This is a genomic window from Mesorhizobium loti, assembly GCA_014189435.1.
GTDB classification, from domain to species: Bacteria; Pseudomonadota; Alphaproteobacteria; order Rhizobiales; family Rhizobiaceae; genus Mesorhizobium; species Mesorhizobium loti_G.
Genome location: CP050293.1, coordinates 1,209,530 through 1,440,215, shown reverse-complemented (window position 1 = coordinate 1,440,215; position 230,686 = coordinate 1,209,530). Strand labels below are relative to the sequence as shown.

Sequence of the window (230,686 nt, the reverse complement as noted above, 5' to 3'; positions counted from 1 at the left end):
ATTTGGTGAAGATGGGCTGTGAATCGGTGAGTTGCAAGGGCTATTTTTCGTAGTTGACGCTGCGCGACACCAGGCCGGTTTTTGGATTGTCGCGGAGCGCGTCAATCAGGATGACAGATGTTTGCCGCGGGCCGCTGTGAACGCACCAAAAAAGCCGGCCTCCGTTTGAAGCGGGAGGCCGGCCTTCATTTGCGCGACAATCTATCCTAACGTTTGTTTGTCGCGGCGCGTCAATCAGCGAGGGCCGAGGCCAGCGTTGCCGGCGTGCCATCGCTGTTTTCCGTCAAACGGGATATTGCGGTTTTGCGCCTGTAGCTCTCGACATTCATTTCGAAGATCGTCGCGTGATGAACCAGTCTGTCGATGGCGGCCAACGTCATGGCTTTGTCGGGAAAGACCTTGTCCCATTCACCGAAGGGCTGATTTGCGGTGATGAGAAGCGAGCGGCGCTCGTATCGCGCACTGATCAGCTCAAAGAGCACACTGGTTTCCGCCTGATCCTTGGTCACATACGCCATGTCGTCGAGCACCAGCAGATGGTACTTGTCGAGCTTTGCGATGGCCCCTTCGAGATCGAGATTGCGGCGGGCGGCTTGCAGTTTCTGAACAAGGTCGGTGGTACGCGTGAACAGAACACGCCACCCATTCTCGATCAGCCCGACGCCGATGGCGGCCGCCAGATGCGATTTTCCGCCGCCTGGCCCGCCAAACAGCATCAGATTGGCGCCGTTCTTCAACCAGACATCTCCCGCGACCAATGCCATGACCCGGGCCTTCGAGACCATGGGCACAGCCGTGAAGTCGAAGGCATCGAGGGTTTTCCCCGGAGGAAGACGCGCTTCAGTGAGGTGGCGCTGCATACGCCGCGTTTCGCGTTCGGCGACCTCGAACTCAGCAAGCGCCGCCAGCAGCCGGGAAGCCGGCCAGCCTTCGGTGTCAGCCCGCTCGGCGAAGGTGTGCCAGGCCCTGGAGATGCCCGGCAGCCGCAGATCGGTGAGCATCAGGGACAAGCGCGCGGTATCGACAGGATCGTTGGGTCTCATGCCGTGACCTCCACGCGGGTGCCGATAAGCCTGTCGTAATCGACCAGTTTACCCAGATTGACGCTGACCTGCGGGACACAGGCCGGGTTCGGCGCGAACCGGGCGCGCATGCCGTCAAGCGTCGGCAAGGTTCCCGCATCGAGCTCGCCCTGGATGGCGTGGGCGAGTGCGGCCTCGACATTGCGCTCATGGGCCAGGCTCAGCAGTTCCACCGTCAGGCGGCAGGCATCGCGTTCCGGCAGCCTCTCCATGGCGGCATTGTAGAGATTGCGATAGGCATCCCTGGGGAAGAGCTGATCGCGATAGCCGAGTCTGGGCAAAGCCCCCGGTTTCTGGCGCAGGGAATGAATGACGTGATGATAGTTCACGACATGCTGGGTGGGGCCGAGCTGGCCTCTGACGCGCGGCAGCTTCATCAGGGACGTGCCGCCGAGGAACAGTTCGATATGCTCCTTGAAGAGCCGTGCGCGCAGCCGATGTCCGATCAGCCGTGAAGGAACGGTGTAGAAGACCCGGCGAAGGGTAAACCCTCCACTGCTGGTGACGTAGACGATCTCGTCTTCGCCTTCGGGCTGGCGCTTGCGCGGCAGCGCCAGCAGGCTTTCGCGCTCAATGGCGATCTCCCTGGCCCGACGGGCATTGCGCTGGCCGACAACCTCGTCGATGAAGGCGGCAAAACTGGTGACGTCCGCAAAGTCACGCGTTCCGCGCAGGAGAAGAGCATCTTCCAGTTCCCGCTTCAGATCGCCATGGGATCCTTCGACCGCGCCGTTCTCGTGGGCGACGCCGCGATTGTTGCGGCTGGCCTTCATGCCGTAATGGGCGCAAAGCGCTTCATACCGATCTGTCATGTCCTGTGCGGTATCGGCATTGAGATTGCGGAATGCAGCCGAAAGACTGTCCGTGCGGTGATCGCGCGGCGCGCCGCCGAGAGACCAAAGGGCGTTCTGCAAACCACTTGTCAGCGCGGCAAAACTCTCGCCGCCTTCGACAATCTCGGCATGCTCGAATCCACTGTATGCAAGTCGGAAGTGATAGAGCAGGTAATCGAAGGTCACGCTGGCGATCGTGACCTTGAGGCCCGGTGCATGGGTAAAATCCGACAGCCCCATGCGTCCCGGCTCGTGAACCTGCCGGAATATGACATCCTGATCTCCTCCATGGATCGCGCGCCATGCGCGGATCCGGCGCTCAAGTGTGCGGCGAATACCAGAATCGAGCTCGGGATGACGCTTGCAAAGCTCACGAAGAATGCCGACAGGGCGCAAGCCGGGAGCGCTTTGCAGCATGGGAACCACCTCTTCGGTGAATATCCCTTCCAATGGATCAGGCCGACGTCGTTCGTGTTTGGACTTCTTCTCGCTTGGTGGACGGGGGTCTGATTCGATCCGATAACCAGTGGATGGGCTGAAACCTGATTTGGCGGCCGCGACAGGGACACTGTGCTTCTGGCGATTTTGCATATAGAGCCTCGATTGTTGATCCGTGATGTGACTGCCGGACATTCATTCTTCCTTTGAGCGGGAAGAAGAAATGCACCCGACACATCGCGATCACCAGACGGCGTGAACCCTATGTGGGTTCGCGCCGTCGCCAGGAACGTCCCTCCAGTCGGGCTACGCCCTCCCTCCGTGACGTCCCTGGCGACGCTCCCATCCTGATTGACGCTCCTTCCAGGTTGATTGCCGCGCCGTACAGAAATATTCCGAGGCAGGCTTGTTTTGCGGACGTTTGTACGAAAGGGCATAATGCGGCTCGATGTCCCGGCGGCGACCATCGTGCACTACGCCGCCTACCAGTTCGACGACTCTAGGTCGACTGAAACATTATCGCCTTCAGACGGATCAGCGCAGGTTCCAGTCGGGTCATGCTGCCTTCTGCACTTCCGCGATCTTCTGGAACTCCGCAAGAATGTCAGGATGACGGTGTGCCAGGTGCCGCACTACCTTCGCGTTTTCGAGTAGGCGGGTCACATAGCCGGTCGCGAGGATGACATCCAGGTGATCGCTTCCGTAGTCCTGCTCAATCGCTTTGAACTCACGGTCGAGCGTGGCCGATTCACCCTCCATCATGTCGATCTGCTGTTGGCTTAGGCCCTTTACCGTCTTGTTGCCCCGTACCAACTGGCTCACAGGAGTCGCTGCCACCAAGGACTTCGCATAGCTGATCGAGTACTTGTTCATCGCGATCATCAGCTCGGCCGCCTCGATTTGCCTGATTGATTTCAGTTTTTTCAACTCTCCGAACGTGTTGATCGGCACGTGTTTGTCCTTAAGCAAGTCCACGACTTCCGGACAGATGCCCTCCAGCAGACTGCGTTTGTGGCGGATGCTGGTTATGTTGACATTCAATGCCCGCGCGAGCCGCTCTTCCGACACGCCTTTCTCAATGGCCTTCAGGATCATTTTGTGTTCTTGGATGATGGCTATCCGGCTGATTCGCTTGTTGTATGTGAACGCCTCGTCTTCTGTGGCCACCAGGCACACAACTTCGGTCTCACCACGCGCTCGCAGGATGTCGACCCGGATATGGCCGTCAAGCAAGTGGAAGCGATTTCTGTCCGTGCTGTCCCTAACCACCACCGGGGGTTCGATGATGCCGACTTCGGCAATTGAAGCCGCGATCTGGGCATACTTCACTGACTTCAGTACCGATGGTGTGATTTGCCGAAGAGGCAGTATCTCATCGATCGAAATACGGAGACTGGCTGTTTCGAACGCGATTTTCACGAGAGCTATTTTTGCTGCTGCGCTCATGGGGTTGAGGCCTCCAAGCGATCTAGACGCTGCGCCAAATTCTTAGGCAAGGTCGTTAGTCCCTCCTTGGTGAGGAGGTCCCGGAAACCTTCATCGTTCAGCAGCCTTCGCAGAGCTTCAGCGATAAAAATGAGACGGTTGCTCGCCGCCTGCGCACGTCTGATCAGCAGACGTTTCCTGTCCGTGTCTTGTTGATAAGCACGGACGAGAGCCTCGGTCGACAACTTCCTTGGCTTCAAATGGGGATTGCTCTTCAGCCGCTTGCCCTGAACGCGCCGTTGCTCCACAAGCCGTTTCGCCGCAAGGAGTTTTCGGCCGCGAAGCAGGTTCTTCTCATAGGCGTTCTGGAGTGCGGCCTGGACATCCTGATCGTCTGCCTCCGCTATGTCGAGCGCGACGCTGAAGGGGATCTGACCAGACTCGACCGCACGTAGAAGGCGCTGCTCGCCATTCTCGAGAAGTCTGACCACTGCATGAACGTATTCCGCCGTAAGTCCTGTTTTCCTCGCGATGTCAGCGATCGGATGCCCTTGCTGCTTCATCCGGCCGATATCATTGAGAAGATCGATCGCCTGGTGTTTCCGACGAGCGCAATTCTCGACCAGGCTCGCTACCAGACAGTCTTCTGGATCGGCTGTGACTACAAGGGCGGGGACCTCCAATTGGCCAAGTGCCTTGTAAGCCTCCAGCCTACCCTGTCCGCAAACCAGATCGTAGTAAGGTCCCCCCGCCTCGGGCCGACGGGCAACTGTTATCGGCCGTTTCAGGCCGATCTCGGAGATGTTGTCGACGATATCCCTAAAGATTCGCTTGTTGCGTATTCTGGGATTGACGATCGCAATCCTGTCGATGGGGATCATCTCGACCCGCTGCGCTGGCATCGCCGCCATTAGGCCGCCTCCTCTATGGGGGTTCGTTGTGACATCGCATAAAAGGTTTCGAGCGTCTCGAAACGGTATGCATCGAGGGATAGCCCGTTGTGCTCGCAAAGACGCAAGACGGCCGTGTGCATGTCCAAACGGGGAAGCAGATAATAGTCTCGCGGCTGCGCATTATTTGAATCCATGCGTATTGCGACCGTCAAATCTGGGTTCAGCGCCGTATCCAACCGCAGCTTCCATCGAAGCGAACCCGCCCCAGTATGGAAGCATCTGACGATCACAATGCATGCATTGAACTCGTGGTTCACCGTCAGCATGTCCGTTGATGATTGCTGTTCCACAGTTCCCCCGGCCGCCCTGATTCCCTCGATCACTTCGGCCATCACATAAGGATGCATTCTTCGCAGGGCGCGGTTTATCTCCAGATATCGATAGTCGTGATCCGGAACGAATCCGATGAGAGCATAGGCGCGAAGCAGACTGCCGAAGCGCGATAGATACGAGCTGCTCGAGGGGCAGTCCTCTGCCTCGTCGATAATGATACCAGACAGGTAACCGTTCTTGGCCAGGATTGCGGCGAGGAGGTTCAGCATGGTCTCGTCCGACAGCCGCTCAGACCTTGCTCCGATGATGGCTTGCGCCTGGCTGAAGGACTCCTTGTCTACGATCGGTTCGAACACCTCGTCGGCTCGTATCCAAGCGTCCTCAGGATTTCGGACATGCGACTGCTTCAGCTTGAAGGACGTGCGGCCCCACACGTTGTTCCCGATGTATTTCTCATTGATCAGGAGCTGGTGCACCGTAAGCGGTCAGCCGATAACGTCAGGCCTAAAGTTCCAAGGCATGAGCATTTCGATTTCGGATGCCGGCCAGCCTTGAGCGATGCGGGTCAAGGTCTGCGAGAGCCAGTCGAGCGGATCGACGCTGTTCATTTTGCAGGTTTGCAGCAAGGTGGCTACCGTCGCCCAGGTTCGTCCACCGCCGTGGCTGCCGGCGAATAGACTATTCTTTCGCGTGATCGTCTGGGGCCTGATTGCACGCTCGACGATATTGGAGTCGATTTCGATGCGACCGTCCATCAGAAAGCGTTCCAGCGCCTCCCGCCGGGTGAGCGCGTAGCGGATCGCCTCGGCGGTCTTGGATTTTCCGGAGACCTTGCCCAGTTCCGCTTCCCATAGATCGAAGAGGCTCGCGACAATGGCCACGGACTTTTCCTGACGCAGCGCGGCGCGGCTTCCGGCATCCTTGCCGCGAACCTCGTCCTCGACCTTCCACAATTCGGTCATGGCGATGATCGAATCCGTCGCGGCCTGCGAGACCCCGCTGATGTGCAGGTCGTAGAATTTGCGCCGCAGGTGAGCCCAGCACCCGGCGAGCCGGATTGTTTCATTGCTGCCGGCTTTGGCCCGTGCCTTGACCAGGTTGGTATAGGCCGAGTAGCCATCCACTTGCAGGATACCGCTGAATCCGGCGAGGTGGCGCGCCACGCAATCCGCACCTCTGCTGTCTTCAAAACGATAGGCAACCATTGGCGGACTGGTTCCGCCATAGGGTCGGTCATCCCGTGCGTAGGCCCACAACCAGGCTTTCGTGGTTTTCCCGGAACCAGGGGCAAGGGTGGGCAAGGTCGTCTCGTCGGCGAAGACCCTTTCGCCCTCCTTGATGCGCTCCAGTATGTAATCAGCAAGCATCTGCAGCTCGAAGCCCAGATGCCCCATCCATTGCGCCATCAACGACCGGCTGATCTCGACGCCGTCGCGCAGATAGATCGCCTCCTGCCGATAAAGCGGGAGGCCGTCGGCGTATTTGGAGACGGCGATATAGGCGAGCAGCCGCTCCGTCGGCAGGCCGCTTTCGATGATGTGCGCCGGCGCCAGAGCCTGGACCACGCCGTCACGGCCCCGGAAGGCGTATTTGGGACGGCGCGTGACGATGACCTGGAACTTCGGCGGCACGACGTCCAGCCGCTCGGATCGATCCTCGCCGATCAGAACCTTTTCAAGCCCCTCGCAGTCGGCCGGGATTTCCGGCTCGACGACCTCCTCGATGCGTTCGAGGTGGGCAGCAAAGCCCTTGCGCGGACGCGGGGCGCGCTTCGGCTTGTTCCCGACCGCGCGGTCGAGTTCGCTCCGGATTTCCGAAAGGCCGGTCTCGACCTCTTCGAAGGCAAAGGAGGCCTGCTCGTCGTCGATGGCCAGGCGTAGCCGCTCGGAACGCGTGCCATGTTGCGTGCGCTGTAAAACTTTCAGGATTGACGTGAGATTGGCGATCCGCTCGCTGGCGCTTTTCTCGACAGCTTTCAGCCGGGCGACCTCCGCCTCAGATGCTGCGATCCGAGCGTCGGCGACTGCGATCCGGGCCTCGCTTGCAGCCTGCTCGCGAGCCATGGAAAGGATCATCGCCTTCAGCGCATCAACGTCGTCGGGAAGGGCAAGACCCGGTAGAACCATGGCAAGCAACAGAGCACAAAAACAGCCGCTTTCCCAACCGTTCCAGCCGCATGATTCATCTTGCCGCAGGCCGGTTTCAGCCCGTCGATAACGGCCGCCTGACCCTGGCCGGACGAATCTTTTTCCAGTCCAGTCCGGCCAGAAGCGCCATCAACTGGGCGTGGTCGAGACGCATGCGCGCGGCCGATATCCCCGGCCAGCAGAAGCTGTGATCTTCCAGAGTCTTCGAATAAAGACAAACCCCGCTGCCGTCCCACCACACGATGCGAACCCGGTCCGCACGCTTCGAACGGAATACGTGAAGTGCCCCCGAGAATGGGTCCAGGCCGCCATCCCTGACCAGCGCCATCAAAGATGCCGCGCCCTTGCGGAAGTCGACCGGCTGGCACGACACGTAAACCACCACACCGGAAGCGATCATGCCTTACGAACCGCGCGGATGATCCTCGCCAGGCGATCGGGATCGACATCGCCGCCGGCGCGCACCACTGCGTCGCCAATGACGATTTCCACCGTGTCGCTGCCCACCGCTTCAAAGCGCGTGAACTTCGCCGGCTTGCTCGCTCCCTCCGTCAGTGGCGCAACCATGCCCGACGAAAGCGCCTTGCGGCGCCACGCATAGAGCTGCGAGGGGTCCAGCCCCTCGGAACGCGCAACCGCCGAGACATTGCCCCCTGGCGAGAACGCTTCGGCGACAAGCCGTGCCTTCTCTTCGTCCGACCGATGGCGCGGCTTGCGTCGGGACGGCACAGGCTCCGCCGTCAAAATCTCGAATGTTCGATGATGGCTCATACTGTCGCTCATAGGATTCTCCGCATGATTCATGCTGAAAATGAGCGATCAACCGCCTGCACGCTACGTGGGGATGCCTACGCGCTTACGGTGCACCGTCCCCCTGGTCCAAGGTCGCCCAAGGTCTGACAAGACGCCGCGGGCGTTCAAAATGTCGGCAATTTCTCGCTCGGTGCGATCTTCGGTTACGAACTTGCGATAGACCTCTCGTACGGTATCGACCTCATGTTTCGGGCCAAGGACCAGGATGACCCGATCGGTCGCGATGCTTTTTTGTTCGCCTCGCACGAGCTCTGCTTTTCGATTTTGGTTCTGATCGACAAGAACCCGGCGTAACCCGTACCCGGCGGTGCCGCCTTGCCGAAATCCAAGCCGGATTAGATGAGCCTGGCCTGCGAAAACTTTCACGGAGAGCTCACGGCTGTATTCACCCGCCATCGCCCGCTTTACTGTCTTCACGATGGAAGAGCCGATGCTCCCGTCGTTTTCGAACTGCTCAGCGCAGTAGTGCACGCGAATCCCCGCGTGCTTGCATCTAAGCTCGATCGCGGCCGCTTCGTCGGGGTCCTGGAACCGACCCCATCGGCTCACGTCATAGACAAGGATTGCTGCATAGTCCGCGCGACCGCTTTCGATATCGCCCAAGAGAGACTGCAAGGCATCCCTTCCGACAAGACGTAGGCCGCTTTTGCCCTCGTCCGCGTAAGTCCGGACGATTTCAAAGCCGCGCGCGTCGGCGTAACGTTGTATTGCCGACGCCTGGTTGTCGGTCGAATACTTCTGGTGCTCGGTCGACATGCGAACGTACTGGGCAGCTCGTATCCTCGATCGCGGGTGCCCGGCTTCGTTCGCACCCGTCTGGTTCCAATTGATTACCATTTCGGGCCACGTGCGAAAGATGCAGGAAGCTGGGAGTAATTTAGAGCAAGGAGCCGGAAAGATGTTTCCGAAAAGCGGCAATAAATTTCCCGAAGGATCCGTTCCCGCAACCGAAACAGTCTATGCAGCAGCTATCGCCAAAGCATTGGCATCTGAGGTCGGCACCAGCCGGTTAGCGACGAAAACCGTGATGTTTTGGACGGGTGCCAGCGACCGTAGTGCGAGGCATTGGTTGAACGGAGACCATGGCCCTGGAGGTTTGCACTTGATTCTGCTGGCCAGGAACTCGACGGCGGTAATGAGGACAGTCATGCGGCTGGCCGATCGACACGGATTCGAATTGGCAATTGAACTCTCGGCCGCACGCACAGCCCTTATTCGAGCCACCGCAATCGTCGAAGCCCTGTCATCCAACGACAGTGAAGTCTGATGCGCCGTATGACGCTCCCCTGGACCGGTCTGCCTTTCTTCCGATTTCAATCTTAACCAAAGTTGTCGAACCCGCTTCGCTACCGGCTTCGCGCGTCCGCGCCGCCGGGCGGAATACCGAAACAACCAGGGGCTGCCGCAACCTTTCTGCGATGGCTCTAGCAATCTTCCGGAAGTCCAGCGTGGCGTGGCCGCGCGAACCATCTGGAAATCGCGACTGTGCCCGACCGGCGAGCTGAATGCACAGGCCATACTGAAGCAACGCAAATCGATACGGTTCGTGATCGAAAGACGCCGCGAACACATCTGCCGAAATGCCCATATGACGAGGTGCACGGACCAACTTCCCGCGCGCTCCTTGCCTCTTGGTCGCGATGGCCTTTGGGCAGATGTCGAACAGGTGGAACACAAGGTGCTCTGACACCAGTTTTGTGAAGCGCAAGAGGTATCTGTCGCGGACACCAACCTTGGCTAGTGCCGCCGCTGCCGCCGCGTCGATCAGCGCGTATACGTTCTTTTGCGCTACCACCACTTTCTGATCTACCCACTGCTCAAGTTGAGCCTCGTCTACCCCGGCCAGACGTGCGATCTCCACGCGGTCGAACTCTACAAACTCGTTTTCAATAACGCCTTCACACATGAGCGTACTCCTTATGTTGAAATTATTGCAGCGTCGGCAAGCCGATCATCGATGCCAAATCGTGTGACTCGGAGGCGCGTCGCATGGGCAAGCGGATCGCCATCTGTGCGAGGAAGCCGCCTGCCCGCTCGGCAAGCCGTTTCCCGGCGGAATCGAGATCCAGGACGGCGCCCCTCACATGCTCGTCATCCGAAATCCGCCTCTTGAGTTTAACCGCAAGGTTTGCCGGCTTGATAACCGCGAACTTGGCGGTCGATTCTACAAAGGTGCGTCGTAGAATGGTTTCGTCGGTTCCCAAGTTTGAAGTAACTGTTCGAAACCTTCCTGTTTCAGACTCTTTAATCACGCGAGTGAGCGACGCCGACCGCCGCAACGCATGATACAGGATGCAGTGGGAAACCTTCCCGGCGATGTTCGCTGCGTGAAGGAGCGGAATATCGAGCGCCAACATATCGCGGATGGCGCAGAGCCGCGCGACATCGGAGGAGCGAGGCAGCCTTTTGCCTTCCGGCATAAACCGGATGCCTGATTTAGCCCAGTCATCCAGGGTATTCGAGTCGATTTCGGTTATGTCAGAAAGACGATGCCGACCGAAAGTATTCTCGAAATGTTGGATAAACCTTCCATCCTCATAAGGAATCTCGTTGGAAGCCACAGAAGGCCCCAAGGATAGATAATACTGGAAGAACTCCTGGTTAGACTCGAAGGTCACCAGCTGCAGATTTGGCAAGATTGCGTATGCATTCATTAGTACGGCCTTTTCAATCGTGGTGGGTCAATTCTGGGTGTCAGTTTTTTCCGCGCAGTCTCGATCGGCATAAGTGTCCCCACAGCGCCCCGATGCTCACCCCAGTCAATTGCGGGCGCCAAGGCAGGCGGCCAACTGCTGACCCCCGCAAACGACATCCATGAAAGTGAGTTTCCATTCAATCAATCCATCTTGTCGGACGGACTCTTACCATATTTATGCGGTATCGCAAGTATAAATTTTCGTTAACGATAACGTTACTTGGTTAACGCAATGATATTTACAGACTACATCGCTTGTCCAGAATTACTTTACATCGATTTTTAAAAGGCAAACCTGCCAAAATGATTTGACAGCGCCCGGATAAGGATTTTAATCCGCGAAAAATCACCCGCCGCCAAGCAACAAGGTGCGGAGACGGCAAACCAATAGGAGGCTTGAATGCGGCCGCGATCATCGATCACGCCAGAATATTTCGGGCTTTGTGAGGCCCCATTCCGAATGCGCCAGCCTGTGAGGTTTAGTCGCCGCGGATTGATCGTTGGAATGTCTTGCGCATCAAAGCTGTTGGGTTCTCGTCAGCATGGATCGTTGCTGGAGCGAGATCTCCACACCCTGCTGGAAGCGGACCCCTCATTTGAGAGTTTCGTGCTTGAGGCGCACTCACTCATTTACTTCGCTCCTGCGGAGCATGGCCATTTCCAACGGCGCACTTACACTCCAGACATCGTCGCCCGAACGATTTCCGGCGAGATCGTGGTGATTGAGGGAAAGGCAGCGGCCCTCCGGGCAAAGGCGAACTGGGCTGAGAAGGAGCATCTGATCCGCGACGCATATTGGTATGATCACGGTGTCCGGTTCTGCGTGCTGACGGAGTTCGAGATCCGCAAGGAGCCGAGACTTTCGAACTGTAAAATCATCGTCAGCCGCGCACGCGGAGCCGACGACCCTGACCTGGCACTGCGCCTTGGCGATGCAATCCGACTTCGCCCACACACGCTCGGAGAATTTTATCGCGTCATGCCGGCGCCGAAAGCGTCGGTCTTCGCCACGATTATGGCGCTGGTTTACCGGGGCAAGGCTCAGTTCGATCTGGCGCAGCAAATGAGCGAAGGATCTCTCTTCTCTGAGGCGCTTGCTCGATGAGTGGGAGAACGGAGACCCGCAGAACGGAATCTGGGGTGCACGCACCGGATGGGGCGCGAGCTTTCGAAATCCCGCTCTTCTCCGAGATCAAGATCCATGACCGCCGATATTTCGTACAGCAGCGCCTAGGAGACCAGTGGGTTTTGATTGACCGGCAGAACGCCAGCCCGGCGCTGCTGACGGACGCTCAGATCGGCAACCTCATGTCGTCAGGGGACTTCGTGGTCGAGCGGATGGCTGCGGGTCTCAAGTCGGCTCCCATTCCCCCGTCGCCGTTGTTGACAAGTGAGACAAACCACCGACAGAACCTTCGAAAGCATGCCTACGTCGAGGAATGCCGCAGACTTGGCGACCATCTACGGCGGTCGAGATCGATACTTAAGCCTGTCATCGCGGAAGTAGCGTCGCGACGTAGCGAGAAAGCGCCCGGGTTCACGACAGTTCTCTCTTGGCTCGACGAAGCGGAGCAGTTTGGACAGCACTTTGGCACTGCTGCCTATTCTGACCGCCACTATCTCAAGGGCGGACGTGGAACACGCCTGCCGAGTTGGCAGGAGAACGCCGTCGACAGTGGGATAGAAGCCTGGCTCTCCGTCAGCCGCATGCCAAAATCTATGGCTTACGCGAAAGTCTGCGAAGCTGTCCGTGAGTTTGACGAGACATTCGGCGCGTCGTTGGACAAGAGCGCTTTGCCGTCGAATCTAGTCGCGTCGGATGGCGGACTTTTGCCTCCCTCCAAGAGGACCTTTGAGCGGCGGTGTGATGCCGTCGACCGGTATACACGCGACTACTACAAGCGCGGACCGCATTTCGCCGCCAACAACAACCGTACCTTTTCAACGCGTCCGCGGCCGGCAAGGCCCTACGAGGATGTCGAAGTCGATCACTGCACCCTTGACTTGATCATCGTCGATGAAGGTGGGTGTATCTTCGGCCGTCCAGACTTGGTCGTATTCCGCGACCGCGCGACTGCCATGATCGCCGGTTTCTCGATCGGCTTCGAATCGCCTAGTTACACTTCGTTCCTCGAAGGATTGCGGCACGCGACCTATCCAAAGTCACTGGACGGAGTTCCCGGAATAATCAACGCTTGGCCATGCTACGGGCGAATTGAGAACCTCTGGGTGGATAACGCCTTCCATCTAGTCGGCAACAACATAGCCGAAGCGGGTCGTGAACTCGGAATCAACATCGAGCGACTGCCTCCACGGTCCCCGTGGATGAAAGGAGCGTTGGAAAGGTTCTTCCGATCTATGGGAGTGGGCCTTGTACACCTATTGCCAGGGACGACGTTGGAACACGTTCTCGCTCGTCGGGACCATGAAAATCTCGGCGATGCGACATTGACGCTGCCTGAGCTTGAAGGGCTCGTCACAGCTTGGATCTGTGACGACTATCATCAACGCCCAACGAAAGGCCTGGGATTCATCCGCGGGCACGGCGACATTCCCTCAAGGGTGTGGACCGAGCTTGCTGCAAAAAGCCCGGCATCACTGCCACCCAACCGCGATTTGTTTACGTCGCTAGCAGGGGACACGGCCTACCGCACTATACAGCGAGATGGGATAGCGTGGGACTGCATCAAATACGAGGGGCCTCAACTGTCAGCGGCGTTGACAGACCCGAGGCATGGCCTAAGGCGAGAAGGAGGCTCCTCAACCAAATACAAGGTCGTGCGCGACCCTTATCGGTTGGCAGAGATCAGTCTGGTCAATCACCACGCTGGCGAGATCATCAACGTTCCGGCGACGGCTGCCCATCAGGAATACGCATCGAGCGTAACACTGCACCAGCATCGCGTCATTCTCGCTCGGGCGGGCGAGCAAGCGCGCGGAAACGTCGACATCAAGACTCTCATGCGCGTTCGCGCTGAATTGGCCGACTTGGTCACGCGCCTCCTCGGCAAACGTCCAAAGACAGTCCAGAAGAAGCTCGCGCGCTTTCTGCAGAAGGAGGCAGCGTACCGTTTGGCTAGCAAAATCGTCACCGTGCCGGACACTAGTGCGTCCGACTTCCTTGGGTCAGACCTGCCGTTCGGGGAGATTTCACGACCGCCTGCATCGTCACTCCCCGCTCAACATCCGGCCATGGACCCGCTGACGGCACAGCAAGACAGCGAAGCGACCGGCACCATTCCGACCTTCGGAAGTCTCCCTTCCGTCTCGAGCGGCAAGTCAGCCGACGACATCGACGATCTGGAAGAGTTCAAGAAGCGTAAAGCGTGGAGCGTATCGGATGGACGACACATCTGACCGGCTAAGAGCCGCACAACTGCCTGCTGCCGAGCGGCAGGCAATCCTCAAGAAGCTGATCATCAATCATGACCGTCTCGCCGAGGGGATGGACGCTCTATCTCGATTTCACATGCCGGTCAAAGGCGGCGTTCACGACACGGGGTGCGTGTCCGCGATAGTGGGAGATAGCAGGACTGGTAAATCCTTTGCGGCCTCGGCGTATGCGCGGCACTTCCCGCCTGTAACAGGCGAAAAGGGAATGATCTTACCAGTCCTTTTGGTTGAAACGGCACCGACTGGAGGCCTAAGGCCCGTGCTGGAGAACCTCGCCAACGCTTTGGGAATGCTACACTCCCCACGCATGAATAACGCCTTGCTGACGATTAACATCCTTGAGGGGCTAAAATATCATCAGGTCCAACTTTTGATCTTTGATGAGTTCCAAGACGTTTGCGACAGCAGGAATGTTCGGTTGGCGGTCGACGTGAAGCGTTTGCTTCGCAAGATTCTCAATCTCGATACTCTGAATATCGTCTGCATTGGCTTGCCAGAGACGTATGAGATTTTGGCAAACGACGAGCAACTCGTTGGACGCGGCGGACTGCAGCATGCCCACCTCCATCCCTACACATGGGACAGCCAGGAGGAACGGATGTCGTTTCGACTCCTGTGTGAAAAGTTCGACGAGGGCATGCCTTTCCAGGAGAAGTCAGGCCTGGGCGTAGCCTCGGTCGCACAGCGGCTTCATTGGGTTTCCGACGGAATTATCGGCAAGCTGAAGAACTTTTTGTTCCAAGCCGGATGTTTGGCGATCAACGACGGCTGCGAGCACGTGACGTTCGAACATCTTGCGATGGCTTACAGCGCGATCAAGCCACCGAAGACGATCTTCAATCCGTTCGTCGATGATTGGAGCCAGAGACCGACAGAGCAAAGTGAATTGCCTCTGTCATCTGCGCAGCACGCGCTTTCCAAGCGGAGCGTTGCCCATGCTTGACCGTGTCGGTTCAGGAATACGGGTGCCGGCTGTCAGCCGCTGGGGCATTGAGCCCCTCGTTGATGAACCGGCACACGGCTTCTTTTTGAGATTGGCAGCGCTCAACGGCCAGATATCAATCCGGCCCTTTGCTATGGCTCTAGGACTCAATGGGCGGAACATAAAACCTCAGGAAATGCTGAGCTTCTGTGAGGAGCTTCCCATCCTCGGGCTCGACATCCTCCGCAATTCAACCCCGCATTTGGCTGAAACAGTCGTCTTTGTTCGCGGCGAGCGGCTTAGATTTCGGCGCGATTGGTCGATCACACATCGCAGGTATTGTCCGCGGTGCATCAAGGAGTCTTCCCATCATCGATTTTGGTTCGACCTTGTGGTTTCACGTTACTGCCCTCTTCACGATCTTGAACTGCGCTCTGACAAGAACGGTATGATCTGGGCATGGGGACGTTATGAACCGTCCCCAGAGATCAATGAGAAGCCTATTGTAAGCTCGGCTGGAGCTTTCAGCCGCTATCTTGGTGGCCGGCTCGGCGTGGGTGAGCCCTTCCATGTTCTGCAACTTGATAGACTTGAACTCGATGATGCAATTTACCTCTGCATCGTAATCGGAAATGTTTTGCTGTACGGCTGGCGCAAGGCGCTACCGAAGCGCGGCTGGCTCGAAGCAAAGCAGACCGCAGTTGAACGCGGCTTTGAGTTCCTTGCCAACGGCCTATCGATCGAGGATCTCTGCGAACAGTACCTTTGTTCAACTCCCTACCTGGTTTCAGGCAAGCTCACTTGTACAGATACTCCGAAGGTTCTCGGTTGGCTGCATTCGGCAAAGACGAACAAAATTCACGAGCAAGGCATTGCACCGCTGCGAAACTGCATCGACCGCCTTGTCGTCGAGTACGGGGCGTGCAGGCGCTTGCGCCGCAAATTTCCTCCTTCTCAAGTTGAGCGCAACACCGCAGCGGCAGCGGCGCGGCTCGGTTTGTCCCGTGCGGAATTGCTTAAGATCGCCTCGTGGAATCCCGACAAGGAGCCTCGCTCGGGTGTCGCGCAATCGCATGATGTCTCGGTCGATGCCATTACTCGAAAGGCAAAACTTCTATGTTCGCCGAAGGAGGCGGCGAGCATTTTAGGAGTGACCCCGAAGCAACTCGCTCTTCTCTGCAAATCGGGCTTGGTCAACGCTGTGTTCGGCATGTCATCCAGATCAAGATCTTTGTACGAACGGAAGGTACTCGAACAGCTCGTATCACGCGCCCTTTCGAGGCACACAGGCATTCCAAATATTTGCGAAGGGCTCACCCTGGATCAGTTTCGGGCAAAGGCGCTTTGTTCGTACCCCAAGGCGGTGAAACTGGTGCTTGACGGCAAAGTCGGTGTGAGTGGGTTGTCGGAAGGAGGCTGCGGTCTCTCCAAGTTGCGCCTTGTGCCGCCACCGCCAGCGTGGAAGAGCGGCCGAACGGCTCGATTTATTGTCAGGCGCAAACTTGCACCGCCAGGATACCTTACTCTGGCAAAGGCTGCGTCTCTCATGTCGGTGCCGCCGCATGTGATAGCAAAGCTTGCCCGGATTGGCGCACTCGAACACATTGTGACCAACAAACGGATTTCATCTGTAGCCCAGGCTTCCGTCGAGGCGTTCGCAAGTCACCACGTCACCGCCAAAGCCGTCGCGGTCCAACTTGGCTGCGCCACGGCGAAAGCCGCCCGAAAATTGCGCGACATGGGAGTACCTATCCATTTTGACCGCAAACAAGCCGGGGCCTGCTTCCTCAAACGGCGCGATGTAGAAGCCGTTATTGGAGGGCCTCTCCAACAGGGCAATGCCGGCATATTCTTCGACGGCTTGCAGAGAGCCATACTCCGTTCGGAGTTCGCACATCACCTGGAATGGGTTCCGGGTTATTCCTACGCGTTCCTGACCGGGATGGGCGGCAAGGTTCGATTGTCCGTAGAACTTGGAGCCGACAACGACACAGTGAGATTGGTCCTTCCGTTCAAAGGTGTGCGCAGCCAGCGCGTTTTAAGGGGTAGTGTGGAGGAGCTTGTCGGGGTCTGGCCACAAGCTCACGTCACCACATTGCAAGACGGCAATGCTGCGCTTGCGGAGGAACATCGGTTGCCCCAGATGGCCGGTTTCGACCCGTCCGTCTTTAGTTGGATTGAGTCGCGTGTGTTATCAATCAGGGCGGTGTTAGGCCGCCGCTGAAGTGAGCCGTTACAGCGTTTTTCTTGACTTCCGACGCATAGAATGATAGGTGTAAATTCCTATTTGCAACAGATCGGAAGATAGAAGATGCACGAAACGGTAGCGATCGAGCGAAATCTCGATCATTTGAAATCTCGTCTGGTGTCGCTCGACCCGGCCCGACTTGTCGGGATTACCCGGCTCATGCGCAACAAAATCGTGTCCGCTCGGATTCGACATGCGGAATTGCTGGAGCAGCTTCACGCTCTCGAAAAACAACATGCTGAGGCGGACAATCCACATCTTCAGCACCACTTCATGCAGTATATTGAAGTTCTGCGACCGCAGATCAAACACGCCTTCGAGACGATCTCGCCCTACGCAGTTCGATAGGGGCTGCTGTTCAAACCGCGCTTCTCGAGTCCAGATTTCTGTGGCGGCAAACGGGCGGAGTCCAACCAAGTTTGTCGAAGACGGTCCAAGCAAGGTGACGCAAGTAGCTGTAAGGCCTTATTTTTTCAAGAGTTATGGTCCAGCCTTCTTCGTCGCCCGACAAGCAATCCAGGCGCTTGCGGCCTCGACCGCGGACCGGATGGATCATTTGCCGGGCGAAGACCCCCTGACGTCTCCAGGGAGACAGGTTCAATCGCGCCCATTAGCACATGCTTGTATCTCCGTTGCAGCAGTACCATCATCTGAGCTGTTGTCGGCTTGAAGGGGTGGAGCGGATATGGCCGCGAGACAGGTGATTGCGGTTAAGGACTGGTCTTGCGGCATGAGCGACGAGCTTGGACGTGTGGTCCTGACCATCAACCCGACCGAGGGTGAGCCAATCCTGGTTTTGATGACAATTTTCCAGGCTGCAAAAATGGCCGGCGAATTGCGGTCGCCAAAGCGCGTGCCCCTCCCACCTCAGTAAAATCCCGCCCGAAGCGCATGAACGGTGGTTTCGAGTCCATGAGCCTGCCACGCGAAGACAAATCCATATTTTAGCAACAGCGAAACCAAGGTCGCATTTCCACGTTGAGGCTCGTTCAACATGGGAGCTCAAAGAATGGATCCGGCAACCCAGGCAGTGATGCTTTTGCTTTCCTGCACCCCGGGAGAAGCGTCAATATGCAAGCCCGTCGATATGGCGCCGACACTCTATGCCTCGCTCGATCAATGCCGGGCATCTCTAGCTGACAGGCTGACAAGCTCGCCCAATGGGGAAATTGTCGGAAGGTGCCGGTCGCTCGATCCGACCGTCACTGCTTCATTGCCCGCAGACTACACCACGGTCGTGGTCACGCGAGGATTTGGGGAAGGCGTTACGACGAGCTATCTGGTGCCGCGAACGACGGAGTGAGCAGAGGCGCAACGCCGATGGCAACTAGGATCAAGCTCGCCGGGACAGCCCCAACGCCACCCCGGCGAGCCTTCTGCCCCGCTACGATGAACAATGGAGCAATTCCTGCTCTACGTATCCGGGCGCCATTAAGTTGCATCCGGCCTCCTGAAACCATTTCGCCGACCCTGCGTTGACGACCGGGGCCGACACAGGAGACATCTCATGACCGTCAACTGCCGCATATCGATCGACAACCGGCCGGAAGCCACAGATGCCGTTTTCCAGGCGGTTCCCCGGATCGGCGAAAGCGTTTCCCTGTCGATCAACGGAAATGCGCAGGATCTGCGGGTGTCGCGTGTCGTGCATGTGACCAACGGCAGCTTGGAAGGTGCCGCGATCGTCGTCGAGGTGACCACCAACATTCTATAGGGGCCAGAGCAGGTCCCGGCATGTCATTTGTCCCGCGCAAGGCAGGGCACCTCTTGAAGAGGTGCCCTGTTGCTTGTGTTTCTGGTGAGCTTTCCCTGTGCGAGCAGTTCGCGGGTCCGCTTCAGCGTCGACAGGCTTCCTCCACAACGTCGCAAGGAACGAGCGGGCGTCGCGGGCTTTGAGTTCGAGACCCCTACACCTGAGCGCGCAATCGGATGGCTGCTGCGCTTCCGTCAGGCGGAGGCAGAGATTTGCGAGGCGAAGTCGCGATATGGGCGCAATGGGCGGCCCAGAAGCGCAGTCAGGCGCTCGACGTCGCCAGCGTCAGGCAGCATCCCGTCGGTCAAGAACCGCTCGCCCATCAGGCGCATGTCGTACGCCATCCAGGCAGGCAAGAACTGCTTGAGATTTTGCTCGAAACCTTCGGTGTTGTCGCCGCCGTAGCTGATCGGGCGGGCGAGCACGTCTGACCAGATGGCGGCTATATCCGTCCCGGTCAGTGTCTGCGGACCGACGAGGTTGATCCGGTCGAGCGCAAGCGGCTCAGCGGACCGTTCGCGGCGCAACAGCTCAAGGGCGGCGATCTCGGCGATATCGCGCACGTCGATCATGGCGAGACCCTTGGCGCCGATCGGCATTGTGTAGGTGCCGTAGCCGGTGATGACGTCTTCGATCATCAGATCGTTCTGGATGAAGTAGGCGGGGCGCAAGATCGTAGCCTTGAAATCCATCTGCTCGATCATTCGCTCGACGCCGAACTTACCCGCGAAATGCGGCACGTTCACATAGACGTCGGCGTGGAGCACCGAAAGATAGACGATCCGTTCGATGCCGGCCGATCGGGCGACGTTCAGCGCGATCAAAGCCTGGGTGAATTCGTCCGGCACCACGGCGTTCAAGAGGAACAGGGTGGAGACGCCTGACATGGCCTTGCGCAGCGAATCGATGTTGAGAAAGTCGCCTTGCACGACGGTTACACCTGCCGGGAAGCTGGCTTTCGACGGATCGCGCACGAGAGCACGGACATCAGCGCCTCGCTTGACGAGGTGTTCGACGACTTGGCGGCCAACATTGCCTGTGGCGCCGGTAACGAGAATGGTCATGGTATTTCTCCTGTTGGGATGCTTGACAGGCCCAATATGAGTGGCTCACAAAGAGTCCAATAGACGGATATTTTGGACGCACCGTCCCACTGGTGGAACACTCATGGATCTTCTTGCGCTGGCCGATTTCAATCTCGTTGCCCGCCATGGTGGCTTCGGCAAAGCGGCAAGGGCCACCGGCCGGCCCAAGGCAACGCTGTCCCGGCGCGTTGGAGACTTGGAAAGCAGTCTTGATCTGCGCCTGTTTGAACGGGGTGCGCGTAACCTGAAGCTCACCGAAGAAGGACGGGCGCTCTTCGAGCGGACGGGGGCGTTGCTTGCCGAACTGGACGAGACGGCTGCGGCGATTGCCTCGGGCGGTCAGAGACCCAAGGGCAGATTGCGGATCAGCGCACCTTTGCATTTTTCGCAGACCGCAATGGGGAGGATCGCTGCCGGGTTTGCCCTCAGATATCCGGAGGTGAGGCTTGAGGTGACGACCGAGGACCGGCCTGTCGACATGATCGAGGAAGGCTACGACCTGGTAATCCGGGTCAATCCAGATCCCGACGAAAGCCTGGTCGGACGGGCGTTTCTCCGCGACCGTCTGATTGTCGTGGCGAGCCCCGACCTTCCTCGCACGACCGGTCAGCGCGCCGCCCCTGGCGTTGCGCGAGGGGCAGGCGAACCGCAAACATGGCACGTGAAGACACCGGGTGGCCGGTCAACAATTACAATCGAGCCCGTCCTCGTTTTGTCAACGCTCATCATGGTCCGGGATGCGGTGCGAGCCGGCGTTGGCGCAGGACGGCTTCCCATTTCGTTGGTGGCCCACGACCTGGCTGACGGTACACTGGTGAATTGGGGCGATATCGACGGCCCCGAGATTTCTCTATGGACGCTCTACCCATCTCGCCGGCTGCTCAGTGCGCGCGTGTCGGCGTTTTTGGACTTTCTGAAACAGGCCTTCCCAAATGGGACGCCGGATGAACTGGCCGCCTATATCGGCAGGTGATGCCCGACCGCTTTCGCCGGCAAGAAACCTTTTTCTGGTGGAACGGTTTCTCCGCCGGAACAAGTTGGGAAGACGGAAATTATCCTGTCGCCTTACAAGAGGAGGACGTCGTGAAAGACCTGCGCAGTCTCCTTGCCGACCTGTCGTCCAACTGGCTCAAGCGCCGCAAGGCGCAAGCGCCCGACACCGTGACCATGGTCAAGGCCGCGCCCCGCCCCGCCCCGCAAGCGACGAGGCAACCCGCGGCACACAAGCCCAAACCACCGTCCACCCGCGACGTCGCCTCACACATGTGAGTGATCGCATAAAGGCGGACAGCCCAGCGTCCCTCGATGCAATGGTTCGGAGGAGAACGCATGTGTGGGAACTCTCACGCCAGCGTGATTGGCGTTGATGAAACCTTGCGCGGCCAAAGGCGTTAATCGCTTCAGCCCAGTCGAGGTTCCGATGCAAACTGCATGGTTCTCCAAACCCGTGGCGGTGTCTGTCGGTATCACCGGTTCCATCCGCCATCTGTCCAATACACAGCAAGCCATTGAATTGCTCACCACACATTGGCGTGACGCCGGCAGTCCGAAACACCAATCGGCATTGCGCGCCTGCCACCGGGCGACGGGCGGCGAAGTTACCGCCGATATTGCCAGGTCGGCGCTTGTCGAAGCGGCGCGTGAAGCCCACATCCTTGTCGAGTAAGGCGTGTGGACAAAATCGGCCAATGCCATAGTTCCTGCACCCGCCGGAGAGCGCATCAATGACCCTGAAAACACACAAGCTCGGCAGTCAGGGGCTAAAAGTCTCGGCCATCGGCCTCGGCTGCATGGGCATGAGCCAGTCCTACGGCCCGGCCGACGAGGCCGAATCCATCGCCACGCTGCACCGCGCCATCGAGCTCGGCTGCACCTTCCTCGACACCGCCGAGGTCTATGGCCCGTATATGAACGAGGCCCTGCTCGGCCGGGCGCTGAAGGGCAAGCGCGACCAGGTGACCATCGCCACCAAATTCGGCTTCCGCATCGAAAACGGCAAGCAGGTCGGAACCGACAGCCGGCCTGAGCACATTCGCGAGGCCGTGGAAGCCTCGCTCGTCCGGCTCGCCACCGACCATATCGACCTTCTCTACCAGCACCGCGTCGACCCAGCGGTGCCGATGGAGGATGTCGCGGGCGCCGTCGGCAAGCTTGTCGCGCAAGGCAAGGTGCGCTTCTTCGGCCTGTCGGAGGCCGGTTCCGCCAACATCCGCCGGGCGCATGCCGTGTATCCGGTGTCGGCGGTGCAGAGCGAGTACTCACTGTGGGAGCGCAATCTGGAGCCGGAGATCATCCCGCTGCTCGGTGAACTCGGCATCGGCCTGGTGCCGTTCTCGCCGCTCGGCCGCGGTTTTCTCACCGGCGAGGTCAAGCGCGCGGAAGACTACCCCGAGGGCGATTACCGCCGCAACGACCCGCGCTACCAGGGCGAAAACTACGATGCCAATGTCGAGGCGGCGGCCAAGGTGCGCGACATCGCGACAGCCCTGGGTGTCAAGCCCGGACAGATCGCACTGGCCTGGCTGCTGGCGAAGGGCAACGGCTTCGGCGTCGACATCGTGCCGATCCCCGGCACCAAGCGGATCAGATATCTGGAGGAAAATGTCGCCGCCGCATCGCTGAAACTCGACGCCGCCGAGATGGCCGCGCTCGACGAGGCGCTGGCGCCGGGAAATATCTCCGGCCCGCGCTACACCGAGCGCGCCATGGCGATGGTCGACCGGTAGCAGCTCAAGGTCGTGTTGCCTTTCGTTTGCGCGCGCCGGAGCCCCACAGGGCGCGCCGGAGCAGGTTGCGCTTGCCCTTGCGCTGGGCGAGATCGACATCGCTGACGAGCTTTGCCCCGCCCTTGCGCCGCTCCAATGTGATCTTGCGGCTATGGAAGGCCTCCAGCTCGGCGCGATGCGCCACGCTGATGATGGTGACCTCAGGCAATTCGTGGATCACCGTCTCCATCATCTTGTCCTGGCTCTTCTCGTCGAGTGCCGAGGTCGCTTCATCCAGCACGACAATGTCGGGGCGATGCAGCAGCAGGCGTGCGAAGGCGAGGCGTTGCTTTTCGCCGCCCGACAGCGTCTGGTCCCATGGCGCTTCTTCCTTGATCCTGTCGGCAAGATAAGCAAGGCCCACCTTGTCGAGGACGGCCTTGATCTGTTTGATCGTCCACTTATCCGCCGCCGCGGGATATGCGACCGCGCGGCGAAGCGTGCCCGAGGGGATGTAGGGGCGTTGCGGCAGCATGAACAGATGCCTGCCGGCGTGGAAATTGACGCCGCCGCCGCCCCACGGCCACAGGCCCGCAATGGCCCGCACCAGCGTCGACTTGCCTGAGCCGGATTCGCCCGCCACCAGCACCCGCTCACCCGGCTTGATCGCAACCTCGGTCTCCTTGACCACGGCGGTGCCGTCATCCAGCGTCACGGAGAGATTGTCGAGGCTGAGCATCGCGCCGTCTTCGGTTTCGCCTCGGTTGATGCGTCCGAGCGCATCGCTCAGCTCGGCGCGCTCGAGCCCGTCGAGCGACATCATCAGCGAGGCGATGCGCCGCGCGGAGGCGTTCCAGTCGGCAAGGCGCGGGTAGTTGTCGACCAGCCATCCGAACGCGCCTTGCACGATGCCAAAGGCGGAGGCAGCCTGCATGACCTGTCCGAGCGACATCGAGCCTTCTAGAAATTTCGGCGCGCAAAGCAAAATCGGCACGACCGGTGCAAACAGGCTCGACCCCTGCGACACCAGCGCGGTGCGCATGTGCTGGCCGGTCAGCAGCGCCCATTGCCTCAGCACATGGCCGAAATTCCTGTCGATGCCGCTGCGCTCCTCCTCCTCGCCGCCCAGCAAGGCGATGCTCTCGCCGTTTTCGCGCACGCGCGTCAGCGTGTAGCGCAGTTCGGCCTCCGCCTGGTTCTTCCGCTCGGAAAGGCGGACGAAATTGCGGCCGACGACCACCATCGAGGTGGAGGTGATGGCGGCATAGATTACCGCCGTGATGACCAGGAAGCCGGGAACGGTGATGCTCGACCCTCCGATCGGCAGGGTGAGCGCGCCGCCGATCGTCCACAGCACCACGATGAAGGTCGAGGCCACCAGGAATGCGTTGAGGACACCGGCGATGAAATCGACGGGCGACTCGGTGGCGATGCGCAGATCCTCGGTCATGCGGGCCTCGGGGTTCTGGTGGTCGCCGCCGACGAGGTTCAGCTGGTAGTAGCGGCCGTTTGCCAGCCAGCGCGCGATAACCGCCGTAGTGAGCCAGGAACGCCAGCGGCGCTGGATCGTCATGCGCAGGTAGACTTGTGCAACGACAAGGCTGCCGCTGCCGAGCACGAGCGGCACGAATACGGCGCTGAGCAAATAGACTGTGCGGGCATTGCGCTGCTCAATGGCGTCGAAAATCGAGCGGTGCCAGACATTGATCCCATACTGGAAGCCGATGTTGATGCAGATCAGCAGCAGCACCCCGATTGTGAACGGCCAGGCGAGCCTGTCGGCGCCGCGGCCCCAATAACCGCGTGCACTGATCCAGAAACGCGTCAGCAGGTATTTCTTGCGCGCCTGCTCGGCCTCCTCGGGCGTCAGCTGCGGATCGGGATCGACGGCATCCGGCGGCGGCGCGGCTTGTCCGTCGACTTCGGGCGCGGCATGCCCTTCGGCCTCGAGCGCGGCTTCGACAGTCGATGCTTTTTTTGGCGCGATTTTCCAGCCCCGCGTGGTTTGGCGCCGTCGGCCCGTTTCGGCTTGGATTCAACCCCTGACATAAGGGCGGTAACGGCTTAAAAATCAAAAGGTTGCATGACGTCCGATCGAGATCCGGCAGCCACGGCTCTTCTGGCGTTGCGGTGCCGCGCAGTCTCGCCCAGGGGCGCCACGGCCTCTGGCCACGGCCCGCCCTCGCCCTCAGCCAAACTTACTCGATGCACGGTAAAATCGGTTGACCAAAGCTTATCTACCTTCTAGTAGGTAGATATCGTATCAATCAACATTGGAAAGCTGATATGCCTGTTCAAAACACCGCCACCCTCGCCCAAGCTTCCAACACATGGCTCAAAAGCTATTATTTTGTCCGGTTCGGCGTTTCCGCGGCATGGGTCGCACTGGCCTTTACCCTCGCCAGGACCATGCCGCCGTTGGCCGCGATCATGCTGGTGGCGTATCCTGCCTGGGATGCCCTTGCGAATATCGTCGATGCCCAGCGCACAGGCGGATTGAGCCGCAACAAGTCGCAGCTGCTGAATTTTGTCATCAGCGTGCTCGCCACCGTGGCGGTCGCTGTCGCGCTGACCAAAAGCATGAACGCAGTGCTCGCGGTCTACGGCGTCTGGGCTGCTCTGTCCGGCCTGTTTCAACTGATCACCGCGCTGCGGCGCTGGAAGACCAACGGCGCACAGTGGGCGATGATCTTGAGCGGCGCTCAATCGGCACTGGCCGGCATCTTTTTTGTGAAGATGGCCGGCGGCATTGAAGAGATCGGCATCACGAATGTCGCGCCCTACGCTGCGTTCGGCGCTTTCTATTTCCTGGTGTCGGCAGTGTGGCTGACGGTCAGCGATATGCTTCGCAAGTCACCGCGGATCGCCAGCTAGAGCAATTCCAGGAAAAGTGTGAAACGGTTTTCCGTCCGGAATTGCGTCAAAACAAAGAGATAGAGCGGTTCGCCGTTTCCGTGAAACGGTGAACCGCTCTAGATGCGCTCCTTGAAGATCTGTTCGATATCCTGACGTCGTTTTCTGCCGACGCCTGGTGCGCCGTCCTCCTGGAGGACGGCGCATCTCCTTTCAAAAGAGATTGGCGGTCACGCCGCGCTCCTGTTCCGCTGGCTCGGGCAAAACTTGCGAGGATCGGCAAAATTTCCTAACTGAGCCTACCAGAAGGGTGACGATGAACACTGCATTGAGTGACACTGCGGGCAAACTGGTTGGCGGAGCCGCCCAGCTGATCATGCGTGTTGGCTACAACGGCTTCAGCTATGCCGACCTGTCGGAGCGCTTTGGCATCCGCAAGGCCAGCATTCACCATCACTTCCCCTCCAAGGTCGATTTGGTCGTAGCGGTCGTCGAACAGGCGCGCGCTGGTATCCGAGCCCAGAGTGCGGTGCTGGAGGAAGGCTCGCCGGTCGCGCTGGATCAGTTGCGGTTTTATACGGGGTATTGGGAACGCTGTATCAAGGATCAGTCCGCTCCCTTCTGCCTGGCTGCCGTGCTGGCGGCCGAATTGCCCGGCCTGCCCGAAGAGGTGGCAGTTTCCGTCCGCGGTCATTTCACCGACCTCGGCAAATGGCTGGAACGGCTTTTGGAGCTCGGTGCAGCGCAAGGAACACTGCATCTCGAGGCGTCCCCGAAGGTCGAGGCGCAAGCTTTCATGGCGACCGTCTACGGAGCCATGCTTGCCGCCCGGGCGTTTGATGACCCGGAGCGGTTCAACGTGATCGTGGAAACCCTTTTTCGTCGCATCCGCAGCTGACGATGCCAAATGGCGGCGCCGGCCCTTCTCTCTTTTTGCGGAGTGGGCAATGCTGTCGCTCCTTGCGAGGCCGGCCGGCTCTCAACTCATCAGCCAACCGCCGGCTCGGTCGAGAAACGCGTCCCGCTGTTCCACCGCCGCTGGCGCGGCCAGCCCGAACGCCGCCGTCAGCGTGCCGATGTTCGACGCGATGAGATCGGCGAAGCGCTTCATGTTCCGCTTGTCGAGGCCGTTGAGCTGCCGTGCCAGGGATGCAGCAATGTCGGCCGTATGGCTGGCACGAATACGTTTGCGCGCGGCAGCGCTTTCGATCCCCAGCGCTTGTCCGCCGCGCCGATAGTCAGGCCGGTAGGCGTAAGCGACCCCGCCATTGTCGTCGCGCGCCAGGATGCCGACCGGCTCGCTGAATCCGTCGAGTGTCAGCGCATCCATCAGCGTTCCCGGGCGAAGAGCACAATGCCGGCGGTACTGGTGACCTTCAGCACCTTGCCCAGTTCCAACGTCGGCTTGCCGTTCTCCAGCTCCGACAGGAAGCGCCGGCCGACCCCGGCGAGATCGGCGAACGCCTGCTGCGAAAAATCCCGCCGCTCACGCACCGCACGCACCAGCCGGCCGAGGTCAGCCGGCGACGCGATGGTGATAGGTTCGGCCTCGGCCTGCCCCTGCGCATCGGAGCCGAGCATACGAGGCAGCGCGACCCGAACTTCGGGCGCAAGGGCTTTGATCTTCGTCACAGGAACGATGACGTTTCCCCCACCCGGTGCATTGCCCACATGTTCGGCGAACCCGGCTTGTATGCCGGCATCCGCGGGATCGGATCGCGCGGCGTGGCGCGCAATCTCGATGGCGTTTGGCGGTACGGTCGTCGGCATCTGTGTGGTTTTGGTCATGGTCCTGATCCCGAGCGGGAACATAATCTTCCCGGAGGCCAAATACAAGCCATTTGCTACCGATCGGGATCGCCATTTAGAAAGATTAGCTACCGTACGGGAACAGAAGCGCGCCCCGATGCTCACAACCGCAACATTGATCCCGAGCGGGAGCAAGGCACATATGCTTTGCTCTGTGGCCATCGGTCCCTCGCTTGCCCACCCCCCAGGCGAAGACCGGGCTCTAACTCGCCGCCGCTGCCGCAACCTTCTTGGGCGCCGCCCGCTGTCGCCGCATGCGGCGTTTGGCGATCAGCTGGAGGGCAACCGGCGGCTCGTGTGACAGCGCACCCACCACCGCGTCGACCATGCCATGCGCCACGAAATCGGCGTTCATGTCATGGGCCAGCTTGGCCGCCGTTTCCTTGTCCTCGGTGCCGGTCTCCGACCAGAACACGATTCCGACCCGCAGTGCAGCCTTGGCGCGTTTCAGCCGGCGGACCAGAAAGCGGGCGTGCTTGACGGAATCCCGGTTCAGGAAGCCAACCACGACGGTGTCGACGGTTTCGAGTTCGAGGCGGCGAATGCTGGCGGGTTCCATATCGGCAAAGCCGACCTTCGATACCGTTGCGCCCTGGACCTCCAGCACCTGCGCCAGCATCGCGGCAGTGGCATCGTCGAGCTCGCCGCGCCCGCCGGCGCAGAGCACGGACATATCGGTGCCATCGGGCAGCTCGGTCTCGTCCTCGCCGCTGGAATCGCCATTGTCGCTCGCTTCCGCGGCCACGTGCGGCTCCTCCTCCTCGCCCGCTTCCTCCTGCGCGCTGTCGTCGAGGTTGGCCACCAGCGTCAGGGCGCTGGCCGCCACCTGCCGCCGTTGCAGGTCGCCCATGACGCCGCGCACCCGGTCGCGCTCGCCCAGCAGCAGTGCCGGAATGGCGACCTTGTCGTAGAATTCGACCAGATATTTCTCCTCCAGCATCTCCTCGGCGTGGTCGGTGGCTTCTTCCGGATCGCCGGCCAGCAGCCGCTGGTAGAGGCGCGCATGGGGTTCCAGCACGGGCTCGTTGCCAAACAGCACGTCGAGGAATTCAAACTGCGGCACGTGCCTGCCCAGCACCACCAGGCAGACAGTGAGCGGCGTCGACAGGATCAACCCGAGCGGGCCCCAGAGCCATGTCCAGAAAATCGCCGCGACGATGATCGCCAGCGGCGACAGTCCCGTTCGCGAACCGTAGAGCCAGGGTTCGATGACGTTGCCGGTGATCAGCTCCATCACCACGAACAGGGCTGCCGTCCACGCGACGAGCTCCCAGCCCGGCGCCACGGCCAGCGCCAGGAACAGCGGCAAAAGCATGCCGATGATCGGGCCGATATAGGGGACGAAACGCAGCGCCAGCGCCAGCAAGCCCCACAGCAGCGCATTCGGAATGCCGAGGACCCACAGCCCGATCGCGATCGGCACGGCGTAGACGATGTTGACGACCAGTTGCATCAAGAGATAGCGACCCACCCGCTTGGCGGCATCCTGAAGCGCCTCGGTGGTGCGGTGGAGGTCGCCGTAACCGACAAGCCGGATGAAGCGGTCGCGCAAATCCTCCCGCTCGAGCAGCATGAAGATGACGACGACGATGATCAGCCCGGCCGACCCGAGCGGGCTGATCAGCGGCCCGATTATGTTCTGCAGGACCTGGAGCGGCCTTTCGCGCGAGACGATCTCGACGGGCACCGGCTCGCGCGGCGGCTTTTCCGGGGTGGCGGCCGGCAGCGACGCGTCCTGCCTGTCGATCTCCTGGCCGACACGTTCGACCACCTGGCTCAATCTGGCAATGATCCCTCCCCCGACCCCGGTTTCCTTGAGCGAACGGATCTTGGTCAGGATGTTGGTCTGGTAGACCGGAATGTTCTGCGCCAGTTCGCTGACCTGGGTGGCGACAATGAAGGAGAACAGGCCAAGCGCCGCGAAAGCGCCGAGCACGCTGGCGATGACGGCGGCAATCCGGGGTATGCCGACCTTTTTGAGCGCCGAGACCAGCGGCGCGAGCGCGAAGGTCAGCAGCAGCGCGATCGCGATCGGCAGGAAAACCTCTCGCCCGAAATACAGTGCCGCCACAGTGGTGACGATGGTCGCCACATTGGGCAATGCCGTTCGCGGGCGGGTCGCGGCGGCCAAAAGCATGTCCTCCGACCCATCAGCCGGAGACGCCATGTCGTTTCGACGATTGGCCACTCGATGTCTCCCCCTGCCACGTCGCCATGATCTGGCATATTGAGCCGGCGTGCAACTTTCTCAGCGCATCAGCTAATTTAGCCGCGCCGCTCATTCGAGGAACGCATCCCGTGCCTGCGCCGGGATGGCAAGATCGAATGCTGTTGTCAGCGTTCCCATGTTCGACGCGATGAGATCGGCTCGCTCGACATCGCGTTCGGCGAGATCGGCCGCTGGTAGAAGACAAGCGGCACAATCCGGAACGATCGATAGGAGGCGGAGAGACTCGCTGCCGCCTCATCGGTCTTCAAGCAGTCGTTCAGCCGACACCGTGCGCGATGTCTACCGGCCGGAGCATCGGCCCTCAGTGCAGAAACGTTCCTCGCAGCCACGCAAAGAAACCGGATCTTCCCGACATTGCCGCGCGGACACGGGATGCGGCCCATCGTGCCGGCATGGTAGCGCCGACATGGCAATGGCAGACGATTCCGTGGAGTTGCCAATCGGTCAGCTCGAAGAAGCGCTTGGCCTCGCCATAGGTATCCTCCTTCAAGCCCAGCGCGCGAAAGATCGGATCTTCGAAAGCAACTGTGATCGGTGATCCCGCGGAACGCATTGTTTCGCGCATCTCCACGGATTGGTACTCGGTCCCCGTCAGCGCCCCCAGGCACCTGTTGGGATTTTGCTCCAGAAGCTGCGCCCAGCGTTCGAGGCGTTCGCCTCGAGTCGCGACTAGATAGGTTGCCTCGGCGTGGACGTCGGCAACGGCATGCAGTTGGTCAACGGTTTGGTGCTTCACGGACGCCTCCTATTCAGCAGCTGAATTCGCTCAGCCTTGAATGGAATTATGGCGCTCCGTGAGGTCGGCAAGATACGGAAATGCTCGATATGACGATTCATTTTGGGCGGCGTGGCGCCATTCCGTAGCAAGCCGGCAACCCGGCTCCGCGCGGCCTGTTCGGCAAATGCATGTGGCGAGTATGTTCAAACCTGGAGGGGCCCGCCGCTCGCGCGCCGGACCCCCACCTTTACCGGTCACGCATGCGCGTGCGGATGACGGAAGTCCCAGACGGCCCAACCTGATGCGGCAACCACCAGCACGCCGAGAATGACGTGGGTGGCCATCGCGTTCGCCACGAAGCCGAGCAGCCAGGGCGAAACGATCAGCCAGAGCCCGAGAACGATACTAACCCATTCCTCCCACTCGGCGAATGCGGCAAGCGCCGCCAGAGCCATGACGCCCAGCACGGCGCCAACAATCCAGGCGTTCCATGCGGGGGTGGTTTCAGCAGCGAAGCCGATTATCCAAGGTGAGATGAACAGGCAGATGGCAAGGGCCAGATTAAGCCAGTCCTGGCCCTTCTTTCCTTCCATGAGTGTATTAGCCATGACAACCTCCACAGATGAAGCTTGACCAAAGCGTTAAGTACGCGTGCAACGCACGCTCAATCATTGATGTAACTACGCTTCATATGGCCTTCAAGACCCGGCTAATGATGAGCTCCGGCTTGGCGCAGGCCGCCACTCCGCTCCCGAACGGGATCAGCGCGCCGCATGCCTGGCCAGCGCGTGTTCGATCAGCACGTCGATGGTCTGGCTGTAGCCGATGCCTGACGCTGCCAGCGCCTTGGCGTACATCGAGATGTCGGTGAAGCCGGGGATGGTGTTGACCTCGTTGACCAGCAGGCTGCCGTCGGCGCGCAGGAAGAAATCGACGCGCGCCATGGCTTCGCAGCCGAGCGCCTGGAAAGCCTGCCGCGCCATCTCCCTGGCCTTGTCGGCAACCGCTTCCGGGACATCGGCGGGAACCTTGACCAGCGCGCCGTCGGCATCGAGATATTTCGCCTCATAGGTGTAGAAGCCATGCTTGCCGGCCGGAATGATCTCGCCGGGCAGCGAGACCGTCAGGGTGCCGTCGGCCCGCTCCAGCACCGAGAACTCGATCTCGCGGCCTTCGACGAATTCCTCCACCAGAACCTTGCTGTCATGCCGGAAAGCCGCCTCGATGGCCGCGGCGAAGCCGGCGCTGTCTGTCGCCTTGCTGACCCCGAAGGACGAGCCCTGGCGCGCCGGCTTGACGAACACCGGCAGGCCGAGCTTCGCCGCGACGTCCTCGAAGGACACGGGCTCCCCGCGCCGCAAGGTCAGCGAGCGGGCAACCGCAAGTCCCGCCTCGCGCATCAGCCGCTTGGCAATCTCCTTGTCCATGGCGGCTGCCGAAGCGAGGATGCCACAGCCGACATAGGCAACATCGGCGACCTCGGCATAGCCCTGCACCGACCCGTCCTCGCCGAACGGTCCGTGCAGCACGGGAAAGACGACATCGACCGGCGGCAGGTCAGGCTGGGTTCCATCCCTCGACACGGCGACCAGCCGGCCCTTGCCGCCGGGCAGCAGGGCGACCTCCATGCGGTCCTCGGATGCCGGCGCCCCTGCCCCATCGCCGGCCGCCGACTGTTGCAGCAGCCATCTGCCGCTTTTGGAAATGGCGATCGGCGCGATGTCGTAGCGCGTCCGGTCGATCGCCTTCAGCACATTGGCGGCCGAAAGGCGCGACACGTCATGTTCGGCCGAACGCCCGCCATAGAGGATGGCCACTCTTGTCTTCCCGGTCATCGAAATCCCTCAACTCTCAAAAAAATCAAATGGCGACGGCAATGCCGCGATTGGCAAAGAAGCGGTCGAAATCGGCTGGCGCCAACACTGCGTTTGCCTGTGTGGCGCTGGTGTGGCCGGAAGGATTGTGGAAGCGGAAACCCTTGTCCGACGCCGCTGTGACCAGCACCAGATGGCCGCCCTTCGACGGCGGCTCGCGCTCGGGCCAGCGGATCGAACTGCTGACCGAAGCGATGAAGAAGCGCTGCCGCTCCAGGATCGCCGGAATGTCCGCCGTCGCGACATTGGTCATCACCTCGGCCCGGAGCCCAAAAACCTCTTTCACGAAGCTGACGAAGGGCGCGTAGATCAGCCCCTTGATCGATCCCTCGTTGACGACATAGCCGCCATATCCAGTGCATCGCCTGGCCAGTTCGATCGTCGGCACGATCTCGCCGCGTGCCGCCAGGATCATCTTCAGGCAGGCCATGCCGCAAATGTTGGCGGCCCAGACCGCGTATTCGTCCAGAGTGGCCGCGCCCGACCCCCGCCACAGCGGATCGCGCCGCAGCGCCACCTCGGCGCCGTCGGCAAGCACGGCCATGGTCATATCAGGCGTTTCCCACTGGCTGAAAAACGGCACGGTTTCAGGCAGCGGGCTCATACGACTCCTCAGGCAGCGAACACCATCTCGTATACGGGGATACGAGATGGATGAAAAGCCGCGAAATCCAGTGGCGCGACGCAGAGGATGTCACCTTCCGTTTCGGTCGACCATTGCCGATATTCGGGATTGGCCGAAGCCTCCCCGACTTCGTCATCCACGGGCGGAGCAGGAGCGAAGCTCCGTCGCGGAGACCCGAGGATCCATGCCGGGACGTCAATCGAAGAGTGCAGCGGAGCAGAGTTCTGCACCGCAGCGGCGCTCATGTGTCGCGGCATGGATCCTCGGGTCTGCGCCGCGTCGCTACGCTCCTTGCTCCGCCCGTGGATGACGAAGCGAACGCAAGCGACCAGTCAAAACGTCTATGCAGAGGCAGTGAGCGGTGGCCCCCGCTTACTCGGCCTTCGTCCAGGCGAAAACCAGCCAGGCGTATTTCGATTTTTCGTCGGGTTCGGCAGTGTAGGTCATCTGCAAGTCGCCGTCCTTGGCGTAAATATCGAGCCTCGGCGCCGTATCCAGCTTGAGCCACGCCGAACTGTTGGCGAAGGACCAGGTTCCGCACCAGACGCAGGCTCCCGACATCGGATCACCAGGCTGATGAAAATTGTAGCGGCCGTCGGCCGTGATCTCCAGATAGTCGAACGCACCGTAAAATGCCGTCACCGTCTGCTGGAACTCATTGGCGGCCGCTTCCTGTTCCGGCGTGGGCGCATCCGTCATGTCGCGCGGCGGCCGGATGGCTCCACCGTTCAGTTTCCATTTGCCGACAAAATCCTTCTGGGTCGGAAGATACTCCTCCTGAGCCTGCGCTGATGAGACATAAGCAACGGATAATACACCGCTCAGGCCCACGGCCCCGGTCGCAAATAGAAGCGCGGCGGCACAGATCGCCCTTGTTGAGTTTTGCATAAAAAATAGTCTCCACGATGGGATAGTAGGCGTTTTATTGAGAAGATTGCGGCGCGCGTTGCTTCGATGCCGATTCCCGCCCGCCATTTGCACGGTTAGCATCGGGGCCACCAATCTGGCAACGCTGGAGCTCCATCTCGCCGGCATCCCAATGGCCACCCTTTGCGGGCCGGCTGACTGTCGGCACACTTTGGAGCGGTGAACCGCTCCAGCTTTCCTGGAATTGCTCTAGAGGGTGATCTTCACCGAAGCGGCGCTGCGCGTGTGCGGGCCGTGATGGACGGCCTCGATGTTGTTGCCGTCGGGATCAAGCAGGAAGGCAGCGTAGTAGCCGGGGTGATAGGGCCGCTCGCCCGGCGCGCCATTGTCCGTGCCGCCGCCGGCGAGCCCGGCCTTGTAGAAGGCCTCGACCATGGCATGGTCCTTTGCCTGGAAAGCAAGATGATGGCGGCCGGTGAGTTTTCCCAACGCCGCCCGGCTGTCGGCACTCGAGACGAACAGTTCGTCGGCCCAGAAATAACCCTCGCCGGTGCCGCCGATCGGAACGTCGAGCACCCGGAAGATCGCCTCGTAGAAACGCCGGCTGGCGGCAAGATCCCTGACCACCAGCTGGATGTGGTCGACGAGCCGGCCGCGATGCAGTTCCATAAAAATTCCTCCTCGCAAGGCTTTCGAATTTAGGCTTGGGCAAGGCGCCGTCAATGCGGATGCTAGCTGACCGCCAGACCCCGTCGCAACTCCTGTTCAGAGAGTCCTCCGACAATCCTTCAAACAAAAAGCCCGCCGGGAGGGGGACTCCAGCGGGCCTTTGGAAAGCGGATACTCAAGCTTTCAGATGTCTGACGGGGGATCAGACATGATGAGAACCTTTATTGGCCGCAGAGGTTCCACCCGAACAGAAATATAACCGGCGGGCTGTCGAATCCGCGAAATTCAAACGGTGGCGGCGATTTCTTTTCGCGGGACCTCTCCCGGCTGGAACCTTCCGCCTCCAACCGGGTTTTGTGGCGCGGCTGGGAGGAATTGCGATTGGACTGTTTTCAAAGGCTCGAAGCGCTGGTCGATAGCGCCGGCATCAACGGCATCGAAGAAGCGAACGCTCTGCTGCGTCGGTTCAAGGGCAGGTCGCAGGTGGTCACGGCAGCAATCGACGAGTTCATGCTCGACTTCAAGACATTGGTCTTCGTCGTCGAGAGCGGCGAGCAAGGGTTCCGGAAATCACTGGGCAAGCTGGCTCGCGCCAGGCTGTCGAAGCTCCGGCACCTGGTGAATGTAGCGGCGTAGGAAGCCGGCCTCCGGCGCCTGGCTTATCCCTTCAGGATGGCCGCCAGCCGCGGTATGCCTTCGGTCACCGCGCGGCGGTCGGCAAGGGTGAAGGACAGCCGCAGCGTGTTGCGCCCGGTGCCGTCGGCATAAAAGGCGCTGCCGGGCACGAAGGCGACCCGCGCTTCCTTCACCGACCGCGCCAGCAACGCGGTGGCATCTGACCCTTCCGGCAGCGTCACCCAGACGAACATGCCACCTTCCGGACGACTCCAGGTCACGCCTTCCGGCATGTTGGCTTCGAGAGCGCCGAGCAGGCCGTCGCGGCGCTCGCGATAGGCGCCGATCAGTTTCTCCACCTGGCCGTCGAACACAGCCTCGGCGACGCGATGCATCACCACCTGGTTGATCGACGGGCTGTGCAAATCGGAAGCCTGCTTCATCAGCACCAGCTTCTCGACGATGTGGCGCGGCGCGCACACCCAGCCGACGCGCATGCCCGGCGACAGGATCTTCGAGAACGAGCCGCAATAGAGCGTACGCGCCTTGTCGATTGAGCCGGAGCGCGCGCAGTCGAGCGCAAGGATCGGCGGCACACCTTCGCCGTCATAGCGCAGCGCGCGGTAGGCGGCATCTTCGATGACGGCGATGTCGAGTTCACTGGCAAGGTCGAGCACCGCTTCGCGCTGCTTTTGGTCCAGCGTGTTGCCGGTCGGGTTGGCGAAGTCCGGCACCAGATAGGCGAACTTGACCTTGCCACCGTTTCCGGCCGCCGCCGCGCGGTAGGCATCGGGCGTCATATTGCCGCCGGCCGGGGTCAGCCGGTCGTAGCGCGGTTCATAGGCGTTGAAAGCCTGCAGCGCTCCGAGATAGGTCGGCCATGTCACCAGCGCGGTATCGCCCGGCGACAGGAACAGCTTGCCGAGATAATCCAGCGCCTGCTGCGAGCCGGAGGTGATGAAGATGTTGGCCTCGTCGCAGGCAACGCCGAGCTTGCCCATCTGCCCGGCCAGCCAGCGCCGCAGCGGCAGATAGCCTTCCGAGACCTGGTACTGCAGCGCCGCTCCAGCCTCTGCGCCACCCAGCACATCGGCATAGGCGTCGCGGATCGCCTCGGCGGGAAACAGCGCCGGATCGGGAATGCCGCCGGCAAACGAGATGATGTCCGGCTGGTCGAGCAGCTTCAAGAGCTCGCGGATTTCGGACGCTTTCATGCGCGACGAGCGCGAAGCTAACAGATTCATAAGGGTCACGACACGCCTCCCGCGACAATTCTATTTAGGTCAACCTAGCTGACCTATATCTGCTTTATCGAACGATTTGAATAGAGCCTGAAAGCCTGCCAGTTTACGCCAGTCGCCGCCGGGGCGGAACGGACAACAGCGTGGGCTGCCACGGCACTCCGGGAAAAGCCCTGGAGATTGGCGGAAACATCAATCGCTTCGTCATCCTATGGCGGAGCAAGGAGCGAAGCGACGCGGCGCAGACCATAGGATCCATGCCGTGATTTTCGAGCGCTGCTGCGGTGCAGAATTCTGCTCCGTTGCGTCCTCTCGGCTAAGGTCGCGGCATGGATCCCAGGGTCTCAGCGACGGAGCTACGCTCCTGCTTCGCCCTAGGATGACGACGTTAGTGCAGCGGACAAACGCTGAATTGCGTCTAAAGGCTCTTCTTGTAGCCGAGATGGCTGCCGGTGAAGCCGAGGCTTTCATAGAAGCGGTGCGCGTCCGCGCGCGACCTGTCGGTGGTCAGTTGGACGAGGCCGCAGCCCCGCGCCCGGCATTGATCGGTCGCCCATTCGATCATCAGCCTGCCGATGCCGCCCGAGCGCCGATGGCCGGCAATGCGAACCGCCTCGATCTGCCCGCGCCAGGCGCCCTTGCGCGACAGCCCGGCGAGGAAGGTGATCTGCAAGGTGCCGACCACCTCGGCGCCCTCCACGGCCACCGCCAGCAGTTGATTGGGATCGGCATCGATGGCCTTGAAAGCATCGACATAGCCTTGCGCCAGCGGCAAGGAAGCGTCCTCGCGGCCCGCACCGAGCGGATCGTCGGCCAGCATCGCGACGATATCAGGCAGGTCGGAGGCAACAGCCTTGCGGAAGGTGATCATGGCGTCGAGATATCGCGAGGCGCTGGCAGCGGCAAGCCACTCCGATTGGCTGCGGCGGCGCTGCCCCTCATCTGCCTGCCGGCATCTTCTCCCCGTATAGTGACGGGGAGAAGGACCCCGTCATCGATGATTTCGCCAACTGCCAGCGTTGCAGAATATACGCCGGCATCGCAGCTGCCTCTTTCTCCCCGTCACTATACGGGGAGAAATGTCCGGCAGGACAATGAGGGGCAGCGCCAGCCTCGCAGACTAACGCCCACCCTCATAAACCAGCTGCGCCTGCGTCAGCGCCTCATCGAGCCGCTCACCCTCCGCATAGCCAGCCAGGTTCCGCGGCCGCTCCATACCAGGCAGCAGCCTCGGGCACGGCTCGGCGGCCCCGACCACCATCCGCACCGGGATGACGCCGGCCCACACCGGATGCCCGTAATCCTCCTCGTCGTCGGCGACGCCCTTGGCGCGCACTTTTGCCGATGCCTCTTCGATGCGCATGCCGATGACCGTCGTCGCCTTGGCTTCCTGCGCCGAAATCGGCCGCAAGGTCGCGGTCCGGCCGGGATAAAAGCGATCGACCACACCGGCCAGCGCCTTAAGCTTCTCCTGCGGCTCATCGATGATGTGCGCCGTGCCGAAACACATCGCCGAGCGGTAATTGGCCGAATGGTTGAAGCCCGAGCGCGCCAGCACCAGCCCGTCGAGATGCGACACCGTCAGACACGCCGGCGCGCCGCCGCGCAGTTGGCGCAGCATGCGGCTGGCCGACGAGCCGTGCCAGTACAGCATGTCATCCTCGCGCCAGTGAATGGTCGGCGTGCAATAGGGCTGACCGTCGAATGTGAAGGCGACGTGGCAGAGCAGCCCGGCATCCAGCACCGCGAACACCGAGGCGTGGTCGTAGCTGCCACGGTCATGACGGCGCTTTACCCGGTTGCGCTTGGTGGTCGGAAAACTGGCGACGCTATCGTTCACGGCTTGCATCCTTGTCTGGTGTCTGCCAACCATGCGCCATGACATTGGTCGACAAAAGAACCAATCGGGGCAACAAAATTCAGACCAATCTGCCGGATTGGTCGGCGCTGATCCCTGTCCTGCCGGGCGACGGGCCACGCAGCCGCGAACTTTATGCGGCGCTGCGGCGGCTGATCGAGACCGGCGCGCTCGCCGCCGGCGCCAAGCTGCCGACCACCCGCGATCTGGCACGGCGCTTCGGCCTGTCGCGCTCGGCCGCAGTCGCCTGTTTCGAAATGCTGATCTCGGAAGGCTTCGCCGTCGCCAAAGTGGGCGCGGGAACCTTCGTCGCGCCTGACGTGCCGCATCTGCCGGTGACGCTGACCAAGCCGCGTCCACCGGAGATCGACGCGGCGACCGCGCTGCCTTGCGGCCTTGGCGTGGCGGTGTCCGATCCGCGCACGCTCGATGTGTTCCGCATCCTTCTGTCGCGCCACCTCGCCCGCCCCGGGCCGGAGCATTTCCGCTATGGCGATCCGCGCGGCGGCCTGCCGCTGCGCAGCGCGATCGCAACCTATCTAAGGACCGCGCGCGGCGTGCGCTGCGATGCCGGCCAGATCGTGCTGACCTCGGGCACGCAGCAGGGGCTCGATCTCCTGGCGCGCGCCTCCCTTCGCCCCGGCGAAGCCGTCTGGATCGAAAACCCTTGTTATCCCATGGCGCATGCAGTACTCGCCGGCAGTGGCGCCAGGGTTTTTGGCGTGCCGGTCGACGCGGAAGGGCTCGATCCCGAGATCGGCGAAAGCCTGTGCCCGAAAGCGCGCGCTGCCTATGTCACGCCCTCGCATCAATATCCGCTCGGCGTGACGATGACGATGCGCCGCCGCCTAGCTTTGCTCGACTGGGCGCGGCGCAACGATGCCTGGATCTTCGAGGACGATTACGACAGCGAGTTCCGCTATGCCGGCCCGCCGCTGACCTCGCTGCAGGGCATGGACGGCTCGGGCCGCGTCGCCTATCTCGGCACCTTCTCCAAGGTGCTCTTCCCCGGCCTGCGCATCGGCTACGTCGTGGTTCCGGAGGCGTTGCTCGATGCCGTCATGGCGGTCAGGGCGCGCTCCGACCGCTTTCCCTCGACACTGGCCGAAGGTGCGCTGACCGACCTGTTGAACGAAGGCCATTTCGCCGCGCATCTCAGGCGCGTGCGCCGCCGCGTCCAGGCCGCCCGCGACGTGCTGGTCGCCGGCCTCGAGGCGCATTGCGGCAACGCCCTCGATGTGACAGTGCCCGAACAGGGGCTGCACCTGATGGCGACGCTGAAGGGCGCCGGCCCTGACACCGCGATCGTCGAGGCGGCGAAAGCGGCTGGTATCGGCGCCCGTGCCCTCTCCTCGATGTTCATCGACGGTCCGCCCCGGCAAGGCCTGGTGCTGGGCTTTTCCGGTTTTTCGGACGAGGAATTGATGGCTGCGACCGTCAGGCTGGGTGGGGTGTTGCGGTAGCGACGGATCGTTGGAGCTCTGCGCGCCAAGGCGACCGCGACGCAGGACCGGCTTGCGGCCGCATGAGAAAAACGGCCGCTCCCTTGCCGCTATCGGATCAAGAACCATTTGATTGGACTGATCTCGCCAAAATGTGCCTAGTGAGCCGAGATCGGGACAAGAAGGAGCGGCCGATGATTGCCCTGAATGTGAACGGTGAGGATCGCAGCGTCGACGTGCCCGAAGATATGCCGCTTCTATGGGTGCTGCGCGATGTCATTGGCCTGACCGGCACCAAGTTCGGATGCGGCATCGCCCAGTGCGGCGCCTGCACGGTGCAGCTCGATGGCCAGCCCGTCCGTTCCTGTGTCCTGCCCATCGCCTCTGTCGGCACGCGGCGTGTCACCACCATCGAGGCGATCGGTGCGACCGCTGGTGGAAAGAAAGTGCAGCAGGCATGGCTCGACCTCGAGGTCATCCAATGCGGCTATTGCCAGTCCGGGCAGATCATGTCGGCCTCGGCGCTGCTGGAACGCAATCCCGATCCGAGCGACAGCGACATCGATGCGGCCATGTCCGGCAATATCTGCCGGTGCGGCACCTACACGCGAATAAGAGCGGCCATAAAACAGGCCGCCAAGGCCTGAGGACGAGGAGACAGCCAGCATGAGCAAGCCATTCTCCTCCCCCCAAGACAGGCCCCTCCCCGCAAACCGGCGCCTCTCGTCGTGCCTTCCTGCAAGGCGGCGGTCTGCTGCTGGGGTTCGCTTTGCTTGGCGCCGGGGTGAAACCCACCCTTGCCGCCACGGAGCCCGTGGCGGGCGACGTCACCGCGGCCTTTTCACCCGATGCTTTCATCCGCATCGGCACCGACGGCAAGATCACGCTCATCCTTCCCAACATCGAGATGGGACAGGGCACCCACACCGGCGAAGCCACACTGATCGCCGAGGAACTGGAAGTCGGCCTTGACCAGGTGAGCGTCGTCGACGCGCCGCCCAACGACAAACTCTACGCCACCGCGGCCCTTGGCGGCCAGGCGACGGGCGGTTCCACCTCTATGCGCGCCACCTGGGAGTCGCTGCGCAAGGCGGGCGCCACGGCGCGCATGATGCTGGTTGCGGCGGCGGCGGCGCAATGGTCGGTTCCGGTGTCGGAATGCGTGGCCAAGCTTGGCGTGGTCACGCACCAGCCGACTGGCAGGCAGCTTGCCTATGGCGCGCTCGCCGATGCGGCGGGCAAGCAGGCCGTGCCGACCGACGTCAAGCTCAAGGATCCCAGCGATTTCGAACTGATCGGCAAATCGCTGCGCAGGGTCGACACGGCAGGCAAGGTCAATGGCGCGGTGGTCTACGGCATCGACGTGCGCGTGCCCGACATGAAGGTGGCGACCGTATCCGCTTGCCCGGTCCTCGGCGGCACGCTGCAGGATGTCGACGAGAAGGCCGCGCGCGCCATCCCCGGCGTGCGCGACATCGTGCGCCTGCCCAACGCGGTGGCCGTCATCGGCGATCACTTCTGGGCCGCCAAGAAGGGGCTCGAAGCGCTCGACATCACCTGGAACGATGGCGCCAACGCCAAGCTCGGCAGCGCCGATATCATGGCCGCCCTGAAGACAGCGTCCGAGCACAAGACACCGATCATGGCGCGCAAGGAAGGCGACGTCGAAGGCAAGCTGAAAGCCGCTTCCAAGACGGTCGAGGCGATCTACCAACTGCCGTTCCTCGCCCATGCGCCGATGGAGCCGATCAACTGCGTGGTGCATGTGCGCGCCGACGAATGCGAGATCTGGGTCGGCACGCAGGTACCGACGCAGGCGCAGGCCGGAGCCGCGCAGGTCACCGGGTTTCCGCTCGACAAGATCATCGTCCACAACCATCTGATCGGTGGCGGCTTCGGCCGCAGGCTGGTGGCTGAATCGGTCGCGCAGGCCGTGGCCATCGCCAAGCAGGTGAGCTATCCGGTCAAGGTGATCTGGACCCGCGAGGAGGACATTCAGCACGATCTCTACCGGCCCGCCTACTACGACCGCATCTCCGCCGGCCTCGGCCCGGATGGCCTGCCGACGGTCTGGATCGACCATGTCGCCGGCGGCTCGGTCCTGGGCAACTACATTCCCGGCGGCTGGCCGGACGACAAGCTCGATGACGACGCCGTCGAAGGCGCGGTCAAGCCGCCCTATGACCTGCCGGTCATCCAGGTCGACTGGGTGCGCCAGGATCCGCCGGTGCCGATCACCTGGTGGCGCGGCGTCGGTTCCACGCACAATGTCTTCGTGGTCGAAAGCTTCATGGACGAGCTCGCCCATGCGGCAGGCAAGGATCCTGTCGAGTATCGCCGGGCGCTGACGAAGAACCAGCCGCGCGCGGCGGGCGTGCTGGAACTGGTGGCCGAAAAATCCGGCTGGGGCACCCCGCTTCCGGCCGGCTCTGGACGCGGCATCGCGCTGCACGATGCCTTCGGCAGCTATATGGCCGCGGTGCTGGAAATCTCGGTTTCGTCAGCCGGCGAGATCACGCTGCATCGGGCCGTGGTGGCGGTGGATTGCGGCATTGCCATCAATCCCAACACCGTCGAGGCCCAGATCGAAGGCGGACTGATCTTCGGTCTCTCCGCCGCGCTCTACAGCGGCATAACGTTCACCAATGGCCGCGTCGACCAGAGCAATTTTCACGACTACCGGATCCTGCGCAACAACGAGGCGCCCAAGATCGAGGTCTATCACGTCAAGAGCCTGGAATCCCCCGGTGGCATCGGCGAGACGGCAACCGTCTCGGCCGCCCCCGTCCTTGCCAATGCGATCTTCGCCGCGACAGGCAAGCGCCTGCGCAGCCTGCCCTTCGACCGCAACCAGTTGAAGAGCGACGGCGCCGACAAGACCAGTGTCTCGATGATGCCGCCGCTCAGCGTGCCCGTACTGGCGGCGCTGGCGACATCAGGGGAAACCGGCGAATCCGAACCCGAGGCGGCGTAACGATGAAACGACTGGGCCTCATCATTCTCGCCGCAGCGGTGGTCATTGCTGCTGCCGTCGCGGTGTTCCTGTTCAAGCCGGCGTCACTGCCGGACGTGTCCGCGGCGCAGGCCGCACTGCCGACCGGGCAGGCGCTGATCGATCGCGGTGAGTATCTGGCGCGCGCGGCCGATTGCGTCGCCTGCCACACCACATCGGGCGGCAAGCCCTATGCTGGCGGCCTCGCCTTCAAGCTGCCATTCGGCACGCTCTACGCGCCCAATATCACTCCCGACAAGGAAACAGGCATCGGCGACTGGAGCGACGCCGAGTTCGTGCGCGCCTTGCATCAGGGCATCGACAGGCAAGGCCACAATCTCTATCCGGCCTTTCCCTATGCCGCCTATGCGCGGATGACGACGGAAGACGCGCTGGCCATCAAGGCCTATCTCTTCAGCCTGCCTGCGGTGCACGCGGATGCGCCTAGGAACGACCTCACCTTCCCGTTCAACCAGCGCTATGTCATGCGGTTCTGGAACCTGCTTTTTGTTCCCGGCGGTGCCTTGCAGCCGAACACGAGCGAGAGCGCGGAATGGAACCGTGGCGCCTATCTGGTCGAGGCGATGGCGCATTGCGGCGAATGCCACACGCCGCGCAATGTTTTCTATGCGCTCGACAGCGGCAAGACCTTCGCCGGCGCGGAACTGCAGGGCTGGAAGGCCTACAATGTCAGTTCTGACAAGCGCACGGGCATCGGCAACTGGACCGACGAACAGCTGTTTGACTACCTCTCCAAAGGCCATGCGGAAGGTCGCGGTTCGCCGACGGGCAGCATGGGTGAAGCGGTGGACTACAGCCTGCGCCACCTGACGCCCGAAGACATCAAGGCGATCGTCGCCTATGTGAAAACCGTGCCGCCGCAGGTCAGCAGCGACCAGGCGATCGTCGAGGCCGAACCGGCCACGCTCAAGGCGTCGACTGCCTATGCGCCGTCGGGCGACGCGGCCGCGCAAGGCGGGCTTGGCCTGAAGCTGTTCCAGGGCGCCTGCGCCAGTTGCCACGGCTGGAACGGCGAAGGGCTGCAGACGCCCTATGCCGCGCTGCGCGGCAGCCGCACGGTCAACGACCCCGACGGGACCAATCTTATCCAGGTCATTCTCAAGGGTGCGCATATGACGACGGCAACGGGCGCACAGGCGATGCCTGCCTTCGCCAACGCCTATTCGAACGTCGAGATCGCGGCGCTCGGCAACTATGTCCTGGCACATTTCGGCGGCAAGCAATCGGCGATCACGCCGGCCGATGTGGCCAAGGCGCGGATGCAATGAAGCCTTGAGCGCAGGCAGCGCGATGCGCTGCCTGAACAGGGTGTCGCGGTAGCGTCAGTTGCGTTGGGCGATAAACGCGGCGGCGCGCACGACATGCGCATCGCGATGCGTGCGCGCCGCCAGCGCCAGCCATTCGCGCGCGATGGCGTCGGCCGTCTCAGGCTGGTCCAGCTTCAGATTGACGTCCACCTGGCTCGCCAGGATCTCCACCTGCAGCCCGGCATAGCTGTCGGTGTCGCGCATGCAGCGCCGGCGCGCCTCGCCCAGCCACTCCATGGCCGGCACGAATGCGTCTTGCGCCGCATAGGTCAGCGCCAGCGCGCGTGCGACGGCCCCTTCCCAGCAGGGATCGTTCATCTGGCAGCTCAGCGCGAAGGCCTCCTCCAGCCGGGGACGCAAATCATCGGGGTGCACCTGCCGGCGGGTGCGGGATTCGCTCAGCACCGCCACCGGCCAGGGCCGAAATGATATCCAGCGCTGTTCCTCGACCAGCGCCAGGCAGTCTTCCAGCCAACGATCGGCCTCCTCCAGCCGGTCGGCGGCGAGCAGGCCCCAGCCGCCAAGCCCAAGCGACCAGATCTCGCGGCGGCGGTTGCCGGCCGAGCGCGCATGCTCCAGCGACAGCGCGTAGTGATCGAGCCCCTCGCCGACCCGGCCCCAGTCGACCAGGTTGAAACCGATGACGCCGTGAATACCGGCCAGGTTTTCGCCCCCGGCGGCCAATTCCAGCGCCTGCGACAGATAGGTGGCGGCCGAGGGCCGTCGCCCCGCCAGCGCCTCGACATAGCCGAGTTCGCGAAACCCCGCCGAGGCGATGGCCGCGCTGCCCGCCTGGCGCGCCAGTTCCGTGCTCTGGCGCAGCAGCACCGAGCCTTCGTCATCATAGCCTTTGACCGAATGCACGAGTGCCGTGCCAAGCTCGAACATGGCGCGCGCCGTCAGCTGCGCGTCCTTGTGTTTTTCCGCGTCGCGCACGGCGCGGCGCAGGCAATCGATGCCGGCATCCACGGCGCCCGCCGAAAGCGCGGCCAGGCCCGACTGCATCAGCGAGGTGACGAAGGCCTGGCGTGAGATCCCGCTGGGCGGCGAGGAGATGGTGCGGCGCGCGGCACTGCGCAAAGCGGCCGACGGCTTCTCGCCGAGCTCCGCCACGAACACCGCCTCGGTCGCTTCGACATGGTCGAGGGCCGCCTGGTAGCGTCCGGCCAATGCCAGGCTCTTCACCAGCAATATGTGCGCACCCTCGTCATAGGGGTTGCGCCGGACGCCAAGTTCGGCCAGCCGCGTCGCGCGGCCATGATCCTCGACCGACATGGCGCGGATCGTTTCCTGGCGGATGCGGGCTTCGACGATGCCGGCGATGCGTTCGCGCTCTACCAGCAGCCAGGTGGCGAATTCCGGGCTGCAACGAGGCTCCAGCGTGCCGAGCAGCGGCCCGGCGGCCTCGATGTCGAAATCGTCGCGGTCGAGCCGTAGCGCGTCGATGTCCAGATCGCCCGCAAAGCGCCCCTCGATCGGGTCACCATACAGACAGTCGCTGCTGTTGAGCGCCTTGCGCAGCGAGGCCAGGCACCAGCGCAGCGAACCCAGCGGATCGACGGTTTCGGGAAACAGCTCCACCGCCAGCGCGCGGCGGTCGAGCGGCGCACGCGCCAGAACCACACGCGCCAGCAGCGCCCAGGCCTGATGGCCGCGCACGGGCTGGCTCTGCCCCTTCGCATCGAGGATGGCGGGGTCGCCAAGAAGCCTGATCGTACCGCCCACTTTTTCCGCCGCCATGCTCGCCGCCCCATCCTCGCATGCGGCTTGCGCCACCGCCGTGGGACAAAGCGTGTGACCGCTCCCGCGTTGTTTCTTTCGCCGGCGGCACACCAGGTCCAACGTCGATCGGATTGATCGGGCCGTCAACCAACAACGGAGACCGACAATGCCGACATTCATCATCGAACGCGAAATCGTAGGCGCCGACCGGCTGAGCGCCAATGAGCTCAGGGAAATCTCGGTCAAGTCCAATGAGGTCGTTGCCGGGCTCGGCGTGCCCTACAAATGGCTCACCTCCTATGTCGCCGGCGACAAGATCTACTGTGTGCATGAGGCCGAAAGCGCCGAAATGGTCGAGCGACATGCCCGCGAGGGCGGCTTCCCCCGCCAACAAGGTGACGGAGATCGCCGCCTTCATCGGCCCGCAGACCGCCGGAGCCTGACACCGCGATCGGGACGCGCCTCCCCCCACAACCAACGCGTTCGGACCGGGATGGCCGGCGCGCGACAGCAAACCTATGGAGTCACCATGACATTCCTGCCCTGGACCCGGCGCCTTGCCGCCCCGTTCCTCCTGTCCGCTCTTGCCGTCGCGGCGACGGCGGTTCATGCCCATGACGCCGCGACCCATGGCGCCGGCGACACCAATATCCTGGCGCAAAAAGTGCGCGCGGCCGACGGCCGGTTCGAGACCGTGGCCACGGCCACCGCCGAGGGTTACGTGCCCATCCCCTGCGCCAGCGGCATCACCGGCGGCGCCATGGGCATCCACTATGTCAACGGGGCCTACCTGAAGGACGACGCCGTCGATCTCTCCAGGCCCGAGGCTGTGATGTACGAGCCGATGGCCGACGGAAAGCTGAAACTGGTGGCGGTCGAATACATCACCTCGAAAGGCCCGGCCTCACTCGAGGGGCAGCTGTTCAACTTCAACAGCGCGCCCAATCGTTATGGCCTGGGTCCCTTTTACGAACTGCACGTCTGGGCCTGGAAGAAGAACCCGACCGGCACCTTCGCCGACATGAACCCCGACGTGTCCTGCGACGCGATGAAGATGGCCGATTGAGGTCGCGTCGGCTCTTGCCGGCGCGGCGCCGGCAAGAGCTTCGCCCTGTTTTCCGAGGAAGCCATGACCGAAACCGAACGCATCCTGATCAGCGCCCGACAATGGCGTTTTGCCTCAACCCTGCTGGCACGCCTGCTGCGCCGCTGGCGTCACCGTCGCGACCGGCGCCATCTGGAAACGATGCCGGACTTCATGCTCAAGGACATCGGCATCAGCCGGTCCGAGATCGACTATGTCGCGGCACATGGCGAGACATAGGCCGCGTCATGCCAGGCGTTGGCGATGGCGAAGGATCCTCTATCAATCCCCATCGGCGGGTTTGGCCTTGCCGCACTGCGCCAGCACCTTGCCGATGGCAGCGCTCGAGCCCTTCAGCGGAAAACTGGCCTGGCCGTATTTGGCCGCGCTGACGCTGACCTCGCCTTTCCCGCGCAACAGGTCCAGCAGCGGATCGGCTTTCGCCAGATTGACCACGAAGTAATTGTACATGGCCTCTAACTGCAGCGTCTTGGTCACAGCCTTGCCGTCGGCCTTGAACGCGAACGAACCGCTGATGCCAGGCTCCAGCTGCTGGCCGGCAGCACCCAGATCGTAGCTCAGCACCGGCGTGTCGAAACAAATCAGCATCAGATGCGCGTCGCCTTTCGGCCCGCCGCAGACCGAGGCGGTCAGCACGCTGCCGCCTTCGTCTTCCTCCATCTTCGCACTCCAGCCGTTGCACGACGCGGCAAACGCCGGCTGTATGGCCTGCAGGACCGCTACCGTACCGGCGACGACGAGATATCCAGCTCTCATGACTTCCCCCAATTGACTCCCTCTAGGGCATTTGCAGCACCAGCAGGCATTCTATAGGAAAAGCTGTCCTGTGGCATTGCCCGTCGCGCAGATGTCGCCCGGTCCTGATTTTGCGGAGAGCGGTGTTGAGAGCCTGTGTTCGTCTGTGTCTTCTGTTGGCCGTCCCGCTGGCCTTTCCGCTGGCCGCCCATGCCGAGTGGAAGCCTGTCGAAAAGATCGAGCCCTACGCCATATCGGGCCAGTCCGGCGCCGAGCTCTACCGCTCGATCGGCGAGAAAGGGCCGCTGATCCGCGGCGCCAGGACGCGCACCATGGCCTACACCAATTTCAAGCTGACCTGGAGCGGCAGGGACTACAAGCCCAGGGGCAAGGACTGCGTGCTGACGGTGGGGCGGCCGAAGCTTATCATCACCTACGCCTTGCCAAAACCCTCCGGTTCCCTGCCGCCGGCCGTCCAGAGGAACTGGGACGTCTTCATCGCCGGCGTCACCGCCCATGAGAAGGTACATGGCGCCAGCATGATCCAGATGGTCCACGACATCGAAGCGGCGGCGGACGGCCTGACCATCGCCGATGATCCCAAATGCAGCAAGACCAGGGCCGAAGTGGTCAAGCGGCTCGACGCGATATCGAAGGCGCGGGTGCAGGCAAGCCGCGACTTCGACCGCGTCGAATTCGGCGATGGCGGCAATTTGCAGAAACTGGTTTTCGACCTGGTGACCGGCCCGTGAAACGGGCCGCCGCGCCTTTGCGACGCGGCGGTAAGATTTGAAGTCCACCTACCGGCTGAGATCGAGCGCCGCGGAGAGATCGCCCATCGGCGGCTGGTCGTTGTTGCGCAGCGCCTTGTCGCGGGCGACGATGCCGGTCAGCACCGGCAAATCGTAGCGCGCGGTGATGAAGCGCAGGATCGACGTCGTGTCGTATTGCGTGTGGTCGACGGTCCCCATCTTCGCATAGGGCGAGATGATGAACGCCGGGATGCGGTTGCCCGGCCCCCAGCGGTCGGCCTTGGGCGGCGCGACATGATCCCAGAAGCCGCGATTCTCGTCATAGGTGACGACCACCAGCATGTGGCTCCATTGCGGGCTTTTCTCGAGATGCGAAACGAGGTCGGCGAGATGCTGGTCGCCGCTCGCCACATCGGCATAGCCGCCATGCTCGTTGAGATTGCCTTGCGGCTTGTAGAAACTCACCGCCGGCAGCTTGCCGTCGTCGATCGCCTTGATGAATTCGGCACCATCCAGGCCGCCATCCCTGAGGTGCTCGGTACGTGCGGCCGTGCCGGGCGCGTAGGCGGCGAAATAGTTGAACGGCTGGTGGTGGAACTGGAAGTTCGGCACCGGCGTCGCGTTCTTGCCGTCGAGCGTTGCCTGCCAGGCGCCGGCATACCAGGCCCAGTCGACGCCCTTCAGCGACAGCAGGTCGCCGATGGTGATGTCGTGCTGCGGCGGCAGCGTCGTCGGCTGCGCCGGATCGGCCAGTGCCTTGTCGCCGCCCTCGACCGGCTTGTTGGCGCTCGGCTGATAGGGCGGCTGCATGGTGTTGACGGCATAGAAGTCGGGCGTGATGGCGCCGTCATTGACGAATTTGGGTGCGCCGCCAAGTGCCGAGGCCGGCGAATTGTCGGCCACTTTAAGCGTCTTGCCATCGGCTTCGACCACGGCGATCTGCCCCTTCACTGGGCTGGTGTCGGCGTGCGGATAGACCGGCGCGCAGGCGCAGGCGAGCTGGAAATGGTTGAGGAAGGAGCCGCCGAAGGCGCCCTGGAAGAAATTGTCGGCCAAAACGTATTTCTTCGCCACCGCCCACATCGGCAGCACCGATCCGTCATAATGGCCCATCACCAGGCCGCCGGAATCGGCCCAGGCGACGAACTTGTCGTTTCTGCCCGCGTCGATCTGCATCTGCTCCTGATAGAAGCGATGCCAGAGGTCGCGCGTGATGACCGAGGTTTTCTCGTTGAAGCCGCTGGCATCGTCGATGGCGAAGCTGGCATTGGTGAGATGCGCCGACTGCGCCTCGGTGACCGGCGGCGTCACTCCCTTGGCGGTCAGGCCGCCCCAGGCCGGCGGCAGTTCGGTGAGCGGCTTGCCGTCGCGGTCGAGCTGACGCGCCTGGTCGGCCGAGACATTTGCCAGGCCGTTGGCGCCGGGGAAGCCGCCATAGAGATTATCGAAGCTGCGGTTCTCGGCATAGATGACGACAACGGTGTCGATCTTGTCGTAACCGGGCGGTGCGGCCATGGCCGCGCTGGCGAAGGATGCCAGGGCCGTACTGGCGAGGCAAAGGGAGGTAAAAGGCCGCGTCATGGGAAGTCCTCATGGCTGGGGGGATGGCTAGAGGGGCAATGCATGGCTTGGGGCAACGGCCACGGCTGCAAAGGCTAAGTCGATGCCTTGTCACCTTTGTGACATTTGCGCTGCCGGCGAACACGGTTGCGTGAGCGGATGGACCAGTCATCAATCCGTTGCAGTGCGAACTTAATTCCGGAGCAAACCGGATTGAACCCATGCCGACAGGACGATGGAAAAGCCTGATGATCGCGGCCGCCGCGGCGTCGATCTTCGGCTTTGCCGCGACCCTGCCGGCAACCCTTGTTCGTGCCGGAACCGGCAGCGTCCACCCCGGCCCAATGTCGCGCGCCGACGCCTTCGCACGCGCCGCCGTCCTGACCGCGCTTGGTCGGAAAATGTTCTTAGACCCGTCGCTGTCTGCCTCCGGCAAGCAGGCCTGCTCGTCCTGCCATGATCCGCACCATGCCTTCGGTCCGGCCTCGGCCGCACCCGTCGAAATGGGCGGGCCGCATCTCGACCAGCCGGGACTGCGCGCCGTGCCCTCGCTTCGCTACCTCCAGGCGGTGCCGGCCTTCACCGAGCATTTCTACGATTCCGAGGATGAGGGCGACGAGAGCGTCGACAATGGCCCAACCGGCGGCCTGACCTGGGACGGCCGCGCCGACCGCGGCAGCAACCAGGCGAAGATCCCGCTGCTGTCGCCGTTCGAGATGGCCAACAAGGATGCCGCCGCCGTCACGTCCGCCTTGCGCAAGGCGGCCTATGCCGACGACTTCAAGGCCGCCTTCGGCGACCAGGTTTTCGACCACCCGGACGACGCCTTCGGCGCCGCCGCCGAGGCGCTCGGCACCTTCGAGCAGAGCGCGTCCGACTTCTATCCCTATTCCAGCCGCTACGATGCCTTTCTTGCTGGTAAGGCGCAGCTCACGGCGCAGGAATTGCACGGCCGCGCGCTGTTCGAGGACGAGACCAAGGGCAATTGCGCCAGCTGTCATCTGAGCGAACCGGCCAATGACGGCGAGCCGCCGCAATTCACCGATTTCGGCCTGATCGCCATTGCCGTGCCGCGCAATACGACGATCCCGGCCAATGCCGACCCCGCCTATGTCGACCTCGGCCTGTGCGGACCGCTGCGCAGCGACTTCAAAGGCCGAACCGACTATTGCGGCCTGTTTCGCACGCCGACGCTGCGCAACGTGGCGCTGCGCAAAAGCTTCTTCCACAATGGCACCTTCCACACGCTGCGCGACGCGGTCGCCTTCTACGCGACGCGCGATACCGACCCCGGCCGCTGGTATTCGAAAAACGCCGACGGCACGGTCAAGCAATATGAGGATCTGCCAAAGGCTTATTGGCCGAACCTCAACCAGGACCCACCCTTCAACGGCAAGAAACCCGGCGACAGACCGGCACTGACAGACCCCGAAATCGACGACATCGTCGCCTTCCTGCAAACGCTGACCGACGCGGACCAGCAGGGCGAGGCCGTGCCGGCGAATTGAATCCCTCGCAGAACTTGGGTTCCTCGCCCCCGCAAAGCGGGGAGAGGTGGCTCGGCGAAGCCGAGACGGAGAGGGGGACTGGCGCAGACCTAATCCGCAGTTGGCTTAGAGATGCTATCTTCGACCGCTGGCGCCGGCCCCCTCTCCGGCCGCTTCGCGGCCACCTCTCCCCCACTCCCGTGGGGGGCGAGGAACCCAAGCCTACTGCGTATCCGCGCTCGCCCGCAGCTCGGCGCGCTTCTCATCCGAGACGACGGCCAGATCCAGCACCTTCTGCAATTCGGCCGCATGGCGGAAAGACGGCTCGGCCTGCACACCGGTTCGCACCGCGTCAGTGAAACGCTGATAGTTGGTCGCCACCGTGCCGGCGTCGAGCTCTTCCCATTTGGCGTTCTCGACATTCTCGCCGATGCAGGCCTTGAGCGCCGAGCCGTCGAGATTGTGCACCACCTCGAGGCCGCCTCTGTCGCCATAGATGCGCAGACGCAGTTCGTTGAGATGGCCTGACGCCCAGCGACTGGCATGCACCACGCCGAAGGCACCGTTGGAAAAATCCAGCGTCATGGCGAAGCTGTCATTGGCGTCGAGCCCGTATTCACCGATGCGGTTGCCGGGCGCCTTGTCGAAAGCGCGCAGCCGGCAGAAGACATGGTCGATGTCGAGCGCAGCGCCATAGCTGGCGAAATCGAGGATGTGGATGCCGACATCGCCGAGCACGCCATTCGAGCCGTGGCTGCGCGACAGCCGCCAGAGCCATTTCGGATCGGTGCGCCAGTCGCCCCAGAATTTCGACACCAGCCAGCTTTGCAGATAGGACGCCTCGACATGCCTGACGGTGCCGATCTCGCCCGCCTGCACCATCTGGCGGGCCTTCTGCAGCCCGGCGACATTGCGATAGGTGAGGTTCACCATGTTGACGATGCCGGCGGCCTCGGCGGCGTCAGTCATCTCGGTGGCCTTGCCATAGTTTTCGGCCAGCGGCTTCTCGCACAGCACCGGCTTGCCGGCGGCGATAAGCGCCATGGTGGTCGGGTGATGGATACGGTCCGGCGTGACATTGGCCACCGCGTCGAACTCACCCCATGCCAGCGCTTCCTCCAAGGAGGTGAAGCGGTTGGGAATGTCAAAACTGTCGGCGAATTCGCCGACGCGCGCCGGATCGACATCGACGGCGCCGACAATGTCGACGCCCTCGATGGCGCTGAAGCGCCGCGCATGTTCCTGCGCCATCCAGCCGGTGCCGAGTATTAAAAGCCGCATTTTTTGCTCCTTGGGTGAGGTGCCGGAATCCCCCTCCCGGTCGGAGCCATCAAATAGCGCGGATAATGCCGCCGTCGACCCGAATGTTCTGGCCGGTGATGTAGCCGGCGCCTTCGGAGGCCAGGAAGGAGATGGTCGCGGCGATTTCTTCCGATGTGCCGTAGCGTTGCATCGGCACGCTGTCGCGGCGCTCCTCGGTGGCCGGCAGGCTGTCGATCCAGCCGGGCAGCACATTGTTCATGCGCACATTGTCGGCGGCGTACGTGTTGGCGAAGATCTTGGTGTAGGCGGCTAGGCCGGCGCGGAACACCGCCGAAGTCGGGAACATCGGGCTCGGCTCGACCACCCAGGCGGTCGAGATGTTGATGATGGCGCCGCCCTTCTGCTTGACCATCTGCGGCGCCACGATGCGAACCGGCCGGATGACGTTGAGCAAATACACGTCCATGCCGGTGTGCCACTGCTCGTCGGTGATTTCCAGGATCGGTGCGCGCGGCCCGTGGCCACCGCTGTTGACCAGCACGTCGATGCGGCCATAGCGCTCGAGCGTCAGGTCGACCAGGCGCTGCAGATCGTCGTTCGACTGGTTGGAGCCGGTGACGCCGAGGCCGCCCAATTCCCCAGCCAGCGCCTCGCCCTTGCCCGAGGAAGACAGGATGGCGACCTTGAAGCCGTCCGCCGCCAGACGCTTGGCCGCCGCAGCACCCATGCCGCTGCCGCCGGCCACGACCACAGCTACTTTTTCTACACTCATTGGATTTTCCTCTCAGGGTCGGCGGGCACCGCAAGCGGTGTTTTCGGGAGCTGAGCGTTGATATAGCTGGTTTTCCCCACCGGTTCGAACCAGAATGCCTGAAATCAACCTGTAGAAAAACTCCTGCATGCCCGAAGCCTTCCTCAGCCTGCCGCCGTTGAATGCGCTGCGCGCCTTCGAAGCCTCGGCGCGTCATCTCAACTTCCGCATCGCGGCCGAAGAGCTGAATGTCACGCAAGGGGCGGTGGCCCAGCACATTCGCGGGCTGGAGGCCGATCTCGGCACGAAGCTGTTCGAGCGGCTGCCGCGCGGCCTGGCGCTGACCGATGAGGGCCGCGCCTATGTCCCCAACATCCGCCGCGCCTTCGACCTGATCTCGGAGGCGACGCTGCTGCTTCGCCCTGAGCCGGCGCGGCTGACGATCAGCGTGACGCCGACCTTCGCCACCAAATGGCTGATCCCGAGACTGCACGACTTCGTCGCGCACAACCCGCTGGTCGACCTGCGCGTCCTGGCCAGCGAGAGCCTGTCGAGCTTTCAAGCCGATGGCGTCGACATCGCGGTGCGCCAGGGCCGCCCGCCCTTCGGCGCCGGCCTGATCGTCGACCTGTTGTTTCCCCAGCAGATCATCGCCGTCTGCAGCCCGGCCCTGCTGCCGAAAGGTGCTGCTGAAATCGCCGCAGCCGAGATCCAGCATCACGTCCTGCTGCATGATGCGCACAATCTGTGGCCGGAATTCATGGAAAAGGCAGTCGGCCTGAAGATGACGACGGAGTTGAAGCGCATGCGCTTCAACCAGACGGGCCTCGCCATCGACGCGGCCATCGCCGGCCAGGGCATTGCGCTGGCCAGCCGCTTTCTCGTCGCCGCCGATCTCGTCGCCGGCCGGCTGGTCCAGCCCGTCAGCGGCGAAATGCGCGGCACGCAGGATTTCTATGTCGTGATGCCGAGAAAACAGCGCCATCCCGAGCCGACGCAGGCCGTGCGGCAATGGCTGCTCGATGCCGGAGAAAGGCCGCCGGTCTAGAGCAATTTCAGGAAAGGTGTGAAACGGTTTTCCCGGGAAAAGCGCATAGCGCTTTCCCTTGGAAATTGCGTCAAAACAAAGGGTTAGAGGAGTTAACCGTTTCCGTGAAACGGTGAACTACTCTAGATCGGCAGCAAGGCGTCGGGCTTCACATTGGCGATGGAGGCGTAGGTGTGCGTTTCCCGCACCCCGGGCAGCGGCAGGATGACCCGCTGCAAGAAATCCTGGAACATCGCCATGTCGGCGATGCGCGCCTTGACCAGATAGTCGAAGCCGCCGACCACCATATGGCACTCGATGATCTCGGGCGCCCGCAGAACCGCCTCGGCGAAGCGGTCGAAGACGTGCGGCGCAGTATGGTCGAGCCGCACCTCGATGAAGACAAGTTGCGCCTGTCCGATCCTGGCCGGATCGAGCACGGCGCGCACCGCGCGGATGAACCCTTCGGCGAACAGCCGCTTGACGCGCTGCGCCGCCCCGGTCGGCGACAGGCCGACCCGCCGCGCCAGATCGAGCGTCGTGCGGCGGCCGTCCTCCTGCAACAAACGCAGCAGCGAGCGGTCGATACGGTCGAGATCGTCCATTTCAGAATTCACACTTTTTGTGTCGAACAAGCGTGATAGTCACGCCAAAATAGCAAAAACAGCGTATTTCATCACGCCGATGGATCGCAATACCGTTGCCGTGCAACCGACAACGAAAGCGTATCCCATGACATCAGTTCTATCGACCTCCCGCAGCGCCCAGGCCAAGGGCGACACGCCCGTACTCATCCTGAGCGAGGCCGAGGTGAAAACCTGCATCGACCTGCGCCAGCTTCTCGACGCGCTCGCCGGCGGCTTCAAGGCGCTGTCCGGCGGCAAGGTCGTCAGTCCGGCGCGGCCGCAGCTCGACATTCCGCAGGCCGGCTATTCGCTGGCGATGCCTGCCTGGATGGCGGGCATGCATCTGACGGTGAAGATCGTCAACGTCTTCGAGGGCAACATCGCCCTGGGCATCCCCAGCCACCTCGCCACCATCCATCTGTTCGACCCTGAGACGGGCATGCCGGTCTGCGTCATGGATGGCACCACCATCACCGCCCTGCGCACCTCCGGCTCGGCCGTGCTCTCGGTGCGTGAACTCGCCCGCCGCGACGCCAAGGTCGCGACAGTGGTCGGCGCCGGTGTGCAGGCCGGCCAGCATTTGCATCTTCTGCCGCTGGTGCGCGACTTCGCCGAGATCCGCGTCGTCTCGAAGGAGTTTGCCGATGCGCAAGCACTTGCCGCGCAACATCCCGGCGTCGTGGCCGTCGCCGATATCGAGGCCGCGGTGCGCTCGTCCGACGTCGTCTGCCTGGCAACGCATTCCTACCAGCCGGTGATCTCGGCCGACTGGGTGCGGCCCGGCACCCACGTCTCGTCGGTCGGCGTCGCCCCGCCCGGCGGGGAATTGCCGGTCGCGCTTGTCGGGCGGGCCAGCCTGTTCGTCGAGACCAGGGACGCCTTTGCCCCGACGCCGGTCGGTTCTTGCGAACTGGCGGGCATTGATCCGCAAACCGGAACCGAGCTCGGCGAGATGCTGCTTGGGCTGAGGCCGGGACGGGTCAGCGCCGATCAGGTCACCGTCTACAAGGCCATGGGTGTTGCGATGGAAGACATGGTGGCCGCCGACCTCGCCTATCGCGAGGCGGTACGGCGGGGATTGGGGCATGTGGTTGCGCTGTAGTGGAGCCGCTTGATTGTTGAAGCCAGCGCTGCCCCTCATTGCCCTGCCGGGCATTTCTCCCCGTAGAACGGGGAGAAAGAAGCTCTTTCTCCAACGCCGGCGATTGGCGAAACCGGCGATGACAACGTCCCTCGCCCCGTTTACGGGGAGAGGATGCCGGCAGGCAGGTGAGGGGCGGCGCCGACGCTGAGGAGAGCGGCAATCGGCACCGAGGTAGGGCCCGCCCTACCCCTCCACCGTCTCCAGCACACTCAGCAGCGTGCCTTCCATATCAGGCTCGTCGCCGGAGCAGACACACAGCATCTCGGCGTCGCCCTCACCCACCGACAGATAGGCATGGCCCATGGTGGAATCGATGTAGACGCTTTCGCCCTGTTTCAGACGCACCGGCGCGTACTGGTCGGTGTGCAACTCGATCTCGCCCTTGAGCACGATCAAAAATTCCTCGCCGGCATGCCTGGTCAGCGGGCCGAATTCCTGCGGCGTGCGGGCGCGCGCATAGGCGTGGATCGGCACCATGCGCTTGCGCACCAGATCGGTCGCCAGATAGCGGTAGTCATAGTTGCGGGTCAGCTGGCGCAGCGTGTTGGACTGTGAGGTCACCGAACGCCGGGTACGCGCAGACGGCTGCTTGCGGTCGCCGCTGAGCAGCTCGGTGACATGGATGCCCAGCCCCTCGCAGATCTGCAGCAGCTTGTCATAGCTCAACGACATCTGGTCGTTCTCGACCTTGGACAGCGTGGACACCGCGACGCCGGTCAGCGTGCTGACCTCCTGCAAGGTCCAGCCATGCGTCTTCCTCAAGCCGCGCAGGCAATCACCGAGGTTCGGTTGCTCCGACATCGTCAGCTCCTGACGCGGCTACCTGGCCGCTTCTTCACCCTAGGTAGTCCAACTCCTCGCCGCCATCAACAACACCAACAATTTTCTTATACGCTAAATATTGACTGGATACGAAATTATTTCTACCCCTAGCGGATGCAGTCGAAATCCCCTCAAAAAATCGTCGTCATCGGCGGCGGCATTGCCGGCCTCTCGCTGGCGGCGGCTGTGCAGCCCTGGGCCGAGGTCACCGTGCTCGAGCGCGAGCCGCATCTCGGCTATCACGCCAGCGGCCGCTCGGCGGCGCTGTTTTCCGAAACCTACGGCAATGCTTTGGTGCGGGCGCTGTCGCTGGCCAGCCGGCAGGCGATCATCGATGGCGGCTTCGCCGCTCACCGGCGCGGCGCGTTGCATGTCGGTGGCATCGAGGATGATGCAGCCGTCGACCGCATGGCTGCCGAGATGCGGGCGCTGGTGCCCAGCGTGCGGCGCCTGTCGACGGCGGAGGTCACCGCGCTGGTGCCGGTCATCGCCACGGCAACCACCTGCGGCGGCGTGCATGAACCCGGCGCGCTGGATGTCGACACGGCAAAAATGCTGGCGGCTTCAGCCTCGGCGCTGAAGGCCGGCGGCGGCGTCATCCGCACAGGCGAGGAAGTGCTGGAGATTTCCCGCGTCGCAAACGGCTTCAGCGTCACCACCAGTGCCGGCACCTACCAGGCCGATATCATCGTCAACGCCGCGGGCGCCTGGGTCGATGTCGTCGCCGGCCTGGCCGGTCTCTCCGGCCTCGGCTTCCGGCCTAAGCGCCGCACCGCCTTCCTTTTCGATCCGCCCGCCGGCACCGACATCAGCGCCTGGCCGCTTGTGGTCGATCTGCACGAACAATTCTACTTCAAGCCCGATGCCGGCAGGCTGATCGGCTCGCTCGCCGACGAAACCGATTCCGCGCCTTGCGACGCCTACCCCGAGGACATCGACGTCGCCATCGCCGTCGACCGCATCGAACAGGCAACATCGCTGCGCATCGGCCGTCCGTCGACGCCCTGGGCCGGTCTGCGCACCTTTGCGCCCGACCGCACGCCGGTCGTCGGCTTCGACCCGCGCCTGCCCGGCTTTTTCTGGCTCGGTGGCCAGGGCGGCTACGGTTTCCAGGTGTCGCTGACGCTGGCGCGGCTGGGCTCAGTGCTGCTGCGCGGCCAGCCCCTGCCCGACGATCTCGCGGCACGCGGCGTCACCTCTGCCGCGCTGGCGCCTGACCGTTTTCTCGCCCCCGCGGCGAAGCCATGAAGTTCACCGGCCTGCCCTTCCCTCAACCCGTAAAGTGTCATCAGGAGCGTTTGCGATGAAATCCACCGGTCTGCGCGCAGTGCTTACCTCGTCCCTGCTGGCCTCATCCGTCCTTCTCGGCGGGCAGGCCTACGCCAAAACCCTGGTCTATTGCTCGGAAGCCAATCCCGAGACCTTCAACCCGGCGATCGGCGTCGCCGATTCCACCATGGACGCCGCCGCCAAGACGATCTTCAACCGGCTGGTCGAGTTCAAGCCTGGCACGACCGAGGTCGGCCCGGCACTGGCCGAAAGCTGGGAGGTCTCAGCCGATGGCAAGACCTACACATTCCATCTCAGGCATGGCGTAAAATTCCAGTCGAACGACCATTTCACGCCCTCGCGCGATCTCAACGCCGATGACGTGCTCTACACCTTCAACCGCCAGCGCGACGCCAACAATCCCTACCACAAGCTCGGTGGCGGCGCTTACGAGTACTTCAATGCGCTGGGCATGGGCACGCTGATCGACAAGATAGATAAGGTCGACGACTACACCGTGCGCTTCACGCTGACGGCGGCCAACGTCACCTTCCTGCCCGGCATCGCGCTCGACTATCTCTCGATCCTGTCGCTGGAGCAGACCGAAAAGATGGTCGCCGCCGGCACGCCGGAGCTGATCGACTCGGAACCCGTCGGCACCGGCCCGTTCGTGCTGCAGGCCTATGTCCCCGACAGCCAGATCCGCTACGCCGCCAACAAGGACTACTGGCGCGGCGCGCCGAAGATCGACACGCTGGTGTTCGCCATCACGCCCGAACCGACCACCCGCGTCGAGCGCCTCAAGGCCAATGAGTGCCAGGTCGCCGCCCCGCCGCCGCCCAGCGCCGTCGCCGATTTGCGCACCGACCCCGATATCACCGTCCTCGACCTCAAGGGCCAGAACATCGGCATCCTGGGCTTCAATGTCGAACACCAGCCGCTCGGCGACGTGCGCGTGCGCATGGCGCTGGCCAAGGCCATCGACCGCAAGGCGATCGTCGACGCCGTCTATGCCGGCGCCGGCACGGTGGCCGGCAGTGTCGTACCGCCGGCGCAGATCGGCGCCGTCACCGACGCCGGCATCGACTATGATCCGGACGGCGCGAAGACGTTGCTGAAGGAAGCCGGCCACGAGAGCGACCTGAAAATCAGCCTGTGGGCGATGCCGGTGTCGCGGCCCTACAACCCCAACGCCAAGCGCATGGCCGAGATGATCCAGGCCGACTGGGCGAAAGTCGGCGTCAAGGCCGAGATCGTCAGCTTCGAATGGGGCGAATACCTCAAGCGCACCGCTGGGGGCGAACAGGACGCCTACCTGCTCGGCGGCAGCAGCGACAATGGCGACCCCGACAACATGCTGAGTTATTTGCTTTCCTGCGACGGCGTGAAGGGCGGCTCCAACCGCTCGCGCTGGTGTGATCCGGCCTTCGAGAAGCTGCTGCAGGACGGCCGCGTCGCCGCCGACCCCAAGCAGCGCGCCGGCATCTACGCCAGGGCGCAGGCGATCCTGAAGGTCGAGGTGCCGGTGGCGCCGATCGCTCATTCGGTGGTGGCGATCCCGATCCGAAAGAGCGTGCTCAACTACGTGCTCGATCCGTTTGGGAGGCAGAACTTTGCCGCGGTCGATATGGCGGAGTAGGACCTGGCGCGGCGCCCCCTCATCTGGCCGCTACGCGGCCACCTTCTCCCCGGTGGGGAGAAGAGGTCTTCGAGCGCCGGGCTCCTCTTTCAGCGGCAGACAGAAAGCGTCGATGGGCGGACGTGGCGCCCTCTTCTCCCCGCCGGGGAGAAGGTGGCCCGAAGGGCCGGATGAGGGGGCCTTCGGGCAAACGCACGACGGCACGATCCAGAATACCAACACAGCAAGTGAGACCACGGCGATGAAAGACCTCCCCTCCCTCCTCGACAGCTACCTCGCCGACGGTGCGGTTGGCGCCTCGCTCGCCTACTCGACAGGCGCAGCACCCGCCGCCCTCACCGCCGGCCTCGCCGACCGGGAGCATGGCGTTGCCGTCTCGCCCGACCAATTGTTCAAGATCGGCAGTTGCACCAAGACCTTCGTCGCCGCCGCACTGGTCAAGCTCGCCCAGGACGGCAAGCTCGACCTCGGCGCGCCGATCGCCTCCTGGTTTCCCGACCTGCCGGGAGCAAAAGACATTTCGGTGCGCCAGCTGATCAACCATCGCAGCGGCCTGCCGGAGTTCGAATATTACATTCCGATGGATCCGAGCCGGCAATGGATGCCGCGGCAGCTGGTCGACATCGCCTTCGCTTCCGACAAGCAGAAGGCGCCGGGTGGCCCTGCCGTGTACAACAACACCGGCTATGTGCTGGCCGGCATGGTGATCGAGGCCGTCTCCGGCCAGCCGCTGGGCGGCTACGTCAGAAGCGCGGTGCTACAGCCGCTCGGCCTGGAGAATACCTGGTCGCCGGCCACCGAAGCCTTTCCCGAAAAGTCGATGGTGCGCGGCTATTACCACCGGCCGCCGCCGCCAGCGAACGCGCCCACCGACATCGCCTCGGGCGGCGAGATGTGGCGCATGGACGGCGTGCTGCCCTACTCCGACGCATTGCAGGATTCTTCCGATTCCTTCCCGTTCGGCGCCGCCTATGGCTGCGGCGACATGGTGTCGACGCCGTCCGATATGGTGAGCTTCATGCGCGGCCTGTTTTCCGCAAAGTTGCTGTCGCCGCCCTTCTTCGCCGAGATGTTCGGGGGTCGCGTGCCGGCGAGTTTCCCCGGCACACGCATGCGCGAAACCGGTGCCGGCATGTTCCAGAGCGCCTACGCCGACCGCGCCTTCTACGGCCACCAGGGCAGCATTCCCGGCTACGTCGCCGTCATGTTGCACGACCCGATCTCGGGGCTGACCATTGCCATGACCAGCAATGTCGGTTCCGGCAACCGGCTGTCCTTCCAGGCCAGCGGCCTGCATCCGGTGGTGGACGAGGCGATCCAGATCATTCTGGGATCGTGACCTTCCAGCCGCTATTTCGTTTTCGGACTAGGTTTCTGAAATAGGAGGCGCTCCTATTTCAGAAACTTCCCACACTCCGGCTTGAGCGCCGGCGCCAACCAGGCAGCCCCTCAGTCCTCGTCAGTCCAGATCAGCCGCAGCAGGCGCAGCAGCGCCGCCCGCTCCTTCTTCGTCAGCCTGTGCAGAAACCGGTCTTCGTGCCGGCGAACCTGTTGCCGCCATCCCTGCATGGCCTCCCTGGCGGCCTGCGTCAGGGCGAGCATCTGCACGCGTTTGTCGCCGGCGTGATCGTCGCGCTCGACCAGTCCGCGCTCTTCCAGTTCGGCGAGCAGCGGCGCCATGTTGGCGCTTTTCATGCCGAGCAGGCGGCAGAGCTCGGCGGCGCGGATGCCGGGCTTCTCGTCGATCAGCGCCAGCATGCCGTAGGTGACCGGGCGCAGCGCCGCATCAGTCATCTCGACGGCGAAATCATTCAAGGCCAAGGCCGAGGCCCGCCTCAGATTGTAGCCGACCTGCGCGTCGAGCATGTCCTCGGGACTGATGCGGAGCCGTACCTTTTCCATGCTTCAACCGATCACCGCGAACATCCTCTCTTGTCAAGCAAAAAAGACTATGCGACATAGCAAATACGATAGCTATGCTACATAGCAATTCGCCAAGCGGAACGGGAGGACACCGACCATGACCGAAGAGACCGTTGCCTTCAACGTCGAGAACGGCATCGCCTGGGTGCGCTTCAACCGGCCGGACAAGCGCAATTGCATGAACCCGGCGCTCAACCGGCGCATGATGGAGGTTCTCGACGAGCTCGAATTCCGTAACGATGTCGGCGTGCTGGTGCTGTCCGGCGAAGGCAGCGCCTGGTCGGCGGGCATGGACCTCAAGGAGTACTTTCGCGAGACCGAGGCCAAGGGCCTGGGCGCCATCCGCAAGGCGCAGTCCGAAGCCTATGGCTGGTGGCGCCGCCTGCGCTGGTACGGCAAGCCGACCATCGCCATGGTCAATGGCTGGTGTTTCGGCGGCGGCTATGGCCCCCTCTTCGCCTGCGACCTCGCCTTCGCTGCCGACGAGGCGCAGTTCGCTTTGTCCGAGATCAATTGGGGCATCCTGCCCGGCGGCGGCGCCACCAAGGTTGTGGTCGACCTCCTGTCGATGCGCGACGCCATGTACCATGCGCTGACCGGCGAACTCATCGACGGCCGTAAGGCCGCGGCCTGGAAGCTGGTCAATGAAAGCCTGCCACTGGCGGACCTGAAGGCGCGCGTCACCGAGGTTGCAACCATCTTGCTGAAGAAGAACCCGATTGCGCTCAAGGCGACCAAGGACGCCATCCGCCGCGTCGCCGAAATGACCTATGACAATGCCGAGGATTATCTTGTGCGGGCACAGGAGGCGGCCAATTCCTACGACAATGACGGCCGCAAGGAAGGCATCCGCCAGTTCATCGACGAAAAGAGCTACAAGCCCGGCCTCGGCGCTTACGACAAGGCAAGGTGACGCGATAAATCGCTGACGCAATCTGGGAGGAGATGCGAATGCCGGCCTGGACGACATCGGATCCCGTGGCCCTGCACGCCAGGACGCAGCCCGATCGCGTCGCTTGTGTCGACCTGGCATCCGGCCGGCGCTGGACCTACGCGGCGCTCGACGCGGCTATCCAGCGTGCCGTCGGCGTGCTCGAAACCGGCCATGGCATCGAGCAGGGGCAGCGCATCGCCACGCTTGCCCGCAACAGCGCCGATCTTTTGATCCTGCAGCAGGCCGCGATGCGGCTCGGCGCCATCTTCGTACCGCTCAACTGGCGGCTCGCCAATGCCGAACAGCAGGCGATCCTTGCCGATTGCGATCCGGTGCTGCTGCTGCACGACGCCGCCCTTGAGATGACGCAGCCCAAGGGCTGCGTGCCGATCGAAGTCGCGGCCTTCGCGGCGGCAGTCGAGGAACAGGCGCCGGCGCCGCGCCATCCCTTGCCAGCCAGCGATGCCCCGTCGATCATCCTCTACACATCGGGCACATCAGGCCGGCCAAAAGGCGTCATTGTCACCGAGGCCAACGCCTTGGCCACCGCAGTCAATTTCGGCGTGCTGGGACGCGTCGGCAACGCCAGCGTCTTCCTCTGCGACGCACCGATGTTCCATGTCATCGGCCTCATGACCAGCCTGCGTCCACCGTTGTTGCAAGGCGGCACGGTGCTGATCTCGCCCGGCTTCGACGCCGGCGTCACCAACCGTCGCCTCGCCGATCCGACACTTGGCGTCACCCATTATTTCTGCGTGCCGCAGATGGCCAGGATGCTGCGCGACCATCCGGATTTCGCGCCGGAGAATTGGACCGCGCTGACCGCCATCTTCACCGGCGGCGCGCCCAATCCGGCGGCCGACATCCTGTGGTGGCTGGCGCAAGGCGTGCGCATGGTCGACGGCTTCGGTATGACCGAAGCCGGCACCGTGCTCGGCATCCCGGTCGAGGCCGATCGGATCGCCAGCAAAGCGGGCTCGGCGGGCCTTGCGGCGCCGACGATCGGCCTGCGCATCGTCGACGACCAAGGCCGCGATGTCGCTGCCGGGGAACCAGGCGAGATATGGCTGTCCGGCCCCTCCATCACATCAGGCTACTGGAACCGTCCGGAAGAGACCGCCCGTGCCTTCACTGCCGATGGCTGGTTCCGCACCGGCGACATCGCCAGGCAGGATGAGGAAGGCTTCGTCACCCTTGTCGACCGCCTCAAGGACATGTTCATCTCGGGCGGCGAGAACGTCTATCCCTCAGAAATCGAGATGGCGCTGCTCGACCATCCCGACATCGCCGAAGCAGCCGTGATCGGTGTCGCCGATGCGCGCTGGGGTGAAGTCGGGCGCGCCTTTGTCGTAGTCAGAACCGGCTGTGTTGTCGATCCGGCTGATCTGGCAAGCCACTGCGGCGCCCGCATCGCCCGCTACAAGGTGCCGAAGGAATTCCTGCTCACCGATGCGCTGCCGCGCACCGCATCCGGCAAGATCCAGAAACACATCTTGCGCAGCTGGACAGCACCGGCCGGCGGGCAGGAGTGAGGCGCGCCGTTCAGACCTCAGGCGCACCGCGAAAAATCGCCACGGCCGCAGCGACGATTTCCGCATTGTCTTTCGCTGTCCTGCCATCGGCGAGCGTCTTGCCGTCTTCCAGCCCAACCCTCGTCGACCACCGCTTTTGATGGGCAAGCGCGACGAATGGCCAGACGGTGGCGTCGACGCCATGCAGCAGGATCGGCCGCCGTACCCCGGCGCGTTCGAGCACGGCGGCGATGCCATGCGCCTCGTCAAGTGCTGCCGACAGGTCCTGGATGTCGATCTCGATCAGGATGCGCAGCACCCGGTTGTGCTCGGCAAGCGCCACGAAGCGCTCGGCATCGGCGATGGTGGCAAGCCCGGCCTCGATGCCGACACCACGCTGGCGCAACAGCACCATCACGGCGGGCGCATCCGCTTCCGACAGATTGACCGAGGCGTAGTCGGGCAGCTCCCGCCAGCCGGCGATCGCCGCGCGGGTCCGCTCGACATCGTTCTCGATCCAGGCGCCCGTCGACACGCCGACCAGCGTGCCCGGACAAGCACGGCGCACCGCCGGCACGGTAGCATTGACGGCCGCCAGGCTTTCGCGCCCATCCGCGCCGCGTGGGTGGATGTGCAATTCGGCGGCACCTGCGGCGACGCAGGCGGCGGCATCGCTGGCCATCGCCTCGGCAGTCAGCGGCAGCCTTGGGTGGAAATCGCGCGGACGCGCGCCATTGATGCAGGCCTGGACGATCATGGGGCGATCCTCGAACAAGGAAGGCGATAGTCTAACCGCGCGGCAGTGGAACTGCCAATCTCCCCCACAAGGGTTACGGGATGCACACATCTTCTGTGACTGGCATGACCGATCGGGCCGAGGCTTGATTGCCACGTGGTTCCCCCAATCCGTCGCTGCTTCGCAGCGCCACCTTCCCCTCCGGAGGGAAAGGAAGGGAGCGTTGCTGGACGAGCGTTGACGGCAAAAAGCTTGGCGCCTTTCCTCTACCCCGTCGATCGGGGGAGAGGTGGCTCGGCGAAGCCGAGACGGAGTGGGGGTCGACCAGCGCAGCATAAGACAATGCATGCGCCAAGCTGCCATGCACGCTATCGCCAAACACCAGCCGCTTGGAAATGTGTGCATCCCGTAGCCCACGAGGGGGAGATTGGCAGCGTCATCGGCCGCGCCCCCCTCCGCAACATTCCTCCGCATTTGAATAAAAGCCGACTGTGGATATTTACCCCGCGTTCCCTCGCCTCCGGCAAGGTATTTTAGGGTGGGATAATGGAGAGACCATTGACCAGCGATTTTTCAGCCGCCCGCATCCACCTCGAACGCGCCTATCACTATCTGCAAGGCAATGACGAGGCGAGCCGCACGGCCTGTGACGCGCTCGATCTGTTGATCGAAACAGTGGCGGAAGCGCAGCACAGGCCACCTGAGGCTGGAGTGCTGGAGTTTCCGCAATCGAAGGCGCGGCGAACCGGATAGCCGGACAGAATGTGTTGAGATTCAGGTCGGCAGGCCCGGCCTGAATCTCGATACATCCAGGATTACGATGCCTTGCGGGCCGTCTCTGTCCCTGCCGCGCGCGCGACAATCTGCTCCAGCGGCTCTGGCCGGTGCAGCAAGAATCCCTGGCCGAAGGCGACGCCCATGTCGCTCAGCATCGCCAATGTCTCCTGCCGTTCGATCTTCTCGCCAACGACGTCGCAGCCGAGGCTGCGGGCGATGCTGGTGATGGCCAGCACGATCTCGCGGTCGAAGCGGCTTTGCGTGATGTGCTCGATGAAGGAACCGTCGATCTTGATCGTGTCGACGGGGAAGCGCCTGAGATATTCGAACGAGCTCATGCCGGCGCCGAAATCGTCCAGGCTGACCCGGCAGTGCCGCTCGCGCGCCTTGCGCACGAATTGTTCGGCAGCGTCGAAATTGGTGACGGCGGCGGTTTCGGTGATCTCGAAGCCGATGCCCGAATGCGGCGCCCCGGTTTCTTCGATGACACTGTCGACGAAGTCCCACAGCTGCGGATCGCTGAGCGTCTGCGCCGACAGGTTGAAGCCGAGCGTCAACGCGCCCGAGCGCAGGGCGGCACCATGCCGCGACAGCGCGGTGCGGATGATCCAGCGGTCGAGCCGCGACGCGATACCGAAGCGCTCGGCCACCGGAATGAACTCGCCGGGCGGCACCAGGCGGCCGTTGCGTGCAACGAGCCTGGCCAGCACTTCGACATGGCGGCTTTCTTGCCACGGCTTGCCCAGCAGATGGATTTCCTGGCCGAACAATTTCAGCCGCCCGTCTTCCATGGCATCGACGGTGTCGGCGGCGACGCGCGCGGCATTCAGCCCACCCGATCCCGCTTCCGCCGCCGCGGAGAACACCGCGAAACGGTTGCGGCCGGCAGCCTTGGCCGCGTAGCAGGCGTCGTCGGCGCAGGCCAGCGCGTCGGCCACCGTGGTGTTGGCGTCGTCGATGAAGGCGATGCCGATCGAGGCCGCCAGCTTGCGCGTCGACGCGGCCAGCCCGAGATCGGCCTCGCGTACCGCGCCGAGCACCGCAGCGGCGATCCGCTCGGCCTGTGCGGCATCGCAATGCGGCACCAGCAGCGCGAATTCGTCGCCGCCCAGCCGCGCCGCGTGTGCTGCCGGCGGCAGGCAGGCGCGAATGCCGGCGGCAACGCTCTTCAGCGCCAGGTCGCCGGCGGCGTGGCCGGCAAAGTCGTTGAGTGCCTTGAAGTAGTCGAGATCGACATAGAACACCGCCAGCGGCGCACCCGCCGCGATATGGTCGGCGAGCAGCCGGTCGAAGGCGGAGCGATTCCACAGGCCGGTCAGCGCGTCGTGACGGGCGGCATAGGCGAGTTCCTGCTCGCGCAGTTTTTCCTCGGTGATGTCGCGAACCGTGCCGAGGATCTGGCCGGCAGCACCCGCACCGGCGATGAACCGCACCAGCGATTCAACATGCCGGACCTGGCCGTCCCGCCGGATGATACGGTATTGCGAGGCCGTGACACCGTCCGAGCCGGGCGGCGGCAGGTGAGCCTGCTCGGTGGCCACCTTGTCGTCGGGGTGCAGATAACTATGCCAGAGGTCGGCGGTCACCTCGTCGGTATTGGCGACGAGGCCGAATATGTCCCTGGTGCGGGAGTCCCAATAGCTCTTGTTGGTGGCGATGTCGTAGTGCCAGATGCCGGTGCCGCTGGCGGCGAGCGCTAGCCGGAAGCGCACATTGACCTGCTCGAGCTCGGCTTCGGCGGCCTTCTGCCTGGTGATGTCGGTCTGCACGCCCATCAGCCTGAGCGGTTTACCCGTCGCGTCGCGCTCGACGATGCCGCCGCGATCGAGCACCCACACCCAGTGGCCCTGCTTGTGCTTCAGCCTGAGCTCGGTCTCGATGGCGTCGGTCTGTCCGGCAATGTGGCGGTCGCCGCTGGCCAGCGCCCGCTCGCGATCGTCGGGATGTGTCAGTTGCAGCCACAGATCAGCCGTGTCGGCAAGCTCGCCCTCCTCATAGCCGAGCATGCGCCACCATGTCGGCGAATAGAAGCAGCTGCCGTCGGCAATGTCCCAATCCCAGACGCCGAGATGAGCGCGTTCGAGCGCCAGCGCCCAGAACGCTCCATTGCGACTTTTCTTGTCCTGACGCGCCATCGTCTGTTTCGCTCATCCCCGCAGCGCGGCAATCTGCAGCAAAACCAGAGAAGAAAGCGTTACCTGGCTGAGATGGATGCTTTCCTTGCCTCCTCACCTGCCACACCCCGCCATTGGATTGGCCGGCAAGAACCGGAGTTTTGCACCCGCCGGATCGTCCTAGTCATGGCTTCAGGTCATCGACCAATTCGATGATCGCGTTGCAGAGACAAAAGGACCTCCCAATGACCAAGCAAGAAGACAACAAGGCCGTCGTCGTCAGATGGTTCACCGACTTCTGGGGTGAAACCTGCGATCTGTCCGTCGTCGACGACATCGCGGCACCCGACATGCTGCTGAAATACTCGCTGCACGAGCCGCGCCGCGGCCGCGGCGACATCAAGGCCTTCATGACCGACTTCCGCGCCGCCTTCCCGGACCTCAACTTCTGGGCCACGGCCGACCTGATTGCCGAGGGCGACTATGTCGTCGGCCAGTGGGAGGGCGGCGGCACGCATACCGGCCCGGCCTTCAGCGATTTCCTCGTCGGCTCGCTGCCGGCCGCCACCGGCCGCACCATGCGCTTCACCGGCACCACCGTGCTAAAGGTGATCGACGGCAGGATCGTCGAGGAAATCGGCCTTGATGACGGCGTCGCCGCCCTCACCCAGCTCGGCCTGGTCAAGGCCGCCTGATCGAGCCGCATGATTGAAAGCGGGCCATCGCCACCCAGGCGATGGCCCTGTTTCAACCGTAGCCGAAGCCTGATGACAAGGCAGCCCGACATTGAAGCCGCGAAAGGCGACGAATGATGCCAGCGCGTTACCCCGTAGCATCTTCGTAAATAGATCATTGCCAACAAACAATGCATTATATCTATCCGATACTTAATATCATAAATTGAAATAAGTGTAACAGAGTGGTAATACTTCATACTCGAAATACCCATAACAATCTTCTGGGCAGCTGGCGGGATGTCCTTCCATGAGTGAGCACACCGGGCAGCTGGGCGACAATCGTCGCCCAACTGCAATCCTTGACCTGGACATCGCGACAACCAGGGGCGGCTGGCTGCTTGTTGCCTTGTGTCTGACCTATGCCGTGACAGCTCTTTGCCTGCAGCCGGCTCGCTACCTGCATTTGGCGGAATCCTACGCCGAGCCGTTCGCCTTCTTCCTGCCCGCGCTTCTGGCGGCTGGCCTTGGTGTGGCGGGGCTGGCATTTGCCCGACATACCCCGACAAGGTTCGTCCTCGACATACTCAGGCAGCGTTGGCTGACAGCCGCGCCCATTGTCCTTCTGTTCTTTCTCGGCATCACCGCCTTCACCACCTTGAAGGTCACCATCCCGGACACGGTGCCGTTCTATGCCGACCGTGTCCTGGCGGAGCTTGATCTTCGGTTGCATGGCGTCGATCCCTGGGCATGGGCGCACAGCGTCGTTCCCGAACCTGTCTCGGTCGTCATTTTCGTCGGCTATGGATTTGGCTGGCTCGTGCAATGGTTCGGCATGGTGCTCTTCGTCGCCTTCTGGAACAATCCGGCCAGCCGCTTGCGCTATCTGTGGGCGTTCGCGCTGACCACGATCCTGTGCGGCACCATTCTTGCGACCCTGCTGTCGTCCACCGGCCCAATGTTCCACGACCAGTTCTACGGCGGTGACCGGTTTGCCGCACTGCGAACCGCCCTGGCGCAGAATCGCTACGCCGCGCCGGTCCATGTCTATGCCGACTATCTGCTTGCAGCCTACCAGAGTGGCCGCCCGGAACTGGGCGGCGGCATCTCCGCCATGCCAAGCATGCATGTCGCCATCGCCACGCTCAACGCGTTCTTCCTGACCGGCTTCGGTCGTCGGTGGGCAATCGCCGGCTGGTCCTTCGCGGCCTTCATCCTGTTCGGCTCGGTTTACACCGGCTGGCACTATGCCGTGGATGGCTATCTCTCGATCCTTGTCGTGTCCCTGCTCTGGTACCTGACCGGGCGGTTCGTTCTGCCGCAAGCGAGCCGGGATGCCATCGAGGTGGGATTGGCGCAGCCGGCGCCACCATGACCTGATCTGGCTGGGGCCGGAGCAACCTCGCCCCGTCTGCCTTTCGGGAAAGTGCCAGGCGGCGCTGGCGCCGCCTGGCCTTGCCGATTACTGGCTCGGCGCCATCGTGTGTTCGCATGACACTTTCGGGTTCATGTCGGCGAAAGTGCCGGTCGGGTTGCCCTTCCAGGCCCAGACATGGAGTTCGTAGAATTCACCCAGGCCGTAGCGGTTGGGCGCGCTGTTGAAATTGAACAGCTGCCCGTCCAGCGACGCCGGCCCCTTCGAGGTGATGTATTCGACCGCCACCAGTTGCAGCGTGCCGTCAGCCATCGGCTCGTACATCACCGCTTCAGGCCGGGCGATATCGATCTTGTCATCCTTCAGATACCCGCCGTTGACATAGTGGATGCCCATGGCGCCGCCGGTGATGCCGCTGGCGCAGGGAATGGGCGCATAGCCCTCTGATACAGCGGCCTTGACGTCGAGAAACCGGCTGTTGGCGGTCCGCACCTTGTCGGCCAGCGGATTGGGGCCGGACGCCGGCGCGGCCGCTTCCTGATGCGCCTGTGCGAAGGTGGTGCAGACAGCCAGCATGGCCCCGGCCATCATAAGCCTGTTGCGAAAGTTCAATATCATCTTCATTCCATTCTTCTTGAAAAAGCACAGCTGGCCGGCCGCCGAAAATACGGAGGCCCGGCAGGCAAGCGCTGTGGCTGTTGTTGCTTGGAGATCCCGAAAACGATGCCAGGGATGCCGGTCATCCCTTCGGCAGATACGGGATCGTTCCGGCCAGATCGGTGTTGTCGATCATCTGGAAACGGCTGTCGCTGCCGCCCTGACGGGCCGAAACGAAGGGCGCATAGGCCGGATCGCTGGTGAAGGCACGGGCCGCCGCTTCCGACGGGAACGCCATCAGGGCAATCAGCGTGGTGTCGAGCGGCTTGCCTTCAAGCGTCTTCACATTGCCGCTGCGCGACAGATACCTGCCGCCATGCTTGTGGACGAGGTCATGCACCGATGCGGCGTAGGCCGGCACCCACTGTGGGTCGTTTATCTTGATGTCTGCGATAACGTAAGCGGTCATGGTAGTCTCCTGGTTGCGGCGCACAGGGATATCCCGTGCAACCGGCCAAAGGGCTCGCATGGCAAGGCGCTCGCCAACCAGTCCGCGATCTGTACTGGGGCAGTACAGTTTCCGTACTGGCTGCTTCATTCATGAAGGCCTAATGTTCGGCCCAGTTTCGAGGGAGGGACACAGATCATGACCCAGCACGGATACAAACAGTTCTGTCCGCTATCGATGGCCGCCGAGGTTCTGTGCACGCGCTGGACGATGGTGCTGATGCGCGAACTGGTGGCGGGTTCGACCCGCTTCAACGACCTGCGCCGCGGCGTCCCCAAAATGTCGCCGACCCTTCTGTCGCAACGGCTGAAGGAACTTGAACTGGCCGGCATCGTCGAGCGCAAGGAAGTGCCGGGCGAAAAAGGGATATTCGAGTATCGGCTGACGGAAGCCGGCCGAGACTTGCGCCCGGTCGTCGAGGCGATGGGCTTCTGGGGACAGAAATGGGTCGAGTCCCGGCTATCGCTCAAGAACCTCGATCCGTCGTTGCTGATGTGGGACATGCGGCGCAATTTGAACCCCTCGCCGCTGCCCGAGGGACGCACGGTGATACAATTCCTGTATCAGGACCTACCGGCGTCCAAACGGTCGTGGTGGCTGATCGTCGAGAAGCACGGCGAGGTCGATCTGTGCTGGTACGATCCGGGCTTCGATGTCGACCTTTACGTCTCGACCGACCTGCACACGATGACGGCGATCTGGATGGGATTGCTGACCGTCGAGAAGGCCGGCGCGAAGGTTGCCCTGACCGGCGACCAGGCCATCGGCAGGAAGATGCAGACCTGGCTTGGGCTCAGCCCGTTTGCGGTGGAGCCCAAGCGCGCGGCGTAGGAGAACCGGCGGGAGGTTGTCAGGAAACGGGTGGCGGGGCCTTCTTCCAGCGGCTTCAATGCCGGCCATGTTCATCACCCTGGCGAAAAATCTGAAATCCACGCCGCTGCAAGTCGCCGATGATCCGCGCTGGGGGCGCATTGTTGCGCGCGACAAATCGGCCGACGGCGAATTCTGGTATTCGGTGGCGACGACCGGTGTCTATTGCCGGCCCTCCTGCCCGTCGCGGCGCGCCAACCCGGGGAATGTGCAGTTGCACGGCACGCTGGATCAGGCCAGGGCGACCGGCTTTCGCCCGTGCCGGCGCTGCAATCCGGATGGTCCGTCGCTCGAGGCCGGCAATGCGGCGATGGTCGCCGATGCCTGCCGCAGGATCGAACAGAGCGAGGAAGAACCGTCGCTTGGAGAGTTGGCTGATGCCGCCGGCCGCAGCGCCGGTTATTTCCACCGCATCTTCAAGGCCGTCACCGGGCTGACGCCGAAGGACTATGCCGCAGCGCACCGCGCCGCCAGGGTCCGCCAGGGCCTGGAAGACGGCGCCAGCGTCACGACGGCGATCTACGACGCCGGCTTCAATTCGAGCGGGCGTTTCTACGAGAAATCGACCGGCATGCTCGGCATGACGCCGACACGCTATCGCGCCGGCGGCGCCCATGAAGAGATCCGCTTTGCCGTCGGCGAATCCTCGCTCGGCGCCATCCTGGTCGCGTCGAGCCAAAGGGCGTCGCCTCGATCCTGCTCGGCGACGATCCCGACGCGCTGGTGCGCGACCTCCAGGACCGTTTCCCCAAGGCACGGCTCATCGGCGGCGACCGCGACTATGAGGCGTTGGTCGCCCGCGTCGTCGGTTTCGTGGAAGTGCCGGCGCTCGGCCTCGACCTACCGCTCGACGTGCGCGGCACCGCCTTCCAGCAGCGCGTCTGGCAGGCCCTGCAGGACATTCCCGTCGGCCGCACGGTTTCCTATGCCGAGATCGCGCAACGCATCGGCGCGCCGAATGAGACCCGCGCCATCGCCGCCGCCTGCGCCGCCAACAGCCTTGCCGTCGCCATTCCCTGCCATCGCGTGATCCGCAAGGATGGCGCCCTGTCCGGCTACGCCTGGGGTGCGGAGCGCAAACGCGCGCTGCTCGACCGCGAGGCAGCGTCCGACCATGCCAACCGGTCGGTGCGGGCCTGACGAGGACCGGCAATGCGCGCGATGGCAAGGTCTCATGACAGCGTCACCGATGGGACAGCCCGCATCACCGCCGCCAGCAACCGCGCCCAAGAGGCGAAGTCCAAGGTCATGGCCGCCATAGGCGAACTTGTCGATGAGGGTAAAGCCGAGTGGAACCACACCGCCACCGGCGAGATCGAACTGCGGCTGCTGAATGGCGAGGTGTTTGTGCTTGGCGAGGTGTCGGTCACGCGTGTGGCATGAGTGTGCTTGACCGAAATGCGAATGATCCAAATCAGCGCTCTACGGCGCCCCCTCTGTCCTGCCGGACATCTCCCCCACGAGGGGGAGATTGGCAGTTCTGGCGCCGGCTCTCTTCTTGCAACGTTGAAGATTGGCGAAGGCCGTCGTGACGGCCGATCTCCCCACCCGTGGGGGAGATGTCCGGCAGGACAGAGGGGGGCGCCGTAGAGCACCTGCCTTGGAGATTCGAATTTGAAAGCAAGCACCGGAGTGAGACACGGCCGGCACGTGGCTAGGGTTCAGGCACAGACAAAGGAGTGAAGGCAATGAACCTTATACAGACTCAAATGGCGGCACCGGCGACCGTCCACAACGCCCTCGACACCGTAGCCTACGCCATCGGCGAATCTCCGCTCGGCAAGATCCTGGCGGCGCGCAGCCACATCGGCGTCTGCGCCATCCTGATCGGCTCGGACGCCGAGGCGCTGGAGCAGGACCTCGCCAACCGCTTCCCCGGCAAGATGCTGGTCGAGGACGAGGCCGCCCTGCGCGACGATCTCGCGGCTATCGCGCGCTTCATCGAGACGCCCGGCGCTGGCCTCGACCTGCCGCTCGACATGCGCCACGGCACGCCATTCCAGCAACAGGTTTGGGCCGTTCTGCGCGCCATCCCGTGTGGCGCCACCATCACCTACACCGCACTGGCCCGTCGTCTCGGTCAGCCGACCGGCGCCCGTGCCGTGGCTACCGCCTGTGCGGCCAATGCGATTGCGCTCGGCATTCCCTGCCACCGCGTTGTTCGCGCCGATGGCACGCTGGCCGGCTATCGCTGGGGCGTCGAACGCAAGCGCGCCCTGCTTAACAAGGAGGCTGCGATATGAATGCCCATGCCAAAATTGCCACATCGGTGGTCGAAGCCGCTCAGACACGCGTCGCCGCCTACGACTGGCCAACCCTTGCCACCGAACTCGACGGCTTCGGCTGCGCGGTGATCGAGAAGCTGCTCTCGCCCGAAGAGTGCCGGCGAATCGCCGGCCTCTATGCCAAGGAAGAGCATTTCCGCAGCCACATCCATATGGCCAGGCACGGCTTCGGCAAGGGCGAGTACCGCTACTTCCGCTATCCCTTGCCCGACCTTTTGGGCGGCCTGCGCAGCGCGCTCTATCCCAGGCTGGCCGAGGTCGCCAATCGGTGGAACGAGCGCATGGGGCAGGCCATGCGCTATCCCGCGACGCATGCGGCGTTTCTCGAGCAATGCCATGCCGCCGGCCAGACGCGGCCGACGCCGCTGCTGTTGCAATATGTGCCTGGCGACTTCAACTGCCTGCACCAGGACCTCTATGGCGACCTCGCCTTCCCGCTGCAGGTGGCGATCCTGCTCTCTGAACCCGGCCAGGATTTCACCGGCGGCGAGTTCGCCCTGACCGAACAGCGGCCGCGCATGCAGAGCCGGGTCGAGGTGGTGCCGCTGCGCCAGGGCGATGCTGTCGTCTTCGCCGTCCACAACAGGCCGGTGCAGGGAAGCAAAGGCAATTACCGCGTCAACCTGCGCCACGGCGTCAGCCGGTTGCGCTCAGGCATGCGCCACACCGTCGGCATCATTTTTCACGATGCGAAGTGAGCGTTTCTCCCTTCTCCCCTGTGGGAGAAGGGAAGGCCGCGCTTCATCCCGCGTCCTCGAAGACCATATCCAGTATCCAGGGGCAGGCATAATAGTCGGAAATGCGGACGATGACGCCGCCATCGGCATGGATCCGCACGAGATACGCCGGCCGCCATTCCTCGCCATGCAGCCTGTCGACGACCAGCACGATCTCCCCTTCGATCGTGTCTGGCCGCATACGCCAGGGCTCGCCGCGCTCATATTCGACGAAGTAGGGCGAGCCCGACAGCAGGCCGTTGTAGCAGTCCGAGACCCGCAGCCGCGCATCGGCGCTAGCCATTGCCCGCACCCCATCCCAGTCTCGCCTGTTGAACAATTCTACATAGCGATCGAGCAGCCGCGCCAGTTCGGGGTCGTATAGGGGTGCCGCGACCGGTTGCGCCGGCAAGGCGGCGAGCTTGGCGCGGCCGCGGTTGAGCGCCGACTTGACGCCACCTGATGTCGAGCCGACCAGCTCGGCGATTTCCTCAAGCGAATGGTCGAAGACATCCTTGAGCAGCACGCAGGCGCGCTCCTTCGGCGGCAGGTGCACGACCAGCCGCTCGATGGCACGGCCGGCGCCCAGCCCGGCGGGCTCGACAGGCGGCACGACGTCGTCGCCGGCATAGCCGGCCTCGGCTCGCTGTCGCGCCTGGCGGTTGCGGATAAAGTCGATGCAACGATTGTGGGCGATCCGGAACAGCCAGGGCCGCAGCGCCTGCGCATCGTCGAGCCGTTCGATCTTGCGATAGGCCTCGAACAGCGCCTCTTGCATGATGTCCTCGCCATCGAGGGCCGAACCGGTCATGCGGGCGCAGTACCGGTGCAGCTTGACGCGCAGATGCGACACTGTCTCCAGGAACGCTGCGTAGCGCAGGTCGAACAGGCCTTCGGGGACGAGGCGCGGCTGCATCCCCTTTTCCAGTGCAACGGATTTGCGGATCTGCTGGTTCATCGCGGCATAACGGTCAGCGTCACCACACCATTGCGCAAGTGCCGCACTTCCACAAGCACGAAGCCCGACACCAACCGGCGCATGCTCATGCCGCCCTGTCTGCGGCAGCTTTGTCACCGGTAGCTGACAGGCCCAGTCTCGGCCGTACCCAGGTGGCGAAGCGGCCGATCGCGTCGTCGGCCTCCGGCGCCCGGCCGGCCATCATCTGGAAGGAATGCAGCATGTCGTCAAAGACGTCGAGCCGCGTCTCGACGCCGGCCAGCCTGGCGCGCTCGGCGAACATGCGGCTTTCGTCGACCAGCGTCTCGTCGGCGCCGGCCTGCAGGAAGACGGGCGGAAAGCCGCTCAAATCGGCATAAAGCGGGCTGACCTCCGGATCGAGCCGGTCGTAGTCGCCGATGAAGTTGGTCACCAGCCAGTCGACGCCCCCCTTGGCGAAGAAGGGATCCTTTTCGCGGTTGGTTTCGTAGCTGGCAGCGGTCAGCGCCATGTCGAACCAGCCGGACATCATCAGCGTGGCGGCCGGCAGCGGCCGACCTTGCGCGCGCAGCCGTTGCAGGACGCCATAGGTCAGCACCGCGCCGCAGGAATCGCCCGCTAGCGCGATCGTCTTTGCGTCGAAGCCCTGGTCGATGAGCCAGTTCCAGGATGCCATCGCCGCCTCGAGCTGGGCCGGATACTTGCCCTGGTTCGCCAGGGGATAGCCATAGAGCAAGGCCCGGCAGCCGACGGCCTTGGCCAGATGGCCGACCAGCTTGCGGTGGGTGTAGATCGAGCCGCCGAGGAAGCCGCCGCCATGCGCATAAAACAGCGCCCGCTCCTCGCCGGCGCCCTTCGGCACGACCCATAGCGCCGGCACACCGCCAACATCCACCTCGATATAGTCGACGCCGCCTGGTTCGCCGGTCAGCGCTGTCCAGCTGGTATCGCTGAACTCGACGAACGCCTGCGGGCTCATTTTGCCGGCATTAGCGCCGATCGCCGCGTAGTGGTTCCTGTTTGCTTCGCTCTCGATGCTCGGCATGATGCTCTCCTGGGGTTGCGGATCGCGGATTGCGATCTTCCAAGCCAGAGACGGATGGGCTGATCAAAAGGATACGTCAGATCAGGATTTTCTCTTTCCTCACCGCGCCAGCGCGTAGCGGTTGACCACCATGCCGCAGGCATAGGCCTTCGAGCCGAGCAGCGCCAAGTTTTGGAAACCGCCCTGGTCGAAGATGCGGCGTCCCGCCCCCAGCACAGCCGGGTTGACGAACAGCTGGAATTCGTCGACCAGCCCGGCAGCGATCAGCGACGACGCGAAACCGGCGCCACCGAAGACGGCCATGTCGCCGCCCTCACCCGCCTTCAGCGCGTTGACTTCGCGCGGCAGGTCGCCGCTGGCCACCCTCGTGCGCTCCCAGACCGAAGCCTTGAGCTTGTCGCTCAGCACCACCTTCTGGGCGTCGACGACGCGTTGCGCAAAGGCATAGAACGGATCGCGCGGAAATTTCTTCGCCGCATTGCCCCAATGGGTGAGATAGCCCTCCTGCGCCATCTTGCGGCTGAGCAATATGGTGTCGATGCCGGCGAAGACGGTGTTGAAGTCCTGCTTCAGCGCGTCGTCCCAGGTGCTCTCGTCACCCCATTCCCAGAGCTGCCAGCGATGGTCGTCATTGGCGCCGACAAAACCGTCGACCGACATCTGCATCTGAAGGATCAGCTTTCTCATCATCGTTCTCCTCGGTTTGTCCTGCCTCAAAGCGTGCGTCCAGCGAGCCTCCGCAATCAACGTTATATGATTTACATTTGGAACCATTGACGCGAGGCAAAAATGATGTCAATAGTAAAGTGATTTAAAAATGGAACCATAACCATGTCGACGCGTGAACGATCCGGCTGCCCGATCAGCCTGTCGCTGGAACTGCTCGGCGACCGCTGGACGCTGCTCATCATCCGCGACCTGGTCTTCGCCGGGAAAAAGCATTTTCGCGAGTTCCTTCAATCCGATGAAGGCATCTCCTCGCGCACGCTGGCAGAGCGGCTGCAGACGCTGCAGGACGAAGGCATCCTCACCAGAAGCGACGATCCGACCCACGGGCTGAAGGCGATCTACCGGCTGACCGAGGCCGGCATCGACCTTCTGCCCGTGCTGGCCACGCTCGGCGCCTGGGGCAGCAAGCACCGCAAGGCGGACGACAAGCTGGCCCGCATCGCAGACGAGCTGGCGGCCGGCGGCGAACCGGCGCTGGAACGGATGAAGGCGGCGCTGCGGGCCGATCATATCGTCTAGGTGGCGGCGCTCAAGCCGAGCCGGCACTGCTCTTTGCTGCACAAATCGCTCGCCGCTTGACAATCACCCCCTTTTGTTCTCTATTTGTTCCTGTCTATCAGCAACTGCGGATGTGCGGTCGGATGGAGACGACAGCCACCATCCTGCATGCCGATCTCGACGCCTTCTATGCCTCGGTCGAGCAGCTGCTCGACCCGTCACTGCGCGGCAAGCCGATCGCGGTGGGCGGTGGCGTGGTGCTCGCCGCCTCCTACGAGGCCCGCGCCTTCGGCGTGCGTGGTGGCATGCCGGGACGCAAGGCGCGCGAGCTGTGCCCGCAGCTGATCTTTGTCGGCGGCAATTTCAGCCACTACCAGCGCCTGGGCGACGCGGCGATAAAAGTGCTCGACGATTTCACGCCGCTGGTCGAGCGCATTTCCATCGACGAGGCCTTTGCCGATGTCGCCGGCTGCACGCATCTGTTCGGCTCGCCGCAAGAGATCGCCACGACCATCCGCCGCCGCGTTCGGGCCGAACTCGGCCTGCCGATCTCGATCGGCGTGGCACGCACCAAGCATCTGGCCAAGATCGCCTCGCAGGTGGCCAAGCCCGACGGGCTGGTCGTCGTCGAGCCCGGCACCGAGATCGCCTTCCTGCACGATCTGCCTGTCGGACTGATGTGGGGCGTCGGCCCGGCGACCAGAGCGCGGCTGGCCGAAATCGGCGTCGAGACCATCGGCCAGCTGGCCAGGACCCACAGCGGCGCGCTGACGCGGCTGCTCGGTCCCGCCGCCGGCGAAAAGCTCGCCGCCCTGTCCTGGAACCGCGACCCGCGAAAGCTGGAGACGAAGCGCCGCGCGCATTCCGCCGGCGCACAATCGGCCCTTGGCCAGAAGCCGGCCGTCGCACGGGTCATCGTGCCCACTCTGCTGCATCTGGCCGACCGCGTCGCCAGCCGGCTGCGCGCCAAGGCGCGGCCCGGCCGCACGGTGACGGTGCGCGTGCGCTTTGCCGATCTCAGCACCGTTTCGCGCTCGATCACCCTTGACCAGCCGATCTCGGCGACAACGATGCTGGCCGAGATCGCCGGCGATCTGGTGCGCGGCGTGCTTGCCGACCACCGCCAGGAGAAGACGATCTCGCTGATGGCGGTCTCGGTGTCGCACCTGGAGGAAAGCATCGAGCTACAGCTCGAACTGCCGCTCGGCCTTGCCGACGAGAAACGCCGGCCCGGCACCAGGAAAGGCCTGGCACGCTTCGACGCCGACCGCGCCATCGACAAGATCCGCGAGCGCTTCGGCAAACAGGCGGTCGGCTACGGCACGGTGGCGCTGGAGGCGGCACGCTCGGTGCCCGACGAATTCAGGGAGTTGGCGGAGAAGGAGCTGTGAGCGCGGTTGACATTATCCTGAATGTGACCGCGCCGGCACGGTAACCAAGGGGCCGCAGGCAGTGAAAAATCTTGATCTCCGCACACTGGCTATTCGAGTAAGATGTAGCTGACACAAGCCATGGACTCTCATGTTCGCACCCTTCATCGTTTGCGCGTTGGTCACAGCTCTCAGCGCGGTTGTCAGTCTCGGTTTTTCCCTGGCCGCCGTCACGAACGAAACCGGCAGCGCCCGGACAGTGGCATTGTACGGCTGTGCACGCAGCTCAGCTTTGGTGATCGCAAGCGTCGTGCCATTTTTTACAGGTTCGACGGAGTGGCTTGAGGCCATCGCCTGGATAATGATCCTTGTGCAGGCTGGAGATGCCATCATAGGCGCCACGATCGACGATCGGATGAAAACCTTCGGCCCGGCCGGCACATCGCTCGCCAACCTTCTCGCTCTCCTATGGCTCATCCAGTCTGTTCAATGAGATCGCGACAAACAGCTTCAGCGCGCGATATCGGGGCGGCTGAAGCGTCTCATTCCGTCTGCTCGCCGTCCCAGTACCGCCTCACCGCAGCCATGTCGAAAATGCCGTCGCGCCGGCGCAAGGCGTCGACCGCCATCTTGTTGGAATCGGGATAGACGCAGACCTCGTTGGGGTTTTTTTCGCCGATCATCAGATAGCGGCACGGTCCCGTGCCGCTGTTGAGGAAGGAATGCCCGACCGCCAGGCCGGCTGGAAAGCAGACATAGTCGCCGGCCTTCATCTCGTGGCGCTCCTCGCCAAGCAGCAGCGTCACCTGCCCCTCCAGGATCAGCGCATGCTCCTCTTCCAGCATATGGTAGTGCCGGGGCGCCAGGCGCATGCCGGGGGCCGGCGCCTCGATCAGCACACCGACATGATAGTCGGGCCGCCCCAGAGCGGCATAGGTTAGGTGCTTGGACTGACCACCGAACCGCGCCCCCTCGCCTTCCTGTTTCCACTCAACGGCATCGCTGGCAACCGGCGGAATCGGAGTGGCTGCTGCCTTGGTGACACCGGCCATCACATCCGACGGCGGCGGGTCGCCCGCGGCAAGGCCGGTGTTCTCGCCGTCCCAGTAGCTTCGGGTTGCCGCGAGGTCGAAGATCGCACGGCTGCCCAGCGCGCGCACCAGAACCTTGTTGGAGGCGGTGTAGACGACAACGTCGTTTGGGTTGCGCTCGCCGACGATGACATAGCGGCACGGCGCGTCGCTGCTGTTGATCAGGCAATGCCCCGCCGCCGCACCGGCCGGAAAGCAGATGTAGTCGCCGGCTTTCATGGCATAGGAGGCGTCGCCGACCTGCACGGTGAGCGCCCCCTCGAGGATGAAGACATGCTCTTCCTCGAAAATATGGTAGTGCGCCGGCGAGGTCTGCTTGCCCGGCGGCAACTCCTCGATCGCCACGCCGACATGGTAATTCTCACCAAGCGCGGCCTGCGACAGATGCCGGTAGCGCACACCGAAGCGCGGCACATCGGACCATTCGGTCCACGGCACGCTGTCCGATGCGAATGGCACTGGCGATTTGTCGTCTGCCATCAGGCCTCCTGCTCCTGCCGCCTACCGTCGTCGCGACGGAACAAAGCTGCCAGCTTCCGGCCAAACCGCCAAGCGGTGCTCGCCACACTCCTGACAAAGCAGACAGGAGCCGCTTGTCTCAGCCTCGGATCGCCTTGCCGGTTTGCTGCAGCAGCTCGAACGCGGCGAACCGCTTGGCGTGCCAGTCCGCCAGCGCGGCATTGGGATGATAAACCTCGCCGAGTTCCGACATGCCGGCCATCGCCGTCACCAGATCCTTGTAGGTCGCGGCGGCGACCGCACCCAGCATCGCCGAGCCGAGCAGCACCGGCTCCGGCGAGGTCGACGCCACCACCACCATGCCTGTCGTGTCGGCAAGCAACTGGCGCACCAGCGGGCTTTGGCCGGCGCCGCCGCTGACGACGATGGTGTCGACCGGAATGCCCTTGTCATGCTCGGCCCGCACGATCTGGCGCGCGCCGTAGCCTAGCCCGCAAACCCCGGCGACATAGAGCCCGACCAGGCTGTCGAGGCTGGTGTCGAGATCGAGCCCGGCAATCAGCGCACGCGCGTCCGGATCGGCGAAAGGCGCGCGGTTGCCGAGAAACTCCGGCACGACATGCATGCCGCCGACCAGCGCCGGCGTCGACGCGGCCCCGTTGCGGCTTTGCGCCTGTAGCGACAGCCAGGCGCTGAGGCTGAGCCCCTCGGCTTGCGCCTTGGCCGCCGCTTCGCCGGCTGCAGGGTGCATACGCACCAGATGGTCGATGGCCGCGCCCGCCGCCGACTGGCCGCCCTCGTTCAACCACAGGCCCGGCACCATGGCCGAGAAATACGGACCCCAGACGCCGTCGACGAAGGCAGGCTCGGCGGTCGACGACATGGTGCAGGCCGAGGTGCCGAAGACATAGGCCATGCGCGACAAAACGCTGCCGAAATCGCCGCGCGCGCCGACCGTGCCGACACCGCCGGCATGCGCGTCGATCAGCCCGGCCGCCACCGCCGTGCCGGGGACAAGGCCGAGGTCCGACGCCGCCTGCGCGGTCAATCCGCTGCCGAGTGCGGCACCGGCCGGCACGATCTCGGTGCCGATGCGCGCGAACCCCTCGTCGGCCAGCGCGCTGAGGCCGATCTTGCGGAAATACGTCTCGTCCCAGCGGCTTTCATGCGCGAGATAGGTCCATTTGCAGGTCACCGTGCAGACCGAACGGGCAAGGCTGCCGGTCGCCCGCCAGGTGAGGAAGTCGGCAAGGTCCATGAACTGCCAGGCGGCATTGAAGGTGGCGGGCAGGTTTTCCGCCAGCCACAGGAGTTTCGGCGTTTCCATCTCTGGCGAGATGACGCCGCCGACATAATTCAGCACCGCCTCGCCGCTGCGGTTGATGCGGCGCGTCTGCTCGACTGCGCGATGATCCATCCAGACGATGATGTTGCGTTCGGGATTTCCCGATTTGCTGACCGGCAAAGGCACACCGCCCTCGCCCAGCACCACCAGCGAACAGGTGGCGTCGAAACCAATGCCGGCGATGGCCTCGGGTGCCACGCCCGATTGAGCGACCGCTTCACGCGTGGCCGTGCACACCGCCCGCCAGATGTCGTTGCTCGACTGCTCGACAATGTCGCCGGCCTCGCGCCAGACCTCGATGTCCTGCTTGGCGGAGGCAAGCAGGTTTCCCGTGTGGTCGAACACTCCGGCCCGCGCGCTGCCAGTGCCGACGTCGATGCCGAGATAGAAATGCGGCATAGTTTCATTCTCTCAAGCTGGGCGAATAGGCAGTAGGCAGTAGGCAGTAGGCAGTAGAGAAATACCGAATGGAGTCTGACCCGGCAATTGGACTGCGGGACGATGTCCACCTACTGCCCTACTGCCCTACTGCCCTACTGCCTATTCCCTACTGCCTCACAAATCATTGCTCTGCGGTAAAATCACCAGATCCCGTATCGTCACATTGCGCGGGCGGGTCAGCATGAACATGACAGCCTCGGCCACCTCGCGCGGCTGCATCAGGCCGCCGGCGGCGAGCTCTTCCTCGAGCTTCGCCTTCGGCCAGTCGCTGACCAGCGCCGTCACCACCGGGCCGGGCGCCACCGCGCCGACGCGCAGGCCGTGCTTGGCGACCTGCCGGCGCACCGTGTGGACGAAGGCCTGCACGGCGTGCTTGGAGGCCGTGTAGATCGGCTCCCAGACCACCGGAACCAGCCCGGCGATCGAACTGGTGACGATGATGTCGCCGGTCTTGCGTTCGATCATGTGCGGCAGCACCGCCTGTATCGAGCGGAAGCAGGCATTGATGTTGAGGTTGAGCATCCGGTCCCAGGCATCGGGATCGCCGGTCGCCACCTCGCCGCCGACATAGGCGCCGGCATTGGCATGGAAGATATCGAGCTGGCCGGTCTTCTCCAGAATTTGCGGCATCATGCTGGCGACGCTTGCCGGCTGCATCAGGTCGATCACCAGCGGGATCGCCTTGGGGCCGAGCTCGGCACACAGTGTATTCAGCGTCGCCTCGGCACGATCGACCAGCACCACGGTGGCGCCGGCCGCCAGCATGTATCTGGCGCATTCGAGACCGATGCCTGATGCCGCGCCGGTGACGGCGGCAACTTTTCCGGACAGTTCTTCGCTCATGTCTTGCTTCCTGTTGATGGGTTCAGGCCCGGCCATGCGAGACACGCGAGCGGCGTGCCAGCGAGTCGACGATGACTGCGATGGCAAGCACGGCGCCGGTGATCATGTACCGAAGCGACGAGGACAGATCGAGCAGCGTCAGGCCGCTGGCGATCGACTGGATGACGATGATGCCGAGCAGTGCCGAATAGGCGCTGCCGCGACCGCCGAACAGGCTGGTGCCGCCGATGACGGCCGCCGCGATGGCGTTGAGATTGACGTCGCCGGTGCCTGCCTGCTGGCTGGCCGAGGCAAGGCGGGCCGCCGACAGCACGCCGCCGAAAGCGGCCAGCATCGAGCACAGCACGAAGGCGCTGGAATAGATCAGCCGCACATTGATGCCGGCGCGCCGCGCCGCCTCGCGGTTGCCGCCGACGGCCGACATCGAGCGGCCCCATTTGGTCCGCGTCAGCGCGTAGTGCATGGATATGACCAGGCCGACGAACAGCCCGAACATCCACGGAATGCCCCGCGCCTGGTTGAGATAGAAGACGATGAGTTCGAGGATGGCCGTGATCACGATCGCCCGCGTGACGAGCCCCCCGGTCGACGGCGCCGACAGATTGGCGGCGCGGCGGCGCGCGACGGTGCGCAGGCCGGTGACCAGCATGACGATGCCGGGCACGGCCGCCAGTCCGAACGACACGAATTTCGGCATCATCAGCAGCTGGCCGAAATTCACCAGGTTCGAGCCGTAAGGCAGGTTGATCGAGCCGGTCGAGCCCAGGATGTAGAGCTGCAGGCCGAGCACCGCCAGCAGGCCGGCCAGCGTCGAGACGAAGCTCGGCATGCCGAGCCGGTTGAACAGCAGCGCATAGAGCGCGCCGATGAAGCCGCCGACGGCGACGGCGGCGAGGATGGCGAGCGCCACCGGCCAGCCCTGGTTGACCCACAGCGTGCCGACCATCGCCGAGGCAAAACCACTGATCGAGCCGACAGACAGGTCGATCTCGCCGACCATCAGGACGCAGACGATGCCGAGCGCGATGACGCCGACGGTGGAGCAATCGAAAAGCAAATTGACCAGATTGCTGCTCGACAGGAAGATCGGGTTGATGCTGGCGAACACCGTCCAGATGATGACCAGCCCGACGATGACCGGCAGCGAGCCGAGATCGCCCGAGCGGACCCGATCGAAGAACCTGCGGATGGCGCCGCCGATCCCCGCCTCGTGCTTGACGCGCACATCGGCGCGGTCGAGCTGCGGCGGCGCGGGGGCGGCCTGTTCGGCTTCGCGGCTCATGGGCGTGGCTCCTGGTTTTGGTCTTGCCTGGCCTGTCTGCGCTCGGCGCGCCGCGACACCGAATTGTTCGACGCGCCGGTGATGGCGCTGACCAGTTCCTGGTTCGAGGCGTCGGGCGAGAAGATGCCGTTGTTGCGGCCAAGCCGCAGCACGACGATGCGGTCAGCGACGGCGCGCACGTCTTCCATGTTGTGGCTGATGATGACGACGCCGAGGCCGCGGTCGCGCACGCGCTCGATCAGGTTGAGCACTTCCGCTGTCTGTGCCACGCCAAGGGCCGCCGTCGGCTCGTCGAGCAGGATGAGCTTGGGTTCGAGCAGCAGCGAGCGGGCGATCGCCACCGTCTGGCGCTGGCCGCCCGACAGCGACGCGACCACTTCGCGGACACTCGGGATGCGCGCCGACAGCTCGTTGAGCAGCGTCCAAGCGCGCACCTCCATCGCCACCTCGTCCAGCCGCAGCGGGTTGAGTTCGCGGCCGAGGAAGATGTTGGCGACGATGTCGAGGTTCTCGCACAGCGCCAGATCCTGGAACACGGTGGCGATGCCGAGCGTCAGCGCCGCACTCGGATCGGCAAGCGCGACCTGCTTGCCGCGAAAGCTGATGGTTCCCGAACTGGGCTGATGCACGCCGGCCAGGATCTTCACCAGCGTCGACTTGCCGGCGCCATTGTCGCCGACCAGCGCCACCACCTCACCGGCATGGACATCGAGATCGATGTCGGTGAGCGCCGAGACGGCGCCGAAATTCTTCGAAACGCCGCGCAGGCTGAGCACCAGCTCGCCTGTCGGAACCGGTCCGTCCGGGGTGTCGATCATGCCAGGAAGCCTTTCAAAACCGGTTCAAAAATATCGGATGAGCGCTGCCTGGCCACCACCAGAGCCACCCCGATGCATTCGGGGTGACTCTGGTTTGTTGTTGGACCATGATCTTACCCGAAAACCGGGTCCCACTTTTCGGGATCATGGTCTGGCGGCCAGACAGCGGAGCGGGCAAGGGTCGCGGTCAGTTCCCGATGCCCAGCTTCTTGCAGCCTTCCGCGTAACGATCGACGCACAGTTCAGCCGCGGTGTTGATCTTCTTGTCGATGATCTCGGCCTTCAGGTTTTCCTGCGTCACAACAGCTGGCGTGAACAGCTGCGAGGGCGTGTCGTACAGCGTCATCTCGGCCTTCGGCGTCTCGCCCGAAAGCAGCTTGACGGCGATGTTGGCGGCGGCCGCCGCCACGATCTCGCTCGGCTTGGAGATGGTGTTGTACTGGTCGCCGGCGATGATCAGCTGCAGAGCCGCGATCGTCGCGTCATTGCCGGTCACCGGCGGCACGGGATCGACGCCGGCCGCCTTGAAGGCGGCGATGGCGCCGCCACCGGTGCCGTCATTGGCGGCGACCACGCCGAGGATCTTCGGCCCGAAGCGGGTGATCTGGCCGCCGGCCCATTGCTGCGCCTTCGGCGGCGCCCATTCCGGCGTGTCGTATTCGGCCAGGATCTGGTAGCCGCTGTTGTCGAGGCCTGCATGGATGCCCTTCTTGATCAGGCCGGCCGCAGCGTCGGTCGGCGAGCCGTTGATCTGCAGCACGCCGCCGGTGGCGGGATCGACCTTCAGCGCCTTCAGGTGCTCGACCAGCGAGTCGGCGATGGCCTTGCCGATGCCTTCATTGTTGAACGAGACATAGAAGTCGGCAGGTGCGGTCGGGATCGGCCGGTCATAGGCGATGACCTTGATGCCCTGACTCTGCGCCAGCTTGACCAGCGAGGCGGCGGCGGTCGAGTCGACGGGGTCGAGCACGATCGCCTTGGCGCCCTGCGATATCACCGAGTTGAACTGCTGCTGCTGGCGCGAGGCGTCGGCATCGGCATTCTGGTAGAGCACCTTGCAGCCCGGGCACAGCTTCTTCATCTCGGCGGCAAAGCCGGGATAATCATGCTGTTCGTAGCGGGTCGAGGCCTGGTCGGGCATCAGGAAGGCGACGGTGGCGTCGGTGACCTCAGCGGCCCTGGCGATCGCGGCGGTGCCGGCCAGCAGCGACAGCGCAATTGCTGCCATGCCGGCGGATTTCCCAGCGGATTTCAATGAAAGTTTGGTCATTCGGTCTTCTCCGTTTCTGGATATGGTTGTAAGAAGGTCGTTGACTGCTTTGGTGTGAAGACACGCTTCCGCCCTCGCCCCAACTGCAATTGGGGACCAGGGCCCGGCGCCGGCCCTTCGAGCCGCGCCGGCATCCTCCGCTGACGGAGGATTTTCAAGACAAGCGCTCTCCATCGCGGACCGCGTCATGCGGGCCACGTCTTCAGGCGAAAAAGTGTTGTTCCTCCCTTGGTTCCTCCCTGGCTCCTCCGTTAAGCGGCTTTGCCCGCGTTGATGTTGTCGGCCAGCAGCCGCCTGAAGCGGGAGGGCGGCATGCCCTTCTCCGCCAGGAACTGCCGGTTGAAATTGGACAGGTTGTTGAAGCCGACCTCGTAGCAGATGTCGGTGATCGAGGCCTGCTCGTCGCTCATCAGGATCTGGCAGGCGAGGTTGATGCGCAGCCGCTTGACATATTGCACCAGCGACATGCCGGTATGACGGCGAAACGAGCGCGAGAAGGCGCCGGTCGACTGGCCGGCAATGGCAGCAAGATCCGCCTCGTCGAACAACTGCGTCAGGTTCTCCCTGATATAGGCGAGCGCCTTGTTCATGCCGGCGGTCATGTAGCCCGAGGGATCGGGCCGGTAGCTGGCGCTGGCCAAAAGCTGGAATTCCTGGGCGCGGCTGAGCAGGCCCGCGATCATCATGAACAGCTCGATGCGGCGCACGCCCTGCGCCTGCATCATCTCTTCCATCAGCGGCGCCAGCGCCTTGCTGGTGCGGCTGGAAAACAAGACGCCGCGCCGCGACGCTTCGAGCAGGTGCCCCAGCCCCGCCAGCTCCGGCAGCACATGCATGGCGTCGCCGATAAAACTTTCCGAAAACTGGATGATGCGGCCGCGCAGCGGAATCGAGCTGTCCCTGGGGATATCGCTGACCCAATTGTGCGGCAGGTTCGGCCCGGTCAGCACCAGATTGCCCGGCTCGAACTCGCCGATGAAGTCGCCGACGAAATAGCGGCCGTTGGTGAAGATCACCTGATGCAGTTCATATTCGGGATGGAAATGCCAGCGCACCGTGTGGAAGGGGTAGCCATGCGACCACGCCTTGAAGGACTCACCGCGTCGTATCTGGACAACTTCCAGGTCCGGTTCCATGTCCGTTTCCTCCCGGGCCGGCACGGATCGTTGCCGCATTCGGCCCACATTCCCTAAACCCGGCCGAATTGGTTTCGGCTCTGCATTTCAAGAGCCACGGTATCGGCTCATGACAACAGGCGCCACCACGATTCAGGGCAACGGATGATACTTTTTTAACCGGGAGAGGGACAAGGAGAGGCGATATTCGGGCAGAACCGCGCCAGCCTTGCTGGTTGTTCAGGCCAAGGCAAGCCCCCTGCCCGGCGGGAGCCCAAGCCTTCGGTCACATCAGCGTTCGCAGGATTTAACTCGACGCGCAAAAGCCCGCCGCCTCGCGGCAGCGGATGAATTCTGTCACGGCTTCAGTCAGTGGGCAGAACTGGGTGGGCTAGCGGTCACGGCGGACAGCACCTCGCGCTTGGCGAGCACCGGCTTCTCATATTTTTTCTTCACGGCAAGTCCCCACGCCCGAGCGGCAGACGGCAGACGGCAGACGGCAGACGGCAGTAGCGTCAGGAAAGGAGAGCTTGTCAAGCATTTGCCAAATCAAGGTCGGACTGAGGGCGCGCATGATCGCGCGGCCCAAAAGTCTCGGGGATCGACGGATCTTTCGGATAGGTTCGCGAGAGGTGATAAAGGTTCTGCTCATCGGTATATCCGAGAAGCTTGCCCTCCAGCCATTCCAGCTGAGGGCACCAGGCACCACGACCTAAGAGGTCGAGAAGCAGCGAATACGCTTCCACCCTCCATTCCTCACCAGCCAGCGCATAGAAGTAGCAATCGATGTTGAATGGGGTGCCATCCGGCCGGTGTCTCGCAACGGTCCGGACGTGTTCCGACAGCGTGCCATTTGCAACGTACCGTGCGAAATCCTGATTGGCCAACGCATCGGATTTTTCAAAACCGCCCACACGCTCATGGGCGAACATGGCAAAGGGCTTGGCTCCAGCGAGCATCATCTCGAGCTCGTGGTTTGTATGTACGGTGTAGGGATAAGGCTCTTTGCCGTTCATTTTTCGGAAGCCTCCTAAAGTCGTCAGGCACCCACCATGACATCGACAAAATCGTCAGACGCCCAATCTGCTTCCGCCGCAGATCAGATAGTAGCAATCCTCGTAGCGGTTGCGTTCAGGAGTGCCGTATTTCGGCATCGTCCTGTTGCCGTGGTGATAGCTTTGAAGAAGGCGTGAGCATTGTGCCACTTTGACCGCCTTGGCATTCGGAAACAGGGTGGCCTCTATGGCTTCGGGCGACGCCAGAGAAACGGCCGCGAGGAGGAGGCACCCGAGACTGGCGGCAAGGAAAAGATATACGTTGCGCATCGTTGTTACCGAATACGGTCGGGCGGGTTCCCTTTCAACGAAGAACCCGCATCATCCTTAACATTGTGGGTAGCGGCGCCCTCGTTTCATCGAACTATCCAGCACTGTCGTACGAGGCTGGAACGGCGCCGGCGACCTTACAGCTATCCCCCAAACCGCGCAGCTGTCCACGCGCCACCCGCCGCATTCGAATCCACCGCCGCGGCAACAAACTTCACGCCGCGCGCGCCGTCGACCACGTCAGGCACCTGCGCCGCGCGTGCCGGGTCCACCACACCACCCGAGCGGTGGGCGCGGATGATGTCGGCGGCGTCGCGGTAGAAATTGGCGAAGGCCTCGATATAGCCTTCCGGATGCGCCGCCGGCATGCGCGACACACGCCGGCTCTCTTCGGTCGAGCCGTGGCCGCCGCGCACCAGGGTGCGGGTTTCCTCGCCGTAGCGGGAGAAGCGCAGCTCCTCCGGCCGTGCGCCCGACCATTCGAGCCCGGCTTTGTCGCCATAGATGCGCACGGACAGATCATTGTAGTGGCCGGGCGAGGTCTGGCTGGCCAGGATCGTGCCGCGCGCCCCGCCGGTCCAGCGCATCAGCACATGCGCATTGTCGTCGAGCCGGCGTCCCGGCACGGCGGTGAACAGATCGGCCGACACCGCCTCGGCCTCGCAGCCCGAGATAAAACTCGCCAGGTTGAAGGCGTGCACGCCGATGTCGGCCAGCACCGCCGACTGCCCAGCGCGTGCCGGATCAGTGCGCCATTCCGCCTGCTTCTGGCCCTCGGCGTCGATCGGCTTGGTCAGCCAGTCCTGGATGTAGGCGCCATGCACGGACACGATGCGTCCGAGTTCGCCCGCCGCCACCATCTCGCGCGCCTGGCGGACCATGGCATAGCCGGTGTTGTTGAGGGTGACGACGAAGCGGCGTTTTTTCAATCGCGCCAGCGCCACCAGTGCTTCGGCGTCGGCCAGCGTCGTCGACAGCGGCTTGTCGCAGATCACGTCGATGCCGGCTTCGAGGAAGGCCGTGGCGATCGGGGCGTGCAGATGATTGGGCGTGACGATGACCACCGCCTCGATGCCATCCGGCCGCGCCGCTTCCGTGCGCGCCATGACGCGATAATCGGCATAGCTGCGCTCCGGCGCGATGCCGATCTCGGCGGCCGAGGCGGCAGCGTTTTCAGGATCGGACGACAGCGCGCCGGCTACCAGCGCGATCTGGTCGTCGAGCCGCATGGCGAGGCGATGCACGGCGCCGATGAAGGCATTGCGACCGCCGCCCACCATGCCGACCCGCAAACGCTGGCGCATCGATCCGTCCGATGTTGCATAGACCATGTTCAAACTCCTCTCGGCAGACTGTTTTAAGGGCTGAAACCCGATATCCTGCTAGTTCCTCGACATAGGTTTTGACCATTCGAGCCAGCACCCGCCGCCGAGTTCTGTGGCGCCCCCCTCTGTCCTGCCGGACATCTCCCCCACAAGTGGGGAGATCGGCTGCCACCAGGGCCTTCGCCAATCTCAGACGTGGCAAGAAGAGCGCCGCCGACCAAGCTGCCAATCTCCCTCCTTGTGGGGGAGATGTCCGGCAGGACAGAGGGGGGCGCCGTAGAGCGCTACTTTTGAACCGTACACGTCCTTTCTGTGAGGCCACATCCTCAATCGAACAAGATTTCCAATTTCCATATTGTAAAACGATCGTGCCGCGCTAGCCTGAAATCATGAGCGGGGCGGGCAAAACATCGGGGCGGTCGATTGCCGACGAGGCGGCGACACGCAAGCGCGGACGCTCGCTGGCGGCGTTGGGCTACATCCAGCCGCAGACCTATGAGGAGCTGCGTGCGGTGCTGTCGTCCGGCACGGTGCATTTCCCCAAGCGGCTTCGCCAGGTCGCCATCTTCCTGTGGCAGCATCCGAGCGACGTCGCGCTTGGCACCATCGCGCAGGTGGCGGCACAGGCCGGCGTGCAGCCCTCGACGCTGGTGCGCTTTGCCCAGATCTTCGGCTACTCCGGCTTTTCCGATTTCCAGGGTCTGTTCAAAGACCACGTCAAGGGGTCGTGGCCGGAAGGACGCGGCGAGCCGCGCACCGAGACCGAGCCCAATCTGCATTTCCTGCACGGCATGGTCGGCGCCTCGCAGGCTTCGCTTGGCCGCATCGAAAGCGGCTTCGACGTCGAGAATTTCGAGAAGATGGTGGCGCTGCTGGCGGCGGCCGACCTGATCTACGTCATCGGCTCCAAGCGCGCCTTTCCCGTCACCACCTATCTGTCGCTGACGCTCTCGCAGCAAGGCGTGCGCAACGTGCTGGTCGACAATGTCGGCTCCTCCGCGCTCGACCTGGTCGGCTGCATCGGCAGGCAGGATGCCGTGCTGGCGGTCTCCTTCAGCCCCTACAATTCGATCACGCCCGACCTCGTAGCGGTGGCGCATGAGCGCCAAGCCCGCATCGTCACCATCACCGACAGCACCTTCAGCCCGCTCATCCCTTTGTCGGACAGCTGGCTGGAAGTGGTGGAGTCGGACTTCGCCGGCTTCCGCTCGCTGGCCGCCTCGCTCGCCGTCGGCATGGCGCTGGTCCATGGTGTCGCCGCCCGCCGCAGCAAATGAGACGCCGCTGGCACAATTGACTATCGGGAATTACCGTTCCATATTTTGAAAAATAGAAACTTTGTTCCGGGAGGAGGAATGGAGCTTCAACTCAACGGCAAGGTGGCGCTGGTCACCGGCGCGACGCAAGGCATCGGCCGCGCCATCGCCGAGACGCTGGCGCGTTCCGGCGCTGGCGGCTTGCTGGTCACCGGACGCGAGCAGACGCGCGGCGATGCTGTGGCGGCGGAGCTTTCACAGCTCGGCACGCCGACAATCTTCGTCGCCGCGGACCTGTCCGACCCGGCAAGCCCCGCTTTGCTGGCGCAAGCCTGCATCGAGCGCTTCGGCCGCATCGACGCGCTGGTCAATGCCGCCGGCCTGACCGATCGCGCCTCCTTCCTCGATGCCGATCTCGACGACTGGGCGTCGCTGTTCGCGGTCAACGCGCGCGCCCCGTTCTTCCTGATGCAGGCAGCGATCGCCGACATGAAGAAGCGCGGCCAGGGCGGCGCCATCGTCAACATCCTGTCGATCAATGCCCATTGCGGCTCGCCGGAGCTGGCCGTCTACTCCGCCAGCAAGGGCGCGCTCGCCACGCTGACCAAGAACGCCGCCAACGCCCACCGTTTCGACCGCATCCGCGTCAACGGCATCAATGTCGGCTGGACCGACACGCCGGCCGAGCGCGCCATGCAGGCCGACACGCTGGGCAACGGCCCCGGCTGGCTCGACGCCGCCAACGCGTCGCAGCCTTTCGGCCGCCTGTTTTCGACGAACGATATCGCGAACCTCGCCGTCTTCCTGCTTTCCGATGCCGCCGGGCCGATGACCGGCACGCTGGTCGACCAGGAACAATGGGTGATCGGGGCGAACCGGTGAGCGCGATCGAAACGCTCGGTCCCGCCCTGCTGGAAAGGCTTCCCGCCGCGGTCCAAACGCCAGCCTACGACCGCGCGGCGCTCGCCGCGGGCATGGCGCATCTCGGCGTCGGCGCCTTCCATCGCTGCCACCAGGCCGAATACACCGACGATCTCTTGTCGCTCCGGTTCGACCGCTGGGGCGTGATCGGCATCAACATCCGCCCGCCCAGCCTCACTGAGACGCTCGGCCGGCAGAGCGGGCTCTACACAAGGCTGATCCGAGATAACAGCCATATCGAGGCACGCGTCATCGGCAGCATCCTGGAGGTGGTCGACAGCCAGGCCAGTGCCGCGCCGGCACTCGAAATTTTGTCGTCACCGGACATCGATCTGGTGACGATGACGGTGACCGAGAAGGGCTATTGCCATATCCCGTCGAGCGGGCAACTCGACCTTAGCCATCCCGACATCATCCATGACCTCGCCAACCCCGAGACACCACGCAGTGTGCCCGGCCTTTTGGCGCGGGCGCTGGAGCGGCGCCGGGCAACGCATGGCCAGCCGCTGACGCTGCTCTCCTGCGACAACATTCCGACCAATGGCGTGATCCTCGAGACCGTCGTGCGGACTTTTGCCGAATGGCACGGCAATGGTTTGGCCGACTGGATCGCGGGCAATGCCACCTTCCCCTCGGCCATGGTCGACCGCATCGCGCCGGCGGTGACGCAAGATGACCTCGACAGCGTCGAGCAGTGGTTCGGCTACCGCGATGCTGCCGTTGCCGTCGGCGAGCCGTTCCGGCAGTGGGTGATCGAACGGAAGTTCGCCGGCCGCGTGCCGCGCTGGGATCTTGTCGGGGCGAGTTTCGTCGACGATGTCACGCCGTTCGAGCATCTCAAGATGCGGGTGCTCAACGGCGCCCAGACGACGCTTGCAACGCTCGGCGTGCTGGCCGGCCTCGAACACACATCGGATGCCATTGCCGACCCGCTGTTGGCGGACTTCATCAGGCGCATGCTTGTCGAGGAAACGCTGCCGACATTGACACCGGTGCCAGGCATCGAGCCGCTGGCCTATGTCGAGCAGAGCCTCGGCCGCTTGCGCAACACAGCCATCCGCCACCGCAACCACCAGATCGCCACCGATGGCTCGCAGAAAATCGTCCAGCGCCTGCTCAACCCGATCCGCGACCGCTTGCGCCAGGGCGAAAGCATCGCACTTCTGTCGATCCCCGTCGCCGGCTGGATGGCCTATCTGATCCAGGCCTCGGAAAAATTCGGCAAACGCTGGCCGGTGTCCGACCCCTATGCCGGCAAGGTCGCCGCGATTGCCGACGCAACCGGCCGCGATGCGCAGGCGCTGGCCGCCGGCATCCTTGCCATCGATACGATTTTCGACCCCGGCCTTGCGGCGAACGAGACGTTCCGCAGGGCCGTCACATCGGCGCTCGACGGGCTGCTGTCGGACGATCCGATGGCAACCGTCAGGCGCAATCTGGAACAAGCCGACACCACACGGTTGAAGCGGTCGGCTCGATCTGCATAGTACAAATCGGTCGTGAATTCACGACCAGGGGAGGCAGTATGAAACTTGGAGTGCTCACCGCACCGTTCGCGGAGACGCCGCTTGGCGAGGTCGCCGGCTGGGCAAGTTCGGCCGGTTTCGAGGCGCTGGAAATCGCCTGCTGGCCGAAATCCTCCGGCGCCAGCCGCCGCTATGCCGGCACCAGCCACATCGACGCCGCCTCCACCTCGGCCACGCAGGCGAAGGAGATCGTCGCTTCGCTGGCGGAGAAGAACCTGTCGGTCTCCGGCCTCGGTTACTACCCCAACCTGCTGCATCCCGACGCCGCTCACCGCGACGAAGTGATCGCCCATCTGAAGAAGGTGATCGTGCTGGCCGCCAATATGGGCGTGCCTGTCGTCAACACCTTCTGCGGTGGCGATGCTTCGAAGACCGTCGACGTCAACTGGCAGGAGGCGCTCAAGGTCTGGCCCGAAATCGTCGCCCATGCGCGCGAGCATGGTGTAAAACTCGCCTTCGAGAACTGCCCGATGATCTTCAGCTACGACGAATGGCCGGGCGGGCACAACATCGCCTATTCGCCGCAGGTCTGGCGCCGCATCCTCGAAGCCTGGGGCGGCGAGGTCGGCATGAATTTCGACCCGTCGCACCTGGTCTGGCAGATGATCGACCAGGCCCGCTTCATCAAGGAATTCGGCCCCTACATGCTGCATGTCCACGCCAAGGATTTGATGATTGATCATGATGGTTTGTACGAGCGCGGAATCCTGTCTTCCGGCATAGGCTGGCAGGTGCCGCGCATGCCGGGGTTGGGCGATGTCGACTGGAGCGGTTTCTTCTCCGGCCTCTACCGCGCCGGTTACGACGGATCGGTCATCATCGAACACGAGGACAGGCGGTTTGAGGGCAACGACGACCAGGTCAAGCGCGGTTTTCTGCTCGCCCGCGACGTGCTGCGTCCTTTCGTCAAATGAAATTAGAGCGCGCCGTATGACTCACCTTGTCAGCGACGCGCTTTAACGACTTGAACTGAAACTGAAAACAATGTGGAGGAAGTCTGAAATGAAGAAAATCCTGACCATGGTCCCGCTGCTTGCGGGTGCTGCTTTCCTAGCTTCGGTGGGCGCCTCGTCGGCCGCGGGCAAATACACGATCGGCATCTCCAACACCGTGCAGGGCAATGGCTGGCGCGAAGAGATGGTCTGCGCCATGAAGGCACAGGCGCTGGCTTCCGGCGAGGTCGCCAAGCTCAACATCGCCCACCGCAATACCGATGCCGCCGGCCAGCTCGAAGACATCCGCAACCTGATCAGCGCCAAGGTCGACGCCATCGTCGTCAACCCGGCCGATCCGGCCGGCATCAAGGCGGGCCTCGAGGAAGCCACCAAGGCCGGCATCGTCGTCGTCGCCGTCGACCAGGCGGTCACCGAGCCGTCGGCCTACATCATCTCCAACAACCAGGAACAGTACGCCTATCTCGGCGCCAAATGGCTGTTCCAGCAGATGGGCGGCAAGGGCGACGTGTTCTACATGCGCGGTGCCGCCGGCGCGTCCGCCGACTCTGACCGCGACAAAGGCTTCAAGAAGGCGCTGGCCGAATTCCCCGACGTGAAGGTCGCGCAGGAAGTCTTCACTGGCTGGCAGCAGGACCAGGCCAAGCAGCAGATGCTGTCCTTCCTCGCCACCGGCACGCCGATCAACGGCGTGTGGACCTCCGGCATCGACAACGTCATCGTCGACGCGCTGGTCGAATCGCAGGCCCCGCTTGTGCCGGTGGTCGGCGCCGACAATGCCGGCTTCGTCGGCCAGCTCAGCTCGGTCAAGGGTCTTGTCGGCGCTGCCGTCACCAACCCCGGCTCGATCGGCGGTGCCGGTGTGACGCTCGCGCTGCAGATCCTCGACGGCAAGAAGCCGGCCCAACAGACCGTGCTGGTCGAACCGCAGCTGTGGGAGAACGCCACCGAGGAAGGCAAAGCCAAGCTGAAGGCCGCCGCCGACCCGTCGCTGAGCCCCGAATGGCCGGTCTCGATCTCGATCCCGGACTGGACGACATATACGAAGGAGCAGATCGTGGCGTGCAAGGGGCCGGGCGAGTAATTTGGGTTGAACTGAATGGCGGGGACGGCCAACTGCCGTCCTCGCCACACAGAATAGCGCTCTACGGCGCCCCCCTCTGCCCTGCCGGGCATCTCCCCCTCAAGGGGGAGATCGGCCTTCATCGATGCTTTGGCCAATCGCCAACGTTGCAAAGAAGAGCGCCACCGGCGGAAGCGCCAATCTCCCCCTTGAGGGGGAGATGTCCGGCAGGACAGAGGGGGGCCTCGTAAGGCGCCAGCCTTCAAAAGCAGTTGGCTCCATAAATACTTGAACAGCTTCAATCGAGACCCAACCATTTGACCACCAGCCCCCTCCTCGACGCCACGGGCGTCGCCAAGAATTACGGCGCGGTTGCCGCCCTTCGCAACGCATCGCTGTCGGTGCTGCCGGGCGAGGTCCACGCACTGATGGGTGCCAACGGCGCCGGCAAGTCGACGCTGGTTAAAATCCTGACCGGCGCCATATCAGCCAATGCCGGGCGCATCCTGATCCGTGGCGAGGCGCGCGACATCCGCTCGCCCGCCGCCGCGCGCCGCGCCGGCCTGCTGCCCGTCTATCAGGAGCCGTCGCTGATCCCCGATCTCGACGTGCTGTCCAATCTGCGGCTGACCGGCACGCCGGTCGAGCCGTTCCGGGCCTGGGTGCGCGAGCTCGGCATTCCCGACCTCGATATCCGCGACACCGCGCGCGACATTCCGCTGGCCGTGCTGCGCGTGCTCGATCTGGCGCGTGCGCTGGCCGTCGAGCCCGACGTGCTGCTGCTCGACGAGATGACCGCCGCCCTGCCCGCCAACCTCGCCGAAAAGGTGCTGGAAGTGGTGCGCCGCCAGGGCGACAGCGGCCGCGCCGTGATCTTCATCTCGCACCGCTTCGTCGAAATCTCGGCACTGTGCGACCGCGCCACCGTGCTGCGCGACGGCGAGACAGTCGGCGTCGTCGATATCGTGCCCGGCGTCGAGGAAAAGATCGTGGAACTGATGCTCGGCACCCGCATCGTCAAGACCCATGTCGCCGCGCGCAGCGCCGCCCAGAAGGCAGCGCCCATCGCTGCCCGGCCCAGGCTTGCCGTGCGAAACCTGCGCGTCGGCACCAAGCTCAACGACGTCTCCTTCGATCTCGCCGATGGCGAGGTCGCCGGCGTCGTGGCGCTCGAAGGCCAGGGCCAGGACGAGCTGTTTTCAGCCCTTGCCGGTTCGATCCGGCCGACCAGTGGCACCATCGAGGTCGACGGTAGCCCCGCTAAATTCTCGCACCCGATCGACGCCATCCGCGCCGGCATCGCCTATGTGCCGGGCGACCGCGCCGAAGCGCTCGCCATGCAGCGCTCGGTGCGCGAGAACATCGCCTTGCCCTTCAGCGCCGCGCTGCGCAACTGGGGGCCGATCAACATGCGCCGGGAGCGCGCCAAGGTGGTCAGCGCCATCGAGCGGCTGCAGATCGACACCCGCGCGCAAGGCGAGGTACAGCGCCTGTCCGGCGGCAACCAGCAGAAGGTGACGATTGCCCGCTGGATCGCCGCGGACGCCCGCACCATCCTGTGCTTCGACCCGACGCGCGGCATCGATGTCGGCACCAAGCAGGAGATCTATCATCTGGTGCGCGAGCTCGCCGGCAACGGCAAGTCGGTGCTGTTCTACACTTCCGAACTGGAAGAGGTGCAGCGTGTCTGCGACCGCGTCATCGTCATCTTCGGCGGCCGCGTCGTCGACATCTTCCCGGTCGAGGAGGCCGACGAGCCGGCGCTGATGCGCGCCGCCTACGGCCTGCCGCGCGGCGTCAAGGCCGATATCGGCATATTGGCCGATCCCACGGCGCATGCTTCAGATGCACCGGGGGCGACGCCATGAGCCATTTCCTGCGCCGCCAGGGCTGGGTATCAGGCCTGTTCGCTCTCTTCGTCGCCCTGTTCATCATCACAAAACTGATCCAGCCGGCCTATGGCAGCGGCGATTTCGGCTCGCTCGCCCGCGCCGTTTTGCCCTACGCTTTCGCCGTCGCCGCGCAGACGGTCGTGGTCATCGCCGGCGGCATCGACCTGTCGGTCGCCGCCATGATGGCGCTGACCAGCGTCACCGCCGCCTCGATGATGGCCGGCGCCTCGGAAGAATACGCGCTGTTCGTGGTGCCCTTCGTGCTGGCCATGGGTTTCGTGCTCGGCGCCGTCAACGGCATGCTGATCGTCGTCACCCGCGTGCCCGACATCGTCGTCACGCTGGCCACCCTGTTCGTGCTGCAGGGGGCGGCCCTGCTGGTGCTCGACGCGCCGGGCGGCGCCGCCGCCGAATGGCTGAAAGGTCTGATCTCGGGCACGGTGCCGATACCGGGCCTGCCAGACAGCATCGACGCCTGGCTGCCGAAGGCGCTGCTGGTGCTGATCGTCTGCCTCTGCATCATCTGGATACCGCTCAGGCGCTCGCGCCTCGGCCTCTCCATCTACGCCATCGGCTCAAGCGAACTGGCGGCGTTCCGCTCAGGCGTGCCGGTCAAGCGCACCCGCATCATTGCCTATGCGCTGTCGGGCCTGTTCGCCGCCATGGGCGGACTGGCGCTGACCATGAGCACCGGCATCGGCGCCCCCATCCCCGGCCCCTATCTCTTGGCCAGCGTCGCGGCCGTGGTGCTGGGCGGCGTGGCGCTCGGCGGCGGCAAGGGCGGCCTGCTCGGCCCCATCGTCGCCGTCTTCGTGCTGCGGCTGGTACGCACGGATTTGACGCTGCTCGCCATCGACCCCAACGTCACCGCCATCATCGAAGGCGCCATCATGGTCGCCGTGGTGATGTTCGGCGCTTTCATTACGATGCGGGGGCGGCAATGATGAGCGGGCATGAAATGAGGCGTTGCGCCCTACGGCGCCCCCCTCTGTCCTGCCGGACATCTCCCCCACAAGGGGGGAGATTGGCTGTCATCGCCGCTTTCGCCAATCTCCAACGTTGCAAGAATGAGCGAGGCGCCAAAGCTGCCAATCTCCCCACCCGTGGGGGAGATGGCCGGCAGGCCAGAGGGGGGCGCCGTAGAGCATCATCCTCGCCTGCCTATCGCCCCGGGCAAACCCCACCACGAGCCACCCCATGAGCACCACCGCGATCACGCCAACCCCCGTCCCCTTCGGCCGCCGCCTGAAACGCTTCATGGCCGACCGGCCGCTGATCCCACTGATGATCCTGCTCGTCATCCTGGTGGTGATCCTGCAGATCCTGCGTCCCGGCATCGTCAACGAGCGCTGGATCGCCAACACCATCAAATTCGCCATTCCCCTGGCGATCCTCGCCGGCTGCCAGACCATGACCATGCTGACCGGCGGCATCGACCTGTCGGTCGGCACGGTGGCGACGATGAGCGCCTTCATCATGGCGACGCAAGTCGTCAACCAGGACCCGGCGGTGGCCTTCCTGCTGGCGATGATGCCGGCGGTGCTGATCGGCCTCGTCAACGGCATCGGCGTCGGCGTCTTTCGCGTCCACCCGCTGATCATGACGCTGGGCACCAGCCTGATCGGCACCGGCTGCCTGCAGGTCTACCAGCGCACGGTGATCGCGTCGGGCGCCAAAATCCCCGACTTCCTCGCCTGGCTCGGCACCGGCCTGACCTGGGGCATCCCCAACGCGCTGCTGCTGTTCGTGCCGCTGGCGGCGCTGATCGTCTTCACGCTCGCCCGCACCGGCTTCGGCCGCCTGCTTTACGCCGTCGGCGACAATGAACGCGCAACGCGCCTGTCCGGCGTGCAATACTGGCAGGTCATCACCGCGCTCTATGTGATCTCCAGCGTGCTCGCCGGCATCACCGGCCTGCTCTATATCGGCCTGATCAAGGCCCCTTCCCTATCACTGGCCGAACCGCTGGTGCTGCCCTCGGTGGCCGCCGCCGTGATCGGCGGCACCTCCATTTTCGGCGGCCGCGGCGGCTACACCGGCACCATCATCGGCGCGCTGATCCTGACCGTGCTGACGACGCTCTTGACCATCCTTCAGATGCCCGAAGGCGCGCGGCGGATCTTGTTCGGGCTGATCGTGCTGTTCGTGACGGCGGCCTATCTGAGGATTGTCGAGGAGCGGTAGGGGCCTTGATGGCCAGCCGGCTCGCGACAAAATCGTCCGCAGCAGGCCCAGCCTGCGAGCTTGCTTCCAGAAGGCGTCAGTAAATAAGCATTCTCTAAATATAGAAGTTGCTTAATATCTGATACGAGAGATTTTTTCTATCCTTTGTCATGGAATCTTCTCCATGACTACTGGCGGCCAAATAAAACACTGCTAGACTTCTCCTATTGCCGGCAGCGGCGGGGCTCTGACGCCTCGAAAACACCCTTGTCATGGCGACGTCGTCGAATTGTGGAGAAGAATGAACATGGTAATCAATGGCACGACCGCTGGTGAAACGCTGAACGGCACGTCGACAGCCGACGTCATTTCCGGCAAGGGCGGAAACGACATCATCTATGGCAATGGAGGCAATGACGTCATCTACGCCTACAGCGTCGGCTACACATCGTTTTATCTCGGCAACGCCCGCATCTGGGGCGGCGGTGGCGACGACAAGATCTATCTGCAGAACTCGAACATCACCAACTATGCCTATGGCGAGCAAGGCAGCGATCAAATCACGGGGCTCGGCGCCAACGACGTCATCGACGGTGGAAGCGATAACGACATCATCGATGGCGGCGGCGGCGCCGACAGCCTCTACGGTGGCACGGGAAATGACATCATCAAGATGGGCATTGGAAGCTCGACTGCCGCGTCGATCATCGATGGCGGCTATGATGACGACGATATGTATCTCAGCTACAGCGGCAATCTGACCGCCAATGGCGGACAGGGCTATGACGACTTCTTTGTCGGGCAGCCTTGCTTCGGCGGCACGAAATATGATGGCGGAACCGAAACGGACAGGATCGTCGCTACCCAGAGCAATATCCTGATCGGCATCAAATCCATCACCGGTATCGAGCAGATCACCAACACCAGCCTGGAGTTCGGCACCTTCACCGGCGTGAAGATTTCCGCCTATGCGGGATCGGCGCCTCTCGATTTCACACAGACCGCCCTGGACGGCATCGCCGAAATCCGAGGCTACAGCACCGACAACAACGTCATCTACCTTGCCGGCAAGAACACGAGTGACGCAACCGGCCTTGGCCGTGCCGATCTCGTCAATGCCGGAGACGGCGACGACATTGTCTATGGCGGTTTTCTCAACGACACGCTCAACGGTGAAAACGGCAACGATACGCTCGCCGGCGGTGCGGGAGATGGCGACCAGATTACCGGCGGCGCCGGCGTCGATACGTTTATCTTCCATTTCGGCGATGGCGCCGACACGATCACCGATCTGTCGCTGGCCGCCGCGGGCGAGCATGTCAGCATTGGCGCTTTCGCGGGCGTCGACGATTTCTCCGATCTCGCCGGCCTGATGTCGCAGGTCGGCGCCGACACGGTCATCGATTTCGGTGGCGGAGATACGCTGACCCTGGCCGGCATCACCGCGACCAGCCTGACCGCCGCGCAGTTCGATTTCTTTGTATGAGCAACGCGCCTCACGGCGCCTGGCGCGGCGCCGTGAGGGCTGACGCATCGCTCCGTGCTCAGACCACCTGGATCACCAGCAATCCAGCGATCGAGCACAAAGATGAGTGACGAATGATCCAGGGAGTTGAAAGCCCGTCGCTTTCGCGGTTTTTGCCAACTATATTAGCTACTGTTGAATTGTATTGGAGGACGCAGCGCCGGATCAACTATGTTTTCTCAGCGCTCGCCTTTAATCATTGATCAACTGCTGTGCTTCATTCTACGAATCGCATGCAAAGCATGGGAAATTCAGGGATTCCTCAATGCAGATTATCTCGGACCTCACTGCTACGATACAGAAGCTGGCGTCCGCCAGGAGCGGTTTTGCTGGAACAAGCCAGCCGACGTTCCTCAAGGCAGGCACAGCGTTGCGGGTCGAGGCTCCGGTCATCCGGCCGGGCGCCGCCGGCAATGAGGACACCACCGAGTATGACCTGTTCGGCAGCTTTGGCCAGGCCTCCCAGGCGGAGGTGCCAGTGGCTTCATCCGGCGGTGCGGCGCAGGCCCCCACGACAACGGCGGACGACCCTTATATGCGCGCCGGCAAAGCCAATTATGGCGAACTCTATGCCGAATATACGCGCTTCATCAGTTCGATGGTCGAAGCCGACCGCCGGCACGAAGACTCCACCATTGCGCGCCGTTTCATCCCTGCCGGCGAGACGCAGGAAACGGTGATGGCAATGGAAGAGCATGATTATATGTGGGCCGTCCAGGACGAGATGGAGGCTGCCGCCGACCGCATCCCGCAGGCGCAGACCAACAAGGCGATCAGCAACCAAAGCCTGAGCTACGCCGACGCAAGCAAGATGACTTCCGATGCATTGTTCAGCCTGCAGAAGGCATTGCCGGTTCTGAACGCGGCGTTGGCGCGAACCAGCCCCGAGGCCGTTGAAGCGCGGCTGCAAAGTATCGGCGACGACCCGAAGCTCCAACGTCTCGCGCAGCAGCTGGCCAAGAGCGATAGTCTCTCCGTCAAGAGCAACCTGCGCTACGTCGACAGGATCGTCAAAAGCATCGAGAGTGGCTTCAACAAGGTCGATGGCGACCTTCTGGTCAAGAATGACCAAGGCCAGTACCAGCTTGGCGATTTCTCGATCTCGTTCAAGGGCCAGGCGATGCTGACCTCCAGGGATACATTCGAAGCGTTCGCGGGCTGAGTCCCCTCGCGGCACCCGTCACATCGGCGTGGATCTGCCGGTGCGGCCCCGGCCGCATCGATGGCGCGCAGGATGGTGTTCGCATTGCGCCATCCGATCCTGGCCAGGGCAGATGCCGTTTCCGCGCGGGCGGAATCGAACGGGGGCCTGGTCGGGTGTCGGGGTCGCGGCCCGGTCGATGTCGTTGCTGGTGCCCAGCGACACCTCCATCTTCGGCGGCCGCGGCGGCTACACCGGCACCATCATCGGCGCCCTGATCCTCACCGTGCTGACGACGCTGCTGACGATCTTGCAGATGCCGAAGGGGCACGGCGGATCCTGTTTGGGCTGATCGTGATGGCGGCTTATTTAAGGATAGTGGAGGAGCGGTAAGGGTGGGTTGAGGTCGATGGCTGCTTTCGGGCCGGAAGCGGATCGGCAGCTTTGGGCTGCGCATCTTCAAGAGCGGACCTTCACGTCTCTTGCGGTTCTTCGCTGGGGCCGCCTCAGCTCGTGCCAAACATTCGCGCCACCCCCGCAAAACGCCTCGGTCATTCGTACTCAGTATGATGCCAGCGTCGCCTCTGTTTGCGCACAATATACGAAAGAAATAAAAGCAGGCGGATCCGGCGGAAGGAATTCCTTCTGATGCTTCCATGCGAGACAGAGGGCGTATGTATCGAAGGGTTTGTGTTCTCGCCGTTCTTCAATACCGCCATTTACAAATGTAAGAGAAATAACATGCGCGGTTGCATTCTCAATTTGGGAGTCCGCTTTTGCAGCAGTTTGCGCTGTCAAAAGGAGAGCGAGCGCGATGATGAACCTGGTCGGTTTCATGTCAGCCTCCTGCCGAACCCAGTGCCGCCAGGATCGCTTGGTTGCGGCGACCGAATGGGCTAGGTTAGGGAGCGCGCCATGAGGGTGAAATGTCCCGAAAGGCTCCTGAAATTGACCCGAAATCTGCCGAAACGATCGCGTTTGGCGGTTTTGTTTTCCTGACCAGATTCAACGAACTCCGAACGGTTGAAGGCAAAGCGATCGATCTCCGCAGCCAGTCCGCCGAGGTGCTCTCCGTGCTCGCGGCGCGACCGGGCGAGATCGTGTCCAAGGATGCGCTGATGCAGGCGGTTTGGCCCGATACCTTCGTGACCGACGACAGCCTTACCCAATGCATTGCCGATATCCGCCGCGCATTGGCGGACGACGCGCATGCGATCGTGGAAACCCTCCCCAGGAGAGGCTACCGGCTGAATGCCCATCCATCGGACGCAACGGACCTAAACGCCGCGGCCGTCATGGGACGAGCCAAGACGCGACGCGGGGTCATCCTTACTGCGATCGTCCTCGTCGCGGCAGCGATCGGCGTATACTACGGCGCGGAAGCATGGCGAGCCACTCCGGTTCGTTCGGACGACATGCCGAGGATTGCGATCCTTCCCTTCGACGACATGAGTGCCGGTGCGGACAAGGGATATCTCAGCGATGCCGTTGCCGAGGGAATCATCACCGAGCTTGCGCGGAGCAAGACTTATGCCGTCATCGCCCGGAACTCGAGTTTCAGGTATCGCGGGAAGCCCACCGACACCAGGCAGATCGGAGATGAACTCGGGGTCGACTACCTGCTTGAGGGCAGTCAGCAGAAGATCGGAGACCGGCTGAAAGTGACGGCCCAATTGCTGAGTGCGCATGACGGATCGCATGTCTGGGCCAACACCTACAACCGCGAGATCGGCGATCTTTTCGTCGTCCAGGAGGAAATCATCCGCACGCTTGCGGAACGGGTCGGGCGCAGGATCGAGCGCCCTCTGCCACAGAGCGGTTCTGCCAAGGTCAGTGCGCTCCACTATCACCTGATGGGGATCGCCGAGATTCGAGAGAATTTCTCGGCTGCGAGGAACGAGCTGTTTCGGCAGATGGAGCTCAAGGCGATCGAAGAGGATCCGAACTCGCAGTTCGGCTATATCGGGCTGGCTTGGTCCTATCGCAACGATGCGATGTTCGGCTGGAACGAGCAGGACCGTGACGAGGCGTTGAACCGCGCGGCCGAATACGCCGACGAGGCCATCGAGCTCGGTCCTGATGACGCTGAAGCGCATAATATCCGCGCCAGCATCCACACCGAAGCCGGCGAGGTGGAGCAGGCCCTTGCGCAGTTCGATCAGGCAATCGCCCTGAACCCGAGCAACTCGGATATCCTGGTCCGCAGCACGGATCTGCTACTCTATGTTGGTCGTACAGACGAAGCGATCGATCGCATCAGGCAGGCCATGGGCATCGATCCTTTCTACCCGGACGACTTCAACTGGCAGATGGGCTGGGCGCTCTGGGAAAAGAACGATTGCGGGGCCGCGCTGGCCGCTATGCGGAAAATGTCCACAATCCCGATCGGCGCGCATCGAATGCTTGCTGGAATCCAAGCATGTCTGGGAAACAAGCGCGAGGCAAAGGAAGCACTTGCGGTTTTCCTCCAGAACACTCCCAGTGAATCCATCAGTAAAGAACGCAGGGAGTGGGGCAAGATTTGGACCGCACCCGGAAGCCTCGACCGCTGGATCGAACACATGCGGTTCGCTGGGTTGCCGGAGTGATCATCCTTCACAGGAATATTGGGTGCGGGGTGTCGGGAATTGCCGCGACTACGACTTGCCGCATGGCCATCCGCGATGTCCGCTTCTGAGCGAAGACAAATTTGCGTTAATGGCCGACATTGGGCGCAAAGCAGACCCTCCTCCGGTCGGATTCAACAGCGCACAGCCTCACCCTTACCAAAATCTAGCCAGCGACCTCAGAATCGCCTTGGTGCCGGCCGTCTGCCTGCAGGCTTGCGAAACTCCGGCCGCCCGTCGCGCCCAGCACGGCGTCTTCGATGGCGCGCAGGATAAGGCTCGCACCAGTTCCGCGCGGGCGGAAGCGAACTGGATCTTGTCGGATGTCGGGTCGCGGCCTTGGCCGCCGATGGCAGGGCAGCTGTCCGCTCATCCCCCCGCCAGCCTCGGCAACAAAAATATCTCCGCACCCTGCGGCAGCTTCTTCGACCACGTATCGCGATAGATCGTCCCGTCGATGGCGACGGCGATGCCTTTGTCGATCCAGGGTTCGAGGCCGGGATACTGTTCAGCCAGCTTCCTGAACAGCTCCCTTATGTCCTTGGCCTCGATCTCGACCTTGCTGTTGCCTCCGGCGGTCGCGGCGAGCGAGCCCCAGAGGGTTACTTCGACCATTCCCGTTCCGCCTCGATCGCCGCCAGGATGCGCGGCGGCGACATCGGGATATGCGTCATGCGCACGCCAGCGGCGTTCGACACCGCATTGGCGATCGCCGCCAGCGGCGGCACGATCGACGTCTCGCCGACCCCGCGCACCCCGTAAGGATGGTTGGGGTTGGGGATTTCGAGGATCTGCGTGTCGATCATCGGCAGGTCGGAGCAGACCGGGATGCGGTAGTCGAGGAAGCCGGCGTTCTGCAGCCGCCCGTCCTTGCCGTATATATACTCCTCGTTGAGCGCCCAGCCGATGCCTTGCGCGGCACCGCCCTGGTACTGTCCCTCGACATAGGTCGGGTGCACCGCCTTGCCGGCATCCTGCACGACCGTGTAGCGGATGACCCTCGTAGCGCCGGTCTCGGGATCGACCTCGATATCGCAGATATGGGTGGCGAAGGAGACGCCGGCGCCATCGGCCACGAGCTCGCTGTGGCCGGCGATCGGTCCGCCGGTCTTGCCCGATTCTGACCGCGATCTCCTTCAGCGACAGCTTGCCGAGATTGCCGTGCTTCTCGCCCTTGGCGATCGCGTGGCCCTTTTCCCAGACCACGTCGTCGACGGCAATGTCCCACATCTGCGCGGCGCGCTCGCGCAGGATCTTGATCGCGTTGCGGGCGGCCGAGATCGTCGCCATTGACGAGGAGAAGGTGCCGCGGCTGCCGTCCGTCATGTCGTTGTAGCCGAGGCTGGACGTATCGGCGACGATCGCCTTGACCTGGGAGTAGTCGATGCCGAGTTCCTCGGCCGCCACCAGCGACAGCGACGCGCGGGAGCCACCGACGTCGACCGTGCCGACGGCAAGCGAGACCGAGCCGTCCATGCCGATGTTGAGGTCGGTGCAGGTCTGGCCGCCGAAGTTGAACCAGAAGCCGCAAGCCATGCCGCGGCCCTGGTTCTTGCCCAGCGGCGCCTTCATGTGCGGATGGCTCTTCACCGCCTCGAGCGTCGGGCCGATGCCGATCGGGCCGTAGACCGGGCCGTAGGAGGACCTTGTGCCTTCCTGCGCGGCGTTTTTGATGCGGAAGTCGACCGGATCCATGCCGATCTTCTTGGCCAGCTCGTCGACCGCGCTTTCCACCGCGAACGCCGCCATCGGCGCAGAAGGCGCGCGATAGGCCGCGGTCTTCGGCCGGTTGACCAGCACTTCGTAGCCGACCGTCTTGACGTTCTCGAGCTTGTAGCAGGCAAACGCCGTCATGGCGCCGATCTCGGCCCAGGAGCCGGCATACGGGCCGCAGGAATAGCGCAGCGTCGCTTCGGCGGCGGTGATCGTGCCGTCCTTGCGGGCGCCGATCTTGACGTCAATCGAGGTGGCGCTGGTCGGGCCCGAGGCGCGGAACACCTCGTCGCGGGTCATCACCAGCTTCACCGGCCGTCCGGCTTTGCGCGACAGCGCCAGCGCCACCGGCTCGGCCCAGACATGGGTCTTGCCGCCAAAACCGCCGCCGATCTCCGAGGAGGTGACGCGCAGTTTCGAGGCTTCCATGCCAAGCAGCTGGGCGCAGTGCTGGCGGTAGACGAAGTGGCCCTGCGTGCACACCCAAAGGTCGGCGGTGCCGTCTGAGCTGAAATTCGCCACGCAGGCATGCGGCTCGATATAGCCCTGGTGCGTCTGCTCGGTCTTGAAGGAGCGCTCGACGATGAAGTCAGCGTGCCCGAAACCCTGATGGACATCGCCATGGCCAAACTGGCTGCGCTTGGTGACGTTGGAGGGTTTTACCGGCTTTTCCTCGAGGCCCTCGGTGAAGATGGCATCATTGATCAAGGGCGCCGTGTGCTTCGCCGCCTCGTCGACATCGGTGACATGCGGCAAAAGCTCGTATTCGATCTCGATGAGCTTCAGCGCCTGCCTGGCGGTGCGGGCGTCGATCGCGGCCACCGCGGCCACCGCGTGGCCGTCATAGAGCGCCTTCGTGCGCGCCATGCAATTGTCGAGGACGTCGTACATGGCGGCATCGCCATCGGTGAGGTCCGGCAGGTCGGCCGCGGTGACCACCGCCTTGACGCCGGCGAGCTTCTCCGCCTTCGACGTGTCGATCTTGACGATCCTGGCGTGGGCGTGCGGGCTGCGCAAAATGCGCCCGACCAGTTGGCCGGCCATGTTGAAGTCGGCGCCGTAGCGGGCGCGGCCCGTCACCTTGTCGATGCCGTCGGGACGGATCGGACGCGTGCCGACCGATGTGAATTTACGTCCGGAAAAACGTGGATCGAAATTCATCTCAAGCTCCCTTCATCACGATGGCCGCGTCCTGGACGGCGCGCACGATCTTGTCGTAGCCGGTGCAGCGGCAGAGGTTCCCGGCAAGGCCGAAGCGGATTTCCTCCTCGGTCGGGTCGGGGTTCTTGGCCAAAAGGTCCTTGGCTGCGATCAGGAAGCCCGGCGTGCAGATGCCGCATTGCAGTGCTGCGTGCTCGAGGAACTTCTGCTGCAGCGGATGCAGCCTGTCGCCATGCGCCATGCCCTCGATGGTCTCGACGCGCCGCCCTTCGGTCTCCGCGCCGAGCACCAGGCAGGAGCACACCAGCCGGTCGTCGAGGATGACGCTGCAGGCGCCGCAGTCGCCGGTGCCACAGCCTTCCTTGGCGCCCGTCAGTCCCAGGCGATCGCGCAGGACATCGAGCAGCGTCTCGTCGGGCTGGCACAGGAACTCGACAGTGTCGCCGTTGATTGTGGTTGAAACTGCTACACCAGCCATCATTTGCCTCCTGCACGTGCATAGGCGGTCGTGGCGGCCCGCTTGGCCAGCACGCCCGCAACTTTTCTTCTGAATTCGATGGTGCCGCGCTTGTCGTCGATGGGACGGCAGGCCCCCGCGCACACCTTGGCGAGCCGCTCCAGCGTCGCTTCGTCCAGCCTGGAGCCGACGAGCACCTGCGCGGCCTCTTCGACCAGAAGCACCGTCGCCGCCACGGCGCCCAGCGCCACGCGGGCCGATTTGACGACACCGTGCTCATCGAGCGTCAGGTTCACGCCGGCGCTGACCACCGCGATATCCATCTCGGTGCGTGGAATGAACCGCAGATACGCATCGCCCGAGCGCGGCGCTTGGCTGTCGAGCAGGATCGCCTCGATGATCTCGCCTTTGGCGAGCGACGTCTTGCCCGGTCCGATCGGCACGCTCTGCACGGGAATCGTGCGCCTGCCCGCCGGCCCGACGACCACTGCCCTGGCGCCGGCGGCAACCAGCGCCGGCACACTGTCGGCGGCCGGCGAAGCGTTGCAGAGATTGCCTGTTATGGTGCAGCGTCCCTGCACCTGCTTGGAGCCGATCAGCTTGGCCGCCTCGACGACGCCAGGCCATGCCTTCTTCAGGGCAGCGCTCTCTCCCAGGACGGCGCAGGGGACCGCGGCGCCGATGCTGAAGCCGTCTCCTGTCTCCCTGATCTCGCTCAAGCCGTCGATCGCCTTGATGTCGACGATCAGGTCGGGTTCGATGAAGCCGCCCTTCATCCTCACCAGCAGGTCGCTGCCTCCCGCGAGAATTGCTGATGTACCGGACGAGCCGGCCAACTGGCCAACGGCATCTTCCATTGAAAGCGGACGTATGTAGCGCATCGTCTCCCCTTGATCTTCGCGATTTCAGCGACCGTTATAAACAGTCTCCTCATAATGACCATCCGGTTCCGTATCGCGGCATTGAGCCAGGCGCCCAACCTGAATTGGCGTACGGAGTGCGAACCGGAAATCATTGAGAAAGCCCAGCTTGGAGCAAATTCCTGGTTTCCTCAAGGGTGTAAAACGTTAGGCTTGCGTGGCGAACCGGAACCGTCCGCCCTCTCCGCGCATTTCAGTGGATCGTGAACAAGCCCATTTTCAACACCACTTCGAACGGGTCAGCGGCAGGCTGGACAATCAAGCGCGGTCAATCGCCCGTCATTGGCACGGCGATCCACAGCGGCTGCGATGTCGGGTCCGTCTGCCAACCGCTGCTGTCCATCTCCAACGCCGACCGGCTGCGGGAGGAGGACCCCTTCACCGAACAGTTTATCGCCGATTTCCCGACCCAGATCCTCGTTCATCGATCGCGCTTTCAAGTCGATCTGAACCGGGCGCGCGAGGCTGCGATCTATCTGTCGCCGGACCAGTCCTGGGGCCTGAATGTGTGGCAAGAGCCACCGGGCGAGGAAATCGTAGCCGAGTCCCTCGCCTTTCACGACGCGTTCTATGCCGAGCTCAAGCGTGTCCTCGTCGATGTCGAAAAACGCTACGGCAGGTTCGTCCTTGTCGACGTCCACAGCTACAACCACCGGCGCGAGGGGCCGGAAGGAGCGCCCGCGTCACAAGATGGCGCGCCCGATATCAATATCGGCACATTCTCGATGGACCGCGGGCGCTGGGCGCCGGTCGTCGATGCGTTCATCGAGGCGCTTCGCGGCCAGCGTCTCGACGGCGAGCCGATCGACGTGCGCGAGAACGTATCCTTCCAGGGCAAGGGCGAACAGACCCGCTTCGTCCATGCCAATTTCCCACAAACCGGGTGTGCCATCGCGGTCGAGTTCAAGAAGATCTTCATGGACGAATGGAGCGGCGAACCCGACTGGGGCACAATCGAGCGGCTGCGCGCCATGCTGGCATCGACGGTGCCCGTTCTGGTAGAGGCGCTGCGGGCCATGCGATGAGGCCGAAGCTCGTCGAACCCGCGTCTCCATTGGCGCAAATCGAAGCAGATCTGGACACGCTTTTCCGGGACGGCAAGCCGATCCGCCGCGAATTCGGCAACGGCAACCGTTTGCACATGGATCGGCCGCTGCCCTTTCTGTGTGTCCATGTCGGGTCGCATCAGGATGCGGCATTCCATGCCGTCTCCGCCAACGCGTCCTATCTGATCGCGGCCGACATCGACCTCGCCGGCGAGGTCGCGCGGCTGGTGGCGCGAAGGATCCGCGACCACTGCGGCGCATTCCTCATGCTGGACATCGGCGAGTTGGCCGAAGACCGCTTCCTGACGGAAGATGTTCCGTTCCTGCCGCCTTTCGAGATTGCGCTGGCTTGCGGCAACACGGCGGCGGAGAAGGCGGCACTCAAGCGCTTCACTGATGCCGCGTCGGCCCGCGAAGCAAAATATCGCACGCCGCGTGTCGACGAACTCAACCCCACGACATCAGCCGAAGCAAGGCTCTGGGATGATCCCGGTGACGTGGCGTGCCTGACGGTGCGCTTCGCACCGATCTACAGGGTGCCGGGCACCAGGCGCGTCTACCCCGAACTCCACGACCTCGTCGTCGCCAACATGGTCGATGCCGCGCTGCAGGCTGTCAGCGCCTTCCTGAAGGCATCAGGCCTGGAACAGCCTGCGACCCATCGTGCCCTGGGGCGCCGCGCCTACATCGACGCGGTCGTGCGCGCCGACCGGGCGCTCGACAATGTCGCGTCAACGTTCGATTTTCTGCTTGCCGTCACACCGATCAACGCCGAACCAGCCTGGCGGGAATTCCAGGCAGGCGCCTTCGAGCGTGTGCCCGCCCTGCTTTACCGGCCGCTCGAGTTCGAGGTCGCCGACCAGAAGCGCAAGCTCTATGCGGTCTCGCTCGATCATCTGGAAGATACGCTCCTGACCCGGCTGCTGTCTGAAAAGCAGCAGGAACTCGATCTCCAGCTGTCGATGCTCGCGGCACGCGAAACGCCGCGTTTCGTCGAACTCGGACGAGCCCTCTATGGCAGCGTCGAGCCGAGCCTGGCGGCAAGGGCCCGCACCATTTTCGAAAGGCTGCCGCGGATTGCCTCGGTGACCCGGCAGAAGGGCCTCGATGCTGACGCTGTTGCCGCCGCCGCGCGCGACATGATCGCCGGATATCGGGCCGCTTATCCCGATTTCGATGCTTCCGTGGAGATTCGCAGCGACCTGCCGGCGGGCCTCCTGGTCTCGCGAAACCGATTGCTGGTTTCGCGCGATACCAGCCTTCCACCGGAGCGTCTGACCGCGCTGCTCAGCCACGAGATCGGCGTTCACCTGCTGACCTATTTCAACGGCGATGCGCAGGGGCTCGCCATCTTCCGCAACGGGCTGGCCGGCTACGAGGGCATGCAGGAGGGACTGGCCGTGCTGGCTGAATATCTGGTCGGTGGCATGACCGCGGCGCGTTTGCGGCTGATCGCGGCCAGGGTCATCGTGTGTCAGGCGATGCTCGACGCCGCAACCTTCGAGGAGGCCTTCCACCTTCTCCACAGGGATTTCGGTCTCGATGATCACGGCGCCTTCAACGTCGTTCTGCGAGTCTATCGAGGCGGTGGCCTTGCCAAAGACGCCATCTATCTGCGCGGCCTGGTGCAGATCCTCGATCATCTCAAGAACGGCGGCAGCCTCACTCCGTTCTGGATCGGCAAGATATCCGCCGCGCATTTCGGCGCGATCCAGGAACTCAACGCGCGCGGCCTGCTGCGGGCGCCGCGCCTCGAACCTGCGTTTCTCTCTTCCGACGCAGCCCGTCCGCGCCTCAAGAAAGCAATGGCGGGAATTGATCCGATCGATATGGTTGAAACCTGAGCGGGGGGGCTCCTGAATGCGCATTGCGTTCTTTGTCAATTCCATTGAGAGCGAGACGCCCGGCTATACGACGACGGCGTTGGCGCTGGTTGCAGTCCAGCGCGGCCATTCTGTCGTCTATGTCGAGCCAGGCGACTTCATACTGCGTGCCGATGACAGTCTGGCCGTCAGCGTCGCGGTTCTGCCGGATGCTCCCTACAAGACATCGGACAAGCTGCATGCTGCCCTGAGGGACGCCGCGATGCAGAAAAAGACCTTGGCGATCAGCGATGTCGACATCGTGTTTTTGCGCAACGACCCGTCGCTGGACATCACCGATCGACCATGGGCCGCCAATGCAGGCATCATGTTCGGGCGGCTGGCGGCAGAACGCGGCGTGATTGTCGTCAACGATCCGGACGGCCTGGGGCAGGCACAGAGCAAGCTCTACCTTCAGTCTTTCCCCGAGGCGGTCAGGCCGGCGACCCTGATATCGCGCAGTATCACCGAGATCCGCGCATTCATCGACAAACACCCGAAGGGCTGCATCGTCAAACCTCTGCAGGGGTCGGGCGGCAAGAACGTCTTTCACATTGCGACGCCTGCCGATTCCAACGTCAACCAGATTTTCGAGGCCGCCAGCGGTGCCGGCTACCTTATCGCGCAGGCCTACATTCCGGAGGCCAAGGCCGGCGACGTGCGTCTTTTCCTGATGAACGGCCTGCCGCTGATGCGCGACGGCAATTATGCTGCCTTCCGCCGCGTCCCAGCCAAGGGCGACGTCCGCTCCAACATCCACGCCGCGGGAACCGCCCGCAAGGTCAAGGTGACGGACACGATGTTGGCCATTGCAGAGATGGTGCGCCCCAAATTGATCAGCGACGGCATGTTTCTGGTTGGGCTCGACATCGTCGGCGACAAACTTCTGGAGATCAACGTCTTCACGCCAGGCGGGCTGACCCGGCTCGCCGCCATGTACACGACGGATTTTGCCACAAGTGTCGTCGTTGCGCTGGAGGAGAAGCTGAAGCTGCGCCAAGCCTATGGAAAGACGATAGCGAATTCGCAGTTGGCGACGCTTTGATCACTTTCACTGACGATTTCTGTGTCGGGCACCCCCGCTGGTGGCACGAAATGTATGACGGCGGAACCGAAAGGGGCAGCATCGTCCCTGTTTAGAGCGGTTCACGGCCGCGCCACTCCCTCACCAGAACCCGACCAGCGATCTCAGCATCGCCTTGGCGCCGGCCGCCTGCCTGCAGGTTTTGCGAAACTCAGGCCGTCCCGTTGCGCCGAGCACATCATCGTCGACAGCGCGCAGGATGGCGCTCGCATTGCGCCATCCGATCCGGGCAAGGGCGGATGATAGTTCCGCACGGCTGGAATCGAACGGGGTCTGCTCAGGTGTCGGGGTCGCGGCCCGTTCGATGTCATTGCTGGCGCCGAGCGCGTGGTGCGGAATATCCACTGGGCTGCGCACGTCGAACGGCCAGGAATAGCCGAGAAAATGCGAGATCATATGCAGGCACAGGGCTGGTTCTGAAACGATTTGCTCATAGCAGACGAAATGCACCGGCGCGCCGGTGCGGCGAAGCGCATCCATGGCGAAGTAGAACTGGTTCCAGTAGTCGGCCGGCGACCGGAACCTGTATTCCATCCGCTTCTCCGTGAAATCCTGCCTGACCTCGAACGGCTTGCCGAGAAACGCGCCGAGATTCCCGTTTGGCTTGAAAATCGTATTGTTCCTCGCAAGGCGGTACCACGACAGGATCTGGCTGACGGGATCCTTGCTCATGACGATGATGGGCAAGTCTCCATGTTCCATGTCGCGCCCGTTCATGAGCGCCGGAAAAACTCCATGTTTCCAGAACCCCTGATCGAAGACGACTGGTACCCCCAGATAGCGTTCGAGCAGATATTTGGCGAGATTTGTGCCTGATCTTGGCACCCCCATCACCCGGACGGCGGCTTCGCCGGGCCGCGTCAGCGCCGCGCGGAGCGGCGGCGCCTTCACGATGGCTCCCATTCCACCCATCGAAAACATTGGCTGCTCACCCATTGATTTGCTCCGACCGCTGCCTTGCCTCAATGACCATGAGATTGGGTGGCATGAGATCGGGCGCCATAGGATCGGACGCCATGAGATCCGGGGCCACGCGATCCGGCCCGCGCGGACGGCACTCAGCATCGCTCGAACCGAGCGCCGCGACATGGTCGACGATGGCCGCGAAAAACTCGCGCTCGCGGATCGGACGGTATCGCGACGCGATCGCCTCACGCAGTTCGCCAAGCCACGCCGGATCCGTGCAGGCCTTGGCGACCGCCGCGCACCATGCCTCGACATCGCGCGCCGGAAGTATCGGCATCAGGCCTTGCGTCGCCTCCGCAAGGGACGGCGCATCCGAGATGAGCACCGGCAGTCCGAAATCGAGGCACTCGGCCGCTCCCAGGCCCCAGCCCTCCACGGCGGAAGGGTAGACGCTGAACTCGGCGTCCCGATAGAGCTCCGCAAGCTGCCGGTCGCTGAGATTGGAGCGGAACTGAACATGTTCGCCAAGCTCGGGATGCTGCGCCATGAAGGCAACCAGTTCCTCATACATCCACCCCCAACGACCGCACAGCACGAGCGTCGGCAACCGGTCGCCCAAGAGAGGCAGGAGCCGGTGCCACACCTTGAGGAGAAGGATGTGGTTTTTCCTGACCTCGATCGTCGAGCAGTACAGAACGAACTTGCGGCCCTGGCTCTGCCTTTCGACAGCCATCCCTTGCTCGGCGACGCCCTCCTTGAGAAACGCGCCGGGCGATGCAACCGCGACCTGTGGAATCCGGCCGGGATTGGAGCTCCTCGCATGGCATCTTACCCTGTCTGCGGTGTATTTCGAGACGCAGACGAGCAGATGCGAATTTTCCAGCTGCCACGCCGTGTTGCGGACGAAACCGCGGGCGTGATGAGGCCCTACGAATTGCGGGAAATCGACCGGGATGAGATCGTGCATCAGGGTGAAGATGCCGCTCTTGGCTTTTTGTACGACCTTCCTCGAGGCAAGTTCGTGCACGCTGGCGCTCGAAAGAAAGCATATGGCGCCCTCGTCTTTCAGTGGGTCTTTCGAATCCAGCCGGCTGGGGCGCAGGGCTGACTTCATGAGCTTGAAGAGCCGAATGGCCATCTTGGACAGCTGAAATTTGATCCCGCGCCGCTTTTCGCTGCCCGAGAGGAAGATCGCCGCCACGCGATCGAACTCGCGCCCGAAGGCAAAGGGTGCTGCCCGCATGATCGACAGCACTTTCCACAGGCGGGCGGGATAGGAGCTCTCCTCCCCCCTCGACAGGCTGCGGCAGTTCACCGTCAACCAACTGCCTGAGATAGCGGAGCTCCGCTTCGTCAAGCATTTGACCCCGGCCCCATTTGTCCAACGTGAAGAAGCCAATCGGCGAGGCCTTCCATCGAAGCGCCTGACGAATGAGCGCCGTTTCCACGCGAGGGATGCCGACTGGCGGATGAGGCCCCCAGCGCAGCGCCAGGGTGGCGTCGATATACAGCTTTTTCAACTATTTACCCTTGGTGTTGCATTTAACGCGGTCATGGCTGTTCTTCCATCAGAACAGAAAACACGCCTATCGATCCGCATTGCTGCGGCTGTACTTTCTTAAACCTCTGATCCGCGGCGCCGATCTTCTGAAAAGCGCCGCCAGGATCTGAGCTTCAATACGTGGGAAAATTACCCACGTCAAGCGCATCGAGCACGCAACAGCGCGCGGAACGCCTCAAACCTGCGTCCGCAGTCAGGGAAGATGGCGTGCGACCAGGGCTGTTGGCGAAGAGCTGCATTAAAAATGAAGCGCGGGGGAATTGACTTGTGGGTAATTTTCCCACAGATAGAACTCGTCAGCGACATGCAAAGAGGAGCGAGGCTAACGTCGACCGGAACCTGCCCTGCAGCGTACCGGAATCGAATTTCGGCGGATCACCCGCCCCCCGTGTGATCCGCGGAAAGCGGCCGTACAAAAAAGCTCAAGCCCCCCGCTTTAACGAGCCCCCGTACGGCTGCACCGGCCGGTTTCGTCTATCGCAAAGGACGGACCGGCCGGATTGTCACTCCCTTCGAAACGGCTTCGCCAGCAGCGATTTTTCCATCGCCACAACACCGTGGGATTGACAGATCCGCGCTTGCCGGACCGTCAGTTCCTCGACACAGAAGTCTTGACCGCTCGCTCGCTGACGGCGCGCATGCCTTGGCGATAAGCGCGACCATCCATCGCTTCGTCATCCACGGGCGGAGCAAGGAGCGCAGCGACGCGGCGCAGACCCCTGGAGCTGCTCTGCAGCCCAAGGGATGACGAAGCCAGGAGGCTCCCATGAAACGATGAGCCGCTAAGGCCCGCTCGGCCCGCCAGGGCCGTCAGGTCCGCCCGGACCACCTCCGGGTTGGCCGCCAGGGCCGCTAGGTCCATTCGGCCCGCCAGGGGGCCGACCCGGTCGATCTGGCGATTGATTGCCGGCATTGCCTTGGCGGGACGCCGAGACAATCTTCCCGTCCCGATCAAACCTGACATCGAGAAACGCCCGGACATTGGCTGTCGACTTCGAATCGCCGGTCTGGCCATCAATGACGACACCCAGACCTGATTTGAGCCGGTGTTCCCAGCGCTGCAGAAAGGTCTCGTACAGGACGCTTCCAACATAGGTCTGCGGAACCGGGGCCTCCGCCTCCAGATGCACCACTTTGTATCCATCCGCGACCTTGGTCAGGGTCAGTTGAACGCGCCGGTTTGCCAGAGCTGACGATTTCGGCCCGATCTTGAGCCGTCCCACCAGCAATGCGCCTGACGTCACGAGTGCCAGGCCACGAACCAGATATTGCGTTTCATGCGGCCTGGCCTCGACCAGGCTCGCGACAATCGTCCCATCGGGCCACCGAATGCCGTGGGCGGCGACGATATCGCCCGTCGCGATCTTCAATCCCTTCGCAATGCCGCTGATGTCGACATGCTGCCCCAGGACCCATACCGAGCCGGCAGTAACCCGGTCGACAGGGCCAACCACCTCGCTGGTGACATGGATCGCAGAGGTAACGACGCGACCTGCCTGCTGCACCACCGCGACCCGCACGACATGCCCGACCTTCAGGCTGCCTGCGGCAGCACGGACCCCGTCAATCCAGACCGGCACGTCCGGCTGATAGCCAACGCGGACATCGTTGACGAAAATACTGCCGAAGCGCTGTATCGTTCCCACGATGCCGGTGCCGCCGATGCCTTGATCGCCGTCCGTTCCCGCCGTCCAACCGGTCCCGCCAATCCCCTGGTCTTTCGACGGTTCCGTCGCTCTCGCGAGAAGACTGAAAACCACCGCCGGCGCGGCGGCTCCGAGCGTCAGGAAATCCCGCCTCGTCGGCCTCCGGCTCATGGGGTCCCTCCGCCGGCCTGGCTCTGCTGGGGCAATTCCTCGGCAACGAGCGAAGCACCGTCCGACCTGAGAATGTAGACACCGCAATTCCACCGGCTGGTGCCGCCCGGATCGGTTTGAATGGCCTGGTTTGCATATTTGTTCAAACGCAGCAGCGTTTCGACCGCGACTTCGCGGCTATAGATCTCGAGCGACCGGGCAAGCTCCGCCGACAGCCCGTCATAGTGGACGGCACGCTCGAGAAACGGCGGATCGTCGGCCAGGACATTTTCGACCGCGGCGGCCGCATGATCCCCGAGATTTCGGGCAAAATAGTAAAGCCGGACCTCACCGTCTCCTCGCGGCACCATGGCCCCTTCCATCAGGACGATGCGATCCTTCGCGTCGATTTCAACGAGCTTTCGGTCGAGCCAATCGTCCAGGACGGCTCTCGGCCGCAGATCGCGGGTCACCGATTCCACCAGGCCGGCAAAGGATGGCTCTCCGGCTTCACTCGTTCGCGCCAACGGCAACGGCATCCCCCTGGCATCGACAAACAACGGATCGGCAAGCCAGCGCGCGACAATGGCACTCGTCCTGGAAACGGATTCGGGCACCACCCGGACCGGCGCGCCGGCTCCTCTCAGCCGGCTGACCTCCTTTCGGTGGACGCCTGTCAGCAGGCTGACCCGGCTGTCCGTCTGCTGCTTGTCGGGCAACGCGAATTCATGCTCCGCGACATTGACGTAAAGCTGACGCAACAGATCGACGAAGGTCGGAAACGTCACCCCGCACTTGATGGCCAGCCGCACCAAGGGGCGAAGAACCCGGTTCAGCGTGTTCTGGACCCCATCGGGATCCAGATATTGTCCCGCCGATCTGCTCATCGTCGTCCCCTTCACGCGCCCGTCACGAAACCGGCCATCCATCGCTCGAAAATGCCGCCCGAAAATAGCCCGTGGGAAATGCTTCCACAATAGCACGTTGACACGTGTGAAATTTTCCCACAATTTGTGCCGCCAATACCACCAGCCGCCAAACGGTGCACGCCAAACGGAGACGTCTTTTGAAGAAGCCTTATGCAAGACCGACTATAGTCAGGACGGGAGACAATTTCGAAGGCGTTCCAATCCGACTGCACGACGTCACCGAAGCGCGTTTCAACGGTGAGAGGCATGGTGACCCAGTCATTGCCATAGCTGCGGATCTTGTGTCGGCTTACGTCTCGAACAACCCCCTGCCCGCCGCTCAGCTCCCCGAGTTCATCGGCACGATATACGCTTCGATCAAGGCCATTTCGATCGGGGTTCCCGATGTTCGGCCCGATGAGCTCAAAGCAGCCGTCGCTGTGAGAAAATCCGTCACACCCGATTTCATCATCTGCCTGGAGGATGGCGGGCGTTTCAAATCGTTGAAGCGGCATCTCCAGACAAGTTATGGCCTGACGCCGGACCAATATCGAAAGAAATGGAACTTGCCTGCCAACTACCCGATGGTGGCGCAAAATTATTCCGAAACTCGCTCGAAAATGGCCAAATCCATGGGCCTCGGCCGCAAGCCGAAGTAGTTTGCTTCGACGCATTGGGGCTATCTTGCGACTGGCCCAATAACCCTGCTCCTCGACATAGGTTCGCAGGCGCGGGGCAGCAGGCATCGGCGCGGGCGTTTCCGCGTCGTCTGGGAAACCCTTTTTGGGAGCCAACTCCCGGTTGCCGCTGCGTTATCCCAATCAGATAGGAACGCCTAGCGGCCTTTTCGGTCGCTGATCGCTTGGTTCCGCCATGTCTTGGCTGCGGCCGACGAAGCGGCGCCAGCCGCCGAAGGATGAAATGTCGGACGCGCCGCCTAAGCCGGCGGTTTCGACCAGAAAACCCTTGGCCGAACTGCCGTCCTCGAGTTCGATGGTCCCGATGCCGAGCGGCGGCGGAATGGCCGCGACGAAGCGACCGAAGGCGTCCGGGGACAGCCGCCAGACTTCGACCTCGACGGCAGCGCCACCCTCGGCGACACGGATCAGCCCCGGCTTGGGCACGGACTGGCCGGTCAGCGCATAGAGCCTGTAGGCGGCGGACGTTCTTGCCGCGCGCGAAAACCGCGCGCCGAGCTGGCTCAATTGGCAGTTGAGGGGCATGCCCGAAAGATGCGCGCCAACGACCACCAGATCGATCATCTCGTCCGGCGCGCGCTCGCCATGCGGTGCGCTGCCGGGGTGTGCCCAGCCGGTTGCTCCCATCGGGACGCCGCTCGCCTCATGGATGTCGCGGGCAACTTCCGCGGCCAGCCAGTCCCCTGCCCGCCATGGCCAGCAAGGTGACGCTCATAGGCAGCCCGTCGTCGCGCTTGCCGGTCGGCACGGCGATGCCGCACATGTCGAGCAGATTGACGAAATTGGTGTAGGTGCCGAGCCGGCTGTTGGTGGTGATCGGGTCGGCGAGCACCGCCTCCAGAGAATAGTGCGTCGGCGCGGTCGGCACGCAGAACAGGTCGACCGAAGCGATGACCGGGGCGAGCTTCGCTTTGTAGGCCTGCAGCGCATAGAGGCCCTTGAAGGCGTCCGCGGCCGAGAGATTGCGCGCGCCGCCGATGATCTTCCGCGTTACCGGATGCATGACGGCTTCGTTGCCGTCCATGAAGTCGTGGATCGCCGCGTAGCGTTCGGCAACCCAGGCGCCTTCATAGAGAAGATTGGCGGTGGCGTAGAAATCGCCGAACGGGATTTCGACCAGCCGGCAGCCGAGCGTCTCCAGCACGGCAAGAGCCGCTTCGAAGCCGGCCTGCATGGAAGTGTCGCCGAAGAATTTCAAATCATCCTTCGCAGGCACACCGACGCTTAGCACCGGCGGGCGGGTGGCAAGCGCCGGCACCTTGATCGCGCGCGAATAGGCGTCGGCCGCATCCTTCGCGGCAGCAACGCCGAACACCGCATAGGCGTCATCGACGGTCAGCGCGAACACCGAGATGCAGTCGAGCGTGCGGCAGGCCGGCACGACGCCGGTGGCTGAGAGCGCGCCCACCGTCGGCTTCAGCCCGACGATGTTGTTGAGGCCGGCGGGGATGCGGCCGGAGCCGGCCGTATCGGTGCCGAGCGCGAAGGAGACGATGCCGCGCGCCGTCGCTACGGCGGATCCCGAAGAGGAACCGCCCGGCACCAGGCTGGCATCGACAGCGTTCCTCGGAATCGGGTACGGCGTGCGCACGCCGACCAGGCCGGTGGCGAACTGGTCGAGATTGGTCTTGCCGACCACCAGCGCCCCGGCTGCCTTCAGCCGCGCCACCACGGTGGCGTCCTCGTCGGGCGTATAGGCATATTCAGCGCAGGCGGCGGTCGTCGGCATGCCGGCGACATCGATGTTGTCCTTGACCGCGAACGGCACGCCCCAAAGCGGCCTGGCCGCCGGATCGAACGGTCCGAGCTTTTGCGCCTGCGCCAGCATGTCCGCCTTGCCGGCGAGATGGATGAAGATGCCCGGATCGTCGGCCGCCGCGATGCGGGCATGAACGGCATCGATCATGCCCGCGACACTGACGCCGGCCGCATAGGCCGCGTGCAGACTGCCGATGTCGAAGCGGATCTCGCTCATGTGGCCTCTCCCAGAATGATCACCGGCAGGTCCCACTGGATCAGCACGACGCAGCCGTCTTTCGTCCACACCGAATGCTCGGTCCCGACCGGGTTCAGGATGACGCTGCCGGATGGATAGTCGCCATTCTCGTCACTCTGCGTGCCCTTGAGCACGACGATGGTTTCCAGCCCGACATGGCGGTGACGCGGCACGCCGGCGCCCGGCCGGTAGTCGAGGATCGCCACCGACGGCTCGACCGGCCCGCCCTTGAGCAGCCAGTGCACCGTGATGCCCTCGCGAAAAGGCTCGAACGCCAGATCGCGCCAGCCGCCGCTGACGAGGCCGGCAAAACTCAGATTAGCCATCGGCAAGTCCCTGCAACACCTGGTCGGTCGTCGCCGTCCAGCCGACGATGGCGCCTTGCGCCCGGATCATGGCGATGGCCGCCGCCTTGAATTCGGGAAAATAGCTTTCCGTGGCGTCTTCGGCGAGCAGGCACTCATAGCCGCGATCATTGGCCTCGCGCATCGTCGTCTGCACGCAGACTTCGGTGGTGACGCCGGCGAAAACCAGTTGCTGCGCGCCGAGCCGCTTCAGCTCGTCACCGAAGCTGGTCGCGTAGAAAGCGCCCTTGCCGGGCTTCTCGATGACGATCTCGCCGGGCAGCGGCTTGAGTTCGTCGAGGATCGCCGTGCCCGGCTCGCCGACGATCAGCACGCGGCCCATCGGCCCGACATCGCCGATGCGGATCGACGGATTGCCGCGATTGCGCTTGGTCGGCGGCAGGTCCGACAGGTCGGCGCGATGGCACTCCATGGTGTGGATCACCGGCAGGCCGGCGCCGCGGAACCCCTCGATCAGTTTCTTCACCGTCGGCACGATGGCGGTGATACGGCTGACGTCGTTGCCGAGGCTGGCGCCGAAACCGCCCGGCTCGGCGAAATCGCGCTGCATGTCGATGACGACCAGCGCCATCGTCTGCGGCTTGAACGCAAAGGCAAAAGGCTGCGCATCGATTTCAGCCATCAGTGGTGCCCCGCCATGTGCTCGCCGATGGTCTGCACACTCGCCCCGGCGATCGGCGTCTCATAGACCAGCGCGCCGTCCGACATGACGAAGATGCGGTCCGACAATTCCAGCAGTTCGTCGAGATCTTCCGACATCAGAAGCACGGCGGCACCCGCATTGCGCGCCTTCATGATGCGGGCGCGGATCTCGGCCACAGCCGAGAAGTCGAGGCCGAAGCATGGGTTGGAGACGATCAGCAGGTCGACCTCGCCGGTCAGTTCGCGCGCCAGCACCGCGCGCTGCACATTGCCGCCCGACAGCGAGGCGATGGGCGACGACAGCGATGCGGTCTTGACCTTGAATTGCTCCACCAGCCTGGCGCCGAAGGCGCGGATGGCGCTTGTGCTGATCCAGCTCACCGGCTTGCCGTTGCCGTCCATGTCGAAGGTGCGGAAGGAGATGTTCTCGGCCACCGTCATCTTCGGCGCGCAGGCATTCTTCAGCGGCTCCTCGGGAATGAGCCGCACATGGAGCGCGCGGGCCTCGGCACGCGTCGCCGCATAGGCCGACCCGCGCACCAGCACTTCGCCCGCATCGCGCGGCCGCTGGCCGGCCAGCACTTCCAGAAATTCCTTCTGGCCGTTGCCGGAAATGCCGGCGATACCAACGATCTCGCCCGAGCGCACGCCGAGATCCTCGATGCGGATCGACTTCAGACCAGTGCGGTCCGGCGCCTTCAGCGATTTGACCTTGAGCACGATCTCGGCATCGGGTTTCGGCGCCGCACGGCTGTCGAGTGCCGCGATCGGCTGGTCGCCGATCATCATCGCCGCCATCGCCTTGTGGTCGAGGTCGGCGACGCGGCCGGTTCCCGTAAGCCTGCCCTTGCGCAGCACGCTGACATCATCGGCGAAGGCGGTGACCTCATGGAACTTGTGCGAGATCATCAGCACGGTGAGATCGCCTGCCCTTGTCATCTCGCGGACAAGGCCCAGCACTTCCTGTGCCTCGCCAGGCGTGAGCACCGAGGTCGGCTCGTCCAGCACCAGGAAGCTGCGGCCGAGATAGAGCTGCTTGATGATTTCGAGCTTCTGCTTCTCGCCGGCCGCAAGCCCCGCCACCTTGACGTCGAGCGGCAGCTTGAACGGCATGCGCTCCATGAACACGGCAAGGTCGGCGCGCTCCTTGCGCCAGTCGATAATGCCGGGAACTTTTTCGCGCGAGATGACGAGGTTCTCGGCGCCGGTCAGCGACGGCACCAGCGTGAAATGCTGGTAGACCATGCCGAGCCCGAGCGCCGAGGCGTCCTTCGGACTGGCGATCCTGACTTCCCGCCCTTCGACCAGCATGTCGCCGGAGGTTGGATGATAAAAACCCATCATGCATTTGACCAGCGTCGACTTGCCGGCGCCGTTCTCGCCGAGCAGCGCGTGGAACGAGCCTGCCGGCACCTTCACCGACACCCCGTCCAGCGCCGTGAAGCCGCCGAAGCGCATGGTCATGCCGATGGTCTCGACGCCGACCGCTTTTCTGACGCTGTCAGCCATGGTGCACCCTCACGGCAGCTGCGCGACGAGCGCCGTCGAATTCGACACCGTGCCGAAGACACCGCCCTGCATCTTGATCATCTTGATCGCCGCCAGATGGTTGCCGTGGTCGGTCGCCCCGCAGCAATCCTCCAGCATCATGCATTCATAGCCGCGGTCGTTGGCCTCGCGCATGGTGGTGTGCACGCAAACATCCGTGGTGATACCGGTCAGCACGATATTCTGGATGCCGCGCTGGTTGAGGATCAGCTCCAGATCGGTGGCGCAGAACGAGCCCTTGCCGGGCTTGTCGATGATCGGCTCGCCCTCGATCGGGTAGAGGTCGGGAATGATGTCCCAGCCAGGCTCGCCGCGCACCAGGATGCGCCCGCACGGACCGGGATCGCCGATGCCGGCACTGATGCGGCGCGAGCGCCAGCGCTTGTTGGCCGGCAGGTCGGCGAGATCGGGCCGATGCCCTTCTCGCGTGTGGATAATGGCGTAGCCCTTGGCTCGCATGACCGAGAGCACCGACTTGATCGGCCCGATCGGCGCGCGCACCAAGGACAGGTCGTACCCCATATGGTCGACATAGCCGCCCGGCCCGCAGAAATCGGTCTGCATGTCGATGATGATCAGCGCCGTGTTGTCGGGCCGCAGATCGCCATTGTAGGGCCACGGATAAGGCTCGGCATCGATCGTGTGCTGGATGAATTCGGCTCTGGCGTTCATAGGCAAAACTCCAGTCATTTGGTGATCGACAGTTCCCCCGGCGCGCCGGCAAGCGAGCGCGTCGGCGACGAAGTGGCGATCATGATGATGAGGGTGAGGATGTAGGGAGCGGCGTAAAACAGATAGTAGCCCTGCGTCACGCCGACCGATTGCAGCGCCGGCCCAAGCGCGCCTGCCCCGCCGAACAGAAGTGCTGCGGCAAAGCAGCCGAGCGGGTTCCAGCGCGCGAATATGACCAGCGCCACCGCCATCAGGCCCTGGCCCGACGAGATGCGTTCGGTCCAGCTGCCGGGATAGTAGAGCGACAGATAGCCGCCGCCGATGCCGGCCAGCGCACCACCGACGCCGGTGGCCAGCAGCCGCACCGTATCGGGGTTGAGGCCCATGGCGCGTGCCGCATCCGAACTGTCGCCGACGACGCGCAGGATCAGGCCGGCGCGCGTGTTGCGGAAGGCCCACCATAGGATGACCGAAAGCACCGCGCCGATCAGGAACAGCACGTTGACGTCGAGCGCCGCCCGCACCTGGGGAATATCCGACCAGCCGCCGAAGGGAATGGCCGGCAGGTTGGGCGCCTTCGGCTTGATGAACGGCTTGCCGAAGAAGAAGGCGAGACCCGAGCCGAACAGCATCAGCGCGATGCCGATGGCGATGTCGTTAACCCCCGGGAATTTGCAGATCCAGCCATGAAACAGGCCGAAGCACAGGCCGGCGAAAGCTGCGGCGAGAAGGCCGAGCCATGGCGAGCCCGTCATCACCGCCACCGCATAGGCGGTCATCGCACCGAAGACCAGCGTGCCTTCCAGCCCCAGATTGATGCGGCCCGAACGCTCGGTGATCGCCTCGCCCAGCGAGACGAAGATGAAGGGCGTCGACACGCGGATGGCGCCACCGAGTACGGCCAGCGGCACGCCCCAGAGGCCGATCTCGGTCGCATCCATCAGGCAGTCCCCCTCAAGAGATCGGGCCTTTTCCAGAGGTCGGGATTGAAGGCCTTGAAGCGGCCGTAGAAGGTTTCACTGAACAGGATGACGATGAAGATCATGCCTTGCAGCACCAGCACGGTGGCGTCGGGCAGTTCCATGCGGCGCTGGATCAGCCCGCCCGAAGCGTCGATGCCGCCAAGCAGGATGGCGACCGGGATGATGGCCAGCGGATTGTGGCGGGCAAGAAAGGCGACGAGGATGCCGGTGTAGCCATAGCCGGCGGCGAGCGAGGCATTGGCGTTGCCCTGCACGGCGGCGACTTCCAGCATGCCGGCCAGCCCCGCGAAACCGCCGGCCAGTGCGGTGAAACCGACGATCAGCGGCCCGACGGCAAGCCCCTGCACCTGTGCTGCCCGCACATTGCCGCCGGCAATGCGCGCGGCAAACCCCCAGCGGGTCTTTTCGATGAGCACCCAGGAGAGAATGCAGGCGACGACGCCGACGACCAGCCCCCAATGCACGTCCATGCCCGGAATGTTGCCAATGCGGTAGATGTCGGCCAGCGGCTGCGTCGACGGCTTGTTAAGCGAGGCCGGGTCGCGCAACGGCCCCTCAACCAGTTGGTTCATCAGCGCGATGGCGATGTAGGCCATCAGCAGGCTGGAGATGGTTTCGTTGACAGCCCGGTAGTGGCGCAGCGCGCCGACGGCACCGATCCAGATGCCGCCGGCGGCCATGCCCACCACACCCATGGCAAGAATGACGATTGACGATGGCGCGCCGCTCAGCGCGGCGCCGATGGCAGCGGCGCCGACGCCGCCGAGCACGATGGCGCCTTCGCCGCCGATGACGACGAGGCCAAGCCGCGCCGGCAGCGCCACACACAGCGCAGCCAGCAGCAGCGGTGCGGCCCGCGACAGCGAGTTCTGAATGGAAAACCACGAACCGAAGCCGCCCCGCCACATGGTCTCATAGAGCAGGATCGGCGACTTGCCGACCAGTGCTATGAACAGGCTGAACAGGGCCATGCCGACGACCAGCGCCGCGAGCGGAATGACGAAAGCCTCCGCCCGCCGCGCGACCCATTCCAGCGCCGGAGGATATCCCCTGGCGCCGAACAGTGCCGGCATGCCGGCCCCTGTCACCGTATCCGTCATCGCCCCGCTCCCCTCAGATCACGCGGTCGAGCCGACGACGCCCTCGACCAGATAGTCCATGCTTTCGAGCTCGATGGCGGTTTCGACGAAGGCCTTGCCCTCGGTGGCGACGACAGCGCCCTTGTTGCTTTTCAGCGGTCCCTTGATGACGGCGAAGCCGCCCTTCATCATTTCGGCCAGCGTGGCGTCGAACTGCTTGCGGGCTGACTCGGAGACGGCGGGGCCGAGCGGGCTCATCTTGACGAAGCCGTCGGCCAGCCCGCCGCGCGTGAAGTTGGGCAGCGGCGTGCCGGCCATCAGATCGTCGACGAACATCTTGTAGACCTTGGCCCAGTTCCACTCGGCGCCGGTGAGGTATTTTTCCGGCGCCAGCGGGCTCTGGTTGGCGTGATAGCCGCAGACGAAGGCGCCGCGCCCGGCGGCCGTCTCGACCACCACCTTGGGGCTGTCGACATGGCAGGTGATGACGTCGGCGCCCTGGTCGACCAGCGCGTTGGTGGCTTCCGCCTCCTTGACCGCCAGCGACCATTCGCCGGTGAAGATGACCTGGCAGGTGATGGCCGGATCGACCGAGCGCGCGCCCAGCAGGAAGGAGTTGATGTTGAGCAGCACCTGCGGGATCGGCTTGGCGGCGACGAAGCCGAGCTTTTTGGTCTTCGAGGTGTGGCCGGCGACGACGCCGTTGAGATACTGGCCCATGCCGATGTAGCCGAAATAGGAGCCGGCATTCATCGGGTGCTTGGCCTTGTCCCACATGCCGCCGCAATGGCGGAACTGCACGTCGGGAAATTTCGCGCACATGGCCAGCATGTGGGGGTCGAAATAGCCGAAGGAGGTCGGGAAGATCAGCGAAGCGCCGTCGAGATTGATCATCGATTCCATCGTCTTCTGGACATCGATCGTCTCCGGCACGTTCTCCTCCTCGACGACGGTGATGCCCTCGATGCCCTTCAGCGCCGCCGCACCCTCGGCATGCGCCTGGTTGTAGCCATAGTCGTCCTTCGGCCCGACATAGATGAAGCCGACGGTGGCAGAGGCGGCGAAGGCGCGGCCGATTGGAAAGGATGCCGAGGCCAGGCCGAGCGCGGCTCCGGCGGCAGAGGTCTTGAGCAGCTCGCGGCGGTTAAGCGTGAATCTCGCGGTCATTGTGAATGCTCCCCTGTAGGACCCTTTTCCGGGTCGGTTAACATGCCGTCAGGAAAGTGCATGCAATCGCCATGCCAGTTCGTTTGGCGAAATTTATTGAATTAAATCAATCATCGATCCAAAAGAACCTGCTCATGTAGCAGGCAATTGCATGCACTTTTTGCCTTGAAAACAGCCAGTTTGACAGGCAGATTAAAATAGAGGCATAGAGAGTCGTATTGAGTCGACGGGCCGGTGCGCCGACCGACTCCAAAAGAAGACGGGACGGAGGAGATTTGTCGGGGAAGCGCAACTTGATCAGGTCGGGCACGACCGTGGATCAGATGGTGAGGGCGATCGGCGACCGGATCGTCACCGGCTTCCTGCGCCCCGGCGAAAAGCTCGACGAGACCTCGCTCGCCGCTCGCTTCGACGTGTCACGCACCCCGGTCCGGGAGGCGCTCGGCCAGCTCAGCGCCATGGGCCTGGTCGAGAGGCGGCCGAACCGGGGCGCCATCGTCGCCGTGGTGACGCAAGAGCATCTTGCCTCGATGTTCGAGAGCATGGCCGAACTGGAGGCGATATGCGCCCGCTTCTCGGCCGCTCGCATGACCAGCGCCGAGCGCCGCTCGCTAGAGATCGAGCATCAGGCTTCGGCACGACTGGTGCAGCTGGGTGCCGAAGAGGACTATGAATATTTCAACACCGAGTTCCACAGCCGGCTCTATCGCGGCGCCCACAATGCCCATATCTACGAAATGACAGTGATGACGCGGAGCCGGCTGGCGCCGTTCCGCCGCGCGCAATTCATGCTGCCGGGGCGGCTCGCCAAATCCTGGCAAGAGCACGACGCCATCGTCACCGCGATCCTGCGTGGCGACGGCGCTGCTGCCGGCAAGGCTGCGCGCGACCACGTTTCCATCGTCAGCGAGGCGAGCGCCGTCTTTGCCGTCGGCGACCAGCCGAAAGCCGCAAGCACGACGCCGGTCACATCAGGCTGACAATCCAGTTGGTTTCAGCGGGACCGGGCGCAAACAGACTTTGCGCTCCCCCTCACAGCGCCAGGCTCCCCTGCTCCGCCTCCGCGGCATTTGGATCACCCGGTGCCGTCGCCCAGGCCAGTTCCACGAGCGTCACGGTGCGCCGGCCTGTTCCGTCGAGCTGGCAGACGATGAGGCCCTGCTCCTCGATATAGGTCAAGAGACGCCGGGCGCGGCGCAGCGAGTGCGAGCCGTAGGCACGCGCGATCGCGGCGTCGCTCGGGCACGGCCAGCCCTCCTTTGCCGCGCGCGCGATCATCATGAACACGCCCTGCATGTCGTCGGGCAGCAGCGACGCGCGGACGGAAACGTCCCGCCACGCGTCATCCTGCGTCGTCTCGGAGCCGAGGCCGGCGCGGGCGCGCGTCAGCATGCGGCGGAACTCCGGCAGATCGGGTACGACCGCGGCGAGGCCTTCGATGCGGCAGCGGACCACGAATTCCTGGTAGAGCACGCCGATCACGCGAAAACCCGCATCGGGTTGCGCCAGGATGGCGCGCAGAACGCGGTCGACGCGCTCGCGACGCTCCGCCAGATCCTCGGCGCTGACTTGCGGCTCCGCCGGTTCGGGGCGGATTTCCAGCGCCGCCGACTTCGCCGCCATCAACTGGTCGAGCAGGTCCGGCGACGTCGTGCGGCGCGGCGCGCGCACGGTCTCGGGCGGCGGCGCCGCCAGGATGATGGCGCGTGCATCCTCGAGCGCCGCTTCCGGCATCGCCATCAGCCGCGGTGTGCCGTTGCGCGGGCTGGTGTCGGTCGGGCCGATGCGCAGGCCCAGTGGTCGGCGCGACAATGCCGGGCCGAGCGCCATGAACTGCCCGCGCTCCAGATCGCGAAACGCCTCCGCCTGGCGCCGTTCCATGCCCAAGAGGTCGGCGGCGCGCGCCATGTCGATATCGAGGAAGGTGCGGCCCATGAGGAAATTGGACGCCTCGGCGGCGACGTTCTTGGCGAGCTTGGCCAGCCGCTGGGTGGCAATGATGCCGGCCAGTCCGCGCTTGCGGCCACGGCACATCAAATTGGTCATGGCGCCGAGCGAAAGTTTGCGCGCCTCGTCGGAAACCTCGCCCGCCACCGCCGGCGCGAACAGTTGCGCCTCGTCGACCACCACCAGCATCGGGTACCAGTGGTCGCGGGCGACCTCGAACAGCCCGCCGAGGAAGGCGGCAGCACGCCGCATCTGGTTCTCGGCGTCGAGCCCCTCGAGATTGAGCACGGTGGAGACGCGATGGATGCGTGCCCGCTCGCCGGCCGCCTGCAGGCCGCGCTCGGTATGCTGCTCGGCATCGATCACCAGATGGCCGTAACGTTCGCCCAGCGACACGAAGTCGCCTTCAGGATCGATGATGGTCTGCTGCACCCAGGGCGCGCTCTGCTCCAGCAGGCGCCGCAGCAAATGCGACTTGCCGGAGCCCGAATTGCCCTGCACCAAGAGCCGGGTGGCCAGCAATTCCTCGAGATCCAGCTTCGCCGGGGCGCCTGCGGTCGTGTGTCCCATCTCGATCGCAACGGTCATCTCGACTCAGGCGCTCCTTTCGCAGACGGGCTTATCAACCGGATCACAGCCCGTCGAGCGCGCATGGCCGGCAGTTGCGCGTTGCGCACAGCTGTCCTGACACTGTCTGTCGGGCGAACCCTGTGGATAGTAACCACTCGTTCACCATGGGCTGGCGTTCCGATTGCAGATGTCAGGCAAGCGCCTAGCCTGACCTTGCATCGCGTCCCCAACGTGATGCGTCCCAACCCCGCCCCTGGCGACCGACGTCTTCAAGTTCCCTCTCCAAGTATATGTCGGTCGCCAACTTCGCCTGATCCCATCCCGTTCTGACATCGTACAGAGCCGCCCCCTGGCGCAAACTTTGGGTTGACCCCTTCGGACCGCGAGGCGACACTCCACCCAACGAACAGGTGCGAGGAGGAATTGCGATGGACGAGCCCGAACGGTGGCGCCACATGTCGATGGCGCCGAGGGATGGCAGCCGCATCCTGGTCACGGTGCGCCCGTCCGAACAGGGGCCGGCGGAAGTCGACCTCGCCTATTGGTCGCGCGCCGATCAGTTCGCCTCGGAAGGCTGGCGCGCGTCGGACTCCTCGCCCGGGCGCGTCATCGAATATGCCGAACCGGAACTGAAGTGCTGGATGCCGCTGCCGACGGCCAATCTCAGCCGCGCTTCCATGCCGGCGCCCTGGGAAGGCGAAGACGCCCAGCAGCTCGACGGCTCGGGGATTTAGGCAGAGACGGCCGAAGGTAGCCAATCTCCCCCAAGTGGGGGAGATGTCCGGCAGGACAGAGGGGGCGCCGTAGAGCGCCAACCCCGACAACCACCGAACACTGACAATGCCTCACTCACCCTTGCCTCCGCAAAACCGCGCCAACGCCCGATCGATGCGCAAGGTCATGACATCAGCCGAGCTGAAGCTCTGGAACGAGCTTCGCGCGCACCGGCTGATGGGCCTGGGCTTCCGGAGACAGTTTCCGATCGCCGGCTATATCGTTGACTTCGCTTGCCCGGAGAAGAAGCTGATCGTTGAGCTTGATGGCTCCCAACATGCGGAAACCGACGCTGTCGCAAGCGACGAAGCAAGGTCCGCGCGACTGGAGCGGGATGGCTGGACCATCCTGCGCTTCTGGAATGACGATGTCATCCGCGACATCGACAATGTCTGCCAACATATTGTGATAGCGGCCGGGCTTGCGGGTACGCCAGAATAACGGCAAGGGCGGCGGGACAGCGCCCCCCTCTGCCCTGCCGGGCATCTCCCCCACATGGGGGGAGATCGGCAGCTCTACGGTTGGCTCCTCAAGCTCCCCTCAGAACAGGAACGCGGCCGTGGCGGGGTTGGGCCCGGTGCGGCCTTCGGGCGAATCCATGCCCCGGATCGTCTGCAAATCCTGCGCATCCAGCTCGAAATCGAAGACATCGAAATTGGCGGCGATGCGATCCCTGCGGATCGATTTTGGAATGACGATCAGTCCCTCCTGGAGATGCCAGCGGATGATCGCCTGCGCCACCGACTTGCCGTGCTTCCTGGCAATGCCTTCGAGGGTCGCATCGCCGAGCAGCCGGCCGCTGCCCAGCGGGCTCCAGCTTTCCGTCTGGACGCCGTGCTTGGCATGAAAATCCCTGAGATCGCGTTGCTGGAAACGAGGGTGCAGCTCGATCTGGTTCACGACAGGCGTCACGCCGGTCTCCGCGATGATCCGCTCCAGATGGTCCTGGTTGAAATTCGAAACGCCGATCGACTTGATGCGGCCGGCCTGCCTGAGCTCGACCAGCGTCTTCCAGGCCTCAACATATCTGTCCTGGCTGGGCACCGGCCAATGGATCAGGAACAGGTCGATCTGCTCGATGTCGAGCTTGGCCATCGTCTCGTCGAAAGCGCGCAAAGCCGCATCGCGCTGGTGCGCGCCGTTGCGCAGTTTCGAGGTGATGAACAGCTCGCCGCGCGGCACGCCGGCGCTACGGATCGCCTCTCCGACCCCCTCCTCGTTCTGGTAGCCTTCGGCGGTGTCGATCAGGCGATAGCCGGCCTCGATGCCCCAACCCACCACTTCAGCGGTGATATCCTGGTCGACCTGCCACACGCCAAGGCCGAGCTGGGGGATGGCGGAGCCGTCGTTCAACGCGATCTGTGCAGGCGTGATGGGCTGTTCGGGCATGTCGGGGTCCTTTGTAAAGCGGGTCCAGGCTGTCCGCCCGGTGCACAGCCTATCTAGGTTCGACAGCAGGCTACGGCCAGCCGGCAGCGACAAATTGCCGAAATGCTCCGCAAGTGTGACCTCGGCGTCAGCCCCAGCCTCATCGCGGCCGGCGCACCGCCCGCACCACCCCGGCGGATGTGCTGCCGCAGTAGAGGCGGTCGCCGCCATCGGATTCAAGCCCCGACACGCCCATGCCGGCCGGCATGTCGAGCTTCTCGAGAACCTTGCCTGATTGCGGGTCGACGCGGCGCAGGTCGCTCTGGTCGCCTTCCCAGGTGGCGTGCCACAGCTCGCCGTCGACCCATGTCACCCCGGTGACGAAGCGGTTGGATTCGATGGTGCGCAGGATTGTCCCGGTCTCCGGGTCGATCTGGTGGATCTTGCGCTCGCGGTACTGCCCCACCCAGAGCGTCCCTTCGGCCCAGGTCAACCCGGAATCGCCGCCACCACCTGGCGCCGGAATGGTCGCCAGCACCTGACCGGTATCAGGGTCGATCTTCTGGATGCGTTCGTTGGCAAGCTGGAAGAAATGCTGGCCGTCATAAGCCGTGCCGGCATGTGCCGCGACATCGATCGAGCGCAGCGCCTGCCCGTTTTCCGGATCGAAGGCGTTCAGCTTCTCACCCGAGGCAAACCAGACGTTGTTGCCGTCAAAGCTCACCCCATGCACCCTCTCCACACCTGGAAAGGGTCCGTATTCGCGCAGGATTTCGGCTGCGGACTGTTTCATGTCTTTCTCCTCGATGGTGGTCCCAAGGTGTGTCGAGATTCAGGTCAGGCCGAGTCGAAAATGGCTGATGCCGAGAACCGGAGCGGAGCGTAGTTTTCGTATGTGAGCACGGTCCTACCGCGACGCGGTAGAACGGGGAAGCGCAGGTATCAGCCATTTGCGGGCCGGCCTCGCCTGAACATCAACACACCTTAACCACTCGGCAGCGGCGCCGGGAGTAACAAGGTGGTCGTGAATCCCGCCACCGGCGGCGTCATCCAGCGGCGCGCCCGGCCGTGCCCGAAAGACTGCACCTTGCCGGCCTCGCCAAGCTGCTCCAGTGCCCGCTGCACGCTGCGCTGGCCGGTGCCAAGCGCCAGCGCCAGCGCGGAAGTCGCCCAGGATTCACCATCGGCGAGGAAGGCCAGAACCGTCGCGTGCCGCTCCTCGATCGGCCGTGCCAGCACCATCACCCCGCGCGCCAGGCGCGGCGACAGTGCGAAGCCCTGGCTGGTCGCGCCGATGTCGGCCAGCCCCCGCAGTTCGGCGCGCAGCCGGCCGATCTCGACCCGCAGCCGTGCCCGGTGCGATTCATCGGCGTGCCTGCCGCCAAAGGCTTGCGCGATCAGTGTCGCCCTCGACACATCGCCAGGCCATGCTTCGGCGAGCGCGCGCGCCAGCGCAAACAGCACCGGCCGCGTTGCCAGCGAGACCGTGGTTTGCTGTTGGCGCACGACATAGCGAAACGTATCGACCACCATTGCCGGCGACGCCAGCAACGCCTCGACGTCCTCGAGCAGCAAGGGGCGCTGTCCGCCACCGGCGATCAGCCGGGCTGCTGGCGTGTCCAGCGCCAGGAATGCGCTTTCGACTTCCGCCACCAGGCCCGGAATGCCGGCCCGGCGGGCGGCGTGGCGCGCCCACTCCAACGCCCTGCGGGCCGGCTTCGTCTTGAGGCGCCGCATCGCAATGCCGGCAACGGCGAGCTCGTGCGCGGCGCGCGAGGCCGGCGGAAGCGGCATCGGATCGAGCCCGGCGAGCACGTCTTCGGCTTCGTCGAGACGTCCGATCAAAAGCAGGCGCCGCACCTTGAGGTGGCCGGCATGCGCGGCGTTCAGCCGGTCGCCGTGTTTTTCCAGCGTTGTGCGCGCCGCATCGAGCGCCTTGGCCGGCCAGCCGAGGTCCCGCGAGACCAGCGCGATCTCGGCCTCGGCAACGACGCATCTGGCACGCGCCACAGCCTCTTTCGGGCCGAAGCCGCGCGCCGCCCGCCGCAGCAGCGCCTTGGCGCGATCGAGATCGCCGAGCTGCGCCATGGCAATGCCGCGCAGCGCCAGCGCCGGAGGATCCTCGCGCAAGGCGACGCGATCCAGCGCGCCGAGCGGATCGCCTCCGGCCAGCGCCAGCGCCGCCGCGGTGATTAGCGAGTCCATTCAAATCCCGTCACACTTGTAACTCCCACCTCGGCACGTCACGGCCCTAACTTAAGTCCGTACCGTCAACCGGCAAGCCGCATCGGCCAACTCTATCGGCAACGCGCGGCACGCCAAGGGAGAACCGACAATGCCAACCGACACTCCTCTCCATGACGCGGCCGAAAGCGCCGCAAGGATGCGTCACCCCTGCTGCGGCGGGCCAGTTTCTGCAAATCCCGTCACATCTGTAACTCCCACCCCCGCGCTTCACCGCCCTATTCTGGCTGACAGCAAGCAACAACAGACTGGCAAAGGAGACGACCAATGACCAAGCACATCGCAATGAAGACCCCGCCGATCGTTTCGAGGCAGGACTGGGAGGCCGCCCGCGAACAGATGCTGGTGAAGGAAAAGGCAACGCTGCGTGCCAAGGACGCATTGGCCGCCGAGCGCCGGCGCATGCCGTGGATGGAAGTCGATAAGGCCTACATGTTCGACGGCCCCAATGGCAAGGCGAGCCTGCTCGATCTGTTCGAAGGCCGCCGGCAGTTGATCGTCTACCGCGCCTTCTTCGAGCCCGGCGTGTTCGGCTGGCCCGAGCATGCCTGCCGCGGCTGCTCGCTCGGCGCCGATCAGGTCGGTCACCTGGCCCATCTCAACGCCCGCAACACCACGCTTGCCTACGCCTCGCGCGCCCCGCAGGCCGACATTGCGCGGCTGAAGCAGAAGATGGGCTGGGAGATGCCCTGGTACACAATCACCGATAGCTTCGACAAGGACTTCGGCGTCGACGAATGGCACGGCCACAACGTCTTCATCAATGATGGCGACCGCATCTTCCGCACCTATCTCATCAACAGCCGCGGCGACGAGGCGATGGGCACGGTCTGGAGCTATCTCGACGCAACGCCGCTTGGCCGCCAGGAGATCTGGGAAGATTCGCCCGAAGGCTATCCGCAGACCCCGCTCTATTCCTGGTGGAACTGGCACGACAATTACGACGCAGGGCACGACAAGAAATGGGCCGAAGTGTCGGCTGCCGGCGAAGCGGTGTTCCGCGACAAGGGCGAGTAGCAAGGACCTGTCGGGAAAGGGTGGCGCACGCTCATCCAGCTTGGTTTCCTCTCCCTCACGGAGTGAGAGGAAACCAAGTCTGGAAGGTCGCGTCGCCCCGCCACATGCGACGCTCCCGGCACTGCATGACAATTAGGGAAAACGACCATGAGCGATATCCATTCCGGCACCGGTAGCACGACCCCTGAAGGCACCACCCTCGGCATCGCCGATTGGCTGTGCCTTGCCGCGGCCCCCACCTTCGCCCTGATGGCGCTGCTCACCTGTGTCTTCAGTGGCGATGCGGCCATGCTGTGCATGGGCGCCAACGCCTCGCCGCTCACGGGCATGGCCGCGATGTATCTCCTGATGAGCGCCTTCCATCTGGCGCCCTGGCTGCGGGTGGTCTCCGGCCGGCAAGCCCGGCAATAGGGTGCCACCCCGCTCCGCCTTCGCAACACACCGACATATCGGAGAAAGACAATGAGACTGGTCAGGCTGAGAGCGCCGGGCGGCTTGGGCAATCTCGACCTGGTCGAGGAAGATCCACCACGGCCGGGACCGGGCGATGTGCTGGTCAGGATCCGGGCCTGCGCCTTGAACCTGCGTGACGATTTCGCGGTGCAGGGCAAGACACCGTTCGCTGACGGCCGCGTTCCGTTGTCCGATGGCGCCGGCGAGGTGATTGCCGTCGGCGGCGATGTCGATGCATTCAAGCCCGGGGACAGCGTCGTCAGCGTCTTCTATCCCTGGTGGCTGGACGGTGACATGACGCCTTCCACCCGGCGCGACATTCCTGGCGACAGTTTTGACGGCTTCGCCAGCGAGTATGTGTGCATGCCGGCGCAGGCCTTCACCAGGGCACCGGCGGGCTATACGCATGTCGAGGCGGCAACCCTCACCTGCACCGGTGTCACCGCCTGGCGAGGCTTGGTCGTGTGCGGCAAGGTGAAGCCGGGCGACACGGTGCTGGTCCTCGGCACGGGCAGCGTATCGCTGTTTGCGCTGCAATTCGCCAAGGCCGCCGGCGCCCGGGTCATCGCCACGTCATCCGACGAGCAGAAGCTGGAGCGGCTCAGGCGCCTCGGCGCCGACACCGTCATCAACTACAAGGCAGTGCCGGACTGGGGCCGCAAGGCCAGGGATTTGACCGACGGACGCGGCGTCGATCACGTGGTCGAGGTCGGCGGACCCGCCACGCTGGCGCAGTCGATTACCGCCTGCCGGACGGGCGGTCACATCGCCCTGATCGGCGTGCTGACCGGCTTTGCGGCGGAAGTGTCCATTCCGGCCGTGTTTTCGAACCAGATCCGGATCAGCGGGATTTCCATTGGCAGCCGGGCCGACCAGGAGGACATGATCCGGGCGATAGAGATCAACCGCCTGAAGCCAGTGGTCGACCGCCATTTCCCACTGCAGGACATCGCCACCGCCTTCGCGCACTACGAATCCCAGAAGCATTTCGGCAAGGTCTGCCTCGAAGTTTGAACGCTCCCCCAGGCATCAGCAGCCCCACAGAGCGCCCATCATCCATAAGCAACGACTAATTGACAGTCCCAAAGAAACGGCGCTCACTGCCGGACACAGGTGGATCGCAGCATCAGGCGGGCGATATCGGCCGCCGGCGTCACCTCAGCAATTCCGGAAAGCGTGAAACAGTTTTCCGTCCGCAATTGCGTAGAACCAGGGAGGATGCCAATGCCAACCGTTATCGGCCATCACAACATCACCAAAGACAGCAAGCACTGGCTCAATTCACCCAAGCGCAAGGAGCTTTTCGGCTCGCTTGGGATCACCAACATCCGCACCTTTGTCGATCCCCAGAACCCGAAACAAGTTGCCGTGATGATGGACGTTCCGGACATGGATAAGATGGCCGCGCTGATGCAGAGCAAGGCGGCGGCCGACGCGATGGCCCATGACGGCGTGGTGCCGGAGTCACTGGTGATCCTGGTCGAAGCGAAAGGCTAGTCGGTCCAGAACCGCCGCGCTTTTTCTGAGCGGACAGGTTTCAATGCAGGTGCCTCAGCTTGTCGGGGTTGCGCATCACATAGATGGCCGCGATCTTTCCGTCCTCGATGTCGAGCGCGGTCGTCTGCAGCTCGCCATCGGCTTCCAGCGTGACGAAGCCGGGCAATCCGTTGACGAAACCCAAGCGAACAAGCGTCGAGCCGTTCTTCCGGAGCCAGGCTGACACACGCTCATATTGCTGCATGACGGCATCGAACCCGAGCACCGGCTCCGTCGCTGCCGGACGTTTTCCGCCGCCATCGGAATGGGCGCTGACATCGGCCGTCAACAGCGCCCCGAGCGCTTTCATGTCGCCGCTGCGCGAGGCGGCGAAAAAGGCCTCGGCCAGCGCCAGGCCGCGCTGCTTTTCCACCTTGAAACGCGGTCGCGCTTCGCGGACATGGCTGCGCGCGCGGGCCGCGAGCTGGCGGCAGGCAGCGGGTTCGCGCTGGATGGCGGCGGCGACCTCCTCGAACCCAAGCCCGAACACGTCGTGCAGCAGGAAGGCTGCCCGCTCGAGCGGAGAAAGACGCTCCAGCACCAGCATCAGCGGCAAGGTGACGTCTTCCTCGTCATCCTCTTCCACGAGCGGATCGGGAAGCCAGGGACCGACATAGCTCTCGCGCCGGCGGCGCGCGGATTTGAGCTGGTCGAGACAGAGCCGCGTGACCGTGCGGCGCAGGAAGGCCTCGGGTTCGCGCACATCGCTGCGATCGGCCTTCATCCAGCGGATGAAGGCCTCGTGCACGATATCCTCGGCGTCCGCCACGGAGCCAAGCATGCGATAGGCGACGCGCCTGAGCTTCGGCCCGAGCACGCCGAAATCCGGCGCTGTATTCTCAGGCCCCGCGTTCGTCATCAGGCGGCCGCCGCCGCCTTGGCCGCGGACCGGATCGCCGCCGGATCGGCCCAACCGCCGAAACCGACCGCAAGGCGGTTGTAACCGTTGATGACATTGATCATCAAGGTGAGCTTCACCTGTTCCTCCGGCGTGAACTCGGCCTTCAGGGCATCATAGGCACTTTCGTGCGTATGTCCTTCGCTGATCCGCGTCAGCGCCTCGGTCCAGCCGAGTGCGGCGCGTTCACGATCCGTATAGCAGGGCGCCTCGCGCCACGCCGCCAACAAATGGAGGCGCTGCTCGGTTTCCCCGTCCTCGCGGGCAAACACCGTATGCATGTTGAGGCAGTTGGCGCAGCCGTTGATCTGGGACGCACGGATCTTCACCAGCTCGGCCAGGCTCGGCTCGAGGCTGGAGGAAATGGCAAAGGATGCGCGCTGCCATTCCTTCATCAGCGCAGGGGCAGCGGCGAAGAGATCAAGTTTTGCAGTCATGATTGGCTTCCTTCTGTTGGTGCCGACATCATGACGAGGCAGGATCCGCTGGTGTGACATACATGGCGAGATTTTTTCACGCGCTTCGCCAGCGCGGTTCACCTGGTGGAAGCGTCGAGCCGCTCTAATTATGCTTTGCTGACAAGCGTACAGCCATGGAAAACGCCGAGCGTACACCCTTGGCCCGGCGGCGCCAACATCGGGAGGCAGGAATGTCGGAAACCACGGTCAATGTGCGCTACATGGTCGACGATGTCGAAGCGGCCATCGAATGGTATGGCAAACATCTCGGCTTTTCGCTTCTCTCCAAGCATGCGCCCGCCTTCGCGGACGTCGAGGGCGGATCGTTGCGGCTCTTGCTCAGCGGGCCGACCAGCTCCGCCGGGCGGCCGATGCCCGACGGCGAACAACCGCGGCCTGGTGGCTGGAATCGCATTCACCTTCTGGTCGACGACATATCGGCCGAGGTGTCTCGCCTGCGCGCCGCCGGAGTGTCGTTCCGCAACGATATCGTGACAGGCCCCGGCGGATCGCAAATCCTGTTGGTGGCCCCTTCCGGAAATCTCGTCGAGCTGTTCCAGCCGGCTGGCCGCTGAGATTCCAGTTCAATCGGGTCCGCACCTTCATTGTGATCCTGCCTAGGTCGCGATGTCATTGACCGGCAGCAACGGCTTGGGAAGGTCGACCTCGCCGAGCCCGCTGCGCAGCTCGATCTCGATGTCGCGGCAGATTTGCGAGATCGGAACATCGTTGGCGTTGCCCTCGAAGGGATTGGCGCTGCTCTCGCCGACCTGGTCGAGGGACATATAGGCCCAGCCCAGCAGCGTGCTGAACGGGATCGTCAGCCAGATTGCGATCGGGCCGAGCACGCCGCCCAGTTTGCCCATGTCGGCAAACACCGGAACCACGCCGAATGGCAGCAGGGTGCAGAAGATCATGACGAACATTGAGCTGACGATGGCGTATTGCCTTGGATAGGGATTGTTCTTGATGCGATCGCAGCGCGCTTGCTGGTCATGGAGGTCGCGGATCAGCTTGGTCAGCTCGCCATAGATCTGCGGAGGGATTTTTGCATCCTTGAACAAGGCATTGAGCTGGACCGATTGCAGTTCGAGCAGGGTGATCGCCGGCTGAGGCGATTTCAGCACGTCCTCTGCCTGGTCAGCGAGCAGCGGACGCAGCTCGTCGGCGACCGAACTCGCATCCTCATGGATACGGTAGCGCCGCCGGTATTCGACATTGGCGGCCCGCGCCATGGATTCCCACGGCATCGGCCGCCGCAGGGAAAAGCGCAATGCCGTCATCCACGCGATATGGCGATAGATGAGTTGCCGGGCCGTCGGCGCATCGAGAAAGTCCCTGCAGAAATTGGACCACAACCGGCTGCTCGCCGTAATCTGCGTAAAGGCCTGCAGCGCGTCACTGCTGCGGGTGAACACCTGCGAATTCTTGAAGCCGGCAACCAGAGACACCGTGGTGCCGAGCACAAGCACCACCGACCATGGCACCGAGAAGCCGGCGATACCCGGAAGACGGTAGGCCGCGACGGCCAGTCCGCTTACCATCACCATGTAGATGACGCTGCGCCGCGACCACAACGCGAAATCGATCAGTTTGTAGGAACGGCCTACATACATCGTATCCCCTCGAAAACGTGGATAACAGGCAAATCAAGCTATCTTGCCGTGACGCCTAGCATACCGCGTGCTCACGATGAATGGCCGTTTTTGGTATCATGGGCGCGGGATTTCCCGCGCCCATGCCACTACCTCAGTTGCACTTCGGCTTGGCGCTGTTGCAGGCGTCGACCAGTTCGGCCGGCGGATCCTTGTGGAAGACGGTCTTGTAGGATTCCAGCACGTTGGACTGCACCACCGGCAGCGACTGCACGCCGACCCAGGCGGGCGTGGGTTGCCCGATCAGTGCCTTCATCATGGCCATCGCCTCGGCGACGCCCTGGTCATAGGGGCGCTGCGAACCCGTCGCCTTGAGCGGGCCGCCCTTGGCGATCTCGATCGCCGACTGCAGGCCGAGATCAACCGTCGTGATCGGAATGTCGATGCCTTGCGCGCGCATCGAAGACAGCGTGTCGAGCGCCGGCTGGTCCCAGACGGCATACAGGCCTTTCACATCGGGATTGCCGGTGAGGAAATCGCCGGCGATCTGCGACACCTTCGAGGGATCGGTGAAGTCGACCTGCTTCATGACGATGTCGGGCCGGTTCTTCTTCATCCACTCGCTGACGCCCTTGGTGCGCTCATTGGTGCTGAAATAGTCGACGCCGAAATTCACCAGGCCGATCGTGCCGCCCTTGGGCATGCAGGACGCCAGGATCGTCGCCGCGATCTGGCCATTGCCCTGGCTGTCGGCCGAGATCATCGAGGCAAAATCCTTGGGAGATTCAAGGCCGACCGGGATGCTGTCCATGAACACCAGCTTGATGCCAGCCTCGCCCACCTTCTTGTAGGTCGGCGCAGTGGCGGTGAAGTCGACGGGGATGGAAATGATGCCGTCGGGATGCTGCTGGATGGTGTTTTCGATGTCGGCGATCTGCTTGTCGACCTGATATTCGGCCGACGCCACGCCGGTGACGGTGACGCCATATTTGGCCAACGTTTCGCTGATGCCCGCCACTTGCAGCTGCGACCAGTCGAGGTTGACCGTCTGCATGGAAATGCCGACCTTGAACTTGCCGGCCTTGACCTTGGCGGCTTCGTCGTCGGTCAATTTCAGCTCGTCGGGCGAGGCTGCCTTTTCGCCGTGCGGGCCCTGCCCGACAATGCCCTTGGGGCCAAGCGTGGCCAGGTCGACGCCGGTGACGCATGTGTCAGGCGTCTGCGCAAAACTCATGGATGTCGACAGCGCAAAGGCGCTGGCGGCGAGACTCAATGTGCCGAATAGGATTCGTGCCGAGTGGTTCATGACTTCCTCCGTTGATCGTTGACGTTTGTTTTGCCGTTTGGAGCCGGCGGTTCTCTGCTGTTGTCCACGGATGCGCGCCTTACCTCCTCGTGAAGGCGACCGCGGCGACGATGATTGCTCCCTTGATGACGAGTTGCAGTGACGAGCTGACGCCGAGCAGCACCAGCCCGTTGTTGAGCGTGCCGATGATCAGGCTGCCGAGCAGCGTGCCGAGCACGAAGCCGCGGCCGCCAAACAGGCTGCAGCCGCCGAGGATCACCGAGGCGATGACGTCGAGCTCCATGCCTTGCACCACGTCGGGCCGCGCCGCATGCGAACGCGCCGACAGGATCAGCGATGCCAGCCCGGCGAGCGTGCCGGTCAGCACGAAGGCCAGCGTGGTGACCTGCTTGATATGGACACCGGAATAGAGGGCCGCCGTCGGATTGCCGCCCGCCGCATAAACCCGCCGCCCGTAGACGCTGTAATGAAGCAGCAGGATGCCGGCGATGGTGACACCAAGCGTCCACAGGATCGGCGCCGGAATGCCAAGCACCGAGCCCTCGCCGAAGATGGCGAAATAATACTCGTTGGTGATGATGACCGGCTTGGTGTTGGTGACCATCAGCGCCAGGCCGCGCGCACCGCTCAGCGTGCCCAGCGTCACCAGGAAGGACGGGATTTCGAGGCGGGTGGTCAAGACACCGTTGATCAGCCCGATCAGCGCCCCGGTGCCCAGTCCCGCCAGCGCGCCGACGACCCAGTTGTTGGCGACGAACGCCATGGCCAGCGACGCGCTCATGCCCGAAAGCGCCAGCGTCGAGGCGACGGACAGATCGATCTGCCTGGAGATGATGACAAACGTCATGCCCACGGCAATGATCGAGACCAGTGTCGTCTGCCGGCCGACGTTGAGAAAATTGTCGATCGACAGGAACCAGGGCGACGCCAGGCTGAAGACAACCAGCATGACGGCGAAGGCGACGTAGAGCATGTAGGGACGCTCACCCTGAAGCAGATGCCGCAGCGCCGAGCGACGGCTTGGCCGGTTGGCGGCGGTCTTAGCCATTGGTGCGTTTGTCGGGCTTTCTGTGTCGGTCATGCCGCGTGCTCTTCCGATGGCTGCGAAAGTTGAATGAGGTGATGAAGGACCTCGGCGTTGCCGAATTCCTGTCTCGAAATCGTCCTGGTGATCCGGCCATCGACGACGATCGAGATGCGGTCGCAGAGCTGGAGCAGTTCGGAGAGATCCGAAGACACCAGCAGCACCCCGCTGCCGGCCGCGGCCGCCGCGCGAATGACGCCGTAAATCTCCTCGCGCGCGCCGACATCGACACCAACCGTCGGCTCGTCGAGCAGCAGCACGCGCGGCCGCGGCTCGTTCCATTTGCCGAACACGACCTTCTGCTGGTTGCCGCCGGACAGGTTCTTCACAAGGGTCAAAGCGCCTGGCGCCTTGACGGCCAGCCTGCGCATCGCGGCATTGGCGTGCTCGCTCGCCGAACGACGCTGCAGCCAGCCGAGCCGCGAGAAATAGGGCAACCGGGGCAAGGTCAGGTTGCGCTCGATCGAATGCTCGAGAACCAGGCCCTGGACATGCCGGTCCTCCGGCACCAGCGCAATGCCCTGTCGTATTGCCGCTGCCGGATTCATACCCTTCAGCGAAACGCCGTCGAGGCTGGCCTCGCCCGACTGGACGGGACGCAGACCGAAGATGGTTTGCAGGATTTCGGTGCGTCCGCTGCCGATCAGGCCGGCGAGGCCGTGGATTTCGCCGCCGCGCAGTTGGAGATCGGTCCGGTCCAGCCTGTCGTTGCTGACATCAGCCAATTCGAGCACGGGTTTTTCAGATGAACCGGCCGATGCCGATGACGGCACGTTCTGCGCGGTTGCCGCGCCCGCCTTCAGAACAGCGTGATCCGGCCCGACGATCGCGCCGACCAACTGCCGCATATTGGTTTGCGCCGTGACGAATGTTCCGGCGTTCTGGCCGTCGCGGAACACGGTCACCCGGTTCGAAATGCGGAACACCTCGTTGAGACGATGGGTGACGTAGATCACGCCGACGCCCCGCGCGGCGACGGCGCGGATCGCCTCGAACAGGATCTTCTCTTCATCGTCGGTCAGCGCCGAGGTCGGCTCGTCCAGGATGAGCAGGCGAACATCGCCCATCAGCGCCTTGGCGATCTCGGTCATCTGGCGATAGGCAAAGGGCAGCGAGCCAACCATGGCGCGCGCATCGAGCGGGATGTTCTGTGACTTGAGGAATGCCTCGGCCTGGGCCACCAGCTGGCTCTTCCTGAGGAAGCCGAGCCGCGTCTTGGGCTCTCGCCCCAGCATCAGATTGTCGGCAACCGAGAGCGATTCGACCAGGCTCAGATCCTGGTAGACCACCGCCACGCCGGCGTCGCGCGATTGCGCGGGCGAAGCGAACGAGACAGGTTTGCCGTCGATCTCGATCGTGCCGCCATCATGCACATGCACGCCGCTCAGGATCTTGATCAACGTCGATTTGCCGGCCCCGTTTTCGCCAAGCAGGGCGTGGACTTCACCGAACTGGATTTCGAGGCTGACACCGCGCAGCGCATTGACGCCGCCGAACCGCTTCCTGACGCCCTCGACGCGCAGCAAGGGGGGCCCCGGACGATGGCGAAATCGAACTCTGTTCGATCATGACGCCTGCATTTCCTTCCCTTGACGCGTCCCCTACCCCAGGCTGTCGAGAGTCCCTTTTGAGACTTCTCTTACTTTTTTTGTGACTTTTCCATCACGTTGGAGAAATGTCAAACGGAGTCGGGCCGCCGGCTATCGGCGCTGCACAGGGAATTTGGAAGAGGCCTCCCCAACTTCGTCATCCACGGGCGAAGCTCCGTCGCGGAGACCCGAGGATCCATGCCGCGACATGGATCGAAGAACACGGCGGAAGTTCTGCACCGCTGCGGCGCTCGGAGGTCGCGGCATGGATCCTCGGGTCTGCGCCGCGTCGCTACGCTCCTTGCTCCGCCCGTGGATGACGAAGCGATGGATGTCCGCCGCCAATCGCCAAAAGGAATCAAAACGACCCCGGTCCAACCTCGCCATGTTCGGTGATCACCGCGTCGAAGCCGTCCATGACTGAGAAGAAGGCGCGCTTGAGCTTACCGATCTTGCTGGTATCGACGACGAGGTAGTTTTCCCGTGCTAGGCCCATGACCTTCTGCTTCACCACCGCCTCGTGAAAATGCTCGCAGGTGGCGCCGCGTTTGGCATCGACGCCGGCGGCCGACAGGAAGGCGGCGTTAATGCCGACGCTCTTCAAGATGTCGAAATCATGCGTGCCCGAGAAAGACGCCGACGCCGGATGATAGACACCACCCAGCATGATGATCGTCACATTGGGTTTGCGGGTCAGGCGTTCCGCGACATTCATGGCGTAACATATTGCCGTTATTTGATAATTATCGGGAATGAGGTCGATCAGATGGATCAGTGTCGTGCCGCAATCGATGAAGATCGTTTCGTCGGGCCGTATCTTGCGCACCGCGTGCAGGCAGGCTTCGCGCTTCGCCGCCGCATGGCTGTCGGCCGCGGTCGCCAGTTCGTAAGGCGCGTCGGTGTCGATCTCGGCCGCCGCCAGGATGTGTCCGCCGAGATAGGCAATCTGCCCTTGGTTGGTGGCGATGTCACGCCGTACCGTCATCTCGGAGACACCAAGAAGCGTTGCCGCCTCGCTGAGATGGATGACCCGCCGTTCCGACAGAAGATGGATCAGCCGGGCTGTCCTTTGTGCTTTGCGAGCAGTCATGCGTGGGCCTGTCGGTCGCCTGAAATGTGAGGAATTTAACAGCCGCTCTCGTTCAGTTGCAAGCGCGGTGTGCTAATCCGGCCGGACATGACCAAGGGACATGCCTGTTACAAGGCTCTCGTCTGCCCTGGACCCATGGCGCGGGCCATCAGGCCTTGGTGGATTTCCCCGCCCCGAACCGCAACCCGTCCATCAGGAGCTTGACCAGCCGGCGCGAGCGGTCGCGCCATTCGGGGGTGTCGGGCGCTGAGTAGATGCCCGACAGCGCGTGCAGCACGTCGGAAGCGTCGACGTCGCCGCGGATGGTGCCGTCGGCCACCGCCGCCTCGACCAGTTGCCGCAAGGCTTGCGACACCCTGCCGGACGTGTCGGAGAACAGCGTCGAATTGGTGGTGAGCAGGATGCGCAGGCTGGTCGCCAGGCCGCGCTTGGTGGCGATGTAGTCGACGAAGCGCTGCATCCACTGTTCCAGCGCGACATCGGACGGATGTTTCCCAGCGAGCTCGCCGGCGGCCGCGCACAGCCCCTCCGCCTCACGGCGATAGACCACCTCGACCAGATGCTCGCGCGTCGGGAAATGCCTGTAGAGCGTGCCGATGCCGACGCCGGCGCGGCGCGCGATCTCCTCCAGTGAAGCATCGATGCCGCGCTCGGCAAAGACTGCGGCGGCTACCTCGACCAGCCGGTCGCGGTTGCGCTGCGCATCGGCGCGCAGCGGTTTTGTCTCCGCGGCTTCGGCCTTCTGTTCAGCAATGTCGGACGGCTCGGCGGCCAATTTTTTCTCCACGTCGTGTCAGGGGCTTGAACCCGGCCGGGTCAACCCCCACGTAATAAACGGAGGTGCCTCCGCTTTAGTGGAGTACCTTTATCATATAAGAAGGGGAACCGGTATGTCACGTCTTTCGAACCCGCAAGCCGACATCGCCCCTGCCCGCCTGTCTCGCGGGAGATCCGCCGCAATCTCCACTTTCGCCGTCAAGACCTGACCAAACGGTTACCTTGCCCTGCGAGCGTCTGCCGGATAGTCTCGGCATTTGCATCAATGGGTCCTGACGCTAGCTGATCGCCCATTTCTCGGCGTTCCTGACGTCGTAGTAATCACGCCACGCTACGATGCGATCGCCTTCGACCTCGAAAATGCCCATCACCATTGCCGCACCGATCTCGCTACCGTCGGCGCGCTCGAAGCGATCCAGTCGTTCGGTAAGCACGCGGTTCCCATCAGCTGCAATCGCAAGCATATCGAAATAGGCGTCCTTGATCCCAACCGCCTTTTCCACCGCTTCGAGCGCTGAGATCGCTTCATCGATGCCGGTCGTGACCGAGACACCTTCATTCACCCAGACTGTTTCCGGCGTGAACCATTGGCGGACGGCACTCTTGCCGTGATCCTTGGAAAACGCTGCGCAGAAGGCAGTTACTGTCTCAATCGGGGTAGGCATTTTGATATTCCTTTTTTCTTGATTATGGCTAGTCGGTTCGGTCAGCCCATTGTTGCTAGGCATTAGACCCAAGTCGGCGCGAATTCTTTGGCATAGCGCTCGCCAAAACCGCCTTCCGGTAGGATTTCCTTGATCTTGGCCAGGTCTTCCGCCGTCAGCACCAAATCGGCAGCCCCAACGTTTTCCGCGACGCGCTCCGCTTTGCGCGAGCCAGGGATCGGCACGATGTCAATGCCCTGGGCTAGGAGCCAGGCAAGCGCGACTTGCGAAACGGTAGCGCCCTTCGACGTAGCAAGCTCTTTCAACTGGCGGACGGCTTCGACGTTCTTTTCAAAATTGCCGGGCTGCCAGCGCGGATCACCCCGGCGCATATCGTTCTCTTCGAGTTCGGCAGCAGGCTTGACCGCACCTGTCAGAAAGCCCCGGCCGAGCGGCGAGTACGGGACGAAGCCGATACCGAGCTCTCGCGTGATCGGGAACAGGACTTCCACGTCGCGCTCAAACACCGAATACTCGGTCTGAAGCATCGCAACCTCCTGCACGGCATGGGCCTTGCGGATGGTTTGGGGACCAGCTTCGCTTAACCCGAAATGCTTGACCTTGCCCTCAGCAATCAGGTCTTTGACTGTACCGGCGACATCTTCGATTGGCACGTTGGGATCGACGCGGTGCTGGTAGAGCACATCGATATGGTCAACGCCGAGATAGCGCAGGCTGTTCTCGGTGACGTCGCGGATGTGCGCGGGCCGGCTGTCCGTTCCATAAGAGCGGGTAAAGCCGAATTTGGTTGCCAACACCACATCATCGCGGAAGCCTTTGACGGCGCGGCCGATGAACTTCTCGTTTTCACCCCAGCCATAAAGCTCGGCTGTATCGAAGAATGTCACGCCGAGATCGTAGGCACGACGGATTGTCGCCAGCCCGGCCTCTTCGTCGGCGGAGCCGTAAGCCAGATGAAAGCCCATGGCGCCATAACCAATGGCAGAGACTTCCGGGCCGTTGGTGCCCAGTTTACGTTTTTGCATGACCGTACCTTTCATTGTGTCAAGCGTATCTGGGTCATCGGCAGGCTTTTCGCCATGCCTGATGGTCCCGATAAATTGCCTGATCCCGCCGGGGTATTGATTTTTTCAGGCAATAGGCCCCTGATGAGGCATGGACAAACTCGACGAAATCCGCGCTTTGGCGATCCGTCATGCTGGTGTCAAACATCCCGGTATGCCGCGGCTCAACATCTACAGCATCACCGAGCCGACCAAGATGAATTGCCTGGTTTATGACCCGATGGCATTCATCTTGCTGCAAGGCACCAAGCGGACGATAATCGGCGATAAGGTGTTCGAATATGGCCCCGGACAGACCATGGTCGTTGCTGCCGAGGTTACGGCCATGGGTCAGATCATAGAGGCATCGCCGGACAAGCCGTTCCTGGCGATCAACCTCGATCTCGATCCTGCGGTGATCATGAATGTGGTGCTTTACCTGTCCCAGACCCCGGAGTTGCAGATGCAGCCGGGCTTTGCTTTCAGCATGGCCAATGCCGAACTGATCGGCGCCTGGCAAAGACTGCTGGGAATGTACGAACGCCCAAAGGAAATCCCGGTGATGGCGCTGCACCTGGAACATGAACTGATATTTCGGTTGATGTTGAGCCCGCACGCCGAGATGCTGCGCCAGATCGCCGGCATCGACTCCCGATTGTCCCATATTCGCCAGGCTATGGGGTGGATCCGTGAGCATTACACCGAGCAACTCAGCGTTGAGGACATGGCTGCGGTCGCTGGTATGAGCGAGTCCGTGTTCCATCGGCGCTTCAAGGCGGTAACGGCTCTGAGTCCGCTGCAGTACCAAAAGCACATCCGGCTGCAGGAAGCCCGCCGTCGCCTGGTTTCCAAGGAGGCCGACGCGGCCTCCATATCGTTCGCTGTCGGCTATAAGAGCTCCTCGCAATTCAGCAGGGAATACAAGCGTCTTTTCGGCGAGCCTCCGCGTCGTGATGCCGACATGGTGCAAACGATGGTCGAAACTGGCTTGCATTAAGCGTAGAAGCGTTTGGTCTGTCGGCTGCCCGTTGCTTTCAGCTATGGGCGCGTCAGTTCTATGCTCTCTGTTCATGTGATGGCCCGGCGGAACGGGATGTGAGAGCCACGGGTCGCAAAACGGATTTCCCCGAGAGTTTTGAATGGCGATCAGGCTGCGAGGAGCGCCTGATGCTGACGGAGGTGCTGCCGGAATCGCTCGGCATAGTCTCCTGCCACGGCGGCAACAACGCTCTGTCGCGCCGCCAGCGCCGCCCGCCACGCCGAGACGCGGGGAAGGCCCTCGAAGATCGGCTGCGATACTGTCGGATCGAGGATGTCGAAATAACGGAACAGGGGCGCGAACACTGCATCGACCATGCCGAAGGCGGCACCGCCGAAATAAGGTCTTGCCGCGAGCACCGCCTCCAGTCGCTGGAGCCTGTCCCGGAACGCCGCCTGCTTTGTATCAGCGGTCGGGCGATCCGTGGCGTTGAGGAACTGCCAGGCGTCGGCGAGGGCCGCCGTACCGAACTCGATCCAGCCCCGCTGTCCGGCTCGGGCCAGCGCATCGACCGGATACAGCCCTGCGCCGCCCAGCGATTCTTCGAGATACTCGCAGATCACCATGCTTTCGAAGAGGACGGCGTCCGGCCCATCCGGCTGGCTCAACTTGAGCAATGGCACCTTGCCGGTCGGCGAAAGCGCCAGGAACCAGTCGGGCTTGGCAGCGAGATCGACGTCGATCCTGTCGAACGACACGCCCTTTTCGAGAAGGACGATCGCCGCCCGTTGAACGAACGGGCAAAGCGGATGGCTGATGAGCGTGAGGCTGGTGTCGGGCATGATGGTCTCTCTCGATGTATCTGCAAGAACGGGCAATGCCGCGCCGGTGCTACAGCAACTGCCCGCCCGAAATGTCGAAGGTCGTGCCGTTCGCCCAACCCATCTCGTCGGACAGGATGGCGGCGACCGCGCCGCCGACATCGTCCGGCAGGCCGACGCGACCCAGCGCGATGCCTTGGGCGACGTAGGCGTTCACATCGTCATTGTCGCGCACCGCCCCACCGCCAAAGTCGGTCGCAATGGCGCCGGGCGCAATCGCGTTCACCCGGATACGGCGTGCGCCGAGTTCGACCGCCATGTAGCGGGTCAGTACCTCGACCGCAGCCTTCATCGCCGCATAGAGGCTGTAGCCTGGCAGCGTGAAGCGCACGAAGCCGGACGATACGTTCAGGATGCGCCCGCCGTCCTCGATAAGGGGCAGCAGCTTTTGGGTCAGGAAGACCGGTCCGCGCAGATGCGTCGTCACCAGCGATTCGAACTGCTCTTCGGTCGCTTCCGCGAAATTGGCGAAAAGACCGTTGCCGGCATTGTTGACGAGAAAATCGAACCGCTCGCGACCAAAATCGGTCTTCAGGGTTTCGGCGACCTTCTCGGCAAATGTCGGGAAGCTGGCGGTATCGGTGACGTCGAGCGCCAGCATGGTGGCGGTGCCACCCAGCGCCTTGATCTCCTGGCGCAGCGCGTCGGCTTCCGCCGCGCCGCTGCGGTAGGTGCCGACGATGTGGACGCCGCGTTTGGCAAGATGCAGCGCCATGTTGCGGCCGAGGCCGCGGCTGGTGCCGGTGATGAGTGCGATCTGCTTGGTCATGGTCTGCCCTTGTGGGATGGTCGTGCTGCGAAGCGGCGCCACCAGGGCGTCTTTCCGATGTCCCCAAGGTAGGCGATGCCGGCTCGATGAACCCGCCCGATACGCTCAACCTCTTGCCCGATTGTCTCAATCGCTTTGCTTGTCGGACTGAGGATGGTACAAGTCTGATCATGACCGACCATCTCATGCCACATCTCGATATCGCGCTACGCCACGCCTCATCTGGGTTGAACATCACACTGATCCCCCGGCTGGAGATCAGCGTCGGACAGGCGACCACAGGCAAGGCACCATGCCTGTACCGCTCGATGATCTGCTTCATTCTGCAGGGTTCGAAGCATGTGGCGGTCAACGACGATCTTTTGAGCTACGATCCCTCGCATTACCTCATCAGCGCCCTCGATCTGCCGCTGATCGGCCAGATACTGGATGCCGACGACGGCCGACCCTATGTGGCGGTTTCACTGGTTCTGGAGCCAGCGCTGCTGGCCGATGTTGCGTCCACCATGCCGCAGGTGCGCGACGCTCATCCCCAAGGTATCGGCATAGCGATCAATCCGATGACGGCGCCGCTGCGCGACACCTTGTTGCGTCTGCTGTCGTTGCTCGACGCCCCGGCCGACATTCCCGTTCTTGCCCCCATGGTGGAACGTGAATTGCTCTATCGTCTCCTGCAAGGTGCGCAGGGTCGCCTGTTGCGTCAGATCGCCCAGCCCGAGGGTGCGCTGGGGCGTATCCGGCGAGCGGTGGGGTGGATAAGGGACAATCACAACACGCGGCTGCGCATCGAGGCGCTATGCGATGCAAGTGGCATGAGCCGCGCCAGCCTGCATCGCCATTTTCTGGCGATCACCGGTCTCAGTCCGCTCCAGTATCACAAACAGCTCCGGTTGCAGGAAGCGCGACAGTTGTTGCTCGCCGGCGACCACAGCGCATCCGATGTGGCCTTCGCGGTCGGCTACGAGAGCGCATCGCAATTCAGCCGCGAATATCTCCGTCAGTTCGGCGCACCTCCGGCGCGCGACGTTCGTCAGATCAGGCAGGCGATCGGCAGTCCGGCAATGGCCTAAGCGGGCATTGCTGCTGATAAATGTGCCGCCTCGACCAGTTGCTGCAGGGCTTGCGACACCCGGCCTGAGGTGTCGGAAAACAGTGTCGAATGGTGGGGATCAGGATGCGCAGGCTGGGTCGCCAGCGCCGGCGCCGCGCGCAATCTCTTCCAGCGAGGCACCGATGCCACGCTCGGCAACGACGGCGACCGCCACCTCGACCAGCCGGTCGCGGTTACGCTGCGCATCGGCGCGCAGCGATTTTGTCTCCGCGGCTTCGGCCCTCTGTTCAGCAATAGCGGACGGCTCGGTGGCCAATTTTTTCTCCACATCGTGTCAGGGGGCTTGAACCCGGTCGGGTCAACCCCCAGTTAATAAACGGAGGCGCCTCCGCTTTAGTGGAGTACCTTTATCATATAAGAAGGGGAACCGGTATGTCACGCCTTTCGAACCTGCAAGGTCACTGGAGACTGGCGAAGGCCGCAAAGCTGCCAATCTCCCTCCTTGTGGGGGAGATGTCCGGCAGGACAGAGGGGGGCGCTGTCCCGCCGGCCTATCAAACGACAGCAGTTACTCCCTTAGACCGCCTTTCATTTGAAGGGCTAGGTCGCAAAGCTGGCGATCCTTCGCGCCCCCCTCTGCCCTGCCGGGCATCTCCCCCACGAGGAGGGAGATCGGCTGTCGCCGACGCCTCCGCCCTTCAAGCCTAGCCACAAGGTGCCCTTGCCCACCCCGGCACCAATTCATTCCCCTCAGCGTCAAGCAACTGGAGCCAGACGCCCATGACAAAAATCCCCGTCCATCTCGATATCAACGGCGACCATCACGAGTTGCAACTTGAGCCGCGCGTCACGCTGCTCGACGCCTTGCGCGACCGCCTCGGCCTGACCGGCACCAAGAAAGGCTGCGACCACGGCCAGTGCGGCGCCTGCACCGTGCATGTCGACGGCGAGCGCGTGCTGGCTTGTCTCACACTGGCAGCTCAAGTCGAAGGCCGCACTGTCACCACCATAGAGGGGCTTGCACGGGAGGGCGAAATGCATCCCGTGCAGGCTGCCTTCCTCGAACAGGACGCCTTCCAATGCGGCTATTGCACGCCCGGCCAGATCATGTCGGCGGTCGCCTGCATCCGTGAAGGCCATGCCGGCTCCGACGAAGAAATCCGCGAATACATGGCCGGCAATCTCTGCCGCTGCGGCGCCTATCCGCACATCGTCGCCGCCGTTCGCCAGGCGGCATTGGAGGTCCAGTCATGAGGGATTTTTCCTATTTTCGCGCCGGTTCGGTCGATGCTGCGCGCCAAGCGGCGGCCCTGCCCGGCGCCATGTTGCTGGCCGGCGGCACCACGCTGATCGACCTCGCCAAATGCGGCGTCGCCGAGCCCGACAGCCTAGTCGACATCACCCATCTCAAGGGGCTGAACAGCATCGAGGTGGGCGAGCGCGGCGCCACCATCGGCGCGCTGGCGAAGATGGGCCATGTCGCCGACCATGCCGACATCAAGAGCCGCTTCCCCGCCGTCTCCGAAGCCCTGTGGCAGGCGGCCTCGGCGCAGATCCGCAACATGGCGACCATCGGCGGCAATCTGATGCAGCGCACGCGCTGCCCCTATTTCCGCGACCCGGCGAATTTCCCTGCCTGCAACAAGCGGGAACGCGGCAGCGGCTGTTCGGCCATCGGCGGCGTCACAAGGGGACATGCCGTGCTCGGCACCAGCGACGCCTGCATCGCCATGTATCCCGGTGACCTCGCGGTGGCCCTGGTCGCCTTCGATGCCATCGTTCATCTGGGCGAGCGCCAGGTTTCGGTGGACGACTTTTTCCTGCTGCCCGGCACCACGCCCGACTGGGAACACGCCATCGAACCGGGCGAGATGATCACCGCGATCGAGATTCCCAGCTCGGCCTCTGCCAGGCGTTCGACCTACCTCAAGATCCGCGACCGGCAATCCTATGAATTTGCCGCCGCAAGTGCCGCCGTCGGCATCGAGTTCGAGGCCGATGGGCGCACGATTCGTGATTTGCGCGTGGCGCTCGGCGGCGTCGCAACAAAGCCGTGGCGTGCGCGGGCCGTAGAGGACGCGCTGAAGGGCAAGGTGCTGGAGCCCGACGCTGTCCGCGCCGCCAGCCTGCTCGCTGTCGAAGGCGCCGTCGACCATGGCGCCAACCACTACAAGATCGAACTCGCGCCGCGCGTTGTCGCCCGCGCCATCCTCAAATTGGGAGAGACGGCATGACCGTTCACAACATCAGACATGGGGATGCGTCCGACGGCGCGCAGGCGCAAGCAGTCGGCGGCCGGCTGTCGCGCGTCGACGGCCCGGCCAAGATAACCGGCGCGGCAAAATACGCTGTCGAGCAGCAGCTCGAAGGCCTCGCTTACGCCGTGCTGGTCGAAAGCACGATTGCCTCGGGCAAGGTGCGCGCGATCTACACCAAGGCGGCCGAGGCAGCCCCCGGCGTGCTGCAAGTGCTGACGCCGGACACCATCATCAGCCTGAGGACCGCGGCGGACTGGTTCGGCACGCCGCCGCCCGACAAGCCCTATTGCCCGCTGGCACGCGACATCACCTTCTCGGGCCAGCATGTCGCCGCCGTCGTCGCGGAAACCTTCGAGCAAGCGGTCGCGGCCGCCGCCCTGGTCAAGGTCAGCTATGACGAGACGCCTTCCATCGTCGACCTCAGCGACGCCAAGGCCGGCGACGGCATTCCGATCGACGCGATGACCAAGGAATGGGGCGACGCGCAAGCTGCGTTCGCCTCGGCCCCGGTCCGCATCTGCGCCGCCTACAACACGCCGCGCGAATACCAGGCGCCGATGGAGCCGCATGGCCTGATCGCCCGCTGGGAAGGCGACCGCCTCACCGTGTGGGAGCCAAGCCAATGGCTGGACGGCATGGCGCGCACCTATGCCGAATGGTTCGGCGTGCCGTTCGAGAATGTGCGGCTGGTCTCGCCCTATATTGGCGGCGGCTTCGGCTCCAAGGCGCTGGCGCTCAGCCAGGGCGCGGTGGCGGCATGTGCGGCCAAAATGCTCGGCCGGCCGGTGCGGCTGGTGATGACGCGGCCGCAAACCTTCACCGGTTACGGCGGCCGCGCCGCGACGCGCCAGACGGTGACGATCGGCGCCGACCGGCAAGGAAAAATCCAGTCGATCGTGCATCGAGGCGTCAACGAGACGTCGATCGACGGCATGTGGGTCGAGCCGCTGGGCTCGGTCACCTCGATCATGTATGCAACACCGAATTTCTCCTCGAAGCAGAATGTCGTGCGGGTCAATTCGGTGGTCCCTGGCGCCATGCGCGCACCGGGCGAAAACCCCTCGGCTTTCGGCATCGAAAGCGCCATCGACGAGCTCGCCTACGAGGTCGGCATCGATCCGCTGGAGATCCGGCTGCGAAACTATGCCGAGCAGGACCCGCATGCCAAAAAAGCCTGGTCGACCAGGCAGTTGCGCGAGGCTTTTGCCGCGGGCGCGGAACGCTTCGGCTGGGCCAGGCGCACGCCCGAACCGCGCTCGATGCGCGATGGCAACCAGCTGATCGGCTGGGGAGTAGCGGCCGGCACCTATCCGGTGCGGCGTGCCTATGGCGAGGCGATCGTGCGCATCCTCGCCAACGGCTCGGTCGAGGTCGAAAGCTCGTCGATCGACATGGGCCAGGGCACCTACACCATCCTGGCGCAGACCGCCGCCGAGACGGTCGGCGTGCCGGCCGACAATGTGGTGGTGAAACTCGGCGATTCCCGCTTTCCCCGCGCCGGCGTCACCGGCGGCTCGCGGCTGGCCGGTGTGATGACCGGCGCTGTCTACAAGGCGGCGACCTCGGCGCTCGACCAGCTGGTGGGCCTCGCCATCAGCGATCCACGCTCGCCTTTCCACGCGCTGCAGGCCAACACTCTGGTCGTCGCCAATGGCCGTATCGCCTCGCCGCGCGGCGACGGACCCGATGTCTCGATCGCCGAACTGCTCAAGAGCGTCGGCCGCGACCACATCGAAGCCACAGGCGACACCATGCCGGCCAATTCGACGCCAGAGGATCGCTACAAGAACTACACCACCATCGCCATGGCGTTGCCGCACACCGAGGGCGACTACTCCCGCCACTCCTGGTGCGCGCATTTCATCGAGGTGCGCGTCGACGAGGATTTCGGCACGGTGCGCGTCTCACGCGTGGTGTCGGCGCTGGATTCGGGCCGGCTCTACAATCCGAAGCTCGCCGAAAGCCAGTGGAAGGGCGGCATCATCATGGGCATCGGCCAGGCGCTGCTCGAAGAAGGCATCGTCGACCGCCGCCATGGCCGCATCGTCAACAACAACCTCGCCGACTATCTCGTGCCGACCAACGCCGACATCCCCGACATCGAGGTGATTTCGGTCGGCATCCCCGATCTGCATTCGTCCGTGCTCGGCGGCAAGGGCGTCGGCGAATTGGCCATTGTCGGTGTGGCGCCAGCAATCGCCAACGCTGTGTTTCACGCGACGGGGAAGAGGATCAGGGACCTGCCGATTACCTTGGAGAAGTTGATTTAGGCAAGCGCGCGTCCACCCCCCTCTGCCCTGCCGGGCATCTCCCCCTCAAGGGGGGAGATCGGCCGTTCCGGCAATGGCTCCTCCAATCAATCTTCATGATTGGCGAAAGCGGCTGAGCGACTAATCTCCCCCTTGAGGGGGAGATGGCCGGCAGGCCAGAGGGGGGCGGCCAGGCGCAAGCCTCACCCTTTCCTCACCATTCCAACCCGAACACCAATTTCCCGAAATGCAGGCCGCCGGCGGCCATGTGGGCGTAGGCTTCGGCCGCTTGATCAGGTGAAAACACCTTGTCGACGACCGGCTCGATCCTGGCTGCACCAATGGCGCGGGCGGCGTCGCGAAGGTCGGACACCGATCCGGTGTTGTTGCCGACCACCTTCAGCGCCTTGATGATGATCGGCAGCAGATTGATCGTGGCCTCGGCGCCGGTGACGAAACCGATGGTGAACAGCGTGCCGCCGGGCGCGGTGGCGTTGATGGCGCGGGCGAAGGTGGCGGTGCCGCCGGTCTCGACGATGAGGTCGGCGCCGAGGCCATCGGTCAGCTCCAGCACCTTACCGTCCCAGTCAGGCGTCGCGCGGTAGTTGATGAGATGGTCGGCGCCCAGTGCCTTCGCCCGCTCCAGCTTCTCGTCCGACGACGAGGTGATGATGACGGTGGCGCCGGCGGCTTTCGCAAGCTGTAGGGTGAAGATCGAGACGCCGCCGGTGCCGAGCAGCACGACGACCGAGCTCGGCCCGACCTCGGCGGCGCGGATGGCGTTCCAGGCGGTGGTGCCGGCGATCGGCAACGTCGACGCCGCCTCGAAGGAGAGATGCGCCGGGACCGGCACGATCGAATTGGCCGGCAGCGCGACATATTCGGCCAACGACCCCGGCAGCGAGATGCCGCGCATCTGCGTCATCTCGTAAGGCCGCGGCCGGCCACCGATCCAGCGCGGCTTGGCATGGGCGACGACGCGATCACCGATCGCGAATCTCGTAACGCCCTCGCCCAGCGCGACGATCTCGCCGGCGCCGTCGGCGACGGGGATGAGTGGAAAGCTCGGTCCGGGATAATTGCCGCTCGCCACCGCGACATCGACGAAATTGAGGCTTGCCGCGCGCTGACGGATCAGCACCTCGCCGCGCTGCGGTTCGGGGGTGGCAACGGTGGCGGCGCGGAAGGCGTCGAGCCTGGGTTGGCTCAGTTCGATGGCTTTCATGGTTTCACTCCGGTGGGAAGGGATTGATGGGTTGAGTGAACCTAGCTGCTGCGCTATTCCTAGATAATCCTTACCCATTGCATTTGAGTACTGCGAATGATGCAGCAATCCCACGAACCAGCGGCCCTTGCCGAAATGGCGGCCTTCGCGGCCATCGCCGAGGCGCGCTCCTTCACCAGGGCAGCAGTGCGCGTCGGGCGCGACGCGACCATCCTGTCGCGGCGCCTGCAATCGCTGGAGGAGCGGCTGGGCGTCAAGCTGCTCCATCGCACGACGCGCAGCGTGTCGCTGACCGAAGCGGGTGCCGAATTCCTGGTGCGCGTGCGCGCCATCCTCGCCTCCGTCGACGAGGCCGAGGCCGCCGCGTCGGCGCATGCCGGTGGCGGCCCGCGCGGCCTGCTCAGACTGGCGCTGCCCGGCACGTTCGGACGCATGTGGATCGGGCCGCTGCTGCCTCAATTCCTTGCCGAATTTCCCGATGTCCGCATCGAGGCCGAATTCTCCAACCGCTTCACCGATCTGGTCGCCGAGAATTTCGACGTCGCCGTGCGGCTCGGCGCGCTGGAGGATTCGCGCCTGGTGGCACGCAAGGTGGCGACGCGGCGCCGGCTGCTCTGCGCCGCCCCCTCCTATCTCGCCCAAAGGGGCAGGCCGCGGACGCCGCAGGCGCTGCTCGAACACTCCTGCCTGGGCTTCAGCGGCTTCCAGACCTTTCCGGCCTGGGAGATGACCGACCGCGAGGGCCGGCGCGCGCGCGTCGAGGTTTCCGGGCCGTTGGTCACCGACGATGCCGAGGTGCTGGTCGAGGCGGCCGTACAAGGCGTCGGCCTGATGATGAGCACCGACTGGCTGGTCGGCCGCGAGCTCGCCGACGGACGGCTGGTGCCGGTCCTGGAGGACTGGACGCTGGCCGACGAAGGCGCGGTCTATGTCGTCACGCCTTCAGCCAAGGGACAAGCCGCCAAGACCCGCGCCTTCGCCGACTGGATCGGCAAGCGCTTCGCGCCGGAGCCCCCTGGCGGCGGTGAAGCTGCTGACGTCCCCGTAGGGGGAGATTACGCACTCCTCCCTACTTCCCCTGCCCCTTCATGAACTGGCTGAGCAGATCCACCGGCAGCGGGAACACCACCGTGGACGAACGCTCGCCGGCGATGTCGTGCAAAGCCTCGAAATAACGCAGCTGCATGGCCTGCGGCTCGGCCGCCAGCATCCGACCTGCCTCGACCAGTTTCGCCGCCGCCTGCTGCTCGCCATCGGCATTGATCACCTTGGCGCGCCGCAGCCGCTCGGCTTCGGCCTGCTTGGCGATGGCGCGGATCATGCTTTCGTTCAAGTCGACGTGCTTGATCTCGACATTGGACACCTTGATGCCCCAGGCATCGGTGCGCTGGTCGAGGATTTCCTGGATATCGCTGTTGAGCTTGTCGCGCTCGGCCAGCATCTCGTCGAGCTCGTGCTTGCCGAGCACCGAGCGCAGCGTGGTCTGCGCCAGTTGGTTGGTCGCGGCCATGAAGTCCTCGACCTGGATGATCGCCCGCTCGGCGTCGACGATGCGGAAATAAAGCACCGCGTTGACCTTCACCGAGACGTTGTCGCGCGAAATGACGTCCTGCGGCGGCACATCCTGCACCACCACCCGCAGGTCGACCTTCACCATCTGCTGGACGAAGGGGACGAGGATGATGAGACCGGGACCCTTGACCCCGGTGAAACGGCCGAGCGTGAAGACCACGCCGCGCTGATATTCCCTCAGGATGCGAATGGCCGCGGACAGGAACATGACCACGACCAGCGCAAGCAACAGATAGGCCACGTAACCGATGCTCATTGTCTTGCTCCATTCTTTGCCGCATCGCGGCGCCGCACGGTCAGCACGAGGTCTCTGATATCGGTCACCTCGACGCTGTCGCCTGGTGCGATGGGTTCGTCGGCCCTCGCCCGCCAGCGCTCGCCCTGGGCCAGCACATGGCCCTCGCCGCCCTGCCAGTCGAGGATCTCGGCAGGCAATCCGCGCATCGCCTCGCCGCCGACGCGCGGCAGGTTCTTGCGCGTCGCCCATAGATACGTGCCGGTGAGGAGCGCGAGCCCCATCGTCAGCGCTGCGGCGGGACCGATGACGGCCCATGACACGGCGAAGCCCGGTCCCTGGGTCTTGAGCAGCATGGCGGCGCCGAGCAGAAAGGCGGCCATGCCGCCGAGTCCGAGCACGACGGTGGGGTTGAAGGCCTCGACGACGAGGAAGGCGACGCCGAGCAGCATCAGGGCGAGGCCGGTATAGTTGATCGGCAGGAGATTGAGCGCATAGAGCCCAAGCACCAGGCAAATCGTGCCGATGACGCCGGGCGCCACCGCGCCGGGGCTGGTGAACTCGAAGATGATGGCATAGACGCCGACCAGCATCAGGATGATGGCGATGTTCGGATCGGTGATGACGGCCAGAAACCGGATGAACCAGCCGGGCTCCAGCGTCTCGACCGGCAGCCCTTTCGTCGCCAGAACCACTTTCCTGCCGGCCACATCCACCGTGCGCCCATCGGCCAGTTGCAGGAGCTCGGTGGTGTCGTGGGCGACGAAGTCGATGACATGTTCCTGCAGCGCCGCATTGGCCGACAGGCTCGCCGCCTCGCGCACGGCCTTCTCGCCCCAGTCGCCATTGCGACCGCGCAGTTCGGCAAGTGAGCGGATCAAGGCAACCGCGTCATTGGTCACCTTGGCCATCATCGCGTCGCCCGCCGGCCGCCCGGTGGCGTCCTTCTCGTCCTTGGCCGGGCCGTTGTCCTTGTCGCCGCCCGGAAGCGACGGCAGCCCGCCCATCTCGACCGGCGTCGCCGCGCCCAGATTGGTTCCCGGCGCCATCGCCGCGACATGGGTGGCGTAGAGGATGTAGGTGCCGGCACTCGCCGCATGGCCGCCGGCCGGCGCGACATAGCCGATGACAGGCACCGGCGAAGCGAGGATGTCGGCGATCATCTCGCGCATCGAGGTGACCAGCCCGCCGGGCGTATCGAGTTGAAGGATGAGGACTTCGGCGTCCCGCTTGGCAGCGATATCGAGCGCTTCCTCGAGCTGCCTTGTGCTTGCCGGCCCGATGGCGCCGTCGATCGCGACGCTCAGCGCAACCTTCTCGCTCCCGGCCGAAGAGAGGGGAGAAAAGACAGCCGCGACAACGAAGGCCACGGCAAGAAGGGCCACCCGCGCGAAGGTCACGCTCAAAGCTCCATGGACTCAATATGGGTGGTATTTTGGCGAAGTCCACAAGAGGGAGTGATGGCGGTGATCGGCGAACGCGGCTGAGCGCAATCTCCCCCACCTGGGGGAGATTTGGCAGCTTCAGCGATCTTGTTCGATCCGGGAATGCCGGTCAGAATTTGTAAGCGACGCCGATGCGGAGGTCGTGCGTCGTCAGTTCGATCTCTTCGGGGCCGAGCGGGGCTCCATCAGAGATGAAGTGCCGCCGTGACGTGTGGCGGCCGAAATCGGCGAACCGGTATTCGCCGCGAACCACCCAATTGTCGGTGACGGCGTATTCGGCGCCGGCGCCCAGCGTATAGCCGGCCACTGTATCTCTGGCGTCCGCGTAGGGACCGCCGGGAATGTCGACGGTGGTGTGCTTGTAGCTTGCCACCGCCAGGCCTCCGGTGACAAAAGGCAGCCACCGGTCCATCGCGTAGCCGGCTCTCAGGCGCACGGAGCCAACCGAATCCAGCTTGAGCTCGCCGCCAAAGGCAGGGTCGTCAACCCCGAGCTCCCGATAGCGCGTGGTGCCCTTCACGCTTGCGAAGCTGTAGTCGCCCTCGACGCCAAGAACCAGTCCGCCGTCGAACTGCTCGATATAGCCGGCATAGAAGCCGCCGAAACCGCCGGACGGACTGTAGCCCCAGCCATAATTATCGAAGCTGCCGGGCGCAAAGGTCTGCCCGACCCTCGCGTCCCCCCAGGCATACCCGGCCTGCGCACCGACATAGGCGCCGGACCAGTTGTAGGTGGCCGCAACAGGCAAGACCGCGCCGGTATCCGCCGCGGACGCCATGCCGACAGGTGCGAGGATGAAGGCCGTGGCAAGAAGAATGGTTTTCATCGTTTGCTTGCTATCCCAAAAAGATGCTGCGTTCCGCGGCGAAAAGGTCGCCGCGGGGTTCTGTTCGGCCCGCCAGATCAGAACTTGTAGCTGAGGCCGGCCCGGACATCGTGCGTCCGCAGATCGACGCTCGATGCCGAGCCAAGACCAGTTGTTATCGAGAGGTCCTGGCTGCCGAAATCGGAGTAGCGATATTCGGCCCGAGCGATCCACCTGTCGGTGAAAGCGTGCTCAACGCCGGCTCCAACCGTCCAGCCAACATGGGTTTTGTCGTGGATCAGTATGTCGCCGCCGGGGCCGCCGGTGATCCCGGTCACTTCATACTTGGCCGCGGCCGCGCCGGCAGTGATGAAGGGCAAGGTCCGATCGAAAGCATAACCGGCCCGCAGCCGCGCCGAACCCGACCATTTGATTTCGCTCTTGAGCAACGTGCCGCTACCAGGGAAGGTCGTCAGTCCATCCACAGCATTGTACGCAATATCAGCCTCGGCACCGAGCACGAAGCGGTTCGCCATTTCCTGATTGAAACCGATGTGGATGCCGCCAATAAAACCGTCCGGATCCATGGAACTGTTGATGTCGGTGCCCCCACTGCCAGCGCCGGCGATGAAGAGATTGGACTTTCCGGCCGCGTAGCCGAAATGAACGCCGGCATAGAGGCCGGACCAGTCGTAGCCGGCAGACGAAGCATCATTGATGTCAGCCGCGCACGCCATGCCGGCCGGCGCGAGAATGATGGCTGTCGCGAGAAGAAGAATTTTCATGGTTTGTCTGCCGTCCCAAAAATTGTCGTGGTCCCCGTCGCGCGGATGCCCGCGGAGATCCAGCTGTTGTCGAGAAATCCGGTGTTGCATTGTCAGCCGGCCGCGTCTTGGGCAGGGCTGCACCCGAATTGTCCGGGAAAGCACCGCAGCACTTTCTCGGTCGGTGTGGCCGTTCAGCCTCAGTCGATTGATGCGCCGTGCGTTCGGCAGGTTTCGCTGTCGGCGAGACTATCTGGCACTGCCCGGCGTCGAACCGAAGCGACGGCGGAAGCAACGGTTGAAGTAGGAGACGTCGGAGAAACCACTGAGCAGCGCGATCTCGCTGATCCGCATCGCGTCATTGCGTCTGTCGGACAGCATTCGATGGGCCCTCTGCAGGCGCAGTTCGAGAATGCGCTCGGCAAAGCTCACGCCGGTTTCCTGCAGCAGGTCATGGACATAGCGCACGGAGAGCCGCAATTGCCCGGCAACGCTCTGCGCCGAAATGGCCGGATCGGCGAAATTGTCCCGCATCTTTTGCAGGATGGCCTGCAGCCTTGCCGCGCGCAGGCCGCGCAAGCCCGCCAGTTCGGCGGCCTCGCCCTTGGCGCCGGTCGCCAGACCGATCAGATCGACGACCGTTTCGGTGGCGTGGCCGATGAGATCGGGCGACAGCAAGGCGGGGCCTGATTCGAGAAAGCTGCAATAGCGCTTGAGCATATCGAGCGCCTCATTGTCGGCTCCGATGGTCAACGCCAACCGGTCCTCGACATGCGTGAAGGCATTCTCCAGAACGGCGCGCGGCAGCACCACATTGGCCCAGACATTGTTGTCGCCGCCGGTCATCTGCAACGCTTCCGAAGCCGAGACCAGTGCAGCCTCGCCTTTGCCGACGTGATAGTCGCGGCCAATCTGGGTGCCGCTGAGCACCGTATCGCCATTGTTGACCAGCAGCAGATAGCCGTCGCGGCCATCGGCGGCGATGTTGCTCGCCTTGCGGCTGGCATGCTTGATCGTGCCGGCCATCTGCCCCAGCACCAGCGACCCGACGGCCGTGGCTTCGATGGCGGCTTCGAACGACAGTTGCTCGGAAATCGTATATTCGACCGACCATATCTCGGCGACATGGATGTCCTGCCAGAGCGCGAACCGTGCGCGGTGGTCCAGATGCGACGGCAAATCGACCGATGAGAAGACATTCTTTTGCAAGCAGCAACCGGCCTTTTCCACACACAAATCTTCACTTCGACGCGCACCGTATTGGACCAGATCACGGTCTGTCCAGAGCCGGAAATACTGATGCCGCAGGCGACAATTTCAGTGCGGTTTTGGACAACGATTCGGCCAGGCATCGTCGTTTGGCCGGCAAACTCCAGAAATACTCGGAAAGCCGCTGGCGAGCGGCAAATCCCCCATGGAGGAGATTTGCCCTCATTGTGGATTTCGCCAACCGCCAAAGCTGCCGAAGGAGCATCGCCCTCGGCGCTCAATGATTTTTCGCCACCTGCACAGCCCGAAACTCCGATGGCGAGATGCCGTAGACCTGCCGGAAGCTGCGGTTGAAATAGTCTTTCGACGAAACGCGCGATCGCCTTCGACGGCTTCGCGGATGCGCTGTCGGCCACGCACGATTCTCTATGATGTCATGTAATGTAGCGCTCGCCGGCAATCATTTGGTCAGACGGCGTCCGTCGAATTCCGTGGCATATATGCAACCCGAAGCGGTCGAATGCCCGGCCATGCGCGTAGACTTCTGCAAAGCCCCCGTTGCAAGCCCGGCTGAGTTGACACGTCTCTGCAAGTCATAAATAGACGAGACAGCTTCGGATTGATCCGAAGTCGCACGAATTGGCTGTGGGGGCAGTTTCATGATGTGTGTTCAGCATTGCCCAGGTCTTTGGACTTCGGTTCCAGGACAGGCTTCCGCGAATTCGGCCTTGCGAAAGAACCTGCGTTCCCAGGCGAGTCGGCTTGCGCTGCGATCCGCCATCGGAATCGCCGCATTTGCGGGCGCGAGCCTGCTGGTTCCGGGACAGGCCCGGGCGGACTGCGTCGTCGGCGCCACCATCCAGTGCGACGATACCTTCACCACCGACACGACATACAGCGCCAACCCGCCCTATGACCGCAACTATGTGATTCTGTCCAACGTACCGGTGGTCGTCGACGTCATTGCGGGAGCGACGGTAAGCGGCAACGGCCTTGCGGTTGCCAACACCGGTGACGGCGGCGTCTCCGTCATCAACAATGGCGTGATCCGCGTCGATCCTGATATGACGCCGACCGCGGGCGGAACAGCGGCCCTGTCGGTCTCGGCGGCCGGCGGCGTGATCAGCTACACGGGCGGGGACATCGCCAACTACGGCGACGGCAACGCGTTCGATGCGACTCAGACCGGCGGTGTCGGTTCAGTCGACATAAATGTCGCCGGCAATGTCTTCGCGGCAACAGGCCAAGGCATCACCGTCCGCGACGTGGCGACCAGCACCGGCATTTCGGTGGTCGCCAACAATGTCACCGCGCTGGATGTGAACAAGGACGCGATCAACGTCCGCAGCGTGTCGACAACCGGCAATGTCACGATTGTCGCCAACGGCAACCTCCAGGCGGGCAATGCCGGCATCGTGGGCTTGCTCCTCCCGGGGTCGACCGGCAATGTCGAGGTGACCGCCAACGGATCGATCGACGCGCGCTTCGGTATCGATGCCGAGAATTTCGGCGCGGGCTCGACCGCGGTGACCGCGGTCGGCCCGGTCACCGCGACCACCGGCAACGGCATCTTCGCGCGGTCGACCGGCGGCGCCGTCACGGTGACGGCGGGCGATGTCACGTCCACCGGCAATACAGCCATCATCGCCCGGCAGACCAAGGCGGGTGCAGCGGGCGCGATCGATGTGACCGTAGGCAACGTCTCGGGCACGACTGGCATCGAGGCGACCAACAGCGGCACCGGTGCGATCGGCATCATCGCCAACGGCACGGTGACCGGCACGCTCGCCGAGGGCATCAAGGCGACCGGCAACGGCGCGGTGAGCGTGAGCGTCGCCGACACGGTGACCGGCACGACCGGCCTGTTGCTGACCGGTGGCTCCCTCGGTTCGGGCAACATTAGCGTTACCGGCGCCGGCGGGTTCGTCGGCGGAACCGGCTACGCGGCGGAAATTCAGAACAACGGCGCGGGCACGGTCACGGTCGATATCTCCGGCGCGAGCAGCTCCAGCGGCGGCGGAGGCATCTACGTTGGCGACACAGCCATAGGTGGCGACATCAGCGTCACCACGGGTGCGGTGACCGCGCTGACGGCGGGCAAGAACGGCATCGTCGTCCAGAGCGCGTCGTTGACTGGCAACGTCACGATTGTCGCCAATGGCGACGTCCATGCGGGCTACGCCGGCATATTGACCCAGATATTGCCGGCCGCGGCCACCGGCAATATCGACGTGACCGCCAACGGGTCGATCGACGCCGGGTCCGGCATCTACGCCGAGTTCGGCATCTACGCCGAGAATTTCGGCGCGGGCTCGACCACGGTGACCGCGGTCGGCCCGGTCACCGTGACCGGCAACGGCATCTTTGCGCAGTCGACCGTCGGCGACGTCACGGTGACGGCGGGCGACGTGACGTCCACCGGCACCACCGCCATCCTCGCCATCGCCCAGCCGGGTGCTGTGGGTGCGGTCAACGTGACAGCGGGCAACGTCTCGGGCACGATCGGCATCCACGCCCTCAACAGTGGCAGCGGTGCGATCGGCATCATCGCCAACGGCACGGTGACCGGCACGCTCGCCGCGGGCATCAATGCGACCGGCAACGACGCGGTGAGCGTGAGCGTCGCCGACACGGTGACCGGCACGACCGGCCTGTTGCTGACCGGTGGCTCCCTTGGTTCGGGCGACATCAGCGTTACCGGCACCGGCGGGTTCGTCGGCGGAACCGGCTACGCGGCGGACATTCAGAACAACGGCGCGGGCACGGTCACGGTCGACATCTCCGGCGCGAGCAGCTCCAGCGGCGGCGAAGGCATCTACGTTCGCGACACGGCCATAGGTGGCGGCATCAGCGTCACCACGGGCGCGGTGACCGCGCTGACGGCGAACGCGATCTACGTCCAGAGCGCGTCGTTGACGGGCAACGTCACGATTGTCGCCAATGGCGACCTCCAGGCGGGCCACGTAGGCATAATTGCCCAGATATTGCCGCCGACGCCGTCGACCGGCAATGTCGACGTGACCGCAAACGGGTCGATCGATGCCTCCTTCGGCATCTATGCCTATAACTACGGCACGGGCTCGACCACGGTGACCGCGGTCGGCCCGGTCGCCGCGACCACCGGCACCGGCATCGACGCGCTGGCCCGCGGCGGCAACGTCACGGTGACGGCGGGTGATGTCACCTCCACCAACAACATCGCCATCCGCGCCCTGCAGAGCAACGTAGCCGCCGCGAGCGCGGTCAATGTGACCGCAGGCAACGTCTCGGGCACGACCGGCATCAATGCGACCAACTACGGCACCCTTGCGATCAATATCATCGCCAACGGCACGGTGACCGGCACGCTCGCCGAGGGCATCAAGGCAACCGGCAATGGCGCGGTGAGCGTGAGCGTCGCCGACACGGTGACCGGCACGACCGGCCTGTTGCTGACCGGGGGCACCCTCGGTTCGGGCGACATCAGCGTTACCGGCGCCGGTGGGTTCGTCGGCGGGGCCGGCAACGCGGCGACCATCCAGAACAACGGCGCGGGCACGGTCACGGTCGACATCTCCGGCGCCAGCAGCTCGACCGGCGGCAATGGTTTCTACGTTCGCGACACGGCCATAGGCGGCGACATCAGCGTCACCACGGGCGCGGTGACCGCGCTGGCGGCGGGCAGGAACGGTATAGACGTCCAGAGTGTGTCGTTGACTGGCAACGTCGCGATTGTCGCCAATGGCGACCTACAGGCGGGCTACGCAGGCATAGTTGCCCAGATCTCGCCGGCTGCGGCGACCGGCAACATCGACGTGACCGCTAACGGGTCGGTCGACGCCGACTTCGGCATCTATGCCAATAACAAAGGCACCGGCTCGACCACGGTGACTACGCTCGGCCCGGTCACCACGACGACCGGCACCGGCATCTTCGCGCAGTCGGCCGGCGGCGACATCGCGGTGAATGCGGGCGATGTCACCTCCACCGGCAATGTGGGCATCTTCGCTCTGCAGGCAGGTACTGCTGCAGGCACAGTCGATGTGAGCGCAGGCAAAGTCTCGGGCACGACAGGCATCTATGCCTATAACGGCGGCACGGGCGCGACCACGGTGACCGCAGTCGGCCCGGTCATTGCGACCACCGGCCGCGGTATCTCCGCGCAGTCGACCGGTGGCAACGTGACGGTGACGGCGGGTGATGTCACGTCGACAGGCAATATCGCCATCATCGCCCAGCAGATCGAGGCCGGTGCTGCGGGTGCGATCATTGTGACCACCGGCAACGTCTCGGGTACGACGGGCATCACCACCCTTGACAAAGGCACCGGCGCGACCGCCATCATCACCAACGGCACGGTCAAAGGCGACATCGCCGCGATTTCGGCAACCTCGACCAATGGCAATGCAATCGGCATCACCCTTTCCGGCGCGACGCACAACAGCGCCCTGACGGCCGCGGCACTGGCCATCACCACCTCTGATGGCGCCACGACAATTCTCAATGGCGGTGCGCTGACCGGCCGGGTGGAGCTCGGCGATTACGCCGACCTCGTGACCAACTACGCCACCTGGACAACCGGCGGCACCAGCCTGTTCGGCGCCGGCATCGACACCGTAACGAATACGGCCGCGGCCTCTCTCAGGACCGCCAGCAATGGCGCAACGCAGGAGACCACCACCTTCAGCGGCCTCGAATTGCTGTCCAATGCCGGCCGCCTGACCATGCAGGATGGCGGCGCCGGCGACCGCACGGAGCTTGCCGGCACTGTGACGCTGGCGGCCGGTTCGACCTACGCCATCGACGTCAACGCCGCACTTCAATCGGATCTCCTTCACACCACCGGCGTCGCCACCATCACCGGCTCGACCCTGGCGGTGACGGCGCAAGGCATCACCGCCGGCCGCTACACGGTGCTGACCGCCGATCTCGGGCTGACCGGCGAGTTCGCCGCTGTGACGGGGGTCACCAGCACCGCGTTCCTGTCGGTGACGGATACCTACGACTTGAACAATGCCTATCTCGATGTGTTGGTGTACGGCTTCAACGATGCCGGGCTGACGCCCAACCAGATCGCCATCGGCAGCGGCGCGGAAAGCCTGGGCAGCGGCAATCCGCTCTATGACGCTATCCTTTTGCTGCCGACAGAGGCTGCCGCGCGTGACGCCTTCGACCAGCTGTCAGGGGAGGTCCACGCCTCGGCCAAGGGGATGCTGGTCGAGGACAGCCGCTTCGTCCGCGATGCAGTCACCAATCGTGTCATGTCCGCCTTCGGCGATATTGGCGCCGCCGCCCTGCCGGTCATGGCCTATGGCGAAGGCGGCCCCGAAATGGTCGCCGCCGATACCGATCGCTTCGCCGTCTGGGGCCAGGCTTTTGGCTCCTGGGGCAATGCGGACAGTGACGGCAACGCCGCCGCCTTCGACCGCTCGACCGGCGGCCTGCTGGCTGGCGCCGACACGTCGGTCGGCAGCTGGCGCGTCGGGTTGCTCGGCGGCTACAGCCATTCGTCCTTCAATGCCGATGATCGCAATTCCTCCGGCAAGGCCGACAGCTATCATCTCGGTCTCTATGGCGGCACCAATTGGGGCGCCATCGCCTTCCGCACCGGCGCCGCCTACAGCTGGAGCAGTTTTTCGACCAAACGCTCCATCGCTTTCGACGGCTTCACGGATGGGCTGTCGGCTGACTACGATGCCGGCACCGCTCAGATCTTCGGTGAACTCGCCTACAAGGCCGATGCTGGGCGCTTCAAGTTCGAACCCTTCGCCAATCTCGCCTATGTCAGCGCGCATACAGACGGCTTTACCGAGACGGGCGGAGCGTCGGCGCTGACCAGCGCCGGTTCGACCACCGATGCCACCTTCACCACGCTTGGCGTGCGCGGCTCGACCGATTTTTCGTTGGGCGGCATGAACGCCACGGCGCGCGCCATGCTCGGCTGGCGCCATGCCTTCGGCGATGTCACGCCGACCTCCAGCTTCGCCTTCGCTGGCGGCGACGCTTTCACCATCGCCGGCGCGCCGATCGCCAGGGACGCAGCAGTGATCGAGGCCGGCCTCGACCTCAACATGTCGGCCAATGCCACGCTTGGTGTGTCCTATACCGGCCAGTTCGGTGGCGGCGGTGTCGACCAGGGCGCAAAGGTCGATCTCGACTTGAGGTTCTGAACAGCAACGACAAAGGCAACGCTCGAACGTCGGTCAGCGGCGGGACAGGCTTTACGGCACGATCCCGCGCATCCGTCCCTACTCCGGCGACGGCACCGGCGGCTTCGAGGTGATCGCCGTGCCGAAGGCGGCGGAAATGACGGCGGCGATCCCGGCGCATTGCGTGGCGGTCAGGCTCTCGTGCAGGAATAGGAAGCCGGCCAGTGCGCCCAGCCCCGGCTCCAGGCAGGTCAGCGTGCCGTAGATGCGGGCCGGCATCCGGGTCAGCGCCACCATCTCCAGAAAGAACGGCAGCGCGCTGGAGAACAGGCCGACGAGCAGCGCGCTGACCAGGATCGAGGGCGCCAGCAGCGCGGTTCCCGCTTGCGCGACGCCGAAGGGCAGCACCAGCACGGCGGCGATGGCCATACCGTAGGCGGTGGTGCGGGTGCCAAGCTCCGCGCCGGTCTTCTGGGCCAGCACGATATAGAGCGCCCAGAAGCCGCCGGCCGCCAGCGCCAGCATCACCCCGGTCGGATCAAGCGGCGCGACTGAATGGACGAAGGGCGACAACAGCACGATGCCGGCCACCGCCAGCGCGATCCAGGCAAAGTCGCTGGCGCGCCGCGAGGTCAGCGTCGCCACCAGAAGCGGTCCGGAAAACTCCAGCGCCACCGCGATGCCGAGCGGAATCCTGGCGAGCGCTGCGTAAAACAGCAGGTTGAGCGCGCAAAGCGTCACCCCATAGGCGACCAGCCACGGCAGAGTGGCGCGCGATGGCCGCATCTGCCAGGGCCGCAGCACCGCGATCAGCATCAGCGCGCCGATGACCAGCCGCAGCGTCGTCGTGCCTTGCGCGCCGATCAGCGGGAACAGGCCCTTGGCGAAGGTGGCGCCGATCTGGATCGACACCATGGCGCCCATCAGCGCCGCGACGGGCAACGGCGCCGCTTCGCGACTGGCAACGGGCATCGATGTCACTTTGGTTTTGTCCTTCCCTGCCGCCAAGGCAACCGTTTGGCGGCACGGAGATAGGCTGAACCGGCCTGCCCTGTCGTGAGGCAGCAGCGGCGGCTTGATGAGGCACGGCGCCGCGAACCGCTCAGGCCGCCGGCTTCGACGCCAGCCGTGGGCCGGTCTTGACGTCGACGATTTCCGGCTTCGTGCTGTCGACCGTGCCGTCCCAGCCGCCGCCGAGGGCCTTGTTGAGGGCTATGTAGTTGGTCGCCAGCAGGACGCGGCTTTGCAGCAGCGAATCCTCGGCCGAGTAGAGCGAGCGCTGGGCGTCGAGCACATCGAGAAGGCTGGTTTCGCCGGCCTTGTAGAGCGTGCTTTCGAGGCTTGCGGCATCGCCATAGGATTTCGCCGACGAAGCGAGCTTGCTGATCCTGATGCGCTCCTGCGACAACAGGACAAGCGCGTTCTCGACATCCTCGAGCGCTGTCAGCACCGAACCCTTGTAGGCAATGAAATACTGATCGCGCTGCGCCTTGGCGACCTCGACGGCCGCCTGCAACTGACCCGCATTGAACAACGGCACGCTGAGCGTCGGCCCGAACGACCAGCCGATCGACGAATTCTTGCCGACATCGCCGAGCTTCAGCGCCGCCGTGCTGATGTCGCCGGTCAGGCTGACCGAGGGATAGCGAGCCGCCTCGGCCTGGCCGATCTTGGCGGTGTATTGCGCATATTGCCGCTCCGCCATGCGCACGTCGGGCCGCGACAGCAGGAGGTCGGCGGGAATGCCGGTCGGGATCGGCAGGCGTGGCGCCGGGATCGGCGCGACCCGCTTCAGCCGCTCGCTGAGGGCAGCCGGCGGCCGGCCGGTCAGCACCGCGAGACGATGCACGGCTTGCGCATAGCTTGCCTCCAGCGTCGGCACCGCGGCCTCGGTGCTCGCCGCCTGCCCCATCGCCTTGGCGACATCGGCGGCGGTCGCGGTGCCCGCCTGCGCCATGGTGCGGGTGAGTTCGGCGGTCTGCCTTTGCGATGCGGCCGAGCGCCTGGCGAGCGCGATGCGGGCCTGATAGCCGCGCGCCTGCGCATAATAGGATGCGACATCGCCGACCAGGGTCAGAAGCGTCGAGCGCAGTTCCTCCTGCGAGGCGTCCAGCCCGTAGCGGGCGGCCTCGACGCCCCTTCGGTTGGCGCCGAACAGGTCGAGCTCCCAGCTTGCATCGAAGCCGGCCTGGTACTCGTTGTAGGTGGCGTCAGAGCCTGATGTGGTCTCGGCCGACTTGTTGCGGGTGGCCGAGCCGGAGCCGTCGACCGACGGCAGCAATGTGCCGGCGGTCTGGCGATAGCTGGCGCGCGCCTCGCGGATTTTTGCCTTGGCGGTGGCGACATCGAGATTGCCGGCAACCGCTTCGTCGACAAGCGTGTTCAGCTCGGGATCGCGCAGCCGCTGCCACCATTTCGACAGTTGCGCCGGCTGGGCCGGCTTTGCCTGCTTCTGGCCGCTCCAGCTCGCCGGCATCGCCAGCATGGGCGCCTGATAGTCCGGCCCGACGACGCATCCCGCGAGCAGGACAGTGCTGATCATAGGCGCAAGGAACCGCCTCGCGGCCACCGAGCCACGTTCGAAACCTGTCATATGAAAGAACCCTTATTGCTGATTGGCTGTTGCTGGCGTCTCGCCTGTATTCTGCCCGGTACCTGGCCCAGTATCTGGCCCGGTATCCTGTTTGGCCGCCCTGCCCTTGAAGATGCGCCGCACCGTGACGAACAATAACGGCACCAAAAAGACGCCGATAACCGTCGCCGCGATCATGCCGCCCATGACGCCGATACCGACGGAGTTCTGCGCGCCCGAGCCCGCGCCACTGGCAATCGCAAGCGGCAACACGCCGAGAATGAAGGCCAGCGACGTCATCAGGATCGGCCGCAGCCTTTGTCGCGCCGCTTCCAGCGTCGCCTCGACGAGCCCCATCCCGGCGGTCTGCCGCTCGATGGCGAACTCGACGATGAGGATGGCGTTCTTGGCGGCGAGACCGATCGTGGTCAGCAGGCCGACCTTGAAATAGACGTCGTTGGACTGGCCGAAGAGACTCGCCGCCAGCAGCGCGCCGAAGATGCCGATCGGCACCGAGAGCATGACCGCGAACGGGATCGACCAGCTCTCATAAAGTGCCGCCAGACACAGGAACACGACCAATGCCGAGATCGCATAGAGCGACAGCGCCTGATTGCCGGAAAGCTTCTCCTGGTGCGACAGGCCGGTCCATTCGTGGGAATAACCGGCGGGCAGTTGCGCGACAAGCTTGTCGATCTCGTCCATGGCGGCACCCGAGCTGACGCCCGTGGCCGCCGCGCCCTGGATCTCGACCGCCGCCGAACCATTGTAGCGTTCGAGCCTCGGCGAGCCGAATGTCCAGTGGCTGGAGGCGAAGGCCGAGAACGGCACCATGGCGCCGCTGGCATTGCGGACCTGCCATTTGTCCAGGTCTTCCGGCTGCATGCGGAAATTCGGGTCCGACTGCAGATAGACCGGCTTCACCCGCCCGCGGTCGATGAAGTCGTTGACGTAGTCGCTGCCCCAGGCGGTGGACAGCGTGTTGTTGATGTCGGCCAGGCTGACGCCGAGCGCGCTGGCCTTTTCCTGGTCGATGTCGACCGAGAATTGCGGCTGGTCTTCCTGGCCGTTAGGCCTTGTGTTGGCGAGCACCTTGCTCTGCCCGGCCAAGGCCAGAAGCTGGTTACGCGTCTGGATCAGCGCGTCATGGCCGGCGCCATTGACGTCCTGCAGGTAGAAGTCGAAGCCGTTGGTGTTGCCGAACCCCTGGATGGCCGGAGGCGCGAGCGCGAAGACCTGCGCATCCCTGATCTTGGAGAAGGCACCCATGGCGCGGCCGGCGATCGCCTGCGCGGCAGAAGCCGGCGATTTCCGCAGGTCGAAATCCTTCAGCCGCACGAAGGCGATGCCGACATTCTGTCCGGCGCCGCCGAAGCCGAAGCCGGAGGCGGTGAACACCCCGTCGACGACGTCCTTCTCCTGGTTGAGATAATGGTCGGTCACTTGCGCCAGCACGCGCTCGGTGCGGTCCTGCGTCGCGCCGACCGGCAGCTGCACGCTGGTGATCAGGATGCCCTGGTCCTCTTCCGGCAGGAACGAACTCGGCAGCCGGGCAAACATCCAGCCCACGGCAACGACGATGGCCAGGAACACGACGAGGAAGCGCCAGGACCGGTTGATGATGCTGTGCGAGCCGTCGCGGTAGGCAAGCGTGCCGCGGTCGAAGACACGGTTGAACCAGCCGAACGGGCCGGTCTGCGTCGCATGGTCCTTGGGCGGCCGCAGGATGGTGGCGCACAGCGCCGGCGTCAGCACAAGTGCCACCAGCACCGACAGCACCATCGCCGAGACGATCGTCACCGAGAATTGCCGGTAGATGATGCCGGTCGAGCCGCCGAAGAAAGCCATCGGCACGAAAACGGCCGAAAGCACGGTGGCGATGCCGATCAGCGCGCCGGTGATTTCATGCATCGACTTGCGCGTCGCCTCCTTCGGCGACAGGCCCTCTTCCTGCATCACGCGTTCGACATTCTCGACGACGACGATGGCGTCGTCGACCAAAAGGCCGATGGCGAGCACCATGGCGAACATGGTCAGCGTGTTGACGGAATAGCCGAACAGCGACAGCACGCCGAACGTGCCGAGCAGCACCACCGGCACCGCGATCGTCGGGATGATGGTGGCGCGCAGGTTCTGCAGGAAGAGGAACATCACCAGGAACACCAGCACGATCGCCTCGGCCAGCGTCTTGACCACCTCCTCGATCGACAGCCGCACGAAGGGCGAGGTGTCGTAGGGATAGACGACCTCGACCCCTTGCGGGAAAGTCGAGCTCAACCGGGCGATCGTCGAGCGCACCGCCTCGGCGGTGTTGATGGCGTTGGCGCCGGTCGCCAGGTTGACAGCGACGCCCGCCGCCGGCTTGCCGTTGTAATTGGCCTGCGTCGTATAGCTTTCGGCGCCGAGTTCGACGGTCGCGACATCGTTGAGGCGAACCAGCGAGCCGTCCGTCTGGCTCTTCAGGATGATGTTGCGGAACTGTTCGGCGGTCTGCAGCCGGCTCTTGGCCGTCACCGTGGCATTGAGCTGCTGGCCCTTGCGCGCCGGCAGGCCGCCGAGCTGGCCGGCCGAAACCTGCGTGTTCTGCGCCTCGATCGCCGAGGCCACGTCGCTCGGCATCAAGGCATATTTGGCGAGCTTGTCGGGGTCGAGCCAGATGCGCATGGCATAGCCGGAACCGAACAGCTGCGTCGAGCCGACGCCCTCGACGCGCTTCAGCGTGTCGTTGACGGTGGCGTCGACATAGTCGGCGAGATCGGTCGAGTTCATCTTGCCGTCGGTCGAGACGAAGCCGATGACCATCAGGAAGCCGGTCGAGGATTTGGAGACGGTGATGCCGTTGCTCTGCACCACCTGCGGCAGCTGCGACTGCACCAGCTGCAGCTTGTTTTGCGTCTGCACCTGGGCGGTGTCGGGATCGGCTGATGTGGTGAAGGTCAGCGTGATCGAGGCCGAACCGGTCGAGGTCGACGTCGCCGTCATATAGTCGAGATTGTCGATGCCGGTCATGCCTTGCTCGATGACCTTGGTCACCGAGTTTTCCACCGTCTGCGCATCGGCGCCCGGATAGGTGGCGCTGATGTTGACCGTGGTCGGCGCGATCTGCGGATATTGCGAGATCGGCAGCGAGGTGAGCGCCAAGAGGCCGCCCAGCATGATCACGATGGCGATCACCCAGGCGAAGATCGGCCGGTTGATGAAGAATACGGACATCGCTCAGTTCCCGATCGCGGCGGCAGGCGCCGGTTTGGCCGCGTTGGATGCGGCCGAAGCGCCCTGCCCGCGATCCTTGACCTCGCCGGTCGTCTCGTCGATCGTCACCTCGACGCCCGTCGCATCGCCGCCGGGACGCACCAGCTGCATGCCCTCGACGATGACGCGGTCGCCGTCGCCGACACCCGAATCCACCAGCCAGTTGTTGCCGACGCTGTTGCGCACCGCGAGGACGCGGGTCTCGACCTTCCCCGCGGCATTGATGACCATGGCGGTGGCCTCACCCTTGGTGTTGCGGCTGACGGCGCGCTGCGGCACCAGGAAGCTGTTCTGGGCGACGCCCTCCTCGACCAGCGCCCGCACATACATGCCGGGCAAAAGCAGGCGGTCGGGATTGGGGAACTCGGCCCTGAGCGCAAAGGTACCGGTAGTCTGGTCGACATTGGCGCCGGCGAATTCCATCTTGCCGGTCTGTGTGTAGATGGTGCCGTTTTCGAGCTTCAGCTTGACGCTGACATTGGGGCCGCTGAACTTCAGCCGCCCTTCCGAGATGGCCTGGCGCAGATTGAGCAGATTGGTGCTCGATTGCGTGACGTCGACATTGATCGGATCGAGCGCACGGATGGTGGTCAGCACCGTGTCCTGGTTGGCGGTGACCAGCGCGCCGGGCGTCAGCGTGGACTTGTCGATGCGGCCGGCGATCGGTGCGGTGATCGAGGTGCGGTCGAGGCTGATGCGCGCCGTCTCGACGCTGGCCTTGGCCGAGGCGACATCGGCTTGCGCCTGCGCCAGCGTGGCGGCGGCATCGTCATAATCCTGTTTGGAAACAACGTTCTGCTTCAACAGCCCTGCATAACGATCGAACTTGGCTTGCGCGGTAGGCACCGCCGCTTCGGCCTTCTGCTGCGCCGCGACCGCGCTGTCATAGGACGCCTTGTAGCTTGCCGGATCGATCAGGTAGAGCGGCTGTCCCGCCGCCACCTCGCTGCCCTCCTTGAACAGGCGCTGCTGGATGATGCCGTTGACCTGCGGGCGTACCTCGGCAATCAGCGAGGCCGCCGTGCGCCCCGACAGTTCGGCCGTTATCGCGACCGACTGCGGATGCAGGGTGACGATGCCGACTTCCGGTTTGCCGGCCGCGCCCATGCCGGCGGGAGCGCTGCTCTCCTGCGAGCAGGCGGCCAGCAGAACGGTGGCGACAAGCAGTCCCGCCCAGGGTGCGAGACGGCGTGCCAACAAACGAGACTGGCTAGGCTTGAAAGTCATGGCCTGGATCTTTCCCTGGAATTGCGTGCGCATGGACAATGGACCGCTTGGTCGAGGGCATGCCGATCCATATCACGATGTTGGGCCGCGCCCGTCTGCGGGCGGCTTCGAGCAATGTTTCGAAGCGGCTCATGTCGCGCTCCTTCTCGGCGGCCGGAACTGCTCGAGGGTCGAGTAGCTGGCCGCGATGCCCACCGGCATCATTATGCCGATCAGCGATGACATGCCAAGCGCCTTGCCGGAGTCTCACGCGATCTTGCGGTCATGATCTGCGTGGTTGTTTGTGGTGAGCGGGAGCGACAGCCGCCAGGCGGCGAAGCTCAGGCGGATCGCGCCCTTCAGCGTGTCGACCGGCAGGGCCAGCGGCATTACGCGTGCGGCCGACGGCATGCCGCGCCCGGCAGGGCCGAACGAGAGCCTCGGGCTGGCGGACGCGAGCAGCCGCAGCATGATCATAGCTTCCCACATTGTCGTGCTTCCGTTGCGTGATTTGAATTGGGCGTGATTCGAACTGGGCGTGATTTGAAAGCCAGGGATGGCGAAGATACGCCCGCCATCCCTGAAGAGAACCGACCGGCCCGAGAACGGGTTGGGTACCGGGCCGGCCGGCGCAGTCGGTCAGAGTTGCTCGTCATTCCCGGGCTGGGGTGGGAGCGGCCTGCCATCGTTGGGCAAGCCTCTGGGGCCGGCTGCATCGTTCGGAGGACCGCCCCAGGGACCGGGGGTGGTCCATGGGGGCGTTCCGCCGAAGCGAGGAGTTCGAGTTGTTCGGGCGTCAGCTTGGCGCGCAGTTCAGCGATCGCGTCCTTCAGTTTGCCGGCCGAAACCGCGCGCGCGGTGACGTCGTCGGCCAGCTTTTCCTGGAAGGCGAAGGGATCTGGCTTGCCGCCAGGATCCTCGGGAGCGCCGGCGTCGGGACCGCGACCGCCCTCGCCAGTCCCGCCAGGGCCGCGATCATGCCGCGGCGGCGAAAGCACGGCCTGCAGCGCGCTTGTGTAGTCGCGCCAGGCATCGAGCTGTTCGGTGCGGATGCCGACGCGGGTCTCGAGCGCGGCCAGCCTGGCGGCCAGCATGAATTCCGGCGGCGGGCCCATGCGGCGGGGACCAAAGCCTTCAGGCCCAAAAGCTTGCGGGCCAAAACCCTGAGGACCATGCCGCATCGGCCCATGCGGACCGGGTCCATCCTGCATTGCCATGACCGGGGGCTCACCGGGGCCCGGATCGGGCTGTGCCGCCAGCACGGGGTGAATTGCGGCGACGGAAAACAGGCCGAGCGCAAGAAGTCTGCTTCGCATGACGGTGTTCCTTTCTCTCATGCTTCGGACAAATGAGAGGATAGGAAGCGTGTTTGTCCGCTTCGCGTCGGCGTGTTGCCGAAGGTTTCCGCAAAAGGGCAATTTGTTTCCGAATGTTTCCAACGACCTGCCGGAAACATTCAGTTGCAATTTTCCATGCCGCTTGGGCGCGGCTCTCCCTATAATCGCGGCCAAGCCCCTGTAATCACGGGCCTCTATAATCACGGGGCCCTATAGTCGGGGGCAAGGGCACGATGATGCAGTCACAACCCCATATCCTCGTCGTCGACGACGACCGCGAGATCAGGACGCTTCTCCAGCGTTATCTCGACAGCCAGGGCTTTCGCGTCACGGCGGCGGCGGACCGGCGCGAATGCGAGCAGCGGCTGGGCGCGGGCCAGTTCGACCTGATCGTGCTCGACGTCATGCTGCCGGACGGCTCCGGCCTCGATATCTGCCGGGCCTTGCGTGACCGCAGGCCGCACATCCCGGTCATCCTGCTGACCGCGCTGAAGGAGGATGTCGATCGCATCATCGGCCTGGAGCTCGGCGCCGACGATTATCTCGGCAAGCCGTTCAACCCGCGCGAGCTCATCGCCCGCATCCGCGCCGTGCTCAGGCGCTCCGCACCCGAGGAGACGCCTGCGCCGCCCCGCGCCCGTATCTACCGCTTTGCCAGCTACAGGCTGGAACCGGACACCCGCAAGGTGACGGACGCGCAAGGCGTGGCCGTCGACCTCACCGGCGCCGAGTTCGACCTTTTGCAGGTGTTTCTCGACCGTCCCGGCAGGCTTTTGTCCCGCGACCAGCTTCTCGACCTGACGCAAGGCCGCGAGCGCGATCCGCTCGAACGCTCGGTCGATGTGCTGGTGAGCCGGCTGCGCCGCAAATTCAGCGATACCGGCGACGGGCCGCTGTTCAAGACGGTGCGCAATGGCGGCTACCAGCTCACCGCGCGCGTCGAAGCGGTGGAGAGCCACGCGTGAACTCGCTGCGCCGCCGTCTCATCCTGCTGCTGGTCGCCTCGATCGTCGGCGTCGTCGGCCTGGCGACGGCCGCCGTCATCAGCGTGCGCGGCGGCGGGCCGCCGCCGGAACTGACCGTGCCCTGGATTGCCCAGCAGATGGAACTGGTGGTGCGGCTGTTGCCGGGGCCGATCCCGGACGTCCTGCGGGTGCAATTCGCCGACCACCCGGCGGGCGGCAAGGTGGCTCGCGCGGAAACGGCGATGCTCAACGACATCCTGCATCGCCGTGACCTCGACTTGCAGGCTGTCGTCAGCGAGAAGGCCGACGAACCCGGCCAGATCGCATCGGTGCGTCTGCCCGACAGTCGCTGGGCGATCATGGAGGTGCCGCATCTCAAGCCGCCACGGCGCGAATGGCTGGTTCTGGCCGGCTGGATCTCGCTGATCGTCGCCGGCGCCACGGCGGTGTCGGTCTATTTCACCTCGGTGCTGATCCGACCGCTCGAGATGCTGGAGGCCGCGGTCTCCAAGATCGGATCGGATGGCGTGCTGGCGGCGGTGCCGGAAGTGGGTTCGGCCGAGGTCAAGGCGACCGCGCATGCGCTGAACCAGCTCTCGTCGCGGCTGAGGACCGCCATGGAAAGCCGCATGCGGCTGGTCGCCGCCGCCGGCCACGATCTGCGCACGCCGATGACGCGCATGCGGCTGCGCGCGGAATTCCTCGACGACGAGCGCGACAAGTGGCTTCACGACCTCGACGAGCTCGACCGCATCGCCGACAGCGCCATCCGGCTGGTGCGCGAAGAGGTGAACCAGGACGCCGTCGAACCGGTCGACCTGGAAAAGACGGTGCGCGACATCGAAGCCGAGATGGTGTCGCTCGGCCATGCCGTATCGATCGGGCACCTGGACAAGGTTTCGGTGCGCGCCGGCGCGCTCGGCCTGCGCCGCGCCCTGCGTAACCTGATCGTCAACGCCGCCACCCATGGCAAGGCGTGCAGCATCGATCTGGCCGTAGCCGGCAATCGCGCCGTGCTGACCATATCGGACCATGGGCCCGGCATTCCGCCGGAGCTCTTGAACAAGGCGTTCGAACCCTTCTTCCGCGTCGACCCCGGCCGCCTGCAATCCATCCCGGGCGCTGGTCTCGGCCTCGCCATCGCCAAGGAAATCATCGAGCGCTACGGCGGCACCGTGACGCTGGAAAACCGCCGGGGCGGCGGGCTGGAGCAGACGGTGGTGTTCGACGCGGTGTGATTTTGGCGGGGCGGCCAGCGGGGCCGTGAGGATTGATTGCCGGCGCGACAGCGCCCCAGTCTTTCCTGCGACGTTGGCGATTGGCGAAGGCCGGCGGGACGTCCGATCTCCCTCCTTATGGGGGAGATGTCCGGCAGGACAGAGGGGGGCGCGAGGGATCGCCCACCTTCGCCTGCCTTAAGCTGATCGCAAGGCGAGAGCGGATTCAGGCTGGAAATAGCGGGATCCAACAGTGCGTTGCGCCCTGTGATGGTGCATATTCCCCTAACCGGACAGGCGAGAGACGACATCCACTTGCCCGGAAGGTGGAAGATGACCGCAGAACCAATCGACTATGACGCCCTGATGCAGGCCAACCTTGCCCACGTGTTCGGCGAGCGCGATGCCGCCCGCCGGATGAGCGCCATCACAAAAATCTATGCCGACGACGCAGTGCTGTATGAACCGCATGCTGCGGCAACGGGCCATGTCGCCATCAATCAGGCGGTGGATACGCTGCTGTCGAGCCTGCCGCCAGGCTTTGTCTTCACGGCGATCGGCCCTGCCGTCGGTCACCACGGCATCGGGCGGCTGCGCTGGCAGTCCGGTCCGCCCAACGGTCCCGTAGCCGTGACCGGCACCGATGTCGCGCATTTCCAGGGCGACCTCATCCATTCCCTCTACGTTTTTCTCGATCCCGCCGGTGCCTAGTGCATGTCGTCCCAAAAGCGTGCAGCGGTTTTGGGACGACGACATGCATAACAAAAGCTCAATGCAGTCGCCCGCATATCCAAGGAGTTTCCGATGCCCAAAACCGGCCTCGAAGCCCTGCTTCGCCCCGAAGACAGAGACGAAAAACGGCGACCATGCTGCACCGCGCAAAGCCAATGGTTCCAAATCATTTCTCCGCGGAACCAGGACCGAATCCATATAGATAAAATATAGATTCCAAAACTTTTTGTGATTTAACAAAGAACCAGGCTCTCAAGCCAAGAATTATCCCCAATCAACCGAGGCGGGAATATCGGCACAACTTAAACCATAGGGTTTAAATTATCAGTAAAATCGCCAAAAATGGCGATAACCGGCCGGTTTTGTCAATTTTTAGCGGTTGCTCACACAAGTATTTCAGCCGGGTAGATTTTTTGTGTTGCGCTGCACAATGCCGTAGCCGAACGATCTCCGGGGGGACTCGTTTGCGACTGGACATACGCCGTGGAGGATTCCCCCAGGTTGACCAACTTGAGCTGTCCGTCCGTCGATTTCGGGCCCGGCCCGATCGGACGCGCAAGGCGCGGGTTTGACGATGCCGGCGCCCTGGCGGGTCTCGTCCGCCTTGGCCTGCCGCTCGAAACGGCGGGCTGGCGTAACGCCGGCGGAAGCCGCTGATGGGAAACGCCCGCGACATCCAACTGGATGCACTGAGGGCCATCGCCGTGACGATGGTGATGTACTCCCATTTCTTCGCGGCGGGGGGATCTTCCTTCTGGGGTCATATCGGCGTGCGGCTGTTCTTCGTGCTAAGCGGCTTCCTGATCACGCGCCTGCTCCTGGAAGCGCGTTCGGCCGCCGAATTCGAGACCGGCCCCGCGTTGCGATCCTTCTACATCAGGCGGGCGCTGCGGATATTCCCGCCCTATTTTGCCGTCCTGGGTTTCGTCTGGCTGGTCGATCTGGAGCAGTCCAGCGGATCGCTGCTCTGGCATGCGCTTTATCTGTCGAATTTCTGGTATGCGCTGCGCAATGACTGGAACCCTTGGGTGCTATGCCATTTCTGGAGCCTGAGCATCGAGGAGCAGTTCTATCTTGCCTGGCCTCTGGTCGTCCTTTTGGCCCCACGCCGGCGCTTCGAACAAATCTGTATTGGCGTCATCGCGCTGTCGCTGGCCTATCGCTTTTACTGGCCGCTCACCGCCAACACGGCGCTGGCGCGCGACCTGCTGCCGCCGGCATCCATGGATGCGCTGGCGACGGGCGCGCTGCTTGCCTGCTGGCGGTCCAGGGGTGCGGCCCTGCCGCAATGGATGCGGCTCTGCTGGCCTGCCTTCGCGGCCGCATTCCTTGTCATCGAGTGGTTTGTCCCGGCGCCCGCCGATCCGATGCTGGAATGGGCCCACTGGCTGGTGCGGCAAGTCCTGCCCCTGGTGCCGCTGATGGTCATCGTCGCCGCCTGTTCGAGCGGCATTGGCGGCGCCCTCGGCAAGCTTCTTGACCTGCCGCCGCTGCTTGGCCTCGGTCGCATCAGCTACGGCGTTTATCTCTATCATCCGATATTGCTGTCGCTCGCCGTCAAGTCGCAGCCCTGGATTCCACTCAATGTCTCGGAGCAAGGGCCGGGGCGGTTCCTGGTTGCGGGCGCCGCCACGATTGTCGTGGCCTCGATTTCCTGGGTGGTTTTCGAAAGGCCGCTCAACAGCCTCAAGCGCCACTTCCCCTATGTCGCGCGCGCCCGCGCCGCGCAGGCCGGCCATGGCGGCTGGCTCGCGAGGCCAGGGGACGCCTATCCCGGTGGATCGCCCGATGGCCGCACGCCGTCGCTCGACCTCCAGCGAACGGATGCAAGACGATGACCGCAGCACAGCTCGTCTCCGTCCTGCTGCCGGTCTACAATGCCGGACCCTATCTTGCCGCCGCGATGGAAAGCATCCAGCGACAGGATTACGGCCGCCTGGAAATCATCGCGATCGACGACGGGTCGACCGACAATTCGCTGGAAATCCTCGAGCGATGCCAGCAGGCCGACAGCCGCATCTCGATCATCTCGCGCGAAAACCGTGGTCTCGTCGCGACGCTCAACGAAGGGCTGGCGGTCGCCCGGGGCGAGTTGGTCGCGCGGATGGACGCCGACGACGTCGCCTATCCCTGGCGCTTGTCGCGCCAGGTGGCGTTGTTTGAGCGGCGGCCAGAGCTCGGCTTCTGCGGCGCCGGCGTCGACATGTTGATCCGCGGCCGCATTGCCAGGGGCAAGCCCGATCCGGTGTTCCAGTTCGGCCGCATCCCGATATTGGCGATGTTCTTCACGATCTTCATGCACCCGACGGTCGTCTACAACAGGAAGGTCGTCGACGACGCCGTTCTCCGCTACGACCAGACCTACAGGCACGCCGAGGATTTCGATCTTTTCAGGCGGCTGGCCGGCCGCTACCCGGCGGCTATGATGCCCGAAAACCTGGTCGTCTACCGCGTCCATCAGGCAAGCGTGACCAGCCGGCACGTCAAGGAGATGCGCAGGACGCATTTGCGGATCGTGGCCGAGAACCTCGAGCGCGAGGGCCTGGCGCAAGCCACGCGGGATCTGCGCGACATTGGCGATGCGGTCAGCCACGACACGGTTACCCGCGCGGCCAACTTCATCGTCGCGCTGGAGGAGGAGATTTGCTCGCTGCCGGCCGCGACGCGGCCGAGCTTCGAGGCCGGCGCGCTGAACCTGTTCTATTTCCTCTACCAGCTCGTAGCCGACGAAAAGCAGCCCCCGCTGACGCATGAATTGCTGACGCGGACCGCGAAGTGGAACGTCATCCGGCGCCGCGAGCAATATGCGCTGCGGCCCGGCGCCTGGGCGCCCTGGCTCAGCCTCGCCTCGCTGTCGGCCAGCAGGCAAGCGGACGCCATGGCATACTTCTTCAAATCCGCGCCCGCCGCGGCGGTTCTGGCACCTTATCAGGCGGGCTGAAGGATGATCGTCAAAGCCCACCACCCTCTGCAGCGCGATCATTCGACGGCGCTTGGCCCTGCCCCGGCTGGTCCCCGCCCGGAACGATCGGCGCCGGAAGTCAGCTTCATCATCTGCACGCGCAACCGCGTCGCCGTGCTCGATGCCTGCATCAAGTCGGTGCAGGCCGCGTGCCGCGCACATGCCGGCTTCGCGGCCGAACTCGTGGTCGTCGACAACGGTTCGAGCGACCGCACGGCCGAACGCCTGGCCAGCATCGCCGCCATGTCGGACATTCCATTCACGCCCGTTTGCGAGCCGCGCCCCGGATTGGCGGCTGCCCGCAACGCCGGGCTGAGGCGCGCGCGCGGCCGTGTGCTGGTCTTCGTCGACGATGATTGCGCGGTCCATTGCGACTATTTGCGCGATCTGGAGCGACACTATGCGTCCGGGGAACGATGGCTGATCCGTGGAGGCCGTGTCGAGCTTGGCGATCCCAGGGATTTGCCGTTCACCATCAAGCGCTCGCGGGTGCGCGAGCGGCTGACGCCGGATGTCCATCCCGGCGGTTTCGTGCTGGGCTGCAACATGACCATGCACCGCGATGTCGCGGCCCGCATCGGCTATTTCGACGAACGCTTCGGCGCCGGCGGACCATTGCGATCGGCCGAGGATACCGATTACCTCGTGCGGGCGATGCTGCTCGGTATCCCGGTCGAGTATGTGCCTGACATGACGATATTCCACCATCACGGCCGGCGGGATCGCAAAGCCATCGAAAAACTCCACCGCGACTACAGCCTGGGCAATGGTGGGCTCTGCCTGAAGCATGTTCGCCATGCGCCGTGGCTGCTTCGCCATTTCTACTGGGCCACAAGAGGGGCTTTCCGGGAATTGGCGAGGGGGCCTGCGTTCGACCGTGAACTCAACCTGTCGCACTGGCCGATCGTCGCCATGAATTTGCTCGGCGCGGCCAGGTTCGCGGTTCTCCTGCTGGCGAGACGGCCGCAAGCCGAGCCGGTGCGGCAAGATCAACAAGCCAATGCCCAGGCGAGGTGAAACGCTATAATGCCATTGCTACCGCCTAGCCTGCCGATGCTGTTCCGGGCGTTCGGAAAGCGGCAACTGCGCCTGCTTCCGGCCGTGGTGGTCCTTGGCTTGGTCAGCGCCGTCCTCGAAGGATTCGGCATCGGCCTGATCATCCCGTTGCTGGGCATCATCATGGGACACGGCGATGCGGCGGGAATGGCCGGTTTCTCCGCTGTCCTCCAGCATGTCGGATCGGGCTTGAGCGAGCGCGACCGGCTTGTCGCCATTTCAGCCGCCATCCTCGGCTCGATCATCTTGAAGAACGTCTTCGCCTTCGCCAACACGCTGCTGACGACCTTCATCTCCGGCAAGGCAAGCCATTCGATCCGCAGCGCCTTGTCGGAGCAGCTGTTGCGGGTCGGCTACCCGTTCTTCCTGCGGCAGAGTCCGGGACGCCTGCTCAACATCATCTCCAACGAATCCTGGCGGGCCTCCGATGCGATCCAGATCATGCTGTCGGCCGTCGTCAGCGCATCGGCCGCCATCATCCTCCTGGCTTTCCTGCTGCTGCTTTCGTGGCGCATGACGCTGCTGGTCACGCTCGGACTGGCGCTCGTCCAGATCGCGCATGCCATCCTCTCGGCCAATCTGAAGGAGCCCAGCCGCAGCGTCGCTTCGCGCAACGGCCACCTCGCCTCACAGATGCTCCACCTTGTGCATGCCGGACGGCTGATCCGCATCTTCGGACAGGAGACCCGCGAAAAGGCGATATTCGACACGGCGTCCGACGCGGTTCGCCGCGCCTCTTTCGTCCTGCTCGTGCGCCAGGGAGCGCTGCCGCCGCTGACGGAAGTTCTCCACGCCATGCTGTTCCTGGCGGTGGTGATCGGCGCCTGGCTGGCGCAGGTGAGTTTCCCGCTGATCATCGCCTTCGTCATACTGCTCTACAGGCTGCAGCCGCATATGCGGGCCCTGCAAGGGTCGTGGAGCCAGCTGCAAGGCCTGAGCGGATCGCTCGAAGAGGTGACATGGCTGCTGGATCCCACAGGCAAGCCGCAACCGCCGCGAGGCGACGGGCCGTTCCATGGTCTGCGCCAGGGCATCAGGTTCGACGATGTGACGTTCACCTATTCCGGCACCGACCGGCGTGAAGTGGTGCTGCACGCGGCGACGTTCGACATCGGCAGCGGCCGCTCGACGGCGCTGATCGGCCGCTCGGGCGCCGGCAAGACGACGATCGTCAATCTCCTGTGCCGCTTTGTGGAACCGGACACCGGCAGGATCCTCGTCGACGGATCACCGCTCGACCGGATCGATGCCAGCCAGTGGCGAGCCCACATCGCGCTGGCCAGCCAGGAGCTGGAACTGGTCGATGGCACCATTTTTGAAAACATAACCTACGGCCAGGACGCGGCGACAGCCGGCGACGCCGAGGGCGCCGCAAGACTGGCCGAAGCGCATGAATTCATCGAACGGCTGCCTCAGGGTTACGAGACGCTGGTTGGCTACAGGGGCGTCAATCTGTCAGCGGGACAGAGGCAGCGGATCGCATTGGCGAGAGCCCTGGTGCGCGATCCCGATCTCCTCATCCTGGACGAAGCCACCAATGCTGTGGACGGGCTGTCGGAAGCGGCCATCGTCGAGACCCTGAAGTCGAGAGCCGGCCGCCGCACGACCATCGTCATCAGCCACCATCACAGCACCATCTCGTTCTGCGACGACGTGGTGATCCTCAGCGGCGGCCGCGTGAAAAAGCAGGCGCCGTTCGGCGCCCTGGCCTCGCTCTCCATGGACGAGCTTTACCAGCACGAGCCGCTCGACTGACAAGGGTCCCAGGTCGGCACGCGATCGCTTCCCGTAAGCGTTCGTGGCTTGCCGGCCGGCGGACCGCGGCATGGTTCGAATCAGAAGGCCGGGGAATTGCCGCTGGCATCTTCCGTGATCGCACCAATGCCATGCAGCGCCCAGGCTCGCTACCTTGCCTCTCGCGGCGGACCTGTCGATCCGCCTTGGCCGGTGCCCATTGGCTTACTCTCCGGATGCGGTGCCGGCCTCCCTCGCGGGTTCTCCGCGACGACGTGGTGAAGCAGGACCTTTCGGCCTACGTCGCCGCGCGGAGGTTCCTGCGGATGCGCCGCCTGCCCGTTGCCCGTGCCTTCTCAGCCACCACGCCGGCAATCTCGACCACGCCGCTCTCGCGCGATCTGCCGCTGGTGGCCTTGTGCAGCCGCTCGTAGGGCAGCAATTCCTTGACCCGGGCATTGAGTGACACGATTTCGGCCCTGAGGTCGTCGCATTCCTGCCTCTGGACATCGAGCTGTATCTGTTCCGATGCCTGTTGCAGCGTGAGCTGTGAAAGATCGGCGTTCAACCTGGAAAGGCTCATCTTGTCGTTTTCGTTCTCATGGGTGAGAGCGGACAATCTTTCCTCGGCGATTTTCTTTTCGGCCAGCGTGTCGTTCAATTCGGTCTTGAGCCTGGCGATTTCGCCGACGGCCCCGCTGTTCTCGTTCGCGGCCTGCTCCAGTCGCGCTTGCAGGTCCTCGATCTCCGAACGCAACCCGTGCATTTCCGCCTGGCTGCGAGCCAGCTCGGCTTCCCTGTCGCCTTCCATCATGCGGGCCGCTTCGGTTGTTTCCGACAGCTTCGCCTGTGCGGCCTCAAGCGACTTCTGCAGCCGCGTCTCCTCTTTCTCGCTCTTGCCGAGCGCGGCCAGCAGTTCGGCAAGCCGCGCCGCTTCGCTGGCGTGGATCGTCGAGAGCTCGTCGAGCCTGTGGCGCGCCTGGGATTCCCGCTTCAGCGCCTTGTCGAGATCGATCGACAGGCTGACATGCTTTTCGCGCAGCATATTGCTCTCGCGCAAGCGCCTGCTGGCCTCGACCGTTCTGGCCGTCAGCCGCTTGGCGATGTCGCCGAACTCCGCGTCGCGTTTTGCGCTCGCATTGGCTGTCTCCACGAGTTCCAGCCTGACCGCGGCAAGTGCTGCACGAAGCGCCTCCCTGTCCTGAACCAGGCTTGTCTCGCGCTGTTGCAGCGCTTCGAAAGCGCCTTCACGCTCGCGCAGCTTTCTCACCGCGTCGTGCAGCTTTTCCGACAGCGTTCTTTGTTCCGCGCCGAGGCCCGCATTGGCAAGCTCCAGCTCGTTGGCGCGAAGAATGTCGTTGTGCAGGATGTTGAGGAATTCGCGCGTCAGATGGTGTGAGGTCGCGATCTCCGACAGCTTGCCGTTGATCTCGTCCAGATAATCCCTGGCGTCGTGGAAGAGCCCTTCGAAGGCACTCAGCGCAGCCAGCCGGGTCTGGGTATGGGGCGTCAGCCGTGGCGCGGTTTCGGGATTGCCCGGATCGTCGGCATCATCCGTATTGTCCGCACTGTCCGAATTTGCCGCGTTCGCCTCGGGCGGCGTCTCGTCCGGTCCCTGATCCGGGGCATCCGCGACAGTGTCGCTCTTTGGCGGCACCTCGGCGCCGAAATCCGATACCAGCGCATCCGCCAGATCGGTCTGCAGTTCCTCGAATGCTTTGTCTACGTCTTCAGCACGCTTGATTAAGCCCTTGAAGTTCATGCCCGAACTCCTTTTACACATACCCCAATTTGGTACTTAATGAATTGCTAACATAACCTTACATCCGCTGACCTCGCAGGGGAAGCCCCCGTTGGCGCGAAGGTGGGACATTTGGGGGGTTGGATGCTGCGAGGAGCGCGATGTGAGGGGTGCGAAACTGGTACTGCCGACGGGACAGCGCCCCCCTCTGTCCTGCCGGACATCTCCCCCACACGGGGGAGATCGGATGTCACGCGGGCTTTCGCCAATCGCCAACGTTGCAAGAGGAGTTGGGGGGCCGGGGCTGCCAATCTCCCCCCTCGTGGGGGTGGAGGAATGGTCCGCGAAGCGGGTGGAAAGCCAATTGCTTGGCTTTCCAAATGACGAACGTCCGGCAGGACAGAGGGGGGCGCGAAGGATCGCGACCTTCCCCAGCCTTAGATCCTAGCCCGCCATCGCCAGCGGCACGGCGCTCTTGTTGGGGATCTGGATGTCGATTTCCAGCGTCGACATGGTCTCGCCGCGGTCCATCGAGACCTGGAGATAGTCCTGGTCGATCTGCACATGCTTGGCGATGACGGCCATGATCTCCTCGCGCAGGATGGAGACGAGGTCTGGCTGGCTGCGGTTGCGGCGCTCATAGGCGAGCAGCACTTGCAGCCGCTCGCGCGCCACCGGCGCGCTGGAGCGCCGCTTGAAGATGTCGAGCAGGTTCATGCCGCCCTCCTTCCCAGCAGACGATCGAGGAAGCCCTTGCGTTCGAAGGGCACGATGACGGGCAATTCCTCGCCTTCGAGCCGCCTGGCGGCGTCGAGATAGGCGCGCGCGGCAGCGTTGAGCGGCTCCGACAGCGTCACCGGCGAACCGAGGTTGGAGGCCCTGAGCACATCCTGGCTCTCGGGGATGATGCCGAGCAGCGGCACCGACAGGATTTCCAGCACGTCGTCGATGGACAGCATTTCGCCGCGCGCCGCGCGCGCCGCGTCATAGCGCGTGACCAGCACGTGCTTGGCGATATGCTCGCCCTGCTCGGCCTTCATGGTGCGGGCGTCAAGCAGGCCGATGATGCGATCGGAATCGCGCACGGACGACACTTCCGGATTGGTGACGATGACCGCCTCGTCGGCAAAGCGCATGGCGAGCTGCGCGCCGCGCTCGATGCCGGCCGGGCTGTCGCAGAACACGTAGTCGAACACCGAGCGCAGCTTGTCGATGACTTCGCCGACGCCGTCTTCGGTCAGCGCATCCTTGTCGCGCGTCTGCGAGGCCGGCAGCAGGAACAGCGTCTCCACCCGCTTGTCGCGGATCAGCGCCTGCGAAAGCTTGGCCGAGCCCTGGATGACGTTGACGAGATCGAACACCACGCGCCGCTCGGCGCCCATGATCAGGTCGAGGTTGCGCAGGCCGACGTCAAAGTCGACCAAGGCCACCTTCTTGCCGGTCTTGGCGACCGCGGCCCCTAGGGCCGCCGTCGAGGTCGTCTTGCCGACGCCCCCCCTTGCCCGAGGTGACCACCACTACCTTGCCCATTGAAAGCCTCCGTTGTTGTTCATTTGTTGTTCTTGGCCAGGCGGCAAAGCCGCCCCATCGTGTTCTTGGTCGAGCGGCAAAGCCGCCCGATATCGAATGTCAGCTCAGCGTCGAAACCCGTAAGCTCTCGCCATCGAGAAACGCCTGCACCGGCTTACCGCGCGAAACACCTTCCATCTCCTCGGCGGTGACGTACCAGCCGTCGACCGCCAAAAGCTCGGCCTCGTTCTTGCGGCAGAAGATGCGCGCACCCTTGTTGCCCAGCGCACCCGCCGAAGCGCGCCCGCGCAGCGTGCCGTAGACATGGATGGAGCCCGCCGCGATGATCTCCGAGCCGGACGCGACCGAGCCGAGCACGATGACATCGCCGTGCGGATGCACGATCGCCTGGCCGGAGCGGATCGGCGCCTTGATCATCAGCGTGCCGGATGCTTCGGGCGCAACCTGCGGCTCGCTATCGCCCGCCTTGCTTGCGTCAGCCTTGCCGCCCTTGTCCGGGCCGGCTTCAGGCGCCCTGCCCTCGGCCTTGCCTTCCGATGTGCCGGAATCCCGCGCCTTGCGGCCGGGCAGCAGACCGTCCGTCGTCGCCTCCTTGGCGCCGACCAGCACCGGCGGCAATTCGGGGCCGAGCACAGCCCCTTCGAGCTCGATGGCATAGATGCGAATGCCGCGCGTACCAAGCTCCGCCACCAGCGCCGCGATCTCATCCGCCCCGGGCTTCAGCGCGTTCAGATCCAGCAGCACCGGCCGCCCGGAAAAATAGCCCGGCGAGTTGCCGATCCAATGATCCAGCCCCTCCAGCCAGGCCGCCAAAGGATCTTCCGGAGTCAATGTAAAAGCGACGAAGGAGCGGGCGCGAAAACGAATGGATTTGGCCTCGAGGGGAGCGGCAAAAGTCACGGCTGGCGAATCCTTACTGAGAGGTAAACGCTAGCGAGGGAATGGTTAACGAATGGTTAATGCGAGGGGTGAGAGAGCACTGAGATGGCGGTTCCTGACGCTTCAACGGGAGTTTCCGCTGCCGTGATCGCTGGCGTGCGCTGGAGCGGACGCTCTCTCCGCCAGTCAATCCCTGAAATCTCTTATTTCCAAGGTATTTGGCAGTTTCAGGTTAGAAGGGTGCTAACCATTTAGCTAACCACTCAGGGGCGGCAGCATGCCACGGGACACCATGCCAATTGATGAACTGCTGAAATCGCATCCTCATCTGAAAGAGTTTTTGCCCTTCCTCGATACGCACAATGCCGAAAGTCCAAGAGGCGCGGTGATGGTCGCGTGTGCATTTCTGGATGAACAATTGCGGGGCATCATCGACGCATATTTGATTGAAAATTCCGACAAGGCCCTTCTGCTGGACGGCTTCAATGCGCCGCTCGGGTCGTTCTCTGCACGGATCAAAGCTGCGCATTGCCTAGGTCTGATTTCGGACGTGGAAAGAGACGATTGCGATACGTTGCGCAAAGTTCGCAACGAATTTGCGCATGGCCATCGTGTCACCTTCGATGATCAGAAGGTGGTAGACCTGTGCAACAATCTGCACCACTCAGCCAAGCCGTATGGCGATGTTGAAGTGAGTGTGTTTGGCCTGTTCTCGTCCGCAGCGGTCGGGCTTGCATTGGCGTTACTCAACCGCGCCCACTATGTTGGCGTTGAGCGTTTGACCAAACGGACGTGGCGGCGCTGATCGTCCATTTCAGCGATTTATTGAAAGTGCGTATGCTGCGGTCAAAGTGAGTCTCGTCATTACATTCAACGTTGAGGGGCAGCGCAAACGACATGGACCTTTCATTCATCCAATCACCGTACGCAAATCTTGCGTTGGCGATCATAACGGTTTTCTCAGTGATTTTTGCTTTCTATTCACATCGCGTCAATCACAAGTTCCATAGTTTGTCCTATATGATCACTGGTTATGAAGCGTTTAAACAATCAAATTTATTCGGATTTGCGGATATTACCCATAAAATAGGCGATAACGACGTTGACAGCGTTTTTTATTCGTTGTTGCTTATACAAAATCGTGGAACAATCGCTATACACCCATCAGACTTGAATGATGGCGGTGATATATACTTGCGTCTTTCAGATAGGATTTCGAAAGATACAAAACCGTTTCTTTTAACAAAGGTAGTGGAGATCGACGACCCTTCAGCCAATATCTCAATCGAGAATAATCAAGTATTGATGAACGATCATCAAGCGCTAAAGTTGAAATTCGACTATCTGCCTCCGAAAAGCGGTATATTAATAGAGTGCTTGTCAAATATTAATCCTAAAGAGTTTTTCATAAAAACAAAAACAAAAGACCACGGTTCTATTACTAAGGCATATCCTGACATACGAAAGTTTTTATTGATCGCATTGGCTTCATTTATCTCATTTCTTTATATTTTTTTAAAACACTAAATTACTCTGGTGATACCATGGAAAAGTTTTTGGTTTCCAAAGATTTCATATTCTGGCTAGTCCTGCCGATGGCGATATTTATGGTTGTAGTAGTTGTCTCTGGTGCAATTATTTATCAAATTTCCCGCAGAATATTGTATTATACGTCGCGTCCGACAAGTATTGCATTTTATAAGTGGTGGCTCACGTCTGCTCGTACCCGCAGCACCATCTTTGGATAGGAGAGATAAATACTAAAATGCTGGCAGGCGGAGAACCGCTCCGCCGCAATCGTTGAATTCTAGGCGCTTTCCAGAGCGACTAACCTTTCTCGCCAACCACTCTGCCAAATTCGGCAAAGCAACGCTCAGTTCCTTCCGCAATCCGTCCGACGGCGGATTCGACAACAATATGCAGAGGGCGCATTATCGTTCTCGGGGTTGGGGAATGCCTCCATGCATTTGCGTTTGTATTTTGCTGCAGCGACTGTGGGCGGCGTGGTTGCGGCCACAACAAGTGGTCCAGCTAATGCTGAAGGCAATTCGATACAGCAGTTGTTCGAAATGGCCGATCAGCTTTGTTTGCACAGGCACCAAAACACGAGCAGTGAAGCATACAAGCAATGTCAGGCGAAGCAGTCGATTGCCATTGCACGGCTTATCCAGGGCATGACGGCACTGTCCGATCAGTCTTCTTTTGAAGATCTCTATAAAAGATGCCTGATGAACGGCCCGGATATGGCCGCTGGCCTCGCCGATTTTGACGACGGCCTGAACTGTGTCGTTGCACAAGACCCAGCTACTCGAAAAGTGTTCTTCAGTGACGAGCAATAGCGAAATCGAGTTTGAGCGGACGGCGAGCGCATCTATCATCTGCCTGGACAGAAGTTTTACAGCGCCACCAAAATCACCGAAGCCAAAGGCGAAAGATGGTTCTGCACGGAAGCGGAAGCACTCGCCGCCGGTTGGCGACGATCGAAACGTTAGTCGGTTGGCGGAAGCATGTTCCGTCCGTTTCGCTGGCTTTCATGCGCTTTCGACACGACTGGCCATTTCGACCGACCAGCGCACCCATAGGTTCCAGCCATGTCATTCCAAAAGCGCCTCCTAAAGATTGAACAAATCGAGGATGAGATTCTGCGCAGAGCCTCAAGGTTGATGCAGGAGGGCGGAAACATCTATGTCTCAGACTTATTTGTGCTGGGCGCCGTCAAGCGTGTCCTAGCACTTGCGTCCGGATTCAGAACGTTGATGGCAGAACGAAATTTCACGTGCTGCGCAGGATTATTGCGCATGCAGATCGACACGGCAGCCAGAGTGAACGCGTTGAAGTTCGTGGATAGTATGGACGCCCTCTGTCAAGCCGTCTTGTCGGGCAAAAGATTCGACAAGCAGAAGGATCGCGATGGTCAATTCTTAAGAGACAACGCACTTATTTCGAAACTAGCCGCTGACTTTCCGTGGGTTGGAGATGTTTACAAGGAAACGTCGGGATTTGTGCATTTGTCAGAGCGGCATATGTTTACATCGATGGTGAACAGTGATGATACAAGCAGAAAAATTCAATTTTTCATTGGTGCAAAAGAACCGGAACGTCCGGACGAGGCGTATTTCGAGATATTGGATTGTTTTTTCGAAGCTACCGAAATGACCGGCAGCATCATACTGGGGTACGTTGAATACCGGAGCAAAATGGATGCCCAAGCTTAGAGTAACCAGTCGCCGATTATCTAAACTATGACAAGATTAACCGCAACTGAGAAGCTAATCGATCAACAACCTGGCTGCACGTATTGCGGAGGCGTGTCACCATCGGTTACGCGCGATCACGCACCACCAATCACTATTTTCAGCCTCCGAGATCGGCCAAAGGGATTAGAGTTTGGTGTTTGCGACGCATGTCATGAAGGCACGCGCAAGATGGATTTAATCGCTAGCGTCGCCAGCCGCTTTCAACTGGATCGAAGCAGCGAAGCTGACAAGGATGAACTCGGCAACCTAGTTCGCTCATTTTCGCAAAACTTTCCAAACTTGGCTGCCGAATTCGGAGATTACCAACCCATTGTAAAGGGCGGAAGGACGGTCGCATTCGCGGTCGATATACGCGACGCCCACATAAACACAGTCATGGAAGCATTTGCCGCTCGGATGGCGCTGGCGCTTTATCGCGAGATCGCTGGCTGTGCTTTGAGCTCTGATGGAGCCATAGCAATCAGATGGTTCTCAAACGCTGATGCAATGCTTGGCAACATTCCGCAAGACTTCCTAGACTTTCTCGGCCAGCCTGAAACGCTGAAAGCGGGCGAAAAGGAGATGTCGAGCCAGTTCACCTACCAGTATCGTGCATTGCCGGAGAACGAAGCGATGGTGCTCTTTGTGACATTCCGGACGTCCTTCGCGTTCGCGGCTTTCGTTTCAGTCGATGAGAAACTTATTGAGAAAGCGCCAAAACAAAAAATGTTCAAACCGGGCTTCCTCAAAGGTTGGTCGCCGCCGGAGGGACGTGGGCCGTCTGTCAGGCTACTTCGACGTGCCGCGCGCGATGCTATGTTGAATTGGAAGCAGGGAACGACCTAAAGCCGAAACATTCAGCGGAGGACTGCTCCGTTTGTTTCGCAGATGAATAGTGGCTAACGGCGCCTTCCACCCCTCAATGCCGCTTGAAATACTGCACCTCCCGCTCATGTTTCTCTGCCGCCTCGCGGGTATCGAACGTCCCCAGGTTCCGCCGCTTGCCGGTCTTTTCGTCCTTCTTGCGCGAATAAAGCCGGTATTTTCCGCCTTTCAATTTCCGGATCATCTCGTTCTCCCTGGCTGATCAGGATTTCCGCTTGGTCTTGAGGTTGCGCGCTTGCTCGGTGGCCGCGCGGCTGCCCGGCCTGTCGATCAGCGCCTGTGCCTCGTCGCCCGCCGGCCGCCAGCGCCTCGACCTCCAGCACGTCGGAACTCGCCACCCGGCGATCCCGGCTTAGACCGGCTCGGCCCCTCCGCTCTTGTGTGCCCCACCGAAGGCCCGGCCGGCCCGTTGCGATCTGAGCAGCAATGGCACGACAGGAAATCGGTCTGGAATGCCACAAAATTGTCATGTCCCGTCCAAGTTGTGGACACGTCCTTTTCAAAGGCGCACTCTTGGGTTGCGAAACGCATGCCAGAGTTTCGCCCAACACTTCACATGCTTGAGGTGCGTCGGTGATTGTCTGACCTATCCGGATACTTCCGGCTGGGCATGATTTTCATCGTGGCGCCTATCCGTGATCAGGCTTCGGCCTAACGCACGTTGCAGCCTGTTCCGGATCAACTGGGAGGTAACCAACATGCATAGCATTCAACGCAGAGAACTTCTTGTCCAAGGAAGCGCGGCTCTTGTCGCAATCGCTGCTCTTTCGCGTCGCGCTTACGCCTTTCCAACACAGGCGGGCGAGGAAATTGTTCCGTGGCTGGATCAGCCGACCGAAAACCCCAATCCGGAAGGTATCAAGACGCAGCTTGTTTGGGAGGATCTGGATAGCTGGATAACGCCAAACGACAAGTTCTTCAGCATCTCGCATTTCAATCGACCGACGATCGACGACAAGACATGGTCCATGGAGATCGAGGGCCTGGTCAAGAAGCCCCTGAAGCTGACGCTCGCCGACATCAGGGCGCGGCCGCGCCAGGAGGTGGTTTTCACGGTGGAATGCTCGGGCAACCACGGGTTTCCCTTTTTCACCGGCGGCATCGGCAATGCCAAATGGGCAGGGACGCCGCTGGCGCCGATCCTCGAGGAAGCCGGCGTTTTGAAAGAGGGCATCGAGGTCGTCTTTTTCGGGACTGACGAAAGCGAGGTCGCAATACGCGACGTGAAGATGAAGCAGAATTTCGCGCGCAGCATGTCGCTCGCCGACGCGATGAATCCCGACAATCTTCTCTGCTATGAAATGAACGGCGCCGCCTTGCCGGCGGCCAACGGTTCCCCGCTGCGGCTTATTGCTCCGGGCTGGTACGGGATCGCCAACGTCAAGTGGCTGAAGCGCATCGAGGTTCGCGACACCCGCTTCATGAGCCTTCTGATGGCCCGCGACTATGTCACCATCCGGGAGGAAGACCACAATGGCGAGACCGTATGGGCCGAGACCTCGGTGGGCCGGGCGCTGCTGAAGTCGGCACCCGCGAAGGTCACCAAGAAAGGCTCGGACTACGCCATCGTCGGCGCGGCCTGGGGGGCACCTATCGACCGGGTCGAAGTGCAAATCGATCAAGCGCCCTGGGCCCCGGCGACCATCGACCACAGCGAGGAGGCCGAACACGCCTGGAAAATCTGGTCCCTGCCCTGGGCAAACCCCTCGCCGGGAGAACACACGGTGACCTCGCGCGCGGTCAGCACCACGGGACAGGTTCAGCCAGCAATGGACGATCCCTTGATCGCCAAGAAGCACACATACTGGGAGAGCAATGGCCAGGTGACGCGGCACGTCAAGATCGTTTGAGAAGAGCCGGGAAACCCAAGGAGGCGTTGATGAGCGCAAGAGGTCGATTTTTCCGTAGCCTTGTGGCTGGCCTGTTTGCCGGTGTCTTCTGGATGGATGCCGCGCTGGCACAGGACGCTGGGTGTACGTTCAAGCCGGTGGCCGGCACGTCCCGACAGATTCTGAAATGTCGGGAAGGCATTACCATCATTGTGGAAGGTGGCGCTCGTTTTACGCTGTTGGACCGCGATCGAAACGGCAAGGTCGATACGGTCAGGTTGCGGCGCAAGGCGCTGCTGCTCGATGCTCCAGCCGGCTCGGTCCCGGGTGGCTTCGCGGTTGTCACCCCGCAGGCGATCGCCGCGGCGCGAGGCACCAAATGGGCAGTCGACGTTGGCCAGGGCAAGACGTCCGTGTTCGTCCTCAGAGGTCGCGTCGCCGTAAACCGGCCGGCGTCCAATGCCGGCGTGGTGCTGGCGCCGGGCCAAGGCGTCGACGTCGGGCCCGGCACAGAACCACTGACCGTCAAGCGCTGGCCCGCCAAGCGTGTTTCCGCATTGCTGGCCCGTTTCGGCCAGTGAACTGCAGTGGGCAGGCGAGCGCTTCCGACGCTGATCGCGCTCATTCTGGCGGGTCTTTGGGGCGCCGGCCTGGGCTTCGCGCACTGGCGTGGTCATTTGTGGTTTCTCGATCGCGTCGAAGCAACGATGACCGATCTTCGAACGCTTGTTCGAGGAACGGCAAAGCCACCGGAGCTGATGACCATTGTCGCGATAGACGACGACGCGGTGCGGCAGGAGGGCGCATATCCCCTCAGCCGCGCCACGCTTGCCCGGCTTGTCGATACGATAGCGCGGCTTGGACCGAAAGCCATTGCGCTCGACCTGCTGCTGGTCGATCCCGGGGCAAAAGACAATGATGAGGCGCTCGCGCGTTCGCTGAGCGGGGGTGCAAGCGTAGTCGCAGCCGCGGCGGTCTACCCCGGAGGCAAGCAATGGACGGTGGGCGAAGGACCCATCGCCGGCGTGCCGAATGCCGAGCGGTTCCTGTGGCCCCTGAAAGCGTTCTCGGATGTCGCGGCTGTCGGCGTCGTGAACGTGGCCACCGACAAGACGGGAACGCCCCGCTTCGTGCCGTTGCTGTTTCGGGCCGGAGATCGGCTGGAAGCATCTTTCCCCTTGCGTGTTGCCGCCATGGCAGCGGGAGAGGATCCGGAAATCGCAGCCGATCATCTATCCCTGGGCGGACGGTCCATTCGGACAGACATTGGTCACATCCTGCCCCTGACATTCTACGGTCCCCGCGGCACGATCCGCACGATCAGCGCGGCGACCGTGCTGGACGGCCAATTCGATCCCGGCACGATCCGGGATCGAATTGTTGTGATCGGAGCAACGGCAACCGGCACCGGCGATGTTTTCCCGACACCGTTCGATCCCATACTGCCGGGCGTCGAAGTCATATCGACGGCGATTGCCCATCTGATGGCCGGCGACGCAATTGTGCGAGACCAGCATGTTCGGCTTGCGGATGCCGGCTTTGCGGTGGTGCTGCCGATGATTCTTGTCGGGCTGTTGGCATGGCGGCGAAACGCCGGCGGCCTCGCGGCGATCGCCGGCGTGATCCTGATCTGGTTCGTGGTCAACATGACCGCTTTCTCGCACCACATCTGGCTGAGCGCCGCGTTGCCGATGACCGCCGCCGTTCCGCCGGCTATCTTGTACGGGGCCATGCAGCTTTGGCTGGGCAGGAGCCGGGCCCAATTTTTCGCAACGCAGAGCCAATTGCTTCAACGCGTTGAAGCCCCAGGCATGGGGGAGTGGCTGGCCAAGCATGGCGACTTCCTCTCGGACCCCGTCCGGGTAGACGCCGCCATCCTGTTCATCGACCTGTCCGGCTTCACCGGACTGAGTGAATCCTTGGGACCGGTCGCCACACGTGAGCTCCTGAACGGTTTTCATGCGTTGGTCGGCGAAGAAGTGACGAGCTGCGGTGGCGTCGTCACGAATTTCATGGGTGACGGAGCCATGATCCTGTTCGGCCTGCCGGAACCAGCGACAAATGACGCCTTCAATGCCGCCCGCTGTTGTGTAGGGCTCTCCAGCCGCACCAACGATTGGCTCGGCTCGTTGCCTGCATCGACTGCATCCCGGCTCGGCTTCAAGATTGGAGCCCACCACGGAACAATCGTAGCCTCTCGGCTCGGCAGCGAAGGCCGTCAGCACATCGCAGCCATAGGTGACACAGTCAACGTTGCCAGTCGCTTGATGGAGATCGCGGCCGACCAGAACGCTGAAGTCGCGGTGAGTGACATAATGCTCGATGCCGCCGGCCGCGAGTGCGCGTTGCTCCAATCCGGTACCCTAAAAGGGCCCGTGGAGACACAAATCCGTGGGCGATCCGGCTCGCTCGCAATCTGGCTTTGGCAGAGTGCACGGACGCTGCAGTAGAGGGTTGCCACCGACTTGCCTGCCCAGTGAACAGCGGCGCCCCTCAATGCCGCTTGAAATACTGCACCTCCCGCTCATGCTTCTCCGCCGCCTCGCGCGTATCGAACGTGCCCAGGTTGCGCCGCTTGCCGGTCGTCTCGTCCTTCTTGCGTGAATAGAGGCGGTATTTTCCGCCTTTCAGTTTCCGGATCATCTCGCTCTCCCAGGCTGATCAGGATTTCCGCTTGGCCTTGAGGCTGCGGGCGGCTTGCTCGACCGCGGCGCGGTCATTACCCAGGCGGTCGATCAGCGCCTGCGCCTCGTCGCCCGATATGCCGGTGCGCACCGCCAGCGCCTCGACCGCCAGCACGTCGGAGCTGGCGATCTCGCCGGTTTCCGGCAGCGCATCATCCGCCGTCATCGGCAGCGCTGCCTCGCGGTCGATCTCGGCCTCGGCCTGGTGCCAGTGCCGCTCGGGGTCGCCATGAAGGCCGCCTTCGCGTTGCCAGATCTCGTATGCGCGCTGCTGGATTTTTTCGTGCCGTTCGTCGCTCATGTCACGTCCTCCGTTGCGTCAGGGATGAACGCCGCGCCGATCCGAACGATCCAAAAAATTTGCGTGATCGTCGGGCGAAGGCCCGCACGAAGGTTGGCGCCCTACGGCGCCCCCCTCTGGCCTGCCGGCCATCTCCCCCACTTGTGGGGAGATTGGCAGCTTCGGCGCCGGCGTTTTTCTTGCAACGTTGAAAAATTGGCGAAAGCGGATGTATCGGCCAATCTCCCTCCTTGTGGGGGAGATGCCCGGCAGGGCAGAGGGGGGCGCCGTGGAGCTCGACGGCGGAGGCTTCGCCCTCCTCCCAAGGGCCAACAAGGGGAGAGCGGCGCAAATCCGGGTTAGCGGGTTGGGGCGCCGGCGCGTTGGTTGACGAAGCATAGAACGCAAAAACCCGCCTGTGCGGGCGGGTCACTGGCGCAGATCAACACCATGGACGGGCATGTAGCATAGCTGCCCTCACGGTGTCAAGAATAAATTCCTATCGAAAAGCCGGCGGAACAAAGCTGCCGACACCGCCGGACTGGCCGGCGTCAGGCCTTGTGTTGACCTGAGTTCGCAGCCCTCAGGCGCAGGGTAGGAACCGCGCCCAGACACACTCCAGAAACAATATTCAACAGTTCGGAAAAACTGGCGAAAAGATCGGATGGCATAACCGCCCCGCAACGGCCGGGAAAATGGCCGTGCCGGGTGATTCCCGGCCAGGACGGGAAAGTATGGAAATGGATCACGGTCTCGATATCGCCGCACTGGACATGGACCGATCGGGCATTGAACCCGAAGGCGGCATGGCAAGCGTCGATGCGCTGGCGAAAATCGCTCGCGGCTCGGCAAAGGCCGCGCACCCGCAAATCCTGACGGGCGCTGACTTTGCCCGGCAAGGCTTGCCCGGCGAGCGGCTCGATACGGTGTTCGAACAACTCGCGCAGACTTTTGCCGCCTTGCCGGCGGTGATCTCGGATGGGCGTGTCTGGACCTATCAGGAGCTGGACAGCCGCGCCAACCAATTCGCCCGCCTGCTGGTCAAGCGCGGCGTGCGGCCGGGCGACCGCGTCGGGCTCATCCTCGACCGCTCGGCGGAGACCTATGTTGCGCTTCTGGCCGTGATGAAGGCGGGCGCCGCCTTCGTGCCGCTGGCCACCGCGTTTCCCGAGGAGCGCATGACGCTCATCATCGAAGACGCCGGCGTCAGCCTGATCGTCACCATCGCCACCTACGCGTCGCGCGCCGGCCAACTGCCGGTTCCGCATCTGCTCATCGACAGCGCGGCTACCGAAATCTCCAAACAGTCCGACGCGCCGCTGAAGCCGCATGCCAAGACCGCTTCCGCCGACGACACCTGCTACATCCTCTACACCTCGGGCACCACGGGCAAGCCCAAGGGCGTGGTCATCAAGCACCAGAGTTTCGTCAACTTCATCCACGTCGCCGCCGCCTCCTACGGCTACCGGCCGGGCGATCGCGTCTACCAGGGCATGACCATCGCCTTCGACTTTTCCTCCGAAGAGATCTGGGTGCCGTTCGTCGCTGGCGCGACGGTGGTGCCAGCACCTGGCCAGATGCCGCTGGTGGGCGAGGAGCTGGCCGATTTCCTGCGGCTCCACGACATCACCTGCATCGCCTGCAGCCCGACGCTGCTGTCGTCGATGACATCCGATGTGCCCAGCCTGCGCACGCTTTTGGTCGGCGGCGAGGCCTGCCCGCACAATCTGGTGGTGCGCTGGTCGAAGCCGGGGCGGCAGATCCTCAACACCTACGGCCCGACCGAAGCGACCGTCACCGCGACCATGGGCGCGCTGACGCCGGACAGCCCGGTCACCATCGGCGCGCCGCTGCCGACCTACTCCATCGTCATTCTCGACGCTTCGCTGCCGCAGCTTGCCGAGCCGGGCGAGCTGGGCGAGATCGGCATCGCCGGCATCGGGCTGGCGGTCGGCTATCTCAACAGGCCGGACCTGACCGAGCAGAAATTCATCGCCGATTTCGTCGGCCTGCCGAACAACCCGTCGAAGCGCATCTACCGCACGGGCGACCTTGGCCGGATCAACGACCAGGGCGAGATTGAGTATGCCGGCCGCATCGACACCCAGGTGAAGATCCGCGGCTACCGCATCGAGCTCGGCGAGATCGAGGCGGTGCTGCTCGACCAGCCCGAGATCGCGCAGGCCGCAGTCACCACCTGGGAGATCGAGCCCGGCCGCGTCGAACTCGTCGCCTATTACGCGCCGAAGGCCGACCAGCCGGCAATTTCGCGCGCGGAACTCGCCAAGACGATGAAGCGGCGCCTGCCCGATTACATGGTGCCCTCCTATCTGGAGGAGCTGCCGGCCATCCCGATGACGGTTTCCAACAAGGTGGATTTGCGCCAGTTGCCGAAGCCGACAAGTGTGCGGCTCTCAGTCGATCGCGCCATGGTCGCGCCCGGCAATGACGACGAGCGTTTCCTGGCCGAGGCATTGGCGACGGTGCTGAAATTCGACGAGGTGTCCGTTGAGGACAATTTCTTCGACGATCTCGGCGCCAACTCGCTGCTGATGGCGCATTTCTGCGCGCGCGTGCGCACCCGGAAGGAATGGGCGACGGCGTCGATGCGCGACATCTATCTCCATCCGACCGTGGCGCGCCTCGCGCTCCATCTGGGCGTGGCGGACGAGATGACCATGGCCACCAACGAGCCCGTCCTCACCCGCCGGGCCTCGAACTTTGCCTACTGGACCTGCGGCGCGGCACAGCTGCTGTTCTACGCGCTCTACAGCTATGGCGCCCTGTGGGCGGTCAATGGCGGCCTCAACTGGATGTATGACGCGCTCGACGATCCGCTGCAGCTGTATTTGCGCTGCGTGGGGCTTTCGGCCGCCGTGTTCTTCGGCATGTCGGGCTTTGCCGTCATCGCCAAATGGGTGCTCATCGGCCGCTGGAAGGCCGAGGCGTTTCCCATCTGGGGCGTGCGCTACTTCCGCTTCTGGGTGGTCAAGACATTGATCCGCACCGCGCCCGTCGTGCTGTTCCGCGGCAGCCCGCTCTACAGCTTCTACCTGCAGCTTCTGGGCACCAGGCTCGGCAAGAACGCCGTCATCGAATCGAAATCCGTACCCGTCTGCACGGATCTCATCTCGATCGGCGCCAACACCATCCTGCGCAAGGAATCGATGATCCTCGGCTTCAGGGCGCAGTCCGGCTATATCCACACCGGACCGCTGACCATCGGCCGCGATGCCTTTGTCGGCGTCGGCTCCACGCTCGACATCGACACCAGCATCGGCGACGGCGCCCAGCTTGGCCATTCGTCCTCGCTGCACCGCGGCCAAAGCATCCCCGACGGCGAACGCTGGCATGGATCGCCGGCCGTGCCGACCAAGGCGGATTATTGCAAGGTGCGCAATGTCGATCCTTCCAACATCCGGCGCTTCCTCTTCGAAGCGGTTCAGCTGATCGGCCTGTTTGCCATCGTCACCCCGTTGCCGCTGCTGTTTCACAGCTACTGGGAAAACGTCGGCGACGACTATCAGGAGACGATCGGCATCGTCGCGATCGGCACCACGGTCACGCTGTTCGGCTACATCGCCGTGGCCTTCCTGGCGGCGACGCTGGTGCCGCGCCTGACAAACCTGATCCTGAAGCCAGGCCGCACCTACACACTCTACGGCTTCCGCTACTGGCTGCAGACGGTCGCCGAGTTCTCGAGCAACTCCCGCGTGCTCGGTCTCCTGTTCGGCGACAGCTCGGCCATCGTGCACTATATCAGCGCCATCGGCTGGAACCTCAACAAGGTGGTGCAGACCGGTTCCAATTTCGGCTCCAACCAGCAGCACGAAAACCCGCTTCTGTGCGAGATCGGCACCGAGACCATGGTGTCGGACGGGCTGTTCATGATCAACATGCACAAATCCGCCTCCGCCTTCCGGCTCGAACAGACACGCATCGGCGAGCGCAACTATCTCGGCAACAACATCTACTATCCGCCGGACGGGCGCACAGGCGACAACGTCCTGCTCGGCACCAAGGTGATGATCCCCATCGACGGGCCGCTACGTGAGAATGTCGGGCTCTTGGGTTCGCCCGCCTTTGAAATCCCGCGCATGGTGAACCGCGACAAGGAACTCATCGCGGGCGTCGATGAGGACGACCGGCGCCGGCGCATCCCGCACAAGAACCGCCACAATCTGGTGACGATCCTGCTGTTCATGGCAACGCAATGGGTCATGCTGTTCGCCACGCTGGCGATCTGGGACCGGGCGCTGAACTACTATACCGAATGGGCCGAGGTTGCGCTGTTCGTCGCCGTGCTCCTGACCTCGGCGATCACCATTCCGTTCTACATCCTGGTCGAGCGGGCCAGCCTTGGTTTCGGCAGGCTGAAGCCGCAGATGACGACCATCTACGACGTCGCCTTCTGGCGCCACGAACGCCACTGGAAGCTGGCGGATTCGCCGATCGTGCGGCTGTTCGCCGGCACGCCGTTCCGGCCGATGATCCTGCGCCTGCTCGGCGTCAAGGTCGGCAGCCGTGTCTATGACGGCGGCAGCAACCTCACCGAACGCTCGCTGGTGGAGATCGGCGACGACGCCACCCTCAATGAGGGTTGCGTCATCCAGGCCCATTCGTTGGAAGAAGGCGCGTTCAAGTCCGACTTCATCCGCATCGGCAAGGGCTGCACGCTCGGACCTTCAGCCTTTGTCCATTACGGCGTCGTGATGGGCGAAGGCTCGGTGGTCGATGTCGACTCCTTCGTGATGAAGGGCGAAGAGCTGGAGCCCAACTCGATCTGGCGGGGCAACCCGGCCAAGCTGCATCGCTTCGTCGAGCCGATCACCGACGACGGCTCCAAGGCATCGACTTGAAGACCGCGGACATCCGTCTCGTTTCGGTGACTGGGGCCAACCGCGCCCTGGTCGCGGCCCTGGAGCTCGCCCCGGAACAGATGGATTTCGTCGCCAGCAATGCGGAGTCGCTGGAAGAAGCCGAAACCGACGAAGACGCGCGGCCGCGCGTCGTGATGGCCGGGACCCGCGTCGTCGGCTTCCTGATGTACGATGCGTCGGAGGACGAGGCTCTGGTCTACCGCTTCATGATCGACCGCGCCCACCAGGGCAAAGGCTACGGCAAGGCCGCGTTGCGTGCCTTGCTCGACGAGATCGGAAATCTCACGCATGTGCGCGAGGTTTCGATCTGCTACGAGCCCGGGAATGAGGCCGCGCGCCACCTCTATCGCGCCGCCGGCTTCGTGGAACAAGGCATCGACGAGGACGGAGAAATGATCGCCGTCCTGCCGATGGTCGATCGTTGACGCCGCCCGCTGCGAATTCATCGGCGGAAACGACCCTGCTGGAGGCGATGGCCGCGATCGCGCCGAGCGGTGTCCGCGTCGGATGCCGCCTGATCCGCGAAGGCGATGAAGCCCATCTGTTGCCCGCGGAAGCCTATTCCATCGCTGCGCGCCAGCCGGCCATGCGGCGCGCAAGCGGCGCCGCGCGCTCGATCGCGCGCGGGCTGCTGGCGGATATCGGCATCAACGATTTCGCCCTCCTGCGCACGCCATCCGGCCCACCTGCCTGGCCCGAGGGCATAATTGGTTCACTCGCTCATGACGACGACATGGCGGTAGTGGCGGTTACGCCCGTTGGCCACATCAGCTCGCTGGGCATCGACGTCGAGCCCGCGCAGCCTCTGCCGGAGGACGTCTTTGCACTCGTTGCAACGCCTGCGGACCGGACGGACGCGACCGACCGGCATCTCGCCGGCCGCATCCTCTTCGCCGCCAAGGAAGCGGTCTACAAGGCTGTCTATCCGCTTGATCGCGAGGTGCTGGGCTATGAGGACATCACCGTCGACCTGAACGCGGGCCACGCGACGACGAAGACAGGTCGCAAGGCCCGCCTCGCCTACTGCGTCGCCCCGCGTGTCGTCGTATTGGCGTTTGTCGAGAGGCAGGCGCGGTAGCACCCTACTCGCCATCCAGCCCGCGAATGCGCCGGATTTCGGCCTCCGGCCGGATTGTCACAGCAGGAATTCGCCTACAGACAGGTCTTCTTGCCGCAGACCGCGATGCAGATCGCCGGGTTCGAGCAGGTGTAGGTTTTCTTGGAATTGGCCCCGGATGAAGATCCGCTGCTGGAAGCGGCGAGCTGCCCGGAGGCGCGTTTTTTGGTCAGATCCAGCGCCTTCATGTCGCGGTTGTTCGCGCTTATCTTGCCGCATATCTCGCTGCCGCAAACCGCCTTGCAGATCGCCGGGTTCCAGCATTTGTAGGCCGCAAGCACCTGTGTCGGGAGAATGACGCAGAACATCGAGATGCCGAGAAATATTGTCTTCGCCGCACGCATTCTTTGTCTCCAGGGGCCAATTGTGCCGATGTCACGGAGGTCTGGCCGCTGCGCCCCCGTGCATGCCGATGCACCCGCCAGCGACTACATTTCAAGATTTATGTGGACCTGCCGCGCAAATGTGGCGGCAGGTGCAAGGAATGTGGCCGCACGTGCAAGATCGACGTCGGCGGTGGCGCGCAAAAACGCCGGACGGCACTTTGCATACCTGCTGACCGCAGATGGCTTGCATATTGAACCACCTGCGTTTCGGCGTATGCCAACGCCTATCGCAGCTCGCGGATCCAGTGCCACATGCTGTGGTTCCCGCCACGCTCAACGAGCAGCCCACGCCCCTCCGCGGCAAGCGCTCGCATCTCGCGCGGCGTCATGTCGAAGGAGCGCCGGAAGGCGCGGACAAAACTCTTTCGGTGGCCGAAGCCGTAGCGACCGGCGATCCCGGCGATGCTTTCGTGCCGGCGGCTGGGATCGGCAAGTTCGGCGCGGCAGCGGCGCAGCCTTTCCTCCTGGATGTATCTGGAAAGCCCGCCATGGGGCTCGAAGAGATAATAGAGCTTGCGCAGGGAGATCCCGAAGATGGCGGCAATTGCGCAGGCGCTGAGATCGTGGCCGAGGATATGCTTGTCGATATGGCGGCGGATTTCGCTGGTCAGCGCCATCTGCACGGAACCGGCGTTTTCCTCCGCTACGGCTGAATTGATGGCGGCGGCGGCGAGTTCCAGGGTCGGCCTGATCACGGCCTCTGCATCCTGGCGGCTGATGGCGGACGCTGCCTCGTAGAGGCCGATCAGATGGCCGCGCAACAGCGCCGTCAAAGGGGCGCTGCCCGCGATGACGCGCATATTGTGCTCGTCGGGCGCCCGCAAAAGTGGCGCCAGCAGACGGCGTGGTACGGTTAGATTGAGGCTGTCGAAATCGGAAGTCCCGGTCGATTGGGCCTGCGCCAGGTCGGCCACGATCAGATCGCCCGACGAAGCCTTTTCGTCAGATCCGCCGTCACGCCGTCCATGGCTTCCGCGCAGGCAGACCTGGAGCGTGATATGGTCAAGACCGTCGCGTCCGATGCGGGCGCGCGAGCGATCGAAACTCTGCGCGATGCATTTGTACGAGGTGAGAACGATCTCGCCGAAATGAAACGCATCCGCATGGAACTGAAACCGGTCGTCGCTAGCGTTGCGCAAGCGCACATCATAGAGGAGACCGATGCTTTCTTGCCAGAGCGCCACCGCTTCCCTGGGCACCAGGCCCCCCGTGTCGAGCACGCAACGCTGGATCCCGGTGGCCGCAAGCGGGCTCCGCGACACCATTTCTTGATTGCTGCCCCCTGCCGCCATTCGCCACGATCCTGAATCCGCGAACCGCTCAACATATGCATTTATGCCGAGGCGCGACAACAGCGAGCTTGCACCCGGCAACCACCGGTCTTCGGCACCGGTCTTCGGATAACCACCGATCTCAGAAACGACCGCGCCGGAGTTGGCAGATCCGGCATGCGCGTCGGCGTGGGCCTACGCCCCGACGACCTCCGCATACCCTCTCACCTCGCCGTCGAGCCCGCGCAATCGCCAGTTCCCGTCCTCGCGCGCCTCGACATAGCAAGGCCCGATCGGCACCTTGCCGCCGCCTTCCGGCAGGTCGAGCACATAGACCGGGTTGCAGATGCCCGACAGCCGCGCGCGCAGCGCTTCAGTCAGGGCCTGTCCTTGCGCAATCGTCGTGCGCCGGTGCGCCATGCCGCGCGCGAGATCGCCGTGGTGGAGGTAGTAGGGTTTGACGCCGAGGCGGTACATCAGCTCGCGGCACAACTCCTCCAGCACCTCGACGCTGTCGTTGACGCCCTTGAGCAGAACGCTCTGGTTGAGCAGCACGAAGCCGGCTTGCCGCAGCGTGCGGCAGGCTATCTCAGTCGCGGGTGTGATCTCGCGCGGGTGGTTGAAATGGGTGACGACGGTGACCATCAGCCGCCCTTGCAAAGCGGCGACCAGCCCCGGCGTGATACGCGACGGCAGTGCCACCGGCACGCGGGTGTGGATGCGTAAGAGCCGCACATGCGCGATCGCCTCGATGCGCGCGAAGATTTCGGCCAGTGCCTTGTCCGGCAGCGACAGCGGATCGCCGCCGGTCAGGATCACCTCGCGGATCTCGGGGTGGTCGGCGATATAGGCCAGCGCCGGCTCCAGCGCCTCGCGCGTGTAGCCGCGGCCGATCGAGGTCAGCGATTCCTTGCGGAAGCAGAACCGGCAATAGACCGCGCATTGATAGGTCGGGAACAGCAGCACCCGGTCGGCATGGCGATGTGTCAATCGCGGCACCGGGCTGAAATCATGGTCGGCGATCGGATCGTCGAGCTCCCCCTCCATCTCCTCCAGTTCCTCAGGCGACGGAATGACCTGCGCCCGGATCGGATCGGCCGGGTCGTTCCAGTCGATTAGGTCGAGATAGGCTTTGGGAACGCGCACCTTGTGGTTCGCCGCCGCGGCTTGCGCCGCAGCGCGCTCGGCGGGCGACAGCGGCAGGGAGGCGAGATCGCGGACGTGGCGGACGCCGGCGCGGACTTCGGTCTGCCAGGCGGTATCAGGGTCGGCGGCGGGTGCATCGTGGAGGTTGGTGTCTGAGGTCATCGGAGTTTCTCGGGCGGGTATATTTGGGCCGGACCTATCCGCTGGATGACAGACTAGGTCAACCACGCAGATTGTCAGCGCCGCGATCCGTCTCGCGCCCCCCTCTGCCCCACCAACTTTCGCCGCATCGACCACGCCAACAATTTCGGGCAAGCTCTCACAGACAGCGCCGCATGGGGAGATGCGGCGCCGCCAGGGAGGACTGTCATGACCAACACACCGGCGCCGCTGCCGCGCTACACCGATGCCGTTGCGCGCTTTCGCCTCTCGGATGAGATCGCAAGACTTCAGGGCGATCCCGCGACGGGCATCAACGCCTGCATCGAATGCTGCGATCGCCACACCGGGCAAAACCGGCTGGCGCTGCGCGCCATCTCCACCGGTGGCGAGCTGCGGGAGTTCAGCTTCGACGACCTCAAGGAGATGTCCGCGCGGGTCGCCAATGTACTGAAAGCGGCAGGCGTCGGCCCCGGTGATGTCGTCGCCGGCATGCTGCCGCGCATTCCCGAACTGGTGGCGCTCATCCTCGGCACCTGGCGCATCGGCGCGGTCTACCAGCCGCTGTTCACCGCTTTTGGCCCGAAGGCCATCGACCACCGGCTGAAGACCAGCGGCGCGAAGCTGGTCGTCACCAACACAGCCAATCGTGGCAAGCTCGACGAGGTGGAAGATTGCCCTCTGGTTGCGACGATCCTTGCCCCCGGCGAAGCCTTGCCGGAAGGCGACATCGATTTCCGCGCCGCTTTTGGCGCCGCCTCGCCCGAATGCCAGCCGGTGATGCGCAAGGGCGACGATTTGTTTATGATGATGTCGACCTCGGGCACGACCGGTTTCCCGAAGGGCGTGCCGGTGCCTCTCAGCGCGCTGATGGCCTTCGGCGCCTATATGCGCGATGCCATCGGGCTGCGACCCGACGACGTCTTCTGGAACATCGCCGATCCCGGCTGGGCCTACGGCCTCTACTACGCCATCACAGGCCCCCTGCTGCTTGGCATCGCCACGACCTTCAACGAGGGCGCCTTCACCGCCAGGAGCACCTACGACATCATCGAGCGCCTCGGCGTCACCAGCCTCGCCGGTTCGCCCACCGCCTTCCGCCTGCTGCTGGCCGAAGGCGCGGAGGCAGCCGCCCACGTCAAGGGCCGCCTGCGCGTGGTGAGCAGCGCCGGCGAGCCGCTCAACCCGGAAGTGATCCGCTGGTTCGACGCCCATCTCGCCGCCCCCATCCATGACCACTACGGCCAGACCGAGAACGGCATGATGGTCAACAACCATCACGGCCTGTCGCATCCCGTGCGCCACGGCTCGGCCGGCTTTGCCATGCCGGGCTACCGCATCGTCGTGCTCGACGAGGCCGGCCACGAGCTTGGCCCCAACCAGCCCGGCATCCTCGCCGTCGACATCGCCAACTCGCCGCTGCGCTGGTTCGGCGGCTATCACCAGACGGAGACGCCTGCCATAGCAGGCGGCTATTACCGCACCGGCGACACGGTCGAGTTCGAGCCCGATGGTTCGATCTCCTTCATCGGCCGCGCCGACGACGTCATCACCTCCGCTGGATACCGCATCGGCCCTTTCGACGTCGAAAGCGCGCTGATCGAGCATCCGGCGGTCAACGAGGCAGCGGTGGTCGGTGTGCCCGACCCGCAGCGCACCGAAATCGTCAAGGCCTTCGTCATCCTGGCGCCTTCGTACAGCGGCAGCCCGGAACTGGCCGAGGAACTGGCGCAGCATGTCCGCAAGCGCCTCTCGGCCCACGCCTATCCGCGCGAGGTCGAGTTCGTCAGCGAGTTGCCGAAGACACCGAGCGGCAAGATCCAGCGGTTCCTGCTGAGGAAGGCCGAGGTGGAGAAGCGGAAGAAGGGGTAAGCAGGGACCCAAGTGGCTCTGGATCGGTCGATGACCGCAACCTTGACGGCGCGGGTACGGCAGTCTCTTGTTCCAACAGATTCGGCCGACAAGGGAGGCTGCCACCATGGAAAAGATCATCCTGGACTGCGACCCTGGACATGATGACGCCATCGCCATCCTGCTGGCGGCAGGCAACCCGAACATCGATCTCCTAGGCATCACCACGGTTTCGGGCAACCACAATGTCGAGAACACCACGCGCAATGCGCTTTCGGTATGCACCGCCTATGGCATCAAGGTGCCGGTGGCGAAAGGCTCTCCGGGCCCGCTCCTCATCGACCAGGTGCTGGCCATCGAGATCCACGGCGAAACCGGGCTCGACGGCCCCGTGCTGCCGCCCGCCTCGTTCGAGATCGACAAGCGCCATGCCGTCGACTTCATCATCGACACCGTCATGGCGCAGGAGCCGAAGACGGTCACCCTGGTGCCGGTCGGTCCCTACACCAACATCGCGCTTGCCGTGCGCAAGGATCCTCGCATCGTCGAGCGGGTGAAGCGGGTCGTCGCGATGGGCGGGAGCTATACAAGGGGCAACATCACGCCCGGGGCGGAGTTCAATGTCTACGGCGATCCGGAAGCCGCGGACGTCGTGTTCCGGGCCAACTGGGACGTCACCATGGTGGGTCTCGACCTCACCCATCAGGCGCTCGCCACCAAAGAGCTTCAGGACCGGGTGCGCGCCGTCGGCGGCCCGATGGCCAAGTTCATCCTCGATATCTGGGAGTTCATTGCGACCACGCATGGCGGCCTGCTGCAGATCGAGTATCCCGCCGTCCATGACGCATGCTGCGTCGCGGCCATGATCGACCCGACCGTCTTCACCACCGAGAAGGCCGATATCCGCGTCGAGCTTGCCGGCCGGTGGACCAAGGGCATGACGGTCTGCAATTTCGAGAAGATGGGCGGCATGCACCATTTCGGCGGCACGGCGAGCGAGCAGACCGACTTCCGCCACACGGTGGCGATGAAGCTCGACCATCGGAAGTTCTGTGACCTGATCGTCGACGCGCTGGAGCGTCTGACCAGCCAGAAGGCGTGAGTCAAGCCGCATCCCTATGACCTGGTCGCTTCGTAAGCCATCCCTTCAATGCGCCACGCCATCCGAAGCGTGGAGCAGCCTCCAGGTCAAACCAACGCGACCGTGGAACTGTGAAACAAAATGTTCGGCGGCCATAGTCTCGAGGCCGTCATCGACGAGCGCCTCGATGCTTCGTCGCATCAAGGCAAGCTGCATCTGCCTGGCGTGCTCCAGGTCTGCCTCTCGCATGATTGCCGTGACGTGGTAGGCGACGACGGGCTGGCCGAGGCAAGATAGCAGCGCGTTGGCCTCGGCTGTCACTGCCGTCACTGCGTCTTCGATCTTCATTCTGGCGCTCCTCATCAAAAATGATGCTGGCGCCTCCCCGCAAGGCGACGGTGGTCCGTCGCTTCTTTTTTAAGTTCAGACTGCCGCGCACGACCGAAAGCGGCACGCCAAGCTGACAATTGCTGTCTTCCAGGTCCCCTCGAGCAGCCTCGTTCGGCCCAAAAACACTATCCGCCAAATTTGATTCAAAGGCGACCGGATAGTTAATCGATGGTTAATGGGCCGATTGCATCCCTTACGGTCACTGCCGCGCAATTGCCGCAAAGCTGCCTGATGGCTCCCGGCTTGTGGATCGCCACGGGGGTATGTCATGCGGCTGGTCTGGACCATCATCTTCGCACTCATGACCGGTGCGGTTTTCGCGGCCTCGCCGGAGGACGACTATATCGCCGCACGCGACAAGGCGATTTCCGCCATCGCGGCACTGGCAAGCGCTAACGAACCCGTGGAAACGCTCGATGCCGCCGGGGCGAAGGCCCTGGCCGATCTCGAAGGGCGTCTGTCCACCATTCTCGGCCCCTTGTCGGTCGCCGATTTCCCGGCAAACGGCACGATCAATCTCGGAAGCCTGAGCGATGCCGATATCGGATTCGGCATGCTCGACGGTTTGCGATACGCCAAAAGTGATGACGGCCCGAGCCTCGTGGCAACGACGCGGGGGCTGCTCGAGCGCTGGCTCCAATCCAGGGCAGCCGAACTCGACGAAAACTTCAGACTGCCCGCCGACATCGATGCGGCGCTGAAGCTCGATGCTTTCTACACCCAGGCGATCAACAGCGACGCCGCGTTCACGGGGACGCTCGACTTGCCCCTGAAGAAGCCCGAAGGCGCCGACATCGCCTTTGCGCGGCTCGGCGGCTGGGCGCAGGACATAGGGCCGAACCCCGACCAGCAGGTCATCGTCACCATCGTCAAGGGCAACAGCGTCATGATCGCCTCGGCGCCCGCGGCAGCGCCTATACCCAAGATCGCGGCCTGCGACGCCGTGTGGGCCTCGGCGGACGCCGCCGCCCAGAAATTCCAGGAGGCCTACCAGGCCTCGGACCTCAAGGACGAAACGGCGTACGATGCCGCCAACGTCGCCTGGGAAAAAGGTGACGCCGACTACCGCGCCTGCATGGGCCAGCACCTGCCGAACGAGCCGGTCTTCCCGGCGCTTCTCGCCCAGACCCAGGCGCTTGCCGATCACATGGCCGGCAAGTAGGCCGCCCCCGGCGGGCACCATGCCTCCTCAGCCCCGCCGCTGTTGGCGCTCGGCGTCCGCCATCGCCACATACGCGCTCTCGATGGTCTCGAAAGCCAGCTCCGGATAGAGCGTACCCGCTTCCGGGGTGGCCGTCTCCAGCGCGGTCTCGCCGCGTATCCAGAAGGCCCGCAGCAAGCCGAGCGAGGGGCCCGACGCGATCATCGCCTGTAGCTCCGCCGCGCTCTGAGGAAAGCCCGCCTGGATGACAAGGCAACGCAGGCCGCTGATCCTGGTGTCCTGACACCTCGTGGGTCGAGGAAGCCAAGCCTTGCAGCGCAGCCCCCCACCCCGCTGCTTCGCAGCGACCCTCCCCACAAGGGGGAGGGTGAGGAAGCGCCCCACCCATGCGACTTTTGTGAGACACAGAAAAGCTGGGCGCCCCACCTCCCCCTTGTGGGGAGGTCGGACCGAAGGTCCGGGTGGGGGTGCTTGCGCAGGCTTTGCAGGACCTGGTTCCCTCCCCCTGCAGACCGGAGACCCAAAGGACGAGCGAGACAGGTGGACAGCGTGGACGTTGGCGCCCGCGGCGACCAGTCGTGCGCAGCGGGGCACTACGCCTTCGCGCGATAGGCGTCCGGCACAACGAACACTTCGTCGGCCCGGCCGTAGCCGCCATCGGCGACTTCCTCCACCAGCACCATCGTGGTGGGGCGCGCGACCTCGCCGAAAAAGTCGACGAACATGGCTGTGGTCCGGTGGATGAGGTCTTCTTTTTGCGCCTTGGAGAGTGCGGCCTGCGGTACCTTTATGTTGGCGAATGGCATGATCGTTTTCCTTCCGTTTGAGGTTGCATTTCAGGCTTTGGGATGGAGCAGGTCGGCAAGGCCGATCCGTTCCAGGAGTTGCGCGCGCATGCGGTCGGCAACGCCGTTGACGATCGCGGCGCCATCGTCGGACGGGTCGATGTGGACGCGCAGCGGTCGGTTTCCCCAAGGCATTGCCACAAGATCGACGATGGCCACCGCGATATCGGCCGGATCGGCATCCGCCGGCTCCAGTGCCGCCAGCCCTTTCAGCGCCTGCTGATCGGCGCCGGCATAGGGGCCGGACCAGTAGAGGTCGGCGCGCTCGGCGTCGGCAGGCTTCGCGGCATTGTGGAAATGCTCGGTGCCCTTGGTGAAGGCGCCCGGTACGACGATCGTCGTCTCGATGCCGAAGCGGGCGAGTTCCAGCGCATAGCTCTGCGCCAGCGCATCCATGCCGGCCTTGGCCGCGAAATAGGGCGCCAGGAACGGTGGCGTGCCGCCGCGCGTGCTGCTCGAGCCGACCCAGATCATCTGCCCGCGGCCGAGCGAGCGCATGTGTGGCAAGGCCGCACGGTTGACGCGCTGCGTGCCGACGACGTTGACGTCATAGAGCTGCGCCAGTTGCTCGGGCAAGAACGCCTCGGTCGGTCCGAACCCCATATGCCCGGCATTGTGGATGAGCACGTCGAGCTGGCCGGCCTCGCTGAGGATCTGCCGGACCGCCGCCTCGGCCGAAGCGTCCGAGGTCACGTCGAGCGCGATCGGCTTGAGCGCCAGGCCCTCGTCGCTCGCGAACTTTTCCATCTCGGCTGCCGCCACGCCGCCGCGCGCCAAGGGATCGCGCATCGAGGCGTAGACCGTGTGGCCCGCTCTCGCCAAGGCGCGAGCGGTCATCGCGCCGAAGCCGCTGGAAGCGCCGGTGATCAAAATTGTCTTTTGCATGATTATCTCCTCAGACCACGCCGCCATTGGCGCGGATGATTTGTCCGTTGACCCAGAAGCTGTCCGGCCCGGCCAGGAATGAGACCACACCGGCAATGTCGTCGGGTTGGCCAAGCCGGCCGAGCGGGATCATCTTGCCGATGGCCTCGATCTGCGCCTCGCTCTTGCCGTCGGTGAACAGGGCGGTCTCGATCGGTCCGGGCGCCACCGCGTTGACGGTGACACGGCGCGCGCCAAGCTCCTTGGCCAGGATGTGGGTCATCGCCTCGACGCCCGCCTTGGTGGCGGCGTAGACGCCGTAGCCCGGCTGGTAGAGGCCGACGACGCTGCTGGAAAAATTGACGATGCGGCCGCCGTCGCGAAGGCGCTTTGCACCTTCCCGCATGCCGCGGAACACGCCGCCGAGGTTGATCGCGATCTGCGTGTCGAACGAAGCATCGTCGGTCTGCGCGATCGGCGACGTCTTCATGATGCCGGCATTGTTGACGAGGATGTCGATGCCGCCGAACGCCTTTTCGCCGGCGTCGAAAAGTGCCGCGAGGCCGGCCGGATCGGCGATATCGGCCTGAACGGCGATCGCCTTGCCGCCGCCGGTCTCGATGCTGCGCACAAGCTCTTCAGCCTCCGCGCGGCCCCGTGCATAGTTGACGACGACGGCGACGCCGTCGCGGGCGAGCCGCTGTGCGATGGCGGCGCCGATGCCCTTGGAGGCGCCGGTCACGATCGCCGTTCTGGTTTGGCCACCCGTACTTGTTTGATTGGATGTCATGGAAGTCTCTCCGTGTTGTTGGTGACACGGATATAGGCCAAGCCGAATTCCGGATAATCAGCCGCCTATTGACATCACTATTCGGAAACTGCGAACAAAGAGCATGGATCGGCTGGACACGATGCGGCTCTTTGTTCGCGTTCTGGAGCGGCGCAGCTTCACCGCTGCCGCGGCCGATCTCGGCCTGCCGCGTTCAACCGCGACGGAAGCGATCCGGCGTCTGGAAGAGCATCTCGGCGCGCGGCTTCTGGAACGAACGACGCGGCAGGTGAACGCCACGCAGGACGGCGAAGCCTACTATCGGCGCTGCCTGTCGATCCTGGCCGAGATAGAGGATGCCGAGGCCGCCTTCCGCAACGCCGAGCCTTTCGGCCTGCTGCGCATCGACGCCAGCACGCTGCTCACCCGCACCTTCCTTTTGCCGCGCCTGCCGCAATTCCTCGCCCGCTATGTCAGGATCGACCTGCAGATCGGCCAGAGCGACCGGCTGGTCGATCTCGTGCGCGAGGGCGTCGACTGCGTCATCCGCGTCGGCGAGCCGCCCGACAGCGGCATGATCATGCGCCGCCTGGCTGTCATCCGCGAGATGACCTGCGCCAGCCCTGGCTATCTCGAGCGCCACGGCACGCCCGCCTCCCCCGATGCGCTCGACGGACACCAGGCGGTGGGCTTCGTATCGTCGCGCACCGGCGAGACCCTTCCGTTCGAATTCACCGTCGCCGGCAAGACCGTTGAGGTCAGGCTGCCGGGGCGCGTGGCGGCCAACAATTCCGACACCGCCGCCGATCTGGCGCGGCTCGGCCTCGGCCTCATCCAGGCGCCGCGCTATCGCTTTGAGAAGGATCTGGCCGATGGGACGCTCATCGAGGTGCTGGCCGATTACCCGCCCTCGCCGACACCGCTGTCGGCGCTTTACCCGCAGAACAGGCAGCTCTCGCCGCGCCTTCGCGTCTTCCTCGACTGGGCGTCGCGCATCTTCGCCGAGGCTAACCTTTAGACCGACGCCGACAACCGTGCCCTCATTCCCTGAAGGCGCGGCTGATCTGATCCTGCAGCGGCTTGACGAGGTAGGAGATAACGGTCCGGTCGGCGGTCTTGATGAAGGATTCGACCGGCATGCCCGGAACCAGCTTGACCTCACCGAGGCGCGCTACCTCGGAGGTCGTGGTCGAGATGCGGACGGTGTAGTAGCTGATGCCGGTGCGCTGGTCGGTCGTCGTGTCCGGCGAGGTGCGCTCGACCGTACCGTTGATTTGCGGCGTGGTGCGCTGATTGAAGGCCGAGAAGCGCAGTGCCGCCGCCTGGCCGACCCAGAGCTGGTCGATGTCGCTCGGCGCGATCTTGGCCTCGACCGTCAGGCTATCGCTGTCCGGGACGATCTGCATGATCGTCTGGCCAGGGGTGATGACGCCACCGATGGTGTGGGCGATGGACTGCTGCACGACGCCGTCCTGCGGCGCGCGGATGTCGATCCGCTTGAGTTGGTCCTCGGCGGCGATCTTGCGTTCCGTCAGTTCGCCGACCTTGCTGTCGATCTCGCGCAAATCCTTGTTGACGTCGGTGCTGAGCTCGAGGTCGATCTGGATTATCTGCAAATTGATCTCGGCGATCTTGCCCTGGGCCTGCGCCAGGGCCGCCGTCAATTGGCCGCGCTCGCCGTCGAGCCGCGCCGACTCGCGCTCCATCGCGGTCAGCCGGTCGATCGAAATCAGCCGCTTTTTCCACAGCGCGCGTATGCTGGCGAGTTCCTCCTCGACAAGCTTGATTTCCTGCGACTTGGCGTCCGCCTGGGCCGTGTCGCCGCCGATCTCCTTCTGCAGCTGGAGGATGCGCTCCTGCAGCTGGCTCTTCTGACCGGAACGAGCCGCCCGCCGCGTCTCGAAAACCTGCTCCTCGCCGGCAATGATCTCGGCGATCGCCGGATCGCCGCGGCGGTCGAGAATATCCTGCGGGAAGGCAATGGCGTCGGCCCCCTGGCGTTCGGCTTCGAGGCGCGCCTCGCGCGCCGACAGCTGGTCGAGGGCCTTGGTGACGACGGCGAGATTGGCTGCCGGCATGGTCGGGTCGAGGCGCACAAGCAGCGCGCCGCGCTTGACGCGGTCGCCGTCACGCGCGGCGATCTCGCCGACGATGCCGCCGGTCGAATGCTGCACATCCTTGACGTGGGAATCGACGACGAGAACCCCCGACGCGATGACCGCTCCCGAAATCCGGGTCAGCGAGGCCCAGCCGCCGACGCCGCCGACCAGCAGCGCGACCGCAATGAGGCCGAAGCGCATGTAGCCTCGAATGGATTGGTGGGAGGAACTGAGCATCATGGATCCTCACTCACCCGCCGCCGCGACAGGCGGCGTCGCCGGCTCTTCGGTGGCGAGCCTGAGCCGCGGCACGCCGGCCACCGCCGGTTGCGGCCGCGGAAACAGCTTGGCCAGAACCTCGTCCTTGAGGCCGAACGCCTGGACGCGACCCTGGTTCATGGCGAGGATGAAATCGACCGTGACGAGCGCGCTAGGCCGATGCGCCACGAGCACGACGATGCCGCCACGCTGCCGCACCGAAACAATCGCCTGGAACAGCGCCTGCTCGCCTTCGGCGTCGAGGTTGGAGTTCGGTTCGTCGAGCACCACCAGGAAAGGATCGCGATAAAGCGCGCGGGCCAGCGCGATGCGCTGGCGCTGGCCGGCCGAGACAGCCTCGCCGAGTTCGCCGATCTGCGTCTCGTAACCGTCACGGAACCCGACGATGAGATCATGCGCGCCGGCCGCGTTGGCGGCAGCGATGATCAACGCGGGATCGGCATCGGGCTCGAAACGCGCGATGTTCTCCGCGATCGAGCCGGCAAACAGCTCGACGTCCTGCGGCAGATAGCCGACGAAGCGGCCGCGATCCTCCGGCGACCACTGGTCGAGGTCGGCGCCATCGAGCCGGATCCTGCCGGCGGCCAGCGGCCAGGCCCCGACAAGTGCCCTGACCAGCGTCGACTTGCCCGAGCCGCTCTGGCCGATGATGCCGACGGCATGTCCCGCTTCCAGCGCAAAACTGGCGTCCTGTACCAGCAGCCGCTGCGTGCCCGGCGCCGCGACGCTGACGACCTGCATGAAGACGTGGCGGTGCGGCTTCGGCATCGCCATCGGCTCGGCATCGGCCGGCACGGCGGCGAGTATCCTGGTCAGCCGCTGCCAGCCTTGCCGCGCTGTCAGGAAACCTTTCCAGTTGGCGATGACCAGATCGACGGGCGCCAGCGCGCGACCGCTCAGGATCGATGCGGTGATGATAATGCCGGCCGTTGCCTGCTGCTCGATCACCAGCCAGGCGCCGACGCCGAGCATCGCCGATTGCAGCAGCATCCGCAGCACCTTGGACACGGCGCCGAAACCGCCGGCGATATCGCTGACGCTACGCTGCTCGGCAAGATAGTCGCGATTGGCCTCTTCCCAGCGCTTGGCCATCCGTCCGCCCATGCCGAGTGCCGCGATGATTTCAGCGTTGCGGTTGCCGGCCGTGGTCAGGCCGTTGCGGATGATGCCGGTCTGGGTGCCTGATGTGACCGGCTTGCGCGTCAGCCGCTCGGCAAAGACGGTCAAGAGCACCAGCACGATCGCCCCGACCAGGGCCGTCAGGCCGAGAATCACGTGGAACATGAAGATGATGGCCAGATAGAGCGGCAGCCACGGCAGATCGAACAGCGCGGTCGGGCCGGTGCCAGACAGGAAGGTCCGCACGCTGTCGAGATCGCGCACCGGCTGCATGCTGTCGCCGTTGCGCCCGACCTTGAGCGGCAGCTTGAGGACACTGGAATAGATGCGGGCGCCGAGCGCCTCGTCGAGGGCGCCGCCGATGCGCACGAGGATGCGGCCGCGGATGAAATCGAGCAAGCCTTGCCCGGCATAGAGGATGGCGACGAGCAGGCTGAGGCCGATGAGAGTCGGCACGCTGCGGCTCGGCAGCACGCGGTCGTAGATCTCGAGCATGTAGATCGAGCTGGACAGCATCAGCACGTTGAGAACGCCGCTGAACAGCGCGATGGCGATGAATGCCGAGCGGCAGGATTTGATCGCCGCCGCGAGTTCCGATCCTTGCTTCCGGGCACCGGGCCTTGCAGCGCTTCGCGCTGTCGCCGCGATGCCGGGGGCGGCGTCCGGGCCGGTTTCGGCGGTATCGGGACTGCGTCCACGAAACAGCAGAACAGCGCCAAATCCCGCCACCGCCAGGCAGAGCAACCAGACGCCCGGCGATGCCGACAGCATTCCGCCGAGTCCAATAAAAAGGGCGCAGGCGATCAAAACCAGGCCCAAGGACCTGATCCTGGCCTGCGCCGAGTTGAAGATAGTGGAGAGCCTTCCCATGCCAATCACGCGGGCGGCGCTGCGGCAAGGCACCCGGCCGAAAGGCCGGACGCCGGCCTCAGGCGATGCCCGTCAGGCCTCCCACGTCATGCAGCGTGAGCCAGAATTGATCCAGCGTGTTGGGATGCTCGTCGATGATGTTGGTTCCGTTGAACCAGGCAACGTGACCGTCCGGCCCGGATGTCACCAGTTGATCCTGGTTGAACCACATCAGCGCGTTCTTCAGGCCCTCGCCGTCGGCCTCCTTGCCGCCGTTCCAGTCGGTGATGCCGGAACCCGCGTCGGTGACATCGACATATTTCGTCCACGCAATCGTGTTTGTCTTGACCGCATTACCCGCCAGCGCCGTGCCGGCGTTGTTCTGATCGACAATGCCGTCATTGTTGGTATCGACATTGACGCCGAGCCCTGACCAGGCGCCCTGCCCCTTCAGCCACATCACCGCCTCGTCGATCAGATCGTTGGGCTGCGCAACGTGGTTGTCGATGTTGAGCTGGGTGGCGATCGCCTGGGACAGCATGATCAGCCGCGCGTCGCCGCCGGTCGAGCTCGATTCGATGGCCTTGGCCAGAGAGATCGAAATCAGGAGGTCGTGCGCGTCGTTGGCAATGCCGTCGCCGTTGCTGTCGCCGAGCAGCAGATAGCCGTCGGTGCGCGGATTGATGTCGAGGCTGGACAGGACGCCGCTGGCGAACGCGCTCTTGGTCGGATTGCCCTCATTGTTGGCAACATTGTCCCAGGCATCCGTGTGGCTGCCCCAGAACCCTTGCGTCAGCGCCTTGTTCGAGAAACCCTCATAGTCGCTGCTGTCGGTGGCGGTCGGGATAACTGAATGTCCGGCCGTGTCGGCATAGGCATTGGTGGTGGCCGTTGCATTGTTGACGTAGCTGCCGAGTTGCGCGGTCCCCGTAGCCTTGAAATGCCAGACCTCGTCCGTATCGAGCAGGTTGTTGTGGTTGATGTCGCCGCTGTTGAAGCCGCCGCTGGTTATCGCCGTGGCATTGAAGTCATCGCCGGTGCCGAGCGTGCCATTGTCGTCCTTAACGACGACGTTGGCGAGCGCGACGTTGCCGTCGTTCTTGACATCATAGGTCCAGGTCACGGCCTGGCCCTGGAAGATGTTGAGGCCGTGGTCGACGCCGTTGGTCTTCTTGTCGAGCGTGATATGCGGATTGGCGCCGAAGTAGCTGGAGCCGTCCGTGTCCTCGGGGGCGGCAATGTGGCCCGCGGAATCGGTGAATGAACCCGTCGCCGTGCCGATATTGCTGTAAGCACCGATGCCCGCCACGCCGGTGCCGGTGAAGGTCCACGCCTCGGTTAGATCGAGTTGGCCGTCCAAATCGGTATCGCCGACATTGAAGCCCCCGCTGAGGACCGCCGTGACAGCCACGCCCTGGTCGTCGGCCACGTTGATGCCCGAGAGCGCGACGTTGCCGGTGTTGGTCACCGTGTATCTCCACGAGATCGGCTCACCGGCCAAGATGGTCAGACCGTCGCCGGATGTCGCGCCGTCGACCGTCACCTTGTCGATGTTGATCTTCGCATTGGCGCCGAAATAGCTGGAGCCGTCGGTGTCCTCGGGGGTGGCGGTATGGGCGGCGTCATCGGTGAACGAGCCTGAGGCCGTGCCGATATTGCTGTAAGCGCCGATGCCCGCCACGCCGGTGCCAGTGAAGCTCCACGCCTCGTCGGTGTCGAGCTTGTTGTCGTGGTTGGTGTCGCCGACATTGAAGCCGCCGCTCAGATCCGCCGTGACGACCACGCCCTGATCGTCGGTCACGTCGATGCCCGAAAGCGCGACATTGCCGCCATTGGTGACCGTGTATTTCCAGGAGATCGCCTCGCCGGCCAAAATGGTCAGGTCATCGCCCGAAGTCAGGCCGTCGACCGTTACCTTGTCGATGCTGATCTGCGCATTGGCGCCGAAATAGCTGGAGCCGTCGGTGTCCTCGGGGGTGGCGGTATGGGCGGCGTCATCGGTGAACGAGCCTGAGGCCGTGCCGATATTGCTGTAAGCGCCGATGCCCGCCACGCCGGTGCCGGTGAAGCTCCACGCCTCGTCGGTGTCGAGCTTGTTGTCGTGGTTGGTGTCGCCGACATTGAAGCCGCCGCTGAGATCCGCCGTCACGACCACGCCCTGATCGTCGGTCACGTCGATGCCCGAAAGCGCGACATTGCCGCCATTGGCGACCGTGTATTTCCAGGAGATCGCCTCGCCGGCCAAAATGATCAGGTCATCGCCCGAAGTCAGGCCGTCGACCGTTACCTTGTCGATGATGATCTGCGCATTGGCGCCGAAATAGCTGGAGCCGTCGTCGTCGGTAACGGTAACAGCTCCGGCCGAACCGGAAACGTGGCCGATATTGGCGTAGTTGTCGGCTATGGCCGTGCCGCTGCCGGTGAAGCTCCAGGTCTCGGTGGTGTCGAGCAGACTGTTATGATTGATGTCGCCGACGTTGAAACCGCCGCTAAGAACCGGCGTCACGACCACACCCTGATTGTCGGTGACGACGATGTCCGACAAGGCGACGTTGCCGGTGTTGCTCACGGTATATTGCCAGCTGATCGCATCACCGGCGAGCACGGTCAGGCCATCGCCGATCGCCGCGCCGTCGATCGTCACCTTGTCGATGCCGATCCCGGGGGTATCGGTGCCGGTGGCGGGCGTCGTCGTGGTGCGCCACTCCTCGAAGCCGCCATTCGATCCCGAGAAGCCGGAAAACAGCGTCACGTAGGAATCGGCGGTGACGCCGGCATCCGTGAAGGAACTGACCGGGATGAGCACCCTGTAATCATCCGTTCCCGATCCGTGATTGGCATCGATCAGCAGATGCGAGGTGTCCAGCGCGTAGACCGTATCAAAACCGGCAAACCCCGCAGTGTAGTCGGCAAGGGTGGCCCCGGAATCAGAGAGGTAGATCTTCAGATCTGTAAGCGTGATCTGGCCGTTCGTTGTGTTGTTGCTTTCGTTGAGATCCAGCCGGAATTCGATGTAGTCGACGCCATCGACGGTGATCGGAACAAGGTTGCCAAATTGCAGGCTGTGGGTGAAGGAGGCCTTGTTATCAAGCACATTGCCGTTCTGGTCGGTGTTGAAGCCCAACTCGACATTTGTCGCCTGCAGCCGCAGGAAGGAATCGTAGTTGCCGGTTCCTGATCCAATGGTCGTTGCCTCAAGAAGGGCATCATCGCCTATATCGATCGCCATGTTACTTCCTCCACATTGTTGTACGGTCGGCGGTCAAGCCGCCACCGTCTACCCAAGCCTGATTGCGGCGCCGGCGCAGAGCCTTCGGCTGTCCGCAAAATGCGGCCAGGCCGGCGAGCAATCGTTTCGTGACAAAAGCCTTGAACAGGAAAAGGGCTGGCGGAGAGACTGCTTCCCGGTCGCCAGACACAGCTATTCCCGGACGGAACTGGCCCGCCGTCGGACTGACTGTTACACCCACACCCAAAGCCCCAAACCCCTACACGATCCCCAACGATCGCCCAGACGTTAATAATTCCCAAACCATATTTCGCAGGTTGCAATACGATCGTCTATATATCCCCGGTTATAGACAGCAAGGCAGCGTTAATTTCGAAAAAGTGCTTATCGACAGAAAGAATAACCCTACCAGTCTGATTGAATTATTTACCAGAACGGAGTTTCACGGGGCGAAATATAAAATTTTTCTGGCGGCATCGGTGGATTTTCCAAGATGAAGACCAGCATCGGCACGCTGGAGCGGCGTCTTCTTTCAGTCCGATGTCGGGCGTCTTGCTAGAGGCACCGCTTCGGGATTAACTAAGCAACTGCTAATGTTTTGCGCAGCCGCGCTGCTTCTGTCAGCATGGCCTCACACTTCGGGGGATGCGGATCGGGTTGCGATGCCCGCTTCCGGCAAGAAGCAGTCACTGGCGTGTCGTGGAGACACGCAAAGGGAGAAGACGCCATGACCGAGCACGAGCCCAGGCCGCCACCCATCGCCGGCAATTTTCCGGCATGGAGCCGTGGCGCCAAGGGCCGGTTGCTGGCGAGCTGACGATGGTCACCACGGTTTTCGTCGCCGACGACCATCCGCTGCTGCTGCACGGCCTGACCGACCTGATTGCCCGCGACCCCGGTTTCCGGGTGGTCGGTTCGGCGCAGGACGGCACCGCCGCCATGGCCATGATCCGGCGCGACGTGCCGGATGTCGCCGTGCTCGACATCAGCATGCCGGGACTGAGCGGTCTCGACATCGCCGCCGAAATCGGCAGGCAGGGCCTTGCGACGCTTTGCGTGCTTTTGACGGTCGGCGCCTCGCAAGCCCAGCTTTACGACGCGGTCGCGATTGGCGTTGCCGGAATCGTGTTCAAGGAGTCCGCCGTCGAAGCGCTGCTCAGATGTCTCCACCAGGTCGCCGCGGGTGGCCGCTGGCTGCCGGCCGAGATTGTCGGCAAGGCCATGCAGAACGAGGCGTCGCGCCGGATCCAATGGCAGAAACTGTCGTCGCGGCTGACCAGGCGAGAGATGGAGATCACCCGACTGGTCGCCACGGAGACACCGTACGAACGTATCGCCTCAGATATCGGCATCTCGAAAGGGACGCTGAAGATCCATATGAACAACATCTACCGCAAATTGGAGGTCGCCTCGCGCGTGCAGCTTTTGCAGCTGTCCGCCGGCCAGATCGGATTGAGTGCCGCCAGCGGCTTTCGACATCAATTCGACCTCGAAAACCCGGCCGGGGACGCGTAGCCGCGCACCCACATCTCGCAGGTATTTCACCAATCCGCCCGGGTTGACGGCCTAATCGAGCCTAGCGAGAACGCGGCCGACCTCGAACAGGCGGGGCGCTCGCTGACATTGGTCATCCTGCCATTTGTCTTCATATTGCGTTCAGCCGAGTTCTTGGGCGAGTCCGATGAGAAGCCCTCCAGGCCCACGGATGTAGCAGAGCCGATACGCGTCCAAATACTGGACGACTTCGCCGACGAGCTGCGCGCCGCGCCTGCGGAGCCTTTCAAGCGTGTCGTCGATGTCGTCCACGGTGAACATGACGCGGAGGTAGCCTAGGGCGTTGACTGGGGCGTTGCGGTGATCCGCGACGACAGGCGGCGTGAGGAAACGGGAGAGCTCGAGCCGGCTGTGGCCGTCCGGCGTGCGCATCATGGCAATCTCGACATGCTGATCGCCCAGTCCAGTGACACGTCCGGCCCATTCTCCTTCGATTGTGGCCCGCCCTTCGAGCTCGAGGCCGAGCTCGCGAAAGAAATCAACCGCGCCTCCGAGGTCTTCGACGACGATTCCAACGTTGTCCATCCGCTTGAGCGCCATGTTTCCGATCTCCAAGGTGTCGTTCCAATCTACAAGGTGTCGCCTGGTCTAACAACGGACGCTTGAGGTGCCCCAACACCGATAGATGCTGAAACTTCCCGCCAGCCTGGAAGGGCAAATTTAAGCGTTTGCTACTAGATTCGGCCAATGGGCTCTTGTTCAGGAGAGGTATTCGGGTCGAATTGGTTACAACGGAACTCAGTCTCGGCCGCGTGAGACAGGCCGTTTTTTCTTCCGCCAACTTGCCGGCGGCGATTGCTTTTGTCGTGCTTTTGGCCTGCGCCGTCTTTGCCGACCAGCAGAACATCAGGGTCTCGGATCAGCTGGCGCGCGCCGATGTACTGGCCAAGGTCAACATCATCCGCGCCAAGCTCGAAGGCAACATCGGCGGAAATCTCCAGCTTGTTCAGGGGCTTGTCTCGACCATCGTCACGGAGCCCTATATGGGCCAGCAGAGATTTGCCTCGCTTGCCCGCAATCTGTTCCAGCAGAAATCGCAATTGCGCAACATCGCCGGCGCGCCCGACCTCGTCATCTCGCTGATGTACCCGATGCAAGGCAACGAGAAGGCGATCGGGCTCGACTATCGCAAGAACGAGGCGCAACGCACTGCAGCGCTTCGGGCGCGCGACAAGCGCGTGCTGGTGTTTGCCGGGCCGGTCAATCTGGCGCAAGGCGGGCGCGGCTTCATCGGGCGTATTCCGGTCTTTGTGCCGACGGCGGGCGGCGGCAACCGCTTCTGGGGCATCGTCTCGGCGGTTGTCGATGTCGGCCGGCTCTACACGGCGAGCGGGCTGACCAACCCCGAACTCGACATCGATGTTGCACTCACCGGCGCGGATGCGCTGGGCGGCGGCGGCGAACGTTTCTTTGGCGGCGACAATGTCGTGGCCGGCAACCCCGTGTCCGCCGACGTGCAGCTGCCTTCAGGCTCCTGGCGGATTTCGGCCATACCCAAGGGCGGCTGGCCAGCCGCTCCGAAGAATGAGTGGCTGCTGAGGGCGCTCATGACGCTGGCCGGCGCACTGGTGGTGCTGCCGATCCTCGTTGCCGGGCGGCTGTTCGGCGAAAGGCAGAAGAACTACGCCGAGCTGAGACGCCTGTCGGGTCGCCTTGAGCTGGCGCTGGAAGCCTCGGGCATAGGTGTATGGGAGCATGATCTCGCCACCAACGAACTGGTGTGGGACGACCGTGTCAACGAAATCTATGGCAAGCCAGCCGACGGCAAGCCACGCGGTTATGATGACTGGGCGCAGGCGATCCATCCCGAAGACATCGAGCGGGCCAAGCAAGACTTCGATTCGGCCGCCGCGAAAAAAGACCTCTACTCCTCACAATACCGGCTCCTGCGCCCCGACGGCGCTGTCCGACATGTGCGCACGCGCGCCAGCTTCTTCCAGGATATCGGCGGCACGCCAAAGCTGATCGGCGCCGAATGGGACGTGACCAGCGACGTGCTGCTCAACGAGACCCTTGTGCGCGAGCGCCAATTGTCGGAAGCGAAAAACGTCGAGCTGAAGCTTGCCAAGGCGCAAATCGAGCATGCGGCGCTGCACGATTCGCTGACTGGGCTGCCCAATCGCCGCTATCTCGACGAACTGCTGGCCGAGAATAGCGAGCCCGACCGCCACACGGCGCTGCTGCATCTCGACCTCGACCGCTTCAAGCAAATCAACGACACGCTCGGCCACGCCGCCGGCGATGCCATGCTGATGCATGCCTCGAATGTCATCAAGGCCAATGCGGGCGCAGCCGATTTCGTTGCGCGCATCGGCGGTGACGAGTTCGTCGTGGTGAGCTATGGGCGTGACGACGACCAGCTCTCGGCGCTCGCCGACCGCATCATCGAGGCGATGCGCCAGCCTGTCGATTATCGCGGCCATCCGTGCCGGTTCGGAGTGAGTATCGGCATTGCCGCCAACAACGGCGTCGACGCCAGGCAACAGCTTGTCAACGCCGATCTCGCGCTTTACCGGGCCAAAGGCCGTGGCCGCAACCGCTACGAATTCTTCAACGAAGAGCTGCAGAGCGAGATCGTGCGGACCAAGCAGACCGCCGATGAGATCCTGAGCGGGCTGGAGCGGCACGAATTCACCGCCTACTACCAGCCGCAGTTCGACGCCAGGACGCTCGAGATCGTCGGCGTCGAGGCGCTGTCGCGCTGGAAGCATCCGCGACGCGGCATCCTGGCCCCCGACGCCTACCTGAAGGTGGCCGAAGAACTCAATGTCGTGGCACTGATCGACCGCATCGTCCTCAAACACGCGCTGGAGAATTTCGAGCGCTGGTCGCGCAGCCATCTCAACATCCCGCGCGTGTCGGTCAACGTCTCGGCCAGGCGCCTGGAGGACAAGGACTTGATCGAGGGCCTGCGCAAGCTCGACATCAAGCCGGGAACCGTATCGTTCGAGCTGGTGGAGTCCATCTTCCTCGACGAGAACGATGATCTGGTCACCTGGAACATCGAGCACATCAAGGATCTCGGCATCGACATCGAGATTGACGATTTCGGCACCGGCTATGCCTCGATCGTCTCGCTGCTCAAGCTGCGGCCGCGCCGCCTCAAGATCGACCGCCAACTGATCACGCCCATCACAGGCTCGATGGCGCAGCGGCACCTGGTAGCGTCGATCATCGAGATCGGCAAATCGCTCGGCATCGAAGTGGTTGCCGAAGGCGTTGAGACGATGGAGCATGCGCGCATCCTGAAAGAGCTTGGCTGCGATATCCTGCAAGGTTACTTTTTTGGCCGCCCGATGGAGGCCAAGGCCTTCAAGGCCTTCGCCCAGTCGCGCAAATGGCTGGCCGCGGGGTAATAGCCCCTGCCCGGCGGCGTTGCCCCGCCTTGCCCGTTGCGGATCAATCGCCGCGAGATTATATAGCCCATGTCGGAAAAGGCAGACTTGGTTTGGTAAGCCCAAGTCCTTTCGCAGGCGAAATCCTTCGCCAGGGAAAGCTCTGGTCTTTGGCTTCGTGCACGAGATCCCCACGACGAACATCGGGCGCTTCCCAAGCGTTCAATCGTTCGTCCGTGTGGTGCTCAAGCTTGAGGAACGCTCCGGTCGAACATATCGACCAAGGAGTCTTCCATGAACGAGCGACATTCCCCTCTCTATGACGTCGTGATTGCCGGAGCCGGCCCCGTCGGCTTGTTTCTCGCCTGCGAACTGCGCCTCGCGAACCTTCGGGTGCTGGTGCTGGAGCAGGCCGAGGACCCGCGCTCCCCGTTGAAGCGGCTTCCATTCGGCATGCGCGGCCTCTCAGTGCCCACTCTTGATGCTTTCCACCGTCGCGGCCTGCTGAACGACATCGCGGCGCCGCAACGCACGAAAGATGACGCGGGCGGCGCTTCGGCTGCCGCGCATTGGATGCAACAGCCGCGCCGTCCGGGTGGCCATTTTGCTGGCATCCAGTTCTACCACGACAGCATCGACGCCTCGAAATGGCCGTATCGCCTGCCAGGTCCGGCCGGCACCAGCATGGCGGTCGAGATGGAGACCCTCGAATCCGCCCTGGCCGCGCGCGCGAGCGCGATGGGGGCTGAGATCAGGCGGGGCATCGGCGTCGAAGACCTCGACCAGTCGGACGAGGACGTGACCATTCGCGCCGGCGGCGAGACTTTTCGCGGACGCTGGCTCGTCGGTTGCGATGGCGGCCGCAGCACGGTTCGCAAGGCTGGAGGCTTTGAGTTCGTCGGCACCGATCCCGAATTCACCGGTTATTCGGTCGAGGTCGAGATGGCCGATCCCGACAAGCTCAACCCCGGCCGCCACTACACGCCGACCGGCATGTATACTTATTCGCCGCCCGGGGTGATCGCGATGGTCGATTTCGACGGCGGCGCGTTCCACCGGACCCAGCCGGTCACGCTCGACCAGGTGCAGGCGGTGTTGCGGCATATTTCCGGCACCAACGTCACGGTGACGGCGCTCCGGCTTGCCACCACCTGGACGGATCGCGCCTACCAGGCGACCGCTTACCGCAAGGGACGGGTGCTGCTCGCCGGCGACGCCGCGCACATCCATTCCCCGTTGGGCGGTCAGGGGCTCAACCTCGGGCTTGGCGACGCAATGAACCTTGGCTGGAAGCTGGCTTCCACGATCCGTGGCGACGCGCCGGCCGGTCTGCTCGACAGCTACTTGAGCGAACGGCATCCGGTGGGAGTACAGGTCCTCGACTGGTCGCGCGCCCAGGTCGCGCTCATGCGGCCGAGCCGGAGTTCGCGTGCGCTCGAAGCCATCATCCGCGATCTCATCGACACGCGCGACGGCGCGACATACTTCGCCGAGCGCGTCTGGGGCGTCTCTCTCCGCTACGATCTTGGCGGCAGCCACCCGCTGGCGGGCCGCAGCGCGCCCGACTTCGAGCTGGCCGACGGGACGAGGCTCGGCGAACGCCTCAGGGAGGGGCGAGGCCTGCTTCTGGACTTCGACATCAGTCCTCCCCTTCAAGCGCTTGCAAGCCATTGGAGCGGGCGGATCGCCTATGTCGCAGGTGACGCCAAGGAGCGGCTGGGCTTGAGCGCGGCGCTCGTGCGCCCCGACGGCTTCGTCGCCTGGGCCGCTGACGCCGCCCCTGACCCCGAGGAAGCTGCACAGGCCACGTCGTTGTGGTTTGGCGAACCCGAACAGCTTCGGCACGCGAAATTCCATGGCTAAAAAACAAGGTAAGGTGTCGGGAGTCGCGCCGGTCGTTCGTCCTCCG

203 protein-coding genes and 12 pseudogenes are annotated in these 230,686 nt (G+C 63.5%); 100 read left to right on the top strand and 115 right to left on the bottom strand.

Annotation, left to right across the window (positions count from 1 at the left end; all coding sequences use genetic code 11):
- Positions 1-230: 230 nt before the first annotated feature.
- From HB777_06980 to HB777_06940, 9 genes and pseudogenes are all read right to left on the bottom strand, one after another.
- Positions 231-1,043 (bottom strand): ATP-binding protein, encoded by an 813-nt coding sequence (locus HB777_06980; GenBank protein QND63667.1) that lies wholly within the window; start codon positions 1,041-1,043, stop codon positions 231-233.
- Positions 1,040-2,548: an IS21 family transposase gene (locus HB777_06975; GenBank protein QND63666.1), complete on the bottom strand. Its 1,509-nt coding sequence runs from the start codon at positions 2,546-2,548 to the stop codon at positions 1,040-1,042. Before HB777_06975 ends, HB777_06980 begins: the two co-directional genes overlap by 4 nt.
- Positions 2,549-2,908: 360 nt before the next feature.
- Positions 2,909-3,799, bottom strand: coding sequence for a ParB N-terminal domain-containing protein (locus HB777_06970; GenBank protein QND63665.1), 891 nt, complete (start codon positions 3,797-3,799; stop codon positions 2,909-2,911).
- Positions 3,796-4,689: a ParB N-terminal domain-containing protein gene (locus HB777_06965; protein QND63664.1), complete on the bottom strand. Its 894-nt coding sequence runs from the start codon at positions 4,687-4,689 to the stop codon at positions 3,796-3,798. The genes HB777_06970 and HB777_06965 overlap by 4 nt, the downstream gene beginning before the upstream one ends.
- Positions 4,689-5,483, bottom strand: a pseudogene (locus HB777_06960) (recombinase family protein). Before HB777_06960 ends, HB777_06965 begins: the two are co-directional and overlap by 1 nt.
- A 6-nt stretch (positions 5,484-5,489) precedes the next feature.
- Positions 5,490-7,130 (bottom strand): IS66 family transposase, encoded by a 1,641-nt coding sequence (locus HB777_06955; GenBank protein QND63663.1) that lies wholly within the window; start codon positions 7,128-7,130, stop codon positions 5,490-5,492.
- A gap of 76 nt (positions 7,131-7,206) precedes the next feature.
- Entirely contained in the window at positions 7,207-7,551 is a 345-nt protein-coding gene (gene tnpB, locus HB777_06950; protein ID QND63662.1) for an IS66 family insertion sequence element accessory protein TnpB, read from the bottom strand.
- Positions 7,548-7,934 carry a transposase gene (locus tag HB777_06945; GenBank protein QND63661.1) on the bottom strand — a complete coding sequence of 129 codons (387 nt, stop codon included), beginning with the start codon at positions 7,932-7,934 and terminating at the stop codon, positions 7,548-7,550. Before HB777_06945 ends, tnpB begins: the two co-directional genes overlap by 4 nt.
- A 75-nt stretch (positions 7,935-8,009) precedes the next feature.
- Positions 8,010-8,801, bottom strand: a pseudogene (locus HB777_06940) (recombinase family protein).
- A 61-nt stretch (positions 8,802-8,862) separates the two neighbouring features.
- On the opposite strand from HB777_06940, the gene HB777_06935 reads away from it, so the two are divergent.
- Entirely contained in the window at positions 8,863-9,231 is a 369-nt protein-coding gene (locus tag HB777_06935) for a hypothetical protein (protein QND63660.1), read from the top strand.
- On the opposite strand, the gene HB777_06930 is transcribed toward HB777_06935, so the two are convergent.
- The gene (locus tag HB777_06930; protein QND63659.1) at positions 9,208-9,870 is read right to left on the bottom strand and encodes a hypothetical protein; all 663 of its coding nucleotides are present in this window, start codon (positions 9,868-9,870) and stop codon (positions 9,208-9,210) included. The genes HB777_06935 and HB777_06930 overlap by 24 nt on opposite strands.
- A gap of 22 nt (positions 9,871-9,892) precedes the next feature.
- Complete coding sequence (locus tag HB777_06925) at positions 9,893-10,600, bottom strand: hypothetical protein (GenBank protein ID QND63658.1); 708 nt, start codon at positions 10,598-10,600, stop codon at positions 9,893-9,895.
- 609 nt (positions 10,601-11,209) lie between these two features.
- On the opposite strand from HB777_06925, the gene HB777_06920 reads away from it, so the two are divergent.
- The 7 genes from HB777_06920 to HB777_06890 all read left to right on the top strand — a co-directional run bounded on the left by HB777_06920 (position 11,210) and on the right by HB777_06890 (position 18,936).
- Positions 11,210-11,764 carry a hypothetical protein gene (locus tag HB777_06920; GenBank protein QND63657.1) on the top strand — a complete coding sequence of 185 codons (555 nt, stop codon included), beginning with the start codon at positions 11,210-11,212 and terminating at the stop codon, positions 11,762-11,764.
- 35 nt (positions 11,765-11,799) lie between these two features.
- The gene (locus HB777_06915; GenBank protein QND63656.1) at positions 11,800-14,016 is read left to right on the top strand and encodes a transposase family protein; all 2,217 of its coding nucleotides are present in this window, start codon (positions 11,800-11,802) and stop codon (positions 14,014-14,016) included.
- The gene (locus tag HB777_06910; GenBank protein QND63655.1) at positions 14,000-14,995 is read left to right on the top strand and encodes an AAA family ATPase; all 996 of its coding nucleotides are present in this window, start codon (positions 14,000-14,002) and stop codon (positions 14,993-14,995) included. Before HB777_06915 ends, HB777_06910 begins: the two co-directional genes overlap by 17 nt.
- A complete protein-coding gene (locus HB777_06905) occupies positions 14,988-17,198 on the top strand; it encodes a hypothetical protein (GenBank protein QND63654.1) in 2,211 nt (736 codons plus the stop codon). Before HB777_06910 ends, HB777_06905 begins: the two co-directional genes overlap by 8 nt.
- Before the next feature lie 87 nt (positions 17,199-17,285).
- Positions 17,286-17,570: a hypothetical protein gene (locus HB777_06900; GenBank protein ID QND63653.1), complete on the top strand. Its 285-nt coding sequence runs from the start codon at positions 17,286-17,288 to the stop codon at positions 17,568-17,570.
- A gap of 382 nt (positions 17,571-17,952) precedes the next feature.
- A complete protein-coding gene (locus tag HB777_06895; GenBank protein QND63652.1) occupies positions 17,953-18,096 on the top strand; it encodes a hypothetical protein in 144 nt (47 codons plus the stop codon).
- A 633-nt stretch (positions 18,097-18,729) separates the two neighbouring features.
- Positions 18,730-18,936, top strand: a complete 207-nt coding sequence (locus HB777_06890; protein ID QND63651.1) for a hypothetical protein — start codon at positions 18,730-18,732, stop codon at positions 18,934-18,936.
- Between the two features lie 233 nt (positions 18,937-19,169).
- Here HB777_06890 and HB777_06885 read toward each other — a convergent pair whose 3' ends face one another.
- Entirely contained in the window at positions 19,170-20,039 is an 870-nt protein-coding gene (locus HB777_06885; GenBank protein QND63650.1) for an NmrA/HSCARG family protein, read from the bottom strand.
- A gap of 103 nt (positions 20,040-20,142) precedes the next feature.
- Here HB777_06885 and HB777_06880 point away from each other — a divergent pair, with 103 nt between their 5' ends.
- The 4 genes from HB777_06880 (at position 20,143) to HB777_06865 (ending at position 22,786) form a co-directional block, all read left to right on the top strand.
- Positions 20,143-21,033: a LysR family transcriptional regulator gene (locus HB777_06880; GenBank protein ID QND63649.1), complete on the top strand. Its 891-nt coding sequence runs from the start codon at positions 20,143-20,145 to the stop codon at positions 21,031-21,033.
- Complete coding sequence (locus HB777_06875) at positions 21,033-21,329, top strand: hypothetical protein (protein ID QND63648.1); 297 nt, start codon at positions 21,033-21,035, stop codon at positions 21,327-21,329. Before HB777_06880 ends, HB777_06875 begins: the two co-directional genes overlap by 1 nt.
- Before the next feature lie 151 nt (positions 21,330-21,480).
- Entirely contained in the window at positions 21,481-21,726 is a 246-nt protein-coding gene (locus tag HB777_06870; protein QND68696.1) for a DUF982 domain-containing protein, read from the top strand.
- A 58-nt stretch (positions 21,727-21,784) separates the two neighbouring features.
- Positions 21,785-22,786, top strand: a complete 1,002-nt coding sequence (locus HB777_06865; protein ID QND63647.1) for an aldo/keto reductase — start codon at positions 21,785-21,787, stop codon at positions 22,784-22,786.
- Between the two features lie 4 nt (positions 22,787-22,790).
- On the opposite strand, the gene HB777_06860 is transcribed toward HB777_06865, so the two are convergent.
- Positions 22,791-24,635, bottom strand: coding sequence for an ABC transporter ATP-binding protein/permease (locus tag HB777_06860; GenBank protein ID QND68695.1), 1,845 nt, complete (start codon positions 24,633-24,635; stop codon positions 22,791-22,793).
- 416 nt (positions 24,636-25,051) lie between these two features.
- On the opposite strand from HB777_06860, the gene HB777_06855 reads away from it, so the two are divergent.
- Both HB777_06855 and HB777_06850 read left to right on the top strand, forming a co-directional pair.
- Positions 25,052-25,639, top strand: coding sequence for a DUF308 domain-containing protein (locus HB777_06855; GenBank protein ID QND63646.1), 588 nt, complete (start codon positions 25,052-25,054; stop codon positions 25,637-25,639).
- Positions 25,640-25,934: 295 nt separating this feature from the next.
- On the top strand, positions 25,935-26,516 hold the full coding sequence (locus tag HB777_06850; protein ID QND63645.1) for a TetR/AcrR family transcriptional regulator: 582 nt from the start codon (positions 25,935-25,937) through the stop codon (positions 26,514-26,516).
- An 81-nt stretch (positions 26,517-26,597) separates the two neighbouring features.
- On the opposite strand, the gene HB777_06845 is transcribed toward HB777_06850, so the two are convergent.
- From HB777_06845 to HB777_06805, 9 genes are all read right to left on the bottom strand, one after another.
- Complete coding sequence (locus HB777_06845; protein QND63644.1) at positions 26,598-26,948, bottom strand: hypothetical protein; 351 nt, start codon at positions 26,946-26,948, stop codon at positions 26,598-26,600.
- Positions 26,948-27,199, bottom strand: a complete 252-nt coding sequence (locus HB777_06840) for a helix-turn-helix transcriptional regulator (protein QND68694.1) — start codon at positions 27,197-27,199, stop codon at positions 26,948-26,950. Before HB777_06840 ends, HB777_06845 begins: the two co-directional genes overlap by 1 nt.
- Before the next feature lie 430 nt (positions 27,200-27,629).
- Entirely contained in the window at positions 27,630-29,564 is a 1,935-nt protein-coding gene (locus tag HB777_06835) for an AI-2E family transporter (GenBank protein QND68693.1), read from the bottom strand.
- Positions 29,565-29,958: 394 nt separating this feature from the next.
- Entirely contained in the window at positions 29,959-30,393 is a 435-nt protein-coding gene (locus tag HB777_06830) for a hypothetical protein (protein ID QND63643.1), read from the bottom strand.
- A 236-nt stretch (positions 30,394-30,629) separates the two neighbouring features.
- On the bottom strand, positions 30,630-30,983 hold the full coding sequence (locus tag HB777_06825) for an SPW repeat protein (protein QND63642.1): 354 nt from the start codon (positions 30,981-30,983) through the stop codon (positions 30,630-30,632).
- A 153-nt stretch (positions 30,984-31,136) separates the two neighbouring features.
- Positions 31,137-32,210, bottom strand: a complete 1,074-nt coding sequence (locus tag HB777_06820) for a D-alanine--D-alanine ligase (protein QND63641.1) — start codon at positions 32,208-32,210, stop codon at positions 31,137-31,139.
- 25 nt (positions 32,211-32,235) lie between these two features.
- Positions 32,236-32,853 carry a hypothetical protein gene (locus HB777_06815; GenBank protein ID QND63640.1) on the bottom strand — a complete coding sequence of 206 codons (618 nt, stop codon included), beginning with the start codon at positions 32,851-32,853 and terminating at the stop codon, positions 32,236-32,238.
- 393 nt (positions 32,854-33,246) lie between these two features.
- Positions 33,247-33,762 (bottom strand): hypothetical protein, encoded by a 516-nt coding sequence (locus HB777_06810; GenBank protein ID QND68692.1) that lies wholly within the window; start codon positions 33,760-33,762, stop codon positions 33,247-33,249.
- 228 nt (positions 33,763-33,990) lie between these two features.
- Positions 33,991-34,410, bottom strand: a complete 420-nt coding sequence (locus HB777_06805) for a VOC family protein (protein ID QND63639.1) — start codon at positions 34,408-34,410, stop codon at positions 33,991-33,993.
- 375 nt (positions 34,411-34,785) lie between these two features.
- Between HB777_06805 and HB777_06800 the strand changes: the two genes are divergently transcribed.
- On the top strand, positions 34,786-35,046 hold the full coding sequence (locus HB777_06800) for a hypothetical protein (protein ID QND63638.1): 261 nt from the start codon (positions 34,786-34,788) through the stop codon (positions 35,044-35,046).
- Between the two features lie 23 nt (positions 35,047-35,069).
- Here the strand turns inward: HB777_06800 and HB777_06795 are convergent, their stop codons facing one another.
- The 3 genes from HB777_06795 to HB777_06785 all read right to left on the bottom strand — a co-directional run bounded on the left by HB777_06795 (position 35,070) and on the right by HB777_06785 (position 38,139).
- Entirely contained in the window at positions 35,070-36,278 is a 1,209-nt protein-coding gene (locus tag HB777_06795; protein ID QND63637.1) for a PLP-dependent aminotransferase family protein, read from the bottom strand.
- Between the two features lie 406 nt (positions 36,279-36,684).
- The gene (locus tag HB777_06790) at positions 36,685-37,137 is read right to left on the bottom strand and encodes a GNAT family N-acetyltransferase (protein QND63636.1); all 453 of its coding nucleotides are present in this window, start codon (positions 37,135-37,137) and stop codon (positions 36,685-36,687) included.
- 249 nt (positions 37,138-37,386) lie between these two features.
- Complete coding sequence (locus HB777_06785; GenBank protein ID QND63635.1) at positions 37,387-38,139, bottom strand: pyridoxamine 5'-phosphate oxidase family protein; 753 nt, start codon at positions 38,137-38,139, stop codon at positions 37,387-37,389.
- A gap of 5 nt (positions 38,140-38,144) precedes the next feature.
- Between HB777_06785 and HB777_06780 the strand changes: the two genes are divergently transcribed.
- The 4 genes from HB777_06780 (at position 38,145) to HB777_06765 (ending at position 43,847) form a co-directional block, all read left to right on the top strand.
- Positions 38,145-39,587: a PLP-dependent aminotransferase family protein gene (locus tag HB777_06780; GenBank protein QND63634.1), complete on the top strand. Its 1,443-nt coding sequence runs from the start codon at positions 38,145-38,147 to the stop codon at positions 39,585-39,587.
- Between the two features lie 173 nt (positions 39,588-39,760).
- The gene (locus HB777_06775; protein QND68691.1) at positions 39,761-40,213 is read left to right on the top strand and encodes a (2Fe-2S)-binding protein; all 453 of its coding nucleotides are present in this window, start codon (positions 39,761-39,763) and stop codon (positions 40,211-40,213) included.
- Between the two features lie 89 nt (positions 40,214-40,302).
- The gene (locus HB777_06770) at positions 40,303-42,540 is read left to right on the top strand and encodes a xanthine dehydrogenase family protein molybdopterin-binding subunit (GenBank protein QND68690.1); all 2,238 of its coding nucleotides are present in this window, start codon (positions 40,303-40,305) and stop codon (positions 42,538-42,540) included.
- Positions 42,541-42,542: 2 nt separating this feature from the next.
- Positions 42,543-43,847, top strand: a complete 1,305-nt coding sequence (locus HB777_06765) for a c-type cytochrome (protein QND63633.1) — start codon at positions 42,543-42,545, stop codon at positions 43,845-43,847.
- 54 nt (positions 43,848-43,901) lie between these two features.
- Here the strand turns inward: HB777_06765 and HB777_06760 are convergent, their stop codons facing one another.
- Complete coding sequence (locus HB777_06760) at positions 43,902-45,626, bottom strand: hypothetical protein (GenBank protein QND63632.1); 1,725 nt, start codon at positions 45,624-45,626, stop codon at positions 43,902-43,904.
- Positions 45,627-45,774: 148 nt separating this feature from the next.
- Between HB777_06760 and HB777_06755 the strand changes: the two are divergent.
- From HB777_06755 to HB777_06745, 3 genes and pseudogenes are all read left to right on the top strand, one after another.
- Positions 45,775-46,051, top strand: a pseudogene (locus HB777_06755) (DUF4242 domain-containing protein).
- Between the two features lie 86 nt (positions 46,052-46,137).
- A complete protein-coding gene (locus tag HB777_06750) occupies positions 46,138-46,674 on the top strand; it encodes a hypothetical protein (GenBank protein ID QND63631.1) in 537 nt (178 codons plus the stop codon).
- 63 nt (positions 46,675-46,737) lie between these two features.
- On the top strand, positions 46,738-46,932 hold the full coding sequence (locus HB777_06745; GenBank protein QND63630.1) for a DUF1127 domain-containing protein: 195 nt from the start codon (positions 46,738-46,740) through the stop codon (positions 46,930-46,932).
- Between the two features lie 42 nt (positions 46,933-46,974).
- On the opposite strand, the gene HB777_06740 is transcribed toward HB777_06745, so the two are convergent.
- Positions 46,975-47,373: a hypothetical protein gene (locus tag HB777_06740; protein QND68689.1), complete on the bottom strand. Its 399-nt coding sequence runs from the start codon at positions 47,371-47,373 to the stop codon at positions 46,975-46,977.
- Positions 47,374-47,621: 248 nt separating this feature from the next.
- Here HB777_06740 and HB777_06735 point away from each other — a divergent pair, with 248 nt between their 5' ends.
- The gene (locus HB777_06735; GenBank protein ID QND68688.1) at positions 47,622-48,200 is read left to right on the top strand and encodes a DUF922 domain-containing protein; all 579 of its coding nucleotides are present in this window, start codon (positions 47,622-47,624) and stop codon (positions 48,198-48,200) included.
- A 48-nt stretch (positions 48,201-48,248) separates the two neighbouring features.
- On the opposite strand, the gene HB777_06730 is transcribed toward HB777_06735, so the two are convergent.
- Positions 48,249-49,781 (bottom strand): acid phosphatase, encoded by a 1,533-nt coding sequence (locus HB777_06730; protein ID QND63629.1) that lies wholly within the window; start codon positions 49,779-49,781, stop codon positions 48,249-48,251.
- Between the two features lie 200 nt (positions 49,782-49,981).
- Between HB777_06730 and HB777_06725 the strand changes: the two genes are divergently transcribed.
- On the top strand, positions 49,982-51,268 hold the full coding sequence (locus HB777_06725; GenBank protein ID QND63628.1) for a cytochrome-c peroxidase: 1,287 nt from the start codon (positions 49,982-49,984) through the stop codon (positions 51,266-51,268).
- Between the two features lie 201 nt (positions 51,269-51,469).
- Here the strand turns inward: HB777_06725 and HB777_06720 are convergent, their stop codons facing one another.
- Both HB777_06720 and HB777_06715 read right to left on the bottom strand, forming a co-directional pair.
- Positions 51,470-52,528, bottom strand: coding sequence for a Gfo/Idh/MocA family oxidoreductase (locus HB777_06720; protein QND63627.1), 1,059 nt, complete (start codon positions 52,526-52,528; stop codon positions 51,470-51,472).
- A gap of 49 nt (positions 52,529-52,577) precedes the next feature.
- Positions 52,578-53,282 (bottom strand): SDR family oxidoreductase, encoded by a 705-nt coding sequence (locus tag HB777_06715; GenBank protein ID QND63626.1) that lies wholly within the window; start codon positions 53,280-53,282, stop codon positions 52,578-52,580.
- Positions 53,283-53,409: 127 nt separating this feature from the next.
- Here HB777_06715 and gcvA point away from each other — a divergent pair, with 127 nt between their 5' ends.
- A complete protein-coding gene (gene gcvA / locus HB777_06710; protein QND63625.1) occupies positions 53,410-54,309 on the top strand; it encodes a transcriptional regulator GcvA in 900 nt (299 codons plus the stop codon).
- Between the two features lie 122 nt (positions 54,310-54,431).
- Here gcvA and HB777_06705 read toward each other — a convergent pair whose 3' ends face one another.
- A complete protein-coding gene (locus tag HB777_06705) occupies positions 54,432-54,893 on the bottom strand; it encodes an AsnC family transcriptional regulator (protein QND63624.1) in 462 nt (153 codons plus the stop codon).
- Positions 54,894-54,972: 79 nt separating this feature from the next.
- Here HB777_06705 and HB777_06700 point away from each other — a divergent pair, with 79 nt between their 5' ends.
- Positions 54,973-56,016: an ornithine cyclodeaminase family protein gene (locus tag HB777_06700; protein ID QND63623.1), complete on the top strand. Its 1,044-nt coding sequence runs from the start codon at positions 54,973-54,975 to the stop codon at positions 56,014-56,016.
- A gap of 225 nt (positions 56,017-56,241) precedes the next feature.
- On the opposite strand, the gene HB777_06695 is transcribed toward HB777_06700, so the two are convergent.
- Entirely contained in the window at positions 56,242-56,859 is a 618-nt protein-coding gene (locus HB777_06695; GenBank protein ID QND63622.1) for a helix-turn-helix domain-containing protein, read from the bottom strand.
- 135 nt (positions 56,860-56,994) lie between these two features.
- On the opposite strand from HB777_06695, the gene HB777_06690 reads away from it, so the two are divergent.
- The 3 genes from HB777_06690 (at position 56,995) to HB777_06680 (ending at position 61,127) form a co-directional block, all read left to right on the top strand.
- Positions 56,995-58,128, top strand: coding sequence for an FAD-binding oxidoreductase (locus HB777_06690; protein ID QND63621.1), 1,134 nt, complete (start codon positions 56,995-56,997; stop codon positions 58,126-58,128).
- A gap of 55 nt (positions 58,129-58,183) precedes the next feature.
- The gene (locus HB777_06685) at positions 58,184-59,788 is read left to right on the top strand and encodes an ABC transporter substrate-binding protein (protein QND63620.1); all 1,605 of its coding nucleotides are present in this window, start codon (positions 58,184-58,186) and stop codon (positions 59,786-59,788) included.
- A gap of 241 nt (positions 59,789-60,029) precedes the next feature.
- A complete protein-coding gene (locus tag HB777_06680; GenBank protein QND63619.1) occupies positions 60,030-61,127 on the top strand; it encodes a beta-lactamase family protein in 1,098 nt (365 codons plus the stop codon).
- Between the two features lie 110 nt (positions 61,128-61,237).
- Here HB777_06680 and HB777_06675 read toward each other — a convergent pair whose 3' ends face one another.
- The gene (locus HB777_06675) at positions 61,238-61,690 is read right to left on the bottom strand and encodes a MarR family transcriptional regulator (protein QND63618.1); all 453 of its coding nucleotides are present in this window, start codon (positions 61,688-61,690) and stop codon (positions 61,238-61,240) included.
- A gap of 118 nt (positions 61,691-61,808) precedes the next feature.
- On the opposite strand from HB777_06675, the gene HB777_06670 reads away from it, so the two are divergent.
- Positions 61,809-62,624 carry a p-hydroxycinnamoyl CoA hydratase/lyase gene (locus tag HB777_06670; GenBank protein QND63617.1) on the top strand — a complete coding sequence of 272 codons (816 nt, stop codon included), beginning with the start codon at positions 61,809-61,811 and terminating at the stop codon, positions 62,622-62,624.
- Positions 62,625-62,656: 32 nt separating this feature from the next.
- A complete protein-coding gene (locus HB777_06665; protein QND63616.1) occupies positions 62,657-64,177 on the top strand; it encodes an AMP-binding protein in 1,521 nt (506 codons plus the stop codon).
- A gap of 10 nt (positions 64,178-64,187) precedes the next feature.
- On the opposite strand, the gene HB777_06660 is transcribed toward HB777_06665, so the two are convergent.
- Positions 64,188-64,913 carry a 3-keto-5-aminohexanoate cleavage protein gene (locus HB777_06660; GenBank protein QND63615.1) on the bottom strand — a complete coding sequence of 242 codons (726 nt, stop codon included), beginning with the start codon at positions 64,911-64,913 and terminating at the stop codon, positions 64,188-64,190.
- Positions 64,914-65,450: 537 nt separating this feature from the next.
- Between HB777_06660 and HB777_06655 the strand changes: the two genes are divergently transcribed.
- Positions 65,451-65,645 (top strand): hypothetical protein, encoded by a 195-nt coding sequence (locus HB777_06655; protein ID QND63614.1) that lies wholly within the window; start codon positions 65,451-65,453, stop codon positions 65,643-65,645.
- A gap of 62 nt (positions 65,646-65,707) precedes the next feature.
- On the opposite strand, the gene HB777_06650 is transcribed toward HB777_06655, so the two are convergent.
- Positions 65,708-67,804, bottom strand: coding sequence for an EAL domain-containing protein (locus HB777_06650; protein ID QND63613.1), 2,097 nt, complete (start codon positions 67,802-67,804; stop codon positions 65,708-65,710).
- Between the two features lie 224 nt (positions 67,805-68,028).
- On the opposite strand from HB777_06650, the gene HB777_06645 reads away from it, so the two are divergent.
- Positions 68,029-68,478 carry an ester cyclase gene (locus HB777_06645; GenBank protein ID QND63612.1) on the top strand — a complete coding sequence of 150 codons (450 nt, stop codon included), beginning with the start codon at positions 68,029-68,031 and terminating at the stop codon, positions 68,476-68,478.
- 289 nt (positions 68,479-68,767) lie between these two features.
- Entirely contained in the window at positions 68,768-69,832 is a 1,065-nt protein-coding gene (locus HB777_06640; protein ID QND63611.1) for a hypothetical protein, read from the top strand.
- 87 nt (positions 69,833-69,919) lie between these two features.
- On the opposite strand, the gene HB777_06635 is transcribed toward HB777_06640, so the two are convergent.
- Both HB777_06635 and HB777_06630 read right to left on the bottom strand, forming a co-directional pair.
- Positions 69,920-70,420, bottom strand: coding sequence for a hypothetical protein (locus tag HB777_06635; GenBank protein ID QND68687.1), 501 nt, complete (start codon positions 70,418-70,420; stop codon positions 69,920-69,922).
- Between the two features lie 151 nt (positions 70,421-70,571).
- Positions 70,572-70,898: a DUF1330 domain-containing protein gene (locus HB777_06630; GenBank protein QND63610.1), complete on the bottom strand. Its 327-nt coding sequence runs from the start codon at positions 70,896-70,898 to the stop codon at positions 70,572-70,574.
- A gap of 177 nt (positions 70,899-71,075) precedes the next feature.
- On the opposite strand from HB777_06630, the gene HB777_06625 reads away from it, so the two are divergent.
- The 5 genes and pseudogenes from HB777_06625 to HB777_06605 all read left to right on the top strand — a co-directional run bounded on the left by HB777_06625 (position 71,076) and on the right by HB777_06605 (position 74,790).
- Positions 71,076-71,768 carry a helix-turn-helix transcriptional regulator gene (locus HB777_06625; GenBank protein QND63609.1) on the top strand — a complete coding sequence of 231 codons (693 nt, stop codon included), beginning with the start codon at positions 71,076-71,078 and terminating at the stop codon, positions 71,766-71,768.
- 67 nt (positions 71,769-71,835) lie between these two features.
- Positions 71,836-72,947, top strand: a pseudogene (gene ada / locus HB777_06620) (bifunctional DNA-binding transcriptional regulator/O6-methylguanine-DNA methyltransferase Ada).
- Positions 72,948-72,959: 12 nt separating this feature from the next.
- Entirely contained in the window at positions 72,960-73,190 is a 231-nt protein-coding gene (locus HB777_06615; protein ID QND63608.1) for a hypothetical protein, read from the top strand.
- A 305-nt stretch (positions 73,191-73,495) separates the two neighbouring features.
- Positions 73,496-74,050, top strand: a complete 555-nt coding sequence (locus HB777_06610; GenBank protein QND63607.1) for a methylated-DNA--[protein]-cysteine S-methyltransferase — start codon at positions 73,496-73,498, stop codon at positions 74,048-74,050.
- On the top strand, positions 74,047-74,790 hold the full coding sequence (locus tag HB777_06605; GenBank protein ID QND63606.1) for a 2OG-Fe(II) oxygenase: 744 nt from the start codon (positions 74,047-74,049) through the stop codon (positions 74,788-74,790). The genes HB777_06610 and HB777_06605 overlap by 4 nt, the downstream gene beginning before the upstream one ends.
- Positions 74,791-74,833: 43 nt before the next feature.
- On the opposite strand, the gene HB777_06600 is transcribed toward HB777_06605, so the two are convergent.
- The 3 genes from HB777_06600 to HB777_06590 all read right to left on the bottom strand — a co-directional run bounded on the left by HB777_06600 (position 74,834) and on the right by HB777_06590 (position 77,477).
- Positions 74,834-75,766: a sigma-70 family RNA polymerase sigma factor gene (locus tag HB777_06600; protein QND63605.1), complete on the bottom strand. Its 933-nt coding sequence runs from the start codon at positions 75,764-75,766 to the stop codon at positions 74,834-74,836.
- 85 nt (positions 75,767-75,851) lie between these two features.
- Positions 75,852-76,790 (bottom strand): alpha/beta hydrolase, encoded by a 939-nt coding sequence (locus tag HB777_06595; GenBank protein ID QND63604.1) that lies wholly within the window; start codon positions 76,788-76,790, stop codon positions 75,852-75,854.
- A 99-nt stretch (positions 76,791-76,889) separates the two neighbouring features.
- The gene (locus HB777_06590) at positions 76,890-77,477 is read right to left on the bottom strand and encodes a dihydrofolate reductase family protein (GenBank protein QND63603.1); all 588 of its coding nucleotides are present in this window, start codon (positions 77,475-77,477) and stop codon (positions 76,890-76,892) included.
- 144 nt (positions 77,478-77,621) lie between these two features.
- On the opposite strand from HB777_06590, the gene HB777_06585 reads away from it, so the two are divergent.
- The 3 genes from HB777_06585 (at position 77,622) to HB777_06575 (ending at position 79,880) form a co-directional block, all read left to right on the top strand.
- Positions 77,622-78,038 carry a helix-turn-helix transcriptional regulator gene (locus tag HB777_06585; GenBank protein QND63602.1) on the top strand — a complete coding sequence of 139 codons (417 nt, stop codon included), beginning with the start codon at positions 77,622-77,624 and terminating at the stop codon, positions 78,036-78,038.
- A gap of 122 nt (positions 78,039-78,160) precedes the next feature.
- Positions 78,161-79,408: a DNA polymerase IV gene (gene dinB, locus HB777_06580; GenBank protein QND63601.1), complete on the top strand. Its 1,248-nt coding sequence runs from the start codon at positions 78,161-78,163 to the stop codon at positions 79,406-79,408.
- Positions 79,409-79,652: 244 nt separating this feature from the next.
- A complete protein-coding gene (locus HB777_06575; GenBank protein QND68686.1) occupies positions 79,653-79,880 on the top strand; it encodes a hypothetical protein in 228 nt (75 codons plus the stop codon).
- A 49-nt stretch (positions 79,881-79,929) separates the two neighbouring features.
- Here the strand turns inward: HB777_06575 and HB777_06570 are convergent, their stop codons facing one another.
- From HB777_06570 to HB777_06525, 10 genes are all read right to left on the bottom strand, one after another.
- The gene (locus HB777_06570; GenBank protein QND63600.1) at positions 79,930-80,958 is read right to left on the bottom strand and encodes a cupin domain-containing protein; all 1,029 of its coding nucleotides are present in this window, start codon (positions 80,956-80,958) and stop codon (positions 79,930-79,932) included.
- A gap of 118 nt (positions 80,959-81,076) precedes the next feature.
- Positions 81,077-82,681 (bottom strand): FGGY-family carbohydrate kinase, encoded by a 1,605-nt coding sequence (locus HB777_06565; GenBank protein QND63599.1) that lies wholly within the window; start codon positions 82,679-82,681, stop codon positions 81,077-81,079.
- A 156-nt stretch (positions 82,682-82,837) separates the two neighbouring features.
- Entirely contained in the window at positions 82,838-83,566 is a 729-nt protein-coding gene (locus HB777_06560; protein QND63598.1) for an SDR family oxidoreductase, read from the bottom strand.
- A 22-nt stretch (positions 83,567-83,588) separates the two neighbouring features.
- Entirely contained in the window at positions 83,589-84,848 is a 1,260-nt protein-coding gene (locus HB777_06555) for a sugar ABC transporter permease (protein ID QND63597.1), read from the bottom strand.
- Positions 84,845-85,666 (bottom strand): sugar ABC transporter ATP-binding protein, encoded by an 822-nt coding sequence (locus tag HB777_06550; GenBank protein ID QND63596.1) that lies wholly within the window; start codon positions 85,664-85,666, stop codon positions 84,845-84,847. Before HB777_06550 ends, HB777_06555 begins: the two co-directional genes overlap by 4 nt.
- A gap of 187 nt (positions 85,667-85,853) precedes the next feature.
- Positions 85,854-86,936: a sugar ABC transporter substrate-binding protein gene (locus HB777_06545; protein QND63595.1), complete on the bottom strand. Its 1,083-nt coding sequence runs from the start codon at positions 86,934-86,936 to the stop codon at positions 85,854-85,856.
- Positions 86,937-87,187: 251 nt separating this feature from the next.
- Positions 87,188-88,072: an AraC family transcriptional regulator gene (locus HB777_06540; protein QND63594.1), complete on the bottom strand. Its 885-nt coding sequence runs from the start codon at positions 88,070-88,072 to the stop codon at positions 87,188-87,190.
- A gap of 512 nt (positions 88,073-88,584) precedes the next feature.
- Positions 88,585-89,067 (bottom strand): hypothetical protein, encoded by a 483-nt coding sequence (locus tag HB777_06535; protein QND63593.1) that lies wholly within the window; start codon positions 89,065-89,067, stop codon positions 88,585-88,587.
- Between the two features lie 54 nt (positions 89,068-89,121).
- Complete coding sequence (locus HB777_06530) at positions 89,122-89,376, bottom strand: hypothetical protein (protein ID QND63592.1); 255 nt, start codon at positions 89,374-89,376, stop codon at positions 89,122-89,124.
- Positions 89,377-89,519: 143 nt separating this feature from the next.
- Positions 89,520-90,707, bottom strand: coding sequence for a Gfo/Idh/MocA family oxidoreductase (locus HB777_06525; GenBank protein ID QND63591.1), 1,188 nt, complete (start codon positions 90,705-90,707; stop codon positions 89,520-89,522).
- Positions 90,708-91,090: 383 nt separating this feature from the next.
- Between HB777_06525 and HB777_06520 the strand changes: the two genes are divergently transcribed.
- The 11 genes and pseudogenes from HB777_06520 to HB777_06470 all read left to right on the top strand — a co-directional run bounded on the left by HB777_06520 (position 91,091) and on the right by HB777_06470 (position 103,534).
- Positions 91,091-91,978, top strand: coding sequence for a MurR/RpiR family transcriptional regulator (locus HB777_06520; GenBank protein QND63590.1), 888 nt, complete (start codon positions 91,091-91,093; stop codon positions 91,976-91,978).
- 78 nt (positions 91,979-92,056) lie between these two features.
- Positions 92,057-92,839 (top strand): SDR family oxidoreductase, encoded by a 783-nt coding sequence (locus HB777_06515; protein ID QND63589.1) that lies wholly within the window; start codon positions 92,057-92,059, stop codon positions 92,837-92,839.
- Positions 92,815-94,365 carry a mannitol dehydrogenase family protein gene (locus HB777_06510; GenBank protein ID QND63588.1) on the top strand — a complete coding sequence of 517 codons (1,551 nt, stop codon included), beginning with the start codon at positions 92,815-92,817 and terminating at the stop codon, positions 94,363-94,365. Before HB777_06515 ends, HB777_06510 begins: the two co-directional genes overlap by 25 nt.
- Before the next feature lie 38 nt (positions 94,366-94,403).
- A complete protein-coding gene (locus tag HB777_06505) occupies positions 94,404-95,318 on the top strand; it encodes a sugar phosphate isomerase/epimerase (GenBank protein QND63587.1) in 915 nt (304 codons plus the stop codon).
- An 88-nt stretch (positions 95,319-95,406) separates the two neighbouring features.
- Positions 95,407-96,441, top strand: coding sequence for an ABC transporter substrate-binding protein (locus HB777_06500; protein ID QND63586.1), 1,035 nt, complete (start codon positions 95,407-95,409; stop codon positions 96,439-96,441).
- Between the two features lie 296 nt (positions 96,442-96,737).
- Positions 96,738-98,288 (top strand): sugar ABC transporter ATP-binding protein, encoded by a 1,551-nt coding sequence (locus tag HB777_06495; GenBank protein QND63585.1) that lies wholly within the window; start codon positions 96,738-96,740, stop codon positions 98,286-98,288.
- Positions 98,285-99,256 (top strand): ABC transporter permease, encoded by a 972-nt coding sequence (locus HB777_06490; GenBank protein ID QND63584.1) that lies wholly within the window; start codon positions 98,285-98,287, stop codon positions 99,254-99,256. The genes HB777_06495 and HB777_06490 overlap by 4 nt, the downstream gene beginning before the upstream one ends.
- Before the next feature lie 253 nt (positions 99,257-99,509).
- Complete coding sequence (locus HB777_06485) at positions 99,510-100,496, top strand: ABC transporter permease (GenBank protein QND63583.1); 987 nt, start codon at positions 99,510-99,512, stop codon at positions 100,494-100,496.
- A 280-nt stretch (positions 100,497-100,776) separates the two neighbouring features.
- Positions 100,777-101,961, top strand: a complete 1,185-nt coding sequence (locus HB777_06480) for a calcium-binding protein (GenBank protein ID QND63582.1) — start codon at positions 100,777-100,779, stop codon at positions 101,959-101,961.
- Positions 101,962-102,265: 304 nt separating this feature from the next.
- On the top strand, positions 102,266-103,162 hold the full coding sequence (locus HB777_06475) for a hypothetical protein (GenBank protein ID QND63581.1): 897 nt from the start codon (positions 102,266-102,268) through the stop codon (positions 103,160-103,162).
- Between the two features lie 202 nt (positions 103,163-103,364).
- Positions 103,365-103,534 (top strand): annotated as a pseudogene (locus HB777_06470) (ABC transporter permease).
- A gap of 168 nt (positions 103,535-103,702) precedes the next feature.
- Here HB777_06470 and HB777_06465 read toward each other — a convergent pair.
- Entirely contained in the window at positions 103,703-103,978 is a 276-nt protein-coding gene (locus HB777_06465; GenBank protein ID QND63580.1) for a hypothetical protein, read from the bottom strand.
- Between the two features lie 89 nt (positions 103,979-104,067).
- Here HB777_06465 and HB777_06460 point away from each other — a divergent pair, with 89 nt between their 5' ends.
- The gene (locus HB777_06460) at positions 104,068-105,729 is read left to right on the top strand and encodes a hypothetical protein (GenBank protein QND63579.1); all 1,662 of its coding nucleotides are present in this window, start codon (positions 104,068-104,070) and stop codon (positions 105,727-105,729) included.
- Positions 105,730-106,116: 387 nt separating this feature from the next.
- Here HB777_06460 and HB777_06455 read toward each other — a convergent pair whose 3' ends face one another.
- The 4 genes and pseudogenes from HB777_06455 to HB777_06440 form a co-directional block, all read right to left on the bottom strand.
- The gene (locus HB777_06455; protein ID QND63578.1) at positions 106,117-106,362 is read right to left on the bottom strand and encodes a MoaD/ThiS family protein; all 246 of its coding nucleotides are present in this window, start codon (positions 106,360-106,362) and stop codon (positions 106,117-106,119) included.
- Positions 106,350-108,621 (bottom strand): annotated as a pseudogene (locus HB777_06450) (xanthine dehydrogenase family protein molybdopterin-binding subunit). The gene HB777_06455 and the pseudogene HB777_06450 overlap by 13 nt, the downstream one beginning before the upstream one ends.
- 1 nt (position 108,622) lies before the next feature.
- Positions 108,623-109,099 carry a (2Fe-2S)-binding protein gene (locus HB777_06445; GenBank protein ID QND63577.1) on the bottom strand — a complete coding sequence of 159 codons (477 nt, stop codon included), beginning with the start codon at positions 109,097-109,099 and terminating at the stop codon, positions 108,623-108,625.
- The gene (locus HB777_06440; protein QND63576.1) at positions 109,099-109,959 is read right to left on the bottom strand and encodes a xanthine dehydrogenase family protein subunit M; all 861 of its coding nucleotides are present in this window, start codon (positions 109,957-109,959) and stop codon (positions 109,099-109,101) included. The genes HB777_06445 and HB777_06440 overlap by 1 nt, the downstream gene beginning before the upstream one ends.
- 239 nt (positions 109,960-110,198) lie before the next feature.
- Between HB777_06440 and HB777_06435 the strand changes: the two genes are divergently transcribed.
- From HB777_06435 to HB777_06425, 3 genes are read left to right on the top strand one after another with little or no spacing between them, the layout of a single operon-like run.
- A complete protein-coding gene (locus tag HB777_06435; GenBank protein QND68685.1) occupies positions 110,199-111,023 on the top strand; it encodes an N-formylglutamate amidohydrolase in 825 nt (274 codons plus the stop codon).
- Positions 111,020-112,888 carry a flavohemoglobin expression-modulating QEGLA motif protein gene (locus HB777_06430; GenBank protein QND63575.1) on the top strand — a complete coding sequence of 623 codons (1,869 nt, stop codon included), beginning with the start codon at positions 111,020-111,022 and terminating at the stop codon, positions 112,886-112,888. The genes HB777_06435 and HB777_06430 overlap by 4 nt, the downstream gene beginning before the upstream one ends.
- A gap of 16 nt (positions 112,889-112,904) precedes the next feature.
- Entirely contained in the window at positions 112,905-113,951 is a 1,047-nt protein-coding gene (locus HB777_06425; protein ID QND63574.1) for a glutathione synthase, read from the top strand.
- Positions 113,952-114,071: 120 nt separating this feature from the next.
- On the opposite strand, the gene HB777_06420 is transcribed toward HB777_06425, so the two are convergent.
- The 4 genes from HB777_06420 to HB777_06405 form a co-directional block, all read right to left on the bottom strand.
- Positions 114,072-114,926, bottom strand: a complete 855-nt coding sequence (locus tag HB777_06420; protein ID QND63573.1) for a sulfotransferase — start codon at positions 114,924-114,926, stop codon at positions 114,072-114,074.
- Entirely contained in the window at positions 114,919-116,151 is a 1,233-nt protein-coding gene (locus HB777_06415) for a glycosyltransferase family 4 protein (protein ID QND63572.1), read from the bottom strand. Before HB777_06415 ends, HB777_06420 begins: the two co-directional genes overlap by 8 nt.
- A 1,088-nt stretch (positions 116,152-117,239) precedes the next feature.
- Positions 117,240-118,274 carry a hypothetical protein gene (locus tag HB777_06410; GenBank protein ID QND63571.1) on the bottom strand — a complete coding sequence of 345 codons (1,035 nt, stop codon included), beginning with the start codon at positions 118,272-118,274 and terminating at the stop codon, positions 117,240-117,242.
- Entirely contained in the window at positions 118,271-119,041 is a 771-nt protein-coding gene (locus tag HB777_06405; protein ID QND68684.1) for a hypothetical protein, read from the bottom strand. Before HB777_06405 ends, HB777_06410 begins: the two co-directional genes overlap by 4 nt.
- A 347-nt stretch (positions 119,042-119,388) precedes the next feature.
- Between HB777_06405 and HB777_06400 the strand changes: the two genes are divergently transcribed.
- Positions 119,389-119,820, top strand: coding sequence for a transcriptional regulator (locus HB777_06400; protein ID QND68683.1), 432 nt, complete (start codon positions 119,389-119,391; stop codon positions 119,818-119,820).
- 162 nt (positions 119,821-119,982) lie between these two features.
- On the opposite strand, the pseudogene atzF reads toward HB777_06400, so the two are convergent.
- The 8 genes and pseudogenes from atzF to HB777_06360 form a co-directional block, all read right to left on the bottom strand.
- A pseudogene (gene atzF, locus HB777_06395) lies at positions 119,983-121,834 on the bottom strand (allophanate hydrolase).
- The gene (locus tag HB777_06390) at positions 121,831-122,181 is read right to left on the bottom strand and encodes an allophanate hydrolase (protein QND63570.1); all 351 of its coding nucleotides are present in this window, start codon (positions 122,179-122,181) and stop codon (positions 121,831-121,833) included. The pseudogene atzF and the gene HB777_06390 overlap by 4 nt, the downstream one beginning before the upstream one ends.
- A complete protein-coding gene (locus tag HB777_06385) occupies positions 122,174-122,842 on the bottom strand; it encodes a cysteine hydrolase (protein ID QND63569.1) in 669 nt (222 codons plus the stop codon). Before HB777_06385 ends, HB777_06390 begins: the two co-directional genes overlap by 8 nt.
- Positions 122,842-124,371: an ABC transporter ATP-binding protein gene (locus tag HB777_06380; protein QND63568.1), complete on the bottom strand. Its 1,530-nt coding sequence runs from the start codon at positions 124,369-124,371 to the stop codon at positions 122,842-122,844. The genes HB777_06385 and HB777_06380 overlap by 1 nt, the downstream gene beginning before the upstream one ends.
- 9 nt (positions 124,372-124,380) lie before the next feature.
- Complete coding sequence (locus HB777_06375) at positions 124,381-125,082, bottom strand: cysteine hydrolase (GenBank protein ID QND63567.1); 702 nt, start codon at positions 125,080-125,082, stop codon at positions 124,381-124,383.
- Between the two features lie 14 nt (positions 125,083-125,096).
- Positions 125,097-126,023, bottom strand: coding sequence for an ABC transporter permease (locus HB777_06370; GenBank protein QND63566.1), 927 nt, complete (start codon positions 126,021-126,023; stop codon positions 125,097-125,099).
- The gene (locus HB777_06365) at positions 126,023-127,165 is read right to left on the bottom strand and encodes an ABC transporter permease (protein ID QND63565.1); all 1,143 of its coding nucleotides are present in this window, start codon (positions 127,163-127,165) and stop codon (positions 126,023-126,025) included. The genes HB777_06370 and HB777_06365 overlap by 1 nt, the downstream gene beginning before the upstream one ends.
- A gap of 18 nt (positions 127,166-127,183) precedes the next feature.
- Positions 127,184-128,311, bottom strand: coding sequence for a BMP family ABC transporter substrate-binding protein (locus tag HB777_06360; GenBank protein ID QND63564.1), 1,128 nt, complete (start codon positions 128,309-128,311; stop codon positions 127,184-127,186).
- A gap of 275 nt (positions 128,312-128,586) precedes the next feature.
- Between HB777_06360 and HB777_06355 the strand changes: the two genes are divergently transcribed.
- Positions 128,587-129,291 carry a GntR family transcriptional regulator gene (locus HB777_06355; GenBank protein QND63563.1) on the top strand — a complete coding sequence of 235 codons (705 nt, stop codon included), beginning with the start codon at positions 128,587-128,589 and terminating at the stop codon, positions 129,289-129,291.
- A gap of 52 nt (positions 129,292-129,343) precedes the next feature.
- Here the strand turns inward: HB777_06355 and HB777_06350 are convergent, their stop codons facing one another.
- Positions 129,344-130,846, bottom strand: coding sequence for an ATP-binding protein (locus HB777_06350; GenBank protein ID QND63562.1), 1,503 nt, complete (start codon positions 130,844-130,846; stop codon positions 129,344-129,346).
- 410 nt (positions 130,847-131,256) lie between these two features.
- Here HB777_06350 and HB777_06345 point away from each other — a divergent pair, with 410 nt between their 5' ends.
- Complete coding sequence (locus HB777_06345; GenBank protein ID QND63561.1) at positions 131,257-131,562, top strand: hypothetical protein; 306 nt, start codon at positions 131,257-131,259, stop codon at positions 131,560-131,562.
- Between the two features lie 106 nt (positions 131,563-131,668).
- Complete coding sequence (locus tag HB777_06340; GenBank protein ID QND63560.1) at positions 131,669-132,043, top strand: endonuclease domain-containing protein; 375 nt, start codon at positions 131,669-131,671, stop codon at positions 132,041-132,043.
- Positions 132,044-132,142: 99 nt separating this feature from the next.
- Here the strand turns inward: HB777_06340 and HB777_06335 are convergent, their stop codons facing one another.
- From HB777_06335 to HB777_06325, 3 genes are all read right to left on the bottom strand, one after another.
- Complete coding sequence (locus HB777_06335) at positions 132,143-132,991, bottom strand: aldo/keto reductase (protein ID QND63559.1); 849 nt, start codon at positions 132,989-132,991, stop codon at positions 132,143-132,145.
- 139 nt (positions 132,992-133,130) lie between these two features.
- Complete coding sequence (locus tag HB777_06330) at positions 133,131-133,763, bottom strand: PQQ-binding-like beta-propeller repeat protein (GenBank protein QND63558.1); 633 nt, start codon at positions 133,761-133,763, stop codon at positions 133,131-133,133.
- A 191-nt stretch (positions 133,764-133,954) separates the two neighbouring features.
- A complete protein-coding gene (locus tag HB777_06325; protein QND63557.1) occupies positions 133,955-135,175 on the bottom strand; it encodes a helix-turn-helix domain-containing protein in 1,221 nt (406 codons plus the stop codon).
- A 306-nt stretch (positions 135,176-135,481) separates the two neighbouring features.
- On the opposite strand from HB777_06325, the gene HB777_06320 reads away from it, so the two are divergent.
- From HB777_06320 to HB777_06305, 4 genes are all read left to right on the top strand, one after another.
- Complete coding sequence (locus HB777_06320; protein ID QND63556.1) at positions 135,482-136,231, top strand: DUF899 family protein; 750 nt, start codon at positions 135,482-135,484, stop codon at positions 136,229-136,231.
- A 147-nt stretch (positions 136,232-136,378) separates the two neighbouring features.
- A complete protein-coding gene (locus HB777_06315; protein QND63555.1) occupies positions 136,379-136,642 on the top strand; it encodes a hypothetical protein in 264 nt (87 codons plus the stop codon).
- 51 nt (positions 136,643-136,693) lie between these two features.
- Entirely contained in the window at positions 136,694-137,698 is a 1,005-nt protein-coding gene (locus HB777_06310; protein ID QND63554.1) for an NAD(P)-dependent alcohol dehydrogenase, read from the top strand.
- 210 nt (positions 137,699-137,908) lie between these two features.
- Positions 137,909-138,181, top strand: a complete 273-nt coding sequence (locus tag HB777_06305) for a hypothetical protein (GenBank protein QND68682.1) — start codon at positions 137,909-137,911, stop codon at positions 138,179-138,181.
- A 40-nt stretch (positions 138,182-138,221) separates the two neighbouring features.
- Here HB777_06305 and HB777_06300 read toward each other — a convergent pair whose 3' ends face one another.
- Both HB777_06300 and HB777_06295 read right to left on the bottom strand, forming a co-directional pair.
- Positions 138,222-139,079, bottom strand: coding sequence for a sigma-70 family RNA polymerase sigma factor (locus HB777_06300; protein ID QND63553.1), 858 nt, complete (start codon positions 139,077-139,079; stop codon positions 138,222-138,224).
- Complete coding sequence (locus tag HB777_06295) at positions 139,079-139,555, bottom strand: carboxymuconolactone decarboxylase family protein (GenBank protein QND68681.1); 477 nt, start codon at positions 139,553-139,555, stop codon at positions 139,079-139,081. The genes HB777_06300 and HB777_06295 overlap by 1 nt, the downstream gene beginning before the upstream one ends.
- A gap of 212 nt (positions 139,556-139,767) precedes the next feature.
- On the opposite strand from HB777_06295, the gene HB777_06290 reads away from it, so the two are divergent.
- The gene (locus HB777_06290) at positions 139,768-140,151 is read left to right on the top strand and encodes a VOC family protein (GenBank protein ID QND63552.1); all 384 of its coding nucleotides are present in this window, start codon (positions 139,768-139,770) and stop codon (positions 140,149-140,151) included.
- 42 nt (positions 140,152-140,193) lie between these two features.
- Here the strand turns inward: HB777_06290 and HB777_06285 are convergent, their stop codons facing one another.
- The 8 genes from HB777_06285 to HB777_06250 form a co-directional block, all read right to left on the bottom strand.
- On the bottom strand, positions 140,194-141,192 hold the full coding sequence (locus HB777_06285) for a hypothetical protein (protein QND63551.1): 999 nt from the start codon (positions 141,190-141,192) through the stop codon (positions 140,194-140,196).
- 133 nt (positions 141,193-141,325) lie between these two features.
- On the bottom strand, positions 141,326-142,477 hold the full coding sequence (locus HB777_06280; GenBank protein ID QND63550.1) for a substrate-binding domain-containing protein: 1,152 nt from the start codon (positions 142,475-142,477) through the stop codon (positions 141,326-141,328).
- A gap of 79 nt (positions 142,478-142,556) precedes the next feature.
- Positions 142,557-143,558 (bottom strand): ABC transporter permease, encoded by a 1,002-nt coding sequence (locus HB777_06275; GenBank protein ID QND63549.1) that lies wholly within the window; start codon positions 143,556-143,558, stop codon positions 142,557-142,559.
- On the bottom strand, positions 143,555-145,087 hold the full coding sequence (locus HB777_06270; GenBank protein ID QND63548.1) for a sugar ABC transporter ATP-binding protein: 1,533 nt from the start codon (positions 145,085-145,087) through the stop codon (positions 143,555-143,557). The genes HB777_06275 and HB777_06270 overlap by 4 nt, the downstream gene beginning before the upstream one ends.
- Before the next feature lie 421 nt (positions 145,088-145,508).
- Positions 145,509-146,240 carry a DeoR/GlpR transcriptional regulator gene (locus tag HB777_06265; GenBank protein QND63547.1) on the bottom strand — a complete coding sequence of 244 codons (732 nt, stop codon included), beginning with the start codon at positions 146,238-146,240 and terminating at the stop codon, positions 145,509-145,511.
- Between the two features lie 148 nt (positions 146,241-146,388).
- A complete protein-coding gene (locus HB777_06260; GenBank protein ID QND63546.1) occupies positions 146,389-147,015 on the bottom strand; it encodes a TetR/AcrR family transcriptional regulator in 627 nt (208 codons plus the stop codon).
- A 280-nt stretch (positions 147,016-147,295) separates the two neighbouring features.
- Positions 147,296-147,682: a SnoaL-like domain-containing protein gene (locus HB777_06255; protein ID QND63545.1), complete on the bottom strand. Its 387-nt coding sequence runs from the start codon at positions 147,680-147,682 to the stop codon at positions 147,296-147,298.
- A gap of 62 nt (positions 147,683-147,744) precedes the next feature.
- Positions 147,745-148,707, bottom strand: coding sequence for an aldo/keto reductase (locus HB777_06250; protein QND68680.1), 963 nt, complete (start codon positions 148,705-148,707; stop codon positions 147,745-147,747).
- A 130-nt stretch (positions 148,708-148,837) separates the two neighbouring features.
- Between HB777_06250 and HB777_06245 the strand changes: the two genes are divergently transcribed.
- Positions 148,838-149,722, top strand: coding sequence for an AraC family transcriptional regulator (locus HB777_06245; protein ID QND63544.1), 885 nt, complete (start codon positions 148,838-148,840; stop codon positions 149,720-149,722).
- Between the two features lie 149 nt (positions 149,723-149,871).
- Here the strand turns inward: HB777_06245 and HB777_06240 are convergent, their stop codons facing one another.
- Together HB777_06240 and HB777_06235 are read right to left on the bottom strand one after the other, a co-directional pair.
- On the bottom strand, positions 149,872-150,546 hold the full coding sequence (locus HB777_06240) for a glutathione S-transferase family protein (GenBank protein ID QND63543.1): 675 nt from the start codon (positions 150,544-150,546) through the stop codon (positions 149,872-149,874).
- 49 nt (positions 150,547-150,595) lie between these two features.
- Positions 150,596-151,354, bottom strand: a complete 759-nt coding sequence (locus HB777_06235; protein ID QND63542.1) for an SDR family oxidoreductase — start codon at positions 151,352-151,354, stop codon at positions 150,596-150,598.
- Between the two features lie 170 nt (positions 151,355-151,524).
- On the opposite strand from HB777_06235, the gene HB777_06230 reads away from it, so the two are divergent.
- The gene (locus HB777_06230; protein QND63541.1) at positions 151,525-152,424 is read left to right on the top strand and encodes an AraC family transcriptional regulator; all 900 of its coding nucleotides are present in this window, start codon (positions 151,525-151,527) and stop codon (positions 152,422-152,424) included.
- Positions 152,425-152,447: 23 nt separating this feature from the next.
- Here HB777_06230 and HB777_06225 read toward each other — a convergent pair.
- Positions 152,448-152,721, bottom strand: a pseudogene (locus HB777_06225) (TetR family transcriptional regulator).
- Positions 152,722-153,185: 464 nt separating this feature from the next.
- Here HB777_06225 and HB777_06220 point away from each other — a divergent pair.
- Genes HB777_06220 through HB777_06210 form a run of 3 tightly spaced genes read left to right on the top strand, consistent with a single transcriptional unit; the run spans position 153,186 to position 156,933 of the window.
- Positions 153,186-153,659: a (2Fe-2S)-binding protein gene (locus HB777_06220; GenBank protein ID QND63540.1), complete on the top strand. Its 474-nt coding sequence runs from the start codon at positions 153,186-153,188 to the stop codon at positions 153,657-153,659.
- Complete coding sequence (locus HB777_06215; GenBank protein QND63539.1) at positions 153,656-154,639, top strand: xanthine dehydrogenase family protein subunit M; 984 nt, start codon at positions 153,656-153,658, stop codon at positions 154,637-154,639. The genes HB777_06220 and HB777_06215 overlap by 4 nt, the downstream gene beginning before the upstream one ends.
- Positions 154,636-156,933: a xanthine dehydrogenase family protein molybdopterin-binding subunit gene (locus tag HB777_06210; protein ID QND63538.1), complete on the top strand. Its 2,298-nt coding sequence runs from the start codon at positions 154,636-154,638 to the stop codon at positions 156,931-156,933. The genes HB777_06215 and HB777_06210 overlap by 4 nt, the downstream gene beginning before the upstream one ends.
- A 193-nt stretch (positions 156,934-157,126) precedes the next feature.
- Here the strand turns inward: HB777_06210 and HB777_06205 are convergent, their stop codons facing one another.
- Positions 157,127-158,137 (bottom strand): NAD(P)-dependent alcohol dehydrogenase, encoded by a 1,011-nt coding sequence (locus tag HB777_06205; protein QND63537.1) that lies wholly within the window; start codon positions 158,135-158,137, stop codon positions 157,127-157,129.
- Positions 158,138-158,236: 99 nt separating this feature from the next.
- Between HB777_06205 and HB777_06200 the strand changes: the two are divergent.
- Positions 158,237-159,154 (top strand): annotated as a pseudogene (locus HB777_06200) (LysR family transcriptional regulator).
- A gap of 52 nt (positions 159,155-159,206) precedes the next feature.
- Here HB777_06200 and HB777_06195 read toward each other — a convergent pair.
- From HB777_06195 to HB777_06175, 5 genes are all read right to left on the bottom strand, one after another.
- On the bottom strand, positions 159,207-159,965 hold the full coding sequence (locus HB777_06195; GenBank protein ID QND63536.1) for a slipin family protein: 759 nt from the start codon (positions 159,963-159,965) through the stop codon (positions 159,207-159,209).
- Positions 159,962-161,344 (bottom strand): nodulation protein NfeD, encoded by a 1,383-nt coding sequence (locus HB777_06190; GenBank protein QND63535.1) that lies wholly within the window; start codon positions 161,342-161,344, stop codon positions 159,962-159,964. The genes HB777_06195 and HB777_06190 overlap by 4 nt, the downstream gene beginning before the upstream one ends.
- 154 nt (positions 161,345-161,498) lie before the next feature.
- Entirely contained in the window at positions 161,499-162,215 is a 717-nt protein-coding gene (locus HB777_06185) for a porin family protein (GenBank protein QND63534.1), read from the bottom strand.
- Positions 162,216-162,292: 77 nt separating this feature from the next.
- The gene (locus HB777_06180) at positions 162,293-162,979 is read right to left on the bottom strand and encodes a porin family protein (GenBank protein QND68679.1); all 687 of its coding nucleotides are present in this window, start codon (positions 162,977-162,979) and stop codon (positions 162,293-162,295) included.
- A 228-nt stretch (positions 162,980-163,207) separates the two neighbouring features.
- A complete protein-coding gene (locus HB777_06175) occupies positions 163,208-164,167 on the bottom strand; it encodes a helix-turn-helix transcriptional regulator (GenBank protein QND63533.1) in 960 nt (319 codons plus the stop codon).
- 728 nt (positions 164,168-164,895) lie between these two features.
- On the opposite strand from HB777_06175, the gene HB777_06170 reads away from it, so the two are divergent.
- Positions 164,896-170,316 carry an autotransporter outer membrane beta-barrel domain-containing protein gene (locus HB777_06170; protein QND63532.1) on the top strand — a complete coding sequence of 1,807 codons (5,421 nt, stop codon included), beginning with the start codon at positions 164,896-164,898 and terminating at the stop codon, positions 170,314-170,316.
- Positions 170,317-170,394: 78 nt separating this feature from the next.
- On the opposite strand, the gene HB777_06165 is transcribed toward HB777_06170, so the two are convergent.
- The 6 genes from HB777_06165 to HB777_06140 all read right to left on the bottom strand — a co-directional run bounded on the left by HB777_06165 (position 170,395) and on the right by HB777_06140 (position 177,814).
- A complete protein-coding gene (locus tag HB777_06165) occupies positions 170,395-171,276 on the bottom strand; it encodes a DMT family transporter (GenBank protein ID QND63531.1) in 882 nt (293 codons plus the stop codon).
- Between the two features lie 121 nt (positions 171,277-171,397).
- Positions 171,398-172,888 carry an efflux transporter outer membrane subunit gene (locus HB777_06160; protein QND63530.1) on the bottom strand — a complete coding sequence of 497 codons (1,491 nt, stop codon included), beginning with the start codon at positions 172,886-172,888 and terminating at the stop codon, positions 171,398-171,400.
- A 12-nt stretch (positions 172,889-172,900) separates the two neighbouring features.
- Positions 172,901-176,080, bottom strand: coding sequence for an efflux RND transporter permease subunit (locus tag HB777_06155; GenBank protein ID QND63529.1), 3,180 nt, complete (start codon positions 176,078-176,080; stop codon positions 172,901-172,903).
- A gap of 3 nt (positions 176,081-176,083) precedes the next feature.
- Positions 176,084-177,346 carry an efflux RND transporter periplasmic adaptor subunit gene (locus HB777_06150; GenBank protein ID QND63528.1) on the bottom strand — a complete coding sequence of 421 codons (1,263 nt, stop codon included), beginning with the start codon at positions 177,344-177,346 and terminating at the stop codon, positions 176,084-176,086.
- Positions 177,330-177,479, bottom strand: coding sequence for a hypothetical protein (locus HB777_06145; protein QND63527.1), 150 nt, complete (start codon positions 177,477-177,479; stop codon positions 177,330-177,332). The genes HB777_06150 and HB777_06145 overlap by 17 nt, the downstream gene beginning before the upstream one ends.
- A 113-nt stretch (positions 177,480-177,592) precedes the next feature.
- Entirely contained in the window at positions 177,593-177,814 is a 222-nt protein-coding gene (locus HB777_06140; protein QND63526.1) for a hypothetical protein, read from the bottom strand.
- Between the two features lie 263 nt (positions 177,815-178,077).
- Between HB777_06140 and HB777_06135 the strand changes: the two genes are divergently transcribed.
- The 8 genes from HB777_06135 to HB777_06100 all read left to right on the top strand — a co-directional run bounded on the left by HB777_06135 (position 178,078) and on the right by HB777_06100 (position 187,349).
- Positions 178,078-178,677, top strand: a complete 600-nt coding sequence (locus tag HB777_06135; GenBank protein ID QND63525.1) for a hypothetical protein — start codon at positions 178,078-178,080, stop codon at positions 178,675-178,677.
- 221 nt (positions 178,678-178,898) lie between these two features.
- Positions 178,899-179,627 carry a response regulator gene (locus HB777_06130; protein ID QND63524.1) on the top strand — a complete coding sequence of 243 codons (729 nt, stop codon included), beginning with the start codon at positions 178,899-178,901 and terminating at the stop codon, positions 179,625-179,627.
- Positions 179,624-180,865 (top strand): two-component sensor histidine kinase, encoded by a 1,242-nt coding sequence (locus HB777_06125; GenBank protein QND63523.1) that lies wholly within the window; start codon positions 179,624-179,626, stop codon positions 180,863-180,865. Before HB777_06130 ends, HB777_06125 begins: the two co-directional genes overlap by 4 nt.
- A 312-nt stretch (positions 180,866-181,177) precedes the next feature.
- Positions 181,178-181,555 (top strand): nuclear transport factor 2 family protein, encoded by a 378-nt coding sequence (locus tag HB777_06120; GenBank protein ID QND63522.1) that lies wholly within the window; start codon positions 181,178-181,180, stop codon positions 181,553-181,555.
- 677 nt (positions 181,556-182,232) lie between these two features.
- Positions 182,233-183,414 (top strand): acyltransferase, encoded by a 1,182-nt coding sequence (locus HB777_06115; protein ID QND63521.1) that lies wholly within the window; start codon positions 182,233-182,235, stop codon positions 183,412-183,414.
- The gene (locus HB777_06110) at positions 183,411-184,517 is read left to right on the top strand and encodes a glycosyltransferase family 2 protein (protein QND63520.1); all 1,107 of its coding nucleotides are present in this window, start codon (positions 183,411-183,413) and stop codon (positions 184,515-184,517) included. Before HB777_06115 ends, HB777_06110 begins: the two co-directional genes overlap by 4 nt.
- Positions 184,518-184,520: 3 nt before the next feature.
- Entirely contained in the window at positions 184,521-185,555 is a 1,035-nt protein-coding gene (locus tag HB777_06105; protein ID QND63519.1) for a glycosyltransferase, read from the top strand.
- A 9-nt stretch (positions 185,556-185,564) separates the two neighbouring features.
- Positions 185,565-187,349 (top strand): ABC transporter ATP-binding protein, encoded by a 1,785-nt coding sequence (locus HB777_06100; protein ID QND63518.1) that lies wholly within the window; start codon positions 185,565-185,567, stop codon positions 187,347-187,349.
- 277 nt (positions 187,350-187,626) lie between these two features.
- On the opposite strand, the gene HB777_06095 is transcribed toward HB777_06100, so the two are convergent.
- The 4 genes and pseudogenes from HB777_06095 to minC form a co-directional block, all read right to left on the bottom strand.
- On the bottom strand, positions 187,627-189,090 hold the full coding sequence (locus HB777_06095) for a hypothetical protein (GenBank protein ID QND63517.1): 1,464 nt from the start codon (positions 189,088-189,090) through the stop codon (positions 187,627-187,629).
- A 423-nt stretch (positions 189,091-189,513) separates the two neighbouring features.
- A complete protein-coding gene (gene minE / locus HB777_06090) occupies positions 189,514-189,786 on the bottom strand; it encodes a cell division topological specificity factor MinE (protein QND63516.1) in 273 nt (90 codons plus the stop codon).
- Positions 189,783-190,568, bottom strand: a pseudogene (gene minD / locus HB777_06085) (septum site-determining protein MinD). The gene minE and the pseudogene minD overlap by 4 nt, the downstream one beginning before the upstream one ends.
- Before the next feature lie 130 nt (positions 190,569-190,698).
- On the bottom strand, positions 190,699-191,499 hold the full coding sequence (gene minC, locus HB777_06080) for a septum formation inhibitor MinC (GenBank protein QND63515.1): 801 nt from the start codon (positions 191,497-191,499) through the stop codon (positions 190,699-190,701).
- A gap of 271 nt (positions 191,500-191,770) precedes the next feature.
- On the opposite strand from minC, the gene HB777_06075 reads away from it, so the two are divergent.
- The 6 genes and pseudogenes from HB777_06075 to HB777_06050 all read left to right on the top strand — a co-directional run bounded on the left by HB777_06075 (position 191,771) and on the right by HB777_06050 (position 195,560).
- Complete coding sequence (locus HB777_06075) at positions 191,771-192,283, top strand: transcriptional regulator (protein ID QND68678.1); 513 nt, start codon at positions 191,771-191,773, stop codon at positions 192,281-192,283.
- A 215-nt stretch (positions 192,284-192,498) separates the two neighbouring features.
- Positions 192,499-193,005, top strand: a complete 507-nt coding sequence (locus tag HB777_06070; GenBank protein ID QND63514.1) for a hypothetical protein — start codon at positions 192,499-192,501, stop codon at positions 193,003-193,005.
- Between the two features lie 434 nt (positions 193,006-193,439).
- A complete protein-coding gene (locus tag HB777_06065) occupies positions 193,440-193,817 on the top strand; it encodes a hypothetical protein (GenBank protein QND63513.1) in 378 nt (125 codons plus the stop codon).
- A 21-nt stretch (positions 193,818-193,838) separates the two neighbouring features.
- Positions 193,839-193,970 (top strand): annotated as a pseudogene (locus tag HB777_06060) (thermonuclease family protein).
- 99 nt (positions 193,971-194,069) lie between these two features.
- A complete protein-coding gene (locus HB777_06055) occupies positions 194,070-194,693 on the top strand; it encodes a hypothetical protein (protein ID QND63512.1) in 624 nt (207 codons plus the stop codon).
- Between the two features lie 210 nt (positions 194,694-194,903).
- A complete protein-coding gene (locus tag HB777_06050) occupies positions 194,904-195,560 on the top strand; it encodes a hypothetical protein (protein ID QND63511.1) in 657 nt (218 codons plus the stop codon).
- A gap of 73 nt (positions 195,561-195,633) precedes the next feature.
- Here HB777_06050 and HB777_06045 read toward each other — a convergent pair whose 3' ends face one another.
- A complete protein-coding gene (locus HB777_06045) occupies positions 195,634-195,783 on the bottom strand; it encodes a hypothetical protein (GenBank protein QND63510.1) in 150 nt (49 codons plus the stop codon).
- A gap of 514 nt (positions 195,784-196,297) precedes the next feature.
- On the opposite strand from HB777_06045, the gene HB777_06040 reads away from it, so the two are divergent.
- The 3 genes from HB777_06040 to HB777_06030 are packed head-to-tail and all read left to right on the top strand — an operon-like array spanning position 196,298 to position 199,878.
- On the top strand, positions 196,298-197,449 hold the full coding sequence (locus tag HB777_06040; protein ID QND63509.1) for a sulfite oxidase: 1,152 nt from the start codon (positions 196,298-196,300) through the stop codon (positions 197,447-197,449).
- 29 nt (positions 197,450-197,478) lie between these two features.
- Positions 197,479-198,009 (top strand): FecR domain-containing protein, encoded by a 531-nt coding sequence (locus tag HB777_06035; GenBank protein QND63508.1) that lies wholly within the window; start codon positions 197,479-197,481, stop codon positions 198,007-198,009.
- Between the two features lie 6 nt (positions 198,010-198,015).
- Positions 198,016-199,878 (top strand): adenylate/guanylate cyclase domain-containing protein, encoded by a 1,863-nt coding sequence (locus HB777_06030; protein QND63507.1) that lies wholly within the window; start codon positions 198,016-198,018, stop codon positions 199,876-199,878.
- Between the two features lie 43 nt (positions 199,879-199,921).
- Here the strand turns inward: HB777_06030 and HB777_06025 are convergent, their stop codons facing one another.
- Both HB777_06025 and HB777_06020 read right to left on the bottom strand, forming a co-directional pair.
- The gene (locus HB777_06025) at positions 199,922-200,071 is read right to left on the bottom strand and encodes a hypothetical protein (protein ID QND63506.1); all 150 of its coding nucleotides are present in this window, start codon (positions 200,069-200,071) and stop codon (positions 199,922-199,924) included.
- 18 nt (positions 200,072-200,089) lie between these two features.
- On the bottom strand, positions 200,090-200,413 hold the full coding sequence (locus HB777_06020; GenBank protein ID QND63505.1) for a DUF2934 domain-containing protein: 324 nt from the start codon (positions 200,411-200,413) through the stop codon (positions 200,090-200,092).
- A 713-nt stretch (positions 200,414-201,126) separates the two neighbouring features.
- Between HB777_06020 and HB777_06015 the strand changes: the two genes are divergently transcribed.
- From HB777_06015 to HB777_06005, 3 genes are read left to right on the top strand one after another with little or no spacing between them, the layout of a single operon-like run.
- The gene (locus HB777_06015) at positions 201,127-205,251 is read left to right on the top strand and encodes a non-ribosomal peptide synthetase (GenBank protein QND63504.1); all 4,125 of its coding nucleotides are present in this window, start codon (positions 201,127-201,129) and stop codon (positions 205,249-205,251) included.
- A 26-nt stretch (positions 205,252-205,277) separates the two neighbouring features.
- Entirely contained in the window at positions 205,278-205,697 is a 420-nt protein-coding gene (locus tag HB777_06010) for a GNAT family N-acetyltransferase (protein QND68677.1), read from the top strand.
- Between the two features lie 47 nt (positions 205,698-205,744).
- A complete protein-coding gene (locus HB777_06005) occupies positions 205,745-206,350 on the top strand; it encodes a 4'-phosphopantetheinyl transferase superfamily protein (GenBank protein QND63503.1) in 606 nt (201 codons plus the stop codon).
- Between the two features lie 74 nt (positions 206,351-206,424).
- On the opposite strand, the gene HB777_06000 is transcribed toward HB777_06005, so the two are convergent.
- From HB777_06000 to HB777_05990, 3 genes are all read right to left on the bottom strand, one after another.
- The gene (locus tag HB777_06000; GenBank protein QND63502.1) at positions 206,425-206,733 is read right to left on the bottom strand and encodes a hypothetical protein; all 309 of its coding nucleotides are present in this window, start codon (positions 206,731-206,733) and stop codon (positions 206,425-206,427) included.
- A gap of 266 nt (positions 206,734-206,999) precedes the next feature.
- On the bottom strand, positions 207,000-207,995 hold the full coding sequence (locus HB777_05995; GenBank protein QND63501.1) for a helix-turn-helix domain-containing protein: 996 nt from the start codon (positions 207,993-207,995) through the stop codon (positions 207,000-207,002).
- A gap of 246 nt (positions 207,996-208,241) precedes the next feature.
- Positions 208,242-209,354: a KamA family radical SAM protein gene (locus HB777_05990; GenBank protein ID QND63500.1), complete on the bottom strand. Its 1,113-nt coding sequence runs from the start codon at positions 209,352-209,354 to the stop codon at positions 208,242-208,244.
- Between the two features lie 207 nt (positions 209,355-209,561).
- Between HB777_05990 and HB777_05985 the strand changes: the two genes are divergently transcribed.
- Together HB777_05985 and HB777_05980 are read left to right on the top strand one after the other, a co-directional pair.
- Complete coding sequence (locus tag HB777_05985) at positions 209,562-211,223, top strand: AMP-binding protein (GenBank protein QND63499.1); 1,662 nt, start codon at positions 209,562-209,564, stop codon at positions 211,221-211,223.
- A gap of 106 nt (positions 211,224-211,329) precedes the next feature.
- Positions 211,330-212,304, top strand: coding sequence for a nucleoside hydrolase (locus HB777_05980; GenBank protein ID QND63498.1), 975 nt, complete (start codon positions 211,330-211,332; stop codon positions 212,302-212,304).
- A 45-nt stretch (positions 212,305-212,349) separates the two neighbouring features.
- Here the strand turns inward: HB777_05980 and HB777_05975 are convergent, their stop codons facing one another.
- Positions 212,350-212,646 carry a hypothetical protein gene (locus tag HB777_05975; GenBank protein QND63497.1) on the bottom strand — a complete coding sequence of 99 codons (297 nt, stop codon included), beginning with the start codon at positions 212,644-212,646 and terminating at the stop codon, positions 212,350-212,352.
- Between the two features lie 295 nt (positions 212,647-212,941).
- On the opposite strand from HB777_05975, the gene HB777_05970 reads away from it, so the two are divergent.
- Entirely contained in the window at positions 212,942-213,835 is an 894-nt protein-coding gene (locus HB777_05970; protein ID QND63496.1) for a hypothetical protein, read from the top strand.
- 27 nt (positions 213,836-213,862) lie between these two features.
- On the opposite strand, the pseudogene HB777_05965 reads toward HB777_05970, so the two are convergent.
- From HB777_05965 to HB777_05950, 4 genes and pseudogenes are all read right to left on the bottom strand, one after another.
- Positions 213,863-214,060: pseudogene (locus HB777_05965) on the bottom strand (NmrA family protein).
- A 368-nt stretch (positions 214,061-214,428) separates the two neighbouring features.
- Positions 214,429-214,641: a 4-oxalocrotonate tautomerase family protein gene (locus HB777_05960; GenBank protein ID QND63495.1), complete on the bottom strand. Its 213-nt coding sequence runs from the start codon at positions 214,639-214,641 to the stop codon at positions 214,429-214,431.
- A gap of 30 nt (positions 214,642-214,671) precedes the next feature.
- A complete protein-coding gene (locus HB777_05955) occupies positions 214,672-215,565 on the bottom strand; it encodes an SDR family oxidoreductase (GenBank protein ID QND63494.1) in 894 nt (297 codons plus the stop codon).
- Positions 215,566-215,575: 10 nt separating this feature from the next.
- Positions 215,576-216,334, bottom strand: coding sequence for an SDR family oxidoreductase (locus tag HB777_05950; GenBank protein ID QND63493.1), 759 nt, complete (start codon positions 216,332-216,334; stop codon positions 215,576-215,578).
- Between the two features lie 103 nt (positions 216,335-216,437).
- Here HB777_05950 and HB777_05945 point away from each other — a divergent pair, with 103 nt between their 5' ends.
- Complete coding sequence (locus tag HB777_05945; GenBank protein ID QND63492.1) at positions 216,438-217,331, top strand: LysR family transcriptional regulator; 894 nt, start codon at positions 216,438-216,440, stop codon at positions 217,329-217,331.
- 22 nt (positions 217,332-217,353) lie between these two features.
- Here HB777_05945 and HB777_05940 read toward each other — a convergent pair whose 3' ends face one another.
- The 3 genes from HB777_05940 to HB777_05930 all read right to left on the bottom strand — a co-directional run bounded on the left by HB777_05940 (position 217,354) and on the right by HB777_05930 (position 223,888).
- The gene (locus HB777_05940) at positions 217,354-218,652 is read right to left on the bottom strand and encodes an HlyD family type I secretion periplasmic adaptor subunit (protein QND63491.1); all 1,299 of its coding nucleotides are present in this window, start codon (positions 218,650-218,652) and stop codon (positions 217,354-217,356) included.
- Between the two features lie 6 nt (positions 218,653-218,658).
- Positions 218,659-220,581 carry a type I secretion system permease/ATPase gene (locus tag HB777_05935; protein QND63490.1) on the bottom strand — a complete coding sequence of 641 codons (1,923 nt, stop codon included), beginning with the start codon at positions 220,579-220,581 and terminating at the stop codon, positions 218,659-218,661.
- 157 nt (positions 220,582-220,738) lie between these two features.
- Positions 220,739-223,888 carry a hypothetical protein gene (locus tag HB777_05930; GenBank protein QND63489.1) on the bottom strand — a complete coding sequence of 1,050 codons (3,150 nt, stop codon included), beginning with the start codon at positions 223,886-223,888 and terminating at the stop codon, positions 220,739-220,741.
- A gap of 819 nt (positions 223,889-224,707) precedes the next feature.
- On the opposite strand from HB777_05930, the gene HB777_05925 reads away from it, so the two are divergent.
- Complete coding sequence (locus tag HB777_05925) at positions 224,708-225,403, top strand: response regulator transcription factor (protein ID QND63488.1); 696 nt, start codon at positions 224,708-224,710, stop codon at positions 225,401-225,403.
- 141 nt (positions 225,404-225,544) lie between these two features.
- On the opposite strand, the gene HB777_05920 is transcribed toward HB777_05925, so the two are convergent.
- Positions 225,545-225,982: a VOC family protein gene (locus HB777_05920; GenBank protein ID QND63487.1), complete on the bottom strand. Its 438-nt coding sequence runs from the start codon at positions 225,980-225,982 to the stop codon at positions 225,545-225,547.
- A gap of 254 nt (positions 225,983-226,236) precedes the next feature.
- Between HB777_05920 and HB777_05915 the strand changes: the two genes are divergently transcribed.
- Entirely contained in the window at positions 226,237-228,798 is a 2,562-nt protein-coding gene (locus tag HB777_05915; protein ID QND68676.1) for an EAL domain-containing protein, read from the top strand.
- A gap of 273 nt (positions 228,799-229,071) precedes the next feature.
- On the top strand, positions 229,072-230,640 hold the full coding sequence (locus tag HB777_05910) for an FAD-dependent oxidoreductase (GenBank protein ID QND63486.1): 1,569 nt from the start codon (positions 229,072-229,074) through the stop codon (positions 230,638-230,640).
- The last annotated feature ends 46 nt before the right edge of the window (positions 230,641-230,686 follow it).

Excerpts from the sequence above, each read along its gene's own strand:
- HB777_06015 (QND63504.1), top strand. The coding sequence starts at position 201,127 with ATGGAAATGGATCACGGTCTCGATATCGCCGCACTGGACATGGACCGA.
- HB777_06295 (QND68681.1), bottom strand. The coding sequence starts at position 139,555 with ATGACTGCAAAACTTGATCTCTTCGCCGCTGCCCCTGCGCTGATGAAG.
- HB777_06065 (QND63513.1), top strand. The coding sequence starts at position 193,440 with ATGCATTTGCGTTTGTATTTTGCTGCAGCGACTGTGGGCGGCGTGGTT.
- HB777_06565 (QND63599.1), bottom strand. The coding sequence starts at position 82,681 with ATGCCGCATTTCTATCTCGGCATCGACGTCGGCACTGGCAGCGCGCGG.
- HB777_06255 (QND63545.1), bottom strand. The coding sequence starts at position 147,682 with ATGCCTACCCCGATTGAGACAGTAACTGCCTTCTGCGCAGCGTTTTCC.
- HB777_06110 (QND63520.1), top strand. The coding sequence starts at position 183,411 with ATGACCGCAGCACAGCTCGTCTCCGTCCTGCTGCCGGTCTACAATGCC.
- HB777_06615 (QND63608.1), top strand. The coding sequence starts at position 72,960 with ATGCGCGCGATGGCAAGGTCTCATGACAGCGTCACCGATGGGACAGCC.
- HB777_06050 (QND63511.1), top strand. The coding sequence starts at position 194,904 with ATGGATTTAATCGCTAGCGTCGCCAGCCGCTTTCAACTGGATCGAAGC.
- HB777_05925 (QND63488.1), top strand. The coding sequence starts at position 224,708 with ATGGTCACCACGGTTTTCGTCGCCGACGACCATCCGCTGCTGCTGCAC.
- HB777_06945 (QND63661.1), bottom strand. The coding sequence starts at position 7,934 with ATGAGCGACAGTATGAGCCATCATCGAACATTCGAGATTTTGACGGCG.
- HB777_06465 (QND63580.1), bottom strand. The coding sequence starts at position 103,978 with ATGAAACCGACCAGGTTCATCATCGCGCTCGCTCTCCTTTTGACAGCG.
- HB777_06705 (QND63624.1), bottom strand. The coding sequence starts at position 54,893 with ATGGACGATCTCGACCGTATCGACCGCTCGCTGCTGCGTTTGTTGCAG.
- HB777_06025 (QND63506.1), bottom strand. The coding sequence starts at position 200,071 with ATGATCCGGAAACTGAAAGGCGGAAAATACCGCCTCTATTCACGCAAG.
- HB777_06645 (QND63612.1), top strand. The coding sequence starts at position 68,029 with ATGACCAAGCAAGAAGACAACAAGGCCGTCGTCGTCAGATGGTTCACC.
- HB777_06250 (QND68680.1), bottom strand. The coding sequence starts at position 148,707 with ATGCAAAAACGTAAACTGGGCACCAACGGCCCGGAAGTCTCTGCCATT.
- HB777_06570 (QND63600.1), bottom strand. The coding sequence starts at position 80,958 with ATGGCAGACGACAAATCGCCAGTGCCATTCGCATCGGACAGCGTGCCG.
- HB777_06715 (QND63626.1), bottom strand. The coding sequence starts at position 53,282 with ATGAGTGTAGAAAAAGTAGCTGTGGTCGTGGCCGGCGGCAGCGGCATG.
- HB777_06385 (QND63569.1), bottom strand. The coding sequence starts at position 122,842 with ATGGCTGAAATCGATGCGCAGCCTTTTGCCTTTGCGTTCAAGCCGCAG.
- HB777_06775 (QND68691.1), top strand. The coding sequence starts at position 39,761 with ATGATTGCCCTGAATGTGAACGGTGAGGATCGCAGCGTCGACGTGCCC.
- HB777_06160 (QND63530.1), bottom strand. The coding sequence starts at position 172,888 with ATGACAGGTTTCGAACGTGGCTCGGTGGCCGCGAGGCGGTTCCTTGCG.
- HB777_06505 (QND63587.1), top strand. The coding sequence starts at position 94,404 with ATGAAACTTGGAGTGCTCACCGCACCGTTCGCGGAGACGCCGCTTGGC.
- HB777_06670 (QND63617.1), top strand. The coding sequence starts at position 61,809 with ATGACCGAAGAGACCGTTGCCTTCAACGTCGAGAACGGCATCGCCTGG.
- HB777_06530 (QND63592.1), bottom strand. The coding sequence starts at position 89,376 with ATGCGCAACGTATATCTTTTCCTTGCCGCCAGTCTCGGGTGCCTCCTC.
- HB777_06430 (QND63575.1), top strand. The coding sequence starts at position 111,020 with ATGAGGCCGAAGCTCGTCGAACCCGCGTCTCCATTGGCGCAAATCGAA.
- HB777_06150 (QND63528.1), bottom strand. The coding sequence starts at position 177,346 with ATGACTTTCAAGCCTAGCCAGTCTCGTTTGTTGGCACGCCGTCTCGCA.
- HB777_06675 (QND63618.1), bottom strand. The coding sequence starts at position 61,690 with ATGGAAAAGGTACGGCTCCGCATCAGTCCCGAGGACATGCTCGACGCG.
- HB777_06605 (QND63606.1), top strand. The coding sequence starts at position 74,047 with ATGAATGCCCATGCCAAAATTGCCACATCGGTGGTCGAAGCCGCTCAG.
- HB777_06500 (QND63586.1), top strand. The coding sequence starts at position 95,407 with ATGAAGAAAATCCTGACCATGGTCCCGCTGCTTGCGGGTGCTGCTTTC.
- HB777_06610 (QND63607.1), top strand. The coding sequence starts at position 73,496 with ATGAACCTTATACAGACTCAAATGGCGGCACCGGCGACCGTCCACAAC.
- HB777_06625 (QND63609.1), top strand. The coding sequence starts at position 71,076 with ATGACCCAGCACGGATACAAACAGTTCTGTCCGCTATCGATGGCCGCC.
- HB777_06905 (QND63654.1), top strand. The coding sequence starts at position 14,988 with ATGCTTGACCGTGTCGGTTCAGGAATACGGGTGCCGGCTGTCAGCCGC.
- HB777_06310 (QND63554.1), top strand. The coding sequence starts at position 136,694 with ATGAGACTGGTCAGGCTGAGAGCGCCGGGCGGCTTGGGCAATCTCGAC.
- HB777_06005 (QND63503.1), top strand. The coding sequence starts at position 205,745 with ATGGCCGCGATCGCGCCGAGCGGTGTCCGCGTCGGATGCCGCCTGATC.
- HB777_06550 (QND63596.1), bottom strand. The coding sequence starts at position 85,666 with ATGATCGACACCCCGGACGGACCGGTTCCGACAGGCGAGCTGGTGCTC.
- HB777_06840 (QND68694.1), bottom strand. The coding sequence starts at position 27,199 with ATGCTCGGCTCCGATGCGCAGGGGCAGGCCGAGGCCGAACCTATCACC.
- HB777_06340 (QND63560.1), top strand. The coding sequence starts at position 131,669 with ATGCCTCACTCACCCTTGCCTCCGCAAAACCGCGCCAACGCCCGATCG.
- HB777_06335 (QND63559.1), bottom strand. The coding sequence starts at position 132,991 with ATGCCCGAACAGCCCATCACGCCTGCACAGATCGCGTTGAACGACGGC.
- HB777_06720 (QND63627.1), bottom strand. The coding sequence starts at position 52,528 with ATGCGGCTTTTAATACTCGGCACCGGCTGGATGGCGCAGGAACATGCG.
- HB777_06045 (QND63510.1), bottom strand. The coding sequence starts at position 195,783 with ATGATCCGGAAATTGAAAGGCGGAAAATACCGGCTTTATTCGCGCAAG.
- HB777_06230 (QND63541.1), top strand. The coding sequence starts at position 151,525 with ATGACCGACCATCTCATGCCACATCTCGATATCGCGCTACGCCACGCC.
- HB777_05975 (QND63497.1), bottom strand. The coding sequence starts at position 212,646 with ATGAGGAGCGCCAGAATGAAGATCGAAGACGCAGTGACGGCAGTGACA.
- HB777_06140 (QND63526.1), bottom strand. The coding sequence starts at position 177,814 with ATGTGGGAAGCTATGATCATGCTGCGGCTGCTCGCGTCCGCCAGCCCG.
- tnpB (QND63662.1), bottom strand. The coding sequence starts at position 7,551 with ATGATCGCTTCCGGTGTGGTGGTTTACGTGTCGTGCCAGCCGGTCGAC.
- HB777_06455 (QND63578.1), bottom strand. The coding sequence starts at position 106,362 with ATGGTCGAAGTAACCCTCTGGGGCTCGCTCGCCGCGACCGCCGGAGGC.
- HB777_06120 (QND63522.1), top strand. The coding sequence starts at position 181,178 with ATGACCGCAGAACCAATCGACTATGACGCCCTGATGCAGGCCAACCTT.
- HB777_06600 (QND63605.1), bottom strand. The coding sequence starts at position 75,766 with ATGAACCAGCAGATCCGCAAATCCGTTGCACTGGAAAAGGGGATGCAG.
- HB777_06900 (QND63653.1), top strand. The coding sequence starts at position 17,286 with ATGCACGAAACGGTAGCGATCGAGCGAAATCTCGATCATTTGAAATCT.
- HB777_06240 (QND63543.1), bottom strand. The coding sequence starts at position 150,546 with ATGCCCGACACCAGCCTCACGCTCATCAGCCATCCGCTTTGCCCGTTC.
- HB777_06805 (QND63639.1), bottom strand. The coding sequence starts at position 34,410 with ATGGAACTGCATCGCGGCCGGCTCGTCGACCACATCCAGCTGGTGGTC.
- HB777_06555 (QND63597.1), bottom strand. The coding sequence starts at position 84,848 with ATGAGCCGCGAAGCCGAACAGGCCGCCCCCGCGCCGCCGCAGCTCGAC.
- HB777_06820 (QND63641.1), bottom strand. The coding sequence starts at position 32,210 with ATGACCGGGAAGACAAGAGTGGCCATCCTCTATGGCGGGCGTTCGGCC.
- HB777_06130 (QND63524.1), top strand. The coding sequence starts at position 178,899 with ATGCAGTCACAACCCCATATCCTCGTCGTCGACGACGACCGCGAGATC.
- HB777_06040 (QND63509.1), top strand. The coding sequence starts at position 196,298 with ATGCATAGCATTCAACGCAGAGAACTTCTTGTCCAAGGAAGCGCGGCT.
- HB777_06035 (QND63508.1), top strand. The coding sequence starts at position 197,479 with ATGAGCGCAAGAGGTCGATTTTTCCGTAGCCTTGTGGCTGGCCTGTTT.
- HB777_06665 (QND63616.1), top strand. The coding sequence starts at position 62,657 with ATGCGAATGCCGGCCTGGACGACATCGGATCCCGTGGCCCTGCACGCC.
- HB777_06235 (QND63542.1), bottom strand. The coding sequence starts at position 151,354 with ATGACCAAGCAGATCGCACTCATCACCGGCACCAGCCGCGGCCTCGGC.
- HB777_06420 (QND63573.1), bottom strand. The coding sequence starts at position 114,926 with ATGGGTGAGCAGCCAATGTTTTCGATGGGTGGAATGGGAGCCATCGTG.
- HB777_06635 (QND68687.1), bottom strand. The coding sequence starts at position 70,420 with ATGGCCGGGGCCATGCTGGCTGTCTGCACCACCTTCGCACAGGCGCAT.
- HB777_06590 (QND63603.1), bottom strand. The coding sequence starts at position 77,477 with ATGAGAAAGCTGATCCTTCAGATGCAGATGTCGGTCGACGGTTTTGTC.
- HB777_06365 (QND63565.1), bottom strand. The coding sequence starts at position 127,165 with ATGACGGATACGGTGACAGGGGCCGGCATGCCGGCACTGTTCGGCGCC.
- HB777_06105 (QND63519.1), top strand. The coding sequence starts at position 184,521 with ATGATCGTCAAAGCCCACCACCCTCTGCAGCGCGATCATTCGACGGCG.
- HB777_06525 (QND63591.1), bottom strand. The coding sequence starts at position 90,707 with ATGGTCTATGCAACATCGGACGGATCGATGCGCCAGCGTTTGCGGGTC.
- HB777_05950 (QND63493.1), bottom strand. The coding sequence starts at position 216,334 with ATGACATCCAATCAAACAAGTACGGGTGGCCAAACCAGAACGGCGATC.
- HB777_06690 (QND63621.1), top strand. The coding sequence starts at position 56,995 with ATGCAGTCGAAATCCCCTCAAAAAATCGTCGTCATCGGCGGCGGCATT.
- HB777_06955 (QND63663.1), bottom strand. The coding sequence starts at position 7,130 with ATGGTTCTACCGGGTCTTGCCCTTCCCGACGACGTTGATGCGCTGAAG.
- HB777_06460 (QND63579.1), top strand. The coding sequence starts at position 104,068 with ATGTCCCGAAAGGCTCCTGAAATTGACCCGAAATCTGCCGAAACGATC.
- HB777_06780 (QND63634.1), top strand. The coding sequence starts at position 38,145 with ATGACATTGGTCGACAAAAGAACCAATCGGGGCAACAAAATTCAGACC.
- HB777_06000 (QND63502.1), bottom strand. The coding sequence starts at position 206,733 with ATGCGTGCGGCGAAGACAATATTTCTCGGCATCTCGATGTTCTGCGTC.
- HB777_06380 (QND63568.1), bottom strand. The coding sequence starts at position 124,371 with ATGGCTGACAGCGTCAGAAAAGCGGTCGGCGTCGAGACCATCGGCATG.
- HB777_06075 (QND68678.1), top strand. The coding sequence starts at position 191,771 with ATGCCAATTGATGAACTGCTGAAATCGCATCCTCATCTGAAAGAGTTT.
- HB777_06750 (QND63631.1), top strand. The coding sequence starts at position 46,138 with ATGACATTCCTGCCCTGGACCCGGCGCCTTGCCGCCCCGTTCCTCCTG.
- HB777_06885 (QND63650.1), bottom strand. The coding sequence starts at position 20,039 with ATGACCATTCTCGTTACCGGCGCCACAGGCAATGTTGGCCGCCAAGTC.
- HB777_06485 (QND63583.1), top strand. The coding sequence starts at position 99,510 with ATGAGCACCACCGCGATCACGCCAACCCCCGTCCCCTTCGGCCGCCGC.
- HB777_06875 (QND63648.1), top strand. The coding sequence starts at position 21,033 with ATGCCCGACCGCTTTCGCCGGCAAGAAACCTTTTTCTGGTGGAACGGT.
- HB777_06370 (QND63566.1), bottom strand. The coding sequence starts at position 126,023 with ATGGATGCGACCGAGATCGGCCTCTGGGGCGTGCCGCTGGCCGTACTC.
- HB777_06280 (QND63550.1), bottom strand. The coding sequence starts at position 142,477 with ATGAACCACTCGGCACGAATCCTATTCGGCACATTGAGTCTCGCCGCC.
- HB777_06970 (QND63665.1), bottom strand. The coding sequence starts at position 3,799 with ATGAGCGCAGCAGCAAAAATAGCTCTCGTGAAAATCGCGTTCGAAACA.
- HB777_06510 (QND63588.1), top strand. The coding sequence starts at position 92,815 with ATGGGTGATCGGGGCGAACCGGTGAGCGCGATCGAAACGCTCGGTCCC.
- HB777_06360 (QND63564.1), bottom strand. The coding sequence starts at position 128,311 with ATGACCGCGAGATTCACGCTTAACCGCCGCGAGCTGCTCAAGACCTCT.
- HB777_06980 (QND63667.1), bottom strand. The coding sequence starts at position 1,043 with ATGAGACCCAACGATCCTGTCGATACCGCGCGCTTGTCCCTGATGCTC.
- HB777_06185 (QND63534.1), bottom strand. The coding sequence starts at position 162,215 with ATGAAAACCATTCTTCTTGCCACGGCCTTCATCCTCGCACCTGTCGGC.
- HB777_06275 (QND63549.1), bottom strand. The coding sequence starts at position 143,558 with ATGACCGACACAGAAAGCCCGACAAACGCACCAATGGCTAAGACCGCC.
- HB777_06445 (QND63577.1), bottom strand. The coding sequence starts at position 109,099 with ATGGCTGGTGTAGCAGTTTCAACCACAATCAACGGCGACACTGTCGAG.
- HB777_06930 (QND63659.1), bottom strand. The coding sequence starts at position 9,870 with ATGTGTGAAGGCGTTATTGAAAACGAGTTTGTAGAGTTCGACCGCGTG.
- HB777_06115 (QND63521.1), top strand. The coding sequence starts at position 182,233 with ATGGGAAACGCCCGCGACATCCAACTGGATGCACTGAGGGCCATCGCC.
- HB777_06695 (QND63622.1), bottom strand. The coding sequence starts at position 56,859 with ATGTCGGAGCAACCGAACCTCGGTGATTGCCTGCGCGGCTTGAGGAAG.
- HB777_06700 (QND63623.1), top strand. The coding sequence starts at position 54,973 with ATGGATCGCAATACCGTTGCCGTGCAACCGACAACGAAAGCGTATCCC.
- HB777_06680 (QND63619.1), top strand. The coding sequence starts at position 60,030 with ATGAAAGACCTCCCCTCCCTCCTCGACAGCTACCTCGCCGACGGTGCG.
- HB777_06535 (QND63593.1), bottom strand. The coding sequence starts at position 89,067 with ATGAACGGCAAAGAGCCTTATCCCTACACCGTACATACAAACCACGAG.
- HB777_06660 (QND63615.1), bottom strand. The coding sequence starts at position 64,913 with ATGATCGTCCAGGCCTGCATCAATGGCGCGCGTCCGCGCGATTTCCAC.
- HB777_05960 (QND63495.1), bottom strand. The coding sequence starts at position 214,641 with ATGCCATTCGCCAACATAAAGGTACCGCAGGCCGCACTCTCCAAGGCG.
- HB777_05920 (QND63487.1), bottom strand. The coding sequence starts at position 225,982 with ATGGCGCTCAAGCGGATGGACAACGTTGGAATCGTCGTCGAAGACCTC.
- HB777_06595 (QND63604.1), bottom strand. The coding sequence starts at position 76,790 with ATGCCGAGCATCGAGAGCGAAGCAAACAGGAACCACTACGCGGCGATC.
- HB777_06785 (QND63635.1), bottom strand. The coding sequence starts at position 38,139 with ATGGTTGGCAGACACCAGACAAGGATGCAAGCCGTGAACGATAGCGTC.
- dinB (QND63601.1), top strand. The coding sequence starts at position 78,161 with ATGGAGACGACAGCCACCATCCTGCATGCCGATCTCGACGCCTTCTAT.
- HB777_06685 (QND63620.1), top strand. The coding sequence starts at position 58,184 with ATGAAATCCACCGGTCTGCGCGCAGTGCTTACCTCGTCCCTGCTGGCC.
- HB777_05940 (QND63491.1), bottom strand. The coding sequence starts at position 218,652 with ATGATGCTCAGTTCCTCCCACCAATCCATTCGAGGCTACATGCGCTTC.
- HB777_06210 (QND63538.1), top strand. The coding sequence starts at position 154,636 with ATGACCGTTCACAACATCAGACATGGGGATGCGTCCGACGGCGCGCAG.
- HB777_06305 (QND68682.1), top strand. The coding sequence starts at position 137,909 with ATGCCAACCGTTATCGGCCATCACAACATCACCAAAGACAGCAAGCAC.
- HB777_06345 (QND63561.1), top strand. The coding sequence starts at position 131,257 with ATGGACGAGCCCGAACGGTGGCGCCACATGTCGATGGCGCCGAGGGAT.
- HB777_06490 (QND63584.1), top strand. The coding sequence starts at position 98,285 with ATGAGCCATTTCCTGCGCCGCCAGGGCTGGGTATCAGGCCTGTTCGCT.
- HB777_06290 (QND63552.1), top strand. The coding sequence starts at position 139,768 with ATGTCGGAAACCACGGTCAATGTGCGCTACATGGTCGACGATGTCGAA.
- minE (QND63516.1), bottom strand. The coding sequence starts at position 189,786 with ATGAACCTGCTCGACATCTTCAAGCGGCGCTCCAGCGCGCCGGTGGCG.
- HB777_05990 (QND63500.1), bottom strand. The coding sequence starts at position 209,354 with ATGACCTCAGACACCAACCTCCACGATGCACCCGCCGCCGACCCTGAT.
- HB777_06220 (QND63540.1), top strand. The coding sequence starts at position 153,186 with ATGACAAAAATCCCCGTCCATCTCGATATCAACGGCGACCATCACGAG.
- HB777_06245 (QND63544.1), top strand. The coding sequence starts at position 148,838 with ATGGACAAACTCGACGAAATCCGCGCTTTGGCGATCCGTCATGCTGGT.
- HB777_06975 (QND63666.1), bottom strand. The coding sequence starts at position 2,548 with ATGTCCGGCAGTCACATCACGGATCAACAATCGAGGCTCTATATGCAA.
- HB777_06205 (QND63537.1), bottom strand. The coding sequence starts at position 158,137 with ATGAAAGCCATCGAACTGAGCCAACCCAGGCTCGACGCCTTCCGCGCC.
- HB777_06330 (QND63558.1), bottom strand. The coding sequence starts at position 133,763 with ATGAAACAGTCCGCAGCCGAAATCCTGCGCGAATACGGACCCTTTCCA.
- HB777_06745 (QND63630.1), top strand. The coding sequence starts at position 46,738 with ATGACCGAAACCGAACGCATCCTGATCAGCGCCCGACAATGGCGTTTT.
- HB777_06650 (QND63613.1), bottom strand. The coding sequence starts at position 67,804 with ATGGCGCGTCAGGACAAGAAAAGTCGCAATGGAGCGTTCTGGGCGCTG.
- HB777_06095 (QND63517.1), bottom strand. The coding sequence starts at position 189,090 with ATGAACTTCAAGGGCTTAATCAAGCGTGCTGAAGACGTAGACAAAGCA.
- HB777_06325 (QND63557.1), bottom strand. The coding sequence starts at position 135,175 with ATGGACTCGCTAATCACCGCGGCGGCGCTGGCGCTGGCCGGAGGCGAT.
- HB777_06870 (QND68696.1), top strand. The coding sequence starts at position 21,481 with ATGCAAACTGCATGGTTCTCCAAACCCGTGGCGGTGTCTGTCGGTATC.
- HB777_05955 (QND63494.1), bottom strand. The coding sequence starts at position 215,565 with ATGCAAAAGACAATTTTGATCACCGGCGCTTCCAGCGGCTTCGGCGCG.
- HB777_05985 (QND63499.1), top strand. The coding sequence starts at position 209,562 with ATGACCAACACACCGGCGCCGCTGCCGCGCTACACCGATGCCGTTGCG.
- HB777_06765 (QND63633.1), top strand. The coding sequence starts at position 42,543 with ATGAAACGACTGGGCCTCATCATTCTCGCCGCAGCGGTGGTCATTGCT.
- HB777_06350 (QND63562.1), bottom strand. The coding sequence starts at position 130,846 with ATGACCGTTGCGATCGAGATGGGACACACGACCGCAGGCGCCCCGGCG.
- HB777_06640 (QND63611.1), top strand. The coding sequence starts at position 68,768 with ATGAGTGAGCACACCGGGCAGCTGGGCGACAATCGTCGCCCAACTGCA.
- HB777_06020 (QND63505.1), bottom strand. The coding sequence starts at position 200,413 with ATGAGCGACGAACGGCACGAAAAAATCCAGCAGCGCGCATACGAGATC.
- HB777_06740 (QND68689.1), bottom strand. The coding sequence starts at position 47,373 with ATGGAGGAAGACGAAGGCGGCAGCGTGCTGACCGCCTCGGTCTGCGGC.
- HB777_06850 (QND63645.1), top strand. The coding sequence starts at position 25,935 with ATGAACACTGCATTGAGTGACACTGCGGGCAAACTGGTTGGCGGAGCC.
- HB777_06320 (QND63556.1), top strand. The coding sequence starts at position 135,482 with ATGACCAAGCACATCGCAATGAAGACCCCGCCGATCGTTTCGAGGCAG.
- HB777_06215 (QND63539.1), top strand. The coding sequence starts at position 153,656 with ATGAGGGATTTTTCCTATTTTCGCGCCGGTTCGGTCGATGCTGCGCGC.
- HB777_06480 (QND63582.1), top strand. The coding sequence starts at position 100,777 with ATGAACATGGTAATCAATGGCACGACCGCTGGTGAAACGCTGAACGGC.
- HB777_06585 (QND63602.1), top strand. The coding sequence starts at position 77,622 with ATGTCGACGCGTGAACGATCCGGCTGCCCGATCAGCCTGTCGCTGGAA.
- HB777_06055 (QND63512.1), top strand. The coding sequence starts at position 194,070 with ATGTCATTCCAAAAGCGCCTCCTAAAGATTGAACAAATCGAGGATGAG.
- HB777_06815 (QND63640.1), bottom strand. The coding sequence starts at position 32,853 with ATGAGCCCGCTGCCTGAAACCGTGCCGTTTTTCAGCCAGTGGGAAACG.
- HB777_06890 (QND63651.1), top strand. The coding sequence starts at position 18,730 with ATGACCGTCAACTGCCGCATATCGATCGACAACCGGCCGGAAGCCACA.
- HB777_05980 (QND63498.1), top strand. The coding sequence starts at position 211,330 with ATGGAAAAGATCATCCTGGACTGCGACCCTGGACATGATGACGCCATC.
- HB777_06180 (QND68679.1), bottom strand. The coding sequence starts at position 162,979 with ATGAAAATTCTTCTTCTCGCGACAGCCATCATTCTCGCGCCGGCCGGC.
- HB777_06865 (QND63647.1), top strand. The coding sequence starts at position 21,785 with ATGACCCTGAAAACACACAAGCTCGGCAGTCAGGGGCTAAAAGTCTCG.
- HB777_06845 (QND63644.1), bottom strand. The coding sequence starts at position 26,948 with ATGGATGCGCTGACACTCGACGGATTCAGCGAGCCGGTCGGCATCCTG.
- HB777_06545 (QND63595.1), bottom strand. The coding sequence starts at position 86,936 with ATGACCAAACTTTCATTGAAATCCGCTGGGAAATCCGCCGGCATGGCA.
- HB777_06515 (QND63589.1), top strand. The coding sequence starts at position 92,057 with ATGGAGCTTCAACTCAACGGCAAGGTGGCGCTGGTCACCGGCGCGACG.
- HB777_06375 (QND63567.1), bottom strand. The coding sequence starts at position 125,082 with ATGAACGCCAGAGCCGAATTCATCCAGCACACGATCGATGCCGAGCCT.
- HB777_06880 (QND63649.1), top strand. The coding sequence starts at position 20,143 with ATGGATCTTCTTGCGCTGGCCGATTTCAATCTCGTTGCCCGCCATGGT.
- HB777_06135 (QND63525.1), top strand. The coding sequence starts at position 178,078 with ATGGGGGCGTTCCGCCGAAGCGAGGAGTTCGAGTTGTTCGGGCGTCAG.
- HB777_06475 (QND63581.1), top strand. The coding sequence starts at position 102,266 with ATGCAGATTATCTCGGACCTCACTGCTACGATACAGAAGCTGGCGTCC.
- HB777_06630 (QND63610.1), bottom strand. The coding sequence starts at position 70,898 with ATGACCGCTTACGTTATCGCAGACATCAAGATAAACGACCCACAGTGG.
- HB777_06410 (QND63571.1), bottom strand. The coding sequence starts at position 118,274 with ATGAGCCGGAGGCCGACGAGGCGGGATTTCCTGACGCTCGGAGCCGCC.
- HB777_06300 (QND63553.1), bottom strand. The coding sequence starts at position 139,079 with ATGACGAACGCGGGGCCTGAGAATACAGCGCCGGATTTCGGCGTGCTC.
- HB777_06315 (QND63555.1), top strand. The coding sequence starts at position 136,379 with ATGAGCGATATCCATTCCGGCACCGGTAGCACGACCCCTGAAGGCACC.
- HB777_06070 (QND63514.1), top strand. The coding sequence starts at position 192,499 with ATGATCACTGGTTATGAAGCGTTTAAACAATCAAATTTATTCGGATTT.
- gcvA (QND63625.1), top strand. The coding sequence starts at position 53,410 with ATGCCCGAAGCCTTCCTCAGCCTGCCGCCGTTGAATGCGCTGCGCGCC.
- HB777_06155 (QND63529.1), bottom strand. The coding sequence starts at position 176,080 with ATGTCCGTATTCTTCATCAACCGGCCGATCTTCGCCTGGGTGATCGCC.
- HB777_05910 (QND63486.1), top strand. The coding sequence starts at position 229,072 with ATGAACGAGCGACATTCCCCTCTCTATGACGTCGTGATTGCCGGAGCC.
- HB777_06760 (QND63632.1), bottom strand. The coding sequence starts at position 45,626 with ATGGCGGCGGAAAAAGTGGGCGGTACGATCAGGCTTCTTGGCGACCCC.
- HB777_05935 (QND63490.1), bottom strand. The coding sequence starts at position 220,581 with ATGCTGTCGGCATCGCCGGGCGTCTGGTTGCTCTGCCTGGCGGTGGCG.
- HB777_05930 (QND63489.1), bottom strand. The coding sequence starts at position 223,888 with ATGGCGATCGATATAGGCGATGATGCCCTTCTTGAGGCAACGACCATT.
- HB777_05945 (QND63492.1), top strand. The coding sequence starts at position 216,438 with ATGGATCGGCTGGACACGATGCGGCTCTTTGTTCGCGTTCTGGAGCGG.
- HB777_06100 (QND63518.1), top strand. The coding sequence starts at position 185,565 with ATGCCATTGCTACCGCCTAGCCTGCCGATGCTGTTCCGGGCGTTCGGA.
- HB777_06540 (QND63594.1), bottom strand. The coding sequence starts at position 88,072 with ATGGAACCGGACCTGGAAGTTGTCCAGATACGACGCGGTGAGTCCTTC.
- HB777_06145 (QND63527.1), bottom strand. The coding sequence starts at position 177,479 with ATGAGCCGCTTCGAAACATTGCTCGAAGCCGCCCGCAGACGGGCGCGG.
- HB777_06790 (QND63636.1), bottom strand. The coding sequence starts at position 37,137 with ATGATCACCTTCCGCAAGGCTGTTGCCTCCGACCTGCCTGATATCGTC.
- HB777_05970 (QND63496.1), top strand. The coding sequence starts at position 212,942 with ATGCGGCTGGTCTGGACCATCATCTTCGCACTCATGACCGGTGCGGTT.
- HB777_06835 (QND68693.1), bottom strand. The coding sequence starts at position 29,564 with ATGCTTTTGGCCGCCGCGACCCGCCCGCGAACGGCATTGCCCAATGTG.
- HB777_06935 (QND63660.1), top strand. The coding sequence starts at position 8,863 with ATGTTTCCGAAAAGCGGCAATAAATTTCCCGAAGGATCCGTTCCCGCA.
- HB777_06725 (QND63628.1), top strand. The coding sequence starts at position 49,982 with ATGCCGACAGGACGATGGAAAAGCCTGATGATCGCGGCCGCCGCGGCG.
- HB777_06825 (QND63642.1), bottom strand. The coding sequence starts at position 30,983 with ATGGCTAATACACTCATGGAAGGAAAGAAGGGCCAGGACTGGCTTAAT.
- HB777_06390 (QND63570.1), bottom strand. The coding sequence starts at position 122,181 with ATGGCTAATCTGAGTTTTGCCGGCCTCGTCAGCGGCGGCTGGCGCGAT.
- HB777_06440 (QND63576.1), bottom strand. The coding sequence starts at position 109,959 with ATGCGCTACATACGTCCGCTTTCAATGGAAGATGCCGTTGGCCAGTTG.
- HB777_06730 (QND63629.1), bottom strand. The coding sequence starts at position 49,781 with ATGACGCGGCCTTTTACCTCCCTTTGCCTCGCCAGTACGGCCCTGGCA.
- HB777_06520 (QND63590.1), top strand. The coding sequence starts at position 91,091 with ATGAGCGGGGCGGGCAAAACATCGGGGCGGTCGATTGCCGACGAGGCG.
- HB777_06560 (QND63598.1), bottom strand. The coding sequence starts at position 83,566 with ATGAGCGAAGAACTGTCCGGAAAAGTTGCCGCCGTCACCGGCGCGGCA.
- HB777_06265 (QND63547.1), bottom strand. The coding sequence starts at position 146,240 with ATGACTGCTCGCAAAGCACAAAGGACAGCCCGGCTGATCCATCTTCTG.
- HB777_06810 (QND68692.1), bottom strand. The coding sequence starts at position 33,762 with ATGCAAAACTCAACAAGGGCGATCTGTGCCGCCGCGCTTCTATTTGCG.
- HB777_06855 (QND63646.1), top strand. The coding sequence starts at position 25,052 with ATGCCTGTTCAAAACACCGCCACCCTCGCCCAAGCTTCCAACACATGG.
- HB777_06195 (QND63536.1), bottom strand. The coding sequence starts at position 159,965 with ATGAGCATCGGTTACGTGGCCTATCTGTTGCTTGCGCTGGTCGTGGTC.
- HB777_06965 (QND63664.1), bottom strand. The coding sequence starts at position 4,689 with ATGGCGGCGATGCCAGCGCAGCGGGTCGAGATGATCCCCATCGACAGG.
- HB777_06285 (QND63551.1), bottom strand. The coding sequence starts at position 141,192 with ATGTATGTAGGCCGTTCCTACAAACTGATCGATTTCGCGTTGTGGTCG.
- HB777_06910 (QND63655.1), top strand. The coding sequence starts at position 14,000 with ATGGACGACACATCTGACCGGCTAAGAGCCGCACAACTGCCTGCTGCC.
- HB777_06895 (QND63652.1), top strand. The coding sequence starts at position 17,953 with ATGAGCGACGAGCTTGGACGTGTGGTCCTGACCATCAACCCGACCGAG.
- HB777_06425 (QND63574.1), top strand. The coding sequence starts at position 112,905 with ATGCGCATTGCGTTCTTTGTCAATTCCATTGAGAGCGAGACGCCCGGC.